The organism is Vibrio sp. KUL80, from assembly GCF_059725495.1.
The window spans coordinates 2188358-2419043 of sequence record NZ_AP045841.1; the positions used below are offsets into that span (position 1 = coordinate 2188358).

Below are 230686 nucleotides of genomic sequence, written 5' to 3' on the forward strand. Positions count from 1 at the left end.
ACCGCAATGGTCCCCCCTATCTCGCTGACGATTCGTTTTACAATTGATAGTCCTAACCCCAAACCGAATGAGAGACCACCTTTCTTAGTGGTGAAGTTAGGCTGAAAGATTTTTCTGCGCGTTGGCTCATCGATTTCAGGGCCGTTGTTGGCAATCGTGACCAAAATACGCTGATTAACGAACTTAGTTTGAATATTGATATTGGGTGCATCGGTTTGCTGAAGCGCATCACATGCATTCTTTAGGATGTTGCTCCAGATCTGAACATACTCCGTCGACGCACCTTTGATAAGTGGTAGCACTGCGGGCTGCATCCGTACCGAGACTCTTCTTAAATCACTTTGCAGCAGCGCAAGTGCTTTGTTAATTGTATCGTTGATATCTAGAAGCTCATCCGGTTCGCCATCAGTCCGACCCAGCTGTTTTACTGACTTCACTATACCTACAGTGTGCCTAGCGGCAATTTTGAGATCGTGAAGATCTCTACCCATGCCCCAGTACTTTAGGGCTTTAGAGGGGTCAGAAAGCCAAGATTCTGGCACCGTGTTATCACCCAAAGCTCTGGCGAGCTGCTTAGCAATATCTCTGTCTAAGCGATAGTCTCGTTGAAAGCGCTTCGCAATTCGGCGTACTTCACTCGATGAGACAGCCTGTCCCTGCATAAGTCCTACATCAAAGTAGCCGCTTACTTCAGGGTGAAGCTCTTCAAGCAGTTGAAGCAAATCTTGCTGCATTCGCTCTGTTTTGCTGTTGACCACACCAATAGCGTTATTGAGCTCATGAGCGATACCTGCGGCAAGCTGGCCAAGGGTTGTCATTTGCTCAGCAGTATGAAGACGCTGCAGTGCTTTTTCTTTTGCTAACGCTTCTTGCTTGGCTCTTCTTTGACGCCGTGAGAGCTCATTCACCATCACGGGCATAAACTGCGCACTCAACGGACCGTATTGCTCAGGCTCGACCGGCTCGGTGTGTTTATCAATCCAAGCAAGCGTTACGTCGGTTTTTGCAATAACGGTTGATGACGCCACCCAAGTACCTGAGAAAAAGCTGTGTACACCAATGAATGCCCCTTGCGAGGCATTAAACAGTTTGGTGAGCTTGCCATCTTGGTCGCTTTCGAAATATCCCTCAAGCTCCCCTTCTAACACATAATAGAGTCGGTCATTGTGCGCCTCTTGACGAAGCACAACTTGCTCGGCATCGAAAGAGACCTGACGACTTGGCTCTGAAAAATAGTGGCGAACCAATAGTTCCATTGGCATTTACCCTATATGTCCTACTGCATGGAGTAGCCACACCAACACAAAACTTAGCATCACACCAACCACACCTAAAATCACACCCACACGCGCCATCTGACTACTTTGTACATGCCCTGTTGCGTGTGCAAGTGCGTTTGGCGGCGTACTGATTGGCAAAGACATACCAAGTGACGCTGCAAAAGTTACCACCAAAATCAATGTAAGTTCACCGCCGAGTGGCGTCAGTGATGTCATTGATGTGCCTAGTGCGGCCATAATCGGCATTAACAAGTTTGCCGTCGCTGTGTGCGACATAAAGTTTGCCATTAACAGACAAAGGAAAGCAGCACCAAATAGCACCACATAAGGTGAGAATTCATCAAACGGAATGCTGTGAACAACTAAGCGAGCCAAACCGGTTTTATCGAGCGCTAGACCCAGCGCGATACCACCCGATACCAGCCATAGTACATCCCAAGAGATCTTCTTGAGGTCTTCTTTATTAATGATGCCGGTTAGCGAGAAGATAGCGACAGGAATCAAGGCCACCGTGTAAGAGTTCATGCCATGACTCGAACCCATTAGCCACAAGATAATGGTCAGCGCAAAGGTGATGTAAACCATGATGGCTTTTGGCGTTTTGAGGAACTTGCCTTTAATCGACAACTCAATTTTCTTTTGGTCTGCCGAATAAAGAAAGTTAATCAACATCCACGCTAGCGCCATCATCACAACGACAAACGGTACGCCAAATGCCATCCACTCACCGAAGCTGATGTAGTTATCACCGACCAAGTATTTTAGTGCTATTGCATTAGGCGGTGTGCCAATGGGTGTACCAATACCGCCAATGTTTGCTGCGACAGGGATACACAAAGCAAAGGCGATGCGTCCAGGGTCTTTAGGTCCAAACACCGCTATCACAGGCGTCAGGATCGATAGCATCATCGCTGTGGTGGCCGTGTTCGACATAAACATCGAGAAAATACCGGTGATCAGCATCAGACCAAGCATCACAAACCTTGGATCACTACCAAATGGTTTAAGCAGTACGCGCGCTAAGTTAACGTCTAGGCGATACTTAGTCGCGGCCATCGCAAGAAAGAAGCCACCCAAAAACAGCATGATAATCGGACTGGCAAAGGTCGCCATGATTTCATTGTAATTGAGAAGCTCACCGAAATGCGCTTGCCCTTCTCCTGACCGAAATAGGTATACCCCCTTGTTTGAGACCAACAAGAGTTCGAGAACGATAATGACAACAGACGTGGCGTAAATTGGAATGGGCTCGAATACCCAGCAGAGTGCCGCCAATAGGAAGATGGCAATGACGCGTTGCTGAACTATGGTCAATCCTTCGAAAGGGAATGCGGATAATGGTAGAAGTAGTACGATCAAGGGGATCGATATCGGAATGATATACTTCAGATATTTTTGCATGATACTGCTCGTCCTGAGAATAGATTACTGTGAGCAGTATCACGCCACTATGCAGCCAACGACTTAGCGTAGGATCAAAGTTTCCTCATAAATATCATCAAGTTTCTTGGAATGTGATTTGAGTATCAATTTAGTTCTGGTTGTATTAACCATTCGCCGATTTTGAAAAAACAACGTCATCCCCTTGAAAAAGGGGATCTCATACAACGCGTGAAAAGCCTGATTGGTGTGACTCTGTCACTGGCTGACAATTAGTCATGCGCTTTAGGAGATCCTCGATTTCTCGAGGATGACGTACTTAGCGGGGATATCGGCAATTAATTCAGTTTATTTTTGAGGCTTTCAATCACGGACTGTCTGATTGAGCCAAGTCGCGGTGTTTGTTCCTGTGTAAAAGGGATTGGACGCATTAGGCTGATGGTCTTCAACCCTAGACGAGCCGTCACTAAACCCACACCCAAACCTTGTCCAGCGCGAGCCGATAGTTTTTCAGCCAAATTCATCGACAGTATGTCAGCGCTCGATTCAATGGCCAGTTCACTCGCGCCAGCAATGGCAATGTTCACCAACACCAATTTAAACAGCTTCAACCTTGACCAATAACCCAACTCTACACCGTAGATCTCAGAAATATGGTCGATCATGCGAAAGTTTCGCCACGCGATAAGCAGCATATCAGCAATCGCCAACGGGCTGAGAGCAACGAGTATAGCTGCCTCTCCGGAAAGCTTAGATACCGATGCCATCGCTTTCTTGTCTTGCTCGGTAAGCACCATAGACTGATACATATCCAGCACTTCAGCATCGCTATGGGCGCTATGAACACTGTTTTGCCAACGGTCAAACGCTGGGTTTTCTGCAGGTATCTGCGCTTCTTGAGCCAGTTTTTGGCAGAATTTTTCGCCTTTACCGACTGCGTCATTATCCAATAATGCCTGTGCTTCTTCTTGAACCGAAAAATGGTTCTTGAGCTTGCGAAGCTTATAGAGCTCTTTACCAAACGCGCCGATGCCCATAACGGCAACACCGGTGACCAATGCTGACCAACCTAATGAAAGATAATCACCCGTGGTCGCAGCGGTAATGACGTTGTCGATCGCCTGCCACCCCACAAGACCCGCAAACGCCGTTAGAAAGGTAGTCGCAATCCAACCTTTCTTACTACTACCACGAATGGTCTTTTCCAGCTGTTTTTCATCTTCTTGTTCTACCGAGCTTGCCTCAACAGGAACAAAGGTTTGCTCAGGTTCAAACAGTTTTTGGCTGTTCATGTCCAAAGTTTGTTCAACATTGGACAAATCTTCATTAAAGACTTTTCTGTTTTTCACATCACTCATCGAAGTTTGTCTCCAATCAAATACTGCATCGCTTTATCAAGACGAATATGACCACAAGGAGCATCCTGTGCACTTTCAAGAGGTTTAAATGAGGTAAACTCAAAGCCGTTTTGCTGCCAAAATTCAGGTTTTGGCAACCTAACTGGCACATCACCCGGATACAAGGTTAGCGTTTGATTTTCGAGCGTGGTGCCTCGCAGCGCAGGCGAGCTATCACCACCATTACCAACAAACCCGGCCTCAGTCGCTTGTATTGAAGCAACACTCATACAGCTCATTTCAATATTTTCAAATGCCGTCTCTTGCCACGCAGGGTGAACCATTTGCTGCAACAAACTCACTAAGTTGCCATGCTGGTTCGGTGTCACGTGGTCGGCCTTAGTCGCCGCAAATAGTATTTTGTCGATCCTCGAGGCAAATAGGCGTCTGAGTAGGTTCGACTGACCGTAGCGAAAGCTCTTCATAATCTGCTGAAGCGCTTGCTTCATGTCATTGAATGCTTCGTCTCCAGCCATTAGAGGCTGTAGACAATCCACCAGAACGATTTGACGATCAAAGGTTGCAAAATGCTCTTTATAGAACTGTTTAACCACCTTGGTTTGATACTCTTCATAGCGACGTTTTAGCATCGCGTAGCCGCTGCTTTTTTGAGGCTTATCCGTCGACGGCTTGCACGGAAAGAACTGCAGAACAGGTGCGCCCGCGAGTTCGCCGGGTAATACGAATCGACCCGGCTGCACCCAATGTAATCCTCGGTCTTTACATTCAAACAGGTACTCAGTGAATGTTTGAGAAATCTCCGCGATAACTTTTTCATTGGCTTCCGCCGCACCATCAAAACTATCTAGTGCTTCCAGCCATGGTTGTGCACACTCACTTCGAATGCCGGAGAGATTAGCAAACTGAAGTTCACTCCACTCTTCGAACGTAAGATCGAGCAACGGCAAATCCAGCAGCCACTCCCCTGGGTAATCAATAACATCGATAAAAAGGGTCGACGTCTTACTCAATAAGCGTTTTGCACCTTTAGCTGGCTTGTATTTCACTGCTAGTCGGATTTCGCTGACATCTCGAGTTGGCTGAGGCCATTCAGGTGGCGTCGAGTGCAGTTGCGCCATCGCATCATCATAGGCAAAGCGTGGAACCATTAAATTCGACTGTGGTACTCGCTTCGCGCCGATAAGACGACCGTCCCTCGCACACTCGAGCAGAGGCAAATTATCGTGTGTCGAGGTATGAAGTAGCTGGTTCACCAATGATGTGATAAATGCTGTTTTGCCCGCCCTAGAAAGACCAGTCACAGCAATTCGAACGTGAGAATCTAGGCTTCGATGCAACAAATCTGAGACTTCTTGACCAATGCGGTTCATTCAACTTACTCCAATACAAATAACGAGGAACAGTGTGCACTATACGAGATTAACCAAATATGAACAAAAAACCCCTGATATTATTCAGGGGCTTAGAGTATTCGGACGCTAGAAAATATTAATCGTCTTCGATGAGTTTGTAGATAACAAACAGAGCAATTTCCAGCAATACGGTCAGCACACACGCCATGGTGACGTATTTTTCGTTGAAGATGCTGATCCCGTGTAAAATCAGGTCATAGCCAACAAAGAAACCCACTACTAGTAGTACTGCGATTTGTAATATTTGTATAAATCGAGGCATGTTTGCACTCTCCTTGGTTCTTTTTCTTCAGTATACGCCTGAATTATAGATAAAAAAAAGTGAGTATGTTTTCACACACTCACTTTTTTGAACTCAAACTAGGATGCGCTTTCCGCTTCCGCGATTTTCACTTTCCACGTATCCGGACCGATTTGGTGAGCATTCGCACCACTCGAATCCACCGCGACAGTCACTGGCATGTCTTCGACTTCAAACTCGTAAATCGCTTCCATACCCAAATCTTCAAACGCTACAATTTTCGCCTTCTTGATCGCTTTCGCTACCAAGTATGCAGCACCGCCTACCGCCATTAGATAAACAGCTTTGTGCTCTTTGATTGACTCAATCGCCGCAGGGCCTCGCTCCGCTTTACCAATCATGCCTGTTAGGCCAGTTTCAGACAGCATCATGTCGGTAAACTTATCCATACGAGTCGAGGTTGTTGGACCTGCAGGACCTACTGCTTCATCGCCTACCGCATCTACTGGGCCAACGTAATAGATAAATTTACCTTTAAAGTCGACACCTTCAGGTAGACCTTCACCACTTTCTAACATGCCTTGAATACGCTTATGGGCGGCATCACGACCTGTCAGAATTTTACCCGTAAGCAGCAGCGTCTCGCCTGTTTTCCACTCTTGAACGTCTTCTTTGGTTATCTCATCAAGGTTAACACGGCGCGTGTTCTCACCCGCTTCCCAAGTAATCTCTGGCCACTCTTCCAGTTTTGGTGGCGTGAGTTCAGCAGGACCCGTGCCATCTAGCGTAAAGTGCACATGACGCGTCGCCGCGCAGTTAGGAATCATACAAACAGGCTTTGATGCAGCATGCGTTGGTGCTGTTTTGATTTTGACGTCAACAACCGTTGTTAGGCCACCAAGACCCTGCGCACCGATACCTAGCTTATTCACTCGATTAAAGATGTCTAAACGCAGCTCTTCTTCCGCATTTTGAGGACCACGGTCGATAAGCTCTTGAATGTCGATGTGTTCCATCAGCGATTCTTTTGCCAGTACCGCTGCTTTTTCTGCTGTACCGCCAATGCCAATGCCCAGCATACCCGGTGGACACCACCCCGCCCCCATAGTAGGGAGTGTTTTCTCTACCCACTCAGCGATATCGTCAGATGGGTTTAGCATTACCATCTTAGTTTTATTTTCAGAACCGCCACCTTTCGCTGCGATTTGAATCTCTACCTTGTCACCCGGCACCATGTTGATATGTACGACAGCTGGTGTGTTGTCTTTGGTGTTGATGCGTTTGCCAGCCGGATCTTTCAGTACCGATGCGCGAAGTGGGTTATCTGGGTTGGTATAACCTTGACGAACGCCTTCATCAATCATCTCTTGCACGGTAAGATCGCTGTCCCACTGAACATTCATACCAATGTTCACGAAACACGTCACGATACCCGTGTCTTGGCAGATAGGTCGGTGACCCTCTGCTGACATACGTGAGTTGATTAAGATCTGCGCGATAGCGTCTTTCGCCGCTTGGCTTTCTTCCTTTTGATAAGCTTTGTCTAGGGCTTGAACAAAATCGAGAGGATGGTAATACGAGATGTATTGCAATGCATCAGCAACGGAGCTGATCACATCTTCTTTACGAATAACCGCCATTGAATACCTCTTATAATTTTAGCTTCCAGGGTGCCGCACTGTTTGGCCTGTCAAACCCTATCCGTTTCTCTCGAAACAACGAAGAAGTGAGTAAGTACTGCGATTGCAGCGCTTAGCATCACTCACTTTAACCATAGTTTTATCAGGGCTAAATGTCCGACTTTTTGTTGTGAAAATATGATACTCTTGCTTTCCACTATGCGCCATGAGTGCGACAACGTTTCTGTCACAGTTTAAGCAAATGAACAAAAAAGAAAGCCAATCTATTCAATTCGTTGACCTACTTTACCAACCAGATTTAGCCAAACGATACTTTGCGTCCATCGAGCACCTCCCATGGGCGATGCTCTTAAAGTCCTCGACGCTAGAGCACGAGAACAATCGATTCGATATTTTAGTGGCGAATCCTGTGGCGACCGTGCAAACCTTTGGCGAGCAATCTCAGATTACAGAAGGCGACCTCGTACGCTCTGATGAAGAAGACCCCTTCACTATTATCGATCAACTGGTGAAAACGAAAATTGGCACGCAAGAGCTAACGACTGACTGGCCTTTTATCGGTGGTGCGGTTGGTTACTTTGCTTATGACTTGGGAAGACGCGTTGAACACATCCCGATGATTGCCGATCACGATATCAGTGCGCCCGATATGGCTGTAGGCATTTATGATTGGGCGCTACTCGTCGATCATCAAGAACAAAAGGCAGTCGTTGCTGGGGTTAATGTCGCAGCTCAACTTGCCTGGCTAAAGAGTCAAAAGCCCCGCGAACGCACGCCGTTTAAACTGAGTACCGAATGGCAATCAAACATGACACAAGATGATTACCAACAGCGCTTCAACTCAGTTAAAGAGTACTTGGCGGCCGGCGACAGCTACCAGATTAACCTCGCACAGCGACACTGCGCTGAGTATCAAGGAAGCGAGTGGCACGCCTTTGATGTTCTAGACCAGCACAACCAAGCCCCTTTTAGTGCATTTATCCGAACAGAAGATAGCGCGATTCTCAGTATCTCTCCGGAACGGTTTTTACAGCTTCATCATCGCGATATCGAAACCAAACCGATCAAAGGAACAAGACCACGATTTAGTGACGCTGACAAAGATCGTCTCAGTGCAGGTGAGTTAGCGAACGCGCCTAAAGATCAGGCGGAGAACTTAATGATCGTCGATCTTCTCAGAAACGACATTGGTCGAGTGGCGAAACCCGGCTCAGTAAAGGTTCCTAAACTGTTCGAGATTGAAAGCTTTCCCGCAGTACATCATTTAGTGAGTACGGTCGTTGGTGAGCTTGATAATCAATACAGTGCCACAGATTTACTCCGTGCCTGCTTTCCTGGAGGGTCAATAACAGGTGCACCTAAAGTTCGCGCGATGGAAATCATTGAAGAGCTCGAGCCTCACAGACGAAGTGTCTACTGTGGCAGTATTGGATACATCAGCGCACATGGTGTGATGGATACCAGTATCACCATTCGAACGCTGATTGCTACAAAAGGAAAAGTATACGCATGGGCAGGCGGAGGCATTGTTGCTGACAGTGTTTGTGACGATGAATACCAAGAGACCTATCATAAACTGGGCAAAATTCTGCCTATCTTAGATAGCCTCTAATCCCCAAGAAGGTCCCCACTTCGCCAAAGTCTGAGTAAGGTCTTTGGCGGTATAGGGCTTAGAAAGAATATCGTCCATACCTACGTCGTAACAGTTCTGTCGCTCTTCCGACGTAGTCCCTGCGGTTAGCGCTACAATGGGTTTTACATAGCTCGCATCTCGCAAGCGTTTGGTGGCTTCAAAGCCGTCCATAACAGGCATTCTGCAGTCCATGAAGATAATATCGTATTCCTGATTGGTCGCATGTTCGACCGCCTCAAGACCATTGACGGCTAAATCGGGAGAGATACCCAATTTGCTGAGCATCTTGGTGATAATAACTTGATTCATCTTTATGTCGTCTACGACCAGGACTTTGAGAGATGACAAATCTAGCTCTGCGGCATTATCCGTCTGCACTTGCTCATTGGCCGCTTGTTGAACCATCGTCTTAAGCGGTAAAAGAACATGAAATATCGTACCTTTGCCGAGCTCACTTTCAAGTGAGATAGTTCCCCCCATTAGCTCGACCAATCGACGACAGATGGCAAGACCAAGGCCTGTACCTTCATAGTTTCGCGAACTCGACCTGTCGGCTTGGGTAAACGGCTGGAATAGTTTTTTCTGTGCGGCCGCGCTAATCCCAATGCCCGTATCGGAAACAGAGATATTTAGCCCGTTGTCGCCATTGCTGACTACAACATCTACTCTGCCCTTATCGGTGAACTTAATCGCATTACCAATGAGGTTCACAAAGATTTGCGTTACACGCTCGAGATCGCCTTTTATCAGCCTTTGCTCAAAGCCATTAGACTTAATAACAAATCCTATCTGCTTTTCCTGAGCCTTGTGCTCAAAAATGCTTCGCAGCGTGGATTCTAGACTTTTCCAAGTGAAATCTGACTCAATTAGCTCCAGCATTCCTGCATCAATTTTGCTGAAGTCTAATAGGTCGTTAATGATCGATCGTAACAGCTGCCCCGACTGACTTAGGTTGTGATGCAAATCTTTCTGACTATCACTCAACCCAGTATCAGCAAGGAGTTCAACACTTCCTAGCAAGCCGTTCAGAGGTGTCCGCAACTCGTGATTGATCATCGCTAAAAACTCACGAGTAGAACGCTCAGATGCCTCGGCTCGCTCCTTGGATTCGACCAAACGAATGTTGATGATTTGACGCGTTATCGAGCTAGAGAGCAACTCACAAACTAAAGACATCTGGCTACTGACAAAATCCATATCAAAGGTAGATTCATCTACGGCCAACTCAAGTTTACCGATGACATCTTGCTCGAGTTCAATCGGTATGCAGGACCTGGCGATATCATCTTTTTCACCCAAGGCGAGATAAGACTTGGTTTGATATTGAGATTTTTTGAGTGTGGGTATCGGCTTGTCTGGTAACTCAATAGAACATGCAACATCATCACTGATTTCAGAGAGTTGATTAACTAACTCTATAACCAGAACATCATCAAGATTTGTGCGCAGGAAAGTACGCCCAAAATGGATTAGGATACGTTCTATTTTTTGCTGAAAATCTAAGCGCAAGAAACTCGCTTCAGAGCGAGCTTCCGTCTGTTTTAATGCAACCTCTAACTGCTGATTGGCATTAAAAAGCTCTAAGCTCTTCTGTTCTAGAAGAGCCTCTGCCGCTTTTCTAGCTGCAATCTCGCGCTTCAGCTTTCGTTCTATGGCAGAACTACTAGGCATGTCATCCTCAGGCTAGAGTCAAATTAAAACGGACGACACTGCTATCTTCTGTTTGTGGAGTCATTTCTACTTTCACTGACTCACCAAAATGTTCAGCACAACCTTCAATCAAGCCCAGACAAACATGTGACATGCAACGAGCGCTCTGATAGTCCATTACCATGTCTGTTTCAGTCTCGCTAATAAAGTGAAACTTTGGCGGTTCAGCATCAGAATAGAGTTTCTTCACTTCAACATGAATATAATCCTCTACATGTCGAATAAACTGAAACGTGGACACACTGCTACCAATGCTCGCATTCTCAGGAATCGAGTTAAGTAGTGTTTTAAATACCGTTTGCCCAAAAACTTGCTGCAGTGTAGCGGGGTCAATATTGGTCTTTTTACTCAAGTTAACAATGAGTTTGACGAGATCTTTGTGGTCGTAACTGCCTACAGCCGTATAGACCCCCTCATCCCCAGACATCTCCAGAACTTCGTCCAAGACATCCAAACCAAACTTCTCCTCAACCAATTCCATGAACTCGGTAAAGATAATTCCTTTCATTCACTTTCTCCGTGCCAGCTAAGTATTCTAAATTGAGGTTACCCTTTAACTTAAAGTTTTAGGACAGTTCTCGACTGATTTCAAATATTGTTAGTTTTCAAACAATAAGTTAAGGCTTAAATAGAATTGTAGAGCCCATAGAAAAGATTAAAACTCGCATTATCGTTGAACTTAGTGAATTGAGTCTTTATAGGCGACCCCGCGACTAGGCATAGTAGCCTCAGAATTGGCTCGAGCGTTAATAGCAACGCAAAGGGCGACATGTTCAACCCCATCGCTAACCAAGTAGACATAGGCATCGAGTTCACGGGAGCATTGACTGTTTAGGTCGACAAACGATCCATCTCCTCTGGGCTCCAAGAATTGTTCGTCTTTAAGCGAGTAGACTCGATCAACAAAGGCTATTGGACTCGCTACTCCTGGAATCATCGCTTTGAGTTCACTCTGATGAAAGCGGGTAACTTTGCTGTTTAAGCTCGATCTATCGGTAAAAATGTCATCAAAAATACCAGGCTCAACACAGATACTGGAGTGATGCTCCGACTCCTGTCCTACTTTGCTATATTTGAGTTTTAAATGGCATACAGTATTATTTTTTCGATGTTCATGTGAAGTTCGTGGATACACGATAAGATAACGACTCGTGCGCTCGCAAACATATCCGCTTTCTAACACTGTCGCTGACACAAGTTCCGACAGCCCTAGATTTGCACAAGTATCAGAGGCATGTTTCTTTGCTATCGTTACCGGAATCATTACCGTTCCATCGCTCAGTATGCTATAGCCCAAAACCTCTGGAGGGCTTACCCCGATAGCTAGCTCTTTCGGAAGCTCTAAAGCTTTCGTCACATCTAAATTACAGCAAGTTGTGAAAGAAACATCTCCCCAAATACAGGTCAAAACGAGTTTGTAGCTGGAGGCCGGGGTCGAGATGAACGCGTAAAACCCATTACCAAAGTCTTTAAAAATGCCCTCTGGGTTTTCGCACAGAACTTGCTCGGGAGATAAAGCATTCGGCTCTGTAAGTTGGCTCTTTAAAAACTCGCGGTTAAATAGCAGCGCACCATTGGATAGGCGTATCAGTAGAGCACCATTTTGTCCTTCGCTATCCATGTGAGCTCCAATTAATACGACGAAAAGTTAATGTGTTCGACCCGAAGCAATAAGCTCTTGTTTCAATTGCTTTGAGCTCATCGGACGATAAAAGTAATAACCTTGAATATAATCAACATCGATCAGTTTAAGCGTCTCAAGTTCTCTAGCATGCTCTACCCCTTCAGCCACTACCTTAATGTTGAGATCATGCGACAGTTGCCTCAGCATGTTAACCGCAAAGAATTTTTGCTTTATTTGGTCGATATCGGTGATGAACTTACGATCTATCTTCAACTCATCAAAATGGAAGTCACTAAAATAGGAAAATGACGAGTTACCGGTACCAAAGTCATCTACGGCTATTTTCACACCCGATGAGCGAATCTTCTCTAAGAGATTGGAGTTATTTATGTTTTTTTCGAAGTAGGACGTTTCAGTAATCTCAATTGTCACATCTTTGTTTGAAACCGGTGAAGCGTTGATAAACTCATAGAGCTCATCGAGATGAGGGGAATCTGTATCGGCAATTGAACAGTTTAAAGAAAGCGTTAGTTTCTGCGGGACACTCGCATCCAAAGCGAGAAACTCCTCTATCGCGCGTTCAGCCACCAACATATCAATGGTGTTGATCATCTTTAGCTCTTCCGCCAGATGAATCATTTCTTGAACACAATAATCCAATTCTGAGAATTGGAATCGGCACAGCGCTTCTAACTTCACCACTTCGCCTGACTTGGTATCCACTATCGGTTGAAAATGAACATCGATTTGTTTGTTTTGAATCGCTTCTAAGAGCAAACTCTCTAGCTTTCTTCGACGAATGCTCGCTTGGACTAGCACTTCATCATAGAAGTTGACGCTACTCGACTTTGAATCATGAACAAACATTGCTTGTACAGATTGGGAAATCACCTCATCCATACCGCACTTGTTAAAGCCATGAAGCGCAACACCTATCTGTCCATCGGATATGTCGTTAACTAAGTGGTCTTCTAAATATTTACTAAGTCCAGAGAAAAACTGCTTGATACAAAGATTAATGGTAGCGACATCTTCAACATCATTTTCCCGTATTTTCAGTAACACAACAAAAGTGTTTCTACCTAGGTAACCAAAGCTATCCGCATCATGGAAAGCTTTTAATGCAGCGAACACTTTTTGGCGAGATTCCGCCTCTAGTTCACTGTAGAATCGAGGACGTAAACTTACGACTATGTACTTTCCTCCTTTTGAAGAAAGTCTCCTTGCGTTATTTCGAAACGCGACTTCATCCATGTCGTCCAAATTAGGCGCACTTGTCGGGTTTTGGACTTTGGGGTACGCAGGCTTTTGATGTTCGCCTAAAAATGTATAAATGAAGAAGCACTGATCTTTAGCGATTTCCACTTTCTTGATATAGACCATTTCAAGCGTAGAACGTGCATCTTTTGCTTTAGTTATTAGCGCGCCGCGCCATTTCGCTTCACGCTCAATGCGCTTCTGAAAAGCCTCAATATGTCGTTTATCACTATGGAAAAGGTCAGCATCACTGATATCCCTTCCTAATAGCGAAATCGAAGATACGCCATGGTCTCGACACAGTTTCTCGTTGGCAAATAAAACTCGATGTTTTTGATTGGTGACTAGAATCCCTCGAGTTGGATCATCCAACACGTGTTCCAAAAGTTCAGTGCTGGCTAGGCGTGCTTCCGTATGTGAAAGCACCTCGATACACCCTTTTACGTTATTGTCTAATATCAAATAGATTTCAAACTTAACGATGATTAGCTCACCTAGTGTTGTTTCTAAAGCAATAGGGACAGCAGAAGGCGAACCAGTAAACTGAACATCTCTTATTAGGGTTAAGATATGGTTCACACTGTCGATAGAGGGTGGATTAATATTAGACTGATTGGCATCGTAACCCAGCACATGCTGCCAAAATGCACCCTTCGACACTTCGGTAGTGATGTCGTGTAAATGTTCCGACCAGAACAATTTTTCTGCTTCAGCCTGCTTAGATAGCATCTTGCTCTCTCTATTTTTATCAGCCAACTACGTGTTGCTCAAAGTCTCTCTTTTGGGACTTTGTTGCACAGAAGCAAACTAGGAGAATCAAAGCCAAATTCAAGCCAATCTTTCCTTGAATCTTATTTTTTAGTTTCTAGTTTACTGTCATGTGGCTCACCTATGGAGGATTCAAATGGATTACGTCTACGTTGAAAACATCTATGACGACGAATATCGGATTGCACCTCCAATGCACACGCGGTTAATCGAGGGGGACATCCCAGAAGAAGAGTTTGAAATTAGAGAGGTATTAGAATGTTGGTACGAGGCAGGCTTTGTCCCTTTTATTAACGCCCAAAACACAAAAGTGAACTTCTGGGAGCAAGTAAGCAACTTCAAAAGACTGACTCAAACTCTAGCAGTGTTGATCCGATGTCGAGCATATCAAAGCGCTCTGAGAAGAATTACCTCTCAGTGGCGAAAGGATTCACTCGAGTGTCAGTACCTTCATTACTTGTTAGAAAAGCAAGCTGCATAGCTAAACGGAAAAATAACGAGCGAAAGCTCTAATTTCATATTTATCAATAGAGAAGCGCTTTAGCTTATGATATGTTAACTGAGTCATCACTACCCATTTACATCATGTACAAATACGTAAAGAACAAACTCGATTACTCTTATTGTGAAACTCTACCAAAAGGAGTCGAACTGAGTGAGCAAGAAATACCACTTGAAGAGATAGAGATTAGGGAGATGATTGAAGCATGGTACCAAAGTGGTTACTCACCTCTATTTGGAGAGGACCAAACATTTTGGAATAGCTTTTCACTCGACTCCAAAAGCACGATAAAAGGAGACTGGCTGTCCTCTTCAGAGCAAGAAAAACGCAGCCGGTTAGAACGCCTCGAATCGACAATCCTAACCGTGCTGCGTAGTCACGCGTACTTTGCATCTTTTAGACGTGTCTTAACGACCTTACCGCAATCCCCAACGCATTCTCGGCTCAACAATCTGCTGTTAAAGGCCTCAAACGAAGCTCCATTACAACACTGATTAAAACGTCGCTAATTACTGACCCAGCCATCAAATCGAAGTCTGTTTTGAAGTTTTGCGACCCCTTCTTGCTGTAACTGTCTGACACGCTCTTTAGAAAGCCCATACATCTCACCAAGACAATCTAAAGTGAGCACCTCTTTTCCAAAAAGTCCAAATCGATGTATCACGATATCTCTGTATTTCTCTGGCAGAGATAGCACCACTCTTTCAAGGCTTTTCAATAACATTTCATCATGACAAGTATCGTACGGCTCAGGTATTGCCTCTGATCGGCACGTATCTAAGCTCATGTATTCTTTGTCTACAATATCAACCGATGAACTCGATTCGATGAAACCACTCATGTGAATAAGCTCACTGACGTGCTTTTGCGAGTTTGCAGTCTGCTCCGCGATTTCTTTGACTGACGGGGCTCTTTTTAGATCAGACACCATGTCATTGGTTTGTCTGGACAAGCGGTTGATCTCTTTGATCACATGAACGGGTAGACGAACAGTGCGTCCGGTATTCATTAATGAAGACTCGATACTTTCGCGAATCCACCACACCGCATAAGTACTAAAACGGAAACCTTTTTCAGGTTCAAACTTATCTATCGCTTTGATCAATCCAAGGTTTCCCTCTTCTATGAGATCAAGAATAGTGTGGTTGTTTAAGCCGCGTTTTGTATAGCCTCTTGCAATCTTAACGACGAGACGCAAGTTTGACTCAATAAGTACGTCTCTCGCCGCTTTATCACCGCGACGTGCAAGCGTCGCATAGTGATACTCTTGCTCGGGGGTAAGTAGGTCGATCCCAACAACGTCTTGGATGTACTTGGAGTAAAAGTCGGCCGTGCCGCCATCGAACTCCGTTTTAGTGTTTTCGATCCTTGCGCTCATGTTCATCTCCATTTTTTATGCGCGACCCCAGCCAACTTATTCATTCTATTGTTTCGAGGTGAGTCGCATAATCAAGAATAGTCACGTTTATGCTATGCATCAAAATTTACTTCATACGCATTACTCAAAAAGTGAGCAAATTAGTAGAAAAGTCTTAGATCTCTGGCAAGGTCGAAGATAAAGTTTAGATCTTCTGGATCACTGACTTCTCTTTTTTATAATCTATACTAAGGTTGTTAAGTATCTGAGTTTGGTAACGAAATAGGGCAATCTCTTAACCAAGTATCGGCAAACATGATAAAAGGACAGTAGGATGATAGATTTCGACGTACTTCGTAGCTACATGGATAATGACGAGGACATCATCGCAGCCGTGTTTATGGCGTTTATGGAAGAACATGAGAATGGCGCAGAAAAAATTCAGTCACTCTACGATGAGCAAAACTGGAGCGAACTCTTTATCACCGCGCATTCACTCAAGGGTATTCTAGCCAGTTTTGGCGAAGCAAAAGCAGTAGAAAGATTAGAAGCGATTGAAGGAACGACTCGTAATGGTGAGGCACCTCAAGCTGACGATATTCAATTTGTTATTCAGGAACTCGGCGTGATTAAAGGTCAGATTAACGAATACCTTGCCTCTGTGGTTTGATTCCTGTTTAGCTCTTCAACCACCAATAAACGCGATAAAGGCTGGAGCTTCGAGATTTTTGTGTCCAAGGTCTAGTAGTAGTGAGTTTTTATGACCAAAACCGATTTTTTAGCACGCTTTCAGCTTCTGCAGACTAAGGATTATCACAAGGATACAAAACAGAGAACCGCAAACGTCGATAGACGCTCACTTCGAGAGGCTAGTGTACTGATCGGCTTAGTTGAACGTGAAAGTAGACTTCACGTCATACTGACGAAACGAGCTAGCCACTTGAAGCACCATCCCGGTCAAATAAGCTTCCCTGGGGGAAAAGTCGAACCTACGGACGACAGCCCGGTCTTTACTGCTATTCGTGAAACTGAAGAAGAGATCGGTGTATCTCACGATCACCTTTCGATCATTGGTAACCTTCCGAAACTGGTGACCGTTACCGCTTTTCACGTCACACCCGTGCTAGCTTTTGTTGATGCAAACTACCGGCCTAAAATCGATACCAATGAAGTCGACTATCTTTTTGAGGTCCCTCTTGAGTTTTTAGCTTCTCCTGAAAATCTGTCTTCTGTTGCTTTTCATATTCAAGGTAAGCGCCATCGTGTTCTGTCTATACCTTATAAAGAACATTTTATTTGGGGTGCCACCGCTCAAATCATCGAAAACTTACAAACTCAATTATTGTTAAACTAATTACTATAATTTCAGCCAAACGTTTGCCCTTCTTTCGCATTATTTTTTCTAATCCCTAAACACAACTCAACTTATCAGTAGCACACAAAAAACGTGACTAAAATAACGAAAACATTCGTGCTATTTATATCCCCATCAAAATCATGACCTAGATCTAGTTTTTACCTGCAATTTACGTGCAATATTGCCGCCGACTTATTTCCTGTTCCCAAAAAATGAGTATTAACCTATGACTACCACAACTACTGCGGCAGCGAGCCGCTCTTCGTCTAAGTGGACCTACAAAGATTTCACTTGGGCCCTTTCTCTCTTCGGTACGGCTGTTGGTGCTGGCGTACTTTTCCTTCCAATCAAAGCAGGTGCTGGCGGTTTCTGGCCATTAGTAATCCTAGCCCTAATCGCAGCACCAATGACGTGGTTTGCGCACAAGAGCTTAGCGCGTTTTGTTCTTTCTGCTAAAAACCCAGATGCGGATATCACGGACACTGTTGAAGAACATTTTGGTAAAGCGGGTGCAAACCTTATTACCTTCGCTTACTTTTTCGCTATTTATCCGATTGTTCTTATCTACGGTGTAGGTATCACAAACACAGTGGACTCATTCCTAGTAAACCAAATGGGGATGGAATCTATTCCTCGTTGGCTACTATCTGGCTGTCTGATTGGTGCAATGACATGTGGCGTTGTGTTCGGTAAAGAGCTAATGCTAAAAGCGACGTCAGCAATGGTTTACCCATTGGTGTTCATCCTATTAGCACTGTCTGTATACCTGATTCCAGACTGGAACACCTCAATGATGAGCGTAAGCCCAGACTGGGGTTCAATGCCTGCTATTATCTGGCTTGCTATCCCTATCATCGTGTTCTCATTTAACCACAGCCCAATCATTTCTCAGTTCTCTAAAGAGCAACGTCGCGTTTACGGTGAGGAAGCAGTTAAGAAGACTGATATGATTACTGGCGGCGCGGCAATGATGCTGATGGGCTTTGTTATGTTCTTCGTATTCTCGGTAGTACTTTCTCTGTCTCCAGAGCAGCTTTCTATCGCGCAAGAACAAAACATCTCTGTACTGTCTTACCTTGCAAACGTTCACGAGTCTCCTCTTATCTCTATCCTAGGTCCTGTTGTTGCATTCGCTGCAATCACTTCAAGCTACTTTGGTCACTTCCTAGGTGCTCACGAAGGTCTTGTAGGTCTTGGTAAATCACGCTCTAAAGCACCTATCGGTAAGATTGAGAAAGCATCTCTAGTGTTCATCGTAGTGACGACTTGGATCGTTGCAATCATCAACCCAAGCATCCTAGGTATGATTGAAACCATGGGCGCGCCAATGATTGCTGCAATCCTATTCTTGATGCCTGTTTACGCAATGAAGAAAGTACCAGCAATGGCGAAGTACAAAACTTCTGCACCTGTACAAATCTTTACAGCAATCTGTGGTGTTGCAGCGATTACTTCGGTAATCTACGGCGCTTTTTAATTGACGCAGTCAATTGAACATCTCGATTAAACCGTATCTCGATACACAATAATGATAATTTAAGCCCCTATCACGTTTAGGGGCTTTTCTAGAGGCAAATCAGTATGATCAGTGTTTTTGATATCTACAAGATTGGTGTTGGTCCTTCAAGCTCACACACCGTTGGTCCGATGAAAGCTGGTAAAGAGTTCATCGACGACCTACGTACTATGGGCAAGCTAAGAGATATCACCAAGATCACTGTAGATGTTTATGGATCACTATCGCTGACAGGGAAAGGTCACCACACAGATATTGCTATCATCATGGGCTTGGCAGGAAACTCGCCAGAGAAAGTCGACATCGACTCAATCCCAGGATTCATAGCTCGCGTTGAAGAAACTGAACGTCTACCGGTTGGCATGCATTGCCATACGGTTTCATTCCCACGCGAAGGCGGAATGAACTTCCATACTACCAACTTGGAACTGCACGAAAACGGCATGCAGATCCACGCTTGGATCGACGAAGAGTTGGCTTACTCAAAAACTTACTACTCTATCGGTGGTGGTTTTATCGTTGACGAAGAGAACTTTGGAAAAGAAGAAATCTCTGCACTCAAAGCGCCTTATGAGTTTAATTCAGCTGAAGAGCTCGTTAATCTATGTAAGGACAATGGCCTATCGATTAGTACACTTGTGATGGCAAATGAGCACGCGATCCACTCAGATGAAGAGACGCGCACTTACTTTGCTAACATTTGGCGTACCATGCGCGAGTGTATGGAACGTGGTATGAACACTGAAGGTATTCTGCCAGGTCCACTGCGCGTACCGCGTCGTGCTGCAGCGCTGCGCCAGCAACTTATCACATCAGAGAAAACGACGACGGACCCAATGTCGGTTGTTGACTGGGTTAACATGTTTGCTTTCGCAGTAAACGAAGAAAATGCTGCAGGCGGTCGTGTTGTAACAGCACCAACTAATGGTGCTTGCGGAATTATCCCAGCAGTTCTTGCTTACTACGACAAGTTCATCCAAACCGTGACTGAGAAGGACTACATTCGCTTCTTCGCAGCGTCTGGTGCGATTGGTGGACTGTACAAGCAAAATGCGTCTATCTCTGGCGCTGAAGTCGGCTGCCAAGGTGAAGTCGGTGTTGCATGTTCTATGGCTGCTGCTGGCCTTGCTGAGCTTATGGGCGGTAGCCCAGAGCAGGTGTGTATGGCGGCTGAAATCGCAATGGAACATAACCTAGGCTTGACGTGTGACCCAGTTGCTGGTCAGGTACAGGTACCATGCATCGAACGTAACGGCATTGCTGCAGTAAAAGCGATCAATTCAACTCGCATGGCACTACGCCGAGCTTCGGCTCCTCGCGTATCTCTCGACAAAGTCATCGAAACTATGCTTGAAACCGGCAAAGACATGAACGCTAAATACCGCGAAACTTCTCAAGGTGGTTTGGCAATTAAGGTCGTGTGCTAATCATCGTTAGTATACTTATTAAAAACCGAAGCCAAGGCTTCGGTTTTTTGTTTTCTACACTTTTTTGTTCTTTAAACAGTGAAAAATACGTTTGAATAGAACCCTATCGCAAAAAACGTTGAGAGCACCGCTCCTGCCAGCAAGGTGGGCATTCGGGCTCTAGGGTATTTGTCCAACAGCAGAATTATTGCAAGATAGGTAGGATACAAGCCGAAGATGTACCTCGGCATAGCGTTAACCCCTGATGAAAGAGGAATTAACAGATTAATAAGCATGAACACAGCTTCCGCGTAGCGCTTTTTGGCAAATAGATATCCGTTAAGAGCAAACCCCATCAGCGATACGATGACGAGATAAAGTTTCGCACCACCAGTTTCCACGCCATAAACTAACCACTCAATAGGATTGCTCACCACCCTACCCCATGCAATCTGTATATGGCCAAATGCGAGGGCATCTCCCATATGGAAATGCAAGTACATCATATAGGTAAAGAAGCCTAGTGGAATGAGCCAGATAGCTCCAATGACCGACAGTGCGTTATCTTTTAGCCGATAAAAGCTACTTGCTCCATACGCTTGTACACCGAATATCAGCACTGAAAACACCACCATCACACCTAAATTGCGAGTGATCGCGGCAACAAGACCTAACAGTCCTACCAACCACCAGTTTTGACGATAACACGCGATAAACACCCCGCTTATTAGTGCAATATAGAGTGGCTCTGAATATCCAGACAGAGCGTATACTCCGTATGGCGAGAAGCACATAAGCCAGACAGCGACTTCTTGCATCTCTTCGCGAATAGAAAGCTGTTTAAGCGCCTTTAGAAAGACGACAATGCTAAATACAAACGTTAGATTTGAAACTAAGATCAACGCTAAGTTGGTATCTCCCACCAGCCAAGACATCCATTTTCCTAAATAGGGAGAGACAGGCATAAATGCCCAGTTGGCGGCATTGCCTCCTTTCATGTAAGTTGGCACTAACGCGTAGCCATCGTCTGCGATACGCTGAAACCACATACAATCAAAACGACAGATTTGCTTCCATAGTTCTAGATTAGCGACCGTCTCTGGATTGTAGGCGTGAGTACCAATTAAACCTGTTCCATATAACACAACTCGGCTTACGAATACCGCCACAATAATCAGCATCCACTGTTGTTTGCTGATCGCAAGGCTAGGTTTGTTGTTTTCCATCTTACTAGCCCGCCTTAGAGATTGTTTGCTGTGGTTGGGAGACTGATTGGTATCTTCCATAAACACCCTCTATGAGATAGATGGGGCGCTGTTTTATTTCTCTGTAAATTCTGCTGACATAGCCGCCGATTACACCAAGCGAAATGAGCTGTATTCCGCCCAAAAACAACACCACGCTGATCGTCGATGCGTAGCCGGGTGTCTTAATACCAAAGAACGTCGCCCCGATGATGATCTTCAACATGAAAAGGAACGCTAGACCCGATATACCGCAGCCAACAAAACCCCAAATGCGCAAAGGCCACGCGGTAAAACTAAAAATACCGTCTACGGCAAAGTTCCATAGCTTCCAGTAATTGAACTTAGTTTCACCCGCTGCACGCTCCGGCCGCTCAAATTCAACCCCTGTCGAACGAAATGCCGTCCATGCTAATAGGCCTTTCATGAAACGATTACGCTCAGGAAGCTGACGAATAGCATCAATGACCGTTCTATCAATAATACGAAAATCCCCTGCATTTTCTGGAATCTTAGTTTCAGCAGCGATCCAGTTAAAAAAGCGATAAAAGCCACCAGCAGTGATGCGCTTTACCCAAGTATCTTTGGAACGATCCACTCTTACGCCATACACGGTATCCCAGTCACCTGTCTGCCAAAGTTCAAGAAACTTAAGAATAAATTCGGGAGGGTCTTGCAGGTCCACATCCATGATCACACACGCATCACCTTGAACATGATCCAGCCCTGCTGTCATTGCAGACTCTTTACCAAAGTTTCTGGCCAGATTGACTAGGCTCACTCGAGAATCAACCTCGATAACGGACTCGATAATTCGTTTCGTATCATCACTACTGCCATCATTAACAAAGACAATATCTAACTTATCTTTGATTGAATGGAGGCTCGTTTCTAACGCATCCATAAAGGGCAATATCGACTCTTGCTCGTTATAAACGGGAACCAAAATCGACAACGTATAATTATTTATATTTTTCATTGAGCCACCTCGGTTATCGAAATTTGATTGACGTTAAGGCTTGCGGGAGTCTCAAACTGTATTTGGTGTAGTGAGGCCTCTTTAGAATATTGCGATGCAGGAAGCGTAGCTTCCAACGCATTGAGGTCATGCGGTAGCAACTTCACTTGCTTGTGACCATCGAGGGAGATATACACGGGCTCGGTTATAGAGTGCGTCAACGCTAACTTCACGCGAATGGAATGAGTTGGAGCAGCCCCTAAATTAAAAAATACACTTCCGTTGTGTACTAACTCTCTGCCATGCTGGTCAGGTTTCACAGCCCATCCCTGGCGGCTCAAATAGGGTTGGTTTTCTGAGGTGTCGATGACACCAGAATCTGGCCAAAAGACGTGCGCATTGTCCTTCGCCCAATAGAGTGTTTGTTTATCTATATAATAGGTTCGATAGGCAGTATTGACTTGCGGGTGCGCGGCTAAATATAGAACCCACAAATAGTACATCGATAATAGCGCAAGCAAGACGAATATCGCTAAACGATAGATGCCTTTACTCGACACCTTTAGGTTGGTGTCTTCTTTAAGATCAAAACGTTGTGCAGACATGCTCAATAACATTTGGTTACATATGTTATTGGTTTTACTCTTTGCCTACTATCGATCTGTCAATAGACGGTCAGAAACTGATTAAGTTTCGGTGACCTTCTTATAATCCGCTCGCTACGATTCACTCTTGTTATAACTTGGTAATAAAAGCTTCTGCTGCAGTTTGGATGATTTCTCATAATTGGTTCAGTTTGCACAAAAAACCATGAGCTTTGCGAGGTTTTGCCACAAAATCACTTCCCCGACACCCATTCATTAACTTAATATTCACCCTGTCAGCCCATACAATTAACAATATAATTATGCGACTTACAATAACAAATAAACTCCTACTCGCACTTATTCTGGTTTTTGGCACTGTGGTTATCATTTCCACAACCTATCAATACAACCAACAACGTGATCTTATTTACTCCGTCCTTAGTGAACAATTGCATGATAAAGCAAGCAACTATTTTGATAGCTTAAACATGATGATGATCACCGGCACCATGGTTCAAAAAGAGACACTACGAAATAAAGCACTCGCCCAAGAGAATATTGAGAACGTTCGCGTCCTTCGCGGTGATGCGGTCAGTAAACTCTATGGGGCGGGACTCGACAACCAAATAGCCGTCGATGATATCGACCGCCGCGCCCTAAACGGTGAAACCGTATTAGAACCGTTCAAAGCAGACTGGGGAAATGGTCTTGTTATTGCGCTCCCAATGAAAGCAAGCGCCGATTACCGTGGCACCAACTGTATCGCCTGCCATATGACAGAAGAGGGCGAGGTGCTTGGTGCAATTCGAATTGAATACAATCTTAGCCATGTGAATGGGATGGTGAACAAGCGCACGGCGATTGCAGTCGCTATCATGGCGGCGATCGCGTTCCTTGGTTACCTGTCGACCATTTTTATCGCGCGTCGATTTATTGTTGGACCGGTTCAAACGACATCAAAATTTATGACGCGTGTGAGCGGCAGTAAAGATCTCTCTATCCGTTTATCACAAAAACAAAATGACGAAGTCGGCGATTTAACCAACGATATTAACGCCTTCTTGGATACGGTTTCTGAAAGCCTAATAAAGGTTCAAACCACTGCGCAGACGGTAAGCAGCAATGCCGACAAATTGACGGACATCGCTGAGAACAATGAGTCCACTGCTAAACGTCAGCTCGATGAAACCGCAGCCGTTGAAAGCAATATGCAAATGCTTAAAGAGCAGCAAGCCACGGTCAGTGATGCCACGGAGAGAGCCTTTTTGTTGATGCAAGAAACCTGTGAGCTCACACGAGCTAGTAGCATTGAAGCAAAAGGTGCTAGCGACGATATTGAGCTACTAGTGCAAGACATCACTGAGGTATCCACCCATATCTCCGAGCTTAATGCCCAGACAGAGCAAGTCTCTGCCATTCTCTCGACCATCAAAGGTATCGCCGATCAGACCAACCTACTCGCTCTCAATGCCGCCATTGAAGCAGCACGAGCAGGCGAACAGGGTCGTGGCTTTGCTGTCGTTGCAGACGAAGTTCGATCACTGGCAAGTCGAACGACTGATGCCACTAACGACATAGAAGAGATCATTGCCAAGTTCCAGCAAGGCAGCAGCTTCTCCGTTGAGGCGGTCAACAAAGTATCAGACACTGCTCATCAACGCGCCGACGAAGTTCAAGCACTGGCGAGCAAAATGCAGACAGTCGTTTCGCAAATAGAATCGACCACAGACCTTGCTAGTCAAGTTCAAGAACAGATCCAGGCAAATCGACAAACCAGCGAAAGCGTCGGTGAAAAAACCGCCATCATCACTCAGCATGCGAATGAAACCTCAAGCAGCGCAACGCAGACACATCAAATCAGCATGGACTTACAACAGCTTTCTCATCAGTTGGAGACATTACTTAATCAATTTATGCTTAATAACCACAATAAAGGTTGAACCATGAAAATTGACAGGTAATATGTGCCTTTGAAAAGAAATTTAGTAGCAACCCAATGAGTTGACTAATTATTGGTCAATAATCATTGGGTTGTATTGTTACCTCCATGGAGAAGATTAATAACATGACTTACGCGCCTGTAACTGACGTACTAAGCGGTAAGCTAGCTGTTGACAGTGAAGTAACTGTTCGCGGCTGGATCCGTTCGCGTCGTGATTCCAAAGCTGGAATCTCTTTCCTTGCCATCTACGACGGCTCTTGTTTCGACCCGATTCAGGCCGTGGTCCCAAATAATCTAAATAATTACGAAGAAGAAGTTCTAAAACTGACTACTGGTTGTTCAGTAGAAGTAACGGGCAAAATCGTAGAATCTCCAGCAAAAGGTCAAGACTTTGAGCTTGCAGCGACTGACGTTAAGGTTGTTGGTTGGGTTGAAGACGCAGAGACTTACCCAATGGCTAAGACTCGTCACTCAATCGAATACCTACGTGAAGTAGCGCACCTTCGTCCACGTACTAACGTGATTGGTGCAGTTGCACGTGTTCGTAACTGTCTATCTCAAGCGATTCACCGCTTCTACCACGAGCAAGGTTTCTTCTGGACTTCTGCACCACTTATCACAGCGTCTGACGCTGAAGGTGCAGGCGAAATGTTCCGCGTGTCTACTCTAGACCTAGAAAACCTACCTCGCACTGAAAAAGGCGACGTAGACTTTAACGAAGACTTCTTCGGTAAAGAGACATTCCTAACGGTATCAGGTCAGCTAAACGCAGAAGCTTACGCTTGTGCACTAAGCAAGGTTTACACCTTTGGTCCGACGTTCCGAGCAGAAAACTCAAACACCAGCCGCCACCTAGCGGAATTCTGGATGGTTGAGCCTGAAGTCGCGTTCGCAGACCTAGAAGACGTAGCTAAGCTTGCTGAAGACATGCTTAAGTACGTATTTAAGGCAGTACTAGCAGAGCGCCGCGACGACCTTGAGTTCTTCGCTCAACGCATCGACAAGCAAGCAATCACTCGTCTTGAGCAGTTCGTAGATGCTGACTTTGCACAGGTTGACTACACGGACGCAATCCAAATCCTTCTAGATTCTGGTCGTGAGTTCGAATTCCCAGTTGAATGGGGTATCGACATGTCTTCTGAGCACGAGCGTTACCTAGCTGAAGAACACTTCAAAGCGCCAGTTATCGTTAAGAACTACCCGAAAGACATCAAGGCATTCTACATGCGCTTGAACGACGACGGTAAAACAGTTGCGGCAATGGACGTACTAGCACCTGGCATTGGTGAAATCATCGGTGGTGCACAGCGTGAAGAGCGTCTAGACATCCTAGATGACCGCATGCGCGCGATGAACATCGATCCAGAGCACATGAACTGGTACCGCGACCTGCGTCGTTACGGCACAGTGCCTCACGCAGGCTTCGGTCTTGGTTTCGAGCGTCTAGTGTCTTACGTGACTGGCATGGGCAACGTTCGTGACGTTATCCCATTCCCACGTACACCGCGTAGTGCGAACTTCTAATAGACTCTATCTATTCCCTAAAGCCGCTCTTTATGAGCGGCTCAGACTGCTGACAAAGGTCTAGCTTTCGAGCCAGACCTTTGATCTAATAGGAGTATCGAAATATGGATACTCCGATATGCTTCCAAGAACCTTCTCCTCAGCAATACGAACTTGAAATGGTCACTATGGAACAGCTTGTTCCACAAAATCATCTCGTACGAAAAATTGATAATGCCATCGACTTTGAATTCATCAGAGACGAAGTGGCACATCTATACTGCAAAGATAACGGCCGCCCGCCCGTAGACCCTGTTCGTTTATTCAAAATCATTCTGCTTGGCTACCTATTCGGCATCAAAAGTGAGCGCCAACTGGTCAAAGAAATTGAAGTGAACGTCGCCTATCGTTGGTTCTTGCGAATGTCACTGACCGAAAAAGTTATCCATGCTTCGACGTTAAGCCAGAACCGAATTCGACGCTTCAATGGTACTGAAGTCTTTGAGCGCATCTTCAATAACATAGTGCTTCAAGCGATGGAGAAAGGCTTAGTCGCAGGACAGGAGCTCTTCACTGACAGTACACACCTTAAAGCCAATGCTAACAAGAACAAGCACATGAATCGTCTGCGCCCAGTTAGTGCAGGCGCTTATCTTGATATGCTGAATGAAGATGTGGCCGCAGACCGAGAAGCCGAAGGTAAAAATCCATTCAAGGAGACGCCACCAAAGACAGACGTCAAAAACACCAAAGTCAGCACCACCGACCCTGAAAGTGGCTTCATGACCCGGGACAATAAGCCTCAAGGCTTCTTCTATCTTGACCACCGAACCGTGGATGGCAAGCACGGTATAATCATAGACACATACGCAACACCGGGGAATGTGAATGACTCACAGCCCTATATCCGTCGTCTCGACCACACGCTAGAGCAGTTCAACCTCAACCCCATCGCAGTTGGTATCGATGCAGGTTACTTCACAGCGCCTGTTGCTGAATCACTCGAGCGCCGCAGTCTATTAGGTGTGTTCGGGTATCGCCGCCCATCAAGAACTAAGAACAAATTTAAGAAGAAAGACTTCAAATACCAAAAAGAGACCGATACCTATCGCTGTCCAGAAGGGCAGGAGCTCGTCTATAAAACCACAACACGCGCAGGCTATCGCTCATACGCTTCCGACCCGAAGCAATGTGCGTTTTGCCCCGTTCGGGACGACTGCACCAAGAGTGAAAACATGCAGAAGGTCATAACGCGTCACCTCTACAGCGAGGCGGTGGAGCGAGCCAATCAAATGCGACTCTCTTGCTACGGAAAAAGACGTATCGGAGGCGAAGTGAAACGGTAGAACGAAGCTTCGCCGATGCAAAACAACACCATGGTCACCGTTACGCGCGCTACCGTGGTCTCGCAAAAGTGCAGATGCAATGTTGGTTAGCCGCTGCCGCTCAAAACATCAAGAAGATAGCGTTGGTGGTGAGCTATCTGCGAAAAATGGGCTTAAATAGGGCAGAAATACGTCAAATACTGGCCTCTGTATGCCGGTTTAGGCTCAACTCACTTCAGAGCGCTATCTAACAAAAAATATCGCGATCGCGGCCTATGGCCGCTCAGAAAAAAGAACCCCGCTTGAAAAAGCGGGGTTCGTCAGCAATCTGAGCCGCTCTTTATGAGCGGCTTTTTTTATCCTTCAAGGTGCTCTCCCCTGCCTCTCAACTTTGTGTAAAGCTCTGTAAATTCAGTCCACTATTTTCTATCGCTTGATATCGTTGTACTTGTATTACAATAACTAGGGCATGGAAGATGAATCGTACAATTCGAAACACGGTCATATCGTTATCTATTGCAGCAGTAGCATCAGTCGCTATCTATCAAACTTATCCCGTTTTGTGGGGAACGCAAAGCACGCCAACACAGTCTTACAGAACTGAATCAGTATCCATCGGCGATATTAGCAACACTGTGAGTGCAACTGGCACTTTAGCAGCCGTCGATGATGTGGTCGTCGGTGCCCAGCTCTCAGGACAAGTTATCAAGGTCTATGCCGACTTCAACGACAGTGTTGAGGAAGGACAACTGCTCGCCAAATTGGATCCCGCTTCTTTCGCCGCTCAAGTCGACCAAGCACAAGCCCTTGCCGATAAAAGTGCCTCCGACCTTAAATCCCAAGAACTAAGAATTGAGCGCGCAAAGTTAGACTACCAACGCTCGATTCGTGAGCTAAATAGAGCTAAAGAGTTGTATGTTCAGAAAAATGTCTCTGAAGATTCTATTGACGTACTGGAGACCACCAGCCGGCTTCTCAATATTGACTGGCAACAAGCTATCGTAGAGAGGGACATACTCAAAGCGACTCATGACGCTAACATCGCGAGTCTTGCTCAAGCGAAGATTCAATTAGAGCGCACCGATATACGCGCTCCTATAAGCGGCTTTGTTATTAACCGAACGATCGAAGCCGGTCAGACAGTTGCTTCTAGCTACAACACGCCAGAATTATTTACGATCGCACGCGATCTGTCTGAAATGGAAATAGAAGCCTACATCGATGAGTCCGATATTGGTCTTATTAAGGAAGGACAACAAGTCTCCTTCGGTGTCGATGCATTTACCGACAGAGAATTTAGAGGCCACGTGCGACAAATACGTAAAGCACCACAAGATAACTCCGGTGTCGTCAGCTATGTCGTAGTAATTGAAACCCCTAACCCTCGAGGCATGTTACTCCCAGGAATGACCGCTAACTTAGAAGTCTCTATTGAGAATTTGAGGGATGTTCAAAGGGTCAGCAACGCAGCGGTTCGTATCGCGAGTCGCTACGAGGTATCCAATAGCAATCAGCAGAAAGGACCACTAGCGCGGCTTAAATACCTCAACCTGACGCCTGAGCAAGAACGCCAGATCCAACAATCTATGCCAAACCGAGACGCTTCAGGATCACACAACGCTGATCGTCAGCAACGTCAAATGATGTCAAAACGATTAGCCGAAGTACTGACTAAAGAGCAGCGTGCACTACAAAAGCAGATACGAGATGGCAAGATCAAAATGGGTCCGTTGCTTTTGCTGCGTAACAATCAAATTGAGACCGTGTACGCACAACTCGGAGTGGCAGATGACAAATATACCGCTATTATCCATCCCGATCTAAGTAATGAAGTCGTGGTTACCCAATATCGTGGGGGCAACTGATGACTATCGCTATTGAATGTAAATCCATCAGTCATAGTTTTCCGACCGGGGCAGATCGATTCCAAGTTCTCAATGACGTCAGCTTTTCAATCAACAAAGGGGAAATGGTTGCCATCATGGGACCATCAGGAAGCGGAAAGTCGACTTTAATGAATATGATTGGTTGCCTTATGACTCCGGAAACTGGCGAGATCACCATCCTTGATAATTCCATTCAAAACATGGACAAAAATCAATTAGCGGAAGTACGGAGGGACCACATAGGTTTTGTCTTTCAGCAATTTAATCTCCTTGCCCGAACATCAGCCGTCGACAATGTCAAAATGCCCCTCATGTATTTTGACGACCCTATTAAAGATGCCAGCACACGAGCTCAGCAATGCTTAGAACTCGTTGGTTTAGGTGACAAGCTAGACTCGCATCCAAATCAGCTCTCAGGGGGGCAGCAGCAACGAGTTGCGATTGCGCGCGCGCTGGTTAATCAACCTGATATATTGTTAGCAGATGAGCCGACGGGCGCGCTGGACAGCAAGACGGGCGAAGAAATAGTCGAGCTATTCCACCACCTCAATCAACAAGGGCAGACCATTATTATCATCACACACGATGACGAAGTGGCCTCCCAAGCTCAGCGAATTCTCAGAATTCGAGATGGTAAACTCATCGCTGACCTATCTAGTCATGAGTCTAAGGGGGCTGCATGATACTAATATCAACAGCTCTTCTCTCGCTGAGGCGAAACCTACTTCGCTCTATTCTCACTACGTTGGGCATTATAATTGGCATTAGCGCTGTGGTGATCATGTTTGCATTGGGTGAAGGTGCTCAACGTGAAGTGGAACAGCAAATAGAAAGCCTAGGTTCAAACCTATTAATGGTCCGCCCTGGATCCATAAAATCTGGTGGAGCTTCACAAGCTGTAGGAGCCAGCAATCGCCTTACTATGAGCGATGTTGCGATTATTAAAAGCGAAATCCCTGAAGCGATCGCTGTTGGAGGTTCTGTCAATAATCAAGCTCAAGTCGTTTGGGGCAATCAAAACTGGAGTACTTCTGTATACGGAACAGATACTGACTACCTCGTAGCGTCAAACTGGGAAATGAGCCACGGTGAAGCCTTCGAGGACAGCGACGTGCGACGTGGAGCAAAAGTTGCTCTCATTGGTCATACCGTGGCCAGCGAGCTATTTGGTAACATTGAATCAGCATTAGGTGAAACGATCCGTATTAACAAGATTCCGCTTTCGATTTCAGGTGTGCTTGCGTCGAAAGGACAAGACATGCGAGGGCAAGATCAAGATGACATCGTGATTATCCCAATCACGACCGCAAATCGAAAAGTGATTGGCCGCAATAATGGTAAATCGGACCAAATTAAACGCATCACTATCTCGGTCGGAAACAAAGATGATATGGATTTTGTGGCTGACGAAGTAGAACGCTTGCTGATTCAAAAACATCGTATCCCCGCGAATCAAGTTAGTCCATTTAAGATAATGAACCTTACCGCAATGATGAATACTCGGGCAGAAGCCAACAAAGTGTTCTCACTGTTACTATCTGGTGTGGCAGGCGTATCATTACTCGTAGGCGGCATTGGAGTGATGAACATTATGCTGGTGAGCGTAACGGAGCGAACCCGTGAGATTGGACTTAGAATGGCGGTAGGTGCAAAACCCAAACACATCATGAGTCAGTTTCTTATTGAGAGCGTCGTGCTGTGCTTAGTTGGAGCCTTGCTCGGTATCATTATTTCTCTGCTTGTGATTGCCGCGCTTCAATACGGTTTGGGTTGGCAACTTATTGTTTCTCCAATGATCATTGTGCTGAGCATCTCGGCTACAGCCTTTATTGGCGTTGGGTTCGGATTTTACCCAGCCTATAAAGCATCAAGACTCGATCCAATAGAGGCGCTTCGTTTCGAATAGTAACGTCTACTTGGGTGTACCACGTTTTAAAAATAGAGCTACATTTAAGTAATCTCCCCTGAGTTGAGGACAATAAGATGGCTAAATTTTCAAACAGTGATATCGACTACCATGGTGAGTCCAACGGTGTTCACAAATGGGAAACAAAAAGCGGTCAACCCTATTATTGGCACCCAGACTGGCTGCACGTTGCAGAAGATGAAACCGGCCAACGCGTTAAGCAAGCGATTAGTGTTGGCAGCAGTGAAGAAATCACTAAAGAGCACGCCGCCAGTGCGATTTTGAAACACCTTAACGACTGGGCAAAGAGCAAATTTGACCAAAACCCTGACATCGAAACACAAGCCGTTGAGTCAGAGCACGAGCTAAAAGGATTTGATAAATGAGCTTTACTTGAACAGAAAAGCCGCATCCAACAGGTCTTGTTGAATGCGGCTTTTTTAATTAGTTTACAGTGACTGTAACAGGCGTTGAGTAGATGAAGTAAGATTCACCTGTCTCCAAATGATGTTGGTACATTGCCAGCACCTCTGCTTGGCCTGAAGTACTGAAGACTAACTCCCCATCTTCATTTTGTTCGTAATCCGCACTGCTTTGAGTCACGAGGAACTTAACCGCAATAGCCGCTTGCTCACCACCTTTCTGGTCTCTAAGCAAAACATCGAGAGCTAGCGATTGATCAACATCTACATTCATATCCTTAGTAGACACCGATACAGACACCATCTTGTCACTGGACCACTGTGCATAATCCGTAGTCAGTCCATGGATACCCATCGCATAGTGCTTATTCTGATCTTCTTTATTGCGATACGTCCAAGGCCAGAGAGTCATGCCACGATGCTTTGCAATGCCAATTGTCTCCTCAGATAAATTGGCGTAAGACGGGTTATACGTGGTTGATAATGGCTGAACCTTCTTAAGCATTTGAAGTAGCGTCGCTTCTGAATCTCTGCCTTCACTGTGTGACGTCAGTAATCCAACTGGAATTGTCGGCATGATTTCAGCCATTCTTTGCGTCTGCTGTTCGTTGAAAGTAATGACTATTAGCTGATCAGCTACATCATATTCCTCAGTAAGTTTTGCAATCTCATCAACAATTAGCGGATTTGCACTCTTGATCTCGAGGAAATGCGTCATCTCTTCGCCTTTAAACTCCTCGAAGAACTCAGCCAAAGTGGGTACTTTCATCGCAGTTGGCGTTACACCATCAAGGTCTAATATACTGAGTGCCCGTAACTCTTCTAGTGTCATCTCCTCGACTTTACCTGTTCCATCCGTCGTTCTGTCAACCGTTGTGTCATGCATGACGACGACATGATTGTCCGCAGAGAGATAAACATCATACTCATTACCGTCAACACCCAGTTCAAGCGCTTTAATTGCACCTTCTAAAGTATTTTCAGGCACTAATGAAGGGACGCCGCGATGACCTATAATAAGAGGTTTGCGAATCAATGAGTTTGAAGGAAACTTACCCATCAGTTCGGCAAGCACATCAGTGTGTGCCGTCACTAGGCCATGAGCTCCCGTTGTCAACAGGCTCGCCATAGAGCTTACTCCGTCATGTTCAACCCACACCGTAAGCAAGCGACGCTGCAGATAGTCCATTAGCTCTGCAGTCACCTCTGATTGCGGCAAGACCACTATTCGAGATTTAGATGCTGTGACTCTAGAAACAAGGCCATGCCATGCACTGATGTCGGAGCCAACGTCTTCTGCTAGCACTTTCATCGCTGAACGAATGTTACCGTTTCTAGCTCTTAGTTCGGTGAGCTGTGTATGCTCAGTGGAAACAAAAGTAAGGTCGACGGCCTTATAGCTCTCAAGAACCTCTGTCAGCTTATCTAGAGCCACATCATTAGCGAGTTCAAGCACTGGGATAATACTGAGCTCAGCAGCCAACAGCTGCTCGAGCGATGACAAGTACTCACCATCATGAGAGTACACCCCCAGAGAGCTATCAAGTTTCAAGTATGCATTCGATCCGTTGAAATAATTTAAGCTATCAAGTGAGCTAAAGTCAGTACCGATAACACTTGGTGCCATCGCAATCTCAGTTTCTGGCTCATCAACCGAATAGATTTGCTCAAGTTTAGGCAGTGTTTCTATTTGTTCGGTAATTTTGACATCTTGGATTTTCAGTACTGAACCCGCCGCCTGAAAACCAATATTTCCCATTACTGGTAAGATTGCATTGTCATGAAGTAGTTGACCGTTGAGTTTCTGTTGAACACGGTCACCATGAGTAATGATCTCAACCGTATAGATTTGCTCTGGATCGATATCTTGATTAAACGCGCTAGTATCAAGAATCGTCCATTCATTTTGATAGCGAGCGGCAAGTTCAGTGCCGTTATTGCTCGTTGCAGCTTGGCGTATCGCCATCTGATAGTAAGGATCTGACCCAAGGATACGGTATTTAAAGCCTGCCCAACGCGAGCTATTGTTCGCCTCAGGAATGGTAAAATTCACCGTGACTTTGTAATTACCATAGCCAGACAGCTCTTGCGGCAGTTCAACGGCCGTTGCCGTGTAGTTATCAACGGTACCGTCTATGTAGAGATAGCCGTCTTTTACATAAGCCTCACCAAGGTTAGTGACTAGGTCCCATCCCTCTGGTAGCTGACCATTTTCAACGTTCGCAAAGTTTTCCGCTAAAATGACGTTAACGCCTTCCCCTGGAATGATCGTATCGTCATTGTCATCACCACACCCTAATAGTGACACTGTTGCCACCAATCCAAATATCACTCTATAGCTGTTCATTAGCTGCCTCCTGTATTAGATGGAGAAATGCTATTGACCAGAGATGAATGCAAGCTTTCAGTAGCGTGAACCTTAAATGAGATAAAACGTGTTTTTGTTCATTCGAACATTGTCTATTTTACAATCAGTTACAACATAGTTCGCTTGTCTAACAAGACCATTTACACCCGTTTCATATTCGGGCTTTATATTCACTTGAGTTTCATTTGAACTTATTCCGAGATTTTGACATGAAAAGGAAGCAGAGAATTCTTCAACTATTGCAAACAAAAGGGACACTCAAAACGTGTGATATCTCCGAACTATTTAACGTCACTCCTCAAACCGTCTGCCGTGATATCAATGCACTGTGTGTCGAAGGAAAAGCTAGACGAATTCACGGGGGAGTTACATTGCCCGCTACTGCTGACAATTGCCATTTCAATCAACGCGCGCAAAGCAACTCAAGTGGAAAGTTAGCGGCGGCTAGAGTTGCGGCTAAGTTGGTTACGCAAGGACAAACTGTTTTCTTTGGTTATGGCTCAACGATCGCACTCGTTGCCAGCGAGATAGAGCCAGCGCTCCGCTTCAAAGCGATAACCAATAATCTCGATGTTGCGACTGCATTAGAGAACAGTAATGCCGAAGTTTGGCTTGCTGGTGGGCTGGTACGGAATAGGCAGCGCGATGTTACCGGGTATAGCACTGCCAACTTCTTGAACAGCTTTCGCGCGGATATCGCTCTTTGTGGAATCGGGTCCATCAATGACCGTGGAGATTTGTTGGAGTTTCACTATGAAGAGGCCGAGCTTACCCGCTTAATCCTGAGCAATTCTAAACAACGAGTTATTGTTGCAGACCAAACGAAACTAGAACGTCACGCCTCGGTTTTTTGTAGCAAAATCATAGACATTGATACGCTTGTAATTGACGATGCGCCAGCCAACCTAGCGCAGCTTTGTCGCCTAAACTCGGTAAGACTTATGCCAGCAAATGAAAAGAACAGCGAAATCGCTACGCAAACCTCCGAATCAGAGCTTCACTTCAAAGCGTTTGAAAGTTCAGGTGGTTTAGACAGTTAAGTGGAAGGCCTAACTGCTTAAGTTAGGCCTTTAACATTTTACTGGTGTGATACCCAGAAATCATACACAACTACTTCACCATAGTTGTCAGGGTCATCGGTATACGACCCTTCTTTCTCAGGATTACTTTGGGTGTAGTTGCCGATCTTAAAGTAAGCTTCGCCGTAGTCGAGATCCATCAACACAGTACTACTGCCATCTTTAACCAAGTACTGACTTGCGTTGCCCGACGCATAAGCGCTTCCAAGGTTGCCATCTTCACTGTAATAAACGTAGTGCTTACCATCGATAACCTCGAACATCACTTCATGAATCGTTCCTAATGAGTAGTTCGTTTTAATGGTCAAGTCATCACGTAACACGCCGCCATTGAACGATAAGAATAGATGAGAGCCCTCTAGACGAAGTACCAAAGAATCATCAATACCGGCTTCTTTGTTTCCGTGGATCTGAGTCGCAACTAGATGATCTTTGACTATCGGAAGATGAGTAATGGCTTGCTTAGCGTAAACCACATGTTTACCAGTCGTTGTCCAATAGATATCCGAACTACCATCAGCCTCTCGCTCTCGAAGCTCTGATCGGATATAGCTTGAGTTAGGCGTCGTACCATTGTTCGAGCGAACCGGTGCTCTAAACACTATGCCGTTACGATCATCATTGACGTAGAAATACTCATTACTCTTTTGATACAACGTCTTGTCTTCTGTGCCATCCGGATAGGTAATCTTCCATTGATTGTAGTTACTCATCAAATCAGATGGATATTCAGCATTGCCGACCGGCTCGCCACCACCAGATCCACTACCTCCATAGATCTCAACTTCGTTGATATTGGTCCATTCAGTACCGGCCGTATTACTAAATGTTTTGATACGTATCTGCTGCGCCGAGATATCCGTAATATCAAAGACTTCGAATCCATCTACATTGCCGCTACTAACATCATCAAACACCTTAGTCCAAGTGCCACTTGTACCTGGACGGGCATAGATTTCAAATGTATATGCTCTTGAGTCCCCTTGCCCCCAAGCAATACCTACTTCAGATACATCACTGGTTTCTTGGAGTTGAATAGTCAGATTCACAGGTGAACCTGACGCAGCCCAACGAGTGCTCCACGCTGTGCTGCCATCAATTGCGTTGGTTGCTGGATAACTACCATGACCTGTCCCGTCATCAAAAGCAGTGTCAATTGCGAGCTTATTGCCTGACGTGCTATCTATGTTGTTCAACACCCACTGTTGATTGACGTTGCTATCACTGGAATCCCAGAGGTAAAGAAGTTGCCCTTCTGCAGCACCGCCATTTCCATCAATGGAATAGCCCGTCGCATTCCGCTTTTGAAATCGATAAATCTCTGTACCGCGGACAACTTTGACCTTTTGCCAGTGCTGGTTGAAATCGCTCGCATCACAGGTTTGCAAGGTCACGGCCTGTCGCTGCGCACCACCGTCCCCGCCATCCCAACATAAGTTAGTATCTTTCTTTTTGTATGAATAATAACCGTCACCATGATTGATTTGAACCCACTGCTGATTCGCATTAGTCGTGTTAGTTCCCCATAAGTAGAGTTGCTGCCCCTCCTGGGCACCACCGTTACCGTCTATTGAAAAGTCAGTACCATTTTTCTCCATTACGAAGGTAGCAGCGCTGGCAGAAACACTTAAAAATCCAGTAATTACTGATGCTAACGTCAAAAAACGGAAAGTCTTCGGTCTCATGTCATCTCCTGAATAATATTCCATTATGTAACAAGTTGAGGGACCCAGCTTCCATCCTGTACAACACTAACCACGAAATAGTCCAAGTATCTAGCTGAGTTATTTTTGTATTACAATATCAACATTAGCAGATACACCAATATGCCACCTCGGTATATGTAACAAGATGTGATCTAGCACATCTAATTCGAGCTTGAATTACCTTAAGACGTGACGGGACTAATAGATTCATGACGATTCCGTTTCGTTTTGCAACATAGAGTGTGGCAGCTCTCATGTGAAACCATCGTGATATTAATTTCCATTTCGCTATCCATACACTTTTTCACTTTACCTACTACGAAAGCTCATAAACATGTGCCCTTTCCATACATAAATACTGAATTACTGCCATTTTCTGTTTCAAATCAAGATAATTTTTAGTTTTCTTCTTTAATCTGGTTGTCACTGATAGCCTCGAGAGGTATAAATAGGCTGTTGTCACCTAGTAACTGATTCGTTACGAATGGTTTTTCGCCCCCTTCAATTAACATGGATGAAGAATATGTTTGAAAAAGTTGTTGCAGCACCCGCTGACCCTATCCTCGGTCTTACAGAAGAGTTTAAAAAAGACGCTCGCGCTGAGAAGATCAACCTAGGTGTAGGTATCTATAAAAATGAACAAGGTGAGACTCCTGTTCTGGCTACCGTAAAAAAAGCAGAAGCAGCACTTCTAGAAACGGAAAAAACCAAGTCTTATCTGACGATTGAAGGGACGGCTGAGTATGGCCTAGCTGTTCAAAAACTACTATTTGGTACAGATGCTGAAATCGTCGCTGAAAAACGCGCAAAAACAGCTCAAGCGCCAGGTGGTACTGGCGCACTTCGCGTAGCGGGTGAGTTTATCAAACGCCAACTAGGTGAAGTAAAAATCTGGATCAGCAACCCAACATGGGCAAACCACAACGGCGTATTTAGCGCTGCTGGCATCGAAACGGCACAATACCGTTACTACGATGCACAAACTAAAGACAAAGACTTTGCTGGCATGGTTGCAGACCTTGAGCAAGCGTCTGCTGGTGATATCGTATTGCTTCACGGCTGCTGTCATAACCCAACAGGTATCGACCCAACTGCAGACGAGTGGGAGCAACTTGCTAAGCTTGTAGCTGACAAAGGTCTAGTTCCACTATTCGACTTCGCTTACCAAGGTTTTGCAAAGGGTGTTGAAGAAGACGCTCAAGGTCTGCGTACTTTCGCTAAGTACAACAAAGAGATCCTTGTAGCGAGCTCATTCTCTAAAAACTTTGGTTTGTACAATGAGCGTGTGGGTGCGTTTACACTCGTTGCTGAGACAGAAGAGATCGCTACGACTGCCTTCTCTCAAGTGAAGAGCATCATCCGCTCTATCTACTCAAACCCGCCAGCGCACGGCTCTGCGGTTGTTACCTACATTCTAAACGATGCAGCACTGCGCGCAGAATGGGAACAAGAAGTCGCTGAAATGCGCGATCGTATTCAAGAAATGCGTGAACTATTCGTGGCAACACTGAAAGCAGAAGGCGTAGATGCAGACTTTAGCTTCATCGAGCGCCAAAACGGCATGTTCTCTTTCTCTGGTTTGAGCAAAGAGCAAGTAAACCGCCTGAAAGAAGAGTTTGGTATTTACATCGTCGGTTCAGGTCGTATCAGCGTTGCAGGTATGACTAAATCGAACATGGGACCACTGTGTAAAGGTATCGCTGCGGTACTTTAATCTCCAAATATCAAAATATTAACTCAAAGGTCAGCGCAAGCTGACCTTTTTGGTTTCAGCGTGTAGTATTAACAGATACTCCATTTGATAAGGCTCGTCATGGACGCTGAACTGATTGAAATCCAGAACTTTCTGGCCTCTCATCCCCCTTTCGATGAACTCCCTGAAGAAACGCTGATACACGTCTCACAACAAATAGAGATTGGTTACTATCGCGAAGACACCCCCATCATTCATTTTGGCGATGACATTCAAGACCTGTACATGGTTCGCAGTGGTGTTGTCGAGATTTATCGACGCAAAGGCGAGCTTTATAACCGAATTGATGAAGGCGATTTATTCGGTCAAATGGGTCTGCTGACCAATAACAAGGTACGCTTCCCTGCCAAAGCGGTTGAAGATACTTTAGTGTACTGCATCCCTGCGGAAGTGTTTCAGGAACTTTATGATGGCTTCGATTCATTCGCAGACTTTGTTGAAGTCGAAGATACCGTTCGATTGAGACAAACCGTATCGAACAATGAAAATACCAACGACCTGACCACCTCCAAAGTTCGAACGCTACTGACTCGCGATGCACCAACTATTGAACGCAGCAGTACTATTCAAAGCGCCGCTCGCCTCATGGCAGATGAGCAGGTGTCGTCGCTCCTTATCATCGATCCCGAAATCGTAGAGAACGACGAGGAAGATACGTCCCCAGTTGTCGGTATTATTACTGACCGAGACCTATGCACGCGCGTGCTAGCAGAAAGCTTGGACCCGCAAGACGAAGTCTCTACGGTTATGTCCACGGATGTCATCTCTCTTGACCACAATGCGTATGTGTACGAAGCGATGCTCACCATGCTCCGTTACAATGTGCATCATCTTCCAGTGCTTAAGAACAAGAAACCACTTGGAATTATTGAGACGACCGATATCGTTCGTTATGAGTCTCAAAACTCTCTATTACTCGTGAGTAGTATCTTCCAGCAGCAGTCCGTTGAAGAACTGAAGGCGCTATCTGAACAAATTCGAGATAGCTTCGTTCGTTTGGTCAATGAAGACGCGAATGCTCATATGGTAGGCACTGCTATGTCGGTCATTGGCAGAAGTTTCAAGCAGCGTATCATCGAGTTAGCAGAAGAAGAGTTAGGGCAAGCGCCTATCCCCTACTGCTTCTTAGCGCTAGGTTCAATGGGACGAGACGAGCAACTCTTGGTGACCGACCAAGACAACGCCATTATCCTTGATGACAGTTTTAACAAAGAGAAGCACGGCAAATACTTCGAGGCTTTCTCTAAGTTCATTTGCGATGGTCTCGCCGATTGCGGATATACCTACTGTACTGGCGACATCATGGCAACGAACCCTGAATGGCGCATGACCCGCAAAGAGTGGGAAGCGTGCTTTGCCGACTGGATCGACGATCCAAACCCTAAAGCGCTGCTCAATGCCTCGATATTTTTCGACCTCGATGGAGTATACGGAAAACTAAAGTGGGCAGAGCAGCTGAATAGCTTTATCGTCAGACGAGCTAGACGCAATAACCGCTTCTTGGCCTGTTTAGCTCGCAATGCGCTTAATCGCAAACCACCTCTCGGGTTCTTTAAAGACTTCGTAATGGAAAAAGATGGTCGACACAATAACTCCATCAACCTAAAACGACGCGGTACTGCCCCTCTCGTTGACCTTATTCGTGTGCATGCCCTTGCGGTTGGCTCTCGCTCAACCAACTCGTTTGAACGTCTCGACGACATCCACGAAGCGGGGATCCTGCCAAAGGGACGCGCACGAGATCTAAAAGACGCACTCGAGTTCATTTCCATGGTGCGCATTGCTCACCAAGCTCAAGATGTCGAGCAAGGCATCGAGCCAGACAACAATGTCGAGCCAGAAAATCTGTCAGACTTTGAAAGGCGAAATTTGAAAGACGCTTTCCAAATTCTGAGTAACGGTCAGAACTTCCTTAAGTTCCGATATCAAGCAAGCAACAACTTTAAGTAGGTCCTATGATAAAAAAACTACTCAAAGTACCAGCGGTGCAATGGAACAATAAGTTTGACGTTCTGAGTGAACGTTCAAAAGACTCGAGGCTCCAAGCTTTCTATTCGGCAGGATTACCACATGCAGATACACCGCTGCGTGAGGTGCCTTTCGTGGCGCTCGATTTTGAAACAACCGGCTTGAACCCAGAGAAGGATGGTATTTTATCGATTGGTTTAGTGCCTTTTACTCTCTCGCGAATCAAACTTAATCAAGCGGCCCATTGGACCGTTAGACCAAAAGCCAAACTGGAAGAGGAGTCCGTTGTTATACATGGGATTACGCACAACGATCTCATTGATGCCCCTACCCTCAACGAGATCCTTGAAGATGTACTCAACGCACTCGCGGGCAAAGTAATTGTTGTCCACTATCGTCCTATTGAGCGCGGATTCTTGAACTGCGCACTTAAGAAGATGCTCGGTGAAGGCATTGAGTTTCCCGTCGTGGATACCATGCAAATTGAGTCAGACTATCAAGATAAACTGACGGCAGGCCTGCTGAACAAGCTAAAAGGAAAGCGCGCAGACTCTGTTCGCTTGGGTCAAACACGTCGACGCTATGGACTGCCTGATTATCCGCCGCATCATGCACTGATGGATGCCGTGGCAACCGCTGAACTGCTACAAGCGCAAATGGCTTATCACGGGAGTGAAGGAGCTGTATTGGGAGAGTATTGGTTGTAAGGGTACTTCCAAGCGATGTGACGATAGGCACTAGCCTTTGGTTCTCCCCTTAATTTAGGGGGAGTTAGAGCTGTCTTTCATACACAAATAGCGCAAGTTAATCCTTGCGCTATTTTATTAAACTTATTGATTTAACTGCGATCTAAACGATATCTAAAACAACACGGATATCGACATGTTCATCACAGATACTGCAAAATGGGCCAAAGCCACTTTTAATGATGCTCAGCTTGGTGACCCACGACGTACCCGTCGGCTTGTTTCTCTTGCGAGCTCAATAGCCAGCCATATAGGGAAATCTGTGTTGCAATCTCTCTCTAATCCAGCCGATATTGAAGCCGCTTATCGGTTCATTCGAAACGAAGACATCAAAGCAGACGACATTGCAGAAGCAGGTTTCTCTGCGACTGCTGAGTCTGCGAAAGGCTTAGGGACATTGCTTGCCCTTGAAGACACAACCTCGTTAAGCTTTACCCACAAAACTGTATCTAAAGAGCTAGGGCACACGACTCGTTACGAGAAATCGAAAGGTTTTCAAGCTCACTCAGTGTTGCTTTTTTCTCCTAAGCAACACCATGTTGTGGGCTTGATTGAACAGCACCGCTGGACCCGAAATTTAGCTGAGAAAGGAAAAAGTGAAACGCAGCCCAAGCGTCCATATAAAGAGAAAGAAAGCTATAAATGGGAACAAGCCTCTCGCAAAGTAGCAGAACGACTGGGCGATACAATGGAGCACGTCATTTCTGTATGTGATAGAGAAGCAGATCTGTATGAGTACCTGACGTATAAAACAGAAAATAATCAGAGATTTATTGTTCGCTCCATGCAGGCTCGTTGTATAGAGGAGTCAGACGATAAACTCTACTCTTTCGGTTCTTCGCTTAAAAGTGCAGGTGAGCGAACGGTTCCAGTGATGCAGAGAGGTGGGCGAAAAGCACGAGAAGCGATATGTGATATTCGCTACGCACCTGTGACGCTCAAAGTTCCATCGACCAAGAAGGGAGAGCCGGTTCAACTTAATTACGTAAGTTGCATTGAACAAGGTAATAGCAAGGGGTTGTGCTGGCATATTCTGACTTCTGAACCTGTGAGAACCAAAAAACAAGCCATCACCATCCTAGAATATTACGAGCGACGCTGGTTAATTGAAGACTTCCATAAGTCGTGGAAGACAGGAGGAACTCAAGTTGAAAACCTACGTATGCAAAGCAGAGCCAATCTAGAGAAAATGATTGTTTTACTTAGCTTTATAGCATGCCGAATTCAGCAACTTCGATACTTGGGTTTAGAAAAAGATAGAGCTAAGAAAGTGAGTTGCGAACAGATACTAAGCCCCAAGGCTTGGAAATTACTTTGGTTAAAAAGAGAGAAAAAACGTCTCCCAAAGAAGCCACCACACTTACACTGGGCATACCTCAATCTGGGGAAACTGGCCAACTGGCATGACACTAAGCGAACTGGCCGAGTTGGATGGGAACGACTCTGGGAAGGTTGGTTTAGACTGCAAGATATTGTTGAGGGGTATGATCTAGCAAAGTCTCTTGATCCAGACTTGTGATCAAGAGACAGGAGTTAGAGGGGGTATTATGCGACCAAGCTGCCGCTATTAAGTAGTCAAATTATGCGCCCTATATCTTCAAGCACAGTGGGGCACGAAATCGACTTGAGTTTAGCGCATTTACCCCTCCCTGCCTCCCCTTCATAAGGGGAGGAGCATAGGGCTGACTTTGTCTCGCCTGATATGAATAGTGAGACGACACTGCTAGGAAGTTGAGTCTAGCTCTTATCTTGAAAAGCTAATCACCATCAGATCTTAAAGCGACCAATCTCACTTTCAAGCTTCTGAGACAAATCAGACAGCTCTACCGCTTGCTGCGCTGCTTCTTGCGCTTCTTCTGCTAACTCGTCCGATACGTCACGAATACCTTGCGTATTGCGAGTGATCTCAGAGGTCACAGACGCTTGCTCTTCAGCCGCTGTAGCGATTTGTGCAGCCATGTCACTGATCTGCTCTACGGCTGCATGGATTTGTGTCAAACTTACTGCTGCACTGTTCGCGTCATCCACACTGGTTTCCGCCAGACCACGACTGTCACCCATGATACCCACGGCTTTCGCTGTCGTCGCTTGCAGGGTCTCAATCGTGCTCTGGATCTCTTGCGTCGACGCATGTGTACGCTGACTCAATACGCGAACTTCATCAGCAACGACTGCAAAACCTCGCCCTTGTTCACCCGCGCGAGCTGCTTCAATAGCTGCATTAAGTGCTAGCAAGTTTGTCTGCTCTGCAATGTCTTGGATGGTTGATAGGATAGTGTTAATGCTATTGCCATGAATCTCAAGCTCTTGAATAACAGACGTCGCCACGTCTACTTCCGCTGCTAGATTCTGAATTGAGCTTTGAGTTTGAGATACTTGACCGGCACCATGCGTGCTTGCACCAACCGCTTCTGAGGAATTTGAAGCTGTCATATCAGCATTATTTGCGATCTCTTGAGTCGCAGCAGCCATCTCGTTGATCGCTGTCGCGACCATGTTGATCTCATCTTGCTGGGTTTGAATACGCTGGCTTCTAACGCGAGCATGGGTTGCGGTGTCTTTGGCTTGGTCCGAAAGTGCGACAGACACGTCTTTAAGATGCATAACGGTTTCATGCATGTAGCTCACGAAGGTGTTAAAGTTTCGAGCCAACTGCCCTACTTCATCTTTGCTGCGCGGCTCTAGGCGCTGTGTTAAGTCACCTTCACCCGAAGCAATTTCTTTCAACGCTTTCGATACACGGGCAAGTTCGTTAACAAGGAAGCTCATTAGCCACGATGCAATAATTGCGACAAACACCAAGACAATCACAGAGGTGATGATCAACTGTGTCAGTGCGGTTTTATGACCCGCTAGCTCGGTTTCTTTATCCAGCTCGATCGCAAATACCCAGTTAGTGCCCGGAACCTGAGAAAAGAACATCAGCTTTTCTGAGCCACTGAGTGTAACGTCAAGAATGGAGCGATCAGCCACTTTCTGTTGAATGGTTTGGGTATTAAAGTTTTGCCCCAATGCCGTCACAGGCTTAAGAAGCAATGACTTGTTCGGGTGTGCTAAGAATGTGCCATTGGTCAAGTCAATGAGCATCGCACTCGCATTCTTACCAACGTTAAGACTAATAACATCATCAACCAACTGGTCAATGAGTACATCGGCACCAACGATACCAGCCAGACGACCATTCGTTCTTACTGGTTCAGCAATGGTCACCAACAACGCGTTGGTTATTGCGTCTTGATACGCTTCGGTGATGATTTGCTTGTTCGCTGCTTTTGCATCTTGGTACCAAGGGCGGGTTCTTGGGTCATAATCCGCACGATTGCGCTCAGGGTGTGAGCGATGCATTTCACCGCTTGGTGTGCCAAAGAAGATATCATCAAAACCACCAGCAATTCGGGCTTGTTGAAGGTAAGGTACTTTATCTTGCTCACCGGCAAAACCATTGAAGGCACTGGCGATCTTAGTTCGAATATCTACCCAGTTTTTAATGCCTTCCACTGCAGCATAAGAAACATTGTGGGCACGTGCATTAATCGCAGCATTGGTTTGAGAGGATAATTGATTGGCAGCGAGTATGGTTAAAGCGACTGCCATAAGAACAACTGCGCTTAAGGTCGCAGCAATTAGCTTTTGTCGTAATGATAAGTTCATAAATTATTATTCTGTTATTTATAGGATTGAAAAGCCATTCAGTGTAATTATGAATATTTGAAAGGCGGCTGAATAATATACATATTCGACCGCAAAATCGAGAGCCAATATATTGACTTAGTTGAATAAAAACGCGTCACAATATTGACCATTTCAAAGACTAAATCATTGCTTCCAGATATGATTGGTTGATTATTAAGCCGACACAATTATACTCGGCGAAATTACTACTTTCTTGAGACGCCGATATGCAAGTCTGCTGTATTCAACTCGCTCTACCGGTCGTCGTCATCGCATATCTTAAACGACCTTTTATTCACTAGCTGTTCAGTTTGCCTAAACATTCAAATTAAACGCAAATTGGAGACATTAATGTGAATAACAAACATTGGACTCGTTTTGAGCTGCTGCATCAAACCGTCAAAAACAAGAATATCCACATCAAAGGTACGCACAGTTACTACAGCGATGCCTATGATGATGGCTTTGAAAGCTCTGTCGTGCGTTATTTGCACGGCGACGAGGTAACAAAAGACCGTCAACCGCGCTGGGCAGTTGATCAGCTCTACATTGGAGACTATGTCTGTATTGGTGCCGAAGCCGTTATCCTAATGGGGGGCAATCATACGCACCGCGCAGACTGGTTCTCTCTCTATCCCTTTATGGACGTGATCGAAGAAGCATATCAATCTAAAGGTGATACGCACATTCAAGATGGCGTCTGGATAGGTATGAGAGCGATGATTATGCCAGGGATAACTTTGGGAGAAGGCGCAATTGTCGCCGCAAACAGTGTGGTGACAAAGGATGTGCCCGCATACGGGGTTGTTGGTGGTAATCCCGCGAAACTCATCAAGCATCGTTTCGACGATCAAACCATCAAGCGTCTTTTAAAGCTTAATATCTACTCTTGGAGCCCAGATAAGTTTGAAGCGCTAAAGCCACTGATATGCGCTTCTGACATCGATGCGCTAGAGAACGCAAGCCACACCTTCAAAGGATAAAAAAAGAGCGGTCAATGACCGCTCTTTTTAAAACTGCGCTTTTAGTACTTTTCAGTCTTCATACCCATCAATAGGCTGACACACATCATAAGTAGGATTACCGTGAACGGAAGCGCTGATGAAATCGCGCCCGCTTGCAGCGCCGCTATCGCTTCATTACCACCAATCCAGAGCAAGGCAACGGCAATCGCACCTTCCATAAATGCCCAGAAGACGCGTTGAATAACAGGCGCATCCACTTTGCCACCGGCAGTGATGCTGTCGATAACCAGTGAACCTGAGTCTGAAGAGGTAATAAAGAACACCAATACCAAGATTACCGCAATGATAGATAGCATCGTGCCCATAGGCAGTGCATCGAACATTTCAAACATCGCTAACGGTACATCTCGCAGTCCATTCTCACCCAAAGTACCAACTTGGTTGATAACTTGGTCGATAGCCAAACCACCGAATACAGACATCCAGATGATTGTCACGGTAGTAGGCACAATCAGAACCGCAGTAATAAACTCACGTACCGTACGACCTTTCGACACACGCGCGATGAACATACCTACGAATGGTGACCAAGAAATCCACCATGCCCAGTAGAATACCGTCCAACCGTGCATCCACGCTTCGTCTTCACGACCATGCGGGTTACTCAGTGGGATAATGTTCTTGAGGTAAGCGAATAACGTGTCTGGAATTGCGGCAAATGTCACTGCATAACCGATGATCGCAACTAGGATGAGCAGTAGGAACGCCACGATCATATTAATGTTACTGATGACTTTTACACCACCATCAATACCACGCAGAACTGATACAACAGCAAGAAGCGTAACAACCGCGATAACAATCACTTGCATCGTCATGCTGGCCTCAATGCCAAACACATGCTGAATACCACTCGCTGCTTGCTGAGCCCCGAGGCCCAAAGACGTAGCAAGACCAAATAAGGTCGCCAGAACCGCTAGAATATCAACAACGTGACCAGCCCATCCCCACGCTCTATCACCTAAAATTGGATAGAAAATCGAGCGCATTGATAGCGGCAGTCCTTTGTTATATGCGAAGAATGCGAGAGACAGCGCTACAACACCATAGATAGCCCACGGGTGCAGACCCCAGTGGAACATCACAGCACCCATCGCGAGCTCTTTTGCCTGCTCTGTGTTGGCTTCTACGCCGAGCGGAGTCTCATACCAACCGGTAAAATAAGCGACTGGCTCAGCCACACTCCAGAACATCAAGCCGATGCCCATACCAGCAGCGAACAGCATGGCAAGCCATGACATAAACGAATAGTCAGCAACCGCATCAGTACCACCGAGTCGGATTTTACCAAACGGTGTCACGATCAAAGCTAAGCAGAAGACAACAAAAATGTTGCCTGACCACATAAACAACCAATCGAACTTATTGATGATGCTCCACTTGATGCCATCAAGTGCAGACTTCGCTGTATCCGCATCAACGATCACGGTCATTACTAGGAGCAGCGCGATAAAACCCGCGCTGATCCCGAATACAGGGTTATGTACATCAAACCCCCACTTTTGGACATTATCCTGTCCTATGGTGTAGTCAGTACTATCAATACTGTACTTATCAATACCCTTTGTCATTAATCCTCTCTATGACTAAATTGCTTCTAACTCAAAGCATTTAATGTTCTATTTACGGCGATATTGGCGTACAACAATCGCTGAGAACATGCATTAATCTACTTTTCGGCGCGTACTTTACCAAATTATAAGTGTAATTTCACGGTATGTAAGTTTTATGGCGATTTTTCACACAATCCTAGCCACCTAAAAAATAATTAGAGTTCGAATGAGTATGCTTTATAAATGCAAATTTGAAGAAATAAAAAAGCGCATACGAACTCGTATGCGCCAAAAATAGGTAGCGTTAGTTTGATACGTTCAAACAGTAATTTTTGAGCCAACTACGCCTAGTTTTTCGATATATTGCTGTCTAGCTGTAGTACAGGTGCAGCGTCGATATCGTCGGCATTCATCATTAGAGAGATACGCTGAATAGACGAGAGCAGTAGCGTTTGCTCCCAACTTTCTAGTGCTTGAAACTTCTGCACAAAGTTATCCTGTAGTGGCGGCGGTGAGCTCTTTAGGACCTCTTCACCTTTTGGTGTCAGCACCGCATGAACTTTTCTTTTGTCCTGCTGGCTTCTTACCCGCTGCACATACTCTTGCGCCTCTAATCGGTCAATGATGGTTGTCGCGGTGGCCTGACTGATGTTTGTAGAGTTGGAGAGTTCACGAATCGTCACATCATCCATGTCTCGGATGGTGTTCATAAGGATTAACTGTGGTCCCGTTAGGCCACACTCTTTCTTTAGTTTCTTAGAATGTAGGTCGATAGCTCGAATGATTTGACGTAACGCTACTAAGACTTCTTCGTGTTTTTCCAAAACTTGTTCCAAACGTTCACTGATATTGGGCGCACTTTATAACAGAAGTTTGCTATTGATGCGTAGGTTATTTGATAAAAATGCGATGGGAGTACATTGCGGGCGCGCTGTAGTTGGTTACGCAGTTGCTGTGGCTACATCGCACTGTACCCCCTCTAGCTCCCCCTAAATTAGGGGGAGAACCAATGGCTAGTTCCTGTCGTCACTTCGCCCTATTGCTTGGGGTCTTAATCCCCTTTGTGTGAGGGGCAAACGAAAGACTACGACAAACCATTCTCTAACGCGTATTTCGCGAGCTCTGCGGTAGAGTGAAGATCCAACTTGTGTTTGATGTTCTGACGGTGCGTTTCTACCGTTCGATAAGAGATGTTCAGTAGCTGCGCTATCTTTTTACTGCTGCAACCTTGAGCTACGAGCTTAAGCACACTCTCTTCTCTTCTGCTTAATGGATTGGACTTCGCCGCGGTTGGTGTGATCTCTTGCGAGAACAGGGTCTGCGTCACGGACTCGCAGAAGTAGGTTGAACCTTGATGCACTGTTTTTATTGCCTGCACCATCTTCTCGGCGGAGATCTCTTTTAGCATATAGCCTACCGCTCCAGCCTGCATGACTTTCATAATGTACTCGCGATTATCATGCATGGTAAGCATAAGTACGCGCACAAAAGGCAACTCTGTCTTTAGCAGCTCGGTTGCCTCGATACCGTTCATGATGGGCATACTGACATCCATCAATACTACGTCTGGCACTGTTTGCTTGACGACTTCTACCGCCTCTAAGCCATTACTTGCTGTTGCTACAACATGAATGTCGGGCTCTCGCTCTAGTCGAGCCATGAACCCCTCGAGCACAACTTGATGATCATCGACAATAACAACTCTGATTTGGTCGCTCATCACACCGCTCCTTCCAAGTTCAATAACACCGTTATCTCTGTTCCTTTTCCGTATTCGCTAATCAGTTCAAACTCACCGCCGATAAACTCTACCCGCTCTCGCATGTTTCTGAGCCCTATTCCACGACTATTCATGGCATTGCCAACATCGAATCCTATTCCGTCATCGGTAACAATAAGCTGCAAGACATCCCCAAAGTGTTTGAGGAAAACCGTCACATTGGTGGCATTGGCATGTTTCTCAATGTTATTCAGAGATTCCTGAACCACACGGTAAAGTGTAGTCGCCACTTCGGATTTAAGCTTTGGCGTCTTCGCATCCAGCACCAACTCAGTGTTCGCCATAGAATAGGTTTTAAAATCTTGAAGCAAGGTAGTAATCGCCGCTTCAAGACCAATATCATCAAGCGCACTGGGTCTTAAATGATGGGAAATACGACGTACTTCCATGATAGCTTCCGACAACGATGATTGAGACTGCTTAAGGTGCCCCATCGAACGCTCATCGACATCTCGAGTATCGAGTAATTCCAGATGACACTTACTCGATACCAGCAACTGGTTCACACCATCGTGGAGTTCCCTCGCTAGGTGTTTACGCTCATCCTCCTGAAACATTACCGTTTTATGAGCGAGCTCTTTCAAATTCTTATCGGCAAGTTTATGTTCATGCCAGTTGATGGCGAGCGTCAAAACAATAATGACAGCAACAGTCACAGCAAAAATAGTGACGATGGAAAACATGGTAGTTTCGATGTTCTTGTCTATTGCTGCACGCAGCACCGCCACTTCTTGTGCCACGTCCTCAATATACAGCCCAGTTCCTATCATCCACTCCCATTTATCCAGCCATGCAGCATAGCTAAGCTTTGTCACCGTCTCGCCAGTAGACGGTTTTTGCCACAGGTATTGGTGAAAGCCTCCCCCCGCTTGAGCTTGGAATAACAAGGCTTCAATCAGATAGTCACCATCTTGGTCTTGGAGTTTGAGTAAGTTGCGCCCAACCAGCTCAGGAAGAATCGGATGTACTAGATTGGTGCCGTGCTTGTCGTAGGCAAAAAAGTAACCATCAGAGCCATATCGAAGACGGTTGAGTGTCGCTCTGACTTCGTTCTTTGCTTCTTCTTCGGACAAAGTAGGATCATGATAGGCATGGTCAATCGCATCGAAAGCAAGCTCAACGCTGTCCTTGAGCGCCGACTCTTTGGTTCGAATCAAGCTCTCACGAAAGATGCTGATCTCATTCTCACCCAATGCTTTTGCCTGATGAAGGGTTATCCAACTCACACTCGCGGTCACGATTATCAGTGGGATCAAGGTTAGCAGGATGAGCTTGGCTTTTAACGGCATAGAAGTCCTTTACTACGGTCGTCCTGACAATTCTGGTAAGCGCTCACTCAACAGACAAAGCTGCACTATGTGCAGCTTTTCCTTTTCATTAACATTACCAATCAGTTGCAATGAAATGAATCTCTAGACTGAGCTAACGCAGACCTGATCACATTCCATAGAATTCTGGGAACATGAGGATCGAGGCGAGCACCACTATCTGAATCGCAATGAATGGCATAACGCCGCGATAGATGTCTCTGGTTGTAACCCCATTTGGTGCGACCCCTTTTAGATAGAATAGACTAAAGCCAAATGGCGGCGTCAAGAAGGAGGTCTGCAGGTTCATCGCAATCAAAATCGCAAACCAGGTCATATTGATGCCAAGCAACTCCGCAACGGGTGCAATCATCGGCACGATAATGAAACAGATTTCTACGAAGTCGATAAAGAAACCAAGGATTAAGATGACCACCATGGTAATGATCAAGAAGCCCCACTTCTCACCCGGCAACTCTAGCATCCACTCTTCCACCAGCATATCACCGCCAGTATAGGTAAATGCCATTGAGAACGCTGTCGCACCCAGAAGGATAGCAAAGACCATTGCGGTTACTTTTACGGTTTCCTTCGATGCATCGTAAAGCATGCTCCAACTAAACTGTCGATAGACAAGTGACAGTACAATCGCACCAGCGCCACCAAGAGCTGCCGATTCTGTCGGTGTAGCGATACCCGCGAAAATTGAGCCAAGTACGACAACAATCAGCGCAAGCGGAGGAATAATCGCCTTAAGCGCGGTCTTTACCTCTTCTGAGCGAGAAATCGAATCATCGCGAGGAATTGGTTGAGCGCTTTCTGGGTTTAACTTAGCAAAAATCAAAATGTAGAGAACGTAAGCACCAACAAGCACAAAGCCAGGCCACAAGGCAGCTTGGAACAGGTCACCAACAGGCACACCCAATACATCCCCCAATAGGATCAAGACAATCGACGGGGGAATAATCTGTCCTAGGGTGCCCGATGCGCAAATCGTGCCGCACGCGAGCCCTTTGTCGTAGTTATACTTGAGCATAACTGGCAATGAGATAAGCCCCATTGCTACAACGGATGCACCCACAACACCCGTCGAAGCAGCCAGCAGTGCGCCTACCAAAACAGTAGAGATTGCGATACCACCACGCACACCACCAAACAGACGCCCCATAGACTCCAGGAGCTGCTCTGCCAAACGGGTTTTCTGAAGAACGAGCCCCATAAACACGAACAGTGGGACGGCCATCAATACCGTATTCTCCATAATGGATTGAATGCGATAAGGCATAAAGGCGAACATGTCCATGCCTTCCGCCCACACACCGAAGATGAGTGCTATACCACCGAAGGTGAACGCAACTGGAAAACCGAGAAGTAGCGCGAATAAGGCTACAAAAAACATCACAATACCGATCATGAAAATGTCCTTATTCTTTTGAGTCGGAAGATTTAGCGTACATGAGGTGTGGGTTAAACAGTTTGTTCAACGAGTGGAGAACCAAACCACAACCGGCAATCGCCATGAAGAAGAATGAAAGTGGAATCATAGCTTTGATTACCCAGCGATAAGGTAGACCGCCTGGGTCGCCTGACGTCTCGCCCAGCTCAAAACTCTCTTTTGCGAAATCGATACCGAACCAAGCCACCAGTAGGCAAAATGGGAACAAAAATATAAAGGTGCCTAGAAGGTCAATAATGGCTTGAGCTTTCATCGATAAGCGCTCGTAGAACACATCCACGCGTACATGCCCACCCGCTTTTATCGCGTACGGTACACCAAGTAAGAATACTGCCGAGAACAAATGCCACTCCATCTCTTGGAAGGCAATGGATACGTCGTTAAACACGTAGCGCATTACTACGTCATAAACCACGTTCACTAATAAAAGTAAGAAAAGAATACTGGATAACCAACCGAGAACATCGGCTACCTTGTTAAACAGTCTTTCAATGTAAATTAAACTACGCATACAACTTTCCGCCTATCCGCCAAGTTTCGTTAATAGTTATGATTTGGGGCGTATGACTAAGGGTTTGAAAAAAGTGGCGCAGGAGATGCGCCACTTGAAGTGAGACTAGTTGTCGAACTTGTTTAGGTAAGCTTTCGACGCAATGTCTGTCCAAGAACGAACTTGCTCTAGGTAAGCCGCTTGAGAAGCTTGGATTTCTTTTGCCATCTCGTCTTTCTCAGCATGCTCTTTTAGCAGTTTGTCGTTCGCATCACGTAGGGCATCGATAACCTCTTTCGGGAAGTCTTTGACTTTCACGTCTGGGTAGTCAGTCTGGATCGTTGCCCAGTTTTTGCCACTCTCGTGCGTTGATTGGATGTACATGTCATAAGCGGCTGTCTTCATAGCAATTTGAAGAATCGCTTTTAGATCGTCAGGCAGCTTGTTCCAAGTACGCTTGTTCACTAAGAACTGAAGCTCTGTCGCTGGCTCGTGCCAACCTGTGTAGTAGTAAGGTGCGATTTTGTGGAAGCCCATACGAAGGTCAAGAGAAGGACCTACCCACTCTAGAGCATCAATCGTACGACGCTCTAGTGACGTGTAGAGCTCACCAGAGGCAATATTTGTCGGCTTAGCACCTACTTCTGCCAGGATTTCACCTGCGAAACCAGGGATACGCATTTTCAGACCTTGTAGGTCTTCAACACTGTTGATTTCTTTCTGGAACCAACCGCCCATCTGAACGTCAGTGTTACCGCCAGGGAAAGACATTAGGTTGTGTGGTGAGTACACTTTTTCCATTAGCTCCATACCACCGCCGTGATAGAACCAAGCGTACTGTTCAGGTGCCGTCATACCAAAAGGCATAGTCGTAAAGTAGAGGGTATTTGGCACTTTACCTTTCCAGTAGTAAGACGCAGAGTGACCCATGTCGTACTGACCAGATTTCACCATATCAAACACACCAAATGGCGCTTTGTGTTTGTTAGATGAGTCGATACGGATTTGAAGACGACCGTTGGACATCTCTTCGGCCATTTTTGCCATATTCTTTGTGGCATCACCGAAGATAGGGAAGTTTGGCCCCCATGTTTCAGCAAGTTTTAGGCGATAGACTTTGTCATCAGCGTTTGCAGACCCTGCTACAAAAGCTAGGCAAGTCGCTGCTACAATGGCCGTGCTCTTCATGACACGTGATACTGATTTCTTGATTAGACTCATTATTCAGTTCCTTGAGTAGGTTCCTTGTTGAAGCCGCGTATGCGACTCCAAGTTTCACATTCGAGGTAACTATGGATGGAATTCTGAATAACGGGTATTCGTGCGAGCACGCAGTGATAATTAAGTAAATTAGGATGGTTAGACGTTGGTATTACGTAGAACTACGTAGTCCTTTGGACACTAAATATATTTTCTGGTTATTATTCAATCTGTTCTTTTTCTAAAGTCCAATCTAAAAATGGGTAAATACGTACGCATTTATTATCAGGCAGATATTACAGTATGGCTACTTTTGTGATATCAGTCGCTAACATTTGTCGATAAGCGTATCGCTAAGATCAAAAAAACCCCTACACGAGGGGTCTTTTTGAAATTGGGCAAAGTGAACGCTTATAGCGCTTTATAGATCACTTTGTTACCCGCAAGCTGTTCTTTCGCTACTAAGCCTTCTTCAAGAAGTTTCTTTAGAGCGCCAGTTGCCCAAGATGCCGCTTTCGCGTCTTCTTGACCAGCTTCAAGGCCGATGCCTTTCGGGTTGATGCCTTCAGCGTTCTTAACAACGATGTCTAGTACTTGTTGCTGTTTAGGAGTTAGGGCTACATCAACTTTTTTTGTCGCAGTTGCGGTTTCAACTACAGGTGCTTTTGCTACAACAGGCTTTGCTGTTTTTGTTGCAGCGGCTGTGTTCGCAACTACCGCTTTAATACGCTTTTGCAATTTTGATTGCACTTTGCGCTTATGAGCAAGTCTCATCGAGTTTTCTCTCCAATTCACTGCATCGAGGCAGTGGTCAAAATTTGAAGCGCGTTTTATACCAAAATTTTGAATGCTTTTGTAGGGGCTTGACACAAAGTCGAGACAAAAATGCCGTCTTTGGCCATTAATGACTATTATTTAAACAATAAACTTTGTGGTTGTTTTACCAGTATAAAGCCATGTCAGCACTCACTAATGGCAAGCATTATGGATACATTACATCTCAGCAATCATCATTACACATGGGAATCTCCAACAGTTAAGCTGTTCGTCGGAGTGGGCGCGTTAGTCTGCTTTTGCTTCTTGTTACTCTCCCCCTCATGGGAGCACGCATGGCTTTTTATTGCCATTTTCGTCGGTGTGATGGGGTTTGCTTATCTTATGCTGCAAAAAAGCCGCGTTACCTTCACGCTGACCAATACCCACCTACAGCAGCACTTGTTTAAAGGCGGCTGGGTAGTTCAATGGGCGAATGTAGAGCGCATTGGGATCTGTACTCAACATCAAGAAGGCTGGCATAAGCCGCTACCATGGATTGGGATCAGAGTGAAACAGTACGGTCCGTATCTAAACGCTATTTGTCCACGCATCGCCACTGATATCCTACTTAGCCAGCGAGCCCTGCTCTACATCGGGAATCAACAAACCAACCCGGCACAGGCATTCGAAGACATTGTTCTGGATTCTGAGCCCTTCATTGACGAAGATGGTGTGGAATATAAGGGGCTACTTGCCATGCTCGCAAACAGAATGAAGCATCAGCGTGAGTTCTATGGATACGATGTGTTTATTGCAGAAGCGGACTTGGATAGAGCTGGTGAGGACTTTGTGGGACTGGCTCGACGCTATCAAGCAGCGGCGAGCCGTCACGACTTCGCTGAGTCTAAAGACTGCAGGAAGTTAGTATAGTGGCATTTCGTCGGCGACAAACGGGTTTGAAACGCGCTCGCGTCCAAAAGTAGACTCTGGACCGTGACCCGGTACAAACTTAACATCATTACCCAGTGGCCAAAGTTTTGTTTTGATCGAATTGATCAACGTCGCGTGGTCACCTTGCGGGAAGTCAGTACGACCGATACTACCGTTAAACAGCACATCACCCACAAAAGCGAGTTGTGCTTCCTCGTTGAACAAGCACACGTGACCTGGAGTATGACCTGGAGTATGAACTACATTCAGTGATTGATTACCAAATGTCACAACATCCCCTTCGTCCAACCATTGAGTCGGTTCAAACGCTTCTGTCAGCGGCCAGCCGAACATTTGACTTTGACCTTCTAGGCCTTGTAGCCAGAAGTTATCTGCTTTATGTGGACCGACAATATCTACTTTCAATGACTCCGCCATCTCTACCGTGCCACCAACATGGTCCAAATGGCCATGCGTCAATACCAGCTTCTCTACAGATACACCGAGTTGCTCTACCAACATCAGCAGTTGCTTCACGTCACCACCTGGGTCAATCACAATACCTTTCATGGTTTCATCGCACCAAACAATTGAACAGTTTTGGGCGAAAGTAGTGACGGGAACAGTTTGATATTTGAGACTCATGATAAACCCTATATTTCTTTGACTAGCGCGACTATGACATTCTCGCCCGCGAATAACAAGCCCCTACTTATTGAGGTAGTTAAAAACAAAAACCACCGCCCTACCTAAGGTAAGACAATGGCTTTATAGTTCCAGCTCTAAAGGTGTCTGGCTATCAGACTAGGAACTATCTGTTGTTTGAAAGCGCGGCGTCTTCCACATTGTTACGTTTAGCATCGTAGTCATAAACATCACCACGAAAGTGCGCCTTTCCATCAGACAACCATGCGGTTTGATAGATGATATGCACTGGGATGCGCTCTTTGAAGGCGACCGCTTTATTGGGCCTTGTCGACGCCACCTCTTCTAAGCTTTTACCTTGTACCTCAAGCAATACCTGCGCAAACTGATCGGCATGTTCTACCCGTACGCACCCTGAGCTGAAAGCTCTTAAGCTCTCGTTGAAAAGGTGTTTGCTCGGCGTATCGTGCAAGAAAATCGCCTGTGCGTTAGGAGTATTAAATTTATACTGGCCTAAGGCATTCAACTCCCCAGCTTGTTGACGCATTCGGTATGGGAAGCGCTTAGCATTCACTTCTTGCCAATCAATCATCGTTGGGTCAATACGATTCTGATTGGTCCACCCTTCAATAATTTCAAAGCGCTGTGAAAATAGGTAGGTCGGATCCCTTTTCACCTTGGGAATAATGTCTTTAACCATGATTTTCCATGGCACATTCCAGGTAGGGTTGAGTATCAACGAGTCCATTTTGGTCTCAAAGATAGGCGTTTGCCTGCTGGTTTTGCCAACAATCACTCTCGATTCAAAACGTGTTTCTCCTTCATCCCAATACTTAAGTTGGAAACTAGGGACGTTGACTAAGATAATATTCTCACGCTGTTGAGGCCACAAACGAGAGCGCTCAGAATTCAACGCCAGGATTCTTAGTTTGTCATTAGCAGACTTGTTGAGCCATTCGATCGTGTTAGGGCCAATAATGCCGTCATCATTAAGTCCATAGAGCTGCTGAAATTCTCTAACAGCTAAATCCAAGGTATCGTCAAAAAGGTTATCTTCCCTTATATCGACATAGATCTCTGACGCCTGCAATCTCTCAACCAGATGCAAATACTGCTCGGGGGCTAGTACATCACCTCGTCGCAATAGACCCGCTTGTTCATAAGCAGGGAATTCCACCTGTGACTTGGCTAAAAGGTCAATATAGACATTTTCAAAACCGGGCTGCTGAATCATCGGAGAAGCGAGGCTACGAACATAATCCGTCTCTCGCCCAGATTCAAAAGCCGTTACCATTATGTCTACCTCTGTAGCGGATGGTCTTGGCAAAGAATCTTGCAGACTGGTTGTAAAGTACCACTCTTTTCCGCTGTCTGCTGCTGAAGCAACATAGCTCATATAGAGAAGGAAAGTATCTGTGGTCAGTCTGTCGTACCGAGATTTGTCTTGTTGTTGGAACGCATCATGCAGCATCTCAACACGCTCTTGGAATATTGGGCTAAACCCCGCTAAACGAACAACGTCTAGCTGGAGATTTACCTGTGCATTGAGCTCTTGATCACTCCAAAGTTGAATCCGCTGCAGACGAGAATAAAGATACTCCACAAGCTCAGGGTAAAGCAGCTCTTCCTGTGGCAGAGTGTCTACGTTACTTGTCGAATGAGTTTCCTGCTGATTTGACTTCAGAATGGGTTCGATGTGTTTCACCGAATATGACGTCAGTTCACTTGAATCCGAGACGAGTTGGTCTGGAGCAGCCGTGACGGCCACCGAACTTGAGAGTGCCGAGATCAGAATGCTCGGCATGATTAACCAGTTTCGCATCTACCCACCTCCTAAGACAGAGTCTTTAAGTATGGCAGAAATCACACTTCTAAAAGTGTTAATTTAGTTTAAACCAGTTAGCGTCTCATTTATGTGATTGCGCTCCAATGGTTATCCCATTGAATCCCCGAGACAAAGGTTTGTTTGGCGAGATCTGCATTTATTTTTACGACCCTGCCTATCCCTGAGCTCACATGAAACTCACCATTTTTTACTACGACTCCAGACGCATCAGGTAACGCATTGATCTCCAGAAGTTTGCGCGTTGCTTTATCCCAAATACCATAACAGTTACCTCTTGGAGAGGTCGCTAAAATATGGGATTCAGTTGCAGCGATACTCGCGACATAATGATTAAAGCGAGCCCAATCTTCGGGCTCTCCCCCCAGTTCAACAAGTGCCTCTCCTTTACGATGCATCGCGACTAGCGGTACATAATCATCAGGTTCACCTCGATATTGTTGACCGCAAAGGACGGTGTGCTCTCCATCATGGGCTAGGTGGCGGATGCTTTTATGTTTATCTTGCAACGATACTTGCTCAAGCAACTCACCCGATTCTGAGAGATAGCTAAGACTTGGGTTCATCGTATCTAGATTAAGTGGCGAGCGACCTTGGGTATGAACACCACCGACACCAACCACTAACCTTCCATCAGACATGGTGATGATTTCGTGGGGTCCAATTCCAAATCCAGAGAACTCTTCAACCTTACGATAGCCATTTTCAACGTCATACACGCCCACGATTCCATGACTTGTCGAACGCTCCCCTTCTGTGGCGTAAAGCCAACGACCGTCGTTCGAGTACACACCATGCCCATAGAAATGGCGATCGCTCTGGGCTGGTATTAGGGTATGAATATTCCCTGAAACATAGTTAAAGACCATGGCGTAGCTGCCAGGACGACGAGCGAACATAACCGCATGCTCTTGGTTTGGCGCAATAGCCACACCGTGTCCTCTGCCAGGAAGAGGGATCTGATGCCGCACTTGTCCAGTTTCTGAATAGACCACAGCTTCAAACTGTCCTTGCCGACGTATCGCTCCGCCAATTAAAACTTCAGACTTGTTCAACGCACCATGGACATCGGTTACCTTTGAACTGTAATTGTTCGTTGCGCAAGCAGCCAGTAAGGAAGGCGCACAGGTCCCTATCGTTAACGCCTTCGCAAAGTTGCGCTTTGATATATCAATCGCCATCGGTCGCATTAAACCCTATTACCACACCTAGTTTAATTGATGCTTCTTCGTTAATGAGATACTTAAGCTGCTCCAGCTTGTTGAACTGAGCCAGCGCGGTTCTGTAACCCTCTTTGGTCTGTAACATCTCAAATAGGCTCGATTCTTTCGGCCACGTTTCAAGGGTATCTTCGAACTGATGTAGGATGTTGTCGGCAAGCGCGGCCTCACCTTCAGCTCTCAAAATGTCATCTAAGCCCTCGCCTTGCGCGAGATACAAAGACTGCATCGCAATAATGTTCTCTTTTAAGTTCGAGAGAGAGCTGTTTGAACGCCATGACTCAGAAAAGTAAGGGCGTGGCGAGCCTATCCTCGCAAGTGGCCTAGATAGCTTCTTCATGCTGTAGTCGAGCTGATTAGAGAGCATTGCCAAATATTCAGCATGCCAAGCCTTAGTATCCAGTTCAGACCAAGGGCTAATCCTCCAAGCCTCTACAATTGTGTTTGAGCGATCAACCAAAGACTCAGTCACTGCTGCGAGTAGAGAGCATTCTTTATTCCCACCTACACTGATTGTTGATGCGGTGTCATACAATAACCACTCCACTGAGCCTAACCCCTGAACCGTCACACTTTGAGCCTGAACAGACGCCATATCCCAAGAGTCGACCTTAGTTGCTGCCGCCATCTTTCTACCAGTGGTGTTTTTCTTATCAGGCCAAAATTGGATGTTCCAGTTTTGTTCCAATGCGGTGGCAGGGCCTCGTTCTTGTCCCTGAAGGTGCATCCAACTTTCCATTCCCTGTCGCCAAGTGGCTTTCACCTGTTCTAAACTACGATTGGCGCGGCAATATTGAACGCTGTCATCGTGTAGCTGTTGCATTGCATCATTAAAGCGTTTAGCAGAAGCAAACTGGATCTCATATACGCTTTGGCTCTCGTAGCTTGTTGATTGTGGTCGACTTTTCTCGATACCTGCTGATGACTGACAGCCTGCGAGTGAAATCACTGCTGCGATGATGAGTGTTTTTTGAATAATCACAGCCATCTCCTTAAAGCGAGTTCAAGAACGCAAGTAGCGCTTCACGCTCTTTTTTGCTCATCGCCAAAACCTGATTTCTAGAGGCTTCTGCTTCACCACCATGCCACAAAATCGCTTCCGTTAGGTTGCGAGCACGACCATCATGTAAGAAATAAGTGTGACCATTTACCTCCTGGGTATAGCCAATACCCCAAAGAGGTGGCGTGCGCCAATGTGAACCAGATGCTGCGTACTCTGGACGCCCATCAGCCAGCCCTTCTCCCATATCGTGCAGCAATAAGTCTGTGTACGGGTGAATAGTTTGATTCGACAAAGCCGGTAGTTCTGCTCTTTGTGCTGTTTGTATGTTCGTTCTATGACAGTTCTCACAGCCTACTTTTTTAAACAGAGCCTCACCTTGCAAAACCTCTGGATTATCGATGTTACGACGCTGAGGTACCGCGAGATGTTGCGTATAGAATTCAACAAAATTTAAGATCTTGTCACTCACCTCAGGATCACCACCACTCAGGCTATCAGTGCACAAATCTTGCTTATCCGTGCAGTTCTCCTCGGTGAACAAGGAACTTGTTAAACCGACATCACCATTGAATGCCGCAGCATTTTGCTGCATGAGGTTGGGCTGTCCTGCCTTCCAGCCAAAGCGACCTAGTGCCATCTCTTTACTGCGCACATCTAAAACATAGTTAGGGATACCTGCTACCGCTGTGCCGTCGTTTGCCTGCTGCTCAGCAAAGTCGAGAATAGTCGCTTCAGGCACCGATTCTAGTAAGCCAAGACCAATCATAGGTGGCGCAACTCGTGCAGACATCACCACGTCTGGGTGCATATCGCCGTATGCCAGTTCGACAATGTCTAGGTTTGGCTTACGAAGCATCACACTCGTACCGTCTTTAAAACTTACGGCAAGTTCATCGTAAGTAATGTGTATTTGACCTTCTGGGTCCATATCAGGAAGCGCAAAATCTTGTAATTGCCCACCATAAGTTGGTTCTGGGATAACACCCGACACTTTCACCGCTTGCTTTTGCTCTTCAGTCGTCGCAGGAATACTCAAACGAACAAGCATAGATACAGCATGCTGGTCATTTTTTTCAGGTGGGTGTCCTCGACCATCCTTGATATGACAGTTTTGACATCCATTGGTATTAAACAGTGGACCTAATCCATCTCTCGCATCGGTTGACGCTGGCGCTTGAACCCAAGGGTTTCTGAAAAAGCTGTTTCCGACGCTAAAATCTAAGCGCTTACTCATTGGTAAGTTGGCCGCAGGCATCGAATACGCATTGGCTCCGTCTTTCTTAACGGTTGTTTTACCACCAGAGAGGCGGGTTGGTGTTGATTCAGCAGAAACTGAAGTGGCAATTAGGGCTAAAAGCGTAACCCAGATAGTGTTTGATCTAGACATACAGCACTCACAAATAGAACAACAAAGGGGGCAAGCGCCCCCATTTCACTGATTAATTATTATGATTAAAACTCATGGTCAGCAGTGTCTGGGCTTAGGCTATCAATGCCTACAATACCTGCTGCACGCTCGATTGACCCCGTTTGCGCGACTAGCGCAACGATAGTCTCATTAACGAGTTTGTTGCCTTGTGGGTTATTTGATGCAATCAGCTGATCAAAATATTGATTATCTTGCTCTGCAGAAGTGACAAGTTTACGAACTTGAGTACGTGCTATGTCGAACTGCTTTTGGATCTCTTTCGCAGCCGTCTTGTCTTTTTGCTCAACAAGATTGGCGATGCTTGGACCATCTACCAGTGTTCCATCTGCACGAACGTAGGTACCTGTGTATACGTTATAAATACCTTGCTCATTGTAATAGTGAGAATTGTGAGTGTTGTCAGAGAAACAATCGTGCTCATCCTCTGTAGAGTTCGCTTCAAGCGCGACCTTCATGCGCTCACCAGCAAGTTCGCCCAGCGATAGCGACCCCATACCAAAGAGCATCTTACGCAAGCCGTTATCTGCGTTATCAGCAAGAAGCTCCGCACGATAGTTACCTTTCTCAGACGCAGACCACTGCTTCTCCATCCACTCGAGATCTTGAACTAGAAGTGCTGACGCCGCCTTTAGGTATTCTGCGCGACGCTCACAGTTGCCGTTAGTACAGCCTTCTCCGATTACGTAATCAGTATAAGGACGTTCACCCGCACCTGCGTTAGTACCGTTAAGGTCTTGACCCCAAAGTAGGAATTCAATGGCATGATAGCCTGAAGCAACGTTGGCTTCTGAGCCACCAACTTCATTGAGATCGGCAATGGCTTGAGGTGTGATAGTAGACACGTCTAACGTCGTTGCGCCAATTTTTAAGGTTTCGTTCGCGACGATATTTGCCTGAGCACCTTCGTTACCCAGTTCGTACTGATAATCAGCACTAACGTAATCGATCAAACCTTCATCAAGTGGCCAAGCGTTAAGTTGCCCCTCCCAATCGTCAACGATGGCGTTACCGAATCGAAACACTTCTGTTTGCTGATAAGGAACACGCGACGCGAGCCAAGCTTGTTTCACATCCGCAAGCCCTTTCTCCGAAGGATTCGCTAAAAATGTGTTAATAGATATGTCTAACTCTTGCGCCGTAATACGAGCGTCGGCAAATACTGCATGCGCAAGATCGGCGTAATGTTCAACAACTTGGTCTTTAGTGACTGCAGAAAAAGCAGACGTAGATGTGATGAGAAATGAGGCGGCAATTGCACCCTTCACTGCGGTTGTTACATTCATGAAAGCATCCTTGTTGAGCTTAATTCTTATTATTTAGTGCGAATTATTATCATTAACACTATCAACCGCGATAATACCTAGTTACAATTTATTTTCAAGGTCGAATACAAAAAAACCTCACAAATGTGAGGTTTTCGTTTCAAAGAGTTAACAGTCGGTACTAGAGCTCTAAATGATGCTTTCCGTGAGAAACCTTTGCCTTCAGATAATTCTCATTGCCGTCTTTAATATGGGCACTGGTATTAACGACATCTTCGATATTGATACCGTGTTCGCGCAGTTCGCGGATCTTTTTCGGATTATTAGTCACTAATCGAATGGAATAAACGTCCAACGCCTGAAGCATCTGCGCCGCTTCTGTGAAGTCTCGCAGGTCATCGCCAAAACCGAGATGATTGTTCGCTTCGTAGGTATTCATGCCTTCAGACTGAAGCTTGTAGGCATCAAGTTTGTTGTATAAACCAATACCACGACCTTCTTGGCGCAAGTAAAGAATGATTCCACCTTCGCGGCCCATTTTCTGAATAGTTTCCTCTAGTTGTTCCCCACAGTCACAACGCGACGAATGGAAAACGTCCCCAGTTAGACATTCAGAATGCATTCTCACTAATGGTAGTGCTTGGTTTTTATCTGCTGCTTTAAAGATGATAGCAACATGTTCTTTGTCGGTGTTCAAACCGCGAAAAGAGAGCATTTCCGCGTCTATATCACTTTTAGCACCGACTTTTAATTGTATTCTGGCACGTACTTCCGCCATCGTATTTCCTAATAGATTATCTGAGGCTATTAGTGAGCTTATCTCAGCCATAGTCTGTTTCTCCAATATGGGAACTATGGGGGCTATTACTTAACTTTTCAACAATAAGATCACTGCGATAAATGTTATATTATAACATTTTGAATTGAAGTAAAACGAAAAAAGCCCCGAGTATGACACTCAGGGCTTTGAAATTCTTATCTTTTCTAAACTGTTATGCTTGCTTTTGTTTCCAAACCGCAAGTTGTACCCAAACGTTTTCAAGCTCAGCCAACTCTTCCTCGGTCAACAGAGACATGGTTTTTGATGTGCTCGAAGCACTCGTGCCATTAGACGAACGCAGGTGTGCGTAAAAGTCTTTCTTTAACTGGCTGATCACTGCTTCCACTGCTGTTCCACCTTACGTTTGAGCCGCTCCTTTAACTAGGCATCATACCATTCTGATCAGATCGTACAGCTTTTCTCCCCATCTATGGAACTACCATCACAGTTTGGAGTGGTTTTTCTGCCAATTTTCTAAATTTTAACGCTCCTCGGACGATAGCGAACTTTTTGTACTGAACTTTTTTTGGTCCTCTGTACAATATCAGCAAACTTACCAACGAAGTAAAAGCAATGTTGAAAATCATAAGTAACCAAGACTTCGACACGTTTTCTCAAAACGCAAAAGAAGCACCTCGTAAGCGCAGTCATCATAACTTACACGAGCAGTTAGATGCTGGTGTACAACGCCTATTCATTTCAACGGAACCTGATACCTACATGCGCCCTCACCGCCATAGTGAAGAGCACAAATGGGAGTTGTTTTTGGTACTAAAAGGTCAGCTTGACCTACTCATTTTCGATGATGACGGCAATGTTACTCAACGCCATAGCCTGTCACCAGACACAAACCGAGCGATTGAGATCCCACCGGGTACATGGCATGGCTATGCATGCATGGAATCAGGTACGGTCGGTCTAGAAATTAAAGAAGGGGCCTATATTCCAACGCCTCAAGAAGACTTTGCACCTTGGTCGCCAGCAGAGGGTGAAGACGGTGCCAATGAGTACCGAGATTGGATGCGCACGGCTCTTCCTGCATAATCTACTCGTCTTATAAAGCCACTTTGCTGGCTAATGTCCTCAGTCAGTCATGTTTTTGCTGGTAACATCGACCATAATGTTGATAATACTCGCTCCCTAACGCTGACTGAGGATACCTCGTGACCACTCCGGCTTTTTCCACACTAAATCTACCGACTGAATTATTGAGCACATTGGATAGCCTTGGCTATACCAATATGACGCCGATCCAAGCGGACTCTCTACCAAAAATCCTTGATGGTAAAGACATCATAGGTCAAGGCAAAACCGGATCAGGTAAAACAGCGGCATTCTCACTCGGCTTGCTCGCTAACCTCAACGTTAAGCGCTTTCGCGTTCAATCCTTGGTGCTCTGCCCAACTCGTGAACTTGCTGACCAAGTGGCCAAAGAGATCCGTACGCTAGCTCGTGGGATCCACAATATCAAAGTATTGACGCTTTGCGGTGGTATGCCAATGGGTCCTCAAATCGGTTCACTTGAGCACGGCGCACATATCCTCGTCGGTACTCCTGGTCGTATCTTGGACCATCTGGAGAAAGGTCGTATCAATCTTGAAGAACTGAACACCTTGGTGTTAGATGAAGCGGATCGCATGTTGGAAATGGGCTTTAAAGACGCGCTCGACGCTATCATTGGTGAAGCACCACGCGATCGCCAAACACTGCTATTCAGTGCAACCTTCCCCGAGCAAATTCAAGCGATCGCATCAAGCGTGATGAAACAGCCAGAAGTGGTGAAGGTTGAGAGCAAGCACGATCACTCCAGCATCAAGCAGTTCTTCTATCAAACGGAAACGGTCGAAGAGCGCGATAACGCGTTAGAAAACCTTCTGCTGACACATCAACCTGAATCAGCGGTTGTATTCTGTAACACCAAAAAAGAAGTACAAAACGTTGCAGATGAGTTACACCATCGCGGCTTTAGCGTCATTGATATCCACGGTGACCTTGAGCAACGTGACCGTGACCAAGCTTTAGTGCAGTTTGCTAATAAGAGCGTGTCTATCTTAGTTGCAACCGATGTTGCAGCGCGCGGTCTAGACGTCGATAACCTAGACGCGGTCTTCAACTACGAGCTATCTCGCGACCCAGAAGTTCATGTACACCGCATCGGGCGTACAGGTCGTGCTGGTAACAAGGGGCTGGCGTTTAGCTTCTATAGCGAGAAAGAGTTCTATCGCGTGGCACGCATTGACGAATATTTGGATATGCCTATCGAGCCAAGCATCTTACCACCAGCATCATCAAATCGTCCTTACCAAGCTAAGATGACAACAATTCAGATCCAAGGTGGTAAGAAACAGAAGCTTCGCCCTGGCGATATCCTGGGCGCGTTAACGGGTGATAAAACGCTATCGGGCAGTCAGATTGGCAAGATCAATATGTTTCCAATGAGCGCTTATGTGGCGGTAGAGTCATCGATTGCCAAGAAAGCACTCGGCAAGATCACCAACGGTAAGATGAAGGGGCGTAACTTCCGCGCTCGTATTATTAAGGCCTAGCCTAAACGGTATGACCTTATAGAGACAGTGTGACCTTATAGAGACAGTGTGATGGATGAAAAGGGGCAACCTTGTTTGCAGCGTCCGCATCCATCGCACTGCTGCTCATTGACGACAGGCAAGCTGTCGTCCTCAAGTTGAATGGCATTTTGTGGACATGCTTCCTGGCATAGGTAGCAATCGCCAAACAGTGCATTCTGACAGCTTGGCAAAAAGCTTGGCCGCAATCCATTATCAATGGTGCTGCCATGTAGAGCGCCTGTTGGGCAGCTTTTACTGCACTCTCCGCACTGGCTGCAATACCCGTAATCCAGCGTTAGCTGCGCTAATTCACCTTCGATGGCAATAACTTGCTCAGGGCATGCCTTTTGACATTCCCCACAACCATCACAGATTTGTTGAAACAGCACCTCCTCTATGGCTTTCGGAGGTCTTGGCACCAGTCGGACAACCTGCTCAGCACTTAACGTCGCAGTAAGCGAATCGCCAGACTCAGTGGGAGTACGAGTCGCGCCATTTGTCAGAGCACGAAACAAACCACGACGGCTGATCGTCTTGTGTTCCATGTAGGCTTTTACGTATTGCTCATCACGACTCATCATCTTTCCTGTCATCTAGTGTTAGCGGTATAACTTCACAGCTTTAGGCGTTAGCTCTAAAAGCTCTTGCACTGCCTCACACCATTGAGAAACCAACGACGCAAGCTGTTGATAGCTTTTAGTCCTGGCATGTTCTTGTACCAACTCGAAGTAGCGATAGCACCATGTGAGTAAGTGTTCGGCAAATAAGGCCTTCACGGTATCAATATCTTGTTGCTGCTCAATCAATTGACTCACCGCAAACAGCATCAAACCAATCTGGTCCTCAGGTTCTCGCATGCCTGTATCGAGCTCGATGTCGTGCTGGCGCAGGAACTGACGGTAAGCAACGGTGCTATCACCGAAGATCACCTCTTCCTTGTCGGTATACACGGAGCCCCAAGGCGGCGCTAACATGACTTCTCCCCCCTCGAACAGCAGAAAAAAGTCTTGATTGAGCGAGTCAGGGAGTTCGGACTGAACGGTATTGCACCAAGCCTGAATATCACTGTCGGCCAGCGCTACATCTTGCGACAACGCTTGGATCAAGGTTTGGTTGTTACTATCAGTCAGTGGAAAGTACAAAAGTGAGCCGAACACTTTTGCCATGGTTTGCAGGCTTTGAAGATCAATAACGTCTGATTGTGACATGAACTAAGATTACCAAGTTATTCTAAACAATAAAGTTTAGTGTAATAGAGGGCAGGCACAAACGCCTACCCTCCTCACTCATTACATGCCAGCGGTCATGTGAAGACCGAAGAACACGCTGCGACCAATTAGCTCTGCAACCATAACCATTGCAAAACCAATCACCGCGATTGGCATAGAGCGTGATTCTGAGCGCATTGCCCAAACCCAAGCAGCAATACCAGCAAACACCAATACAAAACGTAGATTCTGTATTTCTGCCATGTTTGGCACTAACTCAGCGGCTGATACGATTGCAGAATGAATACTTGGTAGCGAACCCACCATGGAGATCGTCGTCATCACCAACGCTAGGCCTGCAACAGATGCAACAATCGCCGTGATCTTACCAAGCCTAGGACACTCAAGTTTCGCACCGCGCATCAAAATAAGTGACAGCATCACGCCGCACACCACTGCCGTTAGTGCAAAAGATTGACCGGTAAACGGCGTATCCCAAGTTGGAACAGTGTCAATGATATACACATTGGTCATCGCGTACATAAACACTACGCCAATTACCATTGCCGCCACCAGCAAGCCTTTGCGAATCGCTTCGCTGCCTTTGTCGATAACCGACAGCAACCAGTAGATACCACCCAAGCCAAAGAACATAGAGCCAAACAGGATCTCGCGTGATAACCACGAGGTTCCCACTTGATTCAAAGCGTTAATAGCGCGCATCGGGCTACCTAGGTGCATGGTTGAGGCCATAAAGCCAAGTCCCATAAACACCCAGATAAAGAACATATTACGAGTGATGCCCGTTTTCACGTGCGCATCGGCTTTGCCAAACAGTGTGATTAGACCCATCACGATAAACGCACCGACCGCAGTTTGTGCAAATACAGTGAAGAAAATCAAAGGCCATTCATGCCATCCCATCTTAGACCTCCTTAGGGTTTGCTAGGTGACCAGTCGTGTCATTAGTTGGACGCGCATGACGGTTTGGCTTGATCACAATATTAGGTTTCGTCAATGACGATGACGGAAGCGGTGCCACATCGGCGTTGGTACCGTACTTCGCGCGAAGCTCAGCAATTGGGCCAAACTCCAGTGCACGCAGTGGGCAAGAGCCAACACAAATAGGTTCAAACCCTTCTGCTACACGTTCAAAGCAACCGTCACATTTGGTCATATGACCTTTTTCTTTGCTGTATTGTGGTGCGCCGTATGGGCACGCGTTTGCACAGTGTTTACAACCGATACACACCTTTTCATCCACGATAACGAAGCCGTCTTCGCGCTTGTGCATCGCGCCTGACGGACATACTTTCGCACACGCTGGCTCATCGCAATGGTTACAAGCAATAGAGGTGTAGTAAGCAAATACGTCCTGACGATAGGTACCATTCTCTTCTACCCAGTTACCACCAGCGTACTCGTACACGCGGCGAAAGCTGCGGTCGACGCCCAAATCTTTAAAGTCTTTGCAAGACAACTGGCAGGTTTTACAGCCAGTGCACTTACTCGAGTCGATATAAAAACCGTATTGTTTCATGAGTTAGTCCTTACGCCTTTTTAACCAGTTGAACTTCGACAAGGTTGGTATGTTGCGGGTTACCCTTCGCCAATGGACTTGGCTTTTGGGAGGTCAACACGTTGATTGAACCGTTATGGTCCACCTTATTGCCATCTGGTGCGTACCAAGCGCCCTCACCCAGAGCCACAACACCTGGCATCATTCGCGGAGTGACTTTGGCGTTGATTCGAACTTCACCACGGTCGTTATAAATCTTGATGCGATCGCCGTTTTTAATTCCGCGACGCTCAGCGTCCATTGGGTTGATCCACATCTCTTGTTGAGCTGCTTGCTTAAGCACATCAACGTTACCGTAGGTTGAGTGGCAGCGTGCTTTGAAGTGGAAGCCGGTGAGCTGCAGCGGGTACTTTTCGCGCATTGGCGAGTCCCAGCCTTCAGATGTGCTGACATAAATCGGTAGCGGGTGAATCACATCGCCCTCAGGTAGCTCCCATTCCGCCGCCAGTCTTGCTAGCTCTTCAGAATAGATCTCAACCTTGCCAGACGGTGTCGTTAGAGGATTGTTCTCAGGATCTTCACGGAACGCTTGGTAAGCAACGTAATGACCATTCGGGTCGCTACGCTTAACAATGCCCTGCTTGCGAACCGTTTCAAAATCCGGCAGAGAAGCATCTAGCTTCAAGGTTTCAGCGTAAAGATGACGCAGCCAACCTTCTTGGTCGCGGCCTTCTGTGAACTCACGACCCACGCCCATGCGCTCGGCGAGATCAGAACAGATCTGGTAGATGCTGCGTGCTTCAAACTGAGGTTCAATCGCTTTATCTGCAAAGATGAAGTAAGGCATGTTCGCCGCTTTACCATCCATACAGAAGTCCGCCTGCTCTGACGTGGTTAGGTCTGGAAGAATAATGTCCGCATACTTAGCAGAAGACGTCATGTGGTTATCAATCACCACAATCATCTCACACGCCTTGTCATCTTGAAGGATGTCGTGGGTACGGTTGATGTCTGAGTGCTGGTTGATAATACAGTTGCCTGCGTAGTTCCAGATGAACTTGATTGGCACATCTAGCTTATCTTTACCGCGTACACCGTCACGAGTAGCCGTCATCTCTGGGCCACGAACAATAGCATCAGTCCACAAGAACATAGAAATAGAGGTCTTGATTGGGTTTTCAAGCGTAGGGAAACGAACAAACGGAATGTTGTAGTCCGACTCACGTGCACCAGAACCACCACCATGGATGCCTAGGTTACCTGTCAGCAATGCCAGCATAGCGATGGCGCGAGAGGCAATCTCACCATTTTGAGTACGCTGAAGACCCCAACCTTGGTAGATCGCACAAGGTTTGGTTGAGCCAATCTCACGCGCTGTCTTAATGATGATATCGACCGGAATACCCGTGATAGGCGCTGCCCATTCCGGCGTTTTCTCAACGCCATCTTCACCAAGACCAAGGATGTACGACTTATAGTCGCTATTGGCTGGTGCCGATGCAGGCAAGGTCTTCTCGTCGTAGCCGACACAGTATTTGTCTAGGAATTCTTGGTCTACCAAGTCTTCTTTGATCATGACATGAGCCATTGCCGCGATAAAAGCAGCATCTGTACCTGGCTTGATTGGGATCCACTGATCCTCATGACCGGCTGCCGTATCGTTATAACGCGGATCGATCATAATCATGCGCGCATTAGATTTGGCTTTGCTTTCAATCAAGTGGTGAATCAAACCGCCGCCCGACATACGTGTTTCTGCAGGGTTGTTACCGAACTGAACGATAAGCTTGCTGTTTTCAGTATCTGAGAACGAGTTACCGTTTGCCCAGCCGCCGTAGGTGTAACTAAGACCTTTAGCAATCTGTGCAGTTGAGTAGTCACCATAGTGATTCAGGTAACCACCCGTTAGGTTCATTAGGCGTGCAATCAACGACTGACCCGGAGGCCAAGACTTAGTGACTGTGCCGCCCAGTGTGCCCGTACCGTAGTTCAGGTAGATCGCTTCGTTACCGTATTCTTTTTTGATGTTGTCGAGGCTATTAACGATTTCAGTGTAAGCCTCATCCCACGAGATGCGCTTGAACTTACCTTCACCACGCTTGCCGATGCGCTTCATCGGATACTTTAGGCGGTCAGGATTGTAGACTCGGCGACGCATTGAACGACCACGCAAACAAGCACGTACCTGCACATCTTTATTGGCGTAATCATCGTTACCTGTGTTGTCGGCATCGACCCACTTAATCTCACCGTCCACTACGTGCATACGCAGTGGGCATCGGCTACCACAGTTAACGGTACATGCGCTCCAAACGACCTTTTCATCGCCTGGTGCTGATTTGGTTTCTGCGTGTGCAGATTTGAAGGGGAGAGAGATGGCACTTGTTGCCGCTGCGAGACCACCGATGGCCGACGAGGATTTGATAAATCCTCGACGCGTCAACGACGGCGTCAATAATTGCTTCAGTTTATTAGTCATATGGACATGCTCGATTATAGTTATGCATCATCACGTCCATGTTACAAACGAAAAGCCGTGCCACAGTTGACTGAAATCAACTCTACTACTTAATAGGTAATTTCTTACAATTTCTTGTCATTTAGTGGAATATTTTTAGAACACTTATTTATAAAAATTAATAATTTATCACCCCCTCGAAAAGCAGGCATTTATATTGATAATTATCCACTATTAGGAATGCGAATTAATACCAAATTGACGCCTAATTTGTGTGCAAAATTCCCGACCAACTTTCAGTACTTCTCCATTTAATTTGTCTAGACTGAGACACTATTCTGGATACGCTCGATGAGAGAAGTAGTAATCATTGGGTGAGCTTTTCCTCCCGTAAGTAGTGCAATATCAACACTTGGAAGCGGCGGCATATCTGCTAGTTCAACTACACCCGACCCCATCGAAACTCTGCCCATCACACCAATGCCTAACCCGCTCTTTACCATCCCCCTTTGGGCAGATGCAGTATTACAGCACGCGAGCAGCTGATGGGCTTGCCCCTGCTTAGTCAGGGAGTCAATCGCGGCCGCATGATATTTACAATCTGCTTGAAATAAAACCAACGGTAGTACATCGACAGAGAGGTCAAAGTTCTCTGCTGCTATCCATACACCTTGGTCGGAATATAGCCAGTATCCCTCTTCACTATTCGGGGAGCGAGTAACGATGGCTGCGTCTAATTTTCCCTCATCGAGCCACTCTCTCAACACAACACTTGGTTGGCTAAAGACTTGGATGGAACACAAAGGTTCATACTCACGGATCGCACTGATGATCTTAGGAAGTAATGACTCATTGTAGTCTTCAGGGCATCCAAGTCTCAGTGAACGCTTGTTTTGATAGCGTTTGATTTTGTTTAGGCTGCTGTCGTGAAGCTCTAGGATTTGCTTGGCATCTGCTCTTAAGGTAATACCCGCTTCCGTAAGCACCACATTGCGACCTTCTTTCTCAAATAATGGCGCCCCTACTTCAGACTCTAACTTCTTCATTTGCGCACTGAAGGCAGATTGGGTTCGGTTAATTTGTTTGGCGGCTCTTGTGAAACTTCCAGTTTCAGAGAAGGCAAGAAAGCTTCGCAGTGACTCTATATCCATACTGTCGCTACCTATCGATCCTTTGAATGATACCCATCAAAACTTTGCGTTAGTCCTCCATCAAACCATTGATTATGATAAAAATCAAACAAGCATAGGAGGCAAAATGAAACTGTATATTGGAAATCAAAACTACTCGAGCTGGTCACTCAGAGCATGGCTTATTTTTGCCCAAAATAACCTAGACGTTGACGTAGAGAAACTTACACTCTTTACACCGGAGTTTTATCAAACGCTCTCAAAAATCACGCCAACAGCGAAGGTACCCACACTCGTAGACTCAAATGTCACTACGTGGGATTCCCTTGCCATTATGGAATACGTCAATGAGCAATATCTCGATGGCCGCTGCTGGCCAGAGTCACCTTCAGAGAGAGCTAAGGCGCGTGCGTTAGCAAGTGAGATGCATTCTGGATTTATGGCGCTTCGTAACGAACTTCCAATGAACTGCCGCGCACGCCGTCACGTTGAGCTCAGCGAATCAGCGCTTGCGGATATCCAAAGAATCGATGCGATGTGGTCAGAACAAATGCACCTTTTCCCCGAACAATGGCTATTTGGAGAATGGTCTATCGCAGACGCTACGTACGCCCCCGTTGCACTTAGATTTAGAACCTACGGAGTAAAGCTCAGTGAGCCTGCTCAACGCTATCAAGAGAAGGTGCTATCGAGTGCGGCGATCTTGAGGTGGCTAGCAGAAGCCAGTTCGGAAAGCGATATCGTTGCTGAAGATGAAGCTGGTGTGGACGTAGATTAATTAAAGGCATGTAGGAGTCGCGCTGCAATTAAACAGCAGCGACTTCTTTACACCTGAAACACAGTACTGGTTCGGCTGCTAAGTTAACCAAACCATTAAACCACTCGCTAGCAGCAATAGAACTCCTGAAATCCCAACTGAAAACGAAAAGCTTATTTGATGCTGTCTGTCTCTAGTATCCGATTCATAATTTGCAAGATCTCGATGCGTACTTGTATGCATTATATCGTAGCTAATAAAATTAGCACCGTCGTAAGTGATATAAGCAATCACTATTGCAACAACGCCGCAATAGGCAACATAATCCACCAATGTAATCATTGCTAGATAGGGTATTAACCACTTAGCCAAAGCTGCGATAACTAGAATAGATATCAAGGTACAGAGAACGCTGGTTACAAATGATTTCACTCTTCTTCCTTAGGAGATAGCCTGCTTTACGGCGAGCGCCTGATTTTCAAATAGTTTTTTTGACTCGACTTTGCTTGATCCAACGACAGAAACCCATTGAAGCCCTGTTTCATCGATGTGTTCAAATTCGACTTGAAGCTCATATTTGTTAATCGTAAACATACTGAAAGCGACACCAATAACAAAAGCGATGGGCGCCATAATCATACCAAAGCCTTCTGGACAAATAACCCAAACAATGCTCGAGAAAATAGCGCCTATTAAGAAAAGCTTTAACGCGTGATCTTTAAGCGTGTTTAATTTTACTCTTGCGTTCTTAATTTTTGCTAATGGGAACTCATCACCCTTGTATCGAAATGTCGTACTACCTATTTCAAAATCATTCCTAGATATCATTTTTTCTCCATTTAAGTAACAACGGCATCATTAAAAATATGTAGAGCTAGAGTACTCACTCAGTTCTATTCCTGATCTTATAACCTTTAATAGTCATGCGTTCCGTCATATTACTCGTGACTGATCTAGCGCGTTATTTATGTTTATCCCTTTGATTATGAAACTCAATCAATATTATTTAGTTGTGCGACCTAGGTACACATTCCTCAACAAGTATCAAAAGAAGGGGTAGCCGATATTCGTTTACCTCCAACCTTGTAACCACATTTCTTTATCTTTGAGCTCTCGCCAATCCATGTCTATTGCTCGCTTTGACATAATCGCCTCTAGCTGACAACCGATGACCATGCCCTCCTCATCACGATCCACATCCACCACAATGAAGTGCTTTTCTTTCTGTTTTGGGCTCACTGTGGTCCATTTGCTGTTCAGTAACTTATTGGGATTAAACTTGTTTATCTCTGAGTTCATAAGATTCGATACCAGTTGTTTGTCTCTTCCTATTCCACGCAACTGCCAGGGATTCGATCAGTGACTGAAACCCATTTATCACAGCGACTGACCATTTATCTCCGTTAATCACCGTTTATCGCATTTCGTCACACGGCTTATGAACAACACGTAAATTGAAGACAAACCTATCGCAAGGAGTCGACATGATTACGTTTAACCATCTCAGTAAAAGTTACCCATTAGGACAGTCTTCAGTACAAGCACTCAAAGCGCTTTCTGGTGACATTCAAACGGGTGAGATTGTTGCACTTTGTGGACCTTCAGGCTCCGGGAAGAGCACCCTACTTAACATCCTTGGATTACTAGATACACATTACGACGGCGATATTCACTTTGCTGGAAACACCATTAGTAAATGTCCAAAGGTGCTGACACGATTTCGCCGAGAGAACATTGGCTTTGTGTTTCAACGATTCAATCTGATCCCCGTTATGTCAGCATTAGAGAACGTTGCTTATCCGCTAATGCTCAACAAAGTGCCTTACTCAAAACGTATGGAGCAAGCTGAATATTGGCTTGAGCGTGTTGGGCTCAGTCATGTTAAACATCATCGTCCCGACCACCTTTCTGGCGGTCAACAGCAACGAGTCGCTATAGCACGAGCCCTGATCCACAACCCACAACTCGTTATCGCCGATGAGTCGACAGCAAGCTTAGACAGTGAATCAGCAGCGCAAATCGTTGAGTTGATGAAGCAGCTGAGCCACGAGCAAGGTACCACTTTTGTCGTAGCCACCCACGATGTTCGAATGTCGAGTCGCTGTGACAGAACGATCCACCTTGTCGATGGGACTTTGTCTTCCCATGCCATCAACTAAAACCAACATCACTCGTCAGTAAGGAAGCACCATGATTCAGTCTCAACTACAAGGTTTCAAAGCCGCCAGCTTGTATCTGTTCAGAAACAAACGCAGAACCCTACTTTCACTCATTATTGTGGCGATTGCTATTTTTGCGATTACGGCTGCTGCAGGGTTTGGGCTATTTACCTATCAAGCGCTAGAGCGTTCAACCGCGAATGACGTCGGACATATCACTATCAGCCAACCGGGTTACTTTGAGAAAGAAGAAGATATGCCACTGCAAAACGGCATCGATGATTACTTGACGCTAAAACGCTTGCTAGAAGGCTCTATCGATAGCAAGGGCATACAGCCAAGAGTCTATTTCTCTGGCTTGATCTCAAACGGTCGCAAGTCTTCAATCTTCGTTGGCAATGGCGTCGAACCGAGCGAATTTGCTCTGCGAGAGGATTTCATTGGCTTGCAGTCTGGCAGTACGTTATCAACCGAAAGCCAAGACGGGATCATGCTGGCAAATGAACTGGCTAATAACCTGTCAGTGGGCTTTGGTGATTGGGTCACGTTACTTGCAACGACGAGTGACGGCGTACTTAATGCCATGGACTTTGAAGTCGTAGGGCTGTACTCCACTGGCGTCCCGGAACTCGATAAAAGACAGATTCATATTCGATTATCGAGCGCTCAATCGTTACTCGCGTCGACGAAAGTAAGCGCAGTTTCCATTTATCTAGACAACACCCGTTTAACCCCACCAGCAATGCAAGCGGTATCAAATACACTGAAAGACACTTCTGCATTTTCAGGATTACATCTTACACCATGGTATGAACGCGCATTCTTCTACCACAAGGTACGCGGCTTGTATAACAGCATCTTTGGCGTGCTTGGCATCGTACTCAGCCTTGTGGTCTTTGTAGCTCTGTTCAACACCATGTCAATGACAGTATCAGAGCGTACCCGCGAAATCGGTGCCTTGTCTGCTATGGGCAGCTATCCACGTGAAATCATCGCCATGTTCGTTCGAGAGTCTATCGTCATTGGCTTGGTAGGCAGCGTTTTGGGCGCCCTACTCGCCTGGGTAACCACGCAACTGCTAAAGGTTGCCGCTATTCAAATGCCGCCACCACCAGGGCGCAGCGAAGGCTACCCATTAGAGCTGGTCTTTTCTCAGGATGTCGCGGTCAGCGCGGGTGTCGCCGTCATCATTATTTGTGTATTCGCTGCCTTTATCTCAGCCAGAAAAGGCACTAAACGACCTATTACGGAGGCACTGGCTTATGTTTAATTGGATTAAAAAACCACGCATTGTAGCCGCTTCGCTCTTACTGTTTTCATTCAGCGGCAATGCTACTACCAACCAGCAAGCGCTTATTGACGCATCAACTTCTGCAGCCGAGATTCTGGTAATGGCAGATAAGTACCGACTTGAAGACGAAGCCGCAAAAGTCGTGACGGAGGTCTCTCTCTTTCAGGACGGACAACTCGATAAAACACGCCAATATGAAGTTTATTTACGCCCTAACCGCGAGTCACTGGTGTTATTTAAATCTCAAGTCGAGCAAGGTCAAAAGATGCTGATGTTAGGCGACAACTACTGGCTTGTGATGCCTAAAAGCCGACGTCCAATTCGCATCACCCCCATGCAGAAACTGCTTGGTGATGCCTCGGTAGGCGACGTATCTACCCTGACTTGGAGTCAGGATTACACTGGGACCATTGTCTCAGATAGCAAAGCTGGCGACATCTCAGACGTTCCAACGCTCCATCTATCACTCACCGCAAAAACGGCGGGCGCAAGTTACCAGTCGATAGACCTATGGGTCGAGAAAGAGAGCGGATTTCCAGTTCGTGCGGACCTTTACCTCACCTCTGGTAAGCTTGCCAAGAAAGCCGTATTCGAATCAGGTGAACGACAAGGTAGCCGACGAGTCGTCACCATGACACTTCTCGATCAAATCCAAGAGAACAAAAAAACCGTCATCAACTATCAGGATGTCGCGCCTTATGAGTTAGCGGATAAATACTACAACCCAGCTTATCTATCAAAGAATAAGCGAGTAGAACTATGAGAACTTCCAGCGTTCCACTTTTCACAATCAAACCGTCGTTTTTGTGTTGTGGCTGGTTAAAGACGACACTTGTAAGTGGCGCGCTGGTGTTATCTTTGCAATGCCAAGCAAGCTCAAACTCGATATGGGATGATTTAGCTGTAGAGACCGACTATCAAGTTAATCTGCAGTCCATACGTTCAGGTGACAGCGTGTTTGTCCCAAACAATGGTGACTCAAGTCGTGAGCAAATCAACGCGCTACTTGATATCAGCGCGCACTATAAGTCTATTAGCGGCAATGTCGCACTGCTTGGCACTTCGCTCTATGACAATGGACAAGCCCCCCAACGTCAGGTTGAAGCTGTCATCACGTCCCTTACTTACGAAACCAGTGTGACGCTAGGAGGCACCGATTGGGATCTCTTGCTCGGCAAAGCAAGACTTGATTGGGGAGTCGGCTATGGCTACCGCGTATGGGACATTTTCACCCCGTATCGACGAAACCCCGTTGGTATTCAAGTGGAGGAAGGAGCTGGCACCGTTGCGCTTTCACACTATGGCGTGGAATCAGAGTGGACCTTGATTGCCACTGACTCTAGTTGGACGCAACTCGACACCACAGAGTATGGCAAAGCCAACCAGCAGCAAGGGTTTGGCGGTAAGTACTACCGTTTGATGGGTGACCTAGAGGCACAGGTAATCGCTTACTATGACAATGTTCGGGAAGAGCTTGTAGGTGGCAGCCTAGTTAATGTGTTCAACAATGCTTGGTCAGGTCACAGTTCTCTATCCTATTCGCGCTCCTATCAGGGCTACGATTTTGAACCTGGACGCCCTGCGCAGCTTCGTAAACAAAGTCATGCGACGCAGTTTTTGGTGGGAGGCACTTGGTCTCACGCTTCGGGTATCAGCGTTATTGGGGAATACTGGTATGACTCACGCGCATGGCATAAGGACCAATGGCAGCAGGCGCATGACTACGCGAAACAGAATCCAAGTCCAATTTCTGCGTCTTATGCTCTTGGCTACACTCAGCAAAATATGGTCCAACACAACATCATGCTGCATAGCCGCTTGGATCCTCTTTTTTGGAATCAGTGGGATTGGAGTAAAGACAGTCGCATATTACAAAACATGAAACCCCGTCTCGACCTTCTCATTGCGCCAGAGGATGGCGGTGTTATTGCCACACAATGGATCGATTTCGAGCTGATCGATACTGGTGACAGTAACCTCAATCTAGAGTTTGCAGCGCGATTCGTGACTGGTGATTCAAACTCGGTGTATGCAAACCTACCTGATACCTATAACATATTGATTAATCTAAAAGGACGCTTCTAAATGATGATTCCAATATCAGAGAACAGCTGGGCTCGCTCACTATTCATTACGACTCTGTTTTGTGCAGGTATCGCTGTTATCACCGCATCGATTTGGGTAGCCCCCTACTTCGAGAACTTGATGATCAGCCTCGGCTACGGCTATAGTGCCGTGTTCATGTCTTGGCTTATCGAGCGTTTCGTTCCGCAACTAAAAGATAAGCGCACCTTCTCTCTGGCAATCTCGCTCCTGTTAGCGGTCACGCTCGGCACCGCTCATGCCTACCTGTGGGTAAGCAAATACCCCGGATTCGATGTTTGGCAGGGCATTAAACCCATCTTACTGCTTGGCGTCATTTTTACGGCTGTCTGTTTCTACTTCTTCTACATGCAAGAGCAAAAAAATAATCTTCAACAAGCTCTCGAACAGTCAAAACGAGAAAAAGTCGAACAAGAAAAAACGCTGATTGAGTCGGAACTGAAGCAGCTACAAAGCCAGATAGAGCCACATTTTTTGTTCAATACACTCGCCAATGTCAGTGCCTTGGTGGATCAGGAGCCAGCACAGGCAAAGCATATGCTGGATAAACTAACTCAGCTACTTCGAGCATCGATGGCCCGCCATCGAGTCAATCAAGTTTCAGTAAAATCTGAAGTCGACTTAATTGACGCCTATTTATCGATACAGAAAGTCCGTTTGGGTCCTCGACTGAATTTTGAGTTCATTATCGCGGATGCGGTGAAGCAACAACTTATCCCGCCCTACCTATTGCAACCATTGGTCGAAAACGCCATTAAACATGGTATTGAGCCCAGCATTGACGGTGGTACAGTGACGATACGAGCACGCTCTGATGCGCAGCAATGTATCCTAGAGGTGATTGATAACGGATTAGGTCTCTCGTTGGACAACACCGCCAGCACAGGTCATGGGATTGGGATTCAGAACGCCAAATCGCGTCTCAGTGCTTTATATCAAGACAGAGCAACACTGAATATCAGTGAAAACCAAACCGGCGGCGTTACTGCAACGATCAAATTACCATTAGAGCACCCAACACCATAGCGGAGGCGACATGAAAGCACTTATCGCAGATGATGAACCCCTATTGCGATTTCACCTAGACAAAATGTTGGCAGATGTGTGGCCAGAACTTGAGGTAGTGGCTCGATGTGAAAATGGCGAACAAGCCCTTGCCGAGCTTGAGAACGCGTCGATAGATATCGCATTTCTTGATATTCAGATGCCAGGGAAGTCAGGGATAGAGGTGGCACAGATAATCGCTAAGTCTCATCAAGATTCTTCGACGCCAGCGCCTTTGGTCATTTTCATTACCGCATTTGATCACTATGCAGTGAGTGCGTTCGAAGCCAACGCTATCGACTACCTGTTAAAGCCTCTGCAAGAAGATCGCCTCATCGAGGCGTGCAACAAAGCTAAATCACGCCTCAAAGCGAGTGATGAAAGTCCAGACTTAAACGCGATTGTCGCCAATCTAGAAAAGCTTTCGATCAACACAACCCCGCAGTTTGCGAAATGGCTAAAGGGTAGCAAGCAAGACGAGATCCACCTTATCTCTGTTGATGATATTGCCTTCCTCAGGGCAGAAGACAAATACGTTACTCTTGTCACCGCCGACAATCGAGAATACGTGCTACGAAGTACCATCAAAGAACTGGCTACGCAGCTCGACCCAGATAGTTTCTGGCAGATCCATCGCTCAACCATGATTAATCTACACAAACTCGAAAAAGTGAAAAAAGACCTCGCGGGCAAAATGAATGCCTATATTGCCGGGCACAAACTTCCTGTCAGCCGCGCGTTGCAGCACTTGTTTAAATAGTGGTGACCTACTCCTGCCAATCCGAGAAGTGTTTAACTAAATAGTCTATCGCCATTCGCGCCCTTACCGGCAAGAAGCGGCGATTTTGATACACAATCCAACTACTCGATCCTTTACCCCAAAATGGTTCGAGAACTGGCTTTAATTTTCCCGACGCGAGTTTGTTTCCAAAGCTACTACGAGGCAAGTAAGCGATCCCTAAGCCTTCTTCACATGCCTGAAGAATGGCGTTGGAGTTATTGCTTCTCCACCGACCGCTGACCCGAATAGCACTCATCGGCTTGCCCTCTTTTTCGAACTGCCAGTGGTCATTGTTGGCAATGATACAACTGTGCTGTGCAAGATGATTCGGGTGAGTCGGTTCTCCAAATTGATCTAAATACCTTTGACTTGCAGCTGCCGCCATCGGTCTATCCACCAGCTTTCTGGCGACTAAGCCTGAATCACTCAGGCGACCATAGCGAATAGCAAAGTCGACCCCATCTTCAATGAAATTGACCATCCGAGTATTAAAATCCATCTCAACAGAAAGATCAGGATATTGCTTAGCAAATGTCATCAAAGCGGGAGCAACATAGTTCTCTGCAAATGCGCCTGCCGCACTTACACGCAAGGTACCACTCAACTCAATCTGCTGAGATGAGAGTCGCTCATTCGCTTGCTGCAAACCAATGACCAGTTCTCTACACTGCTGGTAATATACCTGCCCAGCGTCAGTCAGGCTGACCATTCGTGTCGAGCGAGCAAGCAGTGCTACCCCTACTCGCTCCTCTAATCTTGAAACTTGGCGGCTCACATGGCTGGTGCTGCAACCAAGCAGCTTGGCCGCAGCGGAAAAGCCATGACTCTCTGCCACAGCAACAAACTCGTTAATCCCTTCAAAACTCTCCATTACCACTCCAACCGCCATTATCTTTGCTATATAGCAATAATGTTTTTCTATTCTAGATGATTATCACTCATTTGATTTGCAATTAATATCAATACGTACAAACAAGAACCCGTCAGCTCAAAGGAAAGAATTATGAAAAAAGTACTCATCCCAGTGACCAACCACGCCACTCTCGGTGACACTGACCAAGCAAACGGCACCTATGCCCCTGAGCTTACTCACGCTCTACGTGAAATTCTCGCGGCAGGTTTCGAGTACGATATTGCTTCTATTCAAGGTGGTAAAGCGCCGCTTTACGGCACAGATATTGAGGGTGATACCGTCAATGCCGAGCTTCTGGCGAATGATGACTTTCAAAACCGGATCAACAACACCATCCCTGTGTCTCAGGTAAACGGCGAAGAGTACGATGCCATCTTCTACCCTGGTGGCTTTGGCTTGCTGTCAGATCTAGCGACCGATGAGTCGTTCGCAAACATTGCTGCAAAGCACTATGAAAATGGCGGCATCATCGCGGCAGTCTGTCACGGACCTGGGGCACTACTGCCAATTACACTAAGCTCAGGGGAAAAGCTTCTCGCTTCAAAATCGGTCACAGGGTTCACGCGAGAGGAAGAAATCGACTTTGGCACTATCGACTCGATTCCTTTTTTACTAGAAGAGTCATTGGCTCGTACAGCCAGTCGTTATAACAAGGTGCAGCCATGGCAAGAGCTGGTCATCGTAGATGAGCGCGTGATTACGGGTCAAAACCCAACGAGCGCACACGGTGTTGGTAAAGCACTGGTTGAAAGCCTTAGCTAATCTAGAAAGCTAATCCTAGAAGTTAAGCTCGCAATTATATCTCAAAGCCCTAAGTAGCCAAACTTAGGGCTTGTTTCTATTACCCGCTAAAGACTTGGGTGTCTGGATAAAACGCATACCAAGCAAACCAAAACAGCAAGGTCGACGCTAACGTCTGACCGTCTTCATCGGTGACCCATGCTGATTGATTTTCACTATCCCAGTGAATCTGGTATGAGGCGTTATCAAATGAATAATCAAACTGCGCCTTACCTTGCTTCTCGAGTTCACTAAATGGGAAGGCAATAGCATTGCCATCGACCAAAAGCCCCAATACCATCTCTTTTTGGTGGTACGCGCTTGGCGCTTGATTTGCCACAGGAAAATAGACATTGGGGTGTTCTGCATAGCCAGCATAAGGATCGCGATTATAATCACGTCGATACCCAGTTTCTGTCGAGAGCACTTGGGTCTCTGGATACCTTTGAAGCCAGTTAGACCAACGTGATAATGTCATTGGGATCTGCTTTAGCTTACTGCCAACCTGCGGCCCCGCCACGGCGTCACCATGAATTTGCGACCACAGCGATTCGGTCTCCCTATCGTACATCAACACATCTGAGCTATACAGAAGCCCTGAAACACCAAACTCCAGCTCTCGTTGACCATCACCCTCTGGTTGGCTTTCAAACGCCATGCCGCTGCCACAAAGTGGACAGTAACTAACGACGACACGCTGACCTCCAACGGTATCATTAACGATTTCGTGCCAATTCAAAATACTCAATGGATAAGCTTTCGCTTCACCGTTGATCACCAAACCAAGTACGATATCTCTTGGTTTCACACTCTGAGCTTTACGCCCTGATTCAAATTTTGGGTCGGTAAGTGCTGGGATACCGTCTCTGGGCGGACCGCCACTTTGGACCAGGTTCAACGGCACAGTTGCATTATCTAGGCTAAATCCATTAAGTGTTTTGGCAACGACTAACGAAGGAGTAAATAGAACTAAGGAAAGGGAAAATAGGGTAAGAATAGAACGCATGTTGCTCTCCTCATAGCAGCCACTTATCAGACAGACCGCTAATGAGGAGAATCGCTTTCAGAGATTAGCCATTTGTTTGTTGAAACGCTTGAACAAACTCGTCATAACGTGCTCGGTTGACACCTGCATCACTGTATCCGGTGCGAGATTGAGAACGATAATGCATCACACCATTGTCGGCATCGAAATAGAGCTCTACGTCGTCATGAAAACGCATCAGAGGTGTTGTAAACACCGCATGAACGTAATCGCCGCTATCCGTTACCACCTCGTTGCGTCCCAACGTTTTTAGCGCTGCCAATGCGCGCGCTTTTGCCGTCGCGAGATCATCAAAGGCAATCGGTTGAACCTGTTTTTCTGGGATTTTAGTCTGCGAGGAGACGGCATTAGGTGTGGAGGGCATGCGCGCCAACTGTCCACCATCCACGCCCAAATACGACGGCATACTATTGTTTTTGTAAAACATGTAACCGATGAGAACCAGGGCTAATGTAGTGATAATTTTGCTAATCATGAACCGTCCTTTTACTGTTGGCTGTGAGAGTTGTCTCTCTATTTTTCCAATTGAATGAATAGATTACACACTATAGTCGATTCTGGTCAAACCAGATCACTTCGTCCTACAAAATCGCTGCCTGAGTCAAAATCCTAGTCAAAGAAATCAATAACCAGCTTGTTGTTCTCAACCGTCACTTTAGGATTCGACGATTTAAGCAGCGACTGCTTAACTGTGCTCTCATCAAGCTGATACACCGGATAACTCGATACTGCATTGCCAATCAAAGATACTGCAGGCTTAATAAGCTGCCTGATTTCAGGCGTCAGTATCGAGCCATCCTCATCAAGCCGCTCTAGACGGAGTGATTTGAGAAACACTTCGCCCGTCTCTTTTTTATACTCTGGGATGGCACTAAACTCGATGTCCAAATCCAAATTCATTTCTGGTTGGCTCATCATTTGAAGCTCCGCTGTGGTGTTGGCGTACACAGCGACTCTGTCTTTGTCAGCACGGCCAATATTCACTTTCAAGTCGTCGACAGAAATTTTGGCGTAAAGGACATCCTCAATACCGACTGCCTGATCAAGCTTTAGGTTTTGATTAAGATAATCCGTCATCTCTTGCTCAGTAACGCTGTAACTCACACACCCAGACAGGCTAAGCAAGAGAGCAAACAGCCCGAAAAACTTGGCAGAGAACAATGTATTCATCAGAAAAGGCTCCTAGAAAAGAGTGAAGCGCATACCGCATATCTTGTTAAAAGATAGGGGCTTATAAAAAAACAGGCAAGCACTAAGTGCCTGCCTGTTTTTTCAATATTCATGTTCTACAACGAGCTAACTTACTGACCACTGAGACAGTGAGCGCTTAAAGTCCTCATAGCCAAACTCGTTGAGTTTCTCGATGTTGCCCGATGAACGTTCGCAATAGATTGATGGCATTTTCAATCCGTTGAACCAGTTCAACTTCACCATGGTATAGCCTGCGCTATCCATAATATGTAGCTGCTGACCTACTTTTAGCGGTTCATCGAAGTTAGCCACGCAGAACTGATCGCCAGCGAGGCAAGAGCAAGATCCAATCACGTATTCATGCTCACCTTCTGAGTTAGCTTCCAGAATGGATGCTGGCTCATCGTAGATCAGCGTATCCAAGCGGTGGGCTTCAGTCGCTGAGTTAACGATCGCCGTCTTCTTCTCATTCTCGACAATATCCACCACGGTCACCACAAGATCGGTGGTTTTCGTGATGATGGCTTCGCCCGGCTCTAAATACATCTGGACACCGTGTTTTTCAGAGAAGGCTTTTAGAGCAGCACCAAGCTTATCAATATCGTAGCCTGGCCAAGTGAAGAATACGCCGCCACCCATACTCACCCAATCAAGCTTGTCGAGGTGATCGCCAAACTGCTCAGAAATCGCATCAAGCAATCCAATAAATGCATCCACGTCTTTGTTTTCACAGTTCATGTGGAACATGACGCCATCGATACTATCAAATACCGCTGGTTCGATATGGTCAGCTTGCACACCAAGACGAGAGTACTTACGCGCTGGGTTCGCCAGATCCTGTCCCGCATAGCTCACGCCTGGGTTAAGTCTAAGCCCCAAAGATGCCTTACCCTCAACAATATGGCGGTAAGCTGCCAGCTGAGACTGAGAGTTAAAAATCATCTTGTCACAGATATCCGCCACTTCGCGCACATCGTCTTCGGTGTAACCCACACTGTAAGCGTGCGTCTCTCCACCAAAGGTTTCATGACCAAGCTTTACCTCAAATGGACCACTACTGGTTGAGCCATCGAGATACGGTTTAATGATGTCGAAAACACCCCAAGTTGAGAAACACTTTAATGCGAGAACCAGCTTAACACCTGAGATCTCTTTGAGGTGTTTGGCCTTTTCTAGGTTTTCGATCAGCTTGGATTCGTTGATCATGAAGTATGGGGTTTTGAGTTGAGATTTGTTCATGGTTTGCGTTCCGGGTGATGATTGGGGATTTTAGCAGGTTTTGGGGATTGGTGGTTTTACCCCTCCTAGCCTCCCCTTATTAAGGGGAGGAACAGATGGCTCGCTGACGCGTCGCCTGATCTAAAGCTAGGCGATGCGACGTTAGGAGCTAGCCTGTAGTTCTCCCCCTTGCGAAGGGGGAGTAAGAGGGGGTAAAGCTCTTAAACCCCTACTTCAAAACCTGAATATCCGGCCCACCTACTTCCAGCTCTTGAACATGCCAATCCAAACCAATCTCTGGCATTGTCTCCAAGAACGGATCTGGGTCTAGCTGTTCCATGTTGAACACGCCAGCCTCTGCCCATTTACCGCGGAAGTACTGAAGTGCCGCAGTAATAGCCGGAACACCGGTAGTGTAAGAGATCGCTTGGTGCTCAACATCTTCGTAAGCGACTTCGTGGTCAGCGTTGTTGTAGATGAAGACTGAACGCTCTTTACCGTCTTTCTTACCTTGAACCCAAGTACCGATACACGTTTTACCTGTGTAGCCCGGAGCTAGAGAGGTTGGATCTGGTAGCAGTGCTTTAAGCACGTGTAATGGTTGTACAACCGTTCCGTCGTGCAGAGTTAGCGGGTCTGGGCTCAGTAGACCAATATCGCGCATGCAATTGAAGTAATTCAGGTAAGTGTCACCGAAGCCCATCCAGAATTCGATACGTTTTGCAGGAATGAATTCTTGCATTGAACGAACTTCATCGTGCGCCATAGAGTAAACCTTGTGCTTACCTACTAGCGGGAAGTCGAACTCAAGCATACGTGAATGACATTCCACTTGCTTCCACTCGCCATTTTCCCAGTAGAAAGAATCGCCTTGGATTTCAAGCATGTTGGTTTCTGGGTCGAAGTTGGTCGCGAACTTCTTACCGTGGTCACCTGCGTTTACGTCCATAACATCGATGGTATCGATCTCATCGAATAAGTGTTTCACTGCGTAAGCAGCAAATACACTTACTACGCCTGGATCAAAGCCAGCACCTAGGATGCCTGTGATACCCGCTTCTTTAAACTTGTCGCGGAAGCCCCACTGCCAGTCGTATGCTTGCGGTACTTGCTGACCTTCAGAACATAGGTCAACAGCAACCGATGTATCTAGGTAAGACACCTTCGCTTGTAGGCACGCTTCCATGATAGTGATGTTCACCCACGGAGGTCCCGCGTTGATTACAAGATCAGGTTTTACTTCGTTGATCAAAGCTACTAGCGCTTCAACATCGTCCGCATTAACCGCACGAGCTTCTAGTTTTTTACTTGGATCTTTAAGGTTGTTTTTGCCCTTGATTGACTCAATGATTTTTTCGCATTTTGCTACTGTGCGCGAAGCGATTGTGATATCACCAAGTACATCGTTGTTTTGAGCCGCTTTGTGTGCGACTACCCAACCAACACCACCAGCACCAATCTGTAGAATTGCCATTTGTTTGTTCCTTTTTCTCTTAGTGAGATTTAGTTAGCTCAAGGGCTAATTGATGAATATTGTTTAGAAGCGTTTCGAAATCTGATAGCTTCAAGCAAGGGTTCAAGATAGTAAATTTCAGTGCCGAGTGGCCGTTTACTACCGTCTCCCCAAGTACCGCAACACCGCGAGTCAGCGCTTCGATACGAATTGTTTTGTTAAGCTGCTCTAGGTCATCAGCATCACTGTTTACCGCTCTGAATAGAACCGTTGATAGCGACGGCTCTGCCAATAGCTCAAACTGTGGGTGCGCTTTAACAAGCTTAGCCACTTGCTGAGTTTGATCCATCAGATGATCGTACATGTCACCTAGTGCGTCTGGGCCAACGTTTTGCATGGTCATGAAGACCTTCAACGCATCAAAACGCTTAGTCGTCGCGATGGATTTATCGACCAAGTTCGGCAGTTCGTCATGTTCACGATTTAAGTAATCAGCGTGGTGAAGCAAATACTTGAAGTTAGCTCGATCTTTAAGAAGCAGTGAGCCGCAGCTGATTGTTTGATAGAACAGCTTGTGGAAGTCGACACTCACTGAATCGGCTTTTTCGATCCCTTGGAGCTTGTCTTTATGACTACTTAGAATCAGCGCGCCACCGTAAGCACTGTCGACGTGGAACCAAAGACCGAACTGGGAAGAGATATCCGCAAGTGTTGCTAAGTCATCGATCGCGCCGTGATCAGTGGTACCCGCAGTGCCAACTAGTGCGAACGGAATTAACCCTTGTTCATTGAGTGCTGTGATGTCAGCAAGCAAAGCATCCGTTTTTATCGTGCCATTCTCATGAGTCGCCACGCAGTGCACCGCTTTTTCACCAAGACCAAGAAGTGACGCTGACTTCTGAACGGTAAAGTGAGATTTGTCTGAGCAAACAATACGCAGTTTATCGGCGTAGCTTGGCAGGCCAAACTTTTGGATTGAATGACCGTCAGTGACATCAGCAATGTGGTCGCGAGCCAGTAGCAGGCCCATTAAGTTACTTTGTGTACCGCCACTGGTGAAAATGCCGTCCGCATCTTCGCCAAGCTCGTAGCGCTCACATAGCCAATCTAGAACCTTTTGCTCTACATAGGTCGCCGCTGATGCTTGATCCCAAGAGTCCATCGACTGGTTTAGCGCTGCAATCATCGCCTCTGCTGCCACCGCTGGCATCAAAGGAGGGGTATGCAGATGCGCAATACAGTCAGGGTGCTGAGTGAAGATAGAATGCTCAGCAACCAGCCCAGCCGTTTCATCAACGACGCTTTGCAGGTTGCTGTTTTGACTATCAAGATTCACGTCATTGATAAGTGTTTCGAGCGTTTTCGGATCCAAACCAGAATAGGGTTTGCTCACTTTTTCAAACACTTCTTTCATAGCTTGAGTCGTGTGATTCATCACCTGAGCAAACTCAGTCGCACCTTGTTCACCGGTGTGAATGAAGTGCTTGCGCCAGCTAGATTCCTTCGCTTGCTGCTCAGTTTTCTCGCCACCGCCTGCAACAATGATCGCCTCTTCGATAGTGCGTAGGGCAAAGTCAATCTGCTCAAAGCTGATGATAAGAGGTGGTAAGAAGCGAATAACAGAGCCGTCACGACCGCCCTTTTCAACCATCAAACCGCGCTCCAGCGCTGCACGTTGAATCGCCAGCGTTAGTTCGCCATCAGCGACAGGCTCACCAAACTTGTTGTGCTCACCGGTTGGTTTAACGATCTCAACGCCAAGCATCAGACCTTTACCACGAACTTCGGCAATGCAATTCACGCGATCTTTAATTTTGTTTAGACCCAATCGCAGATATTCGCCGGCAATGCTAGCGTGCTCAACTAGGTTATCTCGCTCGATGATCTCAAGTGCTTTTGCTCCAGATACCATGGCTAATTGGTTACCGCGGAATGTGCCCGTATGTTCGCCAGCATTCCATGTATCTACCTTTTTGTTAAATACCAAGATCGACATTGGCAAACCACCGCCAATCGCTTTAGAGAGACAAAGAATATCTGGGCTGATACCGGCCTCTTCGAAGGCAAATCGGTAACCCGTTTTACCCACACCGCACTGAATCTCATCAAGAATCAGCAGGATTTCATGTTCATCACAGATCCTACGTAGCTCTTTGAGCCAAAACGCTGGAGCCGGAATCACACCGCCCTCGCCTTGTACTGGCTCAACGATGATCGCCGCTGGTTTCATGATGCCAGCTTCGTCGTCATTGAGGAGTCGCTCAATGTAGCGAATGCTCTGCTTAGCACCCGCATCACCACCTAATCCAAATGGACAACGTAAGCTATACGGGAAAGGCATAAAGTGCACGTCTGACATGAGACCGGTACGACGCGCTTTAGTGCCGAGGTTACCCATCATGCCCATAGTGCCGTTCGTCATGCCGTGATACGCACCGCGGAATGCAAACATGGTGTTGCGGCCCGTGGTTTGCTTCGCCAACTTGATCGCAGCTTCGACCGCATCGGCACCGGAAGGACCACAGAACTGAATCACAGATTCAGTCGCGAACTGTTCAGGCAAAAAGGCTTTAACGCGTTTGATAAAGCGATCTTTCGCTTCGGTCGTGATATCTAGCGTTTGATACGGTAGACCAGAATCTAGCTGCTCTTTAAGGGCTTGGTTGATCTCCGGATGGTTGTAACCCATCGCCAAGGTACCTGCACCAGCAAGGCAGTCTAAGAATATTTGACCGCGAGTATCTTCCACTAACGCTCCATGGGCTCGTTTGATGGCGATCGGAAGACGACGCGGGTACGAACGTACTTCTGACTCATGCTCGGCTTGGTCTAGTAATACTTGATCTGGGGTCAGATCGTAGGTGCCTTCGACGTGTGGAACTTGGACCGAAATCGAAGACGCGAATTCTTTAGAATCAAATTCGAATGCTGTACTCATTTATTTGTAACCTGATTTTACGCGCACAATATTGACTGTTACGCGAACAACAAAACGAGCCCCATCTGAACAACAGATGTGACGAAGCCCAACGCACTTGCGCTAGGAAAAGAGATCGATTCTGTAAATCAAGGCTCTGTGATACTACGGTTTACGCGCAATACACAGTTTGGAAGTACAAAGCTGATTTTTGAGTGAGAGTTAATGTGTTTCAATGTTGGGTTTCCCATTAATATGCCCTTCTAGGCATCAGTATCCCGTCTACTGATTATTGGCATAATCAGTACCTACCCTACGTCGTATCACAATCAGCTTGAATGGTTACGACGCGTATCCCCCAGATTCATTCCGAGATTGCGTGGGAAAGTAACATAGAACTCATTATCATCGCAACCGTTTTTATCACGTAAAACACGGGTCACTAGTTACGTATTATTGAGCAATATTAAACTGCTGACATAAAAAAACCGCCTCTGCAGAGGCGGTCCATTCTAAAACTAACTATTAGTCTTTTTTGTCGCTCAGACTCTTGGTGGTTGCATGACCAATTGCGTCTACGTCTACACCATTTTGCTCAAGGAATTTTTCGAACATCGGCAGCAGTGGGCCAAGGGTTTCAGCTATGGTATCCCTCACTGTGTCGACGACGACCTGAGTGCCTCGTTCGATCTCAATATTGACGTCATCACCAACACCTTTGCCTTCAAACGTCGTCATACGACGTGTCTCTGGAATAAGCCAGACATCAAACCAGCCCTCTTGCTTATCCACCTCAGAAACCGTCAGACTAGCGCCATTGATCGCAATATAGCCTTTAGGGAACACATAAGGCTTCCACTCTTTTGGCAACTGAAATTTGATTCGGTAGTTATCTTCTTGCTGCTCTACCGATACCAACGGTGTTTTGAAATCAACATGACCAGATAATGGGTGACCGCCAATCTCAGCGCCATCTTTAGCTGCACGTTCTACGTTGATCATCTGGCCTTGCTCAAAAGAGCTTAGCGTTGTGATATTGAGGCTCTGCAACATAACATCAAACGACAAACGCGTGTCCGTTTGTATCTCAGTTACCGTCAAACAAACGCCATCTACAGCGATACTCGCGCCGATTTCAACATCGGTACAAAACCCTTGTTCGAAGTCGATTTCAAAGGTGCGAATGCCGTTTAGGTCTGTAATTTTATCAATAGTGGCGACAGATTGAATAATACCGGTAAACATAGATGCCTCGATTTATCATTAGAGTGCTTATAGTACGGACATCATTGCAAAAAGAATCAGCAAGATAAAGTCAGAAACGGAAAAAGAAATTAGGAAAGTTATAAGCAAGAAAAGCCAAGCATTTCTACTGGGGTTTAAGTGTTTGGAGCGACTCGACCGGATTCGGGCACGAGGTTCACCTCATTCCCAAGCTCAAGCGAGGCTGATATATATCGTTAAAAACAAGAAAGCCCCAGCATTTCTGCTGAGGCTTTAGTGTTTGGAGCGACTCGACCGGATGCGGGCACGAGGTTCACCTCACTCCCGAACCGGGGTCTCAAACGAGGTCAATACAACTTGCACCAACGAAAAAACCCTAGCATTTCTGCTAGGGTTTTCAATTTGGAGCGACACACGAGGTTCGAACTCGTGACCTCAACCTTGGCAAGGTTGCGCTCTACCAACTGAGCTAGTGTCGCATTTGTCTTTTCAGACTAAATTTGAGATGGTGCCCCGGGCCGGACTTGAACCGGCACAACGCGAACGTCGAGGGATTTTAAATCCCTTGTGTCTACCAATTCCACCACCAGGGCACGCAAAATCCTTTGCGATGGAGACACCATCTTGATACCGCCTTCAAGGCCATATCACTATAATTTGGAGCGACACACGAGGTTCGAACTCGTGACCTCAACCTTGGCAAGGTTGCGCTCTACCAACTGAGCTAGTGTCGCATATTCTCAAAGAGAGAATGGAGGCGCCTCCCGGAGTCGAACCGAGGTCCACGGATTTGCAATCCGCTGCATAGCCACTCTGCCAAGGCGCCTTCTTGTTGCTCATGAGGCTTTGCTTTTCACTTTCGTTTTGAGCAGTTCCTCTTGAGTACGGGAGGCATTTTACGCAATCAGGAAAATGAGTCAACACGTTTTTTGATATTTTGAATCGTTTGACCAAGAAATACCCAAAAAGCGCCAATTTGCTCAATTTTCTAGCAAAAACATGCACATTTAAGACTAGAAAACTTGTCAACTTACCAAAATATGCCTAACTGACAAGCCTAATTGAGCTTACCTATCATCGCATTCGCAAGAGCCATATCAAAGATTACGCCGCGCTAAAATGCAAAAAGGCGAGCTTACTGCTCGCCTTAATATTCAATACTATTATTCGTTGCCGCGCTAACTACTTATCAGCGTTAAGCAAATCGTCTTTTGCCGCTGCAAGATATTGCATCATTGACCAATACGTCAAAACCGTCGCGACATACAGTGCCACATAGCCAACCCAAATCATCCAATCGTCATAACGCCAAATCAGCACCCAGAGCGCAAACATTTGAGAGACAGTTTTGACTTTACCAACCCAAGATACGGCCACGCTCGCGCGTTTGCCAATCTCCGCCATCCACTCACGCAGTGCAGAAATAATAATTTCTCGAGCAATCATGGTTACAGCTGGGATGGTCACCCAAATAGAGTGGTAATGTTCGGTGATAAGAATAAGTGCAGTTGCCACGAGGACCTTATCGGCAACAGGATCGATGAAAGCCCCAAAACGGGACGTTTGACCAAGCTTTCTCGCTAACATCCCATCGAGCCAGTCAGTGAAGCCTGCCACCCAGAATATCATAGCGGCTGCAAACGGCGCCCAGCTATACGGAAGATAGAAAGCAACGACGAACACGGGGATGAGAAATAATCTCAACAAAGACAGAATGTTAGGGATGTTTAAACGCATATTATTATCGGCTCTATTTTACTGCCTGTTTATGTTGCGGGATTTTCTCTACTGTTTCAATGCTTGATAGATGTTTTCTGCCAAAGAAATGCTAATTCCTGGGACTTTGGCGATTTCTTCTACACTTGCACGTTTAAGTTCTTGCAAACCACCCATGTATTTTAACAAGGCTTGTCTGCGTTTCGGGCCAATACCCTCGATGCCTTCTAGAGGACTGGTTCGACGCGCTTTGGCGCGTTTCGCTCTATGCCCAGCAATCGCATGATTATGGCTTTCATCACGAATGTGTTGAATTAAGTGTAGTGCCGGTGCATCGCTTGGTAAGTTAAACTCTCTACCTTCTGGAGTGATAAGGGTTTCGAGACCGGGTTTACGGGTTACACCCTTAGCGATACCAATCATTAGTGGGCGTTTTGGCCAATCGTCCCAATACTCAGAAACTATGTCCACCGCACGGTTTAGCTGACCTTTACCACCATCAATAAAGATAATATCCGGAATTTTATCTACATCGATCTGTTTGGAGTAGCGGCGTTCAAGCACTTGTCCCATGGCTGCATAATCATCACCACCGGTAATGCCGGTAATGTTGTAACGTCGATACTCCTGCTTCACAGGCCCTTCTTGATTAAACACAACACATGACGCGATGGTGTTCTCACCCATAGTGTGACTGATATCGAAACATTCCATACGGGCGATGTTTTCGATGTTCAACGCATCTTGAAGCGCTTTGAAGCGTTGGTTGATGGTCATCTTGTGATTGATCTTTGTCGTGATCGCCGTCAACGCATTAGTGTTCGACAGTTTCAGGTAGCGTCCCCTCGCCCCTGTCGGATTGATGTGGAATACGACTTTACGACCCGCAATTTCCGTTAAAGCCTTGGACATGTCATTGACGTCTTCCACCAAGCCATCATTAAGGATGATGCGAGTCGGAATCGTGCGTGACTCAGAGTGGTTGAGGTAGTACTGACTCAAGAAGCTGTAAAACACCTCTGACTGCTCAGTATTGTTCGGTATCTTAGGAAAATGACTGCGACTACCTAAAATCTTGCCTTGTCGAATCATCAAGATATGAACACACGCCACACCGTTTTCCTGAGCAAAACCCAATACGTCCATATCGTCATCACTGTCTTCAGAAACAAACTGCTGTTCTTGAACACGCCTTATCGCCTGGATCTGATCGCGATACTTAGCCGCTTGCTCAAAGGCAAGGTTACGGCTAGCGTCGTCCATTTTCTCCACCAGCATTTGCACCACATTCTTGTCTTTACCTTGTAAGAACAAACGCAGTAAGCCAACCAGTTCCGTATACTCGTCGTCGGAAATAATAGAACTCACACAAGGACCGGCGCAGCGACCAATCTGATACATCAGGCATGGGCGACTTCGATTAGCGTAGACAGAGTCTTCGCACTGTCTAACGGGGAAGATGCGCTGTAACAGGTGAAGTGTTTGTCTTACGGCACCAGAATCTGGATAGGGTCCGAAATACTCCCCTTTTTTGCGCCTTGCTCCGCGATGCATGGATAACCGTGGATGCTTATGACCAGACAAAAAGATGTACGGATAGGATTTATCGTCTCTCAACAGTACGTTGTATTTAGGCAGGTACTGCTTGATATAGTTGTGCTCAAGAATTAACGCTTCCGTTTCGGTATGCGTTACTGTCACGTCTATTTTATTGATGTTACTGACTAACGCGCGCGTTTTTTCACTATCGACACGTTTTCGAAAGTAACTAGAGAGGCGTTTTTTAAGGTCTTTGGCTTTGCCGACGTAGATAACGACCGACTCGGCGTCGTACATACGGTAGACGCCGGGTTGGTTTGTTACGGTTTTGAGGAAGGATGTTGAGTCAAAAATGGGTTCCGACACGCGATGTTCTCAACTACAACGTCTCAGTATCTAGCATTCCATGTCGAATCGCTAAGTGAGTCAGTTCAACATCACCGTTGATATCCAGCTTGCTAAACAAGCGGTATCGATAGCTGTTCACGGTTTTTGGGCTCAGGCTCAACTGCTCTGAGATATCCGTTACCTTTTGCCCTTTAGTAATCATCATCATGATTTGAAGTTCACGTTCAGAAAGATCTTTGAACGGGTTCTCTGATGCTGATGAAAACTGGCTTAGCGCCATCTGCTGAGCGATCTCAGGAGAGATGTAACGCTGACCGCTGTTGACTAGACGAATGGCATTCACCATTTCATCAGGCGCAGCGCCCTTGGTCAGGTAGCCCGCGGCACCTGCCTGCATAACTTTTGTCGGAAATGGATTTTCCGTATGCACAGTTAACACGATGATCTTAATGTCTGGATTATGGCGAAGGATTTTTTTCGTCGCTTCTAGTCCACCAATGCCAGGCATATTCATGTCCATTAAAATGACGTCAACATGGTTGCTACGACACCATTTTACGGCTTCTTCACCACTGTCAGCTTCCCCTGCTACATTCATTCCACGGACGTCTTCGATAATACGTCGTATCCCTGTGCGAACCAGTTCGTGATCATCTACAAGGAAAACATTAATCAAACTTGTATCTCCACACTTATCTATTGGCTCTGCGACCACTTGAGGTTAGTGGATAGCAGCATGGCTGACTATCATACCTCATGTTACGATTAAATGCTCCCATACAAATCGTGCACGGGCGCAAAGTTTGCGAAACACATTACGACGAAGATTCAGCGTCGTCAATCAGAAAAACTTTAAAATCATTAGGTTACAAATCATACAACCATTAGCTATCTCTAACCTAACCCCCCGATTTATGGGCATAAATCCCCTTTACACCCCTATGAAACATCTAGCACACTATACTCTAGATATTTGCAAAATCTCGATATAAATCACTATTCTAGAAACAAAGTGTTACCACTAAAGTTTAGCTCATATTGAGGTACTTTGGCTCTGGATAGACCTTTGTTACACTTGCTCATCACTCAGAGCTATTATTGAGTAAATATTTTGCACAAAATTTACTCAGTCACAGCATACCATGTAGGAATTCGCGTCATTTGGACATTCATCAAGGCTTCTTGTTAACCCGCCAAGCGAGAGACTCTCGTTCAGGTCCACAGATAGAGCTGTGGCTCTCTACCCCACAAGGTCCTGCACAAGTCCTCATAGACGGGCAAAAACCCGTATTTTTCGTACCTACCGCGACTAAAGAGTTGGTGCACAGCGCGGCTAAAGAAGCAGGTCTCGCGATCACGGTTAATGACGTTGAAATGACAAGCTTCGATGGTCAAACCCTTGCTGCGGTATATAGCAACTCGATAGCGGCCGCACGTCAGCTCAACGACAAGCTTATTTCTCTTGATGTCTTAGTATTAGAGGCAGACATAAAACTCGCTGATCGCTTTCTTATGGAGCGGTTTATTCAGGGCAGCTTAGCCGTTGCTGGGAAGAGCGAAGTGGTCAACTCGGGGCTTCCTAATCAATTTTTGAGAATCACCGATGCCAAATGTAAGGCACATGATTATCAACCTGATCTCAACGTAGTTTCTCTCGATATCGAGTGCTCAGAAAAAGGTGTACTTTATTCAATCGGTCTAGACAGTCCAAAAGACAGCAGAGTGATCATGATTGGCGAGCCGCAAGCTTGCGAGACACCGACACAATGGGTCAGTGATGAAAAATCCCTACTGCTGGCCCTCAATGACTGGTTTCAAGCTTTCGACCCGGATGTTGTCGTCGGTTGGAGCGTAATCGACTTCGATTTTAAGCTGCTGAACAAACGTGCCGAGTTCAACAACGTGGTACTGTCACTCGGTAGGAATAGCCAGAAAATCTATTTTCGCACGCTACCGTCGAGTCAACAGAGTTTTATCACCATGCCCGGTAGAGTGGTGTTGGATGGGATTGATACGCTAAAAACAGCGACCTATAACTTTCGTTCTTGGTCGCTCGAATCTGTATCACGTGAGTTATTAGGCGAAGGCAAAGCAATACATAACGTGCACGACCGTATGGATGAAATCAATTCGATGTTCCGTCGTGATAAACCGTCTCTTGCTAAATACAACTTGCAAGACTGTGTGCTCGTAAATCGGATCTTTGACCATACTCATCTACTTCAGTTTGCTATCGAGCGTACCAAGCTGACTGGTGTGGAGCTAGACCGCGTCGGAGGCTCAGTCGCGGCGTTCACCAATCTTTATTTACCAAGGTTACACCGTGCTCACTATGCCGCCCCCAACCTTCACCCAGAAAACTGGGTAGCTAGCCCTGGCGGTTATGTCATGGATTCCATTCCCGGCTTGTATGATTCGGTGCTGGTTTTAGATTTCAAAAGCCTCTATCCATCGATTATTCGCTCTTTTCTCATTGATCCTATGGGACTGATTGAGGGGCTAAAGCAGGAAATAGGCAAAAATAGAGACCAAGCCGTCGCAGGATTTCGAGGGGGTCAATTCCACCGTACACAGCATTTTCTTCCGAATTTGATCCAAGATTTGTGGAAAGCGCGCGACGTTGCAAAAATCAACAATGAAAAGGCATTCTCACAAGCCATTAAAATTATAATGAACTCGTTTTACGGCGTGCTTGGCTCCTCTGGCTGCCGCTTTTTTGATACTCGACTCGCCTCCTCTATCACCATGCGTGGTCACGAGATCATGAAAACCACTAAGAAGCTGATTGAGGCCCAAGGCTACCAGGTGATTTATGGCGATACCGATTCGACGTTTGTCTCTCTAAATGGAGCATTCACACCTGAAGAAGCCGATCAGGTAGGTAACGACTTGGTCACGTCTATCAATCAATGGTGGACCGAGCATCTAGAGCAGGAGTACCAACTAACCTCAATTCTTGAGTTAGAGTACGAAACCCACTATCAACGCTTTTTGATGCCAACAATACGTGGCTCAGAGACTGGCTCGAAGAAGCGATATGCCGGCCTTATCGGTCAAGGTAGCAACGAAAGACTGATTTTCAAAGGGCTTGAAAGTGCCAGAACCGACTGGACAGCCTTATCTCAAGAGTTCCAGCAGACACTCTACATGATGGTGTTTAAGCATCAAGATCCGACGGATTACGTGCGTGAGTTTGTCGAATCAACACTAAGAGGCGAACATGATGACCAGTTGATATATCAAAAACGGCTTCGTAGAAAGTTGCATGAGTATCAAAAGAACGTTCCGCCTCAGGTTCGAGCAGCAAGGATGGCGGATGAGATTAATCAGCAGTTAGGGCGTCCTTTGCAGTATCAGAACCGGGGTCGTATTGAATATGTGATAACGGTTAATGGACCTGAACCAAAAGAGTATCAGCGCTCCCCTATCGACTATCAACACTATATTGATAAGCAGCTACGACCTGTCGCAGAAGCTATCCTGCCATTTATCGGAATGAACTTCGATGATTTAAGTGCGCCTCAAATGGGGTTGTTCTAGCGAAAGACCGTGGAGCCGAAGAATAACGAAAGCGACTAATAGCTGGAAGCCTAGGCCTTGATTAACCTATCTTAAACTCCGTTTTTTGATATTCCTTCACTAGCCATGGTGCAAAGTCATCAAGCAGACCAACAACAGAGCGTTTCGGGATCACTCGCTGCCCTAACAATATTCCAAGACGCTCTATCGTCTGTTGTCGCTCAGGATAATAATCGAGAAACGCTCGGCCACTTTCTAGAGGATCGTCCAGCCAACGTTTGGTTTTATGCAATACCAGACCATATGCAGCGCGAAGTAATTTTTTTGCTAACTGTCGCTGCGCGCTCAATTGTGATTGGGCGTCTTCCGCTAGAGCAACTTCTCTTCTCAGAATGGCAGCGCTCTGCTCAATATCCATATTCCACTGTTTGGCAATTTCCCAACTAGGTACATAGTGACCAAAGCACTCGGATAAGTCCTCACCATAAACGTTGGTGCAACATTGCTTGAGCAAAAAGCCCCAGGTGAACAACGCCGACAATGACGCCACCTCGCTGACCAGCGCAGTGCGTACAGCTAGCCCTTTCACAAACGGAAAATCTTTCTGAAATCGCCAATTGATGGCGTTAAATAATGACTTTTGACCCGCTGCTAACGGTCTGTGCGTGACGAGCACCACATCAAGGTTCGATACATTGGGGATGGCATTACCATTCGCCACCGACCCATAGATATAGACACTGTGTAGATTGTCCTTCAAGCCTGACTTTAGGCAAGCGATAAGATCTTCAACAACAGGAACATAAGTCGGCTGAGGGATAAACTGATTGATTGGCGACTGGATTGGCACGTGGTTACTTTGCAGCGTTGAACATGTCCCTATTCTACGATTGGCGAATTTGGGATTCAACGTTGATTTGTGGCAGGTGAGACACAATTCCCTTCTTGAGCAAACCTAGATTTCGAACGTATAATTGACTGTCTATACAAAAAACGAAGGAAATATTCCATGCCTAAGGCAAGTGAGCTTAAAAAAGGTTTTGCGATTGAGTCAAATGGCAAAACGTTGCTAATCAAAGATATCGAAGTCACCACTCCAGGTGGCCGTGGCGGCGCTAAGATCTACAAGCTACGTTGTACTGATTTGGCAACAGGCTCTAGAGTTGATGAGCGTTTCAAATCAGATGACACACTTGAAACGGTAGAAATGAACAAGCGCAACGTAACTTTCTCTTACGTTGACGGCGATGAGTACATCTTCATGGATAACGAAGACTACAGCCAGTTCACATTCAAGCACGATGAAATCGAAGATGATCTACTGTTCATCAACGAAGACACGCAAGGTGTTCAAGTTATCCTAGTGAACGGCAGCGCGGTTGGCCTTGAGCTACCATCGTCTGTTGAGCTAGTGATCGAAGAGACAGACCCTTCAATCAAAGGGGCTTCAGCGTCTGCGCGTACTAAGCCAGCTCGTCTATCAACAGGCCTGACTGTGCAAGTACCTGAGTACATTGCACAGGGTGACCGCGTAGTGATCAACACTGCAGAACGCAAATACATGAACCGAGCGTAAGTTATGTCAGAACTCATTTCATACGATGACGTGATCGAAGCGGCGTACGATATCTTCCTAGAAATGGCGCCTGATAACCTTGAGGCTGCTGACGTAATCTTATTCACCGCACAGTTCGATGATCGCGGCGCTGCTGAGATTGTAGAGACGGGCGCTGATTGGGTGGAACATGTTGGCTTTGAGGTTGATGAAAGCTATGCGGAGGTTCGCATTGGCCTAGTAAACGAAGAAGACGATGTGTTGGATGATGTGTTCGCGCGCTTACTTGTGAGCCGTGATCCTGACAATAAGTTCTGCCACATTCTTTGGAAGCGCGATTAGCGTCAAACCAAATCGAACAAAGCCCAGCATCGCTGGGCTTTTTGTTGTAATCACCAAACGTACGTTACAGACATGCCTGCTCCGCGTGAACCCGCATACGGAGTTAAATGAACGTTTTCATCAAGCTTATCGGTAAACAGCCAACCGGTGAACACACCAATTGCGGCGCCTGCTGCTACATCACGCCAATAGTGCTTATCCGCTTGAACGCGCCCGACACCGACAAGTGCTGCTACCCCGTATGCAGGAAGGCCTACTTGCCAACCTTGACGAATATGAAGCGTCGTCGCTGCAGCAAAAGCATTGGCGGTATGATTGGAGGGAAAGCTATTGTTGTCGCTACCATCGGGTCGCGGCGCGTCAAACGTGTATTTGCCAACAAGCCCAATGGCAGAAGCTGAGCCGATACTCAAGCCCGCTTGCCAAACCCCTTCCCAATCGTCTTGATAAGCAGGCAATCCAGCAGCAAGGCCCACCAAACCATATGCACCTATGTCGCTGAAGGTATTCCAAGCATCTTTATTGGTTGCGTGGCTGAGCGGAATATAGGTGATAAGAGTGAGAAGTAGAAAAAGACGTGACATAACAAACGGTAAGCAGGGAATGATGAGCAGAGAGTTTACATCATCTTTGTTTTTCTGCATACCGTATGAAATGTCTTATTACGGTTTGAAGCGTGTTTTTGTTAGCGAGCTTTCGCAGACTGTTTCTTTAGTTCAAAATCGAACTCTTCTGGAAACAGCACCACACCCTCTTCATTTTGGTTAGGGAATACCACAACAGCAAGCTCGTCGTCTTCAAGACCGTAAGTCCAACGGCTGTGCCATTTATTGAGTGAAATCGCTTCAGCTTTACAATTATCCCACTCGCCCGTAGCCCACTGCTCAGCCAGCTCTTGATGCGGCCATACAGGAACGCAATCTTCATCTTCCGTATTGAGCATGACACAACCGTGCTCGTCCGTCAGAATCCAGATTTGACGTTCTTGTACCATGGTTTTCACACTGTACTTCAGTCTTTTCTCTTCATCGTAACGAGAGATTTCATCAATTTGATGTTGTTCTAATGCCATTGCAGCGCGCCTTTTAGTTTATTTGTCACTCTAGAAACTAGTGTTAAGTCTAGAATATCGGAATTAAAAAACCCCAGCACCAATGACCTTTTGTCATGGTAACTAGGGCTTTGTAAGACTTAGTGAAAAGTTACACTAGCTCGTTTTGTAGCCAAGGCCAGCCTTGCTTCTTACGGCTCAGTGTGTTTTCCATCATTAGCATGCCGTCTTTTTCATGCTTAACAAGCTTCTCAGCCCACTCACCTTTGTAGATTAGACGAGTTTGAGCGGTTGTGATGTCTGTTAGCATTACAGCAGCGAAAGCAAGACCTTCTTCTTCGCAGCGGCGAGTTAGATCAGCTTCTAGTGCTTCGATCATGCCATCAACTTGCTCAAGTGTCGCAAGCTCAACCTGACCAACTACCACGTCACGACCATTGAATGGGTACGCTTTAAGATCTTTTTCTACTAGTTCAGCAGCAGATAGACCTTCGATGTTTGTTTTAGCGATCAATAGATCTTTGATGAACGCGTCTAGATCTTCAACACCAGCGATTTGTGCTAGTTCTAGAACGGCATCTTTGTCTTTTTGAGTACAAGTTGGAGATGCGAAACCTACTGTGTCAGATAGGATTGCAGACATCATTAGAACCGCTAGTGGGCGAGTGATTTCTGCTTGCTCCATCTTGAATAGGTTAAATAGGATGGTACAAGTACAACCTACAGGCCAGATCCAAGCTTCAAGAGGGTTTACTGTCATCACATCACCTAGACGGTGATGGTCAACAATACCTAGGATTTCTGCTTCGTTGATATCGTCCGGCGCTTGCGCTAGATCTGTGTAGTCTACTAGCCAAACTTTTTCACCAGCAACGCTTGTGCGTAGTTCTGGTTGGTCAACGCCTGCTGTTGCAAGAATGTGTTGCGTCTCACGGTTAATCTCGCCTTGACGAACTGGCGTCGCTTCAAGACCACGAGCCTTTAGAAGTTCTGCAGCAACAAGTGCACCACAAATGCTATCACTATCTGGGTTTTTATGACCGACAACTAAAATCATTTTGCTTCCTAACTAATTCTGATCATTCAGGCGAGATCGCCTGTATTACTCTCACAGGGGCGATACTTTACCTGATTTTCGCGATTTGTCATCGGTTGATGTGCGATTGGGCCGATTCTTTCGTCACCCAGAACCATAAATATTATTGAGAATTATTCTCATAAGGATATACTTGATAATCATTATCATTTACACCTAGTGTCACTTATGTATCTGGCAAAAACACTTGGCTTTAAAGATGGATTGTCCGTCGACCAATTTGCACCTAAGTATAAACGGTTATTGTTGCCGGTAGCTCTCTCGGTGCTGTTGCTCAATACTGGGACTCGTGACGTCACTATGAACGCATTAGCGGATGCATTCTGGGCTGTATCCTGTTACGTTGCCTTCACCCTTGTTGTCTACCATCAAGTCGCACGGATGATCTCGAGCAAAAATCGAGTTGTCGAGTTGTATCATCAGTCTCCCACCTACCAAGTTTTGTTTTCATCAGCATTAGGAGCTTTGCCAGGTTGTGGTGGCGCCATCATTGTCACTACCCAGTTTGTGGCGGGGCGTGTTGGATTTGGTTCCGTCGTCGCCGTGTTAACGGCAACGATGGGTGACGCAGCGTTCTTATTACTCGCCAGTCAACCTAGTATTGGATTTGGGATGATGGCGTTAGGTGTTGTTGTCGGTTCTATCACTGGGCTGATAATCAATCGCCTTCATTGTGAAGACTTCTTGCGTCCGAGCCCTGAAGGTAAAATCAGTTCAATGTTAAGCACCGTCACCTCCTCGGCAAACTGCGGATGTGACACTTGTCTTAGTGGTAGTAACCCTTTACAGAGGAAGGTCATTAACCTCCAAGGGCTATTCTGGTCATGGTTAATCGTGCCAGCAATGCTCATCGCCTTTGCCATGTCTTTTCAAATCGATATCAATGCGGTAATTGGAGTTTCACAAGGCACCATTGAGTGGACAGGCGCGATACTAGCGGTAGTGATGATGTTTCTTTGGGCGTTTACTAAAGAGATTAAGGATTACCAAAGTACGGTCGCAGAAGATAATAAAGCCTCAACATCGCACCCAATGCAAAAAGCCGCACAAGACACCCACTTTGTGAGTGCATGGGTTATTGTCGCTTTTCTAACGTTTGAGCTGTCGGTTCATTTTGCCCACATAAACTTGGGCAATGCTTTATCTGGATATGGCGTTTATATGCCATTTATTGGGATGTTAGTTGGTCTGCTGCCGGGTTGTGGACCTCAAATTTTGGTGACCAGCCTTTACCTGACCGGAGCAATGCCCTTATCTGCGCAAATCTCCAATGCCCTTTCTAACGATGGCGATGCCTTATTCCCGGCGATTGCTCTGGCGCCTAAGGCAGCGCTGGTCGCGACGTTCTATTCTGCTTTACCAGCGCTGATTGCAGGCTACGGATACTATTGGCTGTTCGAAATCTAACTCAGTTTCTAGTCGTCAGAAAGATGTACGATCGACACAATCGCTCGGCTGCTTAGTCCTCGATTTACGGGGACGATTTGAATCTGCATCGGATCATCATTGAGCTTTTCTCCTGTCCAGAAATCGTACCAATCACTTGGAAATTCTGTCGTTAGCGTGTACTCATTGACATCATCATCGTAGTGGAACAAGCAATGCAGTCTTCTCTCTTCTGACAACTTAAGTGTTGAATGATTAAGTGATAATGACGTAAACACAGAGGCGTTATTGGTCTGCTTTTGTCTTGCGACTAAGCGCATTAACGTCTCTTGTGCAAAAGGTGTCAGCTCTGGCAACGGATCGCCCGATAACAACAGTCCACCTGAGGCCAGCAGCACATCACGGTGGAACTCATACGCTTGGCGGTCGGTACCTTGATTTGGTAAAGAGGTAAAGGTGGCACAGTCAGGGTCAATCAACCAAAGGCGTTGATGCTGCCAGCTGCGATAAAACGTTTCTTTCGCTATCTGCTCGAAACGATGAATATTGCGCTCTACATCATCGGAGACGCGCATGGCATCAACAAGCCCCAAGGATGGCCACATAGGCGCGTTACAGCCAAGCACTAAGGCATCGCCTGCACCTTCGTTGATCGCAGCCATACCCAAGCGATACGCTTCGACTCCTGTCGCACCGCGCTGATATCGCGAACCCTTTAGCGTCCCCCAATAGTTGGCATCGAGTTTAAATAACTCTACCCCCCACTCTTCGCGCATTGTTTTTACTACCTTGGTGAGATGCGCCTGAACCTCTGGATGTGTCGCATCCAAAATATACCAAGGGGTACAGCGCCAGCCTCCATAGGTAACATCCTCAGCTTTAAGTAACTCACCAGATGGATGTCTTAAAAACCAATCGGGATGATCTCTAAAGATGTCCGATTCCACCTGAGCAATAAAGGGAGCCATCCAAATCGCAGGTTTTTTGCCCTGCTCTCTAATGCTGGTTATCACTGATTGAACACCACCTTCAAATTTGTCTGAAGGCGATAGCCAATCACCCATAAAGGCTTGGTATCCGTCATCAAGCAGCACCCACTCAAGGTCAGTCATCTGTTCACTCATAACAAGGGTGTTGTCGATGACGTTCTGCTTGGTCACTTCGGCATAATAGGCATACCAAGAGCACCAGCCAATTGGACTGTTTTGACTCACCCCTTGCTTGGCCGGGTGGTGATTCGCTATGCAATCCGCATATTGTGCATAAATGCTTTCTAAGCTGTTACCATGAATCACAACTAGAGACTCTAGTGCATTACTCTCCCAGTGTTGTGGATCACTGTCCTCACCATCGAGGCAGGCAACCACATCTAGGCTGTGACCATTTTGCTCGACCTCAAAAAAACCTGCAAAGCGATGACATGAGGTAAAGCCATAAAGCTGAAAGCCCGTCGACTGCTCAATCACTAGGTAGTTGTAAAATCGCTGCGGTGCATCCGCCGGGTAGATTCGATAGCTTTCATTGTTATCTGGGCAGCGTCCAACATCGACCAGTGCGCCAACTTTACCCGTGGTTTGACACAGCATTTGAAAACCATCACCCAATAGCTGTGCACTGGCCTCAATCTGATTTTCAAATCGCACGAGAGGCGTTCGAGTAGGTAAAGATTGGATAAGAACACTTTGATAATGGAACGTCAGTTCCTTGCCATCAAGGCGCACCTCAATGTGTGGATTTATTGCTAGAGCATCAAGCTCTGGAGAGACAGGAATATACTCGGTCATTATTACTCAATCTTTTTGTCCTATACATATTGAGTATATTGTTAGGTAAAAAAAAACCCATCGTTACCGATGGGTTTTGTGTTCTAGTTGGCACTTCGAGACGTTATACGACCTCGATTGGACCACCAAACGCAGTAACTGGCGGTACCTTGCCAGTGAACTTCTCGAAGTCCACCAAGCAAGTGTTCGCAGATGTTGCCTGTGCTAGCTCAGAAGATGGGATATCTTGCGTAAGCGTGTTTGGATCGCCGTAAGTATCTAGCGCGCCAATCTTCTCGTTTAGCGGGCCATACCAAGCACCTTCCTCGATACGAACCACACCCGCAGCATAGCTATCGGTCACAACCGCACCAGCCAGTAGCTGACCACGATCGTTGAACACGCGTACTAGATCACCATCTTTAATGCCCTTGGACTTCGCATCTTCAGGGTTGATGTAGATAGGCTCACGACCCTGAACCGCGTATGTTGCACGGAATTCTTCCGACTCACACATTTGTGAGTGTAGGCGCTTGTCCGGGTGGCAAGATTGTAGCCAGTATGGGTGTTTGTCAGAGCCTGGTCCACCGTGTGAACGTTCAGACTTTTCAAACCACATTGGGTGTTCTTGGCAATGCTCGTAGTTCATGTTACCGATAGTACGGCTAGTGATCTCGATAAAGCCAGAAGGTGTACCTAGTGCGTTGATCTCTGGATCTTCACGGAAGTCAGCATGACGTACCCAAGGTTTACCTGTACCGAAATCTAGGAAGCCTTTTTCCCAGAACTCTTCAAACTCCGGAAGATCGAACTTACCTTTGTTCGCTTCTTTACAGTTGTTGTAAAGCGTTTTCACCCACTCCATCTCGTTCATGCCACGAGTGTAGTCGTCAGAACGGCCCCAGCGAGCGGTTAGCTCTGTCATGATGTCGAAGTCAGTCTTCGACTGGAACAATGGGTCAACTAGCTTGTGCATCGCAATCAGACCGCGGCCTGAGTATGCACCATAGCCATCAATATCGTTGCGCTCAAACTGAGTACATGCTGGCAGCACGATATCCGCAAAGCGACAGGTTGCCGTCCAAGCGAAGTCGATAGACACAACCGTGTGAAGGTTACGGAACGCTCTCTTCATACGGTTACGGTCTTGGTGGTGATGCCAAGGGTTGTTACCACTAAACACCATCATCTTCACGTCAGGAAGCGTTACCACAGAACCGTTTGAATTGATCTTCTTACCCGGCTCAAGCAGCGCATCCACCCAACGAGCTACTGGGATTACACGGCTGTAACCGTTGAAATCTTGGTTCGTGTGCTTAGGCGTCTGACCTTGATCGATGTTCAACGGGAATGAGCCAGGAGCCGCGAATCCAGTTGACGGTACACCGATACCTGAGTAGTGGTGACCATATGACACGCCGCCACCAGGTAGACCAATTTGGCCGATCATTGCAGCAAGTACCGCACCCATCCAATATGGCTGTTCGCCATGCTCTTGGCGTTGGATACACCAGCCAAACAAGATCTGTGTACGACCTTTAACCAGCATGCGAGCGAATTCGCGGATCTTGTCAGCAGACACGCCACAAATTTCAGCTGCCCATTCTGGCGTTTTCTCAACTTTGTCTTTAGTTTCACCTTGAACGTACTTGATGAAATCATCGAAACCTAGGCAATAAGTATCGATAAATTCCTTGTCGTGAAGATCTTCGTTATACAGTACGTGTGCCATACCTAGCATGAATGCTACGTCTGACTGTGGGTTCACATAAAGATGTTCGTTGCCTAGGTAGCGCTGTGTTTTGTTCTTCACAGGGTCTACAGAGATAACGTTGATTTCTTTTTTGGCTACCTTCTCTTTCAGCTGCTCTAGATACGCGAATGACTCGTGCGTTTCACATGTCCAGCCAACCTGAAGGTTCTTCACAGGGTCGTTTGCCCAGAGAATGATGTTGTCACTGTTCTCTAGGATCAGTTCCCAAGACGTACCTTGTGCATATACTTCGGTTGAACCCAAAACGTATGGCAGGATTGTTTGACCAGCACCTGTTGAGTAGTCACCTACTTTCTTCACAGAATACCCGTGTAAGCCCATAGCGCGTTGCATATGGTTGTTACAGCTATGCATCTGACCGGTTTGACGCCAACCTGTTTGACCTGTGTGAAGTGCCCATGGACCGTAGTCTTTCTGAACACGCTCTAGCTCACGGTAGAACAAGTCTAATGCTTCGTCCCAAGTGACACGCACGAAACGGTTGTTACCACGAGTCTCAGCCGCGTACTTGTGCTTTTTCAGCCAGTCTAGGCGAACCATTGGATAACGAACGCGTGAAGGGCTGTAGATAATACCTTTAATGCCATCCAACATGTCTGTTGGGTATTTATCGACTTCTAGCGGTTTGATTTCTTGAACCTTACCACCCCAAACTCGGGCGCGAAACGCGCCCCAGTGTGAACCAGATACCTTCCAGGTGCCATCGGTTTCAGCGGCGCTTGCAGATGCTGACGCCAACAGGCTAGGACCGATTAGTGTTGCTGCACTCGACCCTGCAACGCCTTTAAGGAAGCTTCTTCTTGTAATTGCCATTTTATAACTCCAATTGACGTCTTATTAGTGGTGACCTTCAGCGTAATCTGAAGAGTGCTTCTGTAGATACTTAAGAACTAAGGCTTCTGTATCTGTATCGAAGTTAACGAATGCGATCATACCGTCTAGCATGCCTACCCAGCCGTTTGCACTAAAGTGCGCTACATCAGGCTGTGTGTGACAAGTAGAACAGTTCGTTACATACGCTTCACCTGCTGCGCTCCAAATTGGAGTGAAGTCAGTAACCATAGATTCTTGTTTCATCCATAGGTCAACCGCCACTTCTTCCCAAGGCAAACCTGTTAGCTCGTCTTCTTTCTTCTCACCAACGGTTACGTCAGCGCTTTGAGAAACTTCACGAGTAAGGATTGCAGTCGAAATGTTTTGACCAAACTCTTCTTGGATAACGCGACCAAAGCCTTTCGCTTTGCGCCAACCGTCAATCTCAACTTTGATCATGTCGCCTTTCACATCCAAGATTTCTACTTTACTCGCAGGGCTCAATAGACCTGCTTCCGTAGTGCCTGTTTCATCTGTGTATAGAGGCAAGTGACGGATAGAAACAACCGAGTTACCTTTTGAGTAAGAAGTGCTGTTTGCTACTTGCTCTAGGTCACCAACGATACCACTCGCTGCAGCCATGTCTTTTGGCAGGTTGTGTGCGATACCTTTATGGCAGTCAACACAGCTTTGGTCACGCTCTGCCGCTGATTTCATTTGAATACGTGCGGTTGGTGACATTAACTCGAAGTCCATCGAGTCATAGTTATGACAGTTTTTACACTCTAGAGATTGGTTCGCAGAGAAACGATCCCATTCGTGACGCGCTAGCTCTAGGCGACGCGCTTCAAATTTCTCAGGTGTATCTAGATCGCCGAAAACTTGCGCGAACACTTCTTTCGAAGCTTGCATTTTACGGGCAATTTTATCGGTCCAGTTGTGGGGGACGTGACAGTCTGGGCACGTTGCACGCACGCCAGAGTGGTTTTTCCAGTGAACCGTCTCTTGCAGCTCTACGTATACGTTGTCACGCATCGTGTGACAGCTAATACAAAACTCTTCGGTGTTGGTTGCTTCTAGCGCAGTGTTAAAACCACCCCAGAACACGATACCCGCAATGAAGCCACCAGCGGTCAACACACCTAGGCTGATATGAACAGCCGGGCGAGTGATAGTGCGCCAAAGTTTAATAAAAAAGGATTTCATGACTAACTCTCTTGAAACTTGCTGATTGAATGTCGATTACGGGATTAGCCGTGAACACCAGGAGGACCAAACACGAACATTTGGAGCATCCAAACAATAAATCCGTAGCCACCCACGATAGCCACACTCAACAGAGGGAAGAATACGGCACAGATGAAGAAAAACGATTTCCACTCCATCCCGTGCTTTTCCGCACTTTCTACTTTGTTAACATCACTCATACATTTGCCTATTTTGTATGTTGTCCAGTACGCGAACATTCCGCTAGGAACGCTCAATTATTTAAAACATCTATGGGAAAATGCTAAACCATACCAATAGTAAGGTTCAATCAATTCCGCTCGCCCACCCCTTGTTATTCAACAGTTTTTTGAGTTCATCCAGACTTGTATTCAATTAAAAATCGATGTGTAAATTTATGAACAGATATGAAAAATTAATACTGTTGCCAATGTGTAACTATAGTCACTTTATCGCAACATTACTTGCTTGTAGCACATAAAAGCCACGCGCAATTAGAAACCGTCGACTTAAGGTTGAAACCAGAAATGTTATATATTTGTTGCATTTAGCATCTATGAATTGCGTGATTGAAAGGGAAAATTTAAGTACACTTCCTCTACCCATTTAGTAGAGGTCAGGGCTTTTCATGCAAGACGTCGTCGACATCACTTGGTGGCAAATATTGCTGTTTGCCACAACGTTAGTTATCCCATTTTCCATAAATCACTACTACAAACTGGGGATTGGCAAAGACGCGAGTGTGGGCTTGATTAGGATGACGGTCCAACTGGCTTTAGTCGGGCTCTATCTAGAATATCTTTTCTATTTGAATAGCTTAGTCGTAAACCTGCTCTGGCTCGCAGTCATGATATTAGTCGGGGCCAATGCTATCGCCACGAAGTCGAAGCTACCGAGAAAACCCATTGTTGGCTTTGTTGTCGTCGGATTAGTAATCGGGTTGCTCCCTGTTCTAGCGCTACTTTGTTTGGTTACAGTGCAACCAGACCCATTTTACAGTGCACAGTATGCGATTCCCCTTTCTGGTATGTTATTGGGAAATAGCTTGGGTGGTAATATCGTCGCCTTGCAAAACTTCTACAGCACGCTTGAGAGTCGCTGGAGTGAGTATCAGGCCGCCATTTCGCTAGGTGCTCCCATACCTATGGCAACCTTACCTTTCATTCGTTTGTCGCTTCAAAAATCTCTAGCACCAATTCTCGCCACCATGGCAACAACCGGGTTAGTTTCACTACCAGGAATGATGACTGGTCAAATATTAGGCGGAGCAAGTCCCGTTGTTGCGATCAAATATCAGCTCGTGATCATGATGGCTATCTGGGTAATGATGAGCATCTCAATTACAGTGTGCCTAAACCTCGTCGTACACCGTGGCTTTGAAGCGAGCGGAAAGCCCAAAATTCGCCCGCTTGATCAGTCATAACAGGGGCTTGATCATGGTTACACACTAACTTTAAACCAGGTTATCCACAGGATATGTGGATAACCAAGTAGTTGAGTTTAGTATTATTTGTCTGTATTTCGGGAATTTGATCCTCAAGATCAAGGTTATCTGAGTGCATCGTCATAAGATTGTCACGCTAAGCGGTTAAATTACCAGCAACTGAGATGCGCAGTAACGGTATGTTCACCGATACTCGCAAACGACTATCACGTCACATCAAGGAAGCAGGTATGTTAGAAATGACGCAAGAGCAGGAAGATGTTGGTCGTAATTGGCTAATCAGTACCCCCGACGCACTGACAGAATCTGGTGAGCGAGTTGGCGATATTATCCCGACCGAGATTTGGTGCGAAGGGTCAACACCACTGACAACGGATTGGCGATAGTAAAAAAGGGCGACTACGCCCTTTTTTTATTATTATCAGAGATTAATCGCGCAAGTAGATAAGCCAGTAAAGCATTCCCACAAATATACCGCCACCAATGATGTTTCCTAGTGTCACGGGGATCAGGTTATTCACCACGAATCCTATCAAGTTAAGGTCGGCAAACTCTGCTGGCGTCGAGCCGATAGACTGCCAAAACTCTGGCGAAGCAAGATTCTTAATGCCAATGGCCATTGGTACTTGGAACATGTTCGCAATACAGTGCTCAAAGCCAGCAGAAACGAACATGGCAACGGGCAAAACCATAACAATAATTTTATCCGTCAGCGTACGACCACTGAACGTCATCCACACCGCCACACAGACCAATACGTTACACATGATGCCTAACGCAACTGCCTGCCAGAAATCATGGTGCAGTTTATGTTGTGCGATATGCATGGTATTTAGACCCACTTGCCCACCATCAAACATATACTGCTTTGCAGTAAGCATGATACCTACCAAGAACAGCGCACCAAGCATATTGCCCAGATAAACCACCAGCCAGTTTTTAAACAGCGAGCCCCAAGTAATTTTGCCGCTAGCTCGCGCAACTAGAGTAAGGACCGAACTGGTGAAAAGCTCGCCACCTGTGATTATAACGAGTACCAGACCTAAGCTAAAAGCAAGTCCACCCAGGAACCGAGTGATGCCCCAAGGTAAATCGCCTGCGCCTGTGGTAATTGTGGTATAGAAAATAAACGCGATACCAATGTGCAAACCGGCGGTAATAGCCAGTAAAAAAGATTTCATTGGATCTTTTGTCGCTTTGCTTACGCCCGCTTCTGCCGCGCGCTCCGCCATTTGAGGTGGCAACAACGCGTCAAATTGATTGATTTCCATCTTGCTCTTACATATCTGGTTACAATTAGAATTGGGCGCGGATAATCACTCCGATCAATCGATAAATCAAGCGTTATTTTCAGGCTAAATGTTATTTCCCATAATTGAGCTGTCTCACTCACCGAGGATTGAGTGAAATGCGCTTCACGCCCTCGTTCTTCACTTGCATAAAGCAAAAAAAAGCGCCGCTATCGCGACGCTTTCTAGGAGGCTGTTTATACGGGGTGGCCGCCTATTCAGCTTTTTCTTGCAAAGCTGAAACGAGCTTTTTCAGCGCTTCAATTTCAGCTCGATTCTCAGCCGCCGTATTTTGAGCAGCTTTAGCTTTCTCAGAAGGCACTGAGCCATCTGATTGCTGTTGCTGCAACAAGGCAATTTGCTGCTTCAACAAGGCATTTTCTTTCTTTAGTGCCTCGGTGTTATCGGCTGCCCTCAATCGCTCAACATCGTGCGCGATTCGATTTGATTGCGCAGAGAGAGACTGATCGCGATAGTCATTGCCTTTTGCAGCAGACGATATCCGATACATTCGAGATTCGGCTTCTAGTACAAATGGCTCGTATTGAGACTTCTCAACATTAATCAGCTTGGTCACCTCTTGTACCACAGACTCTAGACGACGGAACTGAAACTGGATACGGTCCACTTGTTCATCGATTTCAGTAAATGCGCGGGGAGACTGAGTAACAAACTCGGCGAGCTCATTAATACCCTGCTCAACGTACCCATAACTGACAGGAGCAAGAATGTTATACCTAGCACTCGCTAACGTTGCGAGTTGTTCTTGCAACGGTTTCACGTATTTCGCATCAATAACTCGGATCTCGAGCGCTTTTGCGTTCACTAAGAATCGGTCTTGAGCGCTCGAGGCATGTTCGACCTCTGATACGACCAAATGCTCAAACAGGCGCTGATAATCACGATTCATGGTATTCATTGCATGTTTGAAATAGCGGCTTGCTTCAATGCTATTCAAGTAAGCCATTTCTGTCATCGCAGGCGCCAACAACTCGTCCGCTTGCTTCTTCAAGCCTTGGATCGCTTTGTAGTTGTATTCGACTGAATTGATACGATCGCGGAATCCTACCGCATAGGTCTCGCTCGAAAATACTGAATGCTTTGCATCGATCTGATTGGGATCTTTTCTTATTTCAACGAAAAGGGCATGTGCACTTTTCCACGACGACATCATCTCGCGATAGTTTTCTGGTGCGTACACTCTTAGCGACTCGGCACCTTCAAGTGCTTTCGACCAATAATCAAACGTCGCAGATAATTGTTCATATTCCTTACCGCGAGTCTGTTGTAATTCCTCTGGGCTCAGATTTGCCCTAGCGTCGTTTACACTAGGAGTACTTGCACACGAGGCAACACCTAGTGCACACAGCAATACAACCATTGATTTGCGTGTAGACATCTACTCTCCTAAACAGGGACGACTATCCCTTACACTTGCTCGTCAACCAACGACCAGCAAAACATATCACTATATTCAAATTGCGTCGTAAAGAACATGTCAACAAGGTCTAACTGGTTATAATTCATTCACTTAATAGTAAAATATTACGATTCATTACCAGAAGGCGGCGCAAGCTAACACTTTATTCAATCTGCGATTGTCATTAGTGCAAAACAGCACTATGTTGATTGAAGAATCTCAACTAAGAGGCAAATCTATGAAATTCACGCCAGACCATCTCGCAGAGATGAACCTATTACTGCAATTCGATATCAGCAGTGCGGCAACGGGAATTAAAGTTCACCATGACGCGAGTGAAGACATGCAAAAAGCAGTCCAAAGACTCTATGACAAAGGACTATGCACATTGCCTGATGGTGGATACTTGACGGATGAAGGGATTGAAGTAGCAGAGTGCGCGGACAAAATTTTACGAGTGCTAAGCTCATAGATAGTTAACCATAGACATAGAAGAGTGGTAGCGGCGACCCGTTGCCACTTTTCATCGGATTCAACGTACCTTGCCTCCTTCCCGACTTGTTGCGCCAACCGCTGACATACCCCCTCTTAGACACTGCCAATTACTAACTACAGAATTACGCAGTAAGTAACCTGTAACATCCTGTTTTAAAATAGTATCTTCTAGTTTGTTACTTATGTATCTACTATAGAAAAAGTAACATAGGTGTCAGTAAATCGTTCGAGGAAGATAAGATGGACAACAATCAATATAATCGTGAAACACTGACTGCTGGTTACTGGGTCTTGCATAACTTTCACTACGGACATGTCGCAGAGGCGCGATGTAACCTTGACCTTGTCAAGAGTATTTCAATCCACAAAGCGCCGAGTGCCGATGTTATTAACGTCTCACTCGACTTTGTCGCTGAACGTGTCAAAGACGCTAACTGCATCGAGATGACCTTTGCTGATGGCAAGCAAATCAATCTATCTGATTATATCGATTATCAATGTAATCGCGGGCTGACCCAACTGGTGCGCTGTCTAATCCCCGTTGAGTATGCATCATCTTTGTTGAATGAAACTGGATTTACCATTCGCGTTGAAGGCAATGAAAGCCACATCGATACCTACAATGCGACGAACATCATCGACAACGCCATTCGTTACGCGCATTAATGATCGCATTGCCCGCCAACTAGTTTGTCGGGCATTTCTTATCTCTTTGCCACCATGACACGCAGTGTCTGTAAGGGGTCCATTTGTCGTACGTCCAGTTAAAGGCAGCCGTAAAAAAGAAGAAAAACACCAAAAAGCCCGCTTCGATAACCAGCGCAGTCAACAAAGAAACCTGTAACAACCAAGCTATTGCAGGGATTGTAAAAATGATCAATCCCCCCTCAAAACCGAGTGCATGACCGACTCTTGTCATCATGCTGCGTTCACTGCGCTCTCCGGGTAGCAACCGATCAAACAGTACGTTATACACGTAGTTCCAGATAACCGTAAAAACACTCATCCCAACACCAATGATCATCATTTGTAGGGATTTTGTCCCTATCGCAATGGAGGCAACAGGAATAATGATAGAAAGTGCAGTTAATTCAAACAGTACTGCATGGAAAAGCCTTTCTTTTACACTCATATACTTAACACCTAACTCAGTATTTAGAACTAGCAATTAGTGCATTATCAATTAAGCTTAAGTTCATAGAAAGTTACGTAACATCAGGATAACTGATATGTTAAGTGTTGAACAAATCGAAGCCTTTATCACCACCGTCGAAGCAGGCTCATTTTCTGGTGCTGCTCGTAAACTTGGCAAAGTACAATCCGCCGTTAGCCAAAATATTATGAACCTTGAGATCGATTGTGGGGTGGAGTTATTCGATCGTCGAGGTCGATATCCAGTGTTAACGGAAGAAGGAGAAAAACTGTTGCCTTATGCCAAGGCTGCCATGGTGCAACATAATCGGCTAACCGAGCGCGTCGACAGTCTCACTCTAAAGGATATCCAACCTATAGTACTCACTATTGATGAAGGTATTCCTTTTGACCGCGTCACGCCCATCATCCGCACCTTATCTGAGGAGTTCCCTAGGCTTGAGCTTGAGGTTCTTTTTGCCTCAAGTAACGACGCGATAGAGATGGTACAAACTGGGAGGGCGACATCGGCACTAGTCCACGAAGACTTGTCTATACCATTCGCGTTAGATTTTGAAAGCATTGGGTCAATGGAGTTTGATATTTATATTGCGACCGACCACCCTCTCGCTAAGACGGTAGCTCCTCATCTAGAGATACTCAGCCTCCACCGCCAGCTTTGTATTAGCTCAAGAAACTCAAAATCAAGTAATGTACAACAAGCACTGAGCCCAGATATTTGGTACTCGGACAGCTATCAAATGCTCCTAGAGTGGTGCATTGCCGGGTTTGGTTGGACTTATATTCCGAGTTACCTGGCAAAAAGTGCCATTGAGCAAGGAAAAATTATCCCAGTACCTGTAGAGTTTGAGAAGGTATCAGCAATCATTAACGTCAGCATTATTCAACACTCAAGTAAGAGTAAGGATCTTGGTCATCGGAGATTAAGAGAACTACTCAAACAAAATTTCCAGGAGGGCTAGCATGAATGAGAATAAAGTACTAATTGTTGGCGCAGGCTGGTTAGGGCTCCCACTCGCCAAGTCACTCATCAATAAAGGCTATGACGTTACCGCTACACGCACGACGGCTGAAGGGGTTAATGAACTGGAACAAGCTGATTTAAACGCAATTGCGCTAAACCTTTCAGAGCTCAGCAGCGAAGACAAACAGCTTGCGGTCACCAATCAACTTATCAATCTTGATGTCGATACCATCATCGGTTGTTTCCCGCCCGGATTTCGCACAGGTGGCGGTGCCTTGTACGCCTCCCAATGGGAAACGCTCTGCAAGATGGCGAAAAGTGCTGGCGTCAAAAAGCTAGTCATGGTCAGTTCAACCTCTGTGTACCCAGATCGCGCTGAGATAATGACCGAGGATATGGCTCGTCTTCCGACTGCGAAAGGCAGAGAGGACTTTAGTGCCAAGGCTATTATCATGCTGACCGCAGAAGAATACGTCCGCAATTCAACACTCGATTATGCGATTGTTCGTTGCAGTGGCTTGTTTGGTCCTAACAGACACCCTTCAAGGTTTGCATCCAAACTCAAGAGCGTGAGCGACCAAGCAACAGCAAACATGCTGCATTTAGACGATGCCATTGGATCAGTCGTGTTTGCGCTAGAACATATCGACGCAAGCGTCGTCAATGCCACGACTCCACGCTCTTGCGACAAGGTCACTTTCTATCGAGCAGCATTGAGAGCGGTAGGACTCGACACGTCTCTCAACTTGGTCAACTCGGTACCTGATAAGACGATTTCCAGCGACAAACTACAAAGTCTTGGCTACCACTTTAAGTACCAAAGTACCTTAGACGCCCTTTGATTGCAGTGTCCTAATACGCTTTTGCAGATAAGAAAAGGGAGCCTATCACCGGCTCCGTTTTCAATTACTGTGGAAAGTTACTTACCAAGCGCTTCTTTATAGTGCTGACGGCAAACAGAGACATATTTATCGTTGCCACCAATCGCAACCTGATCACCTTCGGCGATAGCTTTACCGTGCTCGTCAGTTCGAATCACCATGTTGGCCTTGCGACCGCAGTGACAAATGGTTTTAAGCTCAATTAATTTATCCGCCCAAGCAAGAAGGTGTTTGCTACCTTCAAATAACTCGCCCAAAAAGTCAGTTCTCAAGCCGTAGCAAAGCACTGGGATGTTGAGTTTGTCGACCACTTCGGTAAGCTGATACACCTGTTCTTTACTTAGGAACTGGCATTCGTCAACCAAGATACAATGTCGTGGGGTCTCTGCATTAATAGCGGCGATCTCATCAAACAGGTTTGAATCCGATTTAAACAGTTGCGCTTCGGATTGCAAGCCAATACGAGAGCTCACTTTACCGACGCCGTAGCGATCATCTAGTGCTGCTGTATAAATAAGTGGCGTCATGCCACGCTCTTGATAGTTAAACGAAGATTGAAGAAGTGTTGTCGATTTACCCGCATTCATTGCCGAGTAATAGAAGTACATCTGAGCCAAAGTGTTACACCAAATCTGAAACTAAAAAGAAGCCCTTGCAAGCAAGGGCTAGATAACAATTATTTACGACGCCAAGTCGTGCCTTCTGGACCATCTTCAAGGATGATACCCAACTCGTTCAGTTTGTCGCGAGCCAGATCGGCATTCGCCCAATCTTTAGAAGCACGAGAGTCATTACGTAGTTTGATCAACGCTTCGATCTCAGCCACTTCATCGTCATTACCCGCATCGCCTTTCAGGAAAGACTCAGGGTCTTGGTGAAGGATACCGATCACATCAGCCAGCTCACGCATTAGCGCACCAAGTTGACTTGCTTCTGCCAGATCAACCGTCTTCAGGCGGTTAATTTCACGAGCCATGTCGAACAGCACTGAGTACGCTTCTGGGGTATTGAAGTCATCGTTCATCGCGGTCGTAAAGCGAGTCACATATTCTTCACCGCCTGTAGGCTCAGCCTTTGTATCAAGGCCGCGTAGCGACGTGTACAGACGCTCTAGTGCTGAGCGCGCTTGGTTTAGGTTGTCTTCACTGTAGTTAAGCTGGCTGCGGTAATGGCCAGACATTAGGAAATAACGAACCGTCTCTGCATCGTAGTGACCTAGCACGTCGCGAATTGTGAAGAAGTTGCCTAGCGACTTAGACATTTTTTCTTTGTCGACCATCACCATGCCACTGTGCATCCAAGTGTTCACGTACTGAGTATCGTGTGCACAGCATGACTGAGCAATTTCGTTTTCGTGGTGCGGGAACTGAAGATCCGAACCGCCGCCATGAATATCGAAGTGGTCACCAAGAATAGAAGAGTTCATCGCTGAACACTCGATATGCCAACCTGGACGACCAGCGCCCCATGGTGATTCCCAAGTAGGCTCACCTGGCTTAGACATTTTCCAAAGCACGAAGTCAAGCGGACTGCGTTTCGCGCTTTCAACGTCTACGCGAGCACCAGCTTGCAGTTGGTCAAGATCCTGCTTAGATAGCTTGCCATACTCGTCAAACTTACCCACTTCAAACATGACATCGCCATTGCTCGCCACGTAAGCAAAACCACGCTCGATCAACTTTTCAACCAATGCGATGATCTCTGCGATAAATTCTGTTGCGCGAGGTTCAACGTCTGGGCGCTTCATGTTCAGTGCATCGAAATCAGCGTGCATTTCACCGATAAGGCGCTCTGTCAGTGAATCACATGACTCACCGTTTTCGTTTGCACGTTTGATAATTTTGTCATCGATATCGGTAATGTTGCGCACGAACGTGAGATCGTAGCCTACGTAACGAAGGTAGCGAGATACCACGTCGAAAGAAACAAATGTACGACCATGACCGATGTGACAGAGATCGTAAATAGTGACCCCACAGACATACATGCCGACTTTACCAGCATGAATAGGTTTGAATTCCTCTTTTTGTCGCGTCAGTGTGTTGTATATTTTTAACATGATCTCTATCTGAACTATTACGTTTAAAATGTATCGGCGATTATAACCATAAAGCTTCACAGAATGGAGCGATTAAGCGAAGAAATCTTAGGTTTTCGAGGGAGTTTTTTGCCAACTTAGGCCAGACTGAACAAAAAGCATTCCTTTTATTCGCGATATGCGTATTTCAACTATTGCTTGTACAGTGAGTTAGGCTAGAATCATGGCTTCAAACATAAAAACACGAATAGGTATTCATCATGATCACCCTTCACACTAATTTCGGCGACATCAAGATTCAATTGAACGAAGAGAAAGCACCTGAAACAAGTGCAAACTTCCTACAATACTGCCGCGATGGTTTCTACGACAACACGCTATTCCACCGTGTTATCGACGGTTTCATGATCCAAGGTGGTGGCATGACATCTGGCCTTAAAGAGAAGGCAACTCGTGCACCAATCAAAAACGAAGCAAACAACGGTCTTAGCAACAAAGTGGGTACTTTGGCTATGGCGCGTACTATGGAACCGCACTCAGCGAGCTCTCAATTCTTCATTAACGTAAACGACAACACTTTCCTAGACTTCCGCTCAGAGAGCCTGGACGGTTGGGGTTACTGTGTATTTGCTGAAGTTGTTGAAGGTATGGACATCGTTAACAAGATTAAAGGTGTGAGCACTGGCTCAATGGGCATGCACCAAGATGTTCCTCTTGAAGAAGTGATCATCACTGGCTCTACGATTCACGAGTAATCGTTATAAGGGAGGGCTCGCCCTCCCTTTTAGTAAATTATGACAACACTATTCATTTCTGACTTACACCTCTCGCCTCAGTTACCTCAAACAACGGAATGCTTTGTCAATTTCATGCGCAATGAAGCGGTACATGCTGACGCCTTGTATGTGCTTGGCGACTTATTTGAATTCTGGATTGGCGATGATGATCCCTCCGATTTCGCAGCGACAATCAAACAAGAATTTCGCCAACTAACCGACAAAGGTGTTCCCACTTACTTCATTCAAGGTAACCGAGACTTTCTCCTAAGCCATCGCTTCTGCAAAGAAACAGGAATGACGCTGCTCGATGAGCATACAGTGATTGACTTGTACGGCAGAAAAGCCGTGATCTTGCATGGTGATACCCTGTGCACTGACGATATCAAGTACCAGAAATTTAGAGCTAAAGTTCATATGCCTTGGTTGCAATGGATATTTAATCGCCTTCCGTTCTTTACAAGACGACGTATTGTTAATAAGATCCAGGGCGATATCCGTGAGGTCAAGACCACTAAGTCACTTGATATTATGGATGTAAACCAAGATGAAGTGGTTGCGTTGATGAATACCACAGAGACAGACTTGATGATTCATGGGCACACCCATAGACCAGGCACACACCATTTCGAATCCAACAGCCAAGCAATGACACGAATAGTTCTTGGGGATTGGTATGAACAAGGCTCTGTTTTAGTCTGCGAGCCCCAATCACAACGCTTAGAGACACGTTTTTTCAACAAACCATGAACTAACGCTCGAAAATTCGATAGTTTCATAGTCAAACAAAGCAATTAAACGTTACTATGTGTGAACGTTTTTGAGATACCGATGCAGAATTTGAAATACTCATACATCGCTAGACAGCCTATTCTGGATAGCGACCAAAAAACTGTTGGCTATGAGCTGCTATTTAGGGATGGGCCCAATAACACCTTCCCAGATATCGACCCAGAACTCGCGACAAATAGACTCCTGTCTGAACACTTCCTTGCTACACATTACAGTACGATAGGCGATAAATTAGGCTTTGTTAACTTCCCTTATCAAAGCTTGGTTAACATGGTCCCGACACTGTTTCCTAAGGATAATCTTGTCATCGAAATTCTCGAAAGCTGTGAGCCTACCGCTGAGTTACTTTCTGCTATCAAAAAAATGTCTCAAGCAGGGTATACCATTGCACTCGATGATTTTGTGCCAAAGAAAGAGTGGCTGCCATTCTTACCGTACACTTCGATCATAAAGATCGACATACGACAGTATTCGCTGAAAAAAGCGCAAACACTGATTGAAAGGCTCAAGCCACACAACATCACTTTCTTAGCCGAAAAAGTAGAGACGTACGAAGAGTTCGAGCTTGCAAAAGAAGTCGGATTTAATCAGTTCCAGGGCTACTTTTTCAGTCGACCGCAATTAATCCGCCGCAAACAGATCAAACCTTCTTTCTTGACTGTGGTTCAACTGTGTAAGGAAATTGCTAACTCAGATATCAATTATGATGAGCTTGAGCGTTTGATTTCATTAGACGTAACCTTGTCATATAAACTGCTGACGTTTGTGAATGCATCGTACCTCATCCGCTCTGAGATCAAATCTTTCAAGCAAGCACTCGTCTACTTAGGTGAAGAGCGTTTACGAAAGTTTATTTCACTGGTTGCGATTACTTCTACACAAGATGACAAACCCGACAGCCTGTATAGCTTGTCGATTCAACGTGCGCGTTTCTGCGAACTGCTATTAAAAGACATCAATAGCAATATTGATGAGGGGTTAGGCTTTCTAACCGGCATGTTCTCGCTGCTCGACTCGTTATTTGATCAGCCGCTTGAAGAGCTAGTTGAAAAAATGCCTATCGACAACCTAGTGAAAGCAGCGCTCGTCACTAAGCAAGGCACTCTTGGTAATATCCTATCGCTAGTAAAAGCGTATGAGAGCGCAGACTGGACGACGGTTATCGCTCTACGAGATAAGCTGGAGATCAGTGACGATAAGCTTGCTCGATACTACGATGACGCCATTAAGTGGACTGAAGACTTACTCGCTATCGAGTCAGCATACAATACGCACCTATAAACTCATTTGATTCTAGACCTACCATGAAGCCATGTTACTGTGGCAGCAACTTGAATTATCAAGAATGCTGCCAACCTATACACAACGATGTCACTCTCGCTAAAAAGCCAGAGCAACTTATGCGCGCTCGCTATAGCGCTCACCTTACCAAGAATGTTGATTTTGTCGTCGCTACCTATCACCCAAGCTGCAACGCCGAACAAGACCGACAAGCCATCGCGGATTCCGTCAACAGTGACTGGGCAAGACTCGAAGTCATTAACAGCGAAGATGGACTTCACGAGAACGAAGGCTATGTGAGCTTTCGCGCCTTCCTGCGTGAAAACGGCATGGAGTACTGTCTTGCAGAGCGTTCTCGTTTCCTGTTTGAAAACGGACAGTGGTTTTATGTCGATGGGGAGATCGACGACTCCATACCCCCGAAGCAGTTGACCGCTGAATCCAGCAAGGTGGGTAGAAATGACCCTTGCCCCTGCGGAAGCGGCAAGAAGCACAAAAAGTGCTGCGGTTGAGTACAGTCGTTAATTGAAAAAGGTCGCTCATTGCGACCTTTTTTAGTGGTATCTGGTTTTAGCGCTCGTAAGCTTTAAATTGATTGGTGAGAGGATCATATTGGTAGCCCAACATATCGAGTTTACCGACCACGCCTTCTACATCCATTTCATACATGCTCACCAACTCTTCAAACGAGTCACATTCTAAACGCAACTTTTCGTTGACGATACCAAGCAAAATAATACTGTCAAAACGGCTCGCATTACTTAGATCCATAATCGTACTCCATAAAAAAAGCTAGCCTTTAAAGACTAGCTGTTAATTACGGAATAGAAAGTGATTTGGTTTGCAAATTAGGCAAGCCAATATAGCTGTAGCAAACCTACATTGGTCACCATTAAGCTTAAGAAGGCCACCACTAGCTGACCTTTCGCCGGTGTACTGTGTTTAATGATATGCCAACTCCAAATCACCACACCTAGCATTAACATCACTAATGAACTGATCACAGCAGGCGTGTACTCAGCGACAATGTTCGGCTCCCATTGATAGGCATTAAATACAAAGCTCAGGGCGAGCAGCATAGCAAAAACCACGCCCGCAACTGGCAGAATTCGGTGAAACGCCTGAAGACGAGTTTTGGCGATGGTCAACAATAGGTGTGAAAAGGCTGTGCCTAATAGTAACCCCGCACAAGCTAGCGATAATGACTGCGCTAAATTGGGCTGCTGGACCACGATAATGGCGGCAAACGAGCCCGCCAAACCATTGGCTAAATGTAAAACCCAAAACGGCCCCTGTTGACGCGTCTTGCCAGTCTGAACCTTGGAGTAAAAATAAAAAATAGCAAACACCACCAAAAACGCTTCGACTTTAAGTGACGCAATCGCCAGCCAAAGTATGCCAATGGCAGGAAGAAGCTTGTGGATACGTCCTCTTTGACCCGGACAAATATCGCCCTTTGCTAAAATAAGGGTAAGGACAAGCATCGCAACCGCTAAGGCAGGAGCGAGAAGAGTCAAAACTGCTGTAATCATGGATGTGGTGTCATTGCAAAAAACATTGGCGCTGATGATATATCAGCTCAAGAAGGAATGCTATCCAGTCGTAATACCCACAATTTGTTTGGGCTTTGAAGTCACTGGAATTGAAGTATATAATGCCCGCCTCCAAAACCAGAGGTCAAAATATGTACAACGACGTTAACCCAATCCATGAGCACAAAAAATACTGGGCTGAATGCTTCGGTACCGCTCCTTTTTTGCCAACTAGCAGAAAAGAGATGGACGCCCTTGGATGGGATAGCTGTGACATCATCATCGTTACAGGTGATGCTTATGTTGACCACCCGAGTTTTGGTATGGCTATCATTGGTCGACTGCTTGAAGCGCAAGGCTTTCGTGTTGGTATTATTGCCCAGCCAGATTGGAGTAATAAAAACGACTTCATGACGCTAGGGAAACCAAATTTGTTCTTCGGGATCACCGCGGGCAACATGGACTCTATGATCAACCGTTACACCGCTGATCGCAAATTGCGTCACGACGATGCTTACACCCCTAACAATGAAGGTGGTAAACGTCCCGACCGCGCGACTCTCGTCTATTCACAGCGTTGCCGCGAAGCCTACAAAGGTACACCTATTGTTCTGGGTGGTATTGAGGCGAGCCTTCGCCGCATCGCCCACTATGACTACTGGTCAGATAAAGTTCGTCGATCTGTACTCTTTGATGCCAAAGCAGACATTCTGCTATTTGGTAATGCAGAGCGTGCACTGGTCGAAGTCGCACATCGCCTCGCAGACGGTGAAGATATCCGCACTATGACTGATATTCGTGGTACCGCCGTCAATCTGCCAGCGGCACCTGAACACTACCGCGTCATCGACTCATCTCGCATCGAGAAGCCGGGTAAAGCGTTTGTTCCGCAAAACCCTTATGAGGTCGAGTCGAACTGCGACACCAACAAAACCGAGTCTGCACCAGAAGCGAAGCCAATCACCATTCGTCCTTCACGACACGATGCTGCGACTACCGCTGTGCGCTTACCGCCGTTCGAGAAGCTGAACAACGACAGAATTCTTTATGCTCACGCAAGCCGCGTGATGCACCTTGAGACTAACCCTTATTCTGGGCGAGCGCTGATCCAGCGTCATGGTGACCGTGAGCTTTGGGTAAACCAAGCGCCGATTCCTCTTAGTACAGAGGAGATGGACTATGTATTTGGTCTGCCATATGCGCGTGTGCCGCACCCTATGTACGGTAAAGCAAAAATTCCAGCTTACGACATGATCAAGACCTCGGTAAACATTATGCGAGGTTGTTTTGGTGGCTGCTCGTTCTGTTCTATTACTGAGCACGAAGGTCGTATTATTCAAAACCGGTCGCAAGAGTCGATCATTGGCGAGCTAGAAGAGATCCGCGACAAGGTACCTGGTTTTACAGGTACAATTTCCGACTTGGGCGGACCAACGGCAAACATGTATCGTCTCGGTTGTTCAGATCCAAAAGCAGAAGCCAATTGCCGCCGACCTTCTTGTGTGTTCCCAGGTATCTGCAACAAGCTCAATACCGACCACAAACATACCATCGACCTTTACCGCGCTGCGCGTAAAGTAAAAGGCGTGAAGAAGGTCATGATCGCCTCTGGCGTTCGCTACGATCTTGCGATCGAGTCACCAGAGTATGTTCGCGAGTTGGTCACTCACCATGTCGGTGGCTATTTGAAGATTGCTCCTGAGCACACAGAGAAAGGTCCACTCGATTTGATGATGAAGCCGGGTATGGGTACCTACGATCGCTTCAAAGAGATGTTCGAGAAATACAGTGCTGAAGCTGGCAAGAAACAGTACTTGATCCCTTACTTCATATCCGCTCACCCGGGTACCGAAGATGAGGACATGCTCAATCTTGCGTTGTGGTTAAAGAAGAATAACTTTGAGTGCGACCAGGTTCAGAACTTCTACCCATCGCCGATGTGTAATGCGACCTCGATGTATTACTCTGAGACCAACCCGCTCAAGCGCGTAAAATATAAAAAACGCGAAGACTTACCGGTTGCTAAAGGTGATCGTCAACGTAGGCTACACAAAGCGCTACTGCGCTATCATGATCCCGACAACTGGCCACTTATCCGAGAAGCGCTCGTAAACATGGGCAAGCAATACCTTATCGGTGACAAACCGGGCTGCCTCGTCCCTGCAGAAGATCTTGATGCACGCACGCCTGCGCAAAGACGCAAATCCGGTCGTCATGGCGCAAATCGTTTTGCGACTAAGCACACTAAAGGGCAACCAGACATTCGTACCGATGGTCAGCGTCGTGGTAAACAAGGTCAGCGCTCAGGTAAACCTGGACATAACAGTGGAAAACCTGGAGCAGGAAAGTCATCTCCGGGTCAACAAGGCGCTGGACAGCAAGGAAACCATTCGGGCAAGCCATCTAACCATCGCCCTAGTAATGGCAAGCCTGCTGGCCAACGTCCTGGTAATAAATCTGGCTCAAAAGGCGCTCCGAAGCGACGCTCTCGTCAGTCGTAAGCTAGCTTCATAGCGTCATTTCTATAGCGCACTCGGTTAACCAACCTAGTGCGCTTTTTTTTGCTTCTTAATTCTTTCCTTAATGCCCTTCCAAATTGATTGTCAAAATGAAAAAGACGCGACATCACCCACCCATAAAACGTTAACTCGTTGTATATATTGATTTTATTTTTAGGCATGACGGTTGCAATAACTCTAGCACCTTAGTTTTACTGGAGCGCCACCATGTCTCAAATTGGCTACGTACTTAGTGACTTCCCCGTTCTATCGGAAACCTTTGTCGGAACGGAGATTCGGGCGATGAAAGCGCTTGGGCATTCGATCCAACCGATGGCGTTTAGATTAAACCCCAATGGTGGACAGCCCATTGACGATGAACTAGCGCGCAGTGCCACTGAGTTGAGCGCTGTCTCTACGAAACATGCCATGGTCGAATGGCTTAAAAACCCAGTAAGAAGCATCAAGGCGCTCTCCTTCATCATGCGCCAAAAAAACTTACCTAAAAAGTCACTTATTCGTAGCACGGGACAATTAGCCGCTTCAGCACGCACTACGAAATGTCATCATCTACATGCTCATTTCGCTTTGCACACGGCGGCAACGGCTATCGCTGCCGCTAAACTCACAGGGTGCAACGTCTCTTTCGTTGGGCACGGCTATGATGTCTATTCGCATCCTGCCGATTTAGCGCTAAAACTCTCCAATGTTTCTTTCTCGGTTGCGGTTTGCAAGGAGATGCAATCCAAGTTTCAAACACTGAACCAAAGTAAGAAAGTGCATCTCGTCGAGTGTGGTATCGACCTAGCGCGCTACCCTTTCAACCCCACTTTAAGTCACAACGGTAAGCTGCTATTTATTGGCCGTCTGACTGAAAAGAAAGGGCTCACTGACCTACTCTACGCTTTGAGTTTAATACCAGAAGAATCAAGGCCAAGTTTAGATCTAGTTGGCGATGGTGAGCAAAAGCATGAGTTACTCACGCTTACCAAACAACTCAACCTTAACGATCAGGTGAGTTTTCTTGGTAGCCAACCTTCTGAATGGATCATTGATCACGCTAACCAATATCTGGCGCTCTGCACGCCGTTCTGCGAAGCAAAAAATGGCGATAGAGATACTGGCCCGGTAGTGGTCAAAGAAGCAATGGCGCTGGGTCTTCCCGTAGTCAGCAGCGATTTTATGGGCTGTAAAGAGATGATATCACCTGATACTGGCCTCCTTTTTTCTCCCCACGATATACAGGCGCTAAGCGACGCTATTTCCCAAATTAACCAGCAACCTTCGCAGCAAAGACTCGCTCAACTTAAGCGAGCAAGAGAACGTGTAGAAACCTATTTCAGTGCCCACTCTAGCGCCCAAAAACTCTCTTCTGCTATTCGAGGAGCTGCGCAATGAACATTGCATTCAAACAATCCGTTTATTACGCCGCTGGACTGGTTTTAATGAAAGGCGTGTCATTTGTCATGCTTCCTTTTATCACCGCCTCGCTTTCGACCGATGAGTATGGACGCTTAGATCTATGGGTATCGCTGCTTAATATAGGTAGCATCCTATTGGGCTTCGGCTTAATAGAAGCTCTTTACAAGCAAGCTGGCGAGTCGAAGGGCGATGCCTTCAATACCCTCAACTCAACAGCTACATTACAGCAACTTATCCTTGCCGCCTTTGCCTTGCTCGCCTCGCTGCCGCTTGGCGTTGCGGTATGCGTATTCTGGCCGGAGATAAGCATACTTGATCTCGGCTTGGTCATGAGTACTCTCATTGTCAGTGCAGCCTTCAACATTCCACTGACATGGCTTCGTCTGATTGATGACGCCCGCTCATTCTTCTTGATGACCAGCAGTAAAGCCGTACTGCAAGCCGTACTCACTTATTGGTTTCTACAGCAAGGATTTGGGGTGACAGGCATATTGCTGTCGGGGTTACTCTCTGCGTTGTATTTATCGTGCAGCCTACTCTACCGCCAATGGCGCCAGCTCCCGTTTCAATGGGACGCGGCAGTTGCCAAAGATATGCGCCGTTACGGGGTACCGATCGTCGCATCGGGTATCTTACTTTTCATCGCTGCTGGCGCTGAGCGCTGGATACTGGCTGCGACTATCGGCTTGGAGTCACTCGCGATTTATGCGCTCGCAATGCAATTTGCACTCATCATTGTGTTTGTGTGTGAGCCTCTCGCGCTCTGGTGGTATCCAAAGCGATTTCAGATACTCAACCAACCGAACGGAAAACAAACGACTGCACGTATTGCAGAGACTTTAAGCCATGCGACCCTTTTTTGTGCCGTTGGCCTTTCGGTCGTCGCTCCGTTGATCATTGAGTGGTGGTTTCCAACTCGCTATTCCGAGGCTGCTACCTGGATACCTTGGCTTGCATTAGGCATCGCGTTCAAGCAACTTTCTCACATCTTAACTACGGGCTGCTATGTCGAGAAACAGCCTAGAGTCGTGTTGAACATTAACATCATCATCGCCATCACTGCGCTTGCTCTCTTTTTAGTGGCCAGCTTGACCTATGGGTTAGCAGGTGTTGTTGGCGCGTTTATCACTGTCTACGCATTACGCGCCGTGCTTTTTGACCGTGCAAGCCAAAAACGCATTGCACTACCACATCATTACTTGCCCTTAATCGCTCACATCTGTTGGGCGGTTGGGTGCATCATCGTAAGTACCTTCACATACACTGCCCTGCTGATCGGCTGGGCAACTCAATCCCTCTTCATCGCAGGCTGGATGGGCCACTACTGGTTACACAACAGCAAAGCAAATGAATCGATTCTAGGAGCGAAACAATGAACAGCCAACATCTACCGTTAGTCAGTATTGTGATTCCAAACTTCAACTGCTTGGATTATTTACCCCAATGCTTGCAAAGCATCGAACAACAAACCTTTGTCGACTACGAGATAATCTTTGTCGACGATGGTTCAACCGATGGCTCTCGGGAATATCTGGCTGAGCTTGCAGCATTAAGACCTTACGTCTCTGTTTGGCATAGCGACCGAATTGGTCCTGGTGCAGCAAGAAATCTAGCCGTACGCCAGGCAAAAGGAGATTACATCGCCTTTCTCGATGCTGACGATACCTGGACTCATAGTAAACTTGCTGAGCAAGTAGCATTTATGCGCGCCAACAAAAACTGCGTGATGAGCTTTACCAACTACCAGCACATCGATGAGCAAGATAGAGAAATCATTCCATGTTTCGATTACTGGCCCGATTTTAAACGTTATCTCGATAACCAAGCGCCAACTAAAGGCTACCAAGTCGTTAGCCATGCAAGCGCTGCACTGTTCAAAGAAAACATTGTCGGAACGTCATCCGTTATGTGCCGCCGCGATGTCTATCTTGACGTTGAAGGATTCGATACCGAGCTACCTAGCGCTAGTGACTGGGACTTATGGCTCAAGTTGAGTACAGCAGGTGACGTCGCCTTTACTACTGAAATTAGAATGTACTATTTAATGCGAGCAGGAAGCGTTTCTTCAAATGTCGAAAAACGCATAGCGGCCATGAAGACCATTGCGGCTCGATACGAACATCACGCGCAGCAGCAGTGCGCGAACTCTAAGCGTTTTGTTGATGCAAGGCTGATGGACGCATTGTGCGAACACGCCAGCGCAAATCTCGGCTACCTAAAAAGAAACATCATCCACGTCCAGACCTTTGCTGCGTTTCCAAATGCCCGACGCTTTAAGGCGATGATGAAGACTGCCCTATGTGTCTAGCTATCCTCGGCGTTCCGGCACCACGATCATTTTGAATCCACTTTCATTTTGAGAATGGTGCCGTGCTTTCGAGTATTAGCCTCGTTGATTCTCAATATGAGAAACCCCTCTTCATTTTGAAAAAACCTCCTCAGACCAAATATAAACTATTGTTATTAAGAGAGATTATTTTTGGCACGCTATCTGCAATCTATTCTGTGACACCTAAATTGAGACATTAATTGTCTTGAAACACAAAGAGGACACGGTCATGGAACTACTAAGAGCAGAAATGAGCAACCACACCCTTCAAGTAAAAGTTTATGGTGATTTCGACGCGCGAGGCAGTCGCAATGCTCAACCAGAAATTGATGACATCATTCACAATGATCAGCATTCAGAGATCGAAATCGACCTAGAGGAAGTGCGCTTTATGGATTCTTCAGGCATCGGTGCTATTGTTTATTTGTATAAGCGACTGGTTGAACGCGAGCGCAAGATGCGTCTAGAGAATGTCACTGGACAGCCCCTACAAATCATAAAGTTACTACGAATTGGACAGGCTATCCCAGTGAACACACATGCCAGTAACGAGTATTTATAATCGCAACAAAAGAACGCTTACAAACACAAAATGATGTTGGCAAATAGGTGGTAACTGCATGGATGTAAACTTGGGTGTAAAAAGCATTATAACTTGTCTTTCAGCGAGCCTTCTTTTGGCTTGTACCAGCTACCCTGAAAACGGGTCAGGAGGCATCGCTGAGCAGTATACTGGTTCTGATTTTTCCCCTGTCATGCCAGACGAACCACTTGGACCTGAACACGGTTTACGATTCGATTGGAAGCTGACCAAGCTTCATTTGGATGCGCTTATCCAAGAGGGCGCACCATGGTGTTTCCCTGCTGCGGTACTACAAGCCCAGCAACGTCAAGATCGAATCGCACGAGAACTTGAAGGCGGACTCTGGATTGACGCAGCGAACGACATCGTCATTCAGAGAAAAAAACTTAACGATCTCGAACTCAGATTAGACTACGTGTTAACTCAGGCAACCTGTGCTCCACCAACAAATCGAACTGAGTTTGAAAAACAAATGTCGATTGTAGAGAAAGTCTACAACCTACTTAATGTCGATAATCAGTTCGCGTTCGACTCTATTGAAGTAAACCCTAAATACATGGGACATCTCGCTGAAGCGGCTAACCTGTTGAAACCTTACCCGGAGATTCGTCTCTCGGTCACAGGACATGCTGATGCCAGTGGGGGCAAAGAATACAATGAGCGAATTGCCAAAGGGCGAGCTCAACAAGTCAAACGCTATCTAACCATATTTGGCTTAGCACCAAACAGAATTGATACCCACTCGCTTGGGGAAGAGCTGCCTCTTTACGAGGGTAATACGCCTGGCGTAATGCTCACTAACCGTCGAGTCAGCATTGATGTTATCGCGGATGGACACAGCACAGCAAACCAAGGAGTGGAGCAATGAAATGGATATCGCTTATCTTCACCCTAACACTGACACTTATTTCTTTGTCACTGTCGCCTCATGGCATTGCTCAGGACAAGACCGTACAAGTCGGTGACCTTATCCAGGTCGATTTGCCGGGAGAATCGAGCCTTAACCGTGGCTTTCAAGTCGACAAAAGAGGACGAATCAATTTGCCTGAGGTGGGACAGGTATTCGTTGCTGGCTATGATGAAGAACAATTGAAGACAACAGTTACTCAAGCGCTTAGCCAAGTGTTCCGAGACACCAGTAACATAAAAGTGTTCATCGCTGAGAGGCAGATCCTCATCTCAGTTCAAGGTTACGTAAAAGCGCCAGGCGAGTATACGATTCCATACAATGCGAATGTCCAAATGGCACTTCAAGCGGCTGGAGGATTACGCGCGGGTGCTCAGCTCAACAAGATGCTCCACCGTCGCGGCGCTGACCGTACAGAATTTGATTACAAGCGCTTCCTTGATTCAGGTGATGACGACGGGCTGCCTACCCTACAATCTCTCGACATTCTGTTTGTTCCTGCCTCTCCCCTAGTCGGGAACATAGAACAGGAGTTTGATGCAGCTAAACTTGCCGACTCGGGTGACAGCGCCGATGCAAGACAAGCGATCAAGGTATTTGGTGAGGTTAATGCACCCGGTTCGTTCTCATACAAAGAAAACACTGACCTGGTTGATGTGGTCATGCGAGCGGGCGGTGTGACTCGCTATGCAGCCGTGGAGCAGATCCGCGTTATCAGCAACAACACACCAATCTTGTTCAACCTCAAACGTTATTTAGACAGCGGTGATGCATCACTGCTACCTCCTCTTCAGCCTGGTGCGACTATCTTTGTCCCAAAACAAGAAGAAGAGATCAAATCTGGATCAAACACCGTTTATGTCATGGGTGAAGTAGCAGCGCCGGGCGCTTTTGAAGGAAAACCGGGGGCGACTTTTATGGATATTCTCGCCAATGCAGGCGGTCCTACTCGCTTTGCCGAATCGAGACAAATAAGAGTGATCAAATCAGATGGTACTGTTATTCCTTTCGATATGACAGCGTATACAGAGGGACTTAGTCGCTCTTCTGCACCTGCTATTGAAGCTGGAGACGCCATTTTTGTTCCTGAAAAGACGGACATTAATGAAAAATCGTGGCTGAAGATCTCCCCTGACCGAGCCGTAAATGTCATCGGCGAAGTTGAACGTCCAGGCCGTATAGAGTGGTCAGACGAAATGGATTTTATGGATCTGCTAGCGCACGTCGGCGGGCCAAAAGGTCGAGCAGACACCTCTAAGATTGAGGTAGCGAACGGCCAAAATACCGTCGTGTTCAACCTTGATGAGTTCATCAAAAACGGGGCGCCCCAATCAGAACTGCCACTCGTGCAAGCCGGCACCGTTATTCGAGTACATGATCTACCTCAAGACCCGAGTGATAACAAATCGCAGTGGGTGAGACAGAGTTCGGATGCATCAATTTATGTTTTTGGACAAGTCAAAGCGCCAGGTCGCTATCGATTTACCGACGAAATGCACTTCCTTGATATTTTGTCTGCCGCGGATGGTCCAACTAAAGATGCAGACATCCACAACATCCGAGTGACGCATCGTGACAAGCCTTATGCCAAAGTAAGTAAACTCAATCTATCGATGTATTTCGAAACCGGTGATGAGAGTATCCTTCCCTTGGTCAAGCCTGGTGACACCATCTACATTCCTGAAAAAAATAAAAACTGGTTAGACAGCCCTAAAGAGAAAACAGTTCGTGTTCTTGGCGCCGTTAAAAATCCGGGTCGCTATGTCTTTAATGACACCATGACCATTTTGGATATCTTAGCGGTAGCGGGTGGTCCTGATGACCGCGCGTACGTCAAGAAGATAAGCGTCGTTAATATGTCTTGCTGCCAAGGGCAGGCACGTACCTTCGACTTGGTTGAATTTAGTAAAACCGCGGATATAAGAATGCTGCCTGTGCTTCGAGCGGGCGATACGATTTATGTACCAGATCGTCGTAATAGTTTTGCTGAGCAAGCACGACTGGGACTCACCGATGTGTTCCGCATTGTCTCGACGATTGCCATTATAGGAGCCTTATGATGACGATTCCTGCAACCCATGCTGAAATTGAAGAGCTCTACCTAAAGGCAGAATTACAGCAGTGTCGTACGGTCTGCATGACGGCCTGTAATAGCGGTGAAGGCACCACAGCCCTTGCTAAAGCCTTGACTGAGCGTTATTTACTCGCTGGCTATAAGACCTTATTAGTCGACCTTAATTTATACCGACCAGGTTTAGCGCCTCTTAGCTTCTCTGACACTGAGGAAAGGAATGGTTTAGAAACACAATTGTTGTGTGAGCAAAATAGCGCAGACATCTCGCCAAAGGTATTTTTGGGTATTAGTGTTCCCAACGACCCCAAGACTCGCCTTCAATTCAAAGACCCGCGTCAACTCAGTGAGATTATCTATCACTGGTTAGAGGACTATGATCGTATCGTATTCGATACCTCACCTCTTTTGAACGTAAACCATAACAACATCCCAGCTCCTGTCGTAGCAAACGCCTGTGATGGCACATTTCTGGTGGTGTTAAGTGGTATCACAATGACTAATCAGGTAGAAGAAGCAACCCAACAGCTCAATGAGGGAACATCCACTAACCTTCTTGGCTCAGTCTTAAACTGTCGAGACCAACCGTCGCTGGCAAACGAAATTTGTCGCGAAATAGACAGACTGTCATGGATGCCTGATCGCATCACTGGTTGGATGAAGAGCAAAATACGCAACAACTCGTTCTTATCGCAATCGATCTAAGAACCGTGAGCCAAGTTGTTATTATTCAGTGTGTTATCGCGATTGTTTTTAACTCGCAGCCCATTCTGTACTATCCTTTAGTTTATAGTGAGAAAACTAACAAAGGATTGTAAGTATGACACCCAAAGTACTCTTGGTGGAGGACTCCTCTTCACTCGCCGTCCTCTACAAGCAATACTTGAAGAACGAGCCTTTTGACTTGCTTCATGCCGCCACTGGTGCAGAGGCGAAGCGCATACTTGAACGTACTATCCCGTCGTTGATTATTCTTGATCTCCAACTTCCAGACATGCAGGGAGACGAGATCTTAGAATGGCTAGAACTCAAAAATATTAGTATTCCTGTCGTCGTGGTTACCGCCCATGGCAGCGTAGATATTGCCGTCACCCTAATTCAAAAAGGGGCGAAAGACTTCCTAGAAAAACCAATCCGCGCGGATAGACTCAAAACCTCAATTCGGATTCATCTCAAGCAAGCTGAGCTAGAAACCATGCTCGATGATATTCAGCAAAAGATGGATCGCGAGCGCTTTCACGACTTTATTGGTGCTAGCATTCCTATGCAGGGGGTCTACAAGATCATCGATGCTGTCTCCAATACCAATGCCAGTGTGTTCATTATTGGTGAAAGCGGCACGGGTAAAGAAGTTTGTGCCAATGCGATTCACAACGAGAGTAATCGCAAGGATAAGGCATTTGTCGCCATTAACTGTGGCGCCATTCCAAAAGACCTCATGGAAAGTGAAGTTTTCGGACATGTTAAAGGCGCCTTCACCGGCGCTGCGACCGACCGAAAAGGCGCCGCATCTCTAGCCGATGGGGGAACCTTATTTCTCGATGAGCTTTGCGAAATGGACTTAGAAATGCAGAAGAAGTTACTACGCTTCTTACAGACAGGTACTTTCACCCCGTTAGGCGCAACCAAAGAGCAGAAGGTTGATGTCCGCATCATTTGCGCAACCAACCGAGATCCGTTACTAGAAGTGCAAGAAGGACGATTCAGAGAAGATCTCTATTATCGCGTGCATGTGGTCCCAATCCATATGCCACCTCTTAGAGATCGTGATGGTGACATCGTGACTTTGGCTGAGCACTTTCTTCGAATCTATTCAAAGCAAGATGGTCGTAAATTTGAGTCGATATCGAAAGATGCACAGCGCCTTCTTAAGCGATATGCATGGCCAGGAAACGTACGTCAGTTGCAAAACATTATTCGCAATATTGTCGTGCTTAACGATGAGAAATCATTGGGTTCGCAACACCTTCCACCAGAGGTAATGGCTTCAACTCAGAAAAGTGCTCCACCAGCGAGTTCCGTGAATACTCGCGTACTTTCGGTGGTTCAAGAGCCTAATGCTGCGCAACAGACAATCGCGGAACCGTCTCAGCCTGTGACAACAACCAGCAGCGATTCATCTTTGTTAGAACCTAGCATGTCCATAAACCCAGACAGCGAAAGGCCAACCTCTATTCGTCCAATGTGGCAAATTGAGCGCGAAGCTATCCAGCAAGCTATTGATTACTGCGACGGCAATGTTCTCAATGCGGCGGTATTATTGGAGCTCAGCCCTTCTACCGTCTATCGCAAAAAACAAGCTTGGGAGGCAGAAGACAGTGCCTCTTAGCCCTGTGATATGGCTACTTTTGGACAGTCGCTCATTTGGCGGTATAGAAACGCACGTGTTGGAGCTGGCCAAAGGCTTGGTAGCACACAACTACCAAGTCACCGTGGTATTTTCGACCGAATACACCCCGGCAGCCCCTCTTGTAGCAGCGTTGCAGGGCGAGAAAATTCAAACCATGACACTTAGCGGTGAATATGGCAACGTCTCCGCAATGTTTCGACTACGAGAGGCCATTGCCGCTTCAAAGCAGCAAGACCGTATCCCAAGCGTTATCCATGCGCATGGTTACAAAGCCAATTTAATGCTGAGATTCACTCGTCTTATTGGAGGCACGGACTCGATACGTCTTGTGTCCAGTTTCCATGCTGGTGAAACACCAACAGGTCGCGTCAGAATTTATGATGCAATCGACCGTTTTAGTGCCTTTCTTAGTGAGCAACGAGTATGTGTCAGTCGCGCCATTCAATCTAAGGTTCCCTACTCAAGTGTTTTGGTTAAGAACTTCGTCCCCAGAGCCGAATTAGTCAGCATCAGCGAGCGAAACGTTGCCTTCGTTGGTCGACTCAGTGAGGAGAAGGGACCGGACACCTTTGTTAAGATCGCCCAACATTTTCCAGAACGTCAGTTTCATATCTATGGTTCGGGGCCTTTAGAGTCATCACTTCAACAACAAGCCGGTGACAATATCCAATTTCATGGTCATCAAAATAATATGAACAAAGTTTGGTCGAACGTCGATTTATTGTTAATTACTTCCCGCTATGAGGGATTACCGATGGCAGCCCTTGAAGCTATGTCGCGAGGCATACCCGTTATCAGCTTTGAGCTCGGCGAGTTACCCAATGTCATTGATAGCGGCAGCAATGGATGGATAGCCTCTGATCAACAAGAGATGGTTTCCATTTTAAATGAGTGGTTTACGCTTTCTGATTCAAAAAGAGCACAGATCAAGTATCAAGCTCAACAAACCATCGAACTCAATTACTCAACAGAGGTGGTTATTCCGACCATGCTAGATATTTATGGTATTACCGGCTAGCTACAGTCTCTCAAGACCAGTCCACAATTTGATTCTCATATTGAGAAACCAGATATTACTGAATAAAAAAATATTAAATAACAATCACTTAGAATTTAGTTAAGTTTGGCACTCTAATTGCTCCTTCTTTACCTACTGAAACAGAGATTGGTAAAGTCGATGCACTACTCTCCCGCACAGCAACATCAAACCAAGCACAGCAAACACATCTTGCTGAGTCTGAGCTTGTGCGTTTTAGTGGGAGCGATTTGGCTGTTTGTACCTCACCCAGTCGTCGGCATCGTCATTGCGCTACTGCCAATAGGAATACTCGTAGTACTGAGTCAAACCTTTTGGCTGGTCACTCTCTTTATTGTGTTTTCTTTCTTTCGAATTCACGAGGTCTTCCCGGTACTCTATCCGTTGAAGATCCCTCTCATGCTCTCGGCGGGTGCACTGTCTGCTTTGCTGTGGCACACGCTCGTTAGTCAAAAGATAAAACTCTACTGGCACCCAACTTACACCTGGCTTCTGATTTTCTGGGGTATTGTCATCATTGGTGTTCCCTTTGCCTCAAACAAAGGGGTTGCCGTCGCCATGTTTACGGGTAGCTATATAAAGATCATCATCATGACGCTCGCCGTCTCATGGCTGATAACCTCGTCGAAAGAGCTCTCTCGTTTCGCTTTTCTCGTTATAGTGGCAGGTCTCACTGTCGGCTGCATGGCCATCTACAACTCAGTCAATGGAATTGGCCTTGTCGAGGGGTCTAGGGTAACGATAGGCAGGAGCTTTGGATCCATGCTCGGCGACCCAAATGACCTCGCGCTAGTCCTGATGTTTCCGATGGCGTTTACCGTCGCAATGACCACAACACGTGGTATCGGCTGGTTTATGCGCTTGCTCGCTATCGTAACTTCACTCGTCCTATTTATGGCACTGCTGGCGACGCAAAGCCGAGGGGGCCTGTTGGGCGCATTAGCGGTTTTTGGCTTCTTCGCTTGGCGACTCATACCGAGCAAAACTCTGTTCTTTGTCGTTGGGTCAATAGCTGCCATAGCCTTATACGCAATGGCCGGGATTTCCGGGCGATCCTCTGGGGGGGCGGCAGAGGCTGGCATAGATGCGTCAGCGATGGGACGCATCTATGCGTGGGAAGCCGCGGTTAAAATGGCTCTGGACAACCCGCTCCTGGGTGTTGGATTAGATAACTTCTACTACAACTACTTCTTCTACAGCCCCCATTGGGATGGACTAAATCATGCCGTTCACAGTACTTGGTTTGGCGTGCTGGCTGAGTCAGGCTTTGTCGGGCTGATCATTTTTGTCATTTTCATATGCAGTCTGCTTAAGTGCGCACGAAAAACCTTACTCGTCGTGGACAAGCACACTCATGCTCCCCCTTATCTCAAAGCAATGGCGCTCGCTGTCTACAGCGGCCTCATCGGTACCTTTGTCTCAGGCACCTTTCTTACTCAAGGCTTTATCTGGCCAATTTACATCCTTGCGGCTTTGACCATCGCCGTTTCACAAATCGCTTCTCAATTTGAGAAATCAATGTCAACGTAAAAGATACAAACATAACTTATTGTTTTTATTAAACTTAAATTATGGCTCAGTTCTTGTAAGTACTAGGTGTACATCTTAAACATGCTTTGATTGTCACGCCGGTTAACCCAATACGTTGTGACACAGCGATAAGGAATAGCGCTATGAGTACTGCCACATCATTTGATTTTAAATCATGGCTACGCAGCCACCCTAATCCTAAAATGAGAAACCTTTTTGTCTTTTTGAAAAAGGTGAGAGCGGCGGGACTGCCAACACCTCGTTTCTACAACAAGCTGGCCTATCGTCTTGTCACGCTGTTACGAATGGGCGTGGAGACTACCTCAAGGCTGCTAATCTACACACCCGCATTCAAAGGAAGAGTAGAAGCCTGCGGCCACTCTCTATACCTGTATAGCGGTTTACCGCTTGTTACCGGTCCACTGGCCATCACACTGGGTAATGAATGTCGGATTTCAGGCCATACGACCTTCAGTGCTCGCACCGCCCCTCACCCTGACCCAAGTATTCAACCTACATTAAAAGTCGGCAGCAACGTCGATATTGGCTGGCAAGTCTCGATCGCCGTTGCTGGACTCGTAGACATTCAAGATAACGTTCGCATCGCCGGTCGCTGTCAGCTTTTTGGCTACTCTGGTCATCCTCTAAATGCCAGCGAGCGAGCGCTCGGTGCACCGGATGAAGATCATCGAATCGGTAACATTGTACTGGAGAAAGACGTGTGGCTCGCGACAGGTGTCACCGTTCAACCTGGCGTCACTATTGGTCAAGGAACCATTGTCGCCGCTGGTAGCGTGGTCACCCACGACCTACCTGCAAACGTCATCGCCGCGGGTTCTCCGGCAAAAGTTGTCAAACAGATTCAGCAGTGAGGCGTGAGCTATGAGAGATCTAATTGTATTCGGTGAAGATTTTGGTGCGCTGCCTTCTAGTACCCAGCACCTAGTGAAGCGCCTGGCTAAGAAAAGACAGGTGTTGTGGATTAACTCCATCGGTCTTCGCAAACCAAACTTCAACCTTAAAGATGCAAAGCGCGCGCTTGATAAGCTGCTCGGTAAGGGAAAGAGCCAAACATTTGTAAAGGGCGAGGTCATCAAACCCGCGTCAATGACAGTGGCTACCATTAAAACGTTTCCAGCTCCCAAGTCGCATTGGGCTCGAACACTCACAGCCAAAGCCATGCTACGTCAGCTTAGGCCAATGATTGAAAAGCTTAACTTACACGACCCAATCGTTTGGACATCGTTGCCAACCGCAGCAGATGTTTGCAGATTGCTCGATAAGCGCTCAACTGTTTATTATTGCGGCGATGATTTTGGATCATTAGCCGGAGTTGATCACGAGACGGTCTTAGAGCATGAAAAATCCTTAGTGGAGCACGCCAGTCTGGTAATCACGGCTAGCGACAAACTATACGGTAAGTTTCCATTGGACAAAACCTGCTTACTCACTCACGGTGTCGATAGTGTTCAGTTCTCAAGTCCCACTCAACCCGCGTCAGATTTACCCAATCGAGGAAGACCAACTGCGGGGTTTTATGGCAGCCTCTCTGACTGGCTTGACTACGACCTAATCAATCAAACCATCGCTGCAATGCCAGATTGGGACTTTGTGTTCATTGGACAATGTGAGCTAGCAAAACGTCCGATCATCGAGGCAGACAACGTCTTTTGCCTTGGACCAAAACCACATCACGAGCTACCTCGTTACAGTCAACATTGGACCGTGAGTTTATTGCCATTTGTGTTGAACCAACAAATCAAGGCCTGCAACCCACTAAAACTCAAAGAGTATCTCGCGGCGCGCCGTCCTATTGTCACCACAGACTTCCCTGCTCTTGATGGCTACCGACAGCATGTGAACGTCATTTCAGATGTCCCTTCGATGGTCACGACCTTGAAGGCGCTTGCTGCAACAGATTCAAAGCTACCAAAAGGCTTGGTGGATAACGAGAGTTGGGACTACCGCGCCAATGCACTAGAAACGTATTTGGAGGCTCTATGAGCGATCTAAAACTGCGTCTACTCATCATAATGACTGCGGCATGGCGACGTCGCTACGCCATTGTCATTCCCATGTTGATTATGCCTATTATCGCCTACGCAATAGGTGCAATGACGCCGCCAAAGTACAAATCCCATACCAGCATGCTGATTCAAGAGACGGCAAAAATGAACCCGTTCTTAGAAGACTTAGCCGTATCAACCATGCTCAAGGAGCGTTTGTCAGCACTTAAAACCCTACTCAACAGCCGCCATGTACTGTTGTCAGTGGCTGAAGACCTAGCGCTAATTGATGACACCATGAGTCCCTATGAACAAGACAAGGTCATCGCCGATATATCCTCTAACCTAACTGTTAGCCAGCTTGGCAAAGACTTCATCAAGATTGAGCACACTGCCTCATCACCAGAAGGAATGAAACCTCTGCTAGAGTCAGTAAGCGTGCACTTCATCGAAGAACTGCTCGCACCCGAGCGTTCATCTATTCGCGACTCCAGTGAGTTTTTAACCATTCATATCAATAAGCGTCGTGAGGCGCTAGAGCAAGCAGAGCAGGCCTTAGCGGATTACTACAATGCGCATTCTGCTGCTACACCCGAAATGCAAAGTGAAAACTTAAGTCGCCTTGCCAAGCTCAAACAAAAACTGGCAGAGAAAAAAGCAGAGTTAGCCGGGGTTGAGAAAAGCTTGGGAACCCTAGATCAACAGCTATCGAAAACCAACCCAATTGTTGGCCGACTCGAAGAGCAAATTATTGAAATTCGAAGCGAGCTGACACTGCTTAAAGCAAAGTACACAACCTCTCACAGTGCTGTTCAAGCCAAAGTTCGTGAGCTAAAACGACTCGAGCAAGAGCGAGCAGTGCTACTAAACAGCGAACAAGCTGGAATCAATTCGGAGCAGCTTTGGGATATCGCTAGCGCAACCAACAGCAGCAACCGTGAGCTGCAGCCATTGCTCATCACTCAACTACAAAACTTACAAATCGTTCGCGGGCGTTACGAGTCGCTTAAGCAAGAAACCGCTAGCCTAGAATCTATGATCAAAGAGCTTACCGACAATGCCCAAAACTACGGTAGCAATGCCAAACAGCTGCTTCAACTTCAGCGTGACGTTTCCCTTAAAAGAGAACTCTACGATGATTTAGTAGAGCGATACGAGATGGCTGAACTGACCGGCTCACTCGGTGTATTCGAAGAGAATAAGCGCGTCAAGGTCATCGATCGTCCCTTCACACCGAGCAGCTCAACGAATCTGCCACCGGCTATTTTTGCCGTTTTAGGGTTAGTTGCGGGGATTGCACTAGGGATCGGTACGGCAATATTTCTCGAGCTCTTCGATACAACTGTCCGTCGTCGCCAGCAGTTAGAAACCGCAGCCAAAGCTCCTGTCATCACGGCGATTCCGCGAATTGTTCAATCCGATTACTAATTTGAGAATCATTTCGACAACCCCAAAAAAAACCATCGTAAACCATTGTTAAATTGAGATTTTTAAACCTGGCATACAAGCTGCAAACAGACAAAAGCAGAAAGAGCGAATCTCAAGGAGAGAACCATGAAAACCAATAACACAAAGGCTAAACAAGGTGGAGATATTCAAAAGCCGACGCTAACGACAGTTCACATCGTTCAGCACTTAGCGCCAGGTGGGTTAGAAACCATGGTTATCGAGCTTCTTAAGCAAACCCCCTCTAACGAGGCGTGCTTCATCATCAGCTTAGAGGGCGATATACAGCAAGCGTTAGAATGCTGGCCTATCTTAAGACATTATCAAACCAGTCTGGTTTTTTTGAGCAAATCTGATGGTCTACAACTCTCTCTATTCAATCAAATCAAGCACGAGTTAAACCGACTCAACGCTGACGTGGTTCATACTCACCACATTGGTCCACTTATCTACGGTGGACTCGCTGCCAAACTGAGCCGAGCACGTACTCGTATCCACACTGAACATGATATGTGGCACTTACAAAACAACAAGCGACGTTTGGTGGAGAAACTCGCCCTGAAAGTCGTAAACCCGATACTCGTCGCAGATGCGGACGAAGTCAGCAAGCAACTCAATGAAATGTTTCCGTTTACTCACTCAACCGTCATCAAAAATGGCATCGACTGTAATCGATTTGTCCCTTCGAATCGCGCTGCAGCAAGACGAATTCTGGGTCTACCTAACGATACCATCGTCATTGGCACCGCGGGACGATTAGTGCCAGTTAAATCGCATACCACGCTTATCAAGGCAGTATCTCGTTTGCCAAATAATACCCACCTCGCGATTGCAGGGGCTGGACCGCTTGAAAACGAACTAAAGCAACTCTGCCACCAGCTCGGCATCAGTCACAAGGTTCACTTTCTAGGTCTTGTAAACGATATGCCAAGTTTTTATCAAGCTTTAGACCTATTTTGCCTGCCTTCAAGCTGTGAGGGCTTTCCTCTTTCCCCGCTTGAAGCGCAAGCCTGCAACATCCCGGTGGTAGTGACGGATGTGGGTGCAGCCAAAGAAACCTTATGCCCTATGTCTGGCATTGCAACAAAGTCCAAACGAGTGTTCAGCCTTCTCAAAGCGTTGGAACAAGCGCTCGCGACAAAACACCGATTTTCACCACGCGATTTCGTGGTCGCAAACAACGATGTGCGAGCGATGAGTCAAGCATATCGCCAATTGACTATCAGAGCCTAAATTCAAGGCATCAGCAACTCAAGGAGCAGATATGCAAGTATTATTGATGGGCTTATTTTGGACGAGCGCTTTCTTAATCGTCTATCATCACGCGATTTACCCTCTCATTCTGCGATGGTGGGCAAAGCGTCACCCACTTCCTGAGATTGAAGACTGTAGTGCTACTTTGTACCGCACTACTGACAACAGTGAGCTACCGTCCATCACGATCATCATTCCAGCTTATAACGAAGCAGAGTGGATTGCTGACAAGATTAGAAACTGCGCGTCACTTGACTACCCCAGAGACAAGCTCAGTGTCGTGATCATCAATGATGGCAGTACCGATGACACTGCCGCGATTGCCGAATCAACGATACAGGAAGCGATTTGTAGTGACACCTTGTTCACCATCGTTAATCACAAAGACAACAAAGGAAAGATATGTCGACTCAATGAATCTTTACCCGTTGTCGATAGCGCTATTACCTGCATCTCAGATGTCTCGGCACTTATTTCAATCGATGCACTTAAGCTCGCAGCCACGCATTTTGAAGACTCGAAGGTCGGCGTGGTGAACTCTACTTACCAACTGCTTGATCAGCAAGAAAGGGGCGAGTCTCTGTATTGGCGCTATCAAAACCAATTGAAATACAGTGAATCGACATTGGGCTCTACCATAGGCGCACACGGTGCACTCTATTTCATCAGAACGGGACTGTTTGAAGCTCTACCGTTTAATACGATTAACGACGATTTCATCATCCCTATGAACGTGGTTCGTGCAGGCTACCAAGCAGTCTACGAGCCAAACATGAATGCCATCGAGATGGAGCCGACTGAGGCAGCGCAAGATTTCAAACGTCGTTTGCGTATCTCTGCGGGCAATATGCAACAACTTCTTGTTTTACTACCTCTGTTCTCACCTCAATACAAAGGAACAGCACTAACCTTCTTCTCAGGCAAGGGACTCAGAGTGTTAACGCCCTACTTAATGCTGATATGCCTTGTAACCTCAGCAATCCTCGCAACAAGCTCTACCCTGTTTTTGGGACTGCTAGTGATACAGGGGAGCATCTATTTTACTGCTGCAGCTAGTGTACTAGTACCAGTACTTCAATCATTTACCGCAATACGAGCGCTCACGTATCTAGTCGTTGGGCATACCGCAAACCTAATTGGTGGTCTTCGTTATCTTATTGGGTTGGAAAACGGAGCTTGGAAACGCACACCACAACAGGAGAATCATCATGAAAAAGGTTAATTTAGAAAAATCACTCATTCGCACCTCTAAGCGCATCTTTGATCTCATTGGCGCGAGTGTCGGCATGATTATCCTTGGTATCTTTTTTGTGCCTGTTGCTATCGCTATTAAGGCAACATCACGTGGCCCAATATTTTATCAGCAGCTTCGCGTTGGTAAGTGGAGCCCAACCAAAATGGACTTCATTCATGTCCTTAAGTTTAGAACCATGTACATCGATGCAGAGTCTCGAACTGGTGCTACTTGGGCGACGGAAAACGACCCGCGTATTACTCCTGTCGGGCGTTTTCTTCGTAAGACTCGCTTAGATGAATTACCTCAGTTCATTAATGTACTGCGCGGCGATATGTCGTTGATTGGCCCACGACCAGAGCGACCTGACTTTTATCAGAAGCTTGAAAACGACATCCCGTTTTTTGTTGAGCGTACCTACGATGTACTACCTGGAATCACAGGTTTAGCCCAAGTCAATCAAGGTTACGACACCTGTATTGAAGATGTGCGTAGCAAAGTGGGTTTTGATCACAGCTATGCTTTATCGCTTTCTTCTTTTAAGACATGGTTGGTAACCGATGTTCATATCGTATTGAAAACACTTAAGATCATGGTTGACGGGCGAGGACGCTAACCAGCGGCGACAATGCGCCTATACGTTGGCAAGGAGAATAACGATGAAAACGACACCTTTACTTCCACTGGAAAGCCCAGGTAAGCCACGAAGAGTAGTATTGATCGTACAGCACTTGGTGCGTGGTGAAATCGAGTTTCAAGTGCTTGAGCAGTTAAAACACGCTAACGCAAATGAGAGGATCTTCATCATCAGCTTGGAGGGCAATATAGAGCAAGCGATTATGTTATGGCCAGAGCTAGAAACCTATCGACAGCAGCTGTTTTTCTTACGTAAAGAGCCTGGCGTGCACCCCTCATTATTCGTTGCTCTATATAGACTACTAAAAGTACTAAAGCCTCAAGTGGTTCATACTCATCATATAGGCCCCCTACTTTATGGCGGAATTGCGGCAAGACTTAGTGGAGTTCGCAATAGAACGCACACAGAGCACTGCACGAAACACTTAGAATATACTCGGCTTGCACGCATTGAAGATGCTGCATTTAAAGCAGCCAGACCCGATATTATCGCTGCGACTCCAACAGTAAAACGCTCCCTAGCGAGCCTATTTCCAAAAGTAACTGCAAAAGTCATTAGACCTGGCATCGATTGCAATAGCTTTTCAAAAGGAGAACTATTGGTCGCACGAGAGCAGCTCAACTTACCCAATGAGGTTGTACTGCTTGGCGCCGATTGTCATGTCGGGGACTCTCCGGGGCTGCTGAGCTTGATGCGAGCACTTTATTATCTGCCAGAGAACGTACATCTTGTGCTAAACAACTCAGCGGGCTTATCGAGTTCCATCAGAGTGTTATCAGAAAAATTGGGAGTCGGCTTACGAGTGCATCAGTTCCAGCACATAATTGACGAGCCATATTTTTATCAGGCACTAGACTTGTACTTCCAGCTTGGTTCGGGAGGCATACATGCGCTATCTGCTTTACGTGCCCAAGCCTGTGGCATTCGTGTGATAGCTATGGAGAGTTGTACGAATAGAGATGCGCTTTGCCCAAGTACTAGTATCCTGACTTCAGGACATCTATTTGCGCTACTAAAACAGATAGAGATCGCGCTCAACTCTCACGTTTCGCCTTCTCCTCGCACGTACACTACAGAAAAGTTTGATATTCAACGAGCTTGCGAAGAGTACCGCTCATTAGTGACGAGACTCACCATATGAAAACTGCAATCAAGAATGAGCAATAAAAAATCCAGCCTAATCGCTGGATTTTTTTGCAGTAAATATAAGCGCAAGTCCGACAAGAATACACGCTATACCTGATAATTTAGTTAAGCTAAACGGTTCATCTAGCCAAGGCAAGGTAACCGCGAGTACATACACCAAAACATAGCTCAAGCTTAACAAGGGATAGGCGACGCCCAATGGTAAATGCTTCAATGCCATTACCCAACATGCCATGGATAATGCATAGCAGCCTAACCCCAAGGCAACACACAATAGTGCAGGCCATGCCGTGGAAAGCAGAGGCGTCACATCCAGTGTATAGAGGAGTGGTTCAATGACCTCCCACTGTTTCGACAGATTGCCCATCCCCCATTTCATAGCGAGTTGAGCAACTGAAATCAAACAAACACTAAGAAGCGCAACGGGAAGACCAGCCTTGATATCTTTCAACACCATTAGTGGGCGCCTCCCAGTATACCAACACCCACCATAATCATCATCACACCTAGCCATTGCTTAGGGACAATAACTTCGCCAAAGGCAAACTTAGAAACCAATAGCATGATGACAAAATTAACGCTGAGTAAGGGGTAGGCCACTGACACATCCCATTGCGTTAGCACACCAAGCCAAGTCAGTGCACTTGTGCCTAAAAAGCCAATGCCTAGGATCATAGGGAAACTTAACAGTTTGCTAATGGCACTCAGCTCTGGGTTTTCTTCAAAATACATTGCAGCCCGCTTTTGCCAATATTGGCTAAGCGAGCTAGCAAGTACAGAAATGATGTACAGTAGGACCGTCATTACTCAGCCGAAACTTGATTGAAGATCAGCGCATGGTAGCGACCACGATCGACGTGTTCATCCGCAACAGGGAAATCGTCTGGTAATGGTGGCAAGTTTCTAAAGTGAAGCAGTACTGGTGCTGTTTTTTGCTTCTCTTTAATAAACGCACTAATGTTTTCAAACGGAATCCAGCGATGGTTAGCATCATCGTAGTTCAAACCGTAATCAACCTCACCCATACCCTTAGTTAGGTATACGTCGGTACGCTTCAAGTACCAATTCAGTGCCGACATCGTGTCAGGGTAATCAGCAATCAACACCATCTCGTCTGTGACTTTTGGAGCAAGCTCTTCCATAAAGCGAGCTGGCATTTTTGAATCGATCGTGCTGTTTGGCACCACTGTTGAGAACAGTGCAAATAGCGCCAGCGGCGACACCATGTAAGCCATGAACTTGTGCTCAAATGCACTCGCTTTCGCTGCGTAAAATGCACATGCCGCCCAGAACCCAAGAATAAACAGTGCAATCCAAGGGCGGTAAGACTCAGTCTCATCCAATGGCAGCTTGCCCATAAAGAACATAACCATCAGCGTCACTGCTACGAGAGCAAAAAAGGCACCATTGATTAACGAGCCAATCGTCAAACCTTTCGCCTTGCTGTTATAGGCTTTGATAATACCGTGTGTAAGCAAAATCGCGATTGGAGCCATACAGGGAAGGATGTAAGTCGCTAATTTACCGCTCGCATAAGAGAACAACAGGAAAGGCATGACTGCCCACCAAATCGAATAACGAATAAGTGGCTTACTAAACTCACCCTTAAGTTGTACGAGCGCTGACGGTACCCAGAAAACCCAAGGTAACGTGCCTAAGAAAAGGAATGGGATGTAATACCAAGCCGGTGCAGCATGTTGAGCGTCTTCTGCAGAGAATCGGTGGATGTGCTCTTCCCAGAAGAAGTAATTCCAGTAATCTGGTTCCGCCGCGTGAATCGCTAAAGACCAAGGTAAGCAAGTGATAAATGCCACCAGCATTACCCACCAACCCCAGCGAAGGATCTCTAAGAACTGCTTCTGCATAATCATGTATGGTACAACGACTATCACAGGCAATGCTAAGGCTAAGAAGCCTTTTGTGAGAACCGCACAACCACAGAAAAAGCCCGCTAAGCCATAGTAAAGCCAACGCTGTTTGGTGGTCGTCGATTCGGTTGCAAAGAAGAAGGCGGCATAACAAGCTGTCAACCAAAACGCCAACATGCCATCAAGTACGCTATAAGTACCGATCGCTGCGACCATAAACATGCTCAAGAATACGCCCGCAGTAAGCCAACCTTGTCTACGATCTGTCATTCGACCAACCAAGGAGACAAGGAATAAAGCACCACCTAAGGATGCAAGTGCAGAGGCGATTCTGACTGCAAAGTTGGTGTCACCGAATAGCACCTGTGCTATCGCGTTAAACCAATAGCCCATGATCGGCTTTTCGAAATAACGAAGGTCGTTAAATGTAGGTACTATCCAGTTACCTGACTCGACCATCTCGCGCGAGATCTCACCGTAACGCAGTTCATCTGGCGACCATAGCGGACGCAAATCTAGCGGGAGTATATACAGTGCAATAAAAAACAGCGGTACCCATACCGCCCAGTTAATTCGTGATTGTTGCATTCTTCATCCAGTTGAATAAAAGCCCATGCATTCATGGGCTCTGATTGATGGCACGTGATAGCGTTGTTGTGCGATTTCTTCGCGCGCTGTTTTACCCCTCCCAGCCTCCCCTTATCAAGGGGAGGAGCAAAAACACAGGCTATGCCTGTCTAGTTCTCCCCTTAATAAGCAGAGGAGAAAAACACAGACGTTGCCTGCCTGGTTCTCCCCTTAATAAGCAGAGGAGCAAAATCAACAGGCTATGCCTGTCTGGTTCTCCCCCTTGATAAGGGGGAGTTAGAGGGGGTAAAACAGCGCGCACGAACCTAACCCAACTCACCGATAACTAAAGCCCCATACGCTCCACAAAAGACGCTTGGTGCGTTAGCCACCCTTCTCGCCCTTCCATTTCGATATTTTTAATCGAGTCTATAGGAAGTGGGGTTTCTGCTTCATTAAGCAGATCTATCATCGGCACGAATTCTATATTTTGTTGCTTAGCTCTGACAATCAATTCTTCAAACATATCAGCACAAACAATACCTTCCACCTCTGCATGGATGGTATACACATTCAGACCATCACGCTTGATGAGCTTAAGAATCGCGTCGTTATAGTTACTGTTATCGACACCATCTTGACCGACTAACTCATCGTAAGTTGGAAGTGTTACAGGAATTTGCGGAGCCATTCCCTCACCCGGAGAGAAGATATGATCGCCGCGGCAATCACTATTATATTTGAAAGGAAATGCGTCTTTTTCTACCAGTGTTTGATCGGTACAACGCCAACCAGCTACCGCACTGCAAGGTAAATCACGACCAGTGATCTCCTTAAGCATCGAATAGCCTTTTGTGATTTCACCACGCAGCTGTTCGGCCGTCATAGTGTCCGTTTTCATCTGCCACTTATGATGATCCCAGGCATGAAGTCCGATTTCATGACCTGCCGTGTCGGTCGCCTCGATAATGTGGCGCAGTTTCTTACCGATCACTGGACCTGGCCAGATCGTTCCACGAATCAGGATATCGTAACCATATAAACTGGCGGCTTTTGAGCGAAGCATCTTCTTCAAAAATGCAGGACGCAAAAGGCGCCAAATATGGCGCCCCATGTTATCAGGTCCAACAGTAAAGAAGAATGAAGCCTTCACTCCGTGCTTCTCGAAAATCTCGAGTAGCTTAGGTACACCTAACTTGGTACCTCGGAAAGTGTCTACATCGATACGAAGACCGACTTTAGTGACTTCATTCTGTTCCATTACTTCTCTTCTGCTACTGCACCTTTAAGGAAGAAATCTAGTGTCTCTTCGATGGTATCGTTCATGTGAACTTTTGGTTCCCAATCAAGCAGCTTCTTCGCGTTTGCGATGCTTGGTTTACGGTGTTGAACGTCTTGATAGCCGTCACCGTAGAACGCTTTACTCTCAACTAGGTTGTAGCCAGCGAATGGAGGGAACTGATCACGAAGTGGGTGGTTCTCAAACTTCTCTACCAGCGTCTCAGCAAGCTCTTTGATACTTGCTTCGTTTTCTGGCGCACCAATGTTGATGATTTGACCGTCACACAGACCTTCTTTGTTTTCGATGATGCGGAATAGCGCTTCGATCGCTTCAGAGATGTCAGTGAAACAACGCTTCTGCTCACCACCGTCGATAAGCTTGATCGGCGTACCTTCAACTAGGTTTAGGATAAGCTGAGTGATCGCACGGCTCGAACCGATACGCGCAGAGTTTAGGCTGTCTAGACGTGGACCCATCCAGTTGAACGGACGGAATAGCGTAAACTTAAGACCGTCTTTCTTACCGTAAGCCCAGATCACACGGTCTAGTAGTTGCTTAGATACTGAGTAGATCCAGCGCTGACGGTTGATTGGACCAACAATCAGTGGCGAGGTATCTTCATTGAACTCAGAGTCTGTAGACATGCCGTAAACTTCAGACGTTGACGGGAAGATAATGCGCTTGTTGTATTTCACACATGCACGAACGATCTTCAGGTTCTCTTCGAAGTCCAACTCAAATACGCGAAGAGGGTTACGCGTGTATTCGATAGGCGTTGCGATAGCCACTAGCGGAAGAATGATGTCACACTTCTTAACGTGGTATTCGATCCACTCGTTGTGGATAGTGATATCACCTTCAACGAAGTGGAAATCAGGGTGGCTTAGGTGCTCTTCGATCTGGTTCGAGTTCATGTCCATTGCATACACTTCGTAACCACCGTCGTCTAGAAGACGCTTAGTTAGGTGAGTACCGATGAAGCCGTTTGCACCAAGGATAAGTACCTTTTGACGCTTCTTAGCGTTAATAAGTGCACTTGCTTGAGGACCGAAACGCATACCTTCAACAAGGTGAAGTTCTGCAGCTAGCTGCTCGCCACCTAGGTAAAGACCGTTTTCAGCCTCACCAGACTTAACAATCAATGAGCCTTGAGCACAAGCGATGGTTAGTGGAGATGTAGCAACGATAGTACCCGGAGTCACGTCGTAAGTTTTATCACTCGCTTCCGCACCCCAGATAATAAGTTTGCGCTCACCTAGGAAAGTGAATGCACCTGGGAATGGTTCAGTCACAGCACGTACTAGGTTAAATACGGTGCGAGAATCATTTGACCACTTAATTTCACCGTCAGCTGGCGTGCGACGACCGAAGTAAGTCGCTTTGCTTTCGTCTTGAGCCGTTGCAGTGAACGAACCATCAACGATAGTTGGCAGCACTTTACTTAGAAGATCGCTTGAAGCCGCGTTCATGCGCTTATGCAGTGTTTCTGCAGTATCTTCATCAGTGATAGCGATCTTTTCTTGACCAACGATATCACCCGCATCCGCTTTCTGAACCATTTTGTGTAGCGTTACACCAGTCTCAGTTTCGCCGTTTACTAGTGCCCAGTTGATTGGAGCGCGACCGCGGTAAGTTGGAAGCAGAGAACCGTGAAGGTTAAAGCCGCCTTTAGGTGCAATATCCAGCACTTCTTGGCTGATCATGTTGCGATAGTAGAATGAGAACAGAGCATCTGGCTTCATTGCGCGGATCTTGTCTACCCATAGTGGGTGGTTTACGTCTTCTGGAGCGTAAACTGGAATACCGTTTTTCGCTGCTAGCTTAGCTACAGATTCAAAAAACACATTCTCGTTGCTGTCATCAACATGGGTGAATACTGCTTCGATCTCAACACCTGCGTCTAGCAAGCTGCGAACACCAGTACAACCGATATTGTGGTAGGCAAACACTACTACTTTCATGGAATATTCCTCTGGATATAAATCTTATTCTTTGTTCTTTGATTCATCAGTCTCACGTGCTTTTTGAGTGGCTTCACCCACCAAAACATCTTGCACGTAAAAACGCGGGCGGGCTCTAACATCAGAGTAAATACGCCCTATGTACTCGCCTAGTAGTCCTAGACCTACAAACTGCGCGCCCACAAATACAAATAGGATGGCAAATAGAGTAAACAGACCGTCACCTGCCCACTCAGAGCCGAATATAATGCGCATCAGCATTAGGATAATACCAAATGCGATACCTGCCGCAGCGATACCGCCACCGATGATGCTCAATAGACGCAACGGCGCCGTAGTCATACTGGTGATTAAGTCAAACATTAGGCTAATAAGCTTCATAAAGCTATATTTCGACTCGCCGTCCGCGCGCTCATCGTGGTGAACGTCAATCTCAGTTGTGTGACGAGAAAAACCATTTGCCAAAACAGGGATAAACGTACTGCGCTCGTGACATTCAAGCATGGCGTCAACAACATGGCGACGATACGCTCGCAGCATACAACCGTAGTCGTTCATCTCAACACCGGTAGAACGCTTAACTAGCTTATTGATAAGCTTTGAAGGATAGCGACGAAGCGCGCTATCTTGGCGATTCTTACGCACGGTGCCGACTGAATCGAACCCTTCTTCAGCTTTAGCGACTAGATTCGGGATCTCTTCTGGTGGGTTTTGCAGATCCGCGTCTAAAGTGATAATGAGGTCACCACGAACTTGTTCGAAACCCGCCATAATCGCATTATGCTGACCATAGTTGCGGTTAAGGATAACGCCAACCACATGGCTACCTTCTTTCGATGATGCTTGTTCAATGATTTCTGCACTGCGGTCACGGCTACCGTCATCAACGAGAATAAGCTCATAGTCTTTACCTAGGCTATCACCAGCTTTAGTCGTGCGGTCAATCAGTTCTTGCAGGCAGTTTTCTTCGTTGTATACCGGTATTACGATAGACACGAAGTTAATGGCTTCATTGTGTTTCATGGTTTATCCAATTATCTCTGACACGGCACTCACTACACGCTCTACGTCGTCCTGAGTCATATCAGGGAAGAGCGGCAACGAGCAAATTTGATTACTGTTACGTTCTGTATTCTGAAGGTTTGGGTTCATCGCCCCAAATAGTTCCGCATAGTTTTCGCGGTAATATTTTTGTGTGTGGCATGCCTTGAAATGGATACCGGCGCCGATGCCCTTCTCTTTCAAAGCTGCAATCAAGTCATCACGCGTTAGCCCTGCCACCGCAGGATCAACACGGACGATCATGAGATGCCAACAGTGTTTGTGATCATGTGAGGCCAGACCTAGCGGCGTAACACCCTTGATCGACTCAAGTTTGCTACGATAAGAGAGCGCAATTTCTGTACGCTTTGCCGTGATCGCTTCAATACGATCCATTTGCCCAAGCGCCAAAACAGCACAAATATCAGGCATGTTGTATTTGAAACCAGGCTCGACAACTTCTGCTTGTGGCGCTCGACCTTGCGTTTCTCGGTCAAAAGCGTCAACACCCAAGCCATGAAACTTGAGACGGCGAACTTTGTCAGCCAATTCAGCATCATGTGTGGTTAGGATACCACCCTCGGCTGTGGTTACGTTCTTGATAGCGTGAGTTGAGAATAAGCAAGTACCGCGCTCACCAATTGGCTTCCCTTTATACTCTGTCCCTAAAGCGTGAGCAGCGTCTTCGACGACCGAAATGCCATACTTCTCACCCAATGCATAGATTGGATCAAGATCAAGAGCCGCTCCCGCGTAATGAACAGGAATAATCAGCTTAGTCTTGGCATTGATTAGGGGCTCAATCTTATCTGCGTCCGTCATCAAGGTATCGGCATCAACGTCAACAAATACTGGCTTCGCGCCAACCAAGGTGATCATGTTGACCGTCGACACCCACGTAAGTGACGGTGTAATCACCTCATCGCCAGGTCCAATACCCATAGCTAGCAAGACCAAGTGCATACCCGCCGTCGCACTGCTGAGCGCGACACTATGTGGTGCACCTGTATGCTGGGAGATTTTGGTTTCTAGTTCTGCGTTTTTGGGTCCGGTGGTTATCCAACCTGAACGAAGCACATCGACTACAGACTGGATGTCTTGCTCGTCGACAGCAGGTCGACATAACGGAAGAAAGGACTGGCTCATTTTTTAAACTCACAGTTAGTTCGTGATGTTAAGCACGAAAAATTGACAATAAAGTTTACTAGGGCGTTCAACGAATTAAAAGGCTTGATATCTATTTCCCACACAAAACATAGACACTCTGTACACATTTGCCGCAAACATTTCTTGGCTGAATTAATATTTACTCATTTTTAGTAAAAAAATAGCGCCAAATGGGCTCTTCGTCTAAAAATGTCAATTAACTCGACAAAAGAGTGGCTTTTTAGCAGCAAAAAACATCGCTAATTACGCAACGTCAACTTTGTGTCAATTTCCCTAGCCCGCTCTACTGACCGCTAGCATGATGGCATAGCAAAGCATTCGACTATGTAACGGTTTGTCGTGAGTTCGTTTGTATCTATCTACTTCAGAGAGTAAACTCTCGCTCTTTTCTTGCCATAACTGACATACCAACAAAGGTAGCGCCCGTGAAACTCAATGACAGCCCAGTAACAGAGCATCACTTTCAAGGTCATCACTTCTACCTAAAAAGGGACGATTTGCTCCACGGTCACTTTAACGGCAACAAAGCCAGAAAGTTTATGACTACTTTGCTTCAACCGTTAGAAGGCAAAACCAGGTTAATTGGTTGGGGTTCAGCTCAAGCCAACTCGCTTACTTCTCTTGCTGCACTTGCAAAAATAAAAGGGCTGCAACTGACATTTTATGTCGACCACAAACCGAGCTGGTTAGACGCGAAACCCATGGGTAATTACCGAACAGCATTGGAGTTAGGTGCAGAGGTTATCTCATTGCAAGAGACCATGGGGCCTAACGCACCACACCCATCAGAGTTTGTCATTAAAGAGCATGGCGATGACCCAGATTGTTTGATAATTCCGGAGGGAGGCCACTTCGAGCAAGCAAAAGAGGGAGTCACTCAACTGGCTAATGAAATTTTATCTTGGTCTCGATTTGAGAAAGGGCGCAATATAAAGGTCGCGCTGCCTTCAGGCACTGGAACGACGGCACTTTATTTAAGTCAGGTTCTTAAGCCACAAGGCATAGAGGTACTGACCTGCCCTTGTGTTTCAGGTAAAGATTACTTGCTTAAACAGTTTGCGGCGCTTGGTGAAACCGAAGACCTACCTACTATTTTAGAGCTCGACACTAAGCATCACTTTGGCAAACTTTACAAACAAGATTATGAGATATGGCAAGCTTTGCAGGAAGAGACCCATATTGAATTTGACCTTCTCTATGACCCCATGATGTGGCGTTGCCTGCTTCCTTGGTTGGAGGCCAATCCAGAAACCACAATCCTGTACGTCCATCAGGGCGGGCTCTTGGGAAATGAGACTATGTTGGCTCGTTACCGTCGCAAATACTGTGATCAGCAGATCGATTGGTAGTCGCAACAAAAAAGGAAGCTCGAGGCTTCCTTTGTAGTACTTGGGTACTATTGATCATTGATGCGAGGTGTATTGCTCAAGATATGACTCTGCTTTTGTTTTCGCTTCAGCAAGTTGACTTGCAGAAAGCTTCATCGCTAGGTCATCACGCAGTTTTTCCGCGGTAGTATAACCGTTTGTAGAGGCAACTGACGCCCATGCATACGCTTCTACGTTATCAAGCTCAACGCCCTCACCCAGAGAATATTTAAACGCTAGGTTTCTTTGACCATAAGCGTAACCATTTTCCGCTGAGCGACGGTACCATTTGACCGCTTCGTCATCATTTTTTTCGATACCGAGTCCTTTAGCGTACATAACCCCAAGGCTATTTTGCGCGACATCGAAACCTTTCTCGGCCGCCAAACGATAGTACTCAACCGCTTTCTCGTTGCTCTTAGGAACGCCGCGCCCCCACTTGTACATACCAGCTAAATAATATTGCGCTTTTACGTGACCTTTTGCTGACGCTTTTTCAAACCAAGCAGCCGCTTCTTTCGCGCTATAGGCAACGCCATGGCCGTTGTCATACATCATGCCAAGCTTGTACATCGCTGTCTCACTGCCTTTCTTAGCGGCTTTGTGATACCACTCGACAGCTTTCACGTCATCTTCTTCTACGCCATTACCTGTAGCTAAACGATCTCCAAGCTCAATTTGAGCATAAATATCGCCACGCTTAGCTTCAGTTGTGACTTCTTTGTTGCTTCGCTTTGAATAATCCTGAACAAATGCAAAGCTCGTTGCACTAAAACACAGACCACATAGTGAAACCGCTAACAGTGTTTTCCGCATCATCTTTTCCCATCCTTAAAGAATTCGTCAAATTCTGCCATATGATGATTAATGTTCTCAGCAAAATATGAATAATTGTCGATACTCTGACAAAGAATTTCGTTCAAGTCACAAAAACATTAGTATTTGCGTACATTATAGCCAATAAGTAGCACGTTATTTTGTAAAGCAACAGTGGCTAGAAACCAATGTTTACTTACTGTAATCGTTTGCAAATACTTCTCGTTTTAGACTGTGTTATTTTGTAGACTTGCAGTATCGTACTGAGAATTAATCAAGCATCTAGAATTGGAGATATTATGGCGTCTAAATGGGCAAAACGATTCATTCAAATGGCAGAATTGGTCGGCTCATGGAGTAAAGATCCATCAACACAAGTTGGTGCCGTCATTACTAAGCAAAACCGTATCGTGTCGGTTGGATTTAACGGCTATCCACACGGCATCTCTGATAGCGCAGAAGTGGATGAGAGAGAAACTAAGTACCTGAAAACGCTGCACGCTGAAGAGAATGCAATTTTGTTTGCAAAGCGGGACCTAGACGGCTGTGAAATCTGGGTCACACACTTTCCTTGCCCGAACTGCGCGGCAAAAATTATTCAAACCGGTATTTCAGTCGTGCACTGCCCTGCTCAAACCGAAGATTTTCTATCTCGTTGGGGTGAAAAAATTTCACTTAGCCAAGATATGTTTGATCAGGCGGGAGTAGAAGTAGACTGGCTTCCAATAGAAAATTAATGTTGTGTAGTGTGTGCAACACGATGCTTTACCAAAAGTTTATTTTTAACTCACTTATGAACTAATCCAAATTTGCTGCCGTAAGTCTCTTTGCGAATAACATGAGCATAGAGGCTTACCATGAATATTATTAAAACATCAGTTATCGCAGCCGCAGCAATCACTATTGCCGGCTGTGGCACCGACTCCGACTCTACACCCACCACACAAGTTCGCGTAACACATGCCAGTCCCGACGCACCTTTAGTTAACGTAAAAGCCAACGGCGCGATATTAAGTGGTCTCAGCAACGTGGACTATCAACAAGGTAGCGGGCTGATCACGGTCGACAGTGGAACTTATGACCTAGCAGTCGACGCTATCGGTGCAGACGATAGCACGGCGGAAGTGCTGTCTGCTCCGCGCACAAACCTAGCTCCAGACATGCAATACGACATCTTTGCGGTGAACAATACCGCGTCCCTCCAAGCTGTTGTTCTCTCAAGGAGCGGCATCAAACCCGATTCAAACTCAGTCCGCATTGATGTGCTGCATGCGCACCCTTCGGTAGGCGCGGTTGATATACACCTAACGACCGACGCGAGCATCAGCGCGAGTTCGGTAGCGATAGCGGGATTGGCATTTGCTATAGATTCTGCAGATTTACCAGTTACCGTTCCAGCTGATACGTACCGAATCAGAATCACTCCAGCAGGCCAAAGCACTGACGCTGATATTGTGTTTGATAGTGGCGATTTGGCCCTAGCAGGTGGCTCTGATCTCATGGTAACAGCTGTGCCAAACGTAGTCACAAGCGGAACAGGTGAATCGCCGGTCGACCTATTGGTCGCCGACGGCAACTCAGTTGCGGTAGTGAGAGACGCCGATGGTAAAGCTGTTGTAAGAGCGGGTCACGCTATTCAAGACGCTCCTGCGGTAGACATCGTTGCCAACGGTGCGACTGTTACTGGATTAACTAATCTTACGTACGAAAATGTAGCGAGTGTTGAGCTGGCACCAGGCAACGTGGACGTTGGTGTTACTGTAGCGGGAACAACTACGCCCGAAGTTATCTCAGTACCAGGTGCGACATTTAGCGCGGGAAGCGAAACGACGATTTTTGCCGTGGGCCGATTGGATGACTCATCACAAGAGGCTCTAGTCATCGAAGACGACCTTCGCGGCATCGCAACCTACGCGAAAATCCGTGTATTGCACGCTAACCCAACTGCGGCCGCAGCTACAGTCGACATTCATGCAGTAGCCGACGGCGGTGCATTCTCTGCAAGTACCGTAGTACTGAGCGGCGTTTCTTTTAAAGACACAGCTGTGCTCAAAGTACCTGCGGGCACTTACGACCTAGCGGTTGCTGAAGCAGGAACGACCAACATTTTGCTACAAAACACTAATGTTCCGGCGGTCGCTAATGGTAATGTGGTCACTGCATTTGCTACTGAAGACTCTATTGCCTTGAACATCGATAAATAGGCTTCGTCATATAGAAAAAGGTCGTGGGAAGGTCCGCGACCTTTTTGTATTTAAAACTTCTTTTCAATCAGACTTTGCTCATCTACAATCCGCCAACCTATAATTGTGATGTATATCACCAACCCTTTGGAAAGCATATCCTTATGACATTCAATGCCAAAACACCGTTTAAAGTAATTTCTTTGGCAACATTATTATTCTCTAGCTGTGTATCAGCGATTGAACTTCCTTTATTTAAAAAAGAAGCGGAAGAGCGTGGGTATACACTTCCAGAAGCGGTGGGGCTCAGCCTTGGGTATATGAATGTCTCTCAAGGGATCAATGTGAATTCGATAGCACTGACTGGTTTACCAAGCTTCATAAAGGATCTCAACATTAAAACAGAGGGTGGTTACCAAGAAAGTGAAGTCTTAACCCTCAAAGCAGACGTGTGGGTCCTGCCGTTTCTAAACTTCTATGCTATTGGCGGTAAACTGAACGGTTACTCTGAAACAACCATTAAATCCGCAAGCGGAAAACTTTTTGGGGTACCCATAGACATTGACAATATCGATGCCCCATTCCGATTGGATCTAGATGGCTACACCTATGGTGCCGGTACGGTCATTGCGGGTGGGTATGAGAGCTTCTTTGCATTGGTAGATGCGAGCTACACAAAAACTAGCCTTACAGTGATTGACGGCGAGATTGACTCAATAGTCGTGTCTCCAAGAATTGGTTGGGATTTTTCTCGAAATACAGATTGGCCGCTTCGCGCATGGGTCGGAGCTCAATACCAAAATATCGAACAAACACTGAGTGGTAATGTTAAAGACCTACCACTTGGTTCGTTGGGCGACCTGGCTTTGCTCGACGATGCGAGATTTACTGTAAATCAGAGCCTCGCAAACAATTGGAACAGCCTTGTTGGCGCACAATACGAATTCACACCAAACTGGGTATTGATAAGTGAACTAGGCTTCGGACAAAGAAAGAGTTTCTTTATCACTCTCGATGCCCGATTCTAAACACTACCTTCTGATTTAAGCCCATCACTCGATTGGCTTTTTCTTGGTCACTTCTAACAATAATGGCAATAGTACAAGACTGAAAACCAATATGCTGCTCAATGCAATCGTAAGGACCAAACCTATAGAATGCATGCCTTGATGCTCCGCAACGATTAGCGCACCAAAAGTCGCTAGCGTCGTCAAGCAACTCACCAGTGAGGCTTTTGGCGTCGAGGTATTAAAGAATGCGTCTAAAGTTCTAACCGAGCGGAATCGCTTCACAATATGAATGCCATTGTCCACCCCTAAGCCAAAGATCAGGGGTATCACGATAATGTTAGCCATGTTCATTGAAAGATTGAGCCAGTGCATCAAGCCAAGCGTTGTCAATGAAGCCAGCCCTAACGGAATAAAGATAAGAATGACATCTCGCTTCTTATCGACGGTCCAAATCAGAATAAGTGCAATAGCGAATACCGACATCATGATTGCTGCTTGAAATGCACCCGTGATAATTCCGCCAACTTCTTGTTCTGCCACGGCTCTGCCTGTGGCGTTAGGCGCTATTTGCTTACTCTCTTTAATAAAGGTTTCTAGCGCCTTCACATTGGTCATATCTTCTTTAGGTGAAATGACGACTAACCATTCTCCTCGCTCACTGATATAACGCTCTCGTAGTTCAACAGGTAAAGAATCTATAGTGACTTGATCCTGATGAGTTAAAGCAGTCAAACTCTTTGAAAGATCCCCAAACAGGTTTGACGCGGTTTTAGCTGGATCAATTGTGGCTGAGAGCAGAGAGCCTCCAATCCAATTGTTCTCCTTCGCCTGCTGCAAAAACTGCTCGTAATTCATTGGAGCAACAGTAACTGGCTCATTGAAAATGTCTTGGATTTGCGCCGTTCTCTTTTCCAACTCATTCGGCATAAAATCACTCGCGATAACCACAGAAGCGATAGACGGTTGCATCACCAAACGCGCTTTCCACTCTTGAGCTTGTTTTTGATCTTTTGCAATGGCAAACAATTGGTAGCTTGAGCCTAGCCCTTCTTGTTGAAGTTGATTTAGCGCCAATACAGATTCTGAGTTAGGGTTTTTCAACACCAAGGTCGAGAAATCAAACTTAAACTGAGTCGCGCCGTACCCCATCCCCAAAGTAAGTGCGACGACAAGAGTAAAAATCAGGCTTTTAAATCTAATGAGCTGAGAGCCAAACCAAGCAAACCTATGTGTATCGGTTTGATGACGAACCGTAGGGTAACCAAATAAGGTAAAGAAAAGTGGAATAACAACGAAAGTCGCAATAAGCCCTAAGATCATTCCAAGCGCTGAAACTATCCCAAGTTCGCCCAACCCTGTGTAAGCGGTAGGATAAAAGCTGAGGAACCCCAAAGCCGACGACAGTGCGCATAAAGAAAGAGGACGAATCGAGTGCGCTATTGCGTGGCGCATCCCGACTTCATTGCTTTCACCTTTGACTCTAAGCTCTTGAATATGAAGACACAGGTGAATAGAAAAATCGACGGCAAGACCGATAAACATGACCATAAACACGATGGAGATCGTGTTGTAATGACCTATCACCAGAAGACCTGCGGCAAAAGTCCACGCTAAGCCAACAAGCACCGTCAAATAACAAGCAATGATGACTCTCAGAGAACGAATACCAACCGCGAGAATAAGGATCAACCCTAACAGAGATGCAGTGCCAGCCACCGTGATGCTGTTATTGGCATCGGCAATTTCATCGAAGTCGAGTGCTGCCTGCCCCGTCACCTTTACGCTAATACTGGCTTGCAGATCAGCTTGTTTTATGCTGGAAGCGATCGCATTCATGATAGCGCGATTCGGTTCTGTTGCCGTAGAGTCCGCATCCGCTACTAAGGTAATGGCATACGCAGACGGCAAGGTCACATCTTCTTGGAAGAAACTCGGCCAATCAACACGATTATCCTCTGTCGCTGTTAATAGCGGATTTAGATTTGGACTTTCGCTTTCTGCTAACAAGGCAAAGTACAGCTCTAAGCTGTTTGCTTGCGCAGCAACAGCAGCGGGTCGTACGGACTCTTCGAGAGACGCCTTAATCTGCTCAAACTCTTTATGAGACAAAAACCCGAGCGCATGCTCTTCAAACCAAGGCAATATTTGTGGTGCAAAGACATGATGAACCAAGGACTGATCGTTCAACGCTTTAGCAATGTCAGAAACAGAAGATTTCAAGACAGCTGGATCGGTGCCAGTGACCAGCAACGTCACGTTACCGGAATCAGGGAAGGTTTGATTGAGATGGTCGAGTTCATCAACCCAGGCTCCCTGTTGCTCAACGAGTGAAGAAAGATCAGCATTCATTTTAAAATGCTGCTGTCCGTACCAAACAGAGATTGCGGTCAGTGCTGTGACGAAAAGTAGAACAAATTTAGGAAAGCGCTGGATAAGTGAGAATAGTCGTTCCACAGAAATTAAAATAACAACGATACAATAGGATAATCATAACCTACTTATCCGAGATAGATAGTTAGTTTCCTGTCATTTCAAATATAAAAAGGGGCTGATAGCCCCTTAGTAATTATGATAGATAAGAGTTAATGATTACTCTTGATCGATCATCCATTTGCGAAATTCTTTGCGCTCGGCTTTAGATGCCTTTAAGTACCAAGCTTTAAGCTGCTCAACGTTGTTTTGGTTAGCAACAGCTTCTGGTGCTTTTTTACTTGTTGCTTCAACTTTTGGCGCTTCAGAAACTACGGCGGTCGTTGCTACTGCAGCCGTAGTTGCCGCTGCAGCGCTAGCCTGTACTACTTCCCCACCCGAGAAAGAGATGCCACGTTGCTCATTATGTTTAGCCACTAGCTCTCCAACGTCAGAATAAGGAAGGAATCCATCACGACCTTGTAATTTCTCTTGGGTGTATTGGAGTGTATTGCCGTCTTGGGTGATACGCCACTCTGGAGAACCAGTGCGAAACGCGGCCTCTGCTTCTTGCTTACTGCGCGCAACAGGGTGATTTATCTTCACTTCGTCGCCAGTGACATTAATATCAATCACGTACGGTGCTGACGTGTAAACCGTTTGACTGCTGCCTCGTCCAACTTTCTTATCCATTCTTAGAACAACTTGGTTTTTGCCTTCTTCAATGGTGTTCGCCGACGTTTTGCTCTCAGCTTCTTGACCATTAATGTAAAGTAAAGAAACTCCTTTCATTGGAATCAGAGTCGCGGCGCTCGCAGACAATGTAAAACCAACTGTTAATAATGCAGCTACGATAGACCTCTTCACTACGGTCACTCCTTTATTATATTTTTTGATGTTTCCCTTCTTGGGAGCAACATCATGCCATATCGGGGCGGTTACCCAAACATTTACATTAAGAAAATGAAGACTCTATCAAGCAAATACCAGTGCAATAACAGAGTTTTGGTGCAACAAAAAAGCCACCCGTAGGTGGCTTTAACAAAATATTAATCTAACTCAGATTAGAACTCAGACTTCATACCGATTGCAAAACCAGTTTGAGAGTTGTCTGCATCTGTACCGCCAACTTCAGCATATACTGTAGTAGAAGGAGCGATTGCATAGCCAGCGTTTAGGTAGTACGTGTTCTCAGCACTTTCAACGTCTCCGTCTAAGCGAGTGTAACCTACTGCGAACAACCATGCGTCTAGTGCGTAAGTCGCGTCTAGAGCAATTGCATCGCCTTTAACATCCGTTCCTGGAGTGTCAATGTCGCCTTTAACATTGTAGTAACCAGCCGCTAGACCAATGTTCTCGAAGCCGTTGTAACGAAGTTCTAGAGCGTATAGGTTTTCGTCAGCCGATGTTGTACCGTCGTCGCTCTTCAGCTTACCTAGGAAACCGGTAACGTCGAAATCAGCTACGCGGAAACCTGCTTTACCATCGAACCAGTAACCATCTTCACCAATTACGTCTGTAGATTTGTTCTTGTCTTGAGCTAGAGCTGCAGACACATACCAAGTGCCTTTGTCTACGTCGTAACGTACAGCTTCGTCAAGACCAAACTTAGAACCGTTTTGGAAGAAACCAGCTGTACCGAATTGGTAGTCGTTACCGATACCAGCGTCATCAAGAACTGTGTCTAGACGACCAATCTTTAGAGAGCCAGCCATTGCGCTGTAGAAACCTACGTATACGTTACCAGCTTCAGCTGCACCAGCGTTGTCGCCAGAGAATTCCCAGTAACCACCAACTTGTAGGTCGTCGTTTACTGCGTAACGTACGTCGAAACCAAAGTCAGCGTCTTGGATTTCTTGACGAGTAGTTTTCTCATCAAAGTCCGCTGTATCAGCGTCATCCGTCATACCGCGTAGGTAAACAACCTCTACATCACCTGTTAGGTTAACAGTTGCGCGGTCTTGGTTATAAATTTCGATTGCTTGTGCAGAACCAGCCGAAGCTAGGACCGCTAGAGCTACTAGAGTCTTTTTCATGATAATCCACTGCCTTTTCTTAGATGGGAATTCCTTTTCGGTTCCCTTTTTTAATATATGTGACGTCTAAATCTTCCAGAAGAACGACAACCTTTTGTCCTTTGGTTGACTTAGCGTCTTTAAATCTCGGAACCAAGAATGCAAAAGTTCTCAGTAGTTGTCAAACACTCTAAATAAAAATAACAAAAGAATATAAACCCAATAAAAACAGTTACTTGCAAAGTTATCAGTGACAAAGCGCAAGTTTTTTGAACACCTTTCGATTGCAACTCACACACCGTTTTTGATGCACCTACTTATATAAGACTCCAAAAAATGCGACCAATAACACTATTTATCGGAATAATAATCTAGCTATATATATTTTTTGGAGTTTTATATTTTTTAGACACTAAAAAATATAGCCCCTTATGAAAGTTCACTCGATTTTTGTGATTTTGATCTAAATACCAGCTGTAAGTTTGAGACTACTTGCCCATATTTTTCGCCGCGGGAAGTGTGGTACACTCCCCGCTCGTCTACATAGGGCTTATCATGCTGACCAGTAAAATCCAAAAATCCATTCGCCAAAGCTATCAAAACCTGCAAACTCAATTAGATAACTTCGTTCCTAGGCGAGCTCAGAACTATCTAGTTTCAGAAATCGCTAAAACACTCTGTGGTCAATATCACAAGTCCACACGCATGATCGTTGCTGAGGCAGGAACTGGGATCGGTAAAAGCCTTTCGTACTTAATGGCAACCATTCCTGTCGCGGTCCAAAACAACCGCAAAGTCGTCATTTCTACTGCGACGGTGGCACTTCAGGAGCAGTTGCTGAATAAAGATTTACCCCTGTTTAGACGCATTACGGATCAAAACTTCTCTTTTATCATTGCTAAAGGCCGCCAGCGTTATTGCTGTGCCGAAAAACTTGCCGTAGCTTGCGGTGCTGACGGTGGTCAAATGGCGATGTTTGAAACCAAACCCAAAGCATCTGACATTGCCCAGCTACAACTCATGTATGAAAAACTGGCGCAAGGTAAATGGGATGGTGATAGAGATTCATGGCCAAAGCCTATCGATGATGCCATCTGGCAAACCATTGTGAGCGAAAAACACAGCTGCAATAACAGTCTTCCAGCACACCGCGGCTGTCCATTTTCTAAAGCACGCTCAGAGCTCGATAAAAATGATGTGATTATTGCTAACCACAGCTTAGTGATGGCAGATGCTGACTTAGGTGGCGGGGTGATTCTCCCAGAGCCCGAAAACACCATCTTTATCTTTGATGAGGCACATCACCTTCCGCATGTTGCAAGAGATCACGCTTCTGCATCAGCGACTCTCAAAGGTGTTGGCAGTTGGTTAGAGCGACTTAATCAGTCGGCTAGCAAGTTTTCAGGAATGGCGGATGAGAAGCGGGTCAGCCGCTTTCGCAATGAACTGCAAGATGCGATACAGCAGTTAATACCGCTTTTAGGCGAAGTAAACACCTATTGCGGCGGACTTCCATTTGAAGAAGATAGCTGTCGATTCGAGAACGGCGAGCTTCCTAGTTGGTTAGAAGAGCAAGCGAAAGTGCTCAAACTATACTCGCAAAAAGGCGCTCAAGCCTCTGCCAAAATCGCGGATCTAATCTCTGAGCGCCTCAAAGATGGTGAGATTAGCGCCAAACTTGCTGAACCAGCTTTGGCAGAACTCGGCTTTTATATCCAACGATTTGATAATCTTGCCGCCGTGTGGCGCTTGATGGCTGAACCACAAAAAGAGAAAGGTGCTCCCCTCGCGCGTTGGATTGAGAAAAGTAAAGAGCGAGAAGGCGACCACCTCGTGAGCGTAGCGCCACTTGAGGTCGGTTGGCAGTTAGACCAACAGCTTTGGTCTCGCTGTGTGGGCGCCGTGCTGGTGTCTGCGACCATGCGAGCGCTCAACTCTTTCTCTTTCTTCTGCCACCAAGCTGGAATCAGCCAAAAAGAGGAAGACGGAGTTCAATTTCTGGCGCTTGCATCTCCGTTTAACTACGCGGAACAGGCTGAGCTTATCGTGCCCAAAATGAGGAATGAACCACAAGCCCCTCAATTTACCGAGGAGCTTGTAGAAAAAATCCCAGGCATTATCGAAGATGGTAAAAGTAACCTCATTCTTTTCTCGTCTTATTGGCAGATGAATAAAGTCGCGGATGAGTTGCGAGCAAAATTTTCGCTTAAAGGTTGGCCCTTGCAAATTCAAGGTGAAAAATCACGCTCAGAAATCCTAAATAAACATAAAACCCTCACTCAATGCGGGAAAACGAGCGTTCTTTTTGGGACAGGCAGTTTTTCTGAAGGGTTAGATCTGCCCGGTGAACTGTTAGAGAACTTGGTGATCACTAAGATACCTTTTGCTGTGCCTACGTCGCCGATCGAACAAGCACATGCTGAGTATATAGAGAGTAAAGGTGGCAATGCTTTTCTCCAGATTACAGTTCCAGAAGCGAGCAAAAAACTGATACAATCGGCGGGCCGTTTGCTGAGGAAAGAAAGGGACTGTGGAACTCTCTATATCCTAGATAGGCGAATCGTCACTAAAAGGTATGGCAAATCTTTGCTTGATTCCCTACCCCCATTTAAAAGAAAAATAGAATACTAAGGGTCATTCGTCTCGATGGAATTTATCGAACCAAGTATGTTGGTTATTTTGGCTATCGTCGCCTTTGCTGCTGGCTTTATTGATGCCGTTGCTGGCGGTGGTGGTATGCTGACTGTGCCTGCCCTATTGTCATTGGGTCTTCCTCCACATATCGCATTAGGTACCAATAAACTCGCTGCAACCTTCGCTTCGTCGACTGCAGCGTTCACCTATTACCGTAAAAGACTCTTTAAGCCAGAATGTTGGCGTCGAGCTTTTGTCGCTACTCTGTTTGGTGCCACGCTTGGGACCGTCGTTGTTGACATGATTAGTACCGAGTGGCTTGAAAAAGTTCTTCCCCTTGTCATTTTAGCGGCGGCACTTTACACCGTTTTTCATCGCGCTCCTCAAGGCGAGAGCAGTAAGGTCAACGTCGGCTGCCCTAAGTTCAATCGTAAACAGTACCTTCAGGGCTTGTCTCTGGGTTTCTATGATGGTGTTGCCGGTCCTGGTACCGGCGCGTTTTGGACCGTTAGCTCAATGGCTCTGTATCGTCTCAACATCTTGTTCGCCTCCGGCTTGTCAAAGGCGATGAACTTTACCAGTAATTTTACCTCACTAGTGACGTTTGCGATTCTCGGTCATATCAACTGGGTACTTGGTTTAACCATGGGTGTATGTCTTATGGCCGGCGCTTATATAGGCGCGCACTCCGCAATACGATTTGGTGCTAAATTTATAAGACCAATATTTGTGACAGTCGTGAGCATTCTCGCTATCAAGCTTGCTTACGATGCTTGGTTGTAAATCTGGCTGTCATTATCGTTTGAATATAGAAACGGCCCGTAACACCAACGAGAAACCCGCTATCAATGAAGCTCAATCAACTCAAGTTAAAATTACAGACGCTAAAAGAAGCAGCTAAGGCCTTTGATGCTTCTAGTCGGCAGACAAAAGTCAGACAATTTGATGAACACCTCTTTCAATCAAGCGGCTTTTTGACTCTGCCTTGCGTTATCGAAGCCGAATCACTACTCAATAAGATCGTCACTTTAAGTCAGAGCTCATGTAGTCAAAGCACATCAGAGGCTCTGGTCGAAAGGTTTTCATGTCAGCTCGAAGCGCTAGAAAGAGTTCTCGCGAAGGTGCCTAACCGTGAAGCAGATAGTATCGAGCAGCAATCATTGGCAGAATTGAGAGCGTCGCTTGCTCAGCATAAAGTTTGGGAGCAAAAACTCTGTAAGCTGGTTCGCGACAAAGAACAGAACCAACACGACGAGCAATCACTTATCGAGACCGAACAAAGGCTGCAGCGCTGCCGCAGCGCAATGAACCAGATTCAATACAAGATCAATCAAAGGATGAAATTTATCTAATGTCGAATGAAACAGGCTTAGAAAGTGCGCCAGAGGAAATCAAACTCGCTGTGGATCTGATCTTCTTACTTGAGAGCAATGAGATCGATCCAAAAGTGGCGTTAGAGGCACTTGAGATTGTGAAAGGTGATCTCTTAAGAAAAATTGAAAGCTAATTTTTCACAACAACCTTTCTCAACTTATCATTTTTCATCGCGTTACCCCCACTACAAATAGCGTCATCCTCACGAAAGTGAGGATCTTTCACAGCGTGTGAAAAACTAAAAACATGTGACTTGTCGCGTAATTCTAGTGCACAGTGCGCTGTAAAAGATCCCCTTTTTCAAGGGGATGACGATATTGTTGTCCTTTGTGTAGAAGAACAGATTGAAATTCATGAGAAACTCAGCTTTGAGTGCTCAACAACAACAACGCCGGAATTCACACCCCTACAATGGGAAAACGCTCTGTTGGTTCCACCAACTCTCCCTGCGCCGCTATAGTTTGCAGCTCCCACTCATCTCTTCGCTGTGTTTCCTTAAGTACGGCATAGCTAGCATTATTGGCATGCTCAAATGCTTGCTCAGGTGACCAACCTTTTAAAAGTCCTGCAGTGAATAGCGCAGAAATCAGATCCCCTACTCCAACTGGCTGCTTAGCAAACTTAAGATGAGGACGCTGCGCAATAACGCATCCCGATTTTGTTGCCAGCATCATGGTAAATTTGTCATCCGAAACACTATGTAAGTGTTTTACTAAAACCATTTTCGGTCCACGTGACAAAGCCTTTTGGCAGGCCACTACGGCACTTTCTAAGTCTGTGATTTCCATATTGGTAAACTGAGCCAACTCGAATTGATTAGGTACAATCACATCCGCGCTTGGCATTACATCATTGACCAAATATTCGGTCGTCCCCTGAGGGACGATACAGCCTTTCTCTGGGTCGCCCATAACAGGATCACACACATAAATCGCGTCAGGATTTTGAGCTTTGACTTGGCGCACCGCATCAAGAACTGCAAGACATTGATCCGCGCTTCCCTGATAACCCGACAGTAGCGCTTGGCAGTTTTTAAGCTGCTCGATATTAGCGATGCCTGAGATAAGCTCAGATATGTCATCTGCTGAAAAAGCCTTACCTTTCCAGCCCTGCTGATACTGTGTATGGTTCGAGAATTGAACCGTGTGAATAGGCCAAACCTCAAACCCCATTCGTTGCATTGGGAAAACGGCCGAACTGTTGCCCGCATGTCCGTATACGACATGAGACTGGATTGAGATGATACCTTTCATGAATGCTCCTCACAGCACGATAAGTTATTCTGATTACCCTTTAAATATGGGGTGGGTCTGACTCACAGACAAGTTTCAGATTAAAAAGTAGTTGAGTACTACAGAATCAAAAAATCCGATATTGGAAACCAACATCGGATTTTACTTAGAGATTAAAAATTTGAGAACTAGACCGTTGCTTGTTCGACGAGCTGCTCAGCTTCTTCCAATCGCTTGTTTTCTCCAAAGCCACGCAAACCAACCACGTGTACATGTTCATGGTCTTTAAATACCTTACGCACAAGCTTATAGGTGGTGCCTTTTTCTGGGCTGATATTCTCAGGTGCCGCAATCAATAGCTGCATACCCTGGCGGTCACATAGCTCGAACAAGGTCGCGATCGACTTGGCATCCAGGCGCGCAGCCTCATCGAGGAACAGTAGACGACATGGAAGAATGTCTTTGCTACGCAGACGGCGCGACTCTTCTTCCCAGCTCTGTACCACCATCAATAGAATTGACTGACCAGTACCGATCGCTTCACCTGTCGATAGCGCGCCAGATTCCGCTTGCAGCCAGCCGTCAGAGCCACGGTTTACTTCAACGCTTAGCTCTAGGTAGTTGCGGTAATCAAGCAGCTCTTCACCTAATACTTGTGGCGAGCGCTGACCCATATCGATATGCGGGTTGACGCGTTGGAATAACTTAGCCATCGCTTCCGAGAAGGTGTAACGCGAAGTCTCAAACAGATCTTTGTGCTCACCGGTTAGCGCCACCAGCAGCTGCTCATGACTTTCACGGATCTTCACATTCAGACGAACGCCCTTAACCTGACCAAAGTGAATATTCGACAAGCCTTGGTTAAGCATACGAATACGGTTTTGCTCACGCTGAATCGTCTTCTTGATGATGCTCGACACTGACTCAGAGCTGATCGCGAGACGGTTTTCACGTTGAGTGAGCTCTTCTGTTAGGCGTGCGAGCTCCACTTCCATCTCTTCAATCGCTTCGACCGGATCATCAGTACGGATGATGTCTTGACGGATACGCTCACGAAGGTGCTGGTAAACGGCAATATAGAACAGAACCTTACGCTCTGGCTTCGAGGTATCTTCGGACTGACGTAGTGAATCGCGAAGATCTTCATTATCCGCCACAGCAAGACGCAATGCACCCAAAGACTTATCCGACATAGAGCGAAGCTCACCCGCGCTCATGTATGCTAGTTCGCGTTTATGAAGGCGACGTTCAACATCGTTCACTTTCGCTAGACGAAGTACGCTACACCAGCCCGCTTTCGCGGCAACCACATAGGTGCGCAGCTCAATGTATTCTTTCTGAACCTTCTTAAGACGCTTAGCCAGACCTTTCATCTCAAGCTCTGTCGACGTCATCGTCTTCTCATACTCAGACTTGCGAGTGCGAGAGGTTTGCAGTGCTAAGTGCAGCTCATCACGACGCTTCTCAGCACGCTCTAGCGCTGACTCATCAGGGACAATACCGTACTCTTGAAGCTCAGCTTTGAACTCTTGAACTGTCTCTAACTTAGCTTGGTGCGAGCTCTTCAGTGACGCCAATACTTGGTTGTACTGGTTGGCTTGCTCTTGAACCTGCTTAAGTCCTTCACGAAGACGTGCGCGGGTTGCTTCCGCTTGCACCAGTTTCGCTTTTAGCTGCTCGCTCAATTCACTACTTTGGTTAAGCATGTCCATTGAATCAGCATACGCAAAGTAAGGACGACGCTCAGCAAGATCCGCAACAGCAAAGATTTGTGCTTTTAGCGTTTGCAGGGCTTTGTCGGCATTTTGGTACTGACTCGTCAGCGCATCAAATTGCTCTGGATCGCTGTCTAACACATTGACTACCGCAGCCAGTTTTTCTGCCGCCACGCCGTGCTGCTGAATGTAGCTCTTAGCACCGTTGAGATCTTCAATTTGAGCTTGAAGCTCTTGATGGCGCTCAGCTAGAGTCTCATCAAATAGTACGTTAGCGCTAATCGATAGACGATCCAGCAAAGTCACGCACTGCTTAGATGTCGACAACTGCGCACTCGCTTGTTGCTCACGCTGTTTGTTTTCATTGAGTTCACGCGCTACCTGGCTGCGAAGCTCGCGTAAACGCGCCAGCTCCACTTCAGGGTCGGCTTCAAACGCCAACTGCATGTGCTCTGCTGCGAACGCGTTGAACGCTTGGTACAGGCGCTGCAGTTTTTGTGCATCAAACGCCGCTTTCGCGTGTTTTTCTACGGTTTCTTCACGTTGTTCACGAAGTAGCTCTAAACGCTGTTCACGCGCTGCGCGACCAAACAGAGGGATATTAGGGAAGCGAGAATAACGCAATTGACGTTCATTAAGCTGAACGCAGACCGCGCCATCAAGCTCATCGGCATCGAATGAGCTGTCATCAAAGGCATCGATGTCGCCTTCGATGATGTAAAGATCTTCTGGACAATCATCCAGCTCGACCAGCTTTTCTTTTATGCCGTCTAGGTTTGATACCACGATAGCATGACGTGCAGGACCATACATTGCACTAAAGTATGGCGCATCCTCGATGGTGATATCGTCATAAATTTCAGACAGCAGAACGCCGCCAAGCGTATCGGCAAGACCTTTTAAGCGAGGGTCGTTTGAACCGCCAGGAGAAGCCAAACGCTCAATCTCTAGCTCGAGTTCTTCACGGCGTTTCGCCAGCGAGTCGCGTTCGAAAGAGGTCTTACGCTCATTATCGTTCGTCGCTTGCATTGAACTAATCACATCCGCGCGATCCACCAGCTCCATGCCACTTTGCTCACGAAGATCTTCAAGCGCATTAAAAGACTTGATCCACTTCGGCGCGTAGCTCTCTAGCTTACTGATCTCAGACACAAACTCTTGTTCGCGCTGCTTGATTTCGCCAGAGGCTTCACGAAGAGCTTCAAGCTGCTGCTCGCACTCAAGGACGCGTTCACGTTGGCTCTCCGCTTCCATTTCAAGATCCGCTTCGCTATCCACACAGATACCGGCGTCACTAAGCTCACTTGCCAATTTCTGCGCTTGCTGCTGACGCTCAATGTTTTTCTCGAGCTCACGATATTGAGCGCGAAGCTGAGATTCGTTTTTCAGTAGCTGACGATGCTCGTCCGCTTGTTTGATGGCCGCTTTCGCTACTTGGCTCGCTTCATTGCGCGCAACATCACCGGCAATCTGCTTGACCAACGACAACGCTTGTTCAAACTGCTGCGCCGCGGCCGATGACATATCAAGGCGGTGTTTCAGCTCAAGGAGTTCGGTTGTGCTTTGTGATTCTTGCGATTTTAGTTGGCTCAACATTTCTGCCGCGCCATCTTGATTCAATGATTCGTTTTCAAGCAAGTTACGCGCTTTCTCAAGGGCTTGTACCGCTTGTTGATATTGCAGTGCACGTGTTTGCTGAACATCCAGAGCTTGCTGGTAATCAGCCAACTGAGTCTTGAGGCTATCCACCTCTTCTTCCGCGAATGTCGCTTGCTCTTCAGCAGCAAGCTTACGCTCACTCGCTTCTTCAACAACCATCATCTGCTCTTCAAGACGCTCGTTTAGCTCTTCAAGATCTTCTTGGTAGCGCTCAATCTTCTCTTGCTGACGCAGCGCGTTTTGTACCAATAACAAGTGGTCTTGCGCTGCTTGATGGTCTTGCTCTAGACCTGATTCATTCTCAACCAACAGCGTCAGTTTTTGCTGAACTTTGTTAAGTAGTTCGTTTTGCGCGATAAGTGTTTGACGAGAGCCAAACAGCTCGCCACGAAGCTTCATCGTAGTTTCAAGCTTGTTGCGGCGTTCGTTAGCATGACGCATGTAGTCGGCGGCCACGTAATTGGTAGACTCTGTGATCAGGTGTTTGAACAGGTCACGGTCAGCTTGAGTCGTTTTGATGGCTTCTAGCGTTAAGCGGTTTTCACGCAGTGCAGATTCCATATCTTGGAACGCTTTCTTCACGCCGCCGTTCTGTGGCAGAAGGTAGTCACGAAGTGAACGAGTAATCGCACTCGAGATACCACCGTAAAGCGACGCTTCAATCAGGCGATAGAACTTAGAGCGATCGCTGCTGTTACGCAGCTTCTTCGGCAACACGCCAAATTCGAACATCTGCGCATGATAATCAACGATCGAGTTGAAGGCTTTAAAATGGACACCTTCCATTGCACTGACCGACTCTTTTACTTCATTGATTTGACGTACGCGAGCATGGTTATCCGATACGGCTTCGATCAAAATATCGGTTGGTTTTACGCTACTAGGCAAGCCTTGAATGATAAATGGCTTGATGTCCACTTTCTTATCACGACCGGCCACTTGTTGTAGCTTGACAACAAACAGAACGCGTTGGTTACGTGAGTTCACTACATCTAGCGCAGAGTAACAGGTACCTGGCTGAAGCTTACCGTACAAACCTTTGTCGCGAGACGCTTGAGAGCTACCCGCTTCAGTAGTGTTTCTAAAGTGCAGCAGGCTTTGATCTGGAATCAGCGCCGTAATGAACGATGCCATGGTGGTAGATTTACCTGCACCATTACCACCAGAAAGCGTGGTGACGAGAGTGTCGATATCAAAAGTACGTGCAAAGAAGCCGTTCCAGTTGACCATCGTCATCGATTGATACTTACCTCTTTCAATCATGCGTCAGCCTCCTGTTGATTGTGCTCGGTGTCGTTGTCATTTGACTCAACTGAGTCGCTGCTTTCATCGCTTGGGATCAAGCTGCCTTGCGATGGGGCTTGTGCGTGCACCACGGCTTCACCATCACGGATGAGACGAAGCTGCGCATCACGCATATCGTCACCCACGCGTACGTCAGCACCAAAGCGGAATACCGCTTCGCTGATGCGGAATTTGTCGGTATCACCAATAGAAATAGTCATCCCCAGACGGCGCAAACGACGCAGTGAAGTACGTACTTTTTCAAACAGCTTCTCTTTGTCTAGATCAGAACCCGTTGCACGGTTTGTCACAAGACGCATCAGCTTCTTTTCGTCCGCAAGCGCGAGGATCTCTTCATAAAGCTCTTGGTTAGTAAAGATACCTTCATGCGCAAGACGCTCTGGGCTTAGGTATAGGAAACACAGCACCTTACCCACTAGCATATCGAGCTCTGACAGCACGCTGCGACCAATCAATGTCGTCGAGCGTGGACGTAGATAGAAAAAGCCTTCCGGCGCTTTCACCAACTCGGTGTTGTAGCGCTGATAGAAACTGGCCAGTTCAACCTCAAAATCACAAAGCAGTGCGTGGTTATCGAGGTCTTCAGATGAAATGTGTCGACCCGCGCGCAGTGCACTATCCAATGCAGGGAATAGCGGGTTGGTGATCGCTTTTGCCAGTTTCTCTGGCATGTATTCGTCAATATTTGTCGATGACATTTGCTTGTACCTTTGCGCCAAAATCGTTGATAGCTTGCCAGTCTGGCTGAATAGCCGAGTAATCGGACTGGGAATAACCCAATCGAACAGCTTGGTCTACAACGATTCTTGCGAGATCGAAATGATGAGTATGTGGGTGTGACGCGAGGTAATCGCGCAGCACCAAGCCAAGATCAATTGGAGCGCCTTGTTCTTTGTGTACTTTCAGCATGTCTCCAATGCGCTCAGCGAGCTCATCATTAACTTGTTCAAATTCTTCGTATTCCACTTCAAGTGGCACGGCACCGGTTACCTCATCGTTACGAAGCACTAGGGCTTCATCGCGGAGGTCGGTGAGTTTCTCGGCATCGGCATAAGTGAGATACCAAGGAGAGTCAAAATAGTCTGTGACCGATTGGCGCAGCCTTTGGCTAAAGGCGCGGTTTTGGTCCATATCAATCGCCGTACGGATAAACTTGTGCACGTGGCGGTCATAACCGATCCACAAATCAATCGCTTGCTGGCCCCAACTAATGATGCGATCAAGCTTCATCTGCAAACCAAACAATGCTTCACCGACAAACTCTAGTTCATCATCGCCATAGACAATTTCTTGGATATCTAAGATCTGGGTTTGCAGCTCATCGCCCGCGGCTTGTAAGGTATCTTGCAGCTCTCGCAGCGTTGCTGAGGTTTCAGAAAGCAGAGTCTCACAGTTGTTGATGGCATCGCGCCAATCTTTGTTAAGCAGCTCAGCGATCTGAAGTTTCACAGACTGTTGCTGCTCATCCATTACACGCTGGTTAAGGTCAATCTGGTCGAAAATCTCACCAACGGAGTATTTCAACACGCCAAATACGTTCTTGCGCCAATGGACAACGGTCCCGCCTTCTTGCGCGGCTTCGATAGCTTTTGCCATCTCGCCTGCCACCATTGAAAGCTGGATAGAGAGTCGTAGTTTAGAGAATTCGCGATGTCTGACGTAGTAATCGGTGATACCGATGGCAAGAGGGCTGAGCCTGTAAATACTCGCCCCATCGTTGACTTCACTGGTAAAACGGCTCAATAGGCGCTGCTTGACCAGTTCATTAATCGCATTGTTCGCACGAAACGCGGTGGCTTCGCCCGTTTGCTCAAACTGCTCGGTGACGATCTTAAATGCATCATGCAACTCGCCCTCGCCCAGCTCTTCATCAAATCTTTCATTACTCAGCACCGCGATGGAGATGAGAAATGCCAACCGTTCAGTGGAAAGATTCAACGCAAAATCATGCTGTTTGACCCATCCGACTAGCTCGTCTATCGGTCGGTCATCAGCATTTAGAGTGTTATCACTCATGGTCTTTCCTGTTATTGTTTTTTCCTAGCCCATACATGTATGTATCGACCCATGGAGAGATAAGGCTCTTGGCGACACAGCTGTTGTTCAAGTTTCAGAACATCCTCCGCTGTGTAATCTCCCATGTATTGCATATTGCCAATGTAATCACTGAATGAACGAATGCCAGATTTGCCACATATTTCAAACCCAGCTTCTTCAATCCACTGATACACGTCCTCTGGCTTCAACCCTTTCTGGGGCTGGAGCTTGAATCTTTTTCTATGTGGCATCCCATCTAACACGTGAGGAATATTGCCACAAATGACGTTCTTAAATACCAATCCATGATGATTGTAAAACATGACAGAAGCGATACCGCCAGGTTTCACTTGCTGTAATACCGCTTCTAGTGCTGGTCTCGGATCAGCCAGCCACTCCATCACCGCATGAAACAGGGTCAAGTCAACCTCTTGTTCCATATGCTCTGCAATATCTTGCACTGGACTGTGGATCCAGCGATATTGCGAGAGTAACCCGTTTTTTTCAACCTCTGCTTTAGCTAATTTCAGCATTTCAGAAGACAGGTCACATAAGGTGATATGGTGTCCACGCTCAGCGATGCGCTGTGAAACCTGACCTAATCCGCCACCTGCATCTAATACTTTTAGTATTTTTTTAGTATCATCCAATTCGGCGAGAGCCTGGGTTAAATCTTCCCAAACAATGGTTTGGCGGATTTCTCCCTTCTCTGAGCCGTAAATATTTTTTGCAAATTTGTGGGCGATATCGTCGAAATTACGGTCTTGCATCACGGTTTATTGAGTTAAGATAACCAGTCGTACAGCTATTCTGTCATATAAGTGACAGGAATAAAGGGGCAACTCCCTTTTTTAGCGTTAAGTGGTGTTTTTTCGGACTATTATTCTATGTTTGAGCTGAAAAAGCTGGTGTCTGCATTACTAATGCCTTTGCCCGCTATGCTAATCCTAGGTTTCTTGGGATTGCTCCTTATTATGTTTACCACTAGGCGTAAGTTTGGAAGCCTGATGGTTCTCGTATCATTGTGTGGGACATTTCTTATCGCATTCCAGCCGCTTTCAAGTCGCCTGTTGATGCCATTAGAGCGTCAATACAGTGCCTTCTTACCAATTAACGAATCCATTGACTACGTTATGGTCCTTGGCGGCGGTCACGTTGTGGATGACGATATTCCACCCACTTCTGAACTATCCCGTACCTCTCTCATGCGCCTAAGCGAAGGTATTCGTGTGATGCGCATGTATCCAGGTAGTAAGCTCATTCTATCTGGCTATGCGGGCGGGACAGACGTAAGCCATGCTCGCGTAATGGCAAAGGTGGCACTGGCATTGGGCGTATCTAAGCCAGACATCATCTTGCTAGAGTCTGCTAAAGATACGTGGGAAGAAGCCAGGCAAGCATCTGCCTTCGTGCAAAGTAAGAAAATGGTGCTGGTTACCTCCGCAAGCCATATGCAACGCGCGATGTACGAGTTTGAAGCAGCGGGTCTGAAGCCTTACCCTGCGCCGACTAACTTCCTGGCCCAAGAAAATGTTGAACAAGCTTGGCAACGCTACGCACCGCAGGCTCGCTACTTAGAGCAAACAGAGCGCTACTGGCACGAGACCATGGGATTAGTTTGGCAGAGATTACGAGATTGGGTGGCAAACGAAAGCATTCGTGATTTGACATTTTCTGTATCAGAGTTCGATCCTGAAAGTGTAGAACCTACACAACTGGAACAAGATGAGTTAGAACAGCAGCTCGCGCCTCAGGAAACGCAGGATGACACTTCCGCTGTTTCTGACGCAGATGCAACGGTCTCTGGTGCTAACTAAACCATCAGGAGCCAACCAAACCGGTTAAAAAAGACCTCATCATTGGATGAGGTCTTTTGCTATTGAAAACAGCTAGTTGGCATTTAGCTGATTCAGCTTTGCTTTCACTGGAACAGAGAAATTAAAGCCATCATGCTGATCCCAATTGATCGACCATGTCATTACACCACCAAACTTTGGTGATGCTTGAGTAGGTACGATAGAGCCACAACGCTTTAGGGAGATCATACAATCCAATGCGTCTTCTATGTTAGCAATTGGTGCCTGTCCTGAGTTCGCTGAGCTTGGACCTGAAGGTAATCCAATGGCGACTTGATCATCACGCAGTGGCATAAATCGACTGCCGTCAGCTAACTCAAATCCCTCGGTAAGCATACGTGATGCCGCCACCATCATATCCACAGAGCCCTCTGGCGCAGCGCCCGTCGTATAAGGATTGGCCAGCCCACCATTGTTGTATAACTGCACATGCAAAAGATCTAAGGTATCCCTCAATTGATCGATAAGGGGAATATAAGCGCCCCAAATACCAGAGTAAGCGACCATTCCGCCTTGCACATACGGATGTTCCGGTGCCATGGTAAGGTACATGTCGCCGCCCGTATTCGCTTCGATAGCTTTTAATGCACGCGGCAAACGCGCTTGGATTTGACTGCCGTGGACGAGATTTGAGCCACTTTCGTAATCAACATCTAATCCATCAAATCCCCACTCATTGATGATCTCTGACAAACTCGAGACAAACGCAGTTTCATCCGCATCTGTGTTCAGCGTGATGGTGCCTTCAGCGCCACCAAGCGAAAGAACGATAATCTTACCTTCCGCTTGCAAGTCTTTGATGTCTTGTTTGAACTGAACGGGATCTATCGGAGCACAGCTCGAGTAGATGTTACCATTGTAGAGATTAAAATGCACTGTACCATTGCTGTTACGGTCATTGTCAGCAAAAGCAATGTCGATAATGTCCCAGTCTTTCGACATTTGGTTAAGTGGAATTGGACAGCCCGCACCATTGACAAAGTTGTGCCAGTAGCCGACGAGCTTATGTTTCGGTTGGACTACAGATTTTGCCGACACGCCGACGCTAGCAGACGTCACCGTATTCCCTTGCAGATCCGTGCTGATGACACTCAGTTGATAGTTCCCAATGGTCGTTGGTGTCCAAGAGAACTGATACGGCGGCGTGGTGTCACCGTTGACCAAAAGACCATTAGTGTAGAGATCAACCTTAGCCACCTCACTCTGCAGGGAGCTGACATTCGCATTCACAGTCACAGCTTTGCCAATCGCGACGACATCGCCAGAAGAAGGAGAAGTAATCGTAGCGACCATAGGTTGATCAGTCACTGATACCGTTGTGTTTAATTGATTGCTGTTACCTTCATTGTCAGTAGCAATGACCTTTAAATCTACAGAGCCCTGTCCCACTGCATTCCACGTCCATTGATAAGGTGATGCCGTCACTAAGCCTATTGACGTACCATTCACGAATGCCTCAGCATCGGCAACTGTTCCATCCAGATCATCAATATTCGCAACGATAGTGACATCACTTCCTAGCAGAACTGTTTCGCCTTCTACCGGTGAAATAAGTTCAATATTTGGTGCCGTCGCACAGGCACCTTGACCACTCCAGGCGTCTTGCCAGTACTGTCCAACGCCAGGCTCATAAGCCCATGCAGAGTCAGATGAACACCAGCCGCCAACAAGACATTGATAGAGCTCGCCATTGTTGACCACATTCTGCCCGGTTGCGTAGCCACTGCCAGCAATATAGGTTGTCGCACCTGAGCATTTGCCTCCTGCCGACGCTGTGGCTTCAACCGTGATAACTTGCGACTGGGACGTCGCGCCTTTATCGTCTGCCGCAACGGCTTGTATCGTATAGCTGCCTGCAGCAGGTGATATCCAATCCATGACCCAAGGTGCTGCGGTCACAGACTTTTCTAGTGCACCATTGACACTAAATTCAACCTTGCTAATGGAACCATCCGAGTCTGAGGGCTCTGCGGTAAACTGGACACTATCTCCTACCGAAACTTGAGTCTTCGAACTGGTCAAGGTAACAACAGGTGGTTGATTAGATGCGTCTACGACTGAAAATGTCTGAGTTAATTGAATAGACGCACCTTTATCATCAATGGCGGTAACTACCAACTCATAGTTGCCACTTTCAGTCAGCCAAGTTACTTGGTAAGGAGGGCTCGATAGCACTGCCAGTTGCGCCCCTTGCAGCTCAAATATCACCTCTCGAACTTCCCCATCACTGTCTTCGGCCAATGCAGAGAAGGTGACTTGGTTTCCTGAGGCTAACTGTGCGTTGGAGGCTGGAGATGTAATCGTCACAGAGGGAGCAGCGTTTGTGCCACCAGCATCACAGGCCCCTATTAGTGACCATTCTTGATAAGGTTCGGAGTGGTTAACAGGGTTAGCGTTAAGGTTCCACCAGTTCGCTTGGTACGCCGATGATTGCCATTGAACTTGAGCGCCACCGTTGTAGCTTGTGCCGTCGTCCCAAAAAGGCAAACTGTCACACTGTACTGCCAAGCTTGGTGCAGAAAACAGTAAACTCGAGGTAAGCATCAGCGACAAATTCACTGACCGTTTAAATATTGGAATAGAGCCTAATTGTAGCTTGGTCATGGAAAATCCTTTTGTTGAACCAAAGAATGTCGTTGCCAATCAATGCTGCCCAATCGAGGCAGTTCAACGGAAACGACGCCACTATCAAACTAGCTCAGGTTTATAGAGTCTTTTTCCGACTCAGAAAGCACCGACTTCTCACGCGAGTCAGTTAACAAAAATAGTTACAAGTTGCATATACAACGCCCAGGTATCTCTACATTGCTCCCATAAAAAAGCTCCAGCTATCAAAGAGACAACTGGAGCATTTTCTATCACTACACGCTAGCCGACTTTAATCACCAGCAAACATGTAGCCCTCGCCATGGACAGTGATAAATATCTGTGGATTCTTTGGATCGGATTCCATCTTGGCACGCATGCGACGGATAAGAACATCAATGGTTCTATCGTTTGGCGCATCAACTCGATGACTGATCATATTGAGGATACGCTCACGGCTCAGAACTTGATTTGGATACGTTGAGAGTGCAACTAACAATTCATATTCAGCCTTGGTCAGTTTCACAGGGTCGCCATTATTCGTCAGTGAACGACGCTGCTTATCAAACGTCCATTCACCAAAGTGAACCACATGCTCGTTTTGCACTGACTCTTCAAGTACTGGCTGTTTGCGCGCTAGTGAAATACGCCACAATAGGTTTTTTACTCGCACTAACAGTTCGCGTAGCTCAAACGGCTTAGTGACATAGTCGTCTGCACCCATCTCGAGGCCCACGATGCGGTCGATACTATCAGTGCGACCGGTTACTAAAATAATTCCAATGTCTGACTGACTTCTTAACTCTCTTGTTAGCATCAAACCATCTTCACCAGGCAGGTTAATGTCTAGCATGACGAGATCGATACTGGATTCTTCCAGCACCTGACGCATCGTCTGACCATCTTCAGCTTCGCTAACCAAGTAGCCTTCATTTTCGAAGTAGCCAGCCAGTTTACTGCGAGTGACTACGTCATCTTCTACAACCAAAACGTGATATTTCATCTGTGGTTTCTCAATCTTGTCATGACAAGGACATTCTATTCATAAACATTCACAATTCTAGTCTACATCCCCTCATAGGCATGGAAACCTTACTATTTTTTGATTCAAAACAACCAAAACGATTGCGTCTCATATGCAACGAATACTCGTGTTAACTTACCCTTAAAGAAATTAATTTTTGTCTTATTTTTTCATAAGTTAACTCAATTTTTCACACAACAAGTTATTGCTATTCATCTTTATTGGCTAAAATAGGGTTATCATTTTTGGAGATTATTCAAATGCAAGAAATCAAAGCATTTAATGAGCAACGCGCAGAAATCTATTGGTGGCTTTCAAGCCTATTCGCTGCCGAGCTCACTGATGATGAACTCAACAAATACCACAGCCCTGAAATTCGCTCTTTCTTATCTGGCTTAGGAGAAAACCCTTCCCTAAAAGAACCCATTCAGGTCTTTACAGAGTCCTTGAACCGCCTTCAAGTCAGAGAAGACGCACAATTAGAGCTTTCTGCCGATTTTTGCGATCTATTTTTAAAGTCGGACAAGCACGGCGCATTGCCTTATGCCTCTATGTATATTGGTAAGTCTGGTCTTTTAAATGATCAACCTGCACAGGATATGGCTGACCTGTTAGCTAAGCACAGTGTGGCAGTGAATAAGGACTTAAATGAGCCAGCGGATCACCTCGCGATCGAGCTAGATTTTCTAGGCAACTTAATCATTCGCTCCAATGAGCTTGAAGCGGAGGCACATATGAACGATGCGCTGCACGAGCAAGCAGAGTTCATCAAGAACTACTTGATGACATGGCTACCTCAGTTTGTTGCGAAATGCCAAACTCACGACGAGTTTGGGTTTTATGCCGCTGCCGCTAAACTACTCGAAGCATTCTGCCAACTTGACTACACCTACCTAGAGGGTGAGCAAGGCTAGCCAACCTTAAAGCGCAAATCATTTGCATCACATCTGTGAGAATTAATTTGCGCTTTAGTTATAAATTTATTGGATAAGTCATTGCCAGCGCCCAAACCTAAGTCTACAATCCGCCGTTTAAATGCAAATGCCATTGGCATTCAACGCGGACTTGTGTCCAAAAATACCTGTTGAAATCTACGCTCTGAGCTTTTTTCGCCGCGGCTTGCATGCAACTTTCGGTTTTCGCAGCCAAATACTATGTTTACAACAACATAGCGTTATAAATTTGCAAAGACCACTATACTTGAAGCGGTACCAACGTTAATTATCAAGCCGCGACTAATAGGATATCACTATGGCAACTATTAAAGATGTCGCCCGCCTTGCAGGCGTTTCAACGACCACAGTATCCCACGTTATTAATAAGACTCGCTTTGTTGCTGAAGCAACTCAAGAAAAAGTGATGGCGGCGGTCGACGAACTCAACTACGCACCAAGCGCCGTTGCACGTAGCTTAAAATGTAACTCAACGAAAACCATTGGTATGTTAGTGACTCAGTCCACTAACCTGTTCTTTTCTGAGGTTATCGATGGTGTTGAGAGCTACTGCTACCGCCAAGGCTACACGCTGATCCTATGTAACACTGGTGGCGTGTATGAAAAGCAACGCGATTACATTCGCATGCTGGCAGAGAAACGCGTGGATGGCATCCTCGTGATGTGCTCTGATCTTACCGAAGAGCTGCTAGAGATGCTTGAGCGTCACGCCGACATTCCTAAAGTTATCATGGACTGGGGCCCAGAAAGCTCACAAGCGGACAAGATCATCGATAACTCTGAAGAAGGCGGTTATCTGGCAACGAAGTTCCTGATCGAAAAAGGTCACACGGATATTGCCTGCCTGAGTGGCCATCTAGAAAAAGCCGTGTGCCAAGAGCGTATCATCGGTTACAAACGTGCCCTTGCTGAGGCAGGTATCGAGATGAAAGATGATCGTATTCTTGAAGGCAACTTCGAATGCGATACAGCCGTTATCGCAGCTAACCGCATCGCAGCAATGGAAGACCGACCTACCGCTATCTTCTGTTTCAACGACACAATGGCGTTTGGCTTAATGAGTCGCCTGCAACAACTGGGTGTGCGCGTACCTGAGGACATCTCTGTCATTGGATACGATAATATTGAGCTAGCTGAGTACTTCTCGCCACCACTAACGACGGTTCACCAACCAAAACGTCGTGTAGGTAAAAACGCGTTTGAGATTCTATTAGAACGAATCAAAGATAAAGGTCATGAAAAGCGCATTTTCGAAATGCACCCAGAGATTGTTGAACGCGACTCTGTCAAAAACCTTACATAATGCTGACAAAAGTGCCTTTCTAGGCACTTTTTTTTGAACTTCATTCAAATTTTCACCTTTCAATTGTTAGTTTTTTACGCACCCACAGGCACAAATAATCCGTCATTATTTGAACCAAGATCACACTTCTAAAAATGAGTAATGATAGGATTATGTTGTTTTCATTTATTCTATGCATGTCACGCACAGGGCAAACCATCTGAAAGGGTGGGACGCAAAGCCTCCGGCCTAAACCAATTTTTAATTGATAGGTAGCGGGGTTGCCGATGGCAAGGGGAGAAGGCTCAGTTATGGCATATGCCTAACAGAGCTCTGACACCTGATTGCTATACTCTCGGACCTGATTCTGGTGACACAATCAATAACACCGAGAAAAGAATAAAGCATGGATAATCCTATACTAAAAAATTCAATGCAATTATTCGCTCAGCTTGGAAGAGTAAAGTCTCGCTCCATGTTTGGGGGATTTGGCATCTTCGTAGATGATACGATGTTTGCCTTAGCAGTGAATAACAAATTACATATCAGAACTAACCGTCAGACCGTATCCACCTTCAAAAAACTGGGTTACAAGCCTTATGTTTATAAAAAGCGTGGATTTCCCGTTGTTACTAAGTACTTCGCGTTACCTGAAGACTGTTGGCAAGATCAAGAAGGTATTCTCGATCACGCTAAACAGGCACTCGAGTTCGCGAAAACTGAGAAAGAGCAACAATCCGAAGCGAAACCTAATCGCCTGAAAGACCTTCCTAATCTTCGCCTTGCCACTGAGCGTATGCTCAAAAAAGCAGGCATTGAATCAGTGGTTGAACTTCAGGATCATGGTTCGGTTGAGGCTTTCAAGGCCATTCAGAGAACCCATTCAAGTACCGTAGGTTTAGAGCTTTTATGGGCTCTTGAAGGTGCGATAAATGGTACTCATTGGTCTGTGATTCCTCAGACTAAAAGAGATGAACTGGCTCGCTTAATTAATTAAGCTACGGTAATCTCAAGAAAAAATCAGCCTTATGGCTGATTTTTTTGTATTAGCTGAAAGGAAAAACATACTCATCCTTTCTACTACACTAATACTGAGTCATCAAAAGGATATCGTCATGAGCAAGAAGCTGATACTAGGATTGGTTTTGGTTGCTGTCGTCATTTACTTAGGCATCAACTTTGGTCAACACCTCACACTAGAAAACGCAAAAGCACAACAAGTCGCACTGAGTGAATACATCAATGAGAACTTCGTGGCTGCTGCCCTCACCTATTTCTTCGCTTACATAGCGATTACTGCATTCTCTGTTCCAGGCGCTGCCGTGGTTACCTTACTTGGCGCCGCATTGTTCGGCTTCTGGACAAGTCTACTGCTCGTTTCATTTGCTAGTACCATAGGCGCTACATTGGCATTCTTGAGCAGTCGCTTCCTACTTCGCGATTGGGTACAAAGTAAGTTCGGTTCGAAACTTGAGACGATCAATAAAGGTGTCGAAAAAGACGGTGCTTTCTATCTATTTTCTCTAAGACTCATTCCTGTGTTCCCATTTTTCTTGATTAACTTATTGATGGGTCTCACGCCAATTCGAGTCTCTAAGTATTACTTGGTGAGTCAACTGGGCATGCTGCCAGGAACTGCAGTATACCTCAATGCAGGTACCCAGCTAGCGAACATTGACAGTCTATCAGGCATTGTTTCCCCTACCGTGTTGGCATCGTTTGCCCTACTCGGTTTGTTCCCACTTATTGCCAAATGGATTATGGGGAAAATCTCTCGCTCACCACAGGTACAGGAATAGATGAAGATATTTGTAGGCAATAACCCACCAGAAACACATATTGTCCAACAGCAGTTGATGGCTGAAGGTATAGAGTGTGAAGTACGAGGCGAAGGTGTTTTTGGGTTACGAGGGGAAGTACCGTTTGACGAAAGTTCTCTACCCTACGTTTGGCTTTTCAACAAAGAGCAAGAAATGATGGCACGAGCTGTCATTCAAGATTGGCAAAATCAGGCTGAGAAAAGCGGTAACATGCCGTGGGTATGTTCCGCTTGCCACGAGACTAACGAAGCGCAATTTGGCGTCTGCTGGAACTGTCAGACGCCACAAACGGCTACGATGCCACAGACTTAATGAAATCTATTGAGTGCTTATTGAACTCTTCTGGACGCTCAACATTGCACACATGACCACAATCTTTGATCTCTAATAGACGGCTGGACTTATGTTCAGCCACCATCTCTTTGACTGGCTTAATAAACATATAGTCTTTATCACCCATCAAATACAAAGTCGGAATCGGCAACTCTCGGTCTTTAAAGTAGCGGTTGAGAGGGTTTACTTCTGTCGTTAGACGATACCAGCGCTTAAACTCTTTTTGGCACAGCTTCTTCGCCTCTCGGACGAATAACAATCGTGACTCTTTTTGGCCTTTTTGCGGCATGACAATGTACGCGAACAAGCTGTAAAGCCACATATAAGGGATAATGTGCTTACTCCAGTTGCCAATTTTCACCAGAATTTGCGAGCGAGTATTAAAGCGAGTGACCGCACCGCCTAAGACCATGGAACGAACTCGGGAGTGTGCCAACTCGGCAATGTTGCGCACAATAATCGTTCCCAAAGACATACCGACAAAGTGGGCTGACTGAATCTTAAGGTGATCAAGTACTTTAACGATATCCATCGTCACCTCTTTAAAGGTGTACTTGTTCGACATAATGTCTTTAAGGAGTTGATTTGACTTACCGTGACCGCGAAGATCAATAAACAGCAGGTTAAAGTGCTCTCGGTAAGCACGAATCTGTTTAAACCATATGTTTGAGCTTCCACCTGCCCCATGTACGAATACCACCCACTCATTACTCGTTGGGTGCTGATAAGTTTTATGGAATAGCAAGCTCTCTGACATAGTTCTCAAGTTTCGTGATGTATGTGGGCGTTACGTTACCATAATTCGCCGTTTTACGGACAAAAACTCACAGGAATTTTGGTAAAAATGATTTACAAGTGTAGTCGATTATAAAAAAAGCGGCATAACGCCGCTTTTCAATTTTTGCTCTAGTTTGCCTCGAGCGCCAGGTCGTACATCTTAACGTACTCTTTGGCTGACTCAGTCCAACTGAAGTCTTTTCGCATTGAGCGAAGCTGCATTTCATGCATCTGCTCAGGGTGTTGCAGATAGAATAGCAGTGCGCGTTGCAGGACAATTAACAAAGCATCATGGCAAGGCTCAACAAAACCAAAGCCAGTGGCATTGTTAGGGTCATCATCAAAATCAATAACCGTGTCTTTCAAACCGCCGACTTTACGCACAATTGGTAACGTACCATAAGCCATACTATAAATTTGGTTCAAACCACACGCTTCAAACTCAGAAGGCATAAGGAAGAAATCTGAACCAGCTTCTACCAGATGAGCAAAGCGATTGCTGTAAGCTTCGACAAACGCCAACTTATCTGAGAACTCTTCCGCCAGATCATTAAGATGAGAAGCAATTTGCGGCTCACCTGTACCAATAATGACGACTTGCACGTCATTCTTTAGGAACTTATCCAAAATAGGAAGGATGTAGTGAAAACCTTTTTGGTGCGTCAAACGACAAACCATGCCAATCATCGGCACTTCACGCTCTGGTAGGCCGAGCTCTTTTTGTAGCGCCGTTTTTGATGCGAGTTTACCCGCTAGCATGCTTTCTAAGTCATCGTCGTAATGCTCAGGCAAATACTCATCGTGGCTTGGGTTCCACTCTGAGTAATCGCATCCATTAACGATGCCATGGAGATCTTTGGCACGATGAACGAAATCATCAACCAAGCCATGTGAGCCTAACGGTGTCACCAGCTCAGCGGCATAGTTCGGGCTCACTGCATTGATCTTATCTGCAAAAGCAATACCCGCTCGCAATGTACTTACCCAGCCGTCACCGTACTGTAGAAACTCCATTCCAGAGAGATGAAGCTCAGGAATAATCTCTAACTGACTGTAAGAGAAAATCCCTTTGAAAATCGCGTTGTGTACTGTCAGTACTGACTTAGTACCATGAAAACGCTCATCTTCAGCGTAACGAGTCTTAAGTAAGAATGGGATAAGGCCTGTGTGCCAATCATTCGCGTGAACAATTGCAGGCTTAATGCCCAGCTTTGGTAACACATCCAGACTGGCGGCTGCGAAAAATCCAAAACGCTCGCCATTATCAGCGTACGCTCGGTTGTGTTCTGCATACAGTTCTGGACGGTCAAAGTAACGGTCACATTCAATGACGTAGACTTCGACACCATCGAGATGGGTTTTCTTGACTTGATAAGGTGTATGAGGCCAATGCTCTAGCTCAGTGGCTAGCACGAACTCATACTGATCCTTATTTGGTAGTTTTTGGTAGCCTGGCAGAGTGATGGCTACGTCCTTGCCAAGTTCTTGCAGAGCTTTCGGCAGAGCCTTGGCAACATCTGCCAAGCCTCCACTTTTAATAAGTCCCTGAACTTCTGAAACTGGAAACCATACGTCTATGTTTCTCATTCTAGAATCCAACTTTTGTCCCTTTTTTGATGACAACGATGCCACCTGGAGACACATGGAAACGCTTCGCGTCGAGTTCTAGATCTTCACCGATCACAGTTCCAGGGGCAATTTCAACATTCTTGTCAATGATTGCGCGCTTGATTGTACAGCCTGCACCAATCTTAACATCACCTAGAATAACAGATTCACTCACAATAGAACCAGCAGCAATGTTACTTCTGAATCCTAGTACTGATTTAAAGATTGACGATCCACGTACGTAACTACCACCAGCAATTAAGCTATCGGTAACTTTGATCTTTTCGTGCTCAGCATCCACAAAGGTGGCAGGTGGCAACGGTGGGTAATACGTATGCAGTGGCCATTTTCGGTTGTACAGTGAGAACTCTGGGTCTTCATGAAGCAGATCCATGTGAGCCGCCCAGTACGAGTCAATAGTACCTACATCACGCCAGTACGTTGTATCCTTCTCGCCGCTGATTTTATTGGTAGAGAAATCATAAACATAAACGCCACCTTCAGGGAACATCTTAGGAATAATGTCTTTACCAAAATCGTGGCTCGAGTTTTCATTCTCAGCATCAAGACGGAGCTCTTTGCATAAGCTTTCTGCTTCAAAGATGTAGTTACCCATAGACACAAGCGCCATGTCAGGGTGACCAGGAATCGATTTCGGGTTCTCTGGTTTCTCTTCAAAACCAATCATTTTACCGTTTTCGTCGACCTCGATAACACCAAACTCTGATGCTTCTGCCAACGGCATACGCAGCGCAGAAACCGTAAGTTTCGCCTCACTACGTTTGTGGAAGTCTAACATCTGACGGATATCCATCTTGTAGATATGGTCAGAACCAAAGATACAAACATGCTCAGGGTTAGCAAGTTCGACAAAGCGAACGTTTTGGTAGATAGCATCAGCGGTGCCTTCGTACCAACGTTTACCGTCGCGCATCTGAGCTGGGATTGGGTCAATAAATCGGTCAGTGATGCCCGTCAGGTTCCAACCTTTGCGCATATGCTGATACAGGGATTGAGATTTAAATTGGGTAAGAACGTAAATTCGCATCAAGTCCGCATTAATAAAATTATTAAGTGCGAAGTCTATAAGGCGATAGCTTCCTCCAAAAGGGACTGCAGGCTTACTGCGAGATTCCGTAAGAGGACGTAGGCGAGAACCTTCGCCTCCAGCAAGGATCATTCCTAAAACACCAGCCATTGATTACTCCGTTTTTATTACAGCTTTCCATGTTGCTAGACACTAAATGTATTTATTTGGGGGGTATCTAGCTTCGTTATTAACGGATGACAATGTCGATAACTACACCGAACATTCAAACGTTGAATCTTGTATATAAGTCGTTTGAGAGGCTCTATTTTGTTTATTTTTCAGCCTCAAATGTTCCATAACTTTCGTATGGTTTTTCTCTAAATTATCGTTTTGAAACGAGATTACAATGCATGATCACTCAATATTAAGCATTGAACCCAATTGCATTTAAACTCGTGTTGCTGATCACAGAATGCCATACCGAGATTACCCATTCAACACATATAGTTAACATTAAATTCACCAAACTGACAGAATTCATAAAACTCGAAGTAAATCAGACACGTAAAGTGATACGACCAGTTATTTGGAACAAAAAGTGTTTCATTTGGTTAAAAATGCAACCGGAGTTCATAAATTCTGTATGAGAGAAAAACAAAAAGCCTCTTGCGCGATAATTCACCACAAGAGGCTTTTTTAATTTGGCGTGTTTTGTGTTACGAAAGGGTTAACTAATTACATCAAGGTTAATGTACTTGCCTAGGTCTCGTTTCTTGCAGCCTGGGACGTAAGGCACCTCACCAAGCTTTGGAGCGTCTATCGCGCCTTCCAGCATTTCGATGATCTCAGCGTAATGCTCGACGCCCGGATTGACGCGGTTAGCTACCCAACCAACAAGCTCAAGACCATCTGCCTTAATCGCTTCGGCCGTCAACATCGCATGACTCAAACAACCAAGCTTAATACCCACGACGAGAACGACAGGTAACTTTTCTTGTTTCACCCAAGTAGAAAGGCAATCATCTTTTGATACTGGTACTCGCCAACCACCTGCGCCTTCGACCAATACAAAATCACTGTTCTGTTTGTGTTGCTCAAGTAAATTGGAGAGAACGTCGTATTTGAGCTCTACGTTGTCCGCTATTGCCGCGATATGAGGTGACGCAGGCAAAGATAACGCATACGGGTTAACGAGATCATAATCAACTTCCTGGTTTGCTGCTGCTTGCAAATGCAATGCGTCCGAGTTACGCCAACCTTCGGGAGTTTTCTCACTGCCTGCAGCTACAGGCTTATAACCTATGGTCTTTTTTCCTTGTGCACCAACAGCACTTAATATCGCTTTTGATACAACGGTTTTCCCAACTTCAGTATCCGTACCTGCAATAAATAGTGCTTTCATCATAATGCAACTGACCCTAAACAAATTTGATAACTGGCTGGTAGTAAGCCGTTCTGGTTTTCGTACCTCTTGTATTCCAGCTCGAGCTTCTTCAATGAGCGTCGGCTGGTACACCCTTTGGAACGACCTTCTACATGAGTCGCACCAATTCCTTTTAGGTCTTTCATCAAACCAAAAGCAGTCTCATACCACATAACTATTTTCGGCAAGTCTAGTTGATGGTCGATGCACTCAGATTGCGCTAACGCAATTTTTACCTGATTGAGCGAGGTAAAGTCGTTGACATGTTGATATGCATCAATTTTGCTCCACGACCGCTTTAGCTCCTCCAGTGAGCCATCGAGCAAGGTAGAAAAATGCACTCTACCGCCGGGTTTTGTCACGCGCTTCATTTCTACTAGCGGCACGGCTAAGTCATTGCACCACTGCAGCGCTAAGCTCGATATCACAATATCAAACGTACTGTTTTCAAATGGAAGAGCCTCAGCATCTGCGACTTGATAGCTGACATTTTCACTACCACAGCGACTTTTCGCTACACTGAGCATCTCGCTCGATAAGTCCGCGCACACCACCTTGGCTCCCCGCGCTAATAGGACTTGCGAACAATAACCCGTACCGCAACCTAAATCGAGAATGCGATGGCCTTTTAAATCACTGGGTAATAACGCCAATAAACGGTCTGCGACTCGGCGCTGCAGCTCAGCATGTTGGTCGTACTGTTTTGCAGCCCGGCCAAACGATTCTGATATTGCTACCTTATTGGTCTGATGATCCGTGAGATTTGCTAATACCTCAGACATTTAGCATCCCTCCGAATGTCGTTTTAAACTGGTGGCTAGCTGCTCTACAGCCTCAATGTCATGTGCCGCGGATAATGTAATTCGCAGTCGCGCCGATCCTTTAGGTACCGTAGGTGGGCGAATGGCTGTCGTCCAAATCTGGTCTTGCTTCAATGCATTGCACAGCCTAAGCACATGCTCCTCACCGCCAACAAGCCACGGTTTTATCGGCGTTTGAGTTGAGATATAACCAGGAGCACTCTGCAGTATTTCGTCATACACAGCGCCCAACTCGCTGAGCTTTTCTCTGCGCCAATGTTGGGTTTGAGTCATCTCGATCGCTTTCGTGATTGCCACAGCATGAGCCGCAGAAAACGCGGTTGAATAGACATAGTGGCGGGCAAATTGGGTAAGATACTCTTTCATCTCTTTGGAGCACAAGATAGCGGCCCCATTAAGTCCAAACGCTTTTCCAAACGTCACCACGAGAATATCCACGCGCTGAGCTGTGCAGCCTATCGCGCCATTTCCCTGCTCACCGATCACACCAAGACCATGAGCATCATCGATCATAGATAGAGCACCCGCTTGTTGGCACGCAGAAATAAAAGTGTCTAGATCGGCGATATCACCATCCATGCTAAACACGCTCTCAGTAACCGCCATCGTTGGCTTGTCCGTCTGTAGCAGAGTTGCAAGGTGGTCATTATCGCAGTGGCGGTAGCGCTTCATGTCAGCATCACAAAGCGCTCCTGCTTCCATCAGTGATGCATGGTTTAGCCGGTCTTGAATCAGTAAGTCACCCTTTTTGAGCAGCGCGAAGACAGCGGCTTGATTGGCCGCAAACCCTGAAGAGAAAAACAGAGCGCCCTCATAGCCAAGCCACTCCGTCAGAGCTAACTCTAAGCTGTGGTGTTGGTTGGAGTAGCCAGTCACTAGAGGAGACGCTCCACTACCCACTCCAAGTTCACTGACCGCTCGCTGATAGCAGGATCTAAGCTCATCACTCGATGCCAAACCAAGGTAATCATTGGAAGAGAAGTTATGAAAACGTTGACCATTGTTTTGGAAAACCGGTTGATTTCCCCCTTCCAACGTCTGCACAGAGCGAAAAAGATCGTTCTGCTTTCTATCATCGAGTGCTTGGCGGATTCGTTTGTTAAACGCTAGCGTCATAAAACATATCGTCTTTCGTCGGGCGCGCTGCCACTCGGCTGACCACCTGATCTAAAAGATCGTTTTCATGCACCTCATCCGGTTTTTGCGAGGTTTCTTCTCGGTTGATGCCGAGTTTCTTAAACAGCTGAAGATCTTTATCTTCATCCGGGTTAGGTGTGGTGAGAAGCTTACAGCCATAGAACACTGAGTTAGCACCGGCCATGAAACACAGCGCCTGCATTTGTTCGTTCATATTCTCGCGTCCGGCAGACAGTCGCACCGCAGATTTAGGCATCATGATTCGAGCGATGGCAATTAGGCGGATAAAATCAAAAGGCTCAACATCATCAACCTCTTCTAGTGGTGTGCCTTTAACTTTGACAAGCATATTGATAGGCACACTCTCAGGCTGAACTGGGAGGTTAGCAAGCTCCATCAACAAGCCGGCTCGGTCGTTAGCACTTTCACCCATACCAATAATGCCACCTGAGCAGATTTTCATGCCTGCGTCACGAACATGGCTCAATGTATCCAGCCTATCTTGGTAAGTACGGGTGGTAATGATATTGCCGTAGAACTCTGGAGAGGTATCAAGGTTGTGGTTGTAGTAATCAAGACCTGCATCTGCAAGGTGTGTTGCTTGCTCAGGCGTTAGCATACCAAGCGTCATGCAGGTCTCTAACCCCATCTCTTTAACACCCTTAATCATGTCAGTCAGCAAAGGCATATCGCGCTCTTTTGGGTTCTTCCATGCAGCACCCATACAGAAACGTGTTGAACCTGCATTCTTGGCTTTTTGAGCCGCATCTAGAACGCGCTCGACTTCCATCAGACGCTCTGCTTCAACGTCCGTTTTGTAGCGCGCACTCTGTGGGCAGTACTTACAATCTTCAGGGCAGGCACCCGTTTTGATAGATAACAGGGTGCTAACTTGAACATGGTTGGTTTGCTGATGTTGGCGGTGTACGGTTTGCGCCTCGAACAATAGATCCATAAAAGGCTTGTTCATCAGCTCTTGCACTTCGGCATGCGTCCAATCGTGTCGTACTTCCACAGTTAATTCCTTTGCTCTCATTGTTTTTAGTCTTGGCTAGTGTACCGACAAGCGATACACTGTCAACACCGACCACAAGCACAAGTTTACACTTGTTTATTTTTTGAGCGATTACATTTCATGGATTTAGACTTCGACCGAAAACACATCTGGCATCCCTACACTTCTACTCTCAACCCGCTTAGCTGCTATCCTTTAGTCTCTGCAAAAGGTGTCCACCTAACTCTCGAAAACGGCTCAGAGCTGGTGGATGGCATGTCATCATGGTGGTCTACCATCCATGGGTACAACCACCCTAAGCTGAACGAGGCACTCCAATCCCAGAGTGAAAAAATGTCTCATGTTATGTTCGGTGGCATCACCCACCAGCCAGCGATTGATGTGAGCAAAAAGCTGCTTGAGTTAGCGCCAAGCAATATGGAGCATATTTTTCTCGCCGATTCAGGCTCAGTGGCGGTTGAAGTCTCGTTAAAAATGGCGCTGCAATACTGGCATGCTCGTGGGGAGCGTCGACCTAAGTTTCTAACGTTGAGCCACGGCTATCATGGCGATACCTTTGCGGCAATGTCAGTGACTGACCCAAACAACTCGATGCACAGTCTTTACAAGGGCTTTTTGCCAGAGCATATCTTCGCGGCATCACCAAAGGTAGGCTTTTGGGATGAGTGGAATGAAAGTGACATCGATGACTTCAAAAGTAAGATTGCAGCCCATCATTCAGAGGTTGCTGCCGTGATCCTCGAACCGATCGTCCAAGGTGCAGGAGGAATGCGTCTATACCACCCGAATTTTCTAAAGCGCGTGAGAGAGCTGTGTGATCAATACGGTGTGCTGCTTATTCTTGACGAAATCGCCACAGGTTTTGGTCGCACCGGCAAGCTATTTGCCTGTGAACATGCACAAGTTCAGCCTGATATAATGTGCGTTGGCAAAGCCTTAACAGGTGGCTACATGACATTGTCGGCAACATTAACCAGTAAGCACGTCGCAGATACGGTTTGTGGTGGCGAAGCGGGTTGTTTCATGCATGGTCCAACCTTTATGGGAAATCCATTAGCCTGTGCCGTTGCAAGTGCCAGTTTGGATATTGTGGCGAGTGGTGATTGGCAGTCACAGGTAACAAGCATAGAGTCGCTATTTTCAGAGCTCCTTCCTAAGTTAACCCGCTTTTCCAACGTGAAAGATGTACGCTGGTTAGGCGCAATCGGTGTGGTAGAAACGCATACCGCGGTTAACATGGAAACTATCCAAAAGCACTTTGTCGAACAAGGCGTTTGGATCCGCCCGTTTGGCAAGCTCATCTACATGATGCCGCCGTACATCAGTCAGCCCGAGCATATTGAGAAGCTGGTTAGGGCTATCGAGACGGCTCTCGATAATGAAAGCTGCTTTAGTTGATGTAAAAAAGCTCGGCATCGCCGAGCTTTTAGAACCGTTAGCAGCAATCATTAGCCGATGTGTGTTGCGCCACCCATGTACTTCTGAAGTGCTGTTGGAATTGCGATACGACCGTCAGCTTCCTGATTGTTCTCAAGAATAGCGACCATAGTACGACCCACTGCAAGACCAGAACCGTTTAGCGTGTGAACAAGCTCAGGCTTCTTCTCACCTTTACGACGGAAACGTGCTTGCATACGACGAGCTTGGAAATCCCACATGTTTGAGCAAGAAGAGATCTCACGGTATGTCTCTTGTGCTGGAACCCAGACCTCAAGGTCGTAAGTCTTACGAGCACCGAAGCCCATGTCACCAGTACAAAGTACGACTTTGCGGTATGGAAGCTCTAGCAACTGAAGAACTTTCTCAGCATGACCTGTTAGTTCTTCTAGTGCGTCCATTGAATCTTCTGGCTTAGTGATCTGAACAAGCTCAACCTTATCAAACTGGTGCATACGGATAAGACCACGCGTATCACGACCGTAAGAACCCGCTTCTGAACGGAAACATGGTGTGTGAGCCGTCATCTTAAGTGGCAGGTCTGCCTCTTCAGAGATAGTGTCACGAACAAGGTTAGTCACCGGCACTTCAGCTGTAGGGATAAGAGACAGTTTACGTGGCTCCTCATCGCTTGCTTTTTCTGTCAGTGGCTCTGTGTGGAACAGATCTTTACCAAACTTAGGTAGCTGACCTGTACCAAATAGGCTGTCAGAGTTCACTAGGTAAGGTACGTACATCTCGGTGTAGCCGTGCTCTTCAGTGTGAAGATCAAGCATAAACTGTGCGATCGCACGGTGTAGACGAGCGAACTGACCTTTCATAACGATGAAACGCGCACCCGTGATCTTAGTCGCGCTAGCGAAATCTAGACCATCGCCCATTTCACCAAGGTCAACATGATCCTTAACCTCGAAGTCATAAGTTTTAGGCTCGCCCCAACGAGAAATTTCTACGTTGTCGTTCTCATCTTTACCTTGTGGTACATCATCCGCAGGCAGGTTTGGAACAGAAAGCGTGATGTCTTCAAGTTGAGCCATTACCGCCGTTAGCTCTTCTTTCTTCGCTTCAAGATCGCTACCTAGGGTACCGATCTGCTTTTTGATCTCTTCAGCGCCTTCTTTGTCGCCTGCAGCCATCTTCTGACCGATCTGCTTAGAAATGGAGTTACGCGTGGATTGTAAATTCTCAACTTCTACTTGAATCGACTTACGTTGCTCTTCAAGTTTACCGATAGTTTCTACGTCTAGCTTAAAGCCACGACGCGCTAGTTTTTCAGCTGTTTCATCCAGCTCTGTACGAAGTAATTTAGAATCCAGCATTGCCAATCCTATGCTTTTTAGTTGTGAATAGCTCTGCAACTGATTAATTTCCAATCAGTTGCAGATATTGATTTGTTAACCGAGTAAAGATAACGAAAAGCCACTACTTTTCATAGCGCTTTTGTGGGCTTTTTGCGTCTAAATCCGCCAGATAATCTAACTTTTCGCCAATTTTGGTTTCGAGCCCGCGATTTGTCGGTTCGTAGTAGCGAGTTCCTGTCATTTCTGGTGGCAGATAACGCTCTCCGGCCGCGTACGCGCCCGGCTCATCATGGGCATAGCGATACTCAGCGCCGTACCCCATATCTTTCATCAAGGACGTAGGGGCGTTTCTCAAATGAGGCGGCACTTCATACTCTGGAAGATTATGGGCATCTCGCAGGGCTTGCTTCCACGCCGTGTAAACTGCATTGCTCTTTGGTGCACACGCAAGGTAGACAATCGCTTGTGCGATAGCGCGCTCACCTTCGGCAGGACCAACTCGAGTGAAACAGTCCCATGCGGATAACGCAACTTGCATTGCTCTTGGATCCGCATTGCCGACATCTTCTGATGCTATCGCTAATAACCGTCTCGCGATATACAAAGGGTCGCAGCCTGCCGCTATCATTCTTGCAGACCAATACAGAGCAGCATCTGGGTTTGAGCCACGAATAGACTTGTGAACCGCAGAAATTAGGTCGTACCAGATGTCGCCTTTGTTGTCGAAGCGATTAACTTTCTCTCCGGCGACTTCAGCAAGTAACGGCAACGTAATGTCTTTCTCACCAGCCTCGTTTTCTTCTGCCATGTCGTAGAGCAGTTCAAGGTAGTTCAACGACATCCTTGCATCGCCATTGACCAACTCAGCAAGGCGCTCGAGGACATTGTCATGGAAGGTCGCAGCGACACTGCCTAAACCTCGCTGTTCATCGTTTTTAGCTTGTTCAAGGACAAGCAGAATATCTGAGGTATCGAGAGAGGTGAGCTTATACACCCTTGCGCGAGAAAGCAGTGCGTTGTTGAGTTCAAACGATGGATTCTCTGTTGTCGCACCAATAAAGGTAACCGTGCCATCCTCAATGTGGGGTAAGAAGGCATCTTGCTGGCTTTTGTTAAAGCGATGTACCTCGTCAACAAACAAAATAGTGCGCTTACCCGCTAGCTTATTTTCGCGAGCACGCTCTATCGCAGCGCGGATCTCTTTAACGCCAGAGGTAACCGCTGACACCCTTTCGACTTCAGCGTTAGCGTAATTTGCGGCAACTTCCGCCAAGGTCGTCTTACCCGTACCAGGCGGTCCCCATAAGATCATTGAATGCAGTTGCCCTGCCTCTAACGCCCGTCTTAAAGGTTTACCCACACCTAGAATATGTTGCTGACCAATATATTGTTCAACCGTTTCTGGGCGCATTCTAGCAGCAAGGGGACGAAAATCTTCGTCCCCTGAAAAGTCAAAACTGAAATTACTCACAATAACGTCCTAACGACACGTCTTAACGACTTAGTTGCGCTGATCATCGATCTCAACACCATCAGGAATGACAAACGTGAATCTGTCTGAAGCGGGTTTGCCGACTTTAATGTTATCGAACACAAAGGTGCCTTTTTGACCGTCTTGTTCAATCACATTGAAGCCGTGAACGATGCCTTTGCTATCGATATTAATTTGAAACTGCCCTTGAGTTGAGTCTACGGCTGTTGGGACCAATGTGAATACATCGCCTTTTTGGTTCACGCTGTAGTTGTCCCAATCACTGGCACGATTACGCGTCAGCAAAACAAATGGCGTCTGCTCGGTGGCTTGCTCTTGGTTGTAGATACTAACCTGCTCGATGAACGGGCTGTAATACCATAGATTTTGCCCATCCGAGACTAAGACATTTTCATCTGGCAAGGTTGTCACCCAGCGAAACATGCTTGGGCGTGAGATCTCAACATTGCCTTCTCCTTCCATCACCACATCCCCATCTGGGCTGGTCACTTCCTGAGTAAAGGTCGCGCTAAAACCATCATTTAGTTGAAGCCTCTCACTAAGCTCCTGTTGCGGCGTTGCAAGAGCTGAAAAACTCATTGCTGTTACAGTTAACATCGCTGCATTAACCCATTTCTTCATTTGATTTCCTCTTACCTCTTAAGGCGAATCGAAATTATTCTTTTGGTGGCGCGGGTGCCAGTACTTCGCGGTTACCATTGTGACCAGGGGCACTCACAATACCTTGTGCTTCTAGCTGTTCGACAATGCGAGCTGCGCGGTTATAACCAATTTTGAATCGACGCTGAACTCCAGAAACCGAGCCACGGCGAGACTGCACTACATGTTCGACAACTTGATCGAACAATGGGTCCATTTCTTCATCGCCTTCCATCTTTTCACCTGGTAGCAATGTCTCGGGAGACTGCTCACCATTGGTAATTTCTTCAATATAGTTCGGCTTGCCGCGCGCTTTCCAGTTATTCACAACAGCATGCACGTCATCATCAGACGCAAACGCACCGTGTACGCGAATGGTATGACTCGAGCCTGGTGGGAGATACAACATATCACCCATACCTAGGAGTGACTCAGCACCGCCTTGGTCAAGAATGGTGCGCGAGTCTGTCTTGGTCGAAACGGTGAACGCCACACGCGTTGGGATGTTCGCTTTAATCAGACCTGTGATGACATCAACCGATGGACGTTGAGTTGCTAGGATCAAGTGAATACCCGCAGCACGTGCTTTTTGCGCCAAGCGAGCAATCAGCTCTTCGACCTTCTTACCAACTACCATCATCAAGTCGGCAAACTCATCAACCACCACAACAATGTATGGCAGTTTCTCAAGTAATGGCGGTTCTGGATCCATACTGTCGCCCTCTTGCCATAGAGGATCGTGAATAGGATGTCCCGCTTCTGCAGCCATCTTCAGCTTGTCGTTGAAGCCTTTGATATTACGAACGCCAAGTGCTGACATTAGCTTGTAACGACGCTCCATCTCACCCACACACCAACGAAGTGCGTTCGAGGCATCTTTCATGTCAGTAACGACTTCCGACAACAGATGAGGAATACCTTCGTAGATGGAGAGCTCCAACATTTTCGGGTCGATCATGATAAAGCGCACGTCATCAGGTGTTGCTTTGTAAAGCATACTTAAGATCATGACGTTAACGCCAACCGACTTACCAGAACCTGTTGTACCAGCAACCAGTACGTGCGGCATTTTCGATAGATCCGCGACCACCGCTTCACCAGCAATATCCTGACCTAGCACAACTGTGGTTGGTGATTTTGAATCGATAAACGCTTGACTGCCAACTACATCAGAGAAGAATACCGTCTGACGGGTCATATTCGGCAGCTCTAGACCCACATATGGCTTGCCGGGGATCACCTCTACGACACGAACTGCCATTGCAGACAGTGAACGTGCGAGGTCCATAGATAGGCCCGAGATTCGACTCACTTTAACACCTGGCGCAAGGTCAAGTTCAAAACGAGTAATGACAGGGCCAGGGAAAATGTCCACCACTTCCGCTTTGATCTTGTAGTCTGCTAACTTGGATTCAACCAATCGCGCGATATTTTCCAGTGCTTCACGGTCGATAAAGTTCTCACGTTTCTCTGGGTGATAAAGCAGCTCTAGGGTTGGCATTGGCTCAGCAGGTTTTGGCAGGTTCGCCTCTTGCTGTACCAAGAACGGGTTCATCTTCGCCACTTGTGCTTTTTGAGCGTCCGCAACCATGTTTTGGAACGCTTCAACATCCTGATCGACAGGTGCTGGCGTTTCAACCACTTCGTTGTCAGCATCGGCTTCCAACGCTGCGAAATCTACGGTCGGTTCAATATGAGTGGTTTCAGGTTCAACCTCTAATTCGCTATTGTCTATCCAAGGAGGAGTTATGTCCTCAACCTCTTCAAACACCTCAATTTTCTGCTGCGGTCGCTCTGGCATGTTTTCTGCAGCAAAAGTGGCTGGTTCTACGCTATTAATCGGCTCTGGCTCAGCGCTAAATCTTGGCTCAGCAAAAGTGGGGTCGATTACTGGCTCTTCGCTCGCAGTCATCGCCGCTACAGGTGTTATCGCAGTCATCGAGGCCGTACCAGTGGTAACTGGCACTTCAGGTTCACTTTCCTGATTTGCATAGTCATCGCTAAAGCGAGCTGCATTTTCAAGCTCTTCAATCGTCGCACCAAGCTGACGGGTGCGCTCAATTTGAGGCTCTTCAGGTTGCACTGTTTTTTGTGGCTGTATAGAAGCTGGAGTGACAGGTTCGACTTCCGTCTGTATTGGTGCCTGCTGTGGCGCTTCTTCAACATATTGAAGCTCTGAAGACGGTGCTTCCTCTTCAGGTCGCGCAAACAAAGGATCGTACGCATCATTATTTTCAAATGAATGGCCTTCAACTGAGTGTTCTGCGACTGAAGCGCCTGGCACTGACTCAGGCACATGAATGTTGTACTGCTTCTTAGCTTTAGGCTGTGTGTCTTCTACTACACTGTCTGCGCTAAAGCGCGGCAGTTCGTCTGCATCATCCGCTTCTTGATCCACTAAGACAGGCTCATAGACCTCTTCTTTAGTGCCTCGAACCTTATTGACGATCGCAGCGCTCAATGACAGAACACTATCACCGATCCACTCAACGATACGTAACCACGAAATACCGGTGAGCAAAGTAAATCCTGCTCCCCAAAGAAATAACAAGACTAAAGTCGTGCCAAGGACATTGAGCGTGGGTAAAGACAAGCTCGTTAACACGTCACCAATCACACCGCCTGACGAGAAATACCAAATATCATCAAAGTTGATATCGGCGAGACCGCAACTGGTAAGAATAAGAACCGTTAGCCCAAGCAGACGCGTGCCCCAGATCATCAAATCTATCTGATCATCTTCATCACGATTGCGAAAGAACACCCAAGCGCTAAAGGCAGTAATGAAGGGAATTGGGTATGCCAAAGAGCCAAAAACAAAAAATAGGGTATCTGCTAGCCAGGCTCCAACAAAGCCACCAGCGTTTTGGATGTCACCGCCCCAGGATGTTTGTGACCAAGATGGGTCCGCTGGGCTAAAGGTGAATAAGGCGACAGCCAAAAGAATAGAGGTAAGGACAGCTAAGATGAAACAACACTCTCTTAGCCGTTGAAATCCATTTAGGCGATTTGCCTGAGGCTCTTCGCTCGTCTTTATAATTGTTTCGACTCTTTTTTTGTCCTGTTTGAACATAACCAACATCTATTTATTGAAAACAGTCCGAGCGGCATAAGCCGCTCGGTGTATTCATTGATTTAACCACAATGAGGATTAAAACCCAATCTGACTGGAGAATAAAGCATGCTTTATCATAACTTTAGTCAACTTCTTGTCAGACTTGGAAGCGCCGTCTCTAGCGCGTTTTAATCACAAGCTGGTTAGTTTGCTTCACTTCTTCCATTACCACATAGGTACGTGTGTCATTCACACCTGGAAGACGAAGCAAAGTATCCCCTAAGAGTTTACGATACGCACTCATATCCGACACCCTTGTTTTCAAAAGATAGTCGAAATCACCTGACACAAGGTGACATTCTTGAATGTCGTCTAGCTTTTGTACCGCTGTATTGAACTGTTCAAATACATCTGGCGCTCCACGGTTCAATGTAATCTCTACGAATACAAGTAGCGAAGCATCTAAGTACTGCGGATTTAAGAGTGCAGTGTAGCCCGTAATATAACCCTGTCTCTCCAAACGACGCACACGCTCTAGACACGGTGTAGGCGATAGCCCTACGCGTTTCGAGAGTTCGACGTTTGAAATACGACCATCTTTTTGCAACTCATTGAGGATGTTGCGATCAATACGGTCTAGTTCCTTGGACGGCTTCTTATAGTTGTCTGCCATTTTTTATTCCACCTTGTTACTTCCTTGCAAAAAAATATACTACAACTCTGTAATATACAGTATCAAATTTTGTTCATTAGCTTCTATACTAGATATTAATTCGACAATAACACCCTAAAAACAGTTAATACAACCACATTATAATGAGGAGTCAGGATGATAATTGGCGTACCTAAAGAGATCAAAAACCATGAGTACCGTGTTGGTATGGTCCCGGCAAGCGTTAGAGAGTTAATCTCACACGGCCATGAAGTTTACGTTGAAACTAACGCTGGCACAGGTATCGGTTTTTCAGACGATGATTACATCGCTGTAGGCGCATCCATTCTTCCTACCGCTGCAGACGTCTTCGCGAAAGCAGAGATGATTGTAAAGGTCAAAGAACCCCAAGCTGTCGAGCGTGCTATGCTACGTGAAGGACAAATTTTATTCACGTATCTCCATCTAGCACCAGATTTTCCACAAACTGAAGAGCTAATCAAAAGCAAAGCTGTCTGCATTGCCTATGAGACTGTAACAGATAATATGGGTCGTTTGCCACTACTAGCACCAATGTCAGAGGTCGCTGGGCGAATGTCTATACAGGCTGGTGCACAAACACTCGAAAAGTCCAATGGTGGACGCGGTCTACTACTAGGTGGTGTACCTGGTGTTGAACCGGCGAAAGTCGTCGTCGTTGGTGGCGGTGTAGTTGGCTCTAACGCTGCTCGCATGGCTGTTGGTATGCGTGCAGACGTCACAATCCTCGACCGCAATATTGATACATTACGCGTTTTGGACGAAGAATTCCAGGGTCGCGCAAAAGTCGTTTATTCTACAGAAGATGCACTTGAGAAGCATGTTCTAGAAGCAGATCTTGTTATTGGTGCTGTTTTAGTCCCAGGTGCTGCTGCACCTAAACTAGTGACGAAAGAGCATATTGCTAAGATGAAGCCAGGTGCTGCAGTCGTTGACGTTGCCATCGACCAAGGCGGTTGCTTCGAAACCTCTCACGCTACAACGCACGCAGAACCAACCTACATTGTTGATGATGTGGTTCACTACTGTGTTGCCAACATGCCAGGTGCGGTTGCTCGCACTTCAACATTTGCACTAAACAACGCGACGCTACCTTATATTATCAAGCTAGCGAACAAAGGCTACCAACAAGCTCTGACTGAAGATAAAGGCTTCTTGGATGGTCTGAACGTTATCCACGGTAAGGTGACGTGTAAAGAAGTGGCTGAAAGCTTCGATCTTGAATACGTTGAACCCGCGACAGCTATCGCTATGTTTAACTAGTTCAATCGAACATTCATACTAAAAAACGGGCTTTAGGCCCGTTTTTTGTTAGCTGTTGTTTCAGGCTGCTACTTCTGGTTAGTGCTTCTAGCCGCATGGATCAGTATGTTCCTCGGGGTGGTTTCCACCTCGCAAAACGTTGATAGAGTAACCTGATAGCCTTTTGACTCTAGATAGAGTGCTTTATCCATAGCGAGCCAAACCTCGAGCGGTCGTCTGAAGACACCTTGCACCAGACTCAATGCCTCCATAGCCCAAAACCTCTCTTCCCCAATCTTTTCAAATCTCTCAAAATCCACCTCAGGAATAGTAAAAGACTTCTTCTCGCCCGCCCACAAACAAAAGGCTTTGAATCCTGACGCTAACTGCGATTTTTTGATACTTGGGACAGGCAGATACTCAACTGAGAGTCCGAGCTCTTTACACAGAGCGTCAAACCCTAATCGGTAACTCATCTCTTGCTCTCGATGACGTTTGACACGCTCGCCACCCGTCACCGTTTCCTGAAGTGGGATCCTTAACTCATGTTTGCTGAGTTCGAGCCCTGCCCGTTTACCTTCATAGGACAATGGAGAGTAATGCTCCCCTCTCACCAAGTGATAACAACACGGTGACAATGTGACTGCAGGAAGCTGCTGCTCAACGGTGTGCTCGATTAAGGTAACGTGTAGGTCCCCACATGCGTGAAGCGCAACAGCATGCTGCTTATCATTAAATACTTCGGCAGCGGCTTCATCAAAGGCGTCACCTTGTACAAATTTCATGGGCAAGCCAAGCTTATCGGCGTCGCGCTGTCCAGATTCACACAATGAATGCTGAAATTCGAAACTGGTTACATGTTGATTAGATTGAGACGAAAGTAGTCTGCCTAAAAAGCCCTTTCCCGAGCACCACTCAAGCCACTCACTGCCCTGATGACCATGAAGACACGCTTTGGTCATCTGTTGTATTTGGGTGAGCTTACGACCCGGTATACCCGCATCAAGACCTCGCGGTAGCTCTAAATCATCGCCTGACTTTAACGGCATCAAAGTAATGGATTGATGAGTAGCCTCTAAACCAGGGAAAAAGCACTCAAGTTCTTTGAGGCAAAACTCAAGCGAAGATTTGTATTCAAGTGTTTGCTTTGAAGAAAGCTGTTGTATCCACTGCTCCAATTCTGGATTAAGCGCGGACCACGAAATCTCGCCAGAGGTGACTTGAAGGAAGGGATCATGGCGCCAGTACCCCTGATACCGACGTAAGAATGATGTGAGATGCGTAAACTGCTGACGCATACCTTCCCCCTGATTGATGGTGCGTGTAATGACTCGCCCCGATTCTAGAAGGAAGTATGCGATAACGAAAGTGTTTTGTACTAACGTACTGGCAGGTCGATGTCCTTGAACATTTCTTCAATTTCTACATTCGATTTCAAAGAAATAGCTTGTTCGACGACTGGCCTCGTTAAATGCGGTGCGAAACGTTCCATGAAGTCATACATGTAAGAGCGCAAGAAGGTTCCCTTTCTGAAACCAATGCTGGTTGTACTCGCACCAAAGATGTGGCTTGCATCAATCGCAACAAGATCCGTATCTTGAGCGTCATCCATCGCCATACTAGCAATAACACCCACACCAATGCCCATACGAACATAGGTTTTGATAACATCCGCATCTGTCGCAGTGAAAACCACTTTTGGCGTCAGCCCAACCTTATTAAAGGCAGTATCCAATTCTGAACGACCTGTAAAGCCGAAGACGTAGGTAACCAAAGAATACGCGGCTAGGTCTTCTATCGTAACCTCTGCCTTGCGCGCCAGCGGGTGATCTTTTGGCACGACAATAGAGCGGTTCCAGTGGTAACAAGGCAGCATGATGGCGTCTTGGTACAAGTGCAGCGCCTCGGTTGCAATCGCAAAGTTCGCCGTCCCCTTAGCAATCGCTTCAGACATCTGCGACGGTGTGCCTTGGTGCATGTGTAGCGACACTTTTGGATAACGAGCAGTAAAGCCTTTGATGACCTCTGGTAAGGCATAACGAGCTTGAGTATGCGTTGTTGAGATATTCAATGTGCCCATCTCAGGATGAGTATGCTCACCCGCAACCGCCTTAATACTTTCGACACGTGATAAGATCTCTTGGGAGATGCGAACAATGTCTTCCCCGGCAGAAGTCACCTGCGTAAGATGTTTCCCGCTTCGCTCGAAAATTTGGATGCCCAACTCATCTTCCAGTAAACGCACTTGCTTACTGATACCAGGTTGAGACGTGTAGAGGCTTTCAGCAGTGGCCGACACATTTAGATTGTGGTTCACTACTTCGACAATGTATTTTAACTGCTGTAACTTCATCTGCTTCTAATCATCCTTGTTTAAATCTCGCTAAGCTCATAACGCAACTGGTGTCTTAACCAAGAGCCCAACACAAGCATATAATTATTAGTTATAACGAATTCCTAGAAAGATTAACAGTTTTTTCGCGCAGGAATTGCTCAACCTCTCACTCCAATAGAGAAAGATGTCCCAATTTAATTAGATAATGACCAATTCAACAACTTTGCAGTGTTGATACCGTTACCTTTGGTGTATCCTGATTCATCGAATTGTAGGGAAACTCATTGTAGATACAAAACGTTATGAATATCGGTTTAATTATTGCGCTTGTAGCACTTCTGTTGGTCCTTATCTTGGGCTACAACATTATGCTGCAATACAAGCTCAAAGCTGAAGCAACAAGGCGCCAAGAGTCTGCTCGTTATGTCGCATTGATCGACGCAACGGAAGAGCTGATCAGCGGAGCAAGTTACTTGCCGTACAGTAAAGAACTCATGCTATGCCTGCACAATCGTATCCTTGATTCGGTCGTAAACATGCATGAACTCGACCCTAAAAATAAGCACCTAGCCCAACGCGTCGAAGCGGCAAAGACACAGATTCAGCAGCTTCAAGAGAACTACGAAGGCAACGAAGCGACGTCATTTAAGGTCCCTACCAGCGACAAACAAGCGATCATCATGTTGAAACTGGTTAAACGCCTGCGTGATACCGTTCGTACCGAACATAACAAAGGTCGCATGGATACTCAGTCATACATGGTTGAGAACGCTCGATTAGAGACTATTCAGATCCGAATCAATATCGAGAACGTCGTAAAACGCGCCCATGACTCGATGGCAAAAGGACAGCCGGGCACAGCAGCACAGCTTCTGAAGAAAGGTATTGATGCGTTAAGTTCTAAAAATGACAACTACTCGATACAAGCCAAAGAGAAACTGACCGAAATGCTCGACAAGCTGCAAAATTCTCGTCAAGCGAAGGCAGAAGAGAAACAGCAGCAAGCAAACAGTGAGCGGGATGACGATATCAATGCCCTGTTTGGCGAAAAGAAAAAGTGGTAAAATTTTTAAGGGTCGCAGTTGCGGCCCTTTTTAATTAGCAAAATGAAAACAAACCTCATGATCAGTCAGTCTCAAATCGACGCTATCTTAGCGCCTATCAACAGCTTTCTTCAGTGCTCAACCCCTGATGAGTGGGTTGAAGAAGCCAAACGTCCAGAAAACCTACCCGTTATTCTTATCGACCACTTATTGTGTGAGCTTAAAGCGGGTCAATCCGCCATGTATTTGATTCGCAAGTACGCCGTAGATAAAGAGAGCGCATCTACGCTATTTGAGTGGTTTACGCCTTATGAAAATTTTGCGTATCGTCGCATTGGTAATATGGATAGCCTGAAAGGTAAAAGCAACATCTCGAAATCGATCATTGCTAAGTCAGATTCACCATACAGCCAAGATCTGATCGATAAGATGGTTCTTTTGATCAAAGAAGAACTGCACCATTTTTATCAAGTCCTCGAGATTATGGAAAAGAAAGGCGTTCCGTACGAGCCTATCCCCGCAGGACGCTATGCAAAAGGCCTACTTTCCCACATGAAAACCTACGAGCCCAACACGCTTATAGATAAACTGATTATCGGCGCCTACATCGAAGCGCGCTCATGTGAGCGTTTCGCAAAACTGGCGCCTTTTATGGACGATGATATCTCTAAGTTCTACGTCTCACTGCTGCGCTCTGAGGCGCGTCACTATCAAGACTACCTCACACTCGCGGAGCAAGTTGCGGGAGGCGATATCAGCGAGCGAGTGGCGTTTTTCGGAAAAGTTGAAGCGGAGTTAATCTCTTCGCGAGATGACGACTTTAAGTTCCATAGCGGGATACCAGCATGATCAAAAAGCCAATGTCAGAAACACTGGCTTTCTACATCAATGAAGGCTTAGTTCAACGACGCATTGATGTCTGCCAACACTTGAGCAGGATCAGCCGCTTGAGTAATTGGACGACCAATAACAAGGTAATCAGAGCCCGCTTTGATTGCCATATCTGGTGTCATAATGCGTTTTTGATCACCGACCGCTGCACCCGCCGGACGAATACCCGGTGTTACCAACTTAAACTCTTGACCAAGATCCGCTTTTAACATGCTCGACTCTTGAGCAGAACAAACAACACCATCTAGACCTGAGTTTTTCGTCAGGTTCGCAAGACGCAGTACCTGCTCTTGTGGTGCGACATCAATACCAATACCCGCTAGGTCTGATTGTTCCATACTGGTTAAAACGGTCACACCGATTAGTAGTGGACGATCTTTACCGTAAGGCTCAAGGATCTCGCGAGACGCAGTCATCATACGTTCACCGCCACCTGCGTGTACGTTTACCATCCAAACACCCATCTCTGCCGCTGCGCGAACTGCTTTTGAACATGTGTTCGGGATATCATGAAACTTTAGATCTAGAAACACAGAGAAACCACGTTTGTGTAGTTCTCGAACGAACTCAGGACCAAATAGTGTGAACATCTCTTTGCCCACTTTTAGTCGGCAAGAGCTTGGGTCAATTCTATCGACAAAAGCTAATGCATCGGCTTGGTTATCATAGTCCAGTGCAACAATCACTTTTTGGTCAATCATTTTCGCTCCTCGTTTTGCTTAAAAAAAGCAGCACTAAAAGTGCTGCATTAGAATTCTTTGCGGACAGAGACCATTACTCTCCGTCTAGTCCTCGAATGGGCTTGATCGTACCCCATCCTTTGCATGAAGGACAATGCCAATATAGTGAATGGGTCGAAAAACCACATTTACGGCATCGATAATGCGGCTTGGTTTTAAGTTGCTCGCCCACTAGAGACTGAAGTGTGGTCAAACTGTCTTTAGCTCGCCCCTCTTCGGCATTGGCCAAATGATAATCCATCAGGCGGTAAAAGCCCTTCATTGTCGGGCTTCGGACTAACTGCCTCGTGAGTAGCGCCTGAGCGGCCTCTGTACCCTCGTGTTGTGCGACAAGTTGGGCTAGCATTAGCTCAGCTGAAACACCCGCACCTTTCTCTATACTCGCTTTAAGAAACTCAACCAACCCCTGCTCTTGACCCAAATGATGATAACACTCGGCTAGGGTTGGTAGCACTTCACTAATGAAGTCTTTATCTTGTTCCAACACCGACTCTAAGTAGGTCACCGTTTTCGCGTAATCTTCGTCTTCAAGACAGAGTTTGCCCAGGGAAATACTTGCTCTAGTACATCGAGGGTCGACAGACAATGCTTTCTTGAAGTGCTGCACGGCTTTATTGGTATTACCGTCCGCTTTCTCGATCATGGCGAGCTCACACCAAAAATGCGCAATGTTGTTTTTGATGCGCTTCTTTCCCATTTTCAATAGAGCGTTCGCGACTTCTATGGCTTTGTTCCATTCACTCGTCTGTTGATAGATAGCTAATAGCTGAGTCAGAGCGGCTTCTCTGTGCTCAGGTTCATCAACGAGTTGGACAAAGATTTTTTCCGCTCGGTCTAAAAAGCCAGAGACCATATAGTCCTTTGCGAGCTGCTGCAAAGCTAAGTTCTTCTGATCGATTGTCAAGCCAGAGCGCGAAATGAGGTTTTGGTGGATGCGGATGGCTCGGTCAACTTCGCCACGAGAGCGGAACAAGTTACCGAGTGCAAGGTGGGTATCAATCGTTTCATCATCGACTTGAAGGAGTTCAATGAAATGATCAACCGCTTTATCTGATTGGTCTGAAAGCAATAGGTTAAGGCCCGTCATGTACTGACGAGAAATCTGATGCGATTGCTCTTGTCGATCATGCTTTACGCTTCGCTGGCCCATGTACCATCCATAGGCTGCAGCAATTGGCAAAAGCAAGAATAGTAGCTCAAGCATTGATTATATAGACCTTAACCCTTTTCTCTTGTTAGCTGTTAGTCGTTGTGACTTCTTTTGATTCAGTTGGTGTTTGCTTAGCCAACTGTTTTTTCAGCTTACGTACCGTCAATTGAGATTTTAGGTGCAAACTGCCGAATATTATCCAAGCAATGACGAAGCCGACGACAAAAACACTGCCAAGCAACGTTGATAGATGGAAATCGCCTTGCGCAAGAAGGTAATTAAAGTTTACTACTTCTTGGTTTTGAGAGCCTAGTGCCAACGTCACCAGGAATAAAGCGATGAGTAGGATTATTTTTATGATTTTCATATGCTCTTGCCATAGTTATTGGATAGGTCGATTATGCAGGAATTTGCCTCTGCGCACCATGGTCTCTGGCAATAATCTTGAGAAACCATGACAAATTTAGAGTATCTAGACTAACCTCAAAGCACTTCGCCTGAGTTGTAATCAACTTCCCTACTACCTGCTACTCAAACGCAAAACGGCACACTAAAAAAGTATGCCGTTTCATTCAGATAAGAGTATCTACAGACTTTCGTTCACTCTCTCGCGCAATTCTTTACCAGGCTTGAAGTGAGGAACGTACTTTCCATCCAGCTCAACCTTATCGCCCGTTTTTGGATTACGACCAACACGAGGCTCACGGTAGTGAAGTGAGAAACTACCAAAACCACGGATCTCAATACGGTCGCCACCTTCCAGTGTTGACGCCATATGTTCTAGAATATCTTTTACCGCATCTTCAATTTCCTTTGCGGATAAGTGAGTTTGCTCCGCGCAGAGTCTTTCTATCAGTTCAGACTTAGTCATAGGTAGGTACCCTCGTTACTCTTTATCTTTATTGTCTCTATCTTCGGTGTCTCGTACTTCAGCGGACAGCGGCTTATTAACATTTTACATCAACAGTGCACTAACTGCCTGTATAAATTGATAATAGTCCAAAATTCCAAAAGATAAAAACAAAAAAAAGGAGCCTTACGGCTCCTTTTTCACTAATGGCGTAAATTATTCGCCTTTAGCAGCTTTGAATGCGTCAGCCATAGCATTACCGAACGCGCCTTCTTCTTGCTTGTTCAGTGAAGCCATTGCTTCTTGCTCTTCAGCTTCGTCCTTAGCTTTAACAGATAGGTTGATTACGCGGTTCTTACGGTCAACACCTGTGAACTTCGCTTCAACGCTGTCGCCAACGCTTAGGATTAGAGACGCATCTTCAACGCGGTCACGTGATACTTCAGAAGCACGGATGTAGCCTTCTACACCTTCTTCTAGTTCGATAGTAGCACCTTTAGCGTCAACTGCAGTAACAGTACCGTTTACTAGAGCACCTTTCTTAGTGTCTGCAACGTAAGCATTGAATGGGTCATTTTCCATTTGCTTAACGCCTAGAGAGATACGCTCACGCTCAGCGTCTACAGCTAGAACAACTGCAGAGATCTCGTCACCTTTCTTGTACTCACGAACTGCTTCTTCACCAGCAACATTCCAAGAAATGTCAGATAGGTGAACTAGACCGTCGATGCCGCCTTCTAGACCGATGAAGATACCAAAGTCAGTGATAGACTTGATCTTACCAGTAACTTTGTCGCCCTTAGCTTGCATTTCTGCGAATGACTGCCATGGGTTAGCTTTACACTGTTTCAGACCTAGAGAGATACGACGACGTTCTTCGTCGATATCAAGAACCATAACCTCAACTTCGTCGCCAACATTAACAACTTTAGATGGGTGGATGTTCTTGTTAGTCCAATCCATTTCAGAAACGTGTACTAGACCTTCAACGCCTTCTTCGATTTCAACGAAGCAGCCGTAGTCAGTTAGGTTAGTTACGCGACCAGTTAGCTTGTGACCTTCTGGGTAACGCTTAGCGATTGCTACCCATGGATCTTCACCTAGCTGCTTAAGACCTAGTGATACGCGAGTACGCTCACGGTCGAACTTAAGAACTTTAACTAGGATCTCGTCACCAACGTTAACGATCTCAGATGGGTGCTTAACGCGCTTCCACGCCATGTCAGTGATGTGTAGAAGACCATCAACACCGCCAAGGTCAACGAATGCACCGTAGTCAGTAAGGTTCTTAACGATACCTTTAACTTCAGTACCTTCTTGTAGAGTCTCAAGAAGTTCGTCACGCTCAACACTGTTTTCAGATTCGATAACAGCACGACGAGAAACAACTACGTTGTTACGCTTCTGGTCTAGCTTGATAACTTTGAACTCTAGCTCTTTGTTTTCTAGGTGAGCAGTGTCACGGATTGGACGTACGTCAACAAGAGAACCAGGAAGGAAAGCACGGATACCGTTTAGTTCAACAGTGAAACCGCCTTTAACTTTACCGTTGATGATACCAACAACAGTTTCAGCTTCTTCGTAAGCTTTCTCAAGAACGATCCAAGCTTCGTGACGCTTCGCTTTCTCACGAGAAAGTTGAGTCTCACCGAAACCGTCTTCAACAGCGTCTAGAGCAACGTCTACTTCAGCGCCGATTTCAACTTCAAGTTCGCCAGCAGCGTTCTTGAACTGTTCAGCAGGGATAGCAGACTCAGACTTAAGACCAGCGTCAACAAGAACGAAACCGTTCTCGATAGCTACTACAGTACCTTTAACGATGCTGCCTTGTTGGAATTCTGTTTCGTTTAGAAACTCTTCAAAGAGTTGAGCAAAAGATTCAGTCATTATTTAATCTTCAATAAGTAAACGTCCATGGGTATCCTACCTCATGGGGTTGATAATTTAGTCGGTCATCATCCTTGCGACCAACGGTTCAAAGCCCACCAAGCGTTGCCTATTAAAGGCTACTTAGTGAGTTTAGATTCGATATATTGTAGCGCTTTTTCCAACACTTGCTCGATGTTTAGCGAGGTTGAATCTAGCACTAGAGCGTCATCAGCAGGACGGAGAGGTGCAACCGCTCGGTTACGATCTCGGTAGTCTCGCTCTTCGATCTCGCTCAAAAGGTCGTCAAATCTAACATCTAAACCCTTTAGTTGCAACTGCTTAAAGCGCCTTTGCGCTCTTTCTTCTGCACTTGCATCTAAGAAGATTTTTACGGGTGCCTCAGGGAACACAACTGTACCCATATCACGACCGTCGGCAACCAATCCTGGTTCAATATTAAACGCACGTTGACGACGCAATAACGCTTCTCTTACTCGTGGTAGAGCCGCGATTTTTGATGCTGCATTACCTGTCTCTTCTTTACGAAGTTCACCAGATACATCTTCGCCTTCTAGAATGACCTTAACAAGGTCACCCTCAGCGACAAACTGAACGTCTAAATGCATAGCCAAAGGAACGAGTGCATCCTCCGACTCTAGATCAACACCATGGTGAATAGCAGCTAGCGCCAAAACGCGGTAAATAGCCCCGGAATCCAGCAAGTGAAAGCCTAATTTGTCAGCCAACAACATACACAGTGTGCCTTTGCCAGCACCACTTGGTCCATCCACAGTAATCACTGGTGAGTTTAAGGACATGTTCTACTCCACGTTGTTACAAGCCGAATTTTTAACAACCGACTTATTATTGTTCTTAATTTTACGGCGCAGAATTATATACCCAATAGCGTAAAGTTACCATTTTCTTTGGGGGCGGTTTTTTCGTGGCGAACAAGATGGAGCAAAATGAACTGTTGGCTCAATCACAAATTAAACCTCACTTTCGTCGTTTAAACACTCAAATAACGATTATTCCGTCTAGGTCACAATATTGTAATACAATATTATAGTAGCATCGTTATCACTGCCTATTAATGATTGCTTACTGAAGGAATACACAATGAAAGCATTTCACTTTACGTTACTTGCTGCCAGCATCGTTGCCGGTTCTGCTGTTGCAGCGACAGGTTCTGAGCTTGCTACCCAATACCAATTAGACCCAAGCAAAGCACCTGCACAAAACTTCGACATGACCAACTGGAAGATCAATCTGCCGGTTTTGACGACAGAAGGACCACGTAAGGGTAAAACACTCGAGATTGCAAAAGAGCAGCTTGGCGATACGAAGACGCCTTATGTTCATCCAGAATGGTTCTATACCGATAAAGAATCTGGCGCGGTGGTCTTTGTAGCACCGAACGATGCACCTACCACCCCTAACAGTAAAAACACTCGAAGCGAACTGCGCGCGATGCTCGGTACGGATTATGGTGCGCCAAGCAATAACTTCGTTATTGCATCTCACCCAAATGCCTCTGAATACGGTGCGATTGGTGGTGAACTAAAAGCAACACTTTCTGTTGATCAAGTCAGCGTCAGCGGTAACTACAAAAAGAACGGCGCGTTTGGTGTCGTAATTGGTCAGATCCACGGCTCTAAAAATGAACCGTTAAAAATCGTATATCGCAAACTTCCGGAGCATGAATACGGTTCTTTAGCTTGGAACTATGAACTAAACCCAACCAAAGACCTACAAAACGCCAAAGATGAAAACGGCAAAAAGCTAAGAAAAGATATTCGTCATGATGTGTTTGGTAAACACAATCTGCGCCAAGGTTCGCAAGATCCTCAAGACGGCATCAAGCTAGGAGAGATCTTCTCTTACAGTGTCAATGTAGAAGGTGACATCATGCACCTAACCTTTACCAAAAATCCAGGTAAAGACAAAGAGATCACCAAGACGTACGACATTGATCTTAAAGCTGGTAACTACCAAGGTCATGAGGTCGACCAAGGCTACGGCGACGACTGGATGTATTTTAAAGCAGGTGCTTACAATCAATGTAACACCAAGAAATCTAGCTCAGGTTGTGAATGGCGTGGTATGGAAGCGGGCGACTATGTTCAAGCAAGTTTCTATCAGCTAGAACTAAACCAGTAAAAGATTCTGATTCATAAAATTACAAAGGGAGCTCAATAACCTATTGAGCTCCCTTTCTTTTATCTTCTATATATAAGAAGCAAGTATCGCTTAGAAACTGTATCGAACACCGATACCTGCACCAATGCCAAGTTTCAAATCGCTATTATCAAACATCAAATTTGGTGTTAGCTGGGCGTAACCGTCCCAGTTTTTGGCAAATGGGAGTTCAACGCCCAGAGCAACTCGCGGTCCAAACTTATCTGAGCGCTGGATTTGACCACCGACACCTGCGTACCAGTTAAACGGTACATCACCACTAAAGCTTCCGCGGCTAAAGATGTAATCAGCGGCAATACCGTCGTTGCCGATGGCAAAGTTCACTGTATTGTTAATTTGACCAACAATACTCAGACCTTGATCCAGACCCATACCAATTTTAAACCCGGAGTTTGAGCTACTACGTGAAGACGAACGAGAAGCCGGCTTCGAGCTAGAAGTTTGCTTCGGTGCAGCTTGATTGCTGCTCGTCGACGTTGATGCAGTCGTTGATGAGCTGTTTTGGTCTTCTTCAACTATCTGCCACTGTTCCTCACCGCCCGCTGTTGTATTCGCTAGCGCAAAGGTAGAAGTCAAAGTAAACATTGCTAACGTCGCAATGTGACGGATTCTATTTTTCATATCATCGCTTTCTTGTGTTTGCTGCTCTCGAATATCAATACGGAGCATTGTCATAGTTGGCCGCGCATTTTATGAACTGTGACAGTTGCAATGTCATCACAGAGCAAAAACTGGGCAAAATTGATATTAGATGTAACGTAATAAGGGTGGCAATACACCACCCTATATAAAGACGAAGAAATGAAAGAATGATACAGGCTTAATCTAAATAGAAGAGTTTGTATTACTTTTGTTGAAAATTAACGACACTGAATTCACACAAAAACGCTGTCCTGTTGTCTGTGGTCCGTCCTCAAATACGTGCCCTAAGTGACTGTCACATGCGCTACATCGTATTTCTACACGCACCATACCGTGACTTGTATCATCCAAATAACGAATGGCAGACTCGTTGATAGGCGCGTCGAAGCTAGGCCACCCGCAGCCGGAGTCGTACTTGTTGTCTGAGTTAAATAGTGGTGCCTCACAGCATGTGCAGTGGTACAGTCCAGTGTCTTTGTTATGAAGCAATGTACCAGTAAAAGGGGCTTCCGTGCCTTGCTGTCGACATACTCGGTATTGCTCTTCTGTTAGGGTCTCACGCCAGTATTCATCTGGCTTGGCTCTATTTTTGTTTTCCCCAGTCATCTCCTTTACACCCTCTTTTTTATTGTCTACATTTTAATCAGCGCACACTTAATACGTGTAATAAACTTGGTTGTAGCACATTGTTGTCAATTACCCACTCAAGTGTGTCTAACATGTTAACTCACCTTGTCCACAAGGTTAAATACATAAAGCAAATCATTACAGAGTCACGACCTAAGTTCAAAAAAACGTCATTTAATACCGAATGTTAAGAAAAGCGACACTTTTTTTTGACTTTAGACAAATTAATTCCGATTATCTATTGAAGTTAGTGACTGGATTCTGTAATTTTACTACCAGTTATCTTTAAACAGAAATTAAGTTGTGGAGCAACTATAATGACTATCAAAGTAGGTATTAACGGTTTTGGCCGTATCGGTCGTTTCGTATTTCGTGCAGCGCAAGAGCGCAACGACATCGAAGTAGTAGGTATTAACGATCTAATCGACGTTGAGTACATGGCATACATGCTTAAGTACGATTCAACTCACGGCCGTTTCAACGGTACTGTTGAAGTTGAAGGCGGTAACCTAATCGTTAACGGCAAAACTGTACGTGTAACTGCAGAGCGCAACCCAGAAGACCTAAAATGGGACGCAATCGACGTTGACGTTGTTGCTGAAGCGACTGGTCTTTTCCTAACTGACGAGACTGCACGTAAGCACATCACTGCTGGCGCGAAAAAAGTTGTACTAACTGGTCCTTCTAAAGACGCTACTCCAATGTTCGTAATGGGCGTTAACCAAGACACTTACGCTGGTCAAGACATCGTTTCTAACGCTTCTTGTACTACTAACTGTCTAGCGCCTATCGCTAAAGTTCTTAACGACGAGTTCGGTATCGAATCTGGTCTTATGACTACAGTTCACGCTACTACAGCAACTCAAAAAACTGTAGACGGTCCTTCTGCTAAAGACTGGCGCGGTGGTCGTGGTGCTTCTCAGAACATCATCCCATCTTCAACTGGTGCTGCTAAAGCTGTAGGCGTTGTTCTTCCAGAACTAAACGGCAAACTAACTGGTATGGCTTTCCGCGTACCAACTGCTAACGTTTCTGTAGTTGACCTAACTGTTAACCTTAAGAACGGTGCATCTTACGAAGCTATCTGTGCAGCTATGAAAGCAGCATCTGAAGGTTCTCTAAAAGGTGTTCTAGGTTACACTGAAGACCAAGTTGTTTCTCAAGACTTCATCGGTGAAGTTCAAACTTCAGTATTCGATGCTAAAGCTGGTATCGCTCTAACTGACAACTTCGTTAAAGTTGTATCTTGGTACGACAACGAAATCGGTTACTCAAACAAAGTTCTAGACCTAATCGCTCACATCTCTAAGTAATGTAAGCTTTTAGCTGAATATTTGTAATAAAGGCGACTCTTGGGGTCGCCTTTTTAGTATCTGTTTCTGGGTCCAATCGACACCTGGGAGCTATCCCCTCTCCCTAGGAACCAGAGACTTAACCTAGGAAGTTACACTATGGATTTGTCTGTATTACCTACCCTAACCGTTCTCTCTGATTACGTCACCATCGCACAGCTTGGCGACAACAAAATGGTTCGCGTTCTTCACCCAAAAGCGTCAGCTGCTATTTCTCTGCATGGTGGTCATGTTGTTTCGTTCAAGCCAGAAGGCCAAGAAGACCTTATTTGGATGAGCAAAGACGCTGTTTATGACAACAAAGCAGCCTTACGTGGCGGGATCCCAGTTTGCTGGCCGTGGTTCGGTCGCATCGCCGCACCCGCACATGGCTTCGCTCGCAACAGTACTTGGGAGCTGATTGAACACCGTGAAAGCGACAATGGCGTGATTGTTAGCATTGGCTTGACCGATAACGAATCTAGTCGTGAAATCTGGCCGCATAAGTTTCAGCTCGTCCTCAATGTTGAAGTGTCAGAAACGCTGAAAGTAACCCTAGATGTCACCAACACAGATAGCACACCATGGCGTTTCTCTGGAGCCCTTCATACTTACCTAAACCTTGGCGACATCCATCAAATGGAAGTCACTGGAATGGGCACGACTTACGTCGATAGCCTTCTCGATAGCAAACTGTGCGAAGACCAAGAAGTACTCACTCTTACCGATACTGTCGACCGCGTATACACAGCACCAGAGAGTGAAATCGTACTTCATGACAATGCTTGGAACCGCAAACTGTCAGTGAAAAACGAAGGTGCAAACTCTGCCGTGCTTTGGAACCCTTGGAAATCAGGCGCAGAATCAATGGGCGACATGAACAATGACGGTTACTTATCTATGTTCTGTATTGAGTCGACCCTGCACGCTAACTCGTTAGAAGAAGGGAAAGAGCTAGCACCGGGTGAAAGCCACCAGCTTATTACTCATATTGCCGCTAAATAATCCCTATAAAAGGAAGTTATTCGCAGACTGAATTGCTTCCCACCCTTGATATGGTTAGACTTACGAAAATTTTCGTCGAGTCTAACCTATGTCCTATCAATGTCCTCTCTGTCAGCAACCGCTCACTCTTGACGATAGAAGCTATCGCTGCAGCAACAATCACCAGTTCGACAAAGCAAAAGAAGGCTATGTCAATCTGATGCCAGTCCAACACAAGCGTTCGAAAGATCCAGGTGATAACAAAGAGATGATGCAGGCAAGGCGTACCTTTCTGGCGCACGATTTTTACGCACCGATGCGAGATAAGGTGACGGACACTCTGAAATCGACTCTTAACGCTAACAAAGGCACAGTGCTCGATATCGGTTGTGGCGAAGGGTATTACACCAGCTATTTTGCCGATGTACTAGGCGAAGACCTAAGCTTTTATGGTCTAGATATCTCTAAGGTCGCCATTCGATATGGTGCTAAGCGCTACAGCAAGGTTAACTTTTGCGTTGCTTCTAGCCACAAGCTACCGTTTTCTGACGCTAGCTTAGCCGCCGTTATTCGAATCTATGCACCCTGTAAGCACGAAGAGCTTCAACGCTGTATCGAGACTGGCGGTATTATGTTGACTGTGACTCCGGGTAGCCACCACCTGTATGAGTTGCGCGAACTCATCTACTCTGATGTGCGCCTACACGACGAATCTGCTGAAGAGATCGAAGGATTTGAATTAGTATCGGAAAGCAAACTAGACTACAACATGAACCTTAGTGGCGAACAAGCGTATGATTTGTTACAGATGACGCCATTTGCATGGAAAGCGAATCAAGAACTTAGAGAGAGTCTCAGCAAAGCCGATCATTTCGACTGTCGAGCAGACTTCATGGTACGAGCATACCGCAAAATGTAATGATATTGGTTATCAATTGCATTGAGATAAAGCGTAATCTCCATTACCATATCAGTTCCAAGATAGCCTTCCTATGAAGGCTATTTTTCTATATAGAGAACGATTATGAAAGCTTACCCTCTTGCCCTTGTACTGACTTTACTCGTTGGGTGTACCTCATCAAATGCGCCTCAGGAATCAGCGTCTCAACCCTCTTTTACCGAGGGCTCCTCAATAGAACAGAATACCCCTCTGAGGTCGTTTTACGACTATCAACTTTATACACCATCCGGCGAAGCGCTGAACCTCGATAGTCTGCCTTCAGAGCTTTTAGAAGCGGACGTTATTCTGGTTGGCGAGTGGCACACTCACAGTGGTATTCACCGTTTTCAAACTGACTTACTAAAAGCTCTGGTATTTGAAAACGACAGTCTTGCTCTCTCTATGGAGCAGTTCACCCGAGATAATCAAAACGTTGTCGACGAGTACTTAGCTTCCGAGATCGGCGAACAGACGCTGATTAAACAAGGTGGCGGTTGGCCAAACTACGAGAGTGATTATCGCTCGCTTGTAGAGCTCGCTAAACAAGCCGACCTACCTATTATTGCAAGTAATGCTCCTAAGCCCATCGTTCGCTGTATTGGCAGACAAGGCTTGGACTACCTCGACAAGCTTGACGGCGCACAACGAGCATATGTAGCGACAAAAATTGACACGTCGCCATCGCCTTACAAAGACAAGTTTATGGCCTCAATGCACCATGGCGACAAGGCACAAACAGAAAGACAGTACGCTGCACAACTCACTTGGGATGCCACAATGGCAGAGAGTATCGTTAATTACCTAAACCAACACAACAACAGCCAAGTACTCCATGTAGCGGGCAAGTTTCACATCGAACAGGGGCTAGGTACTGCCGCTCAGATCCAGTCGCTAAACCCTGAAATCAACGTCGTTGTCATCTCACCGGTAACCAGCGTGTTAGATGATTCAACCGATTATCAGCTCCATGTCCTTGAGCCACCAGTGCGTTTTGTAAAACAAGAAAACCGTATGAAGGCATATCAAGGATTACACAAACGCAACGACACACTAACGTGTGACTAAGCACAGTTTTGTGTTTTTAGATTAACAAGCCATTCAATTGGCTTGTTAATTGCTTAGCTAACTTTCATTAACCAGTTCTATGTCTCACACAGAGAAATTTTTATAAAGTTTTTGCCATCAATGACGACATAGTAATTGATAACGCTAATGGAGATAGCTATGCAAAGCGTCAATTCTAACCTGCCAACTCAGACTCAGTCGCTCGGTAATAAAGCGTTGACGTCTAACCTTGTAACTGCAGAAACAAGTGGCAACACTTTGCCGGTGAAACAAGGCGACAGTGTATCCATCTCTCCTCAGGCAAAGGCGCTTTTAGAGCAAGAAGCAAAAGCTGAACAAAAAACGGCATCGAATGAGAAAGCGAACGCGAAAGAAGAGGAAGGTATGGGTAAATCCGTCCAATCCTTTGCTCACGGAGCTTTAGGCATGGATCATCCCGATGACCTAAAAGAGCAAGAAGATACCTCATACTCACTTGGGCAATACGCTTCCGCTGCTGTTACCATCGGTGCATTGATCCTCGCACTCGCTTAACTATCCTTTGTCCTGACGACAAATAAAGCGATTTGAGCGATCACTTCGAGTCAAAAGATAATAACCTTTCTTTAACTCGAATGTGATCCTATGGACCGTTACTTTAAACTTATCGATAAGCCCACTTTTTTCGGTGCTATCGCATTACTGCTCGCTGTCATCATTCCGCTGATAGTCTTTCCTGAACAAGGCGCACACCTTATTGCGCAAGCCAAGCTTATTATGACGGATAAGTTTGGGTTCCTATATTTGGCACTTGGTCTCGCTGCTCTCTTCTTTATGGTATTCATCATTTTTAGCGACATCGGCCAAATCAAACTGGGAGACCCTGACGAAGCACCGGAGTTCAAAACCTCTTCTTGGGCTGCAATGTTATTTTGCGGCGGCATTGGGGCCAGCATACTGTACTGGGGCTGTATTGAGTGGGCATATTATTACCAATCGCCACCGTTTCAATTAGAACCAGGCAGTGAGGAAGCCATTCGCTGGGCTGCGACCTACGGCATTTTCCACTGGGGTCCTATCGCTTGGGCTATCTACCTTATTCCTGCATTGCCTATTGCCTACTTCTTTTATGTTCGCAAGCAGCCTGCACTTAAGGTTTCGAGTGCCCTTATCCCTGTGATTGGTGAGAAACACACGTTTGGCGCTGTGGGCAAGCTCATCGATGTACTGTTTATCTTCGGTCTTCTTGGTGGTGCAGCAACAACACTAGGTTTAGCAGCACCGCTAATCAGTGAAGGGTTGAGCGTTCTATTTGGCTTACCTCAAAACACTTACACTCAAATCGGTGTTCTCGCCGTATGTACAGCTATCTTTGCTTACTCGTCATTCGCAGGCATGGAAAAAGGCATCAAGATCCTCAGTAACATCAACTTCTGGGGCGCGATGCTATTACTTGCCATTGTCTTGCTGCTTGGTCCAACAATCTTCATTTTGGAGACAGGCTTAGATTCAATCGGTCGAATGATGTCGAACTTCTTTGTTATGGCGACATGGGCCGAACCATTTGGCGGCTACGGCAGCTTCGACGATAGTCACTTCCCACAAGATTGGACTATTTTCTATTGGGCATGGTGGCTCGTATTTGCACCAAGTATGGGGCTATTCGTTGCTCGCATCTCGCGTGGCAGAACCATCAAACAGATGGTCGCAGGTTCGCTGTTCTTTGGATCTAGCGGCTGCTTCCTATTCTTTATCATCTTAGGTAACTACGGCTTATCGCTACAGCTATCAGGGCAACTTGATATCGTCGGTATCCTAAATGAACATGGCGCGACAAAAGCCATCTTCTCGATGTTGTCAGAACTGCCATTCTCATGGTTCATCATTTTATTGTTTACCATGCTATGTATCATCTTTACTGCGACTACTTTCGACTCTATTTCTTACATCTTAGCGTCAGTAGTGCAAAAGGATGTTACCCAAGAGCCAATGCGCTGGAACCGTTTGTTCTGGGCGTTCACGCTCAGCTTTATGCCCGCTGTTCTTATGTTCTTAGGTGGACTAAGCACGCTGCAAACTGCTGCTATCGTTGGTGGTCTGCCATTACTTGGCATTGCCGTCATGCTGATGATCTCAGCAGTGAAAGCAACGACGCTCGATATCCGTCATCAAGAAGATTATGTTGAACCCACCATCAACATCGAAGATCTCCCTGAGTTCGACCCTTGGTCGCATGAAGGGGTAGCGCTAGCAAACTTTGAAAAGTGCCGCGACGTTGCTCAAATGGCAGCTGATGCGGAGAGAGAAGCTATGCAAGCCCTATTCAAGGTGAAAAAGCGCATTCGTGCGTATGCGTTAGAGCACTCTACAGACGAGAGCAAAGCGACTCCTGATCACCTACAACAAGAACTTGAAAGTGCATTGCAGGCACTTAGCGAAGCGCAAGACCAAAAAGAGCAATCTTCACTGGCCGCGCAAGAAGCTCGTTCTCGCTTTACCGAGATATGTGCCGAAGCCTAAGCACGGTTGTCTGATAACAAAAAAGCAGGTCTAGTCAGACCTGCTTTTTTAAACTTCTAGGGAAATTAACGCGAAGGATGGTTGATCATGTGGTCTTCCCAGTCCACCACATCTATCTCGTACACCACTTTGTTGCGAACACTCTCACCGGCAGCATGCATCGCTGACTTAGAGCCAGTAATTAGCGGATGCCACTCTGGGATGGGTTTTCCTTCCGAGAGCAAGCGATAAGAGCAAGTCTCTGGCAGCCAGTTGAACTCACTAATTTTGTCGCGAGTTAACTTAAGACACTCTTCACCAGATTGAAAACGATTTGGGTAGTCTTTGCATGAGCAGGTTTTGCTGTTTAGCCAGCTACAAGCAACGTTGGTGTAATACACTTCATCACTGTCTTCATCCATGAGTTTATGCAGGCAACATTTGCCGCAGCCATCACAGAGAGATTCCCATTGTGATTCGCTCATTTCTTCAAGTGGCGTGGTTTCCCAAAACGCATTGCTCATTCGTGTTACCCTTTTCTTAGTTGGAGGCGTTTTATACCTCTAGAGGCTAAAAACTGCAAGTACTGATGCATGATTCACATATGTACAATTCTAGCGCATCTGGTAAACTCGCCGCCTTCAAGATAGAGGGTGTAATGATGGATTGTCGTTTAGGTTGTGGGGCATGTTGTATCGCTCCGAGTATTTCTTCGCCTATACCAGGTATGCCAAATGGCAAACCAAGCGGGGTGCGTTGCATTCAGCTAGATGATCGAAATCTGTGTAAGTTGTTTGGAAAGCCAGAGCGCCCGAAAGTCTGTCACAACTTCAAAGCCTGCCCCGACGTTTGTGGCGATAATAACGCCAAAGCGTTGGAAAACATCCTCGAGCTAGAACGCCTAACCTAACCAGTAGGCCGACAAAGGGTTATATAAGTACTTACTAACTCGGTACAATTTCGTCTCAAACACTAGCGCTTCTGCTTATATGAACTATTGTCATGTAAACCACGTTGACAAATAAGGTGTCTGATATGAATAAATATTTGGCGGAGTTGTTTGGTACGTTTTGGCTTGTTTTAGGCGGCTGTGGGTCCGCTGTCTTAGCCGCAGCATTTCCCGATGTCGGCATCGGATTGCTCGGAGTATCCCTCGCATTTGGCTTAACCGTACTTACCATGGCCTTCGCCATTGGTCATATTTCTGGGTGTCACCTCAATCCCGCAGTCAGTATTGGTTTGTGGGCAGGTGGGCGATTTGACGCTAAAGAACTAGTTCCCTATATCATTGCTCAAGTGATCGGCGGCGTACTTGCCGGTGGCATCCTTTACGTTATCGCTTCTGGCCAGGCTGGATTTGACGCTGTTAGCTCGGGTTTTGCATCCAATGGCTATAGTGACCATTCTCCAGGTCAATATTCGTTAACCGCAGCTCTAGTGACAGAGATCGTAATGACAGCCATGTTCCTAATTGTCATTATGGGCTCAACAGATAAGCGCGCACCGGAAGGTTTTGCGCCTATTGCTATCGGTCTTTGTTTGACGCTTATCCACTTAATCAGTATTCCTGTCACTAATACATCTGTTAACCCTGCAAGAAGTACTGGCGTCGCACTGTACGTTGGCGACTGGGCAGTCGCTCAGTTATGGCTATTCTGGGTCGCGCCTATTATTGGTGCTGTTATCGGAGCTTGGATTTATAGATCTCTGATTGGTAGCAATAGCGAATAAGGTTTGTCGCTTAAGAGAACGATCAAAAAAGGCGCGATGTTATCGCGCCTCAGACTGCTGACAAAGGTCTAGCTTTCGAGCCAGACCTTTGATCTAATAGGAGTATCGAAATATGGATACTCCGATATGCTTCAAGAACCTTCTCCTCAGCAATACGAACTTGAAATGGTCACTATGGAACAGCTTGTTCCACAAAATCATCTCGTACGAAAAATTGATAATGCCATCGACTTTGAATTCATCAGAGACGAAGTGGCACATCTATACTGCAAAGATAACGGCCGCCCGCCCGTAGACCCTGTTCGTTTATTCAAAATCATTCTGCTTGGCTACCTATTCGGCATCAAAAGTGAGCGCCAACTGGTCAAAGAAATTGAAGTGAACGTCGCCTATCGTTGGTTCTTGCGAATGTCACTGACCGAAAAAGTTATCCATGCTTCGACGTTAAGCCAGAACCGAATTCGACGCTTCAATGGTACTGAAGTCTTTGAGCGCATCTTCAATAACATAGTGCTTCAAGCGATGGAGAAAGGCTTAGTCGCAGGACAGGAGCTCTTCACTGACAGTACACACCTTAAAGCCAATGCTAACAAGAACAAGCACATGAATCGTCTGCGCCCAGTTAGTGCAGGCGCTTATCTTGATATGCTGAATGAAGATGTGGCCGCAGACCGAGAAGCCGAAGGTAAAAATCCATTCAAGGAGACGCCACCAAAGACAGACGTCAAAAACACCAAAGTCAGCACCACCGACCCTGAAAGTGGCTTCATGACCCGGGACAATAAGCCTCAAGGCTTCTTCTATCTTGACCACCGAACCGTGGATGGCAAGCACGGTATAATCATAGACACATACGCAACACCGGGGAATGTGAATGACTCACAGCCCTATATCCGTCGTCTCGACCACACGCTAGAGCAGTTCAACCTCAACCCCATCGCAGTTGGTATCGATGCAGGTTACTTCACAGCGCCTGTTGCTGAATCACTCGAGCGCCGCAGTCTATTAGGTGTGTTCGGGTATCGCCGCCCATCAAGAACTAAGAACAAATTTAAGAAGAAAGACTTCAAATACCAAAAAAGAGACCGATACCTATCGCTGTCCAGAAGGGCAGGAGCTCGTCTATAAAACCACAACACGCGCAGGCTATCGCTCATACGCTTCCGACCCGAAGCAATGTGCGTTTTGCCCCGTTCGGGACGACTGCACCAAGAGTGAAAACATGCAGAAGGTCATAACGCGTCACCTCTACAGCGAGGCGGTGGAGCGAGCCAATCAAATGCGACTCTCTTGCTACGGAAAAAGACGTATCGGAGGCGAAGTGAAACGGTAGAACGAAGCTTCGCCGATGCAAAACAACACCATGGTCACCGTTACGCGCGCTACCGTGGTCTCGCAAAAGTGCAGATGCAATGTTGGTTAGCCGCTGCCGCTCAAAACATCAAGAAGATAGCGTTGGTGGTGAGCTATCTGCGAAAAAATGGGCTTAAATAGGGCAGAAATACGTCAAATACTGGCCTCTGTATGCCGGTTTAGGCTCAACTCACTTCAGAGCGCTATCTAACAAAAAATATCGCGATCGCGGCCTATGGCCGCTCAGAAAAAAGAACCCCGCTTGAAAAAGCGGGGTTCGTCAGCAATCTGAGGCGCGATGTTATCGCGCCTTTTAACTTATTTCGTTAGATAGCAAAGTCTGCTGTCGAAAGACCAACATCAGATTTTTTGACGCCCCATCAATGAATGCGACAAGGTCGTTCCATCTACTAACTCAAGCTCACCACCTACAGGAACACCGTGCGCGATACGGCTCGCTGACACCTGGTGCTCGTGGCAAAGCTCTGCAATATAGTGCGCCGTTGCTTCACCTTCAACGGTTGGGTTTGTCGCCAAGATAACCTCGCCGATATCGCCTTGTCTGAGTCTGTAATCGAGAACATCAAGACCAATATCGCTTGGGCCTATACCATCTAGTGGAGACAAGTGCCCCATTAAAACAAAGTAACGACCAGAAAATTGACCGGTTGCTTCCACTGCTGCGATATCCGCTGGACTTTCAACAACGCACAACTGACCGTTCTCTTTACGCTTGGGATTACTGCAAATGTGGCAGATTTCTTCTTCGGTAAACGTACGGCACTGTTGGCAGTGACCGATTTCAGTCATTGCGTTAGAAAGTGCATCCGCGAGCTGAAGGCCGCCTTTTCGGTCTCGCTGTAACAAATGAAAGGCCATGCGTTGTGCTGACTTAGGACCAACCCCAGGTAAGCATCGCAAGGCCTCCATCAAATGCTCCAGCATATGGCTAGTTCGCATTAATTATGTCTCTAATCTTCCAATTAGAAAGGCATTTTCATGCCTGGTGGAAGTTGCATACCACCAGTTACTGACGCCATTTTTTCCTTTTGAGTTTCCTCAACACGACGAGCTGCATCGTTGAACGCAGCTGCGATCAAATCTTCTAGCATCTCTTTGTCGTCTTCCATCAAGCTCTCATCGATCTCAACACGACGCGTGCTGTGGCTACCAGTGATAGTCACCTTAACAAGGCCAGCACCAGACTCGCCAGTTACTTCCATGTTCGCGATTTCTTCTTGAAGCTTTTGCATGCGATCTTGCATCTGCTGGGCTTGCTTCATCAGGTTGCCCATACCACCTTTACCAAACATAGGTTTCTCTCGGTTTATTCATAGTTCAATTGATAACATGGGGTCGCATTCATCGATTACAACCCCGCCCTTCCTTAAGCATACATCTAAGCCTAAGAAAGTGAGTGACTTATAAAGGTCTTATACTCTCTTCATCTAACTGCGCAGCAAAACGAGTTAGCATAAACTGTACGTTGGGATCCGTTTGTAGGCTTTGCGCCGCCTCTGTCAGTTTCATCTGGTACAGATTTTCTCGAAGCTCGAGTGGCGTAGTCCCTTGTTCAGACACCTCTATAGAAAGGTGACACTCTTCTCCTAGTAAGACATTTAAGCCAGCGAGTAGTTCGGACTGGTTTTTGTCAGAATTTAGGTGTGCATGAGTGGGTCTCAATCCTAATTGAATTGACGTGCCATCTTTCTGATAGACAGAGTTCAGAGCGAGCTGCTGAACCAACTTGCCAATATCGAGTTTCTCAATCATATCCGCCCAAGCATCTTGCGCGGCGGCTTCCGTCGTTAAACGCTGCGCCATTTCTGGCGTTTTCTCGTGCTCAAGCGCTTTTTTCAACGTGGACGGTTTAATCGTCGGCTTACTTTGTTGCTGTGCGACATTACTCGACGGACGCCATTGGTATGGCTCATTCGCGTTAGCTTGCTCTGTTTTGGTCTCCGCGACATCTGACACGCTGGTCGGGCTTGCAGCTCGACCTTGAGTACGCATAGCTACTCGCTCCAAGACTGAGCTTGGTTCAGATGACGCCTTAGGCTTTTTTCCTGGGTTCGTCCCCGAGGGTTGCGTATTTTGTCCTGCAGACTGCCTACGAGATCGCAACTGATGACGCAAACCGCCGGCCGCTCTAGCTGGCGCACTCTCTTGAGGCGCAGCGGGAGCCGTGGGTTGCGACGGTGCTGCTGCATTCACATCTGGTTGCATCTGTGGCTGAGGTGCTCGTTGCGGAGTTCCTTGCATTGGTGCCGGTGGCGGCATCTGCGAGGTATCAATATAAGGCTCTGGTCCGTCTTCATATTGCGGAATAGACCCTGCGTATTGAGGCGCGCTCTGCGTATGAGCTATTGGCTGCGTTGACATCGTCTGTGAAGGTGCGGTGTGCACTGGTGCTGTCGGTGCTGGCGCAGTTTGCGCCGCTGGAACCGTTTGAGGCTGACTCGGCGCTGCATTTATCTCACTAGCCGCTACTTGACTGACAGGTCTGAAAGCCAGCATCCTCAGTAACGTCATTTCTACAGCAACACGCTGGGAAGGCGAAAACGGTAAGTCTTGTCGTCCCTTCAGCGCAATCTGATAATAGAGTTGCACATCGGTAGCTTGCAGTGCTCCCGCAAGGTGTCGAATTTTATCACCATCGGCAACAGCGTTATCCACACTGGTTGGTAATGCTTGAGCCAATGCGATGCGATGTAACTGCGTCGCCAATTCAGACAGTAATACGTCCCAATCGACACCATTGTCTGCCAGGCTATTCAGTCTAGCCATCACTTTCTCTGCGTCACCCGTAGAAATAGCCTCGAGTAACTGCAATGCTTGAGCCGTGTCCAAAGTGCCCAGCATCTGACTAACGATATCCGTAGAAACATTACCGCTACCCAGTGCGATAGCTTGATCGGTCAGGCTCAGTGCATCACGCATGCTGCCATCAGCTGCATGCGCAAGCAACGCTAGGGCTCGACGTTCTTGAGAGACTTGCTCCTCAGTCAGAACATGCTCTAATTGCTGCCGAATATTGTCGACGGTGATCGGCTTGAGATGGAACTGAAGACAACGAGACAAAATCGTCATTGGAAGCTTTTGCGGGTCCGTAGTGGCAAGCAAAAACTTCACGTACTCTGGCGGCTCCTCTAACGTTTTCAACAACGCATTGAAGCTATGGCGCGATAGCATATGAACTTCGTCAATAAGGTAGACCTTAAAGCGAGAGCGAGCAGGTTTGTACTGGACGTTGTCCAGCAATTCTCTGGTATCTTCGACCTTAGTTCGCGACGCCGCATCGATCTCTAACAAATCAACACTGCGCCCCTCATCGATCTCTTTACACGTCGAGCATTGACCACACGGTGTCGCAGTGATCCCTGTTTCACAGTTCAGCCCTTTTGCAAACAATCGACCTATTGTCGTTTTGCCCACACCTCGAGTACCGCTAAATAGGTACGCATGGTGCAGTCTGTTTTGGTCAAGCGCATTCTCCAGTGCCGTTAGCACGTGAGCTTGCCCCACCACTTCCGAGAATTTCTTTGGTCGCCATTTTCTAGCTAGCGCGAGATAACTCATGAGGTGTCCTAATTAATGGCCTTCAAATTCACACAAGCTGTAGACTTCAATGCCTAGAGCTTCAAGGCGCTTATCGCCACCGATTTCCGGTAGGTTGATGACAAATGCAGCGTGCTGTACGTCACCACCAAGCTTGCGAATAAGTTTAGTCGTGGCTTCAATCGTACCACCAGTCGCTAGAAGGTCGTCGACCATCAGTACTTTATCGCCTTCTACGATAGCGTCTGTGTGGATCTCTAGAGTATCCGTGCCGTATTCAAGTTCATACGACTGTGCCACCGTTTCACGTGGCAGTTTACCTGGCTTACGCACAGGCACGAAACCCAGACCGAGCTCTAGCGCAAGCGGAGCGCCAAATAGGAAACCGCGCGCTTCAGTGCCCACAATCTTAGTGAAGCCTTGATCTTTGTATTTCTCTACCAGCAGCTCAATTGTCGCTTGGTATGCCGTAGCATCTTCCATCAGACTTGTTACATCGCGGAACAAAATACCTGGCTTTGGGTAGTCCTGAATGCTTTTGATGCTTGCTTTGATAAGGGAAATTTTGTCGATTGTCATAGTATTGATCTCTGGAAAGGTCTTTGAATGCCTGACGTTCAGAGTACGGGTCCAGCGTGTTTATACACCGTAGCAACTACGCCACTCGCTAGATACGTTCATTCTGTAGGTATAAATAAAACGCCCACATTATCGGTGGGCACACAACCCTCTAATGTTAGTGATTTTCGTGTTGATCAGCAACGGGCGGTTTCACAGGAATCCGCAAAAAGAAGGTAAAAATGACTAAGAACAGAGTGAACAGCATAACTTTTAACCAAACCCCATTCACTACGAAGATAGAGAGAGAAAAGCTGAGTACGATAAACACCGCACCTTTCTGTTTCACCGATTTTGTCACGCGCCTCTCTTGCTCCCAATCGGTAATAATCGGGCCCAATTTTGGATGAGTCTGTAGCCAGTGATGAAATGCTGGACTGCCGCGAAAAAAGCAGGCGCTCGCTAAAAGAAGGAATGGTGTTGTCGGTAATAAAGGAAGGACTATACCGACCACACCTAAAACTACTGAAATGATACCAACTGTGTTCCAAAG

General features: G+C 46.4%; 202 protein-coding genes, 4 tRNA genes, 3 pseudogenes and 1 riboswitch (2 of these 210 cut by a window edge). Of the genes and pseudogenes, 90 read left to right on the forward strand and 119 right to left on the reverse strand.

The window, feature by feature from the left end; genetic code table 11:
- The 6 genes from AC6I8U_RS10090 to AC6I8U_RS10115 form a co-directional block, all read right to left on the reverse strand.
- A protein-coding gene (locus AC6I8U_RS10090; RefSeq protein WP_498016766.1) for an ATP-binding protein crosses the window boundary here: on the reverse strand, nt 1–1256 show its 5' portion. Its footprint begins 70 nt before the window's first position; only the first 1256 of its 1326 coding nucleotides appear in the window; its start codon is at nt 1254–1256; the stop codon falls past the left edge of the window.
- 6 nt (nt 1257–1262) lie between these two features.
- Nucleotides 1263–2681 carry an SLC13 family permease gene (locus AC6I8U_RS10095; RefSeq protein ID WP_234493981.1) on the reverse strand — a complete coding sequence of 473 codons (1419 nt, stop codon included), beginning with the start codon at nt 2679–2681 and terminating at the stop codon, nt 1263–1265.
- Between the two features lie 317 nt (nt 2682–2998).
- Complete coding sequence (locus AC6I8U_RS10100; protein ID WP_498016767.1) at nt 2999–4018, reverse strand: YcjF family protein; 1020 nt, start codon at nt 4016–4018, stop codon at nt 2999–3001.
- Nucleotides 4015–5388: a YcjX family GTP-binding protein gene (locus AC6I8U_RS10105; RefSeq protein ID WP_498016768.1), complete on the reverse strand. Its 1374-nt coding sequence runs from the start codon at nt 5386–5388 to the stop codon at nt 4015–4017. Before AC6I8U_RS10105 ends, AC6I8U_RS10100 begins: the two co-directional genes overlap by 4 nt.
- 118 nt (nt 5389–5506) lie before the next feature.
- Entirely contained in the window at nt 5507–5692 is a 186-nt protein-coding gene (locus AC6I8U_RS10110; RefSeq protein ID WP_042477374.1) for a hypothetical protein, read from the reverse strand.
- A 98-nt stretch (nt 5693–5790) separates the two neighbouring features.
- The gene (locus tag AC6I8U_RS10115) at nt 5791–7311 is read right to left on the reverse strand and encodes a fumarate hydratase (protein ID WP_498016769.1); all 1521 of its coding nucleotides are present in this window, start codon (nt 7309–7311) and stop codon (nt 5791–5793) included.
- Between the two features lie 205 nt (nt 7312–7516).
- Here AC6I8U_RS10115 and pabB point away from each other — a divergent pair, with 205 nt between their 5' ends.
- Entirely contained in the window at nt 7517–8923 is a 1407-nt protein-coding gene (gene pabB / locus AC6I8U_RS10120) for an aminodeoxychorismate synthase component I (protein ID WP_498016770.1), read from the forward strand.
- Here the strand turns inward: pabB and AC6I8U_RS10125 are convergent.
- The 4 genes from AC6I8U_RS10125 to AC6I8U_RS10140 all read right to left on the reverse strand — a co-directional run bounded on the left by AC6I8U_RS10125 (nt 8909) and on the right by AC6I8U_RS10140 (nt 14264).
- The gene (locus tag AC6I8U_RS10125; protein ID WP_498016771.1) at nt 8909–10615 is read right to left on the reverse strand and encodes an ATP-binding protein; all 1707 of its coding nucleotides are present in this window, start codon (nt 10613–10615) and stop codon (nt 8909–8911) included. The genes pabB and AC6I8U_RS10125 overlap by 15 nt on opposite strands.
- Nucleotides 10616–10622: 7 nt before the next feature.
- Nucleotides 10623–11162: a heme NO-binding domain-containing protein gene (locus AC6I8U_RS10130; RefSeq protein ID WP_234493987.1), complete on the reverse strand. Its 540-nt coding sequence runs from the start codon at nt 11160–11162 to the stop codon at nt 10623–10625.
- Between the two features lie 171 nt (nt 11163–11333).
- Nucleotides 11334–12275, reverse strand: coding sequence for a hypothetical protein (locus tag AC6I8U_RS10135; RefSeq protein WP_498016772.1), 942 nt, complete (start codon nt 12273–12275; stop codon nt 11334–11336).
- Between the two features lie 27 nt (nt 12276–12302).
- Nucleotides 12303–14264: a sensor domain-containing phosphodiesterase gene (locus AC6I8U_RS10140; RefSeq protein ID WP_498016773.1), complete on the reverse strand. Its 1962-nt coding sequence runs from the start codon at nt 14262–14264 to the stop codon at nt 12303–12305.
- Nucleotides 14265–14439: 175 nt separating this feature from the next.
- Here AC6I8U_RS10140 and AC6I8U_RS10145 point away from each other — a divergent pair, with 175 nt between their 5' ends.
- The gene (locus AC6I8U_RS10145) at nt 14440–14784 is read left to right on the forward strand and encodes a hypothetical protein (protein WP_498016774.1); all 345 of its coding nucleotides are present in this window, start codon (nt 14440–14442) and stop codon (nt 14782–14784) included.
- Nucleotides 14785–15310: 526 nt separating this feature from the next.
- On the opposite strand, the gene AC6I8U_RS10150 is transcribed toward AC6I8U_RS10145, so the two are convergent.
- A complete protein-coding gene (locus AC6I8U_RS10150) occupies nt 15311–16183 on the reverse strand; it encodes a sigma-70 family RNA polymerase sigma factor (RefSeq protein WP_446568612.1) in 873 nt (290 codons plus the stop codon).
- A gap of 313 nt (nt 16184–16496) precedes the next feature.
- On the opposite strand from AC6I8U_RS10150, the gene AC6I8U_RS10155 reads away from it, so the two are divergent.
- The 4 genes from AC6I8U_RS10155 to AC6I8U_RS10170 all read left to right on the forward strand — a co-directional run bounded on the left by AC6I8U_RS10155 (nt 16497) and on the right by AC6I8U_RS10170 (nt 20462).
- A complete protein-coding gene (locus AC6I8U_RS10155; protein ID WP_446568611.1) occupies nt 16497–16832 on the forward strand; it encodes an Hpt domain-containing protein in 336 nt (111 codons plus the stop codon).
- Nucleotides 16833–16922: 90 nt separating this feature from the next.
- The gene (locus tag AC6I8U_RS10160; protein WP_498016775.1) at nt 16923–17516 is read left to right on the forward strand and encodes a CoA pyrophosphatase; all 594 of its coding nucleotides are present in this window, start codon (nt 16923–16925) and stop codon (nt 17514–17516) included.
- A 229-nt stretch (nt 17517–17745) separates the two neighbouring features.
- Complete coding sequence (locus tag AC6I8U_RS10165) at nt 17746–18996, forward strand: aromatic amino acid transport family protein (protein ID WP_394151862.1); 1251 nt, start codon at nt 17746–17748, stop codon at nt 18994–18996.
- Nucleotides 18997–19100: 104 nt separating this feature from the next.
- The gene (locus tag AC6I8U_RS10170; RefSeq protein ID WP_234493996.1) at nt 19101–20462 is read left to right on the forward strand and encodes an L-serine ammonia-lyase; all 1362 of its coding nucleotides are present in this window, start codon (nt 19101–19103) and stop codon (nt 20460–20462) included.
- Between the two features lie 71 nt (nt 20463–20533).
- Here the strand turns inward: AC6I8U_RS10170 and AC6I8U_RS10175 are convergent, their stop codons facing one another.
- From AC6I8U_RS10175 to AC6I8U_RS10185, 3 genes are read right to left on the reverse strand one after another with little or no spacing between them, the layout of a single operon-like run.
- Nucleotides 20534–21667 (reverse strand): hypothetical protein, encoded by a 1134-nt coding sequence (locus tag AC6I8U_RS10175; protein ID WP_498016776.1) that lies wholly within the window; start codon nt 21665–21667, stop codon nt 20534–20536.
- A gap of 4 nt (nt 21668–21671) precedes the next feature.
- Nucleotides 21672–22664, reverse strand: a complete 993-nt coding sequence (locus AC6I8U_RS10180) for a glycosyltransferase family 2 protein (RefSeq protein WP_498016777.1) — start codon at nt 22662–22664, stop codon at nt 21672–21674.
- Nucleotides 22661–23248: a hypothetical protein gene (locus AC6I8U_RS10185; protein WP_498016778.1), complete on the reverse strand. Its 588-nt coding sequence runs from the start codon at nt 23246–23248 to the stop codon at nt 22661–22663. The genes AC6I8U_RS10180 and AC6I8U_RS10185 overlap by 4 nt, the downstream gene beginning before the upstream one ends.
- 302 nt (nt 23249–23550) lie before the next feature.
- Between AC6I8U_RS10185 and AC6I8U_RS10190 the strand changes: the two genes are divergently transcribed.
- The 7 genes from AC6I8U_RS10190 (at nt 23551) to AC6I8U_RS10220 (ending at nt 32178) form a co-directional block, all read left to right on the forward strand.
- Nucleotides 23551–25170 carry a methyl-accepting chemotaxis protein gene (locus AC6I8U_RS10190; RefSeq protein WP_498016779.1) on the forward strand — a complete coding sequence of 540 codons (1620 nt, stop codon included), beginning with the start codon at nt 23551–23553 and terminating at the stop codon, nt 25168–25170.
- 125 nt (nt 25171–25295) lie between these two features.
- Nucleotides 25296–26696 carry an asparagine--tRNA ligase gene (gene asnS / locus AC6I8U_RS10195; RefSeq protein ID WP_112479586.1) on the forward strand — a complete coding sequence of 467 codons (1401 nt, stop codon included), beginning with the start codon at nt 25296–25298 and terminating at the stop codon, nt 26694–26696.
- Between the two features lie 104 nt (nt 26697–26800).
- A protein-coding gene (locus AC6I8U_RS10200; RefSeq protein WP_498016780.1) for an IS1182 family transposase occupies nt 26801–28251 on the forward strand; the annotation gives its coding sequence in 2 pieces (ribosomal slippage) (nt 26801–27995 and nt 27995–28251; 1452 coding nt in all).
- Between the two features lie 225 nt (nt 28252–28476).
- Nucleotides 28477–29865 carry an efflux RND transporter periplasmic adaptor subunit gene (locus AC6I8U_RS10205; RefSeq protein WP_498016781.1) on the forward strand — a complete coding sequence of 463 codons (1389 nt, stop codon included), beginning with the start codon at nt 28477–28479 and terminating at the stop codon, nt 29863–29865.
- Nucleotides 29865–30569, forward strand: coding sequence for an ABC transporter ATP-binding protein (locus AC6I8U_RS10210; RefSeq protein ID WP_252014177.1), 705 nt, complete (start codon nt 29865–29867; stop codon nt 30567–30569). Before AC6I8U_RS10205 ends, AC6I8U_RS10210 begins: the two co-directional genes overlap by 1 nt.
- Nucleotides 30566–31792 (forward strand): ABC transporter permease, encoded by a 1227-nt coding sequence (locus AC6I8U_RS10215; protein ID WP_498016782.1) that lies wholly within the window; start codon nt 30566–30568, stop codon nt 31790–31792. Before AC6I8U_RS10210 ends, AC6I8U_RS10215 begins: the two co-directional genes overlap by 4 nt.
- Nucleotides 31793–31869: 77 nt before the next feature.
- Nucleotides 31870–32178, forward strand: coding sequence for a hypothetical protein (locus AC6I8U_RS10220; protein WP_128649628.1), 309 nt, complete (start codon nt 31870–31872; stop codon nt 32176–32178).
- Between the two features lie 58 nt (nt 32179–32236).
- Here AC6I8U_RS10220 and AC6I8U_RS10225 read toward each other — a convergent pair whose 3' ends face one another.
- Nucleotides 32237–34561, reverse strand: a complete 2325-nt coding sequence (locus tag AC6I8U_RS10225; protein WP_498016783.1) for a glycerophosphodiester phosphodiesterase family protein — start codon at nt 34559–34561, stop codon at nt 32237–32239.
- 230 nt (nt 34562–34791) lie between these two features.
- Here AC6I8U_RS10225 and AC6I8U_RS10230 point away from each other — a divergent pair, with 230 nt between their 5' ends.
- Complete coding sequence (locus AC6I8U_RS10230) at nt 34792–35622, forward strand: DeoR/GlpR family DNA-binding transcription regulator (RefSeq protein ID WP_498016784.1); 831 nt, start codon at nt 34792–34794, stop codon at nt 35620–35622.
- Between the two features lie 38 nt (nt 35623–35660).
- On the opposite strand, the gene AC6I8U_RS10235 is transcribed toward AC6I8U_RS10230, so the two are convergent.
- Nucleotides 35661–37346: a polysaccharide lyase family 7 protein gene (locus AC6I8U_RS10235; protein WP_498016785.1), complete on the reverse strand. Its 1686-nt coding sequence runs from the start codon at nt 37344–37346 to the stop codon at nt 35661–35663.
- A 544-nt stretch (nt 37347–37890) separates the two neighbouring features.
- On the opposite strand from AC6I8U_RS10235, the gene AC6I8U_RS10240 reads away from it, so the two are divergent.
- The 4 genes from AC6I8U_RS10240 to AC6I8U_RS10255 all read left to right on the forward strand — a co-directional run bounded on the left by AC6I8U_RS10240 (nt 37891) and on the right by AC6I8U_RS10255 (nt 43353).
- Nucleotides 37891–39081: an amino acid aminotransferase gene (locus AC6I8U_RS10240; RefSeq protein WP_498016786.1), complete on the forward strand. Its 1191-nt coding sequence runs from the start codon at nt 37891–37893 to the stop codon at nt 39079–39081.
- 99 nt (nt 39082–39180) lie between these two features.
- A complete protein-coding gene (locus tag AC6I8U_RS10245; RefSeq protein ID WP_498016787.1) occupies nt 39181–41070 on the forward strand; it encodes a putative nucleotidyltransferase substrate binding domain-containing protein in 1890 nt (629 codons plus the stop codon).
- Nucleotides 41071–41078: 8 nt separating this feature from the next.
- Complete coding sequence (locus AC6I8U_RS10250; protein ID WP_234496097.1) at nt 41079–41795, forward strand: 3'-5' exonuclease; 717 nt, start codon at nt 41079–41081, stop codon at nt 41793–41795.
- Between the two features lie 175 nt (nt 41796–41970).
- Nucleotides 41971–43353 carry an IS4 family transposase gene (locus AC6I8U_RS10255; protein WP_498016788.1) on the forward strand — a complete coding sequence of 461 codons (1383 nt, stop codon included), beginning with the start codon at nt 41971–41973 and terminating at the stop codon, nt 43351–43353.
- Between the two features lie 248 nt (nt 43354–43601).
- On the opposite strand, the pseudogene AC6I8U_RS10260 reads toward AC6I8U_RS10255, so the two are convergent.
- Both AC6I8U_RS10260 and AC6I8U_RS10265 read right to left on the reverse strand, forming a co-directional pair.
- Nucleotides 43602–44771 (reverse strand): annotated as a pseudogene (locus AC6I8U_RS10260) (methyl-accepting chemotaxis protein); the annotation flags it as partial.
- Nucleotides 44757–45485: pseudogene (locus AC6I8U_RS10265) on the reverse strand (PDC sensor domain-containing protein); the annotation flags it as partial. The pseudogenes AC6I8U_RS10260 and AC6I8U_RS10265, both read right to left, overlap by 15 nt.
- Before the next feature lie 374 nt (nt 45486–45859).
- Between AC6I8U_RS10265 and AC6I8U_RS10270 the strand changes: the two are divergent.
- Nucleotides 45860–46489 carry a CatB-related O-acetyltransferase gene (locus tag AC6I8U_RS10270; protein WP_498016789.1) on the forward strand — a complete coding sequence of 210 codons (630 nt, stop codon included), beginning with the start codon at nt 45860–45862 and terminating at the stop codon, nt 46487–46489.
- Nucleotides 46490–46530: 41 nt separating this feature from the next.
- Here the strand turns inward: AC6I8U_RS10270 and AC6I8U_RS10275 are convergent, their stop codons facing one another.
- From AC6I8U_RS10275 to AC6I8U_RS10310, 8 genes are all read right to left on the reverse strand, one after another.
- Entirely contained in the window at nt 46531–48102 is a 1572-nt protein-coding gene (locus AC6I8U_RS10275; RefSeq protein WP_498016790.1) for a BCCT family transporter, read from the reverse strand.
- A gap of 329 nt (nt 48103–48431) precedes the next feature.
- Nucleotides 48432–48908, reverse strand: coding sequence for a MarR family winged helix-turn-helix transcriptional regulator (locus AC6I8U_RS10280; protein WP_498016791.1), 477 nt, complete (start codon nt 48906–48908; stop codon nt 48432–48434).
- 260 nt (nt 48909–49168) lie between these two features.
- Nucleotides 49169–49804: a response regulator transcription factor gene (locus tag AC6I8U_RS10285; protein ID WP_128650185.1), complete on the reverse strand. Its 636-nt coding sequence runs from the start codon at nt 49802–49804 to the stop codon at nt 49169–49171.
- Complete coding sequence (locus AC6I8U_RS10290) at nt 49804–51153, reverse strand: cache domain-containing protein (RefSeq protein WP_498016792.1); 1350 nt, start codon at nt 51151–51153, stop codon at nt 49804–49806. Before AC6I8U_RS10290 ends, AC6I8U_RS10285 begins: the two co-directional genes overlap by 1 nt.
- A gap of 148 nt (nt 51154–51301) precedes the next feature.
- Nucleotides 51302–52585: a TRAP transporter large permease gene (locus tag AC6I8U_RS10295; protein ID WP_498016793.1), complete on the reverse strand. Its 1284-nt coding sequence runs from the start codon at nt 52583–52585 to the stop codon at nt 51302–51304.
- A 10-nt stretch (nt 52586–52595) separates the two neighbouring features.
- Nucleotides 52596–53138, reverse strand: coding sequence for a TRAP transporter small permease subunit (locus AC6I8U_RS10300; protein WP_042477437.1), 543 nt, complete (start codon nt 53136–53138; stop codon nt 52596–52598).
- 105 nt (nt 53139–53243) lie between these two features.
- Complete coding sequence (locus AC6I8U_RS10305; protein WP_234494010.1) at nt 53244–54338, reverse strand: TRAP transporter substrate-binding protein; 1095 nt, start codon at nt 54336–54338, stop codon at nt 53244–53246.
- Between the two features lie 390 nt (nt 54339–54728).
- The gene (locus AC6I8U_RS10310) at nt 54729–55091 is read right to left on the reverse strand and encodes a MarR family transcriptional regulator (protein WP_128650186.1); all 363 of its coding nucleotides are present in this window, start codon (nt 55089–55091) and stop codon (nt 54729–54731) included.
- A 210-nt stretch (nt 55092–55301) separates the two neighbouring features.
- Between AC6I8U_RS10310 and AC6I8U_RS10315 the strand changes: the two genes are divergently transcribed.
- Nucleotides 55302–56003, forward strand: coding sequence for a DUF2982 domain-containing protein (locus tag AC6I8U_RS10315; RefSeq protein ID WP_498016794.1), 702 nt, complete (start codon nt 55302–55304; stop codon nt 56001–56003).
- On the opposite strand, the gene AC6I8U_RS10320 is transcribed toward AC6I8U_RS10315, so the two are convergent.
- From AC6I8U_RS10320 to AC6I8U_RS10355, 8 genes are all read right to left on the reverse strand, one after another.
- Nucleotides 55995–56648: an MBL fold metallo-hydrolase gene (locus tag AC6I8U_RS10320; RefSeq protein WP_234494012.1), complete on the reverse strand. Its 654-nt coding sequence runs from the start codon at nt 56646–56648 to the stop codon at nt 55995–55997. The genes AC6I8U_RS10315 and AC6I8U_RS10320 overlap by 9 nt on opposite strands.
- A gap of 166 nt (nt 56649–56814) precedes the next feature.
- A complete protein-coding gene (locus tag AC6I8U_RS10325) occupies nt 56815–58470 on the reverse strand; it encodes a L,D-transpeptidase family protein (protein WP_498016795.1) in 1656 nt (551 codons plus the stop codon).
- An 89-nt stretch (nt 58471–58559) separates the two neighbouring features.
- A complete protein-coding gene (locus AC6I8U_RS10330) occupies nt 58560–59681 on the reverse strand; it encodes a DUF1513 domain-containing protein (protein ID WP_498016796.1) in 1122 nt (373 codons plus the stop codon).
- Nucleotides 59662–60687, reverse strand: a complete 1026-nt coding sequence (locus AC6I8U_RS10335; protein WP_498018353.1) for an imelysin family protein — start codon at nt 60685–60687, stop codon at nt 59662–59664. The genes AC6I8U_RS10330 and AC6I8U_RS10335 overlap by 20 nt, the downstream gene beginning before the upstream one ends.
- Before the next feature lie 16 nt (nt 60688–60703).
- The gene (locus tag AC6I8U_RS10340) at nt 60704–62101 is read right to left on the reverse strand and encodes a di-heme oxidoreductase family protein (protein WP_498016797.1); all 1398 of its coding nucleotides are present in this window, start codon (nt 62099–62101) and stop codon (nt 60704–60706) included.
- Between the two features lie 65 nt (nt 62102–62166).
- Nucleotides 62167–63426, reverse strand: a complete 1260-nt coding sequence (locus AC6I8U_RS10345; RefSeq protein ID WP_498016798.1) for an imelysin family protein — start codon at nt 63424–63426, stop codon at nt 62167–62169.
- A 160-nt stretch (nt 63427–63586) separates the two neighbouring features.
- Nucleotides 63587–64183: a GTP cyclohydrolase II gene (locus tag AC6I8U_RS10350; protein WP_234494017.1), complete on the reverse strand. Its 597-nt coding sequence runs from the start codon at nt 64181–64183 to the stop codon at nt 63587–63589.
- Between the two features lie 214 nt (nt 64184–64397).
- The gene (locus tag AC6I8U_RS10355) at nt 64398–64571 is read right to left on the reverse strand and encodes a hypothetical protein (RefSeq protein ID WP_498016799.1); all 174 of its coding nucleotides are present in this window, start codon (nt 64569–64571) and stop codon (nt 64398–64400) included.
- A 227-nt stretch (nt 64572–64798) separates the two neighbouring features.
- Between AC6I8U_RS10355 and AC6I8U_RS10360 the strand changes: the two genes are divergently transcribed.
- Together AC6I8U_RS10360 and dbpA are read left to right on the forward strand one after the other, a co-directional pair.
- Nucleotides 64799–65269, forward strand: a complete 471-nt coding sequence (locus tag AC6I8U_RS10360) for a WbuC family cupin fold metalloprotein (RefSeq protein ID WP_498016800.1) — start codon at nt 64799–64801, stop codon at nt 65267–65269.
- Nucleotides 65270–65388: 119 nt separating this feature from the next.
- Nucleotides 65389–66771: an ATP-dependent RNA helicase DbpA gene (gene dbpA / locus AC6I8U_RS10365; RefSeq protein ID WP_498016801.1), complete on the forward strand. Its 1383-nt coding sequence runs from the start codon at nt 65389–65391 to the stop codon at nt 66769–66771.
- Nucleotides 66772–66806: 35 nt separating this feature from the next.
- On the opposite strand, the gene AC6I8U_RS10370 is transcribed toward dbpA, so the two are convergent.
- From AC6I8U_RS10370 to AC6I8U_RS10395, 6 genes are all read right to left on the reverse strand, one after another.
- The gene (locus AC6I8U_RS10370; protein ID WP_498016802.1) at nt 66807–67373 is read right to left on the reverse strand and encodes a ferredoxin-type protein NapF; all 567 of its coding nucleotides are present in this window, start codon (nt 67371–67373) and stop codon (nt 66807–66809) included.
- Nucleotides 67374–67391: 18 nt separating this feature from the next.
- Nucleotides 67392–68000: a TorD/DmsD family molecular chaperone gene (locus AC6I8U_RS10375; RefSeq protein WP_234494021.1), complete on the reverse strand. Its 609-nt coding sequence runs from the start codon at nt 67998–68000 to the stop codon at nt 67392–67394.
- Nucleotides 68001–68081: 81 nt separating this feature from the next.
- Entirely contained in the window at nt 68082–68924 is an 843-nt protein-coding gene (locus AC6I8U_RS10380) for a DmsC/YnfH family molybdoenzyme membrane anchor subunit (protein WP_252014153.1), read from the reverse strand.
- A gap of 1 nt (nt 68925) precedes the next feature.
- Nucleotides 68926–69540, reverse strand: a complete 615-nt coding sequence (locus tag AC6I8U_RS10385) for a DMSO/selenate family reductase complex B subunit (RefSeq protein ID WP_042477459.1) — start codon at nt 69538–69540, stop codon at nt 68926–68928.
- 10 nt (nt 69541–69550) lie between these two features.
- A complete protein-coding gene (locus AC6I8U_RS10390) occupies nt 69551–71998 on the reverse strand; it encodes a DmsA/YnfE/YnfF family dimethyl sulfoxide reductase (protein WP_498016803.1) in 2448 nt (815 codons plus the stop codon).
- Nucleotides 71999–72297: 299 nt separating this feature from the next.
- The gene (locus AC6I8U_RS10395) at nt 72298–73128 is read right to left on the reverse strand and encodes a LysR family transcriptional regulator (RefSeq protein ID WP_498016804.1); all 831 of its coding nucleotides are present in this window, start codon (nt 73126–73128) and stop codon (nt 72298–72300) included.
- Nucleotides 73129–73234: 106 nt separating this feature from the next.
- Between AC6I8U_RS10395 and AC6I8U_RS10400 the strand changes: the two genes are divergently transcribed.
- Nucleotides 73235–73885: a glutathione S-transferase family protein gene (locus AC6I8U_RS10400; RefSeq protein WP_498016805.1), complete on the forward strand. Its 651-nt coding sequence runs from the start codon at nt 73235–73237 to the stop codon at nt 73883–73885.
- Nucleotides 73886–73963: 78 nt separating this feature from the next.
- On the opposite strand, the gene AC6I8U_RS10405 is transcribed toward AC6I8U_RS10400, so the two are convergent.
- From AC6I8U_RS10405 to AC6I8U_RS10415, 3 genes are all read right to left on the reverse strand, one after another.
- Nucleotides 73964–74296 carry a hypothetical protein gene (locus AC6I8U_RS10405; protein WP_498016806.1) on the reverse strand — a complete coding sequence of 111 codons (333 nt, stop codon included), beginning with the start codon at nt 74294–74296 and terminating at the stop codon, nt 73964–73966.
- A 9-nt stretch (nt 74297–74305) separates the two neighbouring features.
- Nucleotides 74306–74692: a hypothetical protein gene (locus AC6I8U_RS10410; RefSeq protein ID WP_498016807.1), complete on the reverse strand. Its 387-nt coding sequence runs from the start codon at nt 74690–74692 to the stop codon at nt 74306–74308.
- A 243-nt stretch (nt 74693–74935) separates the two neighbouring features.
- Nucleotides 74936–75163 (reverse strand): TIGR02450 family Trp-rich protein, encoded by a 228-nt coding sequence (locus AC6I8U_RS10415; RefSeq protein WP_498016808.1) that lies wholly within the window; start codon nt 75161–75163, stop codon nt 74936–74938.
- Between the two features lie 185 nt (nt 75164–75348).
- Here AC6I8U_RS10415 and AC6I8U_RS10420 point away from each other — a divergent pair, with 185 nt between their 5' ends.
- The 6 genes from AC6I8U_RS10420 to AC6I8U_RS10445 are packed head-to-tail and all read left to right on the forward strand — an operon-like array spanning nt 75349 to nt 81221.
- A complete protein-coding gene (locus tag AC6I8U_RS10420) occupies nt 75349–76023 on the forward strand; it encodes an ABC transporter ATP-binding protein (RefSeq protein ID WP_498016809.1) in 675 nt (224 codons plus the stop codon).
- Nucleotides 76024–76054: 31 nt separating this feature from the next.
- On the forward strand, nt 76055–77293 hold the full coding sequence (locus AC6I8U_RS10425; protein WP_498016810.1) for an ABC transporter permease: 1239 nt from the start codon (nt 76055–76057) through the stop codon (nt 77291–77293).
- Nucleotides 77286–78077 carry an outer membrane lipoprotein-sorting protein gene (locus tag AC6I8U_RS10430; RefSeq protein WP_498016811.1) on the forward strand — a complete coding sequence of 264 codons (792 nt, stop codon included), beginning with the start codon at nt 77286–77288 and terminating at the stop codon, nt 78075–78077. Before AC6I8U_RS10425 ends, AC6I8U_RS10430 begins: the two co-directional genes overlap by 8 nt.
- Nucleotides 78074–79399 carry a hypothetical protein gene (locus AC6I8U_RS10435; protein ID WP_498016812.1) on the forward strand — a complete coding sequence of 442 codons (1326 nt, stop codon included), beginning with the start codon at nt 78074–78076 and terminating at the stop codon, nt 79397–79399. The genes AC6I8U_RS10430 and AC6I8U_RS10435 overlap by 4 nt, the downstream gene beginning before the upstream one ends.
- Nucleotides 79400–80443, forward strand: a complete 1044-nt coding sequence (locus AC6I8U_RS10440; RefSeq protein WP_498016813.1) for a sensor histidine kinase — start codon at nt 79400–79402, stop codon at nt 80441–80443.
- Between the two features lie 10 nt (nt 80444–80453).
- On the forward strand, nt 80454–81221 hold the full coding sequence (locus AC6I8U_RS10445; RefSeq protein WP_498016814.1) for a LytR/AlgR family response regulator transcription factor: 768 nt from the start codon (nt 80454–80456) through the stop codon (nt 81219–81221).
- A 7-nt stretch (nt 81222–81228) separates the two neighbouring features.
- On the opposite strand, the gene AC6I8U_RS10450 is transcribed toward AC6I8U_RS10445, so the two are convergent.
- Nucleotides 81229–82113 (reverse strand): LysR family transcriptional regulator, encoded by an 885-nt coding sequence (locus tag AC6I8U_RS10450; protein WP_498016815.1) that lies wholly within the window; start codon nt 82111–82113, stop codon nt 81229–81231.
- 132 nt (nt 82114–82245) lie between these two features.
- Between AC6I8U_RS10450 and AC6I8U_RS10455 the strand changes: the two genes are divergently transcribed.
- On the forward strand, nt 82246–82917 hold the full coding sequence (locus AC6I8U_RS10455) for a type 1 glutamine amidotransferase domain-containing protein (RefSeq protein ID WP_498016816.1): 672 nt from the start codon (nt 82246–82248) through the stop codon (nt 82915–82917).
- 79 nt (nt 82918–82996) lie between these two features.
- Here the strand turns inward: AC6I8U_RS10455 and AC6I8U_RS10460 are convergent, their stop codons facing one another.
- The 14 genes from AC6I8U_RS10460 to uvrY form a co-directional block, all read right to left on the reverse strand.
- On the reverse strand, nt 82997–83941 hold the full coding sequence (locus AC6I8U_RS10460) for a DUF3179 domain-containing protein (RefSeq protein ID WP_498016817.1): 945 nt from the start codon (nt 83939–83941) through the stop codon (nt 82997–82999).
- Nucleotides 83942–84005: 64 nt separating this feature from the next.
- The gene (locus AC6I8U_RS10465; protein ID WP_394151793.1) at nt 84006–84455 is read right to left on the reverse strand and encodes a DUF1499 domain-containing protein; all 450 of its coding nucleotides are present in this window, start codon (nt 84453–84455) and stop codon (nt 84006–84008) included.
- A gap of 134 nt (nt 84456–84589) precedes the next feature.
- A complete protein-coding gene (locus tag AC6I8U_RS10470) occupies nt 84590–85150 on the reverse strand; it encodes a YceB family lipoprotein (RefSeq protein ID WP_498016818.1) in 561 nt (186 codons plus the stop codon).
- Nucleotides 85151–85276: 126 nt separating this feature from the next.
- Nucleotides 85277–86410, reverse strand: a complete 1134-nt coding sequence (nspC, locus tag AC6I8U_RS10475; RefSeq protein ID WP_498016819.1) for a carboxynorspermidine decarboxylase — start codon at nt 86408–86410, stop codon at nt 85277–85279.
- Between the two features lie 208 nt (nt 86411–86618).
- The gene (locus AC6I8U_RS10480; protein ID WP_252014129.1) at nt 86619–87863 is read right to left on the reverse strand and encodes a carboxynorspermidine synthase; all 1245 of its coding nucleotides are present in this window, start codon (nt 87861–87863) and stop codon (nt 86619–86621) included.
- 19 nt (nt 87864–87882) lie between these two features.
- Nucleotides 87883–90780 (reverse strand): pyridoxal phosphate-dependent class III aminotransferase, encoded by a 2898-nt coding sequence (locus tag AC6I8U_RS10485; protein WP_498016820.1) that lies wholly within the window; start codon nt 90778–90780, stop codon nt 87883–87885.
- Between the two features lie 504 nt (nt 90781–91284).
- Nucleotides 91285–92004, reverse strand: a complete 720-nt coding sequence (locus AC6I8U_RS10490) for a riboflavin synthase subunit alpha (RefSeq protein ID WP_498016821.1) — start codon at nt 92002–92004, stop codon at nt 91285–91287.
- A 382-nt stretch (nt 92005–92386) separates the two neighbouring features.
- Nucleotides 92387–92462: transfer RNA gene (locus AC6I8U_RS10495), tRNA-Gly, on the reverse strand.
- A 27-nt stretch (nt 92463–92489) separates the two neighbouring features.
- A tRNA-Leu gene (locus AC6I8U_RS10500) sits at nt 92490–92576 on the reverse strand.
- A 65-nt stretch (nt 92577–92641) separates the two neighbouring features.
- Nucleotides 92642–92717 (reverse strand) — tRNA-Gly (locus AC6I8U_RS10505).
- Between the two features lie 18 nt (nt 92718–92735).
- A tRNA-Cys gene (locus AC6I8U_RS10510) sits at nt 92736–92809 on the reverse strand.
- A 356-nt stretch (nt 92810–93165) separates the two neighbouring features.
- Nucleotides 93166–93720, reverse strand: a complete 555-nt coding sequence (gene pgsA, locus AC6I8U_RS10515) for a CDP-diacylglycerol--glycerol-3-phosphate 3-phosphatidyltransferase (RefSeq protein WP_042499384.1) — start codon at nt 93718–93720, stop codon at nt 93166–93168.
- Nucleotides 93721–93768: 48 nt separating this feature from the next.
- The gene (gene uvrC, locus AC6I8U_RS10520) at nt 93769–95604 is read right to left on the reverse strand and encodes an excinuclease ABC subunit UvrC (RefSeq protein ID WP_252014125.1); all 1836 of its coding nucleotides are present in this window, start codon (nt 95602–95604) and stop codon (nt 93769–93771) included.
- 13 nt (nt 95605–95617) lie between these two features.
- A complete protein-coding gene (gene uvrY / locus AC6I8U_RS10525; protein ID WP_006075673.1) occupies nt 95618–96262 on the reverse strand; it encodes a UvrY/SirA/GacA family response regulator transcription factor in 645 nt (214 codons plus the stop codon).
- A 485-nt stretch (nt 96263–96747) separates the two neighbouring features.
- On the opposite strand from uvrY, the gene AC6I8U_RS10530 reads away from it, so the two are divergent.
- The gene (locus AC6I8U_RS10530) at nt 96748–99126 is read left to right on the forward strand and encodes a DNA polymerase II (protein WP_498016822.1); all 2379 of its coding nucleotides are present in this window, start codon (nt 96748–96750) and stop codon (nt 99124–99126) included.
- Between the two features lie 61 nt (nt 99127–99187).
- On the opposite strand, the gene AC6I8U_RS10535 is transcribed toward AC6I8U_RS10530, so the two are convergent.
- A complete protein-coding gene (locus tag AC6I8U_RS10535) occupies nt 99188–99955 on the reverse strand; it encodes a nucleotidyltransferase domain-containing protein (protein WP_498016823.1) in 768 nt (255 codons plus the stop codon).
- A 159-nt stretch (nt 99956–100114) separates the two neighbouring features.
- Here AC6I8U_RS10535 and efpL point away from each other — a divergent pair, with 159 nt between their 5' ends.
- Entirely contained in the window at nt 100115–100681 is a 567-nt protein-coding gene (gene efpL / locus AC6I8U_RS10540) for an elongation factor P-like protein EfpL (protein ID WP_128648540.1), read from the forward strand.
- Between the two features lie 3 nt (nt 100682–100684).
- A complete protein-coding gene (locus AC6I8U_RS10545; RefSeq protein WP_042477477.1) occupies nt 100685–101002 on the forward strand; it encodes an HI1450 family dsDNA-mimic protein in 318 nt (105 codons plus the stop codon).
- A 50-nt stretch (nt 101003–101052) separates the two neighbouring features.
- Here the strand turns inward: AC6I8U_RS10545 and AC6I8U_RS10550 are convergent, their stop codons facing one another.
- From AC6I8U_RS10550 to AC6I8U_RS10560, 3 genes are all read right to left on the reverse strand, one after another.
- Nucleotides 101053–101586: a phosphatase PAP2 family protein gene (locus AC6I8U_RS10550; protein ID WP_498018354.1), complete on the reverse strand. Its 534-nt coding sequence runs from the start codon at nt 101584–101586 to the stop codon at nt 101053–101055.
- Between the two features lie 101 nt (nt 101587–101687).
- Nucleotides 101688–102074, reverse strand: a complete 387-nt coding sequence (locus tag AC6I8U_RS10555) for a DUF2750 domain-containing protein (RefSeq protein ID WP_042477479.1) — start codon at nt 102072–102074, stop codon at nt 101688–101690.
- Nucleotides 102075–102204: 130 nt separating this feature from the next.
- Nucleotides 102205–103110 (reverse strand): manganese-dependent inorganic pyrophosphatase, encoded by a 906-nt coding sequence (locus AC6I8U_RS10560; protein WP_112462057.1) that lies wholly within the window; start codon nt 103108–103110, stop codon nt 102205–102207.
- Between the two features lie 207 nt (nt 103111–103317).
- Here AC6I8U_RS10560 and AC6I8U_RS10565 point away from each other — a divergent pair, with 207 nt between their 5' ends.
- Nucleotides 103318–104556, forward strand: coding sequence for a putative manganese transporter (locus tag AC6I8U_RS10565; RefSeq protein WP_498016824.1), 1239 nt, complete (start codon nt 103318–103320; stop codon nt 104554–104556).
- Between the two features lie 8 nt (nt 104557–104564).
- Here the strand turns inward: AC6I8U_RS10565 and AC6I8U_RS10570 are convergent, their stop codons facing one another.
- The 4 genes from AC6I8U_RS10570 to torE form a co-directional block, all read right to left on the reverse strand.
- Nucleotides 104565–106319 carry a glycoside hydrolase family 36 protein gene (locus AC6I8U_RS10570; protein WP_498016825.1) on the reverse strand — a complete coding sequence of 585 codons (1755 nt, stop codon included), beginning with the start codon at nt 106317–106319 and terminating at the stop codon, nt 104565–104567.
- Between the two features lie 103 nt (nt 106320–106422).
- Complete coding sequence (gene torA / locus AC6I8U_RS10575) at nt 106423–108885, reverse strand: trimethylamine-N-oxide reductase TorA (RefSeq protein WP_498016826.1); 2463 nt, start codon at nt 108883–108885, stop codon at nt 106423–106425.
- Between the two features lie 24 nt (nt 108886–108909).
- On the reverse strand, nt 108910–110091 hold the full coding sequence (torC, locus tag AC6I8U_RS10580; protein ID WP_234494048.1) for a pentaheme c-type cytochrome TorC: 1182 nt from the start codon (nt 110089–110091) through the stop codon (nt 108910–108912).
- A 44-nt stretch (nt 110092–110135) separates the two neighbouring features.
- On the reverse strand, nt 110136–110312 hold the full coding sequence (torE, locus tag AC6I8U_RS10585; protein WP_042499363.1) for a trimethylamine N-oxide reductase system protein TorE: 177 nt from the start codon (nt 110310–110312) through the stop codon (nt 110136–110138).
- 428 nt (nt 110313–110740) lie between these two features.
- On the opposite strand from torE, the gene AC6I8U_RS10590 reads away from it, so the two are divergent.
- A complete protein-coding gene (locus AC6I8U_RS10590; protein ID WP_498016827.1) occupies nt 110741–111535 on the forward strand; it encodes an ABC transporter permease in 795 nt (264 codons plus the stop codon).
- Between the two features lie 185 nt (nt 111536–111720).
- A complete protein-coding gene (locus AC6I8U_RS10595) occupies nt 111721–111942 on the forward strand; it encodes a hypothetical protein (RefSeq protein WP_042474481.1) in 222 nt (73 codons plus the stop codon).
- Nucleotides 111943–111984: 42 nt separating this feature from the next.
- Here AC6I8U_RS10595 and focA read toward each other — a convergent pair whose 3' ends face one another.
- Together focA and AC6I8U_RS10605 are read right to left on the reverse strand one after the other, a co-directional pair.
- Nucleotides 111985–112827: a formate transporter FocA gene (gene focA, locus AC6I8U_RS10600; RefSeq protein WP_498016828.1), complete on the reverse strand. Its 843-nt coding sequence runs from the start codon at nt 112825–112827 to the stop codon at nt 111985–111987.
- Between the two features lie 232 nt (nt 112828–113059).
- A complete protein-coding gene (locus AC6I8U_RS10605) occupies nt 113060–114244 on the reverse strand; it encodes a hypothetical protein (RefSeq protein WP_498016829.1) in 1185 nt (394 codons plus the stop codon).
- A gap of 259 nt (nt 114245–114503) precedes the next feature.
- Here AC6I8U_RS10605 and AC6I8U_RS10610 point away from each other — a divergent pair, with 259 nt between their 5' ends.
- Both AC6I8U_RS10610 and AC6I8U_RS10615 read left to right on the forward strand, forming a co-directional pair.
- Nucleotides 114504–114737, forward strand: coding sequence for a TIGR02647 family protein (locus AC6I8U_RS10610; protein WP_042474566.1), 234 nt, complete (start codon nt 114504–114506; stop codon nt 114735–114737).
- Between the two features lie 263 nt (nt 114738–115000).
- Nucleotides 115001–115426 carry a hypothetical protein gene (locus AC6I8U_RS10615; RefSeq protein WP_498016830.1) on the forward strand — a complete coding sequence of 142 codons (426 nt, stop codon included), beginning with the start codon at nt 115001–115003 and terminating at the stop codon, nt 115424–115426.
- Between the two features lie 19 nt (nt 115427–115445).
- Here AC6I8U_RS10615 and AC6I8U_RS10620 read toward each other — a convergent pair whose 3' ends face one another.
- Nucleotides 115446–115892: a PACE efflux transporter gene (locus tag AC6I8U_RS10620; RefSeq protein WP_498016831.1), complete on the reverse strand. Its 447-nt coding sequence runs from the start codon at nt 115890–115892 to the stop codon at nt 115446–115448.
- A 97-nt stretch (nt 115893–115989) separates the two neighbouring features.
- Here AC6I8U_RS10620 and AC6I8U_RS10625 point away from each other — a divergent pair, with 97 nt between their 5' ends.
- Together AC6I8U_RS10625 and AC6I8U_RS10630 are read left to right on the forward strand one after the other, a co-directional pair.
- A complete protein-coding gene (locus tag AC6I8U_RS10625) occupies nt 115990–116874 on the forward strand; it encodes a LysR family transcriptional regulator (RefSeq protein ID WP_498016832.1) in 885 nt (294 codons plus the stop codon).
- 1 nt (nt 116875) lies between these two features.
- Nucleotides 116876–117718, forward strand: a complete 843-nt coding sequence (locus tag AC6I8U_RS10630; RefSeq protein ID WP_498016833.1) for an NAD-dependent epimerase/dehydratase family protein — start codon at nt 116876–116878, stop codon at nt 117716–117718.
- Between the two features lie 77 nt (nt 117719–117795).
- On the opposite strand, the gene AC6I8U_RS10635 is transcribed toward AC6I8U_RS10630, so the two are convergent.
- Complete coding sequence (locus AC6I8U_RS10635) at nt 117796–118374, reverse strand: thymidine kinase (RefSeq protein ID WP_042474462.1); 579 nt, start codon at nt 118372–118374, stop codon at nt 117796–117798.
- Between the two features lie 59 nt (nt 118375–118433).
- Nucleotides 118434–119816, reverse strand: a complete 1383-nt coding sequence (gene cysS, locus AC6I8U_RS10640; RefSeq protein ID WP_234494056.1) for a cysteine--tRNA ligase — start codon at nt 119814–119816, stop codon at nt 118434–118436.
- Between the two features lie 239 nt (nt 119817–120055).
- Here cysS and AC6I8U_RS10645 point away from each other — a divergent pair, with 239 nt between their 5' ends.
- The 4 genes from AC6I8U_RS10645 (at nt 120056) to AC6I8U_RS10660 (ending at nt 123156) form a co-directional block, all read left to right on the forward strand.
- Nucleotides 120056–120550, forward strand: coding sequence for a peptidylprolyl isomerase (locus AC6I8U_RS10645; protein WP_042474457.1), 495 nt, complete (start codon nt 120056–120058; stop codon nt 120548–120550).
- A 39-nt stretch (nt 120551–120589) separates the two neighbouring features.
- Nucleotides 120590–121321, forward strand: a complete 732-nt coding sequence (gene lpxH / locus AC6I8U_RS10650) for a UDP-2,3-diacylglucosamine diphosphatase (RefSeq protein ID WP_498016834.1) — start codon at nt 120590–120592, stop codon at nt 121319–121321.
- A gap of 90 nt (nt 121322–121411) precedes the next feature.
- Complete coding sequence (locus tag AC6I8U_RS10655) at nt 121412–122644, forward strand: EAL and HDOD domain-containing protein (protein WP_498018355.1); 1233 nt, start codon at nt 121412–121414, stop codon at nt 122642–122644.
- Nucleotides 122645–122667: 23 nt separating this feature from the next.
- The gene (locus tag AC6I8U_RS10660; protein WP_498016835.1) at nt 122668–123156 is read left to right on the forward strand and encodes a YchJ family metal-binding protein; all 489 of its coding nucleotides are present in this window, start codon (nt 122668–122670) and stop codon (nt 123154–123156) included.
- A gap of 58 nt (nt 123157–123214) precedes the next feature.
- On the opposite strand, the gene AC6I8U_RS10665 is transcribed toward AC6I8U_RS10660, so the two are convergent.
- Nucleotides 123215–123415: a DUF4250 domain-containing protein gene (locus AC6I8U_RS10665; protein ID WP_042474451.1), complete on the reverse strand. Its 201-nt coding sequence runs from the start codon at nt 123413–123415 to the stop codon at nt 123215–123217.
- A 77-nt stretch (nt 123416–123492) separates the two neighbouring features.
- Entirely contained in the window at nt 123493–124176 is a 684-nt protein-coding gene (locus tag AC6I8U_RS10670) for an HI_1241 family integral membrane domain (RefSeq protein ID WP_234494059.1), read from the reverse strand.
- A 152-nt stretch (nt 124177–124328) separates the two neighbouring features.
- Between AC6I8U_RS10670 and AC6I8U_RS10675 the strand changes: the two genes are divergently transcribed.
- From AC6I8U_RS10675 to AC6I8U_RS10760, 18 genes are all read left to right on the forward strand, one after another.
- Entirely contained in the window at nt 124329–126677 is a 2349-nt protein-coding gene (locus tag AC6I8U_RS10675) for a YgiQ family radical SAM protein (protein WP_498016836.1), read from the forward strand.
- A gap of 225 nt (nt 126678–126902) precedes the next feature.
- Nucleotides 126903–128072 carry a glycosyltransferase gene (locus AC6I8U_RS10680; protein WP_498016837.1) on the forward strand — a complete coding sequence of 390 codons (1170 nt, stop codon included), beginning with the start codon at nt 126903–126905 and terminating at the stop codon, nt 128070–128072.
- Complete coding sequence (locus AC6I8U_RS10685) at nt 128069–129472, forward strand: lipopolysaccharide biosynthesis protein (RefSeq protein WP_498016838.1); 1404 nt, start codon at nt 128069–128071, stop codon at nt 129470–129472. The genes AC6I8U_RS10680 and AC6I8U_RS10685 overlap by 4 nt, the downstream gene beginning before the upstream one ends.
- Complete coding sequence (locus tag AC6I8U_RS10690; protein WP_498016839.1) at nt 129469–130404, forward strand: glycosyltransferase family 2 protein; 936 nt, start codon at nt 129469–129471, stop codon at nt 130402–130404. The genes AC6I8U_RS10685 and AC6I8U_RS10690 overlap by 4 nt, the downstream gene beginning before the upstream one ends.
- A gap of 250 nt (nt 130405–130654) precedes the next feature.
- Nucleotides 130655–130987: an STAS domain-containing protein gene (locus AC6I8U_RS10695; RefSeq protein WP_498016840.1), complete on the forward strand. Its 333-nt coding sequence runs from the start codon at nt 130655–130657 to the stop codon at nt 130985–130987.
- 58 nt (nt 130988–131045) lie between these two features.
- A complete protein-coding gene (locus AC6I8U_RS10700; RefSeq protein ID WP_498016841.1) occupies nt 131046–131876 on the forward strand; it encodes an OmpA family protein in 831 nt (276 codons plus the stop codon).
- Nucleotides 131873–133975: an SLBB domain-containing protein gene (locus AC6I8U_RS10705; protein ID WP_498016842.1), complete on the forward strand. Its 2103-nt coding sequence runs from the start codon at nt 131873–131875 to the stop codon at nt 133973–133975. The genes AC6I8U_RS10700 and AC6I8U_RS10705 overlap by 4 nt, the downstream gene beginning before the upstream one ends.
- On the forward strand, nt 133972–134691 hold the full coding sequence (locus AC6I8U_RS10710) for a P-loop NTPase family protein (RefSeq protein WP_498016843.1): 720 nt from the start codon (nt 133972–133974) through the stop codon (nt 134689–134691). Before AC6I8U_RS10705 ends, AC6I8U_RS10710 begins: the two co-directional genes overlap by 4 nt.
- A gap of 115 nt (nt 134692–134806) precedes the next feature.
- Entirely contained in the window at nt 134807–136315 is a 1509-nt protein-coding gene (locus AC6I8U_RS10715) for a sigma-54-dependent transcriptional regulator (protein ID WP_498016844.1), read from the forward strand.
- On the forward strand, nt 136305–137354 hold the full coding sequence (locus AC6I8U_RS10720) for a glycosyltransferase family 4 protein (protein ID WP_498016845.1): 1050 nt from the start codon (nt 136305–136307) through the stop codon (nt 137352–137354). Before AC6I8U_RS10715 ends, AC6I8U_RS10720 begins: the two co-directional genes overlap by 11 nt.
- Before the next feature lie 159 nt (nt 137355–137513).
- Nucleotides 137514–138902, forward strand: coding sequence for an O-antigen ligase family protein (locus AC6I8U_RS10725; RefSeq protein WP_498016846.1), 1389 nt, complete (start codon nt 137514–137516; stop codon nt 138900–138902).
- 143 nt (nt 138903–139045) lie between these two features.
- Nucleotides 139046–139774 (forward strand): acyltransferase, encoded by a 729-nt coding sequence (locus AC6I8U_RS10730; RefSeq protein WP_498016847.1) that lies wholly within the window; start codon nt 139046–139048, stop codon nt 139772–139774.
- A 10-nt stretch (nt 139775–139784) separates the two neighbouring features.
- Nucleotides 139785–140906 (forward strand): glycosyltransferase family protein, encoded by a 1122-nt coding sequence (locus AC6I8U_RS10735; protein WP_498016848.1) that lies wholly within the window; start codon nt 139785–139787, stop codon nt 140904–140906.
- On the forward strand, nt 140903–142336 hold the full coding sequence (locus AC6I8U_RS10740) for a GumC family protein (protein WP_498016849.1): 1434 nt from the start codon (nt 140903–140905) through the stop codon (nt 142334–142336). The genes AC6I8U_RS10735 and AC6I8U_RS10740 overlap by 4 nt, the downstream gene beginning before the upstream one ends.
- 126 nt (nt 142337–142462) lie before the next feature.
- On the forward strand, nt 142463–143587 hold the full coding sequence (locus AC6I8U_RS10745; protein WP_498016850.1) for a glycosyltransferase: 1125 nt from the start codon (nt 142463–142465) through the stop codon (nt 143585–143587).
- 31 nt (nt 143588–143618) lie between these two features.
- A complete protein-coding gene (locus tag AC6I8U_RS10750) occupies nt 143619–144830 on the forward strand; it encodes a glycosyltransferase family 2 protein (protein WP_498016851.1) in 1212 nt (403 codons plus the stop codon).
- A complete protein-coding gene (locus AC6I8U_RS10755) occupies nt 144817–145458 on the forward strand; it encodes a sugar transferase (RefSeq protein WP_498016852.1) in 642 nt (213 codons plus the stop codon). The genes AC6I8U_RS10750 and AC6I8U_RS10755 overlap by 14 nt, the downstream gene beginning before the upstream one ends.
- 43 nt (nt 145459–145501) lie before the next feature.
- Nucleotides 145502–146620 carry a glycosyltransferase gene (locus AC6I8U_RS10760; RefSeq protein ID WP_498016853.1) on the forward strand — a complete coding sequence of 373 codons (1119 nt, stop codon included), beginning with the start codon at nt 145502–145504 and terminating at the stop codon, nt 146618–146620.
- A gap of 36 nt (nt 146621–146656) precedes the next feature.
- Here the strand turns inward: AC6I8U_RS10760 and arnF are convergent, their stop codons facing one another.
- From arnF to AC6I8U_RS10795, 7 genes are all read right to left on the reverse strand, one after another.
- Nucleotides 146657–147082 (reverse strand): 4-amino-4-deoxy-L-arabinose-phosphoundecaprenol flippase subunit ArnF, encoded by a 426-nt coding sequence (gene arnF / locus AC6I8U_RS10765; RefSeq protein WP_234494077.1) that lies wholly within the window; start codon nt 147080–147082, stop codon nt 146657–146659.
- Nucleotides 147082–147429 carry a DMT family transporter gene (locus AC6I8U_RS10770; protein WP_042474416.1) on the reverse strand — a complete coding sequence of 116 codons (348 nt, stop codon included), beginning with the start codon at nt 147427–147429 and terminating at the stop codon, nt 147082–147084. Before AC6I8U_RS10770 ends, arnF begins: the two co-directional genes overlap by 1 nt.
- Nucleotides 147429–149081 carry a lipid IV(A) 4-amino-4-deoxy-L-arabinosyltransferase gene (arnT, locus tag AC6I8U_RS10775; RefSeq protein WP_498016854.1) on the reverse strand — a complete coding sequence of 551 codons (1653 nt, stop codon included), beginning with the start codon at nt 149079–149081 and terminating at the stop codon, nt 147429–147431. Before arnT ends, AC6I8U_RS10770 begins: the two co-directional genes overlap by 1 nt.
- Before the next feature lie 325 nt (nt 149082–149406).
- Nucleotides 149407–150321 (reverse strand): 4-deoxy-4-formamido-L-arabinose-phosphoundecaprenol deformylase, encoded by a 915-nt coding sequence (arnD, locus tag AC6I8U_RS10780; RefSeq protein ID WP_498016855.1) that lies wholly within the window; start codon nt 150319–150321, stop codon nt 149407–149409.
- Nucleotides 150321–152303 (reverse strand): bifunctional UDP-4-amino-4-deoxy-L-arabinose formyltransferase/UDP-glucuronic acid oxidase ArnA, encoded by a 1983-nt coding sequence (gene arnA / locus AC6I8U_RS10785; protein ID WP_234494080.1) that lies wholly within the window; start codon nt 152301–152303, stop codon nt 150321–150323. Before arnA ends, arnD begins: the two co-directional genes overlap by 1 nt.
- 24 nt (nt 152304–152327) lie before the next feature.
- On the reverse strand, nt 152328–153326 hold the full coding sequence (gene arnC / locus AC6I8U_RS10790; RefSeq protein WP_234494081.1) for an undecaprenyl-phosphate 4-deoxy-4-formamido-L-arabinose transferase: 999 nt from the start codon (nt 153324–153326) through the stop codon (nt 152328–152330).
- 3 nt (nt 153327–153329) lie between these two features.
- The gene (locus tag AC6I8U_RS10795) at nt 153330–154490 is read right to left on the reverse strand and encodes an aminotransferase class I/II-fold pyridoxal phosphate-dependent enzyme (protein WP_498016856.1); all 1161 of its coding nucleotides are present in this window, start codon (nt 154488–154490) and stop codon (nt 153330–153332) included.
- Nucleotides 154491–154936: 446 nt separating this feature from the next.
- Here AC6I8U_RS10795 and AC6I8U_RS10800 point away from each other — a divergent pair, with 446 nt between their 5' ends.
- Entirely contained in the window at nt 154937–155860 is a 924-nt protein-coding gene (locus tag AC6I8U_RS10800; RefSeq protein ID WP_498016857.1) for a pyridoxal-phosphate dependent enzyme, read from the forward strand.
- A gap of 54 nt (nt 155861–155914) precedes the next feature.
- Here AC6I8U_RS10800 and AC6I8U_RS10805 read toward each other — a convergent pair whose 3' ends face one another.
- Entirely contained in the window at nt 155915–156697 is a 783-nt protein-coding gene (locus AC6I8U_RS10805; RefSeq protein ID WP_498016858.1) for a tetratricopeptide repeat protein, read from the reverse strand.
- 296 nt (nt 156698–156993) lie between these two features.
- On the opposite strand from AC6I8U_RS10805, the gene AC6I8U_RS10810 reads away from it, so the two are divergent.
- The 3 genes from AC6I8U_RS10810 (at nt 156994) to AC6I8U_RS10820 (ending at nt 159905) form a co-directional block, all read left to right on the forward strand.
- On the forward strand, nt 156994–157431 hold the full coding sequence (locus tag AC6I8U_RS10810; RefSeq protein ID WP_234494085.1) for a dCMP deaminase family protein: 438 nt from the start codon (nt 156994–156996) through the stop codon (nt 157429–157431).
- A gap of 120 nt (nt 157432–157551) precedes the next feature.
- Nucleotides 157552–158898 (forward strand): DUF4397 domain-containing protein, encoded by a 1347-nt coding sequence (locus AC6I8U_RS10815; RefSeq protein WP_498016859.1) that lies wholly within the window; start codon nt 157552–157554, stop codon nt 158896–158898.
- 143 nt (nt 158899–159041) lie between these two features.
- Nucleotides 159042–159905 carry a TonB-dependent receptor gene (locus AC6I8U_RS10820; RefSeq protein ID WP_498016860.1) on the forward strand — a complete coding sequence of 288 codons (864 nt, stop codon included), beginning with the start codon at nt 159042–159044 and terminating at the stop codon, nt 159903–159905.
- A 24-nt stretch (nt 159906–159929) separates the two neighbouring features.
- Here AC6I8U_RS10820 and AC6I8U_RS10825 read toward each other — a convergent pair whose 3' ends face one another.
- From AC6I8U_RS10825 to AC6I8U_RS10835, 3 genes are all read right to left on the reverse strand, one after another.
- Nucleotides 159930–162236 carry an MMPL family transporter gene (locus AC6I8U_RS10825; protein WP_498016861.1) on the reverse strand — a complete coding sequence of 769 codons (2307 nt, stop codon included), beginning with the start codon at nt 162234–162236 and terminating at the stop codon, nt 159930–159932.
- Nucleotides 162237–162476: 240 nt separating this feature from the next.
- Nucleotides 162477–163163 carry a YccT family protein gene (locus AC6I8U_RS10830; RefSeq protein WP_498016862.1) on the reverse strand — a complete coding sequence of 229 codons (687 nt, stop codon included), beginning with the start codon at nt 163161–163163 and terminating at the stop codon, nt 162477–162479.
- Nucleotides 163164–163360: 197 nt separating this feature from the next.
- Nucleotides 163361–164332 carry a porin gene (locus AC6I8U_RS10835; protein WP_498016863.1) on the reverse strand — a complete coding sequence of 324 codons (972 nt, stop codon included), beginning with the start codon at nt 164330–164332 and terminating at the stop codon, nt 163361–163363.
- A gap of 534 nt (nt 164333–164866) precedes the next feature.
- Between AC6I8U_RS10835 and dinG the strand changes: the two genes are divergently transcribed.
- The 4 genes from dinG (at nt 164867) to rsmS (ending at nt 168452) form a co-directional block, all read left to right on the forward strand.
- Nucleotides 164867–166942, forward strand: a complete 2076-nt coding sequence (dinG, locus tag AC6I8U_RS10840; RefSeq protein WP_498016864.1) for an ATP-dependent DNA helicase DinG — start codon at nt 164867–164869, stop codon at nt 166940–166942.
- A 15-nt stretch (nt 166943–166957) separates the two neighbouring features.
- Complete coding sequence (locus tag AC6I8U_RS10845; RefSeq protein WP_042474398.1) at nt 166958–167728, forward strand: TSUP family transporter; 771 nt, start codon at nt 166958–166960, stop codon at nt 167726–167728.
- A gap of 65 nt (nt 167729–167793) precedes the next feature.
- Nucleotides 167794–168297 carry a primosomal replication protein PriC gene (priC, locus tag AC6I8U_RS10850; RefSeq protein ID WP_498016865.1) on the forward strand — a complete coding sequence of 168 codons (504 nt, stop codon included), beginning with the start codon at nt 167794–167796 and terminating at the stop codon, nt 168295–168297.
- Nucleotides 168297–168452, forward strand: coding sequence for a pleiotropic regulatory protein RsmS (gene rsmS / locus AC6I8U_RS10855; RefSeq protein WP_498016866.1), 156 nt, complete (start codon nt 168297–168299; stop codon nt 168450–168452). The genes priC and rsmS overlap by 1 nt, the downstream gene beginning before the upstream one ends.
- A gap of 265 nt (nt 168453–168717) precedes the next feature.
- Here rsmS and pdxY read toward each other — a convergent pair whose 3' ends face one another.
- From pdxY to cmoM, 5 genes are all read right to left on the reverse strand, one after another.
- Complete coding sequence (gene pdxY, locus AC6I8U_RS10860) at nt 168718–169572, reverse strand: pyridoxal kinase PdxY (protein ID WP_498016867.1); 855 nt, start codon at nt 169570–169572, stop codon at nt 168718–168720.
- A gap of 167 nt (nt 169573–169739) precedes the next feature.
- Nucleotides 169740–174188: a chromosome partition protein MukB gene (mukB, locus tag AC6I8U_RS10865; RefSeq protein ID WP_498016868.1), complete on the reverse strand. Its 4449-nt coding sequence runs from the start codon at nt 174186–174188 to the stop codon at nt 169740–169742.
- Complete coding sequence (gene mukE / locus AC6I8U_RS10870; RefSeq protein WP_498016869.1) at nt 174185–174928, reverse strand: chromosome partition protein MukE; 744 nt, start codon at nt 174926–174928, stop codon at nt 174185–174187. Before mukE ends, mukB begins: the two co-directional genes overlap by 4 nt.
- A complete protein-coding gene (gene mukF / locus AC6I8U_RS10875) occupies nt 174909–176246 on the reverse strand; it encodes a chromosome partition protein MukF (protein ID WP_234494096.1) in 1338 nt (445 codons plus the stop codon). Before mukF ends, mukE begins: the two co-directional genes overlap by 20 nt.
- A gap of 11 nt (nt 176247–176257) precedes the next feature.
- Entirely contained in the window at nt 176258–177040 is a 783-nt protein-coding gene (cmoM, locus tag AC6I8U_RS10880; protein WP_498016870.1) for a tRNA uridine 5-oxyacetic acid(34) methyltransferase CmoM, read from the reverse strand.
- Between the two features lie 114 nt (nt 177041–177154).
- Here cmoM and elyC point away from each other — a divergent pair, with 114 nt between their 5' ends.
- Nucleotides 177155–178084: an envelope biogenesis factor ElyC gene (gene elyC / locus AC6I8U_RS10885; protein WP_498016871.1), complete on the forward strand. Its 930-nt coding sequence runs from the start codon at nt 177155–177157 to the stop codon at nt 178082–178084.
- 72 nt (nt 178085–178156) lie between these two features.
- Here the strand turns inward: elyC and AC6I8U_RS10890 are convergent, their stop codons facing one another.
- Together AC6I8U_RS10890 and torR are read right to left on the reverse strand one after the other, a co-directional pair.
- Entirely contained in the window at nt 178157–180727 is a 2571-nt protein-coding gene (locus AC6I8U_RS10890; protein ID WP_498016872.1) for an Ig-like domain-containing protein, read from the reverse strand.
- Between the two features lie 274 nt (nt 180728–181001).
- On the reverse strand, nt 181002–181712 hold the full coding sequence (gene torR / locus AC6I8U_RS10895; protein ID WP_042474375.1) for a two-component system response regulator TorR: 711 nt from the start codon (nt 181710–181712) through the stop codon (nt 181002–181004).
- Between the two features lie 281 nt (nt 181713–181993).
- Here torR and torD point away from each other — a divergent pair, with 281 nt between their 5' ends.
- The 5 genes from torD (at nt 181994) to AC6I8U_RS10920 (ending at nt 186100) form a co-directional block, all read left to right on the forward strand.
- Nucleotides 181994–182647, forward strand: coding sequence for a molecular chaperone TorD (torD, locus tag AC6I8U_RS10900; RefSeq protein ID WP_498016873.1), 654 nt, complete (start codon nt 181994–181996; stop codon nt 182645–182647).
- A gap of 337 nt (nt 182648–182984) precedes the next feature.
- Nucleotides 182985–183989, forward strand: a complete 1005-nt coding sequence (gene purR / locus AC6I8U_RS10905; protein WP_498016874.1) for an HTH-type transcriptional repressor PurR — start codon at nt 182985–182987, stop codon at nt 183987–183989.
- 179 nt (nt 183990–184168) lie between these two features.
- A riboswitch (cyclic di-GMP riboswitch) is annotated at nt 184169–184257 on the forward strand.
- A 117-nt stretch (nt 184258–184374) separates the two neighbouring features.
- Nucleotides 184375–184965, forward strand: a complete 591-nt coding sequence (locus tag AC6I8U_RS10910) for a TfoX/Sxy family DNA transformation protein (protein WP_498016875.1) — start codon at nt 184375–184377, stop codon at nt 184963–184965.
- A 118-nt stretch (nt 184966–185083) separates the two neighbouring features.
- Entirely contained in the window at nt 185084–185767 is a 684-nt protein-coding gene (locus tag AC6I8U_RS10915) for a TVP38/TMEM64 family protein (protein ID WP_252014045.1), read from the forward strand.
- Nucleotides 185768–186100: a putative signal transducing protein gene (locus AC6I8U_RS10920; protein ID WP_498016876.1), complete on the forward strand. Its 333-nt coding sequence runs from the start codon at nt 185768–185770 to the stop codon at nt 186098–186100.
- Here the strand turns inward: AC6I8U_RS10920 and AC6I8U_RS10925 are convergent.
- The 7 genes from AC6I8U_RS10925 to bioB all read right to left on the reverse strand — a co-directional run bounded on the left by AC6I8U_RS10925 (nt 186081) and on the right by bioB (nt 193932).
- A complete protein-coding gene (locus AC6I8U_RS10925; RefSeq protein WP_042474365.1) occupies nt 186081–186878 on the reverse strand; it encodes an alpha/beta fold hydrolase in 798 nt (265 codons plus the stop codon). The genes AC6I8U_RS10920 and AC6I8U_RS10925 overlap by 20 nt on opposite strands.
- 149 nt (nt 186879–187027) lie before the next feature.
- Nucleotides 187028–188485, reverse strand: a complete 1458-nt coding sequence (gene glgA / locus AC6I8U_RS10930; protein WP_498016877.1) for a glycogen synthase GlgA — start codon at nt 188483–188485, stop codon at nt 187028–187030.
- A 1-nt stretch (nt 188486) separates the two neighbouring features.
- The gene (gene glgC / locus AC6I8U_RS10935) at nt 188487–189704 is read right to left on the reverse strand and encodes a glucose-1-phosphate adenylyltransferase (protein WP_042474363.1); all 1218 of its coding nucleotides are present in this window, start codon (nt 189702–189704) and stop codon (nt 188487–188489) included.
- A gap of 559 nt (nt 189705–190263) precedes the next feature.
- A complete protein-coding gene (gene bioD / locus AC6I8U_RS10940) occupies nt 190264–190941 on the reverse strand; it encodes a dethiobiotin synthase (protein ID WP_498016878.1) in 678 nt (225 codons plus the stop codon).
- Complete coding sequence (bioC, locus tag AC6I8U_RS10945) at nt 190938–191741, reverse strand: malonyl-ACP O-methyltransferase BioC (protein WP_498016879.1); 804 nt, start codon at nt 191739–191741, stop codon at nt 190938–190940. Before bioC ends, bioD begins: the two co-directional genes overlap by 4 nt.
- Nucleotides 191742–192896, reverse strand: a complete 1155-nt coding sequence (locus AC6I8U_RS10950; RefSeq protein ID WP_498016880.1) for an 8-amino-7-oxononanoate synthase — start codon at nt 192894–192896, stop codon at nt 191742–191744. It abuts the gene before it with no gap.
- Nucleotides 192880–193932, reverse strand: a complete 1053-nt coding sequence (bioB, locus tag AC6I8U_RS10955; RefSeq protein ID WP_042474355.1) for a biotin synthase BioB — start codon at nt 193930–193932, stop codon at nt 192880–192882. Before bioB ends, AC6I8U_RS10950 begins: the two co-directional genes overlap by 17 nt.
- 120 nt (nt 193933–194052) lie before the next feature.
- Here bioB and bioA point away from each other — a divergent pair, with 120 nt between their 5' ends.
- Nucleotides 194053–195330, forward strand: a complete 1278-nt coding sequence (gene bioA, locus AC6I8U_RS10960) for an adenosylmethionine--8-amino-7-oxononanoate transaminase (protein ID WP_498016881.1) — start codon at nt 194053–194055, stop codon at nt 195328–195330.
- Nucleotides 195331–195380: 50 nt separating this feature from the next.
- On the opposite strand, the gene serS is transcribed toward bioA, so the two are convergent.
- The 5 genes from serS to lrp all read right to left on the reverse strand — a co-directional run bounded on the left by serS (nt 195381) and on the right by lrp (nt 202529).
- Nucleotides 195381–196688 (reverse strand): serine--tRNA ligase, encoded by a 1308-nt coding sequence (serS, locus tag AC6I8U_RS10965; protein ID WP_498016882.1) that lies wholly within the window; start codon nt 196686–196688, stop codon nt 195381–195383.
- 103 nt (nt 196689–196791) lie between these two features.
- Nucleotides 196792–198141 (reverse strand): replication-associated recombination protein A, encoded by a 1350-nt coding sequence (locus AC6I8U_RS10970; RefSeq protein ID WP_252014030.1) that lies wholly within the window; start codon nt 198139–198141, stop codon nt 196792–196794.
- Between the two features lie 30 nt (nt 198142–198171).
- The gene (gene lolA / locus AC6I8U_RS10975) at nt 198172–198783 is read right to left on the reverse strand and encodes an outer membrane lipoprotein periplasmic chaperone LolA (protein WP_234494112.1); all 612 of its coding nucleotides are present in this window, start codon (nt 198781–198783) and stop codon (nt 198172–198174) included.
- 34 nt (nt 198784–198817) lie between these two features.
- Entirely contained in the window at nt 198818–201874 is a 3057-nt protein-coding gene (locus tag AC6I8U_RS10980) for a DNA translocase FtsK (protein ID WP_498016883.1), read from the reverse strand.
- A gap of 160 nt (nt 201875–202034) precedes the next feature.
- On the reverse strand, nt 202035–202529 hold the full coding sequence (gene lrp / locus AC6I8U_RS10985) for a leucine-responsive transcriptional regulator Lrp (RefSeq protein ID WP_042474348.1): 495 nt from the start codon (nt 202527–202529) through the stop codon (nt 202035–202037).
- A 156-nt stretch (nt 202530–202685) separates the two neighbouring features.
- On the opposite strand from lrp, the gene ald reads away from it, so the two are divergent.
- Nucleotides 202686–203810 (forward strand): alanine dehydrogenase, encoded by a 1125-nt coding sequence (ald, locus tag AC6I8U_RS10990; RefSeq protein WP_042474344.1) that lies wholly within the window; start codon nt 202686–202688, stop codon nt 203808–203810.
- Nucleotides 203811–203878: 68 nt separating this feature from the next.
- Here ald and AC6I8U_RS10995 read toward each other — a convergent pair whose 3' ends face one another.
- Together AC6I8U_RS10995 and cysB are read right to left on the reverse strand one after the other, a co-directional pair.
- Entirely contained in the window at nt 203879–205087 is a 1209-nt protein-coding gene (locus AC6I8U_RS10995; protein WP_498016884.1) for a methyltransferase, read from the reverse strand.
- Nucleotides 205088–205167: 80 nt separating this feature from the next.
- Nucleotides 205168–206142: an HTH-type transcriptional regulator CysB gene (gene cysB, locus AC6I8U_RS11000; RefSeq protein WP_042474341.1), complete on the reverse strand. Its 975-nt coding sequence runs from the start codon at nt 206140–206142 to the stop codon at nt 205168–205170.
- Between the two features lie 284 nt (nt 206143–206426).
- Between cysB and AC6I8U_RS11005 the strand changes: the two genes are divergently transcribed.
- Both AC6I8U_RS11005 and miaE read left to right on the forward strand, forming a co-directional pair.
- Nucleotides 206427–207188, forward strand: coding sequence for a DNA repair protein (locus AC6I8U_RS11005; protein WP_128649862.1), 762 nt, complete (start codon nt 206427–206429; stop codon nt 207186–207188).
- A 57-nt stretch (nt 207189–207245) separates the two neighbouring features.
- The gene (gene miaE / locus AC6I8U_RS11010; RefSeq protein WP_252014656.1) at nt 207246–208016 is read left to right on the forward strand and encodes a tRNA isopentenyl-2-thiomethyl-A-37 hydroxylase MiaE; all 771 of its coding nucleotides are present in this window, start codon (nt 207246–207248) and stop codon (nt 208014–208016) included.
- Between the two features lie 47 nt (nt 208017–208063).
- On the opposite strand, the gene pyrF is transcribed toward miaE, so the two are convergent.
- The 6 genes from pyrF to cmk all read right to left on the reverse strand — a co-directional run bounded on the left by pyrF (nt 208064) and on the right by cmk (nt 213485).
- Nucleotides 208064–208759, reverse strand: a complete 696-nt coding sequence (gene pyrF / locus AC6I8U_RS11015; protein WP_128649861.1) for an orotidine-5'-phosphate decarboxylase — start codon at nt 208757–208759, stop codon at nt 208064–208066.
- A gap of 73 nt (nt 208760–208832) precedes the next feature.
- The gene (gene lapB, locus AC6I8U_RS11020) at nt 208833–210002 is read right to left on the reverse strand and encodes a lipopolysaccharide assembly protein LapB (RefSeq protein WP_498016885.1); all 1170 of its coding nucleotides are present in this window, start codon (nt 210000–210002) and stop codon (nt 208833–208835) included.
- A gap of 31 nt (nt 210003–210033) precedes the next feature.
- Nucleotides 210034–210315 carry a LapA family protein gene (locus tag AC6I8U_RS11025; protein ID WP_498016886.1) on the reverse strand — a complete coding sequence of 94 codons (282 nt, stop codon included), beginning with the start codon at nt 210313–210315 and terminating at the stop codon, nt 210034–210036.
- A gap of 219 nt (nt 210316–210534) precedes the next feature.
- Entirely contained in the window at nt 210535–210819 is a 285-nt protein-coding gene (gene ihfB, locus AC6I8U_RS11030) for an integration host factor subunit beta (RefSeq protein WP_042474330.1), read from the reverse strand.
- 195 nt (nt 210820–211014) lie between these two features.
- Entirely contained in the window at nt 211015–212685 is a 1671-nt protein-coding gene (gene rpsA / locus AC6I8U_RS11035; protein ID WP_234494116.1) for a 30S ribosomal protein S1, read from the reverse strand.
- Nucleotides 212686–212804: 119 nt separating this feature from the next.
- Entirely contained in the window at nt 212805–213485 is a 681-nt protein-coding gene (gene cmk, locus AC6I8U_RS11040; protein WP_042474328.1) for a (d)CMP kinase, read from the reverse strand.
- A 301-nt stretch (nt 213486–213786) separates the two neighbouring features.
- On the opposite strand from cmk, the gene AC6I8U_RS11045 reads away from it, so the two are divergent.
- Complete coding sequence (locus AC6I8U_RS11045; RefSeq protein ID WP_498016887.1) at nt 213787–214827, forward strand: polysaccharide lyase family 7 protein; 1041 nt, start codon at nt 213787–213789, stop codon at nt 214825–214827.
- A gap of 90 nt (nt 214828–214917) precedes the next feature.
- Here AC6I8U_RS11045 and AC6I8U_RS11050 read toward each other — a convergent pair whose 3' ends face one another.
- Entirely contained in the window at nt 214918–215487 is a 570-nt protein-coding gene (locus tag AC6I8U_RS11050) for a hypothetical protein (protein WP_234494118.1), read from the reverse strand.
- A gap of 204 nt (nt 215488–215691) precedes the next feature.
- On the reverse strand, nt 215692–216114 hold the full coding sequence (gene msrB, locus AC6I8U_RS11055; protein ID WP_042474324.1) for a peptide-methionine (R)-S-oxide reductase MsrB: 423 nt from the start codon (nt 216112–216114) through the stop codon (nt 215692–215694).
- A gap of 338 nt (nt 216115–216452) precedes the next feature.
- Between msrB and gap the strand changes: the two genes are divergently transcribed.
- The 6 genes from gap (at nt 216453) to AC6I8U_RS11085 (ending at nt 222954) form a co-directional block, all read left to right on the forward strand.
- Nucleotides 216453–217448, forward strand: a complete 996-nt coding sequence (gene gap / locus AC6I8U_RS11060) for a type I glyceraldehyde-3-phosphate dehydrogenase (protein WP_008080593.1) — start codon at nt 216453–216455, stop codon at nt 217446–217448.
- A gap of 138 nt (nt 217449–217586) precedes the next feature.
- Nucleotides 217587–218471 (forward strand): D-hexose-6-phosphate mutarotase, encoded by an 885-nt coding sequence (locus AC6I8U_RS11065; protein ID WP_498016888.1) that lies wholly within the window; start codon nt 217587–217589, stop codon nt 218469–218471.
- An 88-nt stretch (nt 218472–218559) separates the two neighbouring features.
- Nucleotides 218560–219369 (forward strand): 23S rRNA (guanine(745)-N(1))-methyltransferase, encoded by an 810-nt coding sequence (rlmA, locus tag AC6I8U_RS11070; protein ID WP_234494120.1) that lies wholly within the window; start codon nt 218560–218562, stop codon nt 219367–219369.
- A 105-nt stretch (nt 219370–219474) separates the two neighbouring features.
- Nucleotides 219475–220455 carry a ChaN family lipoprotein gene (locus AC6I8U_RS11075; RefSeq protein ID WP_498016889.1) on the forward strand — a complete coding sequence of 327 codons (981 nt, stop codon included), beginning with the start codon at nt 219475–219477 and terminating at the stop codon, nt 220453–220455.
- 159 nt (nt 220456–220614) lie between these two features.
- The gene (locus AC6I8U_RS11080) at nt 220615–220989 is read left to right on the forward strand and encodes a hypothetical protein (RefSeq protein WP_234494122.1); all 375 of its coding nucleotides are present in this window, start codon (nt 220615–220617) and stop codon (nt 220987–220989) included.
- 90 nt (nt 220990–221079) lie between these two features.
- Nucleotides 221080–222954, forward strand: a complete 1875-nt coding sequence (locus tag AC6I8U_RS11085; RefSeq protein WP_498016890.1) for a BCCT family transporter — start codon at nt 221080–221082, stop codon at nt 222952–222954.
- 65 nt (nt 222955–223019) lie between these two features.
- Here the strand turns inward: AC6I8U_RS11085 and AC6I8U_RS11090 are convergent, their stop codons facing one another.
- Nucleotides 223020–223457: a YcgN family cysteine cluster protein gene (locus AC6I8U_RS11090; protein WP_498016891.1), complete on the reverse strand. Its 438-nt coding sequence runs from the start codon at nt 223455–223457 to the stop codon at nt 223020–223022.
- Nucleotides 223458–223594: 137 nt separating this feature from the next.
- Here AC6I8U_RS11090 and AC6I8U_RS11095 point away from each other — a divergent pair, with 137 nt between their 5' ends.
- The 3 genes and pseudogenes from AC6I8U_RS11095 (at nt 223595) to AC6I8U_RS11105 (ending at nt 226228) form a co-directional block, all read left to right on the forward strand.
- Nucleotides 223595–223843, forward strand: coding sequence for a YkgJ family cysteine cluster protein (locus tag AC6I8U_RS11095; protein WP_042474554.1), 249 nt, complete (start codon nt 223595–223597; stop codon nt 223841–223843).
- 125 nt (nt 223844–223968) lie between these two features.
- Complete coding sequence (gene aqpZ, locus AC6I8U_RS11100) at nt 223969–224664, forward strand: aquaporin Z (protein WP_498016892.1); 696 nt, start codon at nt 223969–223971, stop codon at nt 224662–224664.
- 126 nt (nt 224665–224790) lie between these two features.
- A pseudogene (locus AC6I8U_RS11105) lies at nt 224791–226228 on the forward strand (IS1182 family transposase).
- Between the two features lie 149 nt (nt 226229–226377).
- On the opposite strand, the gene recR reads toward AC6I8U_RS11105, so the two are convergent.
- From recR to AC6I8U_RS11130, 5 genes are all read right to left on the reverse strand, one after another.
- The gene (gene recR / locus AC6I8U_RS11110; RefSeq protein WP_234494125.1) at nt 226378–226977 is read right to left on the reverse strand and encodes a recombination mediator RecR; all 600 of its coding nucleotides are present in this window, start codon (nt 226975–226977) and stop codon (nt 226378–226380) included.
- A 23-nt stretch (nt 226978–227000) separates the two neighbouring features.
- Nucleotides 227001–227330 (reverse strand): YbaB/EbfC family nucleoid-associated protein, encoded by a 330-nt coding sequence (locus tag AC6I8U_RS11115; RefSeq protein ID WP_042474318.1) that lies wholly within the window; start codon nt 227328–227330, stop codon nt 227001–227003.
- A gap of 109 nt (nt 227331–227439) precedes the next feature.
- A complete protein-coding gene (gene dnaX, locus AC6I8U_RS11120; protein WP_498016893.1) occupies nt 227440–229596 on the reverse strand; it encodes a DNA polymerase III subunit gamma/tau in 2157 nt (718 codons plus the stop codon).
- 12 nt (nt 229597–229608) lie between these two features.
- Entirely contained in the window at nt 229609–230154 is a 546-nt protein-coding gene (apt, locus tag AC6I8U_RS11125) for an adenine phosphoribosyltransferase (protein ID WP_498016894.1), read from the reverse strand.
- Nucleotides 230155–230311: 157 nt separating this feature from the next.
- On the reverse strand, nt 230312–230686 hold the 3' portion of the coding sequence (locus AC6I8U_RS11130) for a YbaN family protein (RefSeq protein ID WP_042474315.1). It continues 36 nt past the right edge of the window; the window shows 375 of its 411 coding nt (coding positions 37–411); its start codon lies off the right edge, out of view; the stop codon is at nt 230312–230314.

Excerpts from the sequence above, each read along its gene's own strand:
- torA (WP_498016826.1), bottom strand. The coding sequence starts at position 108,885 with ATGGCAATTACAAGAAGAAGCTTCCTTAAAGGCGTTGCAGGGTCGAGT.
- AC6I8U_RS10385 (WP_042477459.1), bottom strand. The coding sequence starts at position 69,540 with ATGAAACAATACGGTTTTTATATCGACTCGAGTAAGTGCACTGGCTGT.
- AC6I8U_RS10145 (WP_498016774.1), top strand. The coding sequence starts at position 14,440 with ATGGATTACGTCTACGTTGAAAACATCTATGACGACGAATATCGGATT.
- AC6I8U_RS10915 (WP_252014045.1), top strand. The coding sequence starts at position 185,084 with ATGAGCAAGAAGCTGATACTAGGATTGGTTTTGGTTGCTGTCGTCATT.
- AC6I8U_RS10555 (WP_042477479.1), bottom strand. The coding sequence starts at position 102,074 with ATGGCATTAGAACAACATCAAATTGATGAAATCTCTCGTTACGATGAA.
- AC6I8U_RS10805 (WP_498016858.1), bottom strand. The coding sequence starts at position 156,697 with ATGATGCGGAAAACACTGTTAGCGGTTTCACTATGTGGTCTGTGTTTT.
- AC6I8U_RS11075 (WP_498016889.1), top strand. The coding sequence starts at position 219,475 with ATGAAAGCTTACCCTCTTGCCCTTGTACTGACTTTACTCGTTGGGTGT.
- AC6I8U_RS10150 (WP_446568612.1), bottom strand. The coding sequence starts at position 16,183 with ATGAGCGCAAGGATCGAAAACACTAAAACGGAGTTCGATGGCGGCACG.
- miaE (WP_252014656.1), top strand. The coding sequence starts at position 207,246 with ATGATCAGTCAGTCTCAAATCGACGCTATCTTAGCGCCTATCAACAGC.
- AC6I8U_RS10170 (WP_234493996.1), top strand. The coding sequence starts at position 19,101 with ATGATCAGTGTTTTTGATATCTACAAGATTGGTGTTGGTCCTTCAAGC.
- AC6I8U_RS10375 (WP_234494021.1), bottom strand. The coding sequence starts at position 68,000 with ATGTCACAATCAGACGTTATTGATCTTCAAAGCCTGCAAACCATGGCA.
- AC6I8U_RS10130 (WP_234493987.1), bottom strand. The coding sequence starts at position 11,162 with ATGAAAGGAATTATCTTTACCGAGTTCATGGAATTGGTTGAGGAGAAG.
- AC6I8U_RS11050 (WP_234494118.1), bottom strand. The coding sequence starts at position 215,487 with ATGAAAAATAGAATCCGTCACATTGCGACGTTAGCAATGTTTACTTTG.
- rpsA (WP_234494116.1), bottom strand. The coding sequence starts at position 212,685 with ATGACTGAATCTTTTGCTCAACTCTTTGAAGAGTTTCTAAACGAAACA.
- AC6I8U_RS10795 (WP_498016856.1), bottom strand. The coding sequence starts at position 154,490 with ATGAGCCAGTCCTTTCTTCCGTTATGTCGACCTGCTGTCGACGAGCAA.
- AC6I8U_RS10245 (WP_498016787.1), top strand. The coding sequence starts at position 39,181 with ATGGACGCTGAACTGATTGAAATCCAGAACTTTCTGGCCTCTCATCCC.
- AC6I8U_RS10180 (WP_498016777.1), bottom strand. The coding sequence starts at position 22,664 with ATGAAAAATATAAATAATTATACGTTGTCGATTTTGGTTCCCGTTTAT.
- AC6I8U_RS10380 (WP_252014153.1), bottom strand. The coding sequence starts at position 68,924 with ATGGGATGGCATGAATGGCCTTTGATTTTCTTCACTGTATTTGCACAA.
- glgA (WP_498016877.1), bottom strand. The coding sequence starts at position 188,485 with ATGAGAAACATAGACGTATGGTTTCCAGTTTCAGAAGTTCAGGGACTT.
- AC6I8U_RS10750 (WP_498016851.1), top strand. The coding sequence starts at position 143,619 with ATGCAAGTATTATTGATGGGCTTATTTTGGACGAGCGCTTTCTTAATC.
- AC6I8U_RS10465 (WP_394151793.1), bottom strand. The coding sequence starts at position 84,455 with ATGATTAGCAAAATTATCACTACATTAGCCCTGGTTCTCATCGGTTAC.
- arnA (WP_234494080.1), bottom strand. The coding sequence starts at position 152,303 with ATGAAAGTAGTAGTGTTTGCCTACCACAATATCGGTTGTACTGGTGTT.
- AC6I8U_RS10460 (WP_498016817.1), bottom strand. The coding sequence starts at position 83,941 with ATGCGTTCTATTCTTACCCTATTTTCCCTTTCCTTAGTTCTATTTACT.
- AC6I8U_RS10680 (WP_498016837.1), top strand. The coding sequence starts at position 126,903 with ATGTCTCAAATTGGCTACGTACTTAGTGACTTCCCCGTTCTATCGGAA.
- AC6I8U_RS10290 (WP_498016792.1), bottom strand. The coding sequence starts at position 51,153 with ATGCCGTTAAAAGCCAAGCTCATCCTGCTAACCTTGATCCCACTGATA.
- AC6I8U_RS10950 (WP_498016880.1), bottom strand. The coding sequence starts at position 192,896 with ATGACGCTAGCGTTTAACAAACGAATCCGCCAAGCACTCGATGATAGA.
- AC6I8U_RS10695 (WP_498016840.1), top strand. The coding sequence starts at position 130,655 with ATGGAACTACTAAGAGCAGAAATGAGCAACCACACCCTTCAAGTAAAA.
- dnaX (WP_498016893.1), bottom strand. The coding sequence starts at position 229,596 with ATGAGTTATCTCGCGCTAGCTAGAAAATGGCGACCAAAGAAATTCTCG.
- AC6I8U_RS10330 (WP_498016796.1), bottom strand. The coding sequence starts at position 59,681 with ATGCGACCGATGGCGATTGATATATCAAAGCGCAACTTTGCGAAGGCG.
- AC6I8U_RS10485 (WP_498016820.1), bottom strand. The coding sequence starts at position 90,780 with ATGAGTACAGCATTCGAATTTGATTCTAAAGAATTCGCGTCTTCGATT.
- lrp (WP_042474348.1), bottom strand. The coding sequence starts at position 202,529 with ATGGCAGACAACTATAAGAAGCCGTCCAAGGAACTAGACCGTATTGAT.
- rlmA (WP_234494120.1), top strand. The coding sequence starts at position 218,560 with ATGTCCTATCAATGTCCTCTCTGTCAGCAACCGCTCACTCTTGACGAT.
- AC6I8U_RS10565 (WP_498016824.1), top strand. The coding sequence starts at position 103,318 with ATGTATCTGGCAAAAACACTTGGCTTTAAAGATGGATTGTCCGTCGAC.
- AC6I8U_RS10545 (WP_042477477.1), top strand. The coding sequence starts at position 100,685 with ATGTCAGAACTCATTTCATACGATGACGTGATCGAAGCGGCGTACGAT.
- AC6I8U_RS10825 (WP_498016861.1), bottom strand. The coding sequence starts at position 162,236 with ATGAATGCTGATCTTTCTTCACTCGTTGAGCAACAGGGAGCCTGGGTT.
- AC6I8U_RS10570 (WP_498016825.1), bottom strand. The coding sequence starts at position 106,319 with ATGACCGAGTATATTCCTGTCTCTCCAGAGCTTGATGCTCTAGCAATA.
- AC6I8U_RS10185 (WP_498016778.1), bottom strand. The coding sequence starts at position 23,248 with ATGTCTGCACAACGTTTTGATCTTAAAGAAGACACCAACCTAAAGGTG.
- AC6I8U_RS10890 (WP_498016872.1), bottom strand. The coding sequence starts at position 180,727 with ATGACCAAGCTACAATTAGGCTCTATTCCAATATTTAAACGGTCAGTG.
- AC6I8U_RS10760 (WP_498016853.1), top strand. The coding sequence starts at position 145,502 with ATGAAAACGACACCTTTACTTCCACTGGAAAGCCCAGGTAAGCCACGA.
- AC6I8U_RS10490 (WP_498016821.1), bottom strand. The coding sequence starts at position 92,004 with ATGTTTACCGGTATTATTCAATCTGTCGCCACTATTGATAAAATTACA.
- AC6I8U_RS11095 (WP_042474554.1), top strand. The coding sequence starts at position 223,595 with ATGGATTGTCGTTTAGGTTGTGGGGCATGTTGTATCGCTCCGAGTATT.
- AC6I8U_RS10755 (WP_498016852.1), top strand. The coding sequence starts at position 144,817 with ATGAAAAAGGTTAATTTAGAAAAATCACTCATTCGCACCTCTAAGCGC.
- AC6I8U_RS11065 (WP_498016888.1), top strand. The coding sequence starts at position 217,587 with ATGGATTTGTCTGTATTACCTACCCTAACCGTTCTCTCTGATTACGTC.
- AC6I8U_RS10325 (WP_498016795.1), bottom strand. The coding sequence starts at position 58,470 with ATGCGAAACTGGTTAATCATGCCGAGCATTCTGATCTCGGCACTCTCA.
- AC6I8U_RS10340 (WP_498016797.1), bottom strand. The coding sequence starts at position 62,101 with ATGTCTAGATCAAACACTATCTGGGTTACGCTTTTAGCCCTAATTGCC.
- AC6I8U_RS10320 (WP_234494012.1), bottom strand. The coding sequence starts at position 56,648 with ATGAGTCTCAAATATCAAACTGTTCCCGTCACTACTTTCGCCCAAAAC.
- AC6I8U_RS10105 (WP_498016768.1), bottom strand. The coding sequence starts at position 5,388 with ATGAACCGCATTGGTCAAGAAGTCTCAGATTTGTTGCATCGAAGCCTA.
- bioC (WP_498016879.1), bottom strand. The coding sequence starts at position 191,741 with ATGTCTGAGGTATTAGCAAATCTCACGGATCATCAGACCAATAAGGTA.
- rsmS (WP_498016866.1), top strand. The coding sequence starts at position 168,297 with ATGTCGAATGAAACAGGCTTAGAAAGTGCGCCAGAGGAAATCAAACTC.
- bioD (WP_498016878.1), bottom strand. The coding sequence starts at position 190,941 with ATGATGAAAGCACTATTTATTGCAGGTACGGATACTGAAGTTGGGAAA.
- cmk (WP_042474328.1), bottom strand. The coding sequence starts at position 213,485 with ATGTCCTTAAACTCACCAGTGATTACTGTGGATGGACCAAGTGGTGCT.
- AC6I8U_RS11085 (WP_498016890.1), top strand. The coding sequence starts at position 221,080 with ATGGACCGTTACTTTAAACTTATCGATAAGCCCACTTTTTTCGGTGCT.
- AC6I8U_RS10395 (WP_498016804.1), bottom strand. The coding sequence starts at position 73,128 with ATGGATATAGAGTCACTGCGAAGCTTTCTTGCCTTCTCTGAAACTGGA.
- AC6I8U_RS10235 (WP_498016785.1), bottom strand. The coding sequence starts at position 37,346 with ATGAGACCGAAGACTTTCCGTTTTTTGACGTTAGCATCAGTAATTACT.
- AC6I8U_RS11115 (WP_042474318.1), bottom strand. The coding sequence starts at position 227,330 with ATGTTTGGTAAAGGTGGTATGGGCAACCTGATGAAGCAAGCCCAGCAG.
- AC6I8U_RS10745 (WP_498016850.1), top strand. The coding sequence starts at position 142,463 with ATGAAAACCAATAACACAAAGGCTAAACAAGGTGGAGATATTCAAAAG.
- AC6I8U_RS10100 (WP_498016767.1), bottom strand. The coding sequence starts at position 4,018 with ATGAGTGATGTGAAAAACAGAAAAGTCTTTAATGAAGATTTGTCCAAT.
- AC6I8U_RS10225 (WP_498016783.1), bottom strand. The coding sequence starts at position 34,561 with ATGAACAGCTATAGAGTGATATTTGGATTGGTGGCAACAGTGTCACTA.
- AC6I8U_RS10430 (WP_498016811.1), top strand. The coding sequence starts at position 77,286 with ATGTTTAATTGGATTAAAAAACCACGCATTGTAGCCGCTTCGCTCTTA.
- priC (WP_498016865.1), top strand. The coding sequence starts at position 167,794 with ATGAAGCTCAATCAACTCAAGTTAAAATTACAGACGCTAAAAGAAGCA.
- torE (WP_042499363.1), bottom strand. The coding sequence starts at position 110,312 with ATGAGTGATGTTAACAAAGTAGAAAGTGCGGAAAAGCACGGGATGGAG.
- mukB (WP_498016868.1), bottom strand. The coding sequence starts at position 174,188 with ATGATTGAAAGAGGTAAGTATCAATCGATGACGATGGTCAACTGGAAC.
- focA (WP_498016828.1), bottom strand. The coding sequence starts at position 112,827 with ATGGAAATCAATCAATTTGACGCGTTGTTGCCACCTCAAATGGCGGAG.
- AC6I8U_RS10445 (WP_498016814.1), top strand. The coding sequence starts at position 80,454 with ATGAAAGCACTTATCGCAGATGATGAACCCCTATTGCGATTTCACCTA.
- AC6I8U_RS10675 (WP_498016836.1), top strand. The coding sequence starts at position 124,329 with ATGTACAACGACGTTAACCCAATCCATGAGCACAAAAAATACTGGGCT.
- AC6I8U_RS10610 (WP_042474566.1), top strand. The coding sequence starts at position 114,504 with ATGAAATTCACGCCAGACCATCTCGCAGAGATGAACCTATTACTGCAA.
- pyrF (WP_128649861.1), bottom strand. The coding sequence starts at position 208,759 with ATGATTGACCAAAAAGTGATTGTTGCACTGGACTATGATAACCAAGCC.
- AC6I8U_RS10715 (WP_498016844.1), top strand. The coding sequence starts at position 134,807 with ATGACACCCAAAGTACTCTTGGTGGAGGACTCCTCTTCACTCGCCGTC.
- pdxY (WP_498016867.1), bottom strand. The coding sequence starts at position 169,572 with ATGAAAGGTATCATCTCAATCCAGTCTCATGTCGTATACGGACATGCG.
- AC6I8U_RS10310 (WP_128650186.1), bottom strand. The coding sequence starts at position 55,091 with ATGAGACTTGCTCATAAGCGCAAAGTGCAATCAAAATTGCAAAAGCGT.
- AC6I8U_RS10620 (WP_498016831.1), bottom strand. The coding sequence starts at position 115,892 with ATGAGTGTAAAAGAAAGGCTTTTCCATGCAGTACTGTTTGAATTAACT.
- torD (WP_498016873.1), top strand. The coding sequence starts at position 181,994 with ATGCAAGAAATCAAAGCATTTAATGAGCAACGCGCAGAAATCTATTGG.
- AC6I8U_RS10370 (WP_498016802.1), bottom strand. The coding sequence starts at position 67,373 with ATGATGAGTCGTGATGAGCAATACGTAAAAGCCTACATGGAACACAAG.
- AC6I8U_RS10625 (WP_498016832.1), top strand. The coding sequence starts at position 115,990 with ATGTTAAGTGTTGAACAAATCGAAGCCTTTATCACCACCGTCGAAGCA.
- AC6I8U_RS10285 (WP_128650185.1), bottom strand. The coding sequence starts at position 49,804 with ATGAGCGACCAAATCAGAGTTGTTATTGTCGATGATCATCAAGTTGTG.
- AC6I8U_RS10605 (WP_498016829.1), bottom strand. The coding sequence starts at position 114,244 with ATGTCTACACGCAAATCAATGGTTGTATTGCTGTGTGCACTAGGTGTT.
- dinG (WP_498016864.1), top strand. The coding sequence starts at position 164,867 with ATGCTGACCAGTAAAATCCAAAAATCCATTCGCCAAAGCTATCAAAAC.
- cysS (WP_234494056.1), bottom strand. The coding sequence starts at position 119,816 with ATGTTAAAAATATACAACACACTGACGCGACAAAAAGAGGAATTCAAA.
- AC6I8U_RS10910 (WP_498016875.1), top strand. The coding sequence starts at position 184,375 with ATGGATAATCCTATACTAAAAAATTCAATGCAATTATTCGCTCAGCTT.
- AC6I8U_RS10230 (WP_498016784.1), top strand. The coding sequence starts at position 34,792 with ATGAAAAGGAAGCAGAGAATTCTTCAACTATTGCAAACAAAAGGGACA.
- AC6I8U_RS10550 (WP_498018354.1), bottom strand. The coding sequence starts at position 101,586 with ATGTCACGTCTTTTTCTACTTCTCACTCTTATCACCTATATTCCGCTC.
- glgC (WP_042474363.1), bottom strand. The coding sequence starts at position 189,704 with ATGGCTGGTGTTTTAGGAATGATCCTTGCTGGAGGCGAAGGTTCTCGC.
- nspC (WP_498016819.1), bottom strand. The coding sequence starts at position 86,410 with ATGAACAAATCTCAACTCAAAACCCCATACTTCATGATCAACGAATCC.
- AC6I8U_RS10275 (WP_498016790.1), bottom strand. The coding sequence starts at position 48,102 with ATGACAAAGGGTATTGATAAGTACAGTATTGATAGTACTGACTACACC.
- AC6I8U_RS10345 (WP_498016798.1), bottom strand. The coding sequence starts at position 63,426 with ATGAATGTAACAACCGCAGTGAAGGGTGCAATTGCCGCCTCATTTCTC.
- AC6I8U_RS10115 (WP_498016769.1), bottom strand. The coding sequence starts at position 7,311 with ATGGCGGTTATTCGTAAAGAAGATGTGATCAGCTCCGTTGCTGATGCA.
- AC6I8U_RS11090 (WP_498016891.1), bottom strand. The coding sequence starts at position 223,457 with ATGAGCAATGCGTTTTGGGAAACCACGCCACTTGAAGAAATGAGCGAA.
- AC6I8U_RS10160 (WP_498016775.1), top strand. The coding sequence starts at position 16,923 with ATGACCAAAACCGATTTTTTAGCACGCTTTCAGCTTCTGCAGACTAAG.
- torR (WP_042474375.1), bottom strand. The coding sequence starts at position 181,712 with ATGAAATATCACGTTTTGGTTGTAGAAGATGACGTAGTCACTCGCAGT.
- serS (WP_498016882.1), bottom strand. The coding sequence starts at position 196,688 with ATGCTGGATTCTAAATTACTTCGTACAGAGCTGGATGAAACAGCTGAA.
- AC6I8U_RS10295 (WP_498016793.1), bottom strand. The coding sequence starts at position 52,585 with ATGATCGGTATTGTGATGTTTTTTGTAGCCTTATTCGCGCTACTTCTC.
- pgsA (WP_042499384.1), bottom strand. The coding sequence starts at position 93,720 with ATGCGTTTAAACATCCCTAACATTCTGTCTTTGTTGAGATTATTTCTC.
- arnF (WP_234494077.1), bottom strand. The coding sequence starts at position 147,082 with ATGGTGTTGAAAGATATCAAGGCTGGTCTTCCCGTTGCGCTTCTTAGT.
- AC6I8U_RS10315 (WP_498016794.1), top strand. The coding sequence starts at position 55,302 with ATGGATACATTACATCTCAGCAATCATCATTACACATGGGAATCTCCA.
- AC6I8U_RS10700 (WP_498016841.1), top strand. The coding sequence starts at position 131,046 with ATGGATGTAAACTTGGGTGTAAAAAGCATTATAACTTGTCTTTCAGCG.
- AC6I8U_RS10615 (WP_498016830.1), top strand. The coding sequence starts at position 115,001 with ATGGACAACAATCAATATAATCGTGAAACACTGACTGCTGGTTACTGG.
- AC6I8U_RS10110 (WP_042477374.1), bottom strand. The coding sequence starts at position 5,692 with ATGCCTCGATTTATACAAATATTACAAATCGCAGTACTACTAGTAGTG.
- AC6I8U_RS10220 (WP_128649628.1), top strand. The coding sequence starts at position 31,870 with ATGGCTAAATTTTCAAACAGTGATATCGACTACCATGGTGAGTCCAAC.
- arnD (WP_498016855.1), bottom strand. The coding sequence starts at position 150,321 with ATGGAACAGAATGAAGTCACTAAAGTCGGTCTTCGTATCGATGTAGAC.
- AC6I8U_RS10215 (WP_498016782.1), top strand. The coding sequence starts at position 30,566 with ATGATACTAATATCAACAGCTCTTCTCTCGCTGAGGCGAAACCTACTT.
- cysB (WP_042474341.1), bottom strand. The coding sequence starts at position 206,142 with ATGAAGTTACAGCAGTTAAAATACATTGTCGAAGTAGTGAACCACAAT.
- bioA (WP_498016881.1), top strand. The coding sequence starts at position 194,053 with ATGGATTTAGACTTCGACCGAAAACACATCTGGCATCCCTACACTTCT.
- lapB (WP_498016885.1), bottom strand. The coding sequence starts at position 210,002 with ATGCTTGAGCTACTATTCTTGCTTTTGCCAATTGCTGCAGCCTATGGA.
- arnT (WP_498016854.1), bottom strand. The coding sequence starts at position 149,081 with ATGCAACAATCACGAATTAACTGGGCGGTATGGGTACCGCTGTTTTTT.
- msrB (WP_042474324.1), bottom strand. The coding sequence starts at position 216,114 with ATGACTGGGGAAAACAAAAATAGAGCCAAGCCAGATGAATACTGGCGT.
- AC6I8U_RS10190 (WP_498016779.1), top strand. The coding sequence starts at position 23,551 with ATGCGACTTACAATAACAAATAAACTCCTACTCGCACTTATTCTGGTT.
- AC6I8U_RS10810 (WP_234494085.1), top strand. The coding sequence starts at position 156,994 with ATGGCGTCTAAATGGGCAAAACGATTCATTCAAATGGCAGAATTGGTC.
- AC6I8U_RS10630 (WP_498016833.1), top strand. The coding sequence starts at position 116,876 with ATGAATGAGAATAAAGTACTAATTGTTGGCGCAGGCTGGTTAGGGCTC.
- AC6I8U_RS11025 (WP_498016886.1), bottom strand. The coding sequence starts at position 210,315 with ATGAAAATCATAAAAATAATCCTACTCATCGCTTTATTCCTGGTGACG.
- AC6I8U_RS10670 (WP_234494059.1), bottom strand. The coding sequence starts at position 124,176 with ATGATTACAGCAGTTTTGACTCTTCTCGCTCCTGCCTTAGCGGTTGCG.
- AC6I8U_RS11045 (WP_498016887.1), top strand. The coding sequence starts at position 213,787 with ATGAAAGCATTTCACTTTACGTTACTTGCTGCCAGCATCGTTGCCGGT.
- mukF (WP_234494096.1), bottom strand. The coding sequence starts at position 176,246 with ATGAGTGATAACACTCTAAATGCTGATGACCGACCGATAGACGAGCTA.
- purR (WP_498016874.1), top strand. The coding sequence starts at position 182,985 with ATGGCAACTATTAAAGATGTCGCCCGCCTTGCAGGCGTTTCAACGACC.
- AC6I8U_RS10770 (WP_042474416.1), bottom strand. The coding sequence starts at position 147,429 with ATGACGGTCCTACTGTACATCATTTCTGTACTTGCTAGCTCGCTTAGC.
- AC6I8U_RS10425 (WP_498016810.1), top strand. The coding sequence starts at position 76,055 with ATGATTCAGTCTCAACTACAAGGTTTCAAAGCCGCCAGCTTGTATCTG.
- AC6I8U_RS10095 (WP_234493981.1), bottom strand. The coding sequence starts at position 2,681 with ATGCAAAAATATCTGAAGTATATCATTCCGATATCGATCCCCTTGATC.
- AC6I8U_RS10165 (WP_394151862.1), top strand. The coding sequence starts at position 17,746 with ATGACTACCACAACTACTGCGGCAGCGAGCCGCTCTTCGTCTAAGTGG.
- AC6I8U_RS10665 (WP_042474451.1), bottom strand. The coding sequence starts at position 123,415 with ATGGATCTAAGTAATGCGAGCCGTTTTGACAGTATTATTTTGCTTGGT.
- AC6I8U_RS10415 (WP_498016808.1), bottom strand. The coding sequence starts at position 75,163 with ATGAACTCAGAGATAAACAAGTTTAATCCCAATAAGTTACTGAACAGC.
- efpL (WP_128648540.1), top strand. The coding sequence starts at position 100,115 with ATGCCTAAGGCAAGTGAGCTTAAAAAAGGTTTTGCGATTGAGTCAAAT.
- AC6I8U_RS10820 (WP_498016860.1), top strand. The coding sequence starts at position 159,042 with ATGACATTCAATGCCAAAACACCGTTTAAAGTAATTTCTTTGGCAACA.
- AC6I8U_RS10400 (WP_498016805.1), top strand. The coding sequence starts at position 73,235 with ATGAAACTGTATATTGGAAATCAAAACTACTCGAGCTGGTCACTCAGA.
- ihfB (WP_042474330.1), bottom strand. The coding sequence starts at position 210,819 with ATGACTAAGTCTGAACTGATAGAAAGACTCTGCGCGGAGCAAACTCAC.
- AC6I8U_RS10730 (WP_498016847.1), top strand. The coding sequence starts at position 139,046 with ATGAGTACTGCCACATCATTTGATTTTAAATCATGGCTACGCAGCCAC.
- AC6I8U_RS10480 (WP_252014129.1), bottom strand. The coding sequence starts at position 87,863 with ATGGCAATTCTACAGATTGGTGCTGGTGGTGTTGGTTGGGTAGTCGCA.
- arnC (WP_234494081.1), bottom strand. The coding sequence starts at position 153,326 with ATGAAACACAATGAAGCCATTAACTTCGTGTCTATCGTAATACCGGTA.
- AC6I8U_RS10710 (WP_498016843.1), top strand. The coding sequence starts at position 133,972 with ATGATGACGATTCCTGCAACCCATGCTGAAATTGAAGAGCTCTACCTA.
- mukE (WP_498016869.1), bottom strand. The coding sequence starts at position 174,928 with ATGTCATCGACAAATATTGACGAATACATGCCAGAGAAACTGGCAAAA.
- AC6I8U_RS10815 (WP_498016859.1), top strand. The coding sequence starts at position 157,552 with ATGAATATTATTAAAACATCAGTTATCGCAGCCGCAGCAATCACTATT.
- AC6I8U_RS10455 (WP_498016816.1), top strand. The coding sequence starts at position 82,246 with ATGAAAAAAGTACTCATCCCAGTGACCAACCACGCCACTCTCGGTGAC.
- AC6I8U_RS10390 (WP_498016803.1), bottom strand. The coding sequence starts at position 71,998 with ATGACTAATAAACTGAAGCAATTATTGACGCCGTCGTTGACGCGTCGA.
- AC6I8U_RS10645 (WP_042474457.1), top strand. The coding sequence starts at position 120,056 with ATGATCACCCTTCACACTAATTTCGGCGACATCAAGATTCAATTGAAC.
- AC6I8U_RS10175 (WP_498016776.1), bottom strand. The coding sequence starts at position 21,667 with ATGGAAAACAACAAACCTAGCCTTGCGATCAGCAAACAACAGTGGATG.
- pabB (WP_498016770.1), top strand. The coding sequence starts at position 7,517 with ATGAGTGCGACAACGTTTCTGTCACAGTTTAAGCAAATGAACAAAAAA.
- AC6I8U_RS10660 (WP_498016835.1), top strand. The coding sequence starts at position 122,668 with ATGAAGCCATGTTACTGTGGCAGCAACTTGAATTATCAAGAATGCTGC.
- AC6I8U_RS10920 (WP_498016876.1), top strand. The coding sequence starts at position 185,768 with ATGAAGATATTTGTAGGCAATAACCCACCAGAAACACATATTGTCCAA.
- AC6I8U_RS10350 (WP_234494017.1), bottom strand. The coding sequence starts at position 64,183 with ATGGCGGAAGTACGTGCCAGAATACAATTAAAAGTCGGTGCTAAAAGT.
- AC6I8U_RS10705 (WP_498016842.1), top strand. The coding sequence starts at position 131,873 with ATGAAATGGATATCGCTTATCTTCACCCTAACACTGACACTTATTTCT.
- AC6I8U_RS10740 (WP_498016849.1), top strand. The coding sequence starts at position 140,903 with ATGAGCGATCTAAAACTGCGTCTACTCATCATAATGACTGCGGCATGG.
- AC6I8U_RS10410 (WP_498016807.1), bottom strand. The coding sequence starts at position 74,692 with ATGATATCTAGGAATGATTTTGAAATAGGTAGTACGACATTTCGATAC.
- AC6I8U_RS10690 (WP_498016839.1), top strand. The coding sequence starts at position 129,469 with ATGAACAGCCAACATCTACCGTTAGTCAGTATTGTGATTCCAAACTTC.
- AC6I8U_RS11005 (WP_128649862.1), top strand. The coding sequence starts at position 206,427 with ATGAATATCGGTTTAATTATTGCGCTTGTAGCACTTCTGTTGGTCCTT.
- AC6I8U_RS10595 (WP_042474481.1), top strand. The coding sequence starts at position 111,721 with ATGCGCAGTAACGGTATGTTCACCGATACTCGCAAACGACTATCACGT.
- AC6I8U_RS10300 (WP_042477437.1), bottom strand. The coding sequence starts at position 53,138 with ATGCGTAGTTTAATTTACATTGAAAGACTGTTTAACAAGGTAGCCGAT.
- AC6I8U_RS10925 (WP_042474365.1), bottom strand. The coding sequence starts at position 186,878 with ATGTCAGAGAGCTTGCTATTCCATAAAACTTATCAGCACCCAACGAGT.
- recR (WP_234494125.1), bottom strand. The coding sequence starts at position 226,977 with ATGCGAACTAGCCATATGCTGGAGCATTTGATGGAGGCCTTGCGATGC.
- AC6I8U_RS10590 (WP_498016827.1), top strand. The coding sequence starts at position 110,741 with ATGCAAGACGTCGTCGACATCACTTGGTGGCAAATATTGCTGTTTGCC.
- AC6I8U_RS10835 (WP_498016863.1), bottom strand. The coding sequence starts at position 164,332 with ATGAAAAAGACTCTAGTAGCTCTAGCGGTCCTAGCTTCGGCTGGTTCT.
- AC6I8U_RS10305 (WP_234494010.1), bottom strand. The coding sequence starts at position 54,338 with ATGAGTCTAATCAAGAAATCAGTATCACGTGTCATGAAGAGCACGGCC.
- AC6I8U_RS10440 (WP_498016813.1), top strand. The coding sequence starts at position 79,400 with ATGATGATTCCAATATCAGAGAACAGCTGGGCTCGCTCACTATTCATT.
- AC6I8U_RS10360 (WP_498016800.1), top strand. The coding sequence starts at position 64,799 with ATGTTGAAAATCATAAGTAACCAAGACTTCGACACGTTTTCTCAAAAC.
- ald (WP_042474344.1), top strand. The coding sequence starts at position 202,686 with ATGATAATTGGCGTACCTAAAGAGATCAAAAACCATGAGTACCGTGTT.
- elyC (WP_498016871.1), top strand. The coding sequence starts at position 177,155 with ATGTTTGAGCTGAAAAAGCTGGTGTCTGCATTACTAATGCCTTTGCCC.
- AC6I8U_RS10980 (WP_498016883.1), bottom strand. The coding sequence starts at position 201,874 with ATGTTCAAACAGGACAAAAAAAGAGTCGAAACAATTATAAAGACGAGC.
- AC6I8U_RS10845 (WP_042474398.1), top strand. The coding sequence starts at position 166,958 with ATGGAATTTATCGAACCAAGTATGTTGGTTATTTTGGCTATCGTCGCC.
- lolA (WP_234494112.1), bottom strand. The coding sequence starts at position 198,783 with ATGAAGAAATGGGTTAATGCAGCGATGTTAACTGTAACAGCAATGAGT.
- aqpZ (WP_498016892.1), top strand. The coding sequence starts at position 223,969 with ATGAATAAATATTTGGCGGAGTTGTTTGGTACGTTTTGGCTTGTTTTA.
- apt (WP_498016894.1), bottom strand. The coding sequence starts at position 230,154 with ATGACAATCGACAAAATTTCCCTTATCAAAGCAAGCATCAAAAGCATT.
- AC6I8U_RS10155 (WP_446568611.1), top strand. The coding sequence starts at position 16,497 with ATGATAGATTTCGACGTACTTCGTAGCTACATGGATAATGACGAGGAC.
- AC6I8U_RS10725 (WP_498016846.1), top strand. The coding sequence starts at position 137,514 with ATGCACTACTCTCCCGCACAGCAACATCAAACCAAGCACAGCAAACAC.
- AC6I8U_RS10560 (WP_112462057.1), bottom strand. The coding sequence starts at position 103,110 with ATGATTTTAGTTGTCGGTCATAAAAACCCAGATAGTGATAGCATTTGT.
- AC6I8U_RS10435 (WP_498016812.1), top strand. The coding sequence starts at position 78,074 with ATGAGAACTTCCAGCGTTCCACTTTTCACAATCAAACCGTCGTTTTTG.
- gap (WP_008080593.1), top strand. The coding sequence starts at position 216,453 with ATGACTATCAAAGTAGGTATTAACGGTTTTGGCCGTATCGGTCGTTTC.
- AC6I8U_RS10470 (WP_498016818.1), bottom strand. The coding sequence starts at position 85,150 with ATGAATACATTGTTCTCTGCCAAGTTTTTCGGGCTGTTTGCTCTCTTG.
- lpxH (WP_498016834.1), top strand. The coding sequence starts at position 120,590 with ATGACAACACTATTCATTTCTGACTTACACCTCTCGCCTCAGTTACCT.
- AC6I8U_RS10140 (WP_498016773.1), bottom strand. The coding sequence starts at position 14,264 with ATGCTATCTAAGCAGGCTGAAGCAGAAAAATTGTTCTGGTCGGAACAT.
- AC6I8U_RS11080 (WP_234494122.1), top strand. The coding sequence starts at position 220,615 with ATGCAAAGCGTCAATTCTAACCTGCCAACTCAGACTCAGTCGCTCGGT.
- AC6I8U_RS10420 (WP_498016809.1), top strand. The coding sequence starts at position 75,349 with ATGATTACGTTTAACCATCTCAGTAAAAGTTACCCATTAGGACAGTCT.
- AC6I8U_RS10240 (WP_498016786.1), top strand. The coding sequence starts at position 37,891 with ATGTTTGAAAAAGTTGTTGCAGCACCCGCTGACCCTATCCTCGGTCTT.
- AC6I8U_RS10450 (WP_498016815.1), bottom strand. The coding sequence starts at position 82,113 with ATGGAGAGTTTTGAAGGGATTAACGAGTTTGTTGCTGTGGCAGAGAGT.
- asnS (WP_112479586.1), top strand. The coding sequence starts at position 25,296 with ATGACTTACGCGCCTGTAACTGACGTACTAAGCGGTAAGCTAGCTGTT.
- torC (WP_234494048.1), bottom strand. The coding sequence starts at position 110,091 with ATGAAATCCTTTTTTATTAAACTTTGGCGCACTATCACTCGCCCGGCT.
- AC6I8U_RS10995 (WP_498016884.1), bottom strand. The coding sequence starts at position 205,087 with ATGCGTCAGCAGTTTACGCATCTCACATCATTCTTACGTCGGTATCAG.
- AC6I8U_RS10205 (WP_498016781.1), top strand. The coding sequence starts at position 28,477 with ATGAATCGTACAATTCGAAACACGGTCATATCGTTATCTATTGCAGCA.
- AC6I8U_RS10135 (WP_498016772.1), bottom strand. The coding sequence starts at position 12,275 with ATGGATAGCGAAGGACAAAATGGTGCTCTACTGATACGCCTATCCAAT.
- AC6I8U_RS10255 (WP_498016788.1), top strand. The coding sequence starts at position 41,971 with ATGTTCATCACAGATACTGCAAAATGGGCCAAAGCCACTTTTAATGAT.
- AC6I8U_RS10210 (WP_252014177.1), top strand. The coding sequence starts at position 29,865 with ATGACTATCGCTATTGAATGTAAATCCATCAGTCATAGTTTTCCGACC.
- AC6I8U_RS10685 (WP_498016838.1), top strand. The coding sequence starts at position 128,069 with ATGAACATTGCATTCAAACAATCCGTTTATTACGCCGCTGGACTGGTT.
- AC6I8U_RS10125 (WP_498016771.1), bottom strand. The coding sequence starts at position 10,615 with ATGCCTAGTAGTTCTGCCATAGAACGAAAGCTGAAGCGCGAGATTGCA.
- AC6I8U_RS10735 (WP_498016848.1), top strand. The coding sequence starts at position 139,785 with ATGAGAGATCTAATTGTATTCGGTGAAGATTTTGGTGCGCTGCCTTCT.